Origin of the sequence: Lelliottia sp. CFBP8978 (assembly GCF_034046055.2) — a bacterium.
In the GTDB taxonomy this organism is placed as follows: Bacteria; Pseudomonadota; Gammaproteobacteria; order Enterobacterales; family Enterobacteriaceae; genus Enterobacter.
In genome coordinates this window covers 747,152-977,837 of sequence record NZ_CM188253.1, presented here as the reverse complement: position 1 = coordinate 977,837, position 230,686 = coordinate 747,152, and the positions used below count along the sequence as shown (strand labels likewise).

Genomic DNA, 230,686 nt, shown 5'->3' with positions numbered 1-230,686 from the left:
CCATCATAAGGCGTATTATCCAGATCCTGATAACCCTGCGTCAGAGTAATACCGGCAATATGCGAGTTATTCTGGATAAGAATATCGGATTCAACGTCGAGCGTTATTGCGTTACCCAACGCATAGGTATCGACATAATGGGTATCCGTATTATCGCCATCCGTTACATCATAAGCATAATGCTCATAAGTATCGTTGATCGTTGAATTATCGACAGTGAGACTAAAACGATCGTTTTGCGTGTGCGCAGTACCGTCCGTATTCGTACCATCCGCACAGGCCGATGTCATACATTTAGAGGTGACCATTCCGTTGATAGTACTATTAGAAATGCTCAGCGAATTCGCATGACCACTGATATCATCATCCAGATAGTAAGTCGAAATAACGCCATTAGTCGTGGAGTTATTGATTACCGGATAAATATCACCGTCATGAGTGGCATCCGAGGCATTCCAGCCCACGTAGCCATAATACCAGGGTTCGGAGGCCGTATTATCGTAACCGAAAGTATTGTAAGTCGTGCCGGAAATATCTTTAGCATTAGCCTGAGAAGCAATAGCCAATGTACAGGCTAATGCAATTTGAGATACCGCGAGTTTCTTTTTCCATGTTTGCATTGAGTCATCCCTCCTCAGGGACGTAAGCAAGTTTGTCCGTCAGAACGCAAGTGCAACAAAAAATATTGCGAAGCGAATTATGCATTCTCATTTCGAAAAGGTTCAATGAATGATTCGATTAAGTCCGTATACAGACAAATAGGAAAAAGAGTGGTGAAAAAAGAATAGATTTACAAAGTAAAGATATTATAAATACAGTGAATTACGGGAGGGAAACACTTTCATTTTTCATTATTTTTTTGAAAAACACATACATTCAAAATATATTACCATAGGCAAATAGCATTAACACAAATAAATTATCCCTTTCCATCGCCTTAGCGATAAAGCATCACCCGATCTAATTTTGCCATTGGACAGGATTATTCAATCGCAAAACAACCATTTTCGTAAAACAGCTCCCTGACGTTTCAGGTACACTAGTCCCCATTGTTCTACAGACATCAGGCATATCATGACCGATTTAATTGCTCGTCCCCGTCGCCTGCGCAAGTCCCCCGCGCTGCGCGCTATGTTTGAAGAGACAACACTGACCTTAAACGATCTGGTGTTGCCGATTTTTGTTGAAGAAGAGATTGATGACTACAAAGCCATTGATGCCATGCCGGGCGTTATGCGCATTCCGGAAAAACATCTGGCGCGTGAAATCGAGCGCATTGCGAATGCGGGTATCCGTTCGGTCATGACCTTCGGGATCTCCCATCATACCGATGCCACCGGCAGCGATGCGTTGAAAGAGAACGGTCTGGTTGCGCGCATGTCCCGCATCTGCAAAGAGACCGTGCCGGAAATGATCGTCATGTCCGACACCTGTTTCTGCGAATACACCTCACACGGACACTGCGGCGTACTGTGTGACCACGGCGTGGATAACGACGCCACTCTGCTGAACCTGGGGAAACAGGCGGTGATCGCTGCCGCGGCTGGCGCTGATTTTATCGCCCCTTCTGCGGCAATGGATGGTCAGGTGCAGGCGATTCGCCAGGCGCTGGACGCGGCCGGTTTTACCGATACCGCCATCATGTCCTACTCCACCAAATTCGCTTCGTCCTTCTACGGTCCTTTCCGTGAAGCCGCGGGTACCGCGCTGAAAGGCGATCGCAAAACTTATCAGATGAACCCGCTCAATCGTCGTGAAGCGATCCGCGAATCCCTTCTGGATGAAGCCCAGGGTGCAGATTGCCTGATGGTGAAACCGGCAGGCGCCTATCTGGATATCCTGCGCGACATCCGCGAGCGTACCGAGCTGCCGCTGGGGGCCTATCAGGTCAGCGGAGAATACGCGATGATCAAATTCGCTGCGCAAGCGGGCGCAATTGATGAAGAAAAAGTGATCCTCGAAAGCCTGGGGGCGATCAAACGCGCCGGCGCGGATCTGATCTTCAGCTACTTCGCACTGGATCTGGCCGAGAAAAAAATCCTGCGTTAATGCTCTCAGCCCGGTGGAATCCCCTCCGCCGGGCTGCGATAACCTTCCCGGACTGTCCTGTACACAACATCTCCTGTTTTATCAGGCCGCACGGAAGTAAGGCTTGTCCCCAAGTATCGTCGCACGCTGCATAATCCGTCGCTGAGGCAGATAATCCGCGTTGGCGTAGTGCTGCGTGACACGGTTATCCCAGATCGCCAGATCGTTTTGCTGCCACCGCCAGCGCACCTGGAATTCGGGTTTGGTGATGTGCGCAAACAGAAATCCTAACAGCGCATCGCTCTCTTTCTCGTTCAAATCAACGATTCGGGTGGTAAAACCTTCGTTCACAAACAGCGCCTGTTTGCCCGTGACCGGATGTGTGCGCACCACCGGATGCAGCAGCGGCGGGTGTTTAGCCACGGCTTCCTGCCAGCGCTGATGCTCCTCCTCGGTTTTACGATATTTGTATTCCTGGAACGATTTTTTGAAGTCGTGCTCGGCGCGCAACCCGCTTAACAGCTGCTGCAACGGTGCCGACAGCGCTTCAAAAGCCGCAATCCCACTGGCCCAAAGCGTATCACCGCCGGTTTCCGGCAGCAGTTTTGCAGCCAGAATCGCCCCGGCGGGCGGCGTCTCGATAAATGTCACATCGGTATGCCAGTTATCATTGTCCGGCGGATTATCGTTATGGGTATCCAGCACAATAATTTCTTCCACCCCTTCCGCATGGGGATAGACCGGATGGATGTGCAGATCGCCAAATCGCAGCGCCAGCGCCCGCTGCTGCTGCGGCGTCACCGCCTGCTCACGCAGAAACACCACCTGATGGCGCAAGACCGCGTGGTACAACTGTTCAAACTGGTTATCACTCAGCGGACGCGTCACGTCGAGGCCCGAAATTTGCGCGCCAATGTACGGCCCCAGTGGGGTAATGATCAGACGTTCACTCATTGTATCTCTCCATGCCAGGGCGTCAGGCGGCGCTGTAACGCGCGCAGCCCCAGTTCTAAACTAAAGGCAATCACGGCGATCACCGCGATCCCTGCCAGCACCACATCTGTCGCCAGAAATTCGCCTGCCGACTGCACCATAAATCCAAGGCCACGCGTCGCGGCAATCAGTTCAGCCGCCACCAGCGTTGACCAGCCCACGCCCAGTCCAATGCGCAACCCGGTTAAAATCTCGGGCAATGCGCCCGGTAAAATCACAAACCACAGCACCTGAGCGCGACGGGCTCCCAGCGACTGCGCCGCGCGGATCCGCACCTGCTGCGCGCTCTTTACCCCCGCCAGAGCCGACATCGCTACCGGGGCAAAAATCGCCAGATAGATCAGCAAAATCTTCGACGTCTCGCCAATGCCGAACCAGATCACCATCAGCGGCAGATAGGCCAGCGGCGGAACCGGACGGTAAAGCTCAATCAGCGGGTCGAGGATGCCGCGTACCGTCGGGCTTAATCCCATCGCAATCCCGACCGGAATACCGATAAGCACGGCAGCCAGCAACGCCACCAGAATGCGCCCCAGGCTCGCCGCCAGATGTTGCCATAAGGTCGCATCCATAAACCCCTGCGGACCGGCGATAGTGATTAATTTCGCCAGCACCTGTCCCGGCGGCGGCAGGAACAGTGGGCTGACCCACTGCTGCGCCGCCACGGCCCACCAGATAGCCAGCAGTACCAGCAGCGTGCCCACACTCAGGGTGATTTGTCGCGAAAACGGCCAGCGGAAGCTCAGGCGTTTTCCGCTGCGTTTCTCGCTAAAGACGATGCTCATGAGAATGCCTCCCGCTGCTCGAACACGCGACTCAACACATATTCGCGCTGGGCGATAAATTGCGGATCGGACTTGATGCTGCGCACCGGCTCGCCTGCCACATAGCGACGGGCAAAGTCCAGCGGCAGACGCTCCAGCACGCGGCCCGGTCCCGGTGACAACAGCACCAGTTCGGTCGCCATAAACACCGCTTCTTCGATGTCATGGGTAATCAGCAACACCTGCTTGCCCGTCTCGTGCCACAGGCGCAGCAGCAGGGTTTGCATCTGTTCGCGCGTGAAGGCATCCAGCGCCCCAAACGGCTCATCCAGTAGCAACAGCTGCGGGTTAGCCGCCAGCGCACGGGCAATTCCCACGCGCTGACGCTGACCGCCCGAAAGCTGCCAGATAAAACGCTTTTCTGCGCCTTCCAGCCCGACCTTTTTCAGCATCTGGCGCGCGGTTTCGAGGCGTTGCGCGCGTTCAATCCCCGCCAGCTGCAGGCCAAAGGCCACGTTTTCCTGCACATTGCGCCAGGGCAGTAACCCTTCGCTCTGGAAGACCACGCCACGCTCGGCGCCCGGCCCTTCCACGCGCTGACCTTCCAGTTGAATAGAGCCGTGCTGATACGGAACAAACCCGGCGATCAAATTGAGCAACGTAGTTTTACCGCAGCCGGATGGCCCCAGCACCACCAGCAGCTCACCGCTATCCAGCGTCAGATTGATATCATCCAGCGCGGCTTTTCCGCCGTAACTGGCGGACAGGTTTGTAATTTGTAGCATCACGGCCTCCGGTTATTTCACAAAGCGATCGGTGACGAACTGGCTGTAGTCCGCCGCTACCGCAGGCACTTTGCCCTGCTCTTTCAGGAACCCGGCTGTATCCACAATCGCTTTATTCACCGGCCCGGAAAGCTGCTGTATCTGTTGCGCAGGCGTCAGATAGGTGTTGCCTTTCACCAGTCCTGGGACGTCAGATTCCGGGACGCCGCTCAGGCGCGACAGTTTTTGCAGATTGGCAGGCTGTTTTAACCATTCATCCGGGTTTTCGATATAAGGCTGCTGAGCGTCGATAGCGCTTTTCGCGAACGCTTTCACCACGTCAGGATGCTTGTCGGCGAAATCTTTGCGCACCACCCAGACATCCAGCGTCGGCGCGCCCCACTGCCCCACTTTTTCGGAGTCGGTCAGCACGGTCCCGTCTTTTTCCAGCTCGTTGACCGCCGGCGCCCAGACATAAGCGCCGTCAATATCCCCGCGCTGCCACGCCGCGATAATCGCCGGGGGCTGCAGGTTCAGAATTTGTACCTGACCCGGCTTGATACCCCAGTGTTTCAGCGCTGCCAGCAGGCTGTAGTGGGTGGTCGAGATAAACGGTACTGCAATGCGCTTACCGATCAGATCTTCGGGTTTGGTGATGTTTTTCTTCACCACCAGCGCCTCGGAGTTTCCGAGCTGCGAGGCGAGAAGGAACACTTCAATCGGCACCTGCTGGCTGGCCGCCACGGCTAACGGGCTTGAGCCAAGGTTGCCGATCTGCACATCGCCAGAGGCTAAGGCCCGCACGATGCTCGCGCCGCTGTCGAACTTGCGCCAGTCAACGTTTGCCCCACTTTCTTTTGCAAAGGTGTTATCCGCCTGCGCGACTTTCGCCGGTTCAGCAGAAGTTTGATACGCGACGGTCACGTCTACCGCCTGCGCCTGAAATGCCCACAGCGCCAGAGCGCCGAGTAGTGTGATTCGCGATGAAATTGCCATAGTGCCTGCTCCCCTCTCTTGTTATGGGTGCAGTATTTCCGGCGCGGGAATTTTGATAAAGGAATAAAAAAGAATCTGTAATGCCGAAAGGTTTTTAGAAAAAAAGTGGCAAAGCATAGTGAATTTCGTGCGGAGAGGGTCACGTCTGGCTTGCCCGTTCGACGTCTTTATTGCAATTTTGTTACATTCATTCCATATCCGTACGCACACGATTGCCAGCCCGATGGCGACAGGCATCATAGAGCCAGTATTCAGCAAAGGTGGATGAAATGATCAAAGTGGTGCTGGTAGATGACCATGTGGTGGTACGGTCCGGTTTCGCGCAGCTGTTAAATCTGGAAGACGACCTGGTGGTCGAAGGCCAGTACAGCAGCGCCGCCGAGGCCTGGCCCGCCTTAACGCACCGCGATATTGACGTTGCCGTGCTGGATGTCGCCATGCCTGATGAAAACGGCCTCAGCCTGCTCAAGCGGCTTCGCCAGCAGCGCCCGACGTTTCGCGCCATCATTTTGAGCATCTATGACACGCCCGCTTTCGTGCAAAGCGCGCTCGACGCCGGGGCCAGCGGGTATCTCACCAAGCGCTGCGGCCCGGAAGAGCTGGTGCAGGCGGTGCGCTCCGTCGGTATGGGCGGTCATTATCTGTGCGCCGATGCGGTAAAAGCCCTGCGCGGCGGCCAGCCGGTGTCGAAAGTGCTTGATGTCCTTACCCCGCGCGAACGCGAGGTATTCGACCTGCTGGTTAAAGGCGAAAGCGTCAAAGCCATCGCTTTCACCCTCGAACTGAGCCATAAGACGGTCCACGTTCATCGCGCGAATGTGTTGGGCAAACTGCAGTGCAGCAGCACCATTGAGCTGGTGCATTTCGCTCTCGATAATCAGCTGCTGACGGGCCACTGATGCGGCGCTCCCTGCGGCACATTATTCTGTCGTTGTTTATTATGCTGGCCTGGGGAACCGGCTGGCTGATGCTGTGGACGCTCAGTTTTTATCTCACTCACAACGGCCAGCAGGCGGTGCTGTTTCTGCCGCAGGGTGTTTATCTGGCATTGCTGATCCTGCTGGCGCGTCGCTTCTGGCCCGCCGTGGTAATGCCGACGCTCGCCGCCATTCTCTGGCTGCACAGTGAGCAATTACTGACAAGCTATCTGATGCTGGCCGCGCCGCCCGTTGGGCTGGTGTCCGCTTACACCGTGCAGCGCTACTGGCACCGTTTTCCCTTGTACTGGCAGCGGCTGTCGCTGCTGATTGCGGCGGTGAGCGTCAATGCCGTTCTGCAAACCCTGATCCTCGCGCCATTTTTGCAAAGCCCCGCCACACTGCTCGGTCTGGCCTCCTTTACCGGCGGCGTGCTGCTGACCCCCTTTGTCTATCTGATATTCGAATTCCTGCGCCAGCAGCACCGCTACCATCTTCTCGGGCTGGACACCACCAACCCACCGCTGCGCACCTCTTTAATTATCTGGTGCAGCCTGTTTTTCATTATCGGGATCGGCACGCAAATGGTGCTCTCCCCGGCCCTCGAACGCCTGCTGCTGATTGTGGTGTTTCTGCCAAACGTGGTGATGGCGTGGAAATTCGGCTGGCAGGGCGGCGTGCTCTCCGGGCTGCTGGGCAGCATGATGATCACCATTGCCCGTCAGGTGGGCGTCGGGTTTAGCGATTTACTGGAACTGGAAATTTTCCTCGCCACCCAGTCGCTGCTCGGCATTGGGCTGGGGATTGCCATCAGCCGTCAGCAGCAGTTGGCGCTGAATCTTGACCACTATCGCCGCAGGCTTGAGGCGGAGCTACAGGCGCGGCGAGAGCTCACCGAAAAGCTGATCCACACCGAAGAAGATACCCGCAAGCATCTGGCCCGCGAGCTGCACGACGAAATCGGTCAGAACATCACGGCGATTCAGATCCAGTCTCAGCTGGTGAAACGCGCGGGAGATACGCCGCTGGCGATCGAAGCCGCCGGACAGATTAACGAGCTGGCCAGGCGCATTCATCACTCGACCCGTCAGCTGTTGCGCCAGCTGCGCCCGCCGGTGCTGGATGAGCTGTCGCTCAAGGAAGCGCTGCATCATCTGGTGAACGAATTCGCCTTTGCCGAGCGAGGGATTACCTGTCGTTTTGACTGGCGCTTAGACGCGCCGCCGCAAAACGAAACCCTGATTTTTACCCTCTATCGCCTGGTGCAGGAGCTGCTCAATAACGTCAGCAAACACGCGGATGCCAGTGAAGTGACGATTGTGCTGCGCCAGCACGATAACCGTCTCTTACTGGAGGTGACGGACAACGGCGGCGGTATCCAGCCCGACACGTCCGCCGGTTTTGGCATTCAGGGCATGCGCGAACGGGTTCACGCGCTGGGCGGTGAATTCACCCTGGCATCGCAGGGCGGCACACGCGTAATTGTTAACCTGCCCACAATTTTGCAACAAACACCGCGTTAACCAGGAAAAAGTCTTAGCCACTCCAGACTTTCTCTCATCCCTTTTGCCTTGCACTTTCCTACAGTCAGCTCAACCGGAGAACGCCATGCACGCACTGTCTGCTGAACAGATTACTCAACGTTATCGGGCGCTACGCCCACGCTTACTGTTGTGCATGGCCGTCGGGTACGCCGCTTTTTATCTGACACGTAAAAGCGTCAACTACGTGTTACCCGCGCTGCAAATGGACCTGGGGCTGAGCAAAAGCGATATCGGGCTTATCGGTTCGCTGTTTTATCTGAGCTACGGGTTATCAAAATTTGCCGCCGGATTGTGGCACGACAGTCACGGACAGCGGGCGTTTATGGGTATCGGTCTGCTGGCGACCGGTGTGCTAAACGTCCTGTTCACCTTCAGCGACTCCTTCGGGCTGCTGCTGTTCATCTGGACGCTGAACGGATTCTTTCAGGGATGGGGCTGGCCGCCCTGTGCCCGATTGCTCACCCACTGGTATTCGCGCAACGAGCGTGGCTTCTGGTGGGGATGCTGGAATACCTCCATCAATATCGGTGGGGCGATTATTCCTCTGATTTGTGCCTTTGCCGCCCATCTTTGGGGGTGGCAGGCCGCGATGCTGACACCGGGGATTATCAGCATTGTGCTCGGCTTGTGGCTGACCACACAGCTGCGGGGGACACCGCAGGAAGAGGGTCTGCCCACGGTCGGGGAGTGGCGCAACGATCCGCTGGAGTTGCGCCAGGAGCAGCAAAGCCCGCCGATGGGGCTGTGGCAGATGTTACGCACTACGATGCTGCAAAACCCGATGATTTGGCTGCTGGGGGCGTCGTATGTGCTGGTCTATCTGATCCGCATCGCGCTGAACGACTGGGGCAACATCTGGCTGTCGGAAAGCCACGGCGTCAATCTGCTCAGTGCCAACGCAACGGTGATGCTGTTTGAAGTGGGCGGTCTTCTCGGCGCGTTATTCGCCGGATGGGGATCGGATTTGCTGTTCAGCGGGCAACGCGCGCCAATGATTTTGCTGTTCACTCTGGGGCTGATGGTTGCTGTCGCCGCCCTGTGGCTGGCGCCGGTTCATCATTACGCCCTGCTGGCGATGTGTTTTTTTACGGTCGGTTTTTTTGTCTTTGGGCCGCAAATGCTGATTGGTCTTGCCGCCGTCGAATGCGGACATAAGCAGGCGGCAGGCTCAATTACCGGTTTTCTCGGCGTCTTTGCCTATCTGGGCGCTTCACTTGCCGGATGGCCACTGTCGCTGGTTATCGAACGATACGGTTGGTCGGGGATGTTCAGTTTGCTCTCCATCGCCGCCGTACTGATGGGTTTATTACTGATGCCGCTGCTGATGTCGGGCATCACCGCTTCTCGCAGTCACATAACGTCTTAAAAGGGCTGAATAATGAAAACAACGCTTCTCTCTACCCTCATTGCTTCCGGGATCGCACTCGCTACCTTAACCGGTGCCGCACAGGCCAAAGGCCGTCTGGTGGTCTATTGCAGCGCCACTAACGAAATGTGCGAAGCCGAAACCAAAGCGTTCGGCGATAAGTACGATGTCAAAATCTCGTTTATTCGCAACGGCTCCGGCAGCACGCTGGCAAAAGTCGATGCCGAGAAGAAAAACCCGCAGGCGGATGTCTGGTACGGCGGCACGCTGGATCCGCAATCGCAGGCCGGAGAGATGGGTCTGCTGCAGCCGTATAAATCGAAAAATCTGGAGCAGATCATGGAGAAATTCCGCGATCCGGCCAAAGTGAAAGGCAACCTCTCTTCCGCGGTTTACGTCGGTATTCTCGGTTTTGGCGTCAACACCCAGCGCCTGAAGGAGAAAAACCTGCCCGTGCCGAAATGCTGGAAAGATCTGACCAAACCGGAATACAAAGGCGAGATCCAGATTGCCGATCCACAGAGTTCTGGCACGGCCTATACCGCGCTCGCCACCTTCGTACAGCTGTGGGGCGAAGATCAGGCATTCGACTACCTGAAACAGCTCAACGGCAACGTCTCCCAGTACACCAAATCCGGTATCGCCCCGGCGCGTAACGCCGCGCGCGGTGAAACGGCCATTGGGATCGGTTTCCTGCACGACTATTCGCTGGAAAAAGAACAGGGCGCACCGCTGGAGTTGATTTCACCGTGCGAAGGCACCGGGTATGAGATCGGCGGCGTCAGCATCCTGAAAGGCGCGCGAAACGAAGAGAACGCGAAGCTGTTCGTGGACTGGGTACTCTCCAAAGAGGCGCAGGAGCTGGCGTGGAAGAAAGGCAAATCTTACCAGATCCTGACCAATACAACCGCCGAGACTTCGCCGAACTCGCTGAAGCTCGACGATCTGAAACTCATTAGCTATGACATGGATAAATACGGCTCAACGGATGTGCGTAAGGCGCTGATCAACAAATGGGTCAGCGACGTGAAGATGGGTAAATAAGCCCACGATAAGTGGTTCTCGCCCGGCGGTTTTTCACTGCCGGGCCTCCAACACCCGGAAAATTTATGTCACACACATTAGCTCTTCATCCCACCCAAAAACGGGATGCGGTATTCCTGTGGGTTTTGCTTAGCTGGCTGGCTTTTGCGCTGCTGCCGAGCTGGAGCCTGGATTACGGCCTGCTGGAGTCAACGCGCGACGAAATTATCGACGCCTACAGCTGGTCCCATTTCAATATCAGCTGGCTGTGGTATCTGCTGCCAGGCCTGCTGCTGGTGCGGCCGTTTAACGAAGCGAAGCGCGAGCAGCGCAGCCGCCACTATCTTGATGCTGGCTGGGCGCTGCTGTGCATGGCCTTTGTGGTGATCAGTGCCACCATTGAAGGACGCGGCCTGGGTTATGCCACCATCGTGCTGTTTATCGCCCTTGGCGCCATCATGACTCTGGCGCTAACGCGTCTGGAATGGCTGGGCGGTGACCGCTTTGTGATTGGCTCGCTGATCGCTATCGTCGCGCTGATCGGCATCTTCATTGTCTGGCCGAGCATCGCCATTTTCATTCCGATGTTCACCAACGATGCAGGAGAATTCGCCCCGCTGGCCTTTATGAATGTGCTGTCGCAGGCGCATATCGTCCAGGTCATTATCAACTCGATCCTGCTGTCGATTGCCGTCGGGATTGGCTGTACTTTCTTCGGCCTGGTGCTGGCGATTTACACCACCCGAATCGCCAGACGCAGCGCCATTATTGGCCGCATCTTCTCGATCCTGCCGATCGTCACTCCACCGTTTGTGGTCGGTTTAGGCGTAACGCTGATGATGGGCCGCTCGGGCTATGTCACCGAGCTGATGGTCGACTGGTTCGGCCTGACCAACACCAACTGGCTGTACGGATTTACCGGCATCTGGCTGGCGCAAGTGCTGGCGTTCACCCCGATGGCCTTTATGATCCTCGACGGGGCAATCAAAACGATTCATCCGTCGCTGGAAGAGGCCTCCTATACCCTGCGCGCCAGCCGCTGGCAGACCTTTAACGGCGTTTTCGTGCCACTGCTTAAACCGGCGCTGGCTAACGCCTTCCTGATCGTGATCGTGCAGTCGCTGGCCGACTTCAGTAACCCGCTGGTGTTGGGCGGCAACTTCGACGTGCTGGCGACGCAAATCTACTTCTATATCACCGGTTCGCAGCTCGATTATCAGGCCGCCAGTACGCTCGGTGCCTTCCTGCTGGTCTTCTCGCTGCTGGTGTTCTGCATCCAGTACATGTGGATCGGCAAACGGTCGTACGTCACCGTTTCAGGCAAATCATACCGCGGTGATGTGCAGCCGCTGCCCGTGACGCTGGTGTGGAGCGTGATCGCCCTGCTGGCGGTGTGGATAGCCTTTAATGCCCTGCTCTACGGCAGCATTTTCTACGGCAGCTTTACGGTCAACTGGGGCGTGGATTACACCCTGACGCTGGATAACTTTATCAAGCTGTTCGGCCAGGGGATGAACGACGGCGCATGGCCTTCTCTGCTCGATACTCTGCTGTATGCCGGGATCGCCGCACCGATCACCGCCGGGTTTGGTCTGTTAATCGCCTGGGTGGTGGTCCGCCAGCAATTTAAAGGCAAAAAGACCATCGAATTCACTACCATGCTGTGCTTTGCCGTACCGGGCACGGTGGCGGGCGTGTCGTATATCCTGGCCTTTAACAGCGCCCCGGTTTACCTGACGGGAACCGCGGCGATTGTGATTATTTCGATGGTGATGCGTAACGTGCCGGTCGGCATTCGCGCCGGGATTGCGGGCCTGGGGCAGATCGACAAATCACTGGACGAGGCGTCGCTCAGCCTGCGCGCCGGATCGCTGCGCACCATCACGCACATTCTGCTGCCGCTGCTGCGCCCGGCTATCCTGTCGGCGCTGATTTACAGCTTCGTGCGCGCCATTACCACTGTGAGTGCCATTGTGTTCCTCGTCACGCCGGATACCCGCGTGGCAACGGCCTATATTCTGAACCGCGTGGAAGACGGCGAATACGGCGTGGCGATCGCCTACGGCTCGATCCTGATTGTGGTCATGCTGGCGATCATTTTCCTCTTTGACTGGCTGATCGGTGAGGCGCGTACCTCCCGTTCAAAAGCCAAAAACCAGGCGTAACCCTATGACTCAGAAACATTTCGTTGAACTGCGCAATGTCACCAAGCGCTTCGGGAATAATACCGTTATTGAGAACATCAACCTGGCGATCCCGCAGGGGCAAATGGTCACACTTCTCGGCCCGTCCGGGTGCGGCAAGACCACCGTGCTGCGTCTGGTCGCCGGACTGGAAAAGCCCACCGAAGGGCAAATTCTGATCGACGGCGAGGATGTGACGCATCGTTCCATCCAGCAGCGCGATATTTGTATGGTGTTCCAGTCTTACGCCCTGTTCCCGCACATGTCGCTGGGCGAGAACGTCGGCTACGGCCTGAAAATGCTCGGCGTGTCGCGCGCGGAAACCAAAGCGCGGGTAAAAGAGGCGCTGGCGATGGTCGATCTGGAAGGGTTTGAAGATCGCTATGTCGATCAGATCTCCGGCGGCCAGCAGCAGCGCGTGGCGCTGGCGCGCGCGCTGATCCTCAAGCCAAAAGTGCTGCTGTTTGATGAACCGCTGAGTAACCTCGATGCCAACCTGCGCCGCAGTATGCGCGACAAAATTCGCGAGCTGCAAAAGCAGTTCAACATTACCTCGCTGTACGTCACGCACGATCAGAGCGAGGCGTTTGCGGTGTCCGACACCGTGCTGGTGATGAACAAAGGCAACATTATGCAGATTGGTTCGCCGCAGGATCTCTATCGCCAGCCCGCGTCGCGTTTTATGGCGAGCTTTATGGGCGACGCCAACCTGTTCCCCGCCCGTTTCAGCGACGATTTCGTCGAGATCCACGGCTATCGCCTGCCGCGCCCGATGCACTTTGCGCGTGAAGGTTCAGGCTCCGTGGGCGTCCGTCCGGAAGCCATTACCCTGAGTGAGCGCGGCGACGAAAGCCAGCGCTGTACCATCCGCCATGTCGCCTACATGGGGCCGCAGTATGAGGTCATCGTTGACTGGCACGGGCAGGAGATTTTGTTGCAGGTGAATGCGACGCGCCTGCAGCCGAATGAGGGCGATAACTACTATCTGGAGATCCATCCGTATGGGATGTTTGTGTTAGCGGATGCGGCGTAGGCTGTACTCCCCCTTCCAGTGGGTTGAGGGAACTTCACAAAAAAATAGCGGCACGGTCGGCCCCCTCTCCATTCAGGGGGAGGGCTGCGGTGAGGGGAAGCATGCGACTGAAGTAGTCGTTCCGTTCACCTTCCTTTCCTTGTTTCTCTGTGAACCCCGTCACCCGTGAACGTGTAAGGGGGCTATCGCCGCCCCCTTTACACTCCCGGCTCTCGGCAAAGGCAGGTCTTTTATTGTTCTGTAACAACCCCATTGCTTTAAAAAAACGATAATGACTGTGAATGACTTTTCCCGTGTGAAAGGGCTGCGCTGGATCAGAACAGATGAAGGGATGATTGAATGACTAGCGTAAGCAGAGGTGCGGTGATGGATGCCCGGCGGCGCTACGCTTGCCGGGCCTACGAACGGCACGAACCTTAGGCCGGGTAAGCGCTACGCCACCCGGCAAAACCTCAGCGCTGCGCGTTCAGCTCTGCAATATCCGCAGGCGTCGTTCGACAGCAGCCGCCGATCAGCTTCGCGCCCGCCGCTATCCACTGCGGTAAATATCCCGCCAGCGTTTCGCAGGCTTCGCCGTGGTGATGCCAGGTCTTGGTCACCGCATCGTAGTGTTCACCGGAGTTCGGATAGACCACCAGCGGCAGATCGGTCAGGCTTTGCAGGTGTTTCAGCGCCGCCGTGGTGTTTTCCAGCGCGATACAATTTATGCCCAGCGCCACAATCTGCGGGTTGTTCGCCAGCGCAGCCATTACGTCGCGCAGCGGCGTGCCGTCGCTCAGATGCTCACTGTCGCGCAGGGTAAACGAGAACCAGGCGCGAGCGCGGGGATAGCTTGCCAGCAGCGCTGCCAGAGCTTTGATCTCCGTAAACGACGGCAGCGTTTCGCAGGCCAGCAGATCGGCCCCCGCATCCAGCAGGGCTTCCACCCGTGGACGATGGAAGGCGAAAAACTGCTCCGCCGTGCGCACATAATCGCCACGGTACTCGGAGCCATCCGCCAGAAAAGCGCCGTACGGCCCCACGGATCCGGCCACCAGCAGCGTGCCCGCCTGCGAGTTTTCCGCCAGATACGCTTCGCGCGCTTTGCGGGCCAGTTCCACACTTTTACCAATCAACGCACGGGACTGTGCTTCATCAAATCCCCGCGCGGCAAATCCCTCCGGCGTTGCCTGATAGCTGGCGGTGATCGCCACCTGCGCGCCGGCACGGAAGTAGTCGAGATGAACTTCGCGGATAAGATCCGGGTTTTCTACCAGCACTTTGGCAGACCATAAGCTATCGGCAAGATGACAACCGCGCGCTTCCAGCTCCGTTGCCATCGCCCCGTCCAGCACGATAAATGGCTGATTTTCAAGGAGGGTGGTAAGCGGATTATTCTGCGACATGTTCAGGCTCCTGGGTTTTCAGAGTTTGTGTCAGGTAGTACGCACCATAACACAACGCGACAAACGGCAGACCGCAGTAAAGGGCGATACGCTGGGTCGGATCAAAAGCCAGACCAACACAAGCCACCACGCAGAGCACGAACCCAAGAATCGGGACCAGCGGATACCACGGCGCGCGGTACTGCAATTCCGCCAGCGGTTTGCCAGCCTGCAGATGACGACGACGGAACATAAAGTGCGACGCGCAGATACTGATCCACACCGCCACCACCGCAAAACCAGAAATCGCGGACAGCGCAACAAACACCGTGTCTGGCGCGACAACGCTGGAGAACAGCGCCAGGACCCCGCCCAGCATACTCACGGAGATCGCCGTCAATGGGACGCCGTTTTTATTGACGCGCGCAAAGCAGCGCGGCAGCGTTTTTTCGTTGGACAGCGACCACAGCATACGGCCCGACGCATACAGACCGGAGTTAGCGGCCGAAAGGATCGCCGTTAAAATCACGAAATTAAAAATATCTGCCGCGTACGGAATACCCACTTTCTCGAACACCAGCACGAACGGGCTTTTTTCCACTCCGGCCTGCTGCATCGGGATCAGCGCCGCCAGCACAAACACGGTGCCGATAAAGAAAATAATCAGGCGCGCAATAGTGGTGCGGATCGCGACCGGAATGACCTTGTGTGGATTTTCCGTTTCACCTGCCGCAATGCCGATGAGCTCCGTTCCGGAGAAGGCAAAATTCACCGCCACCATGGTCATCAGGATCGGCAAACCACCGTGCGGGAACCAGCCCTCTGCGGTGATATTCGCCAGCCCCGGCGCGGGTGAACCGTCCTGCATGGGAATAAAGCCAAAGATCGCCGCACCGCCCAGGATGATAAAAGCGATGATGGTGATCACTTTCACCAGCGAGAACCAGAATTCCCCTTCGGCAAAGAAGCGGGTAGAGATGACGTTGAGGGCAAAAATGACCACGCAGAACACCACGCACCAGGCCCAGACGGGCACCTGCGGGAACCAGTACTGCATACAAAATCCGGCGGCGGTAAAGCTCGAACCGAGCGCCACCGTCCAGGTGAGCCAGTAGAGCCACGCCACGGTATACCCTGTCGCCGGGCCGAGGTAGCGCGCGGCATAGACGTGAAATGCCCCGGTTTCCGGCATCGCGACGGACAGCTCGCCCAGACATTGCATCACCAGCCAGACCACCAGCGCGCCGATAAGATACGCCAGCAGCGTGCCCGCCGCGCCGGTGGTGGAAATAATATAGCCCGTATTAAAAAACAGCCCTGTGCCAATCACGCCACCTAGCGAAAGCATAATCAGGTGGCGGGTTTTCATGGTGCGTTTTAGCTGCCCATTTTCGTGTTCTGTTTGCATATTACCTTCTAAACGTATGGACATCTAAACATCCAAAGAAGGTGTGTTATACCGCGATTGTTAACAAAAAGCTAGCCATGAACCAGACGCAGCCGGGCGCGGCGGGCGCTGAGTCGGGGGTGTTGTGTCAGAATAACGTAGAGAAACGGTCGCCAGGCCATAAGCACCTCCATCAAGCAGATACTTACAGCATGGCGCGAGTCGCGGCGCTCTTCGTTCAGGCGAAAGTGCTAACCGCAACAGGCGGGATCACACGGACAGGTGTCCGCCACCACGCGGGCCACATATCGTCGAAGAAGGGGGTTGTCAACACGTTTTGCAGGGCCTACGGATCGGGAAATGGAAATTTATCGGCCGGGAGCCAGCCGGTTTGCTTAACGCGGTACAGCCCTTTTCCCTGCGGGGTGAGGGGATCGATCCTGCTCTGTGATCGGCGCAACAAAATTGGTAAATCCTGCAAAGGGTTCTATAGTCGACTCTGTTTCTTTGCTACCAGGACTCTCTAATGCGCTTTAAAGGACTGACGAAAGGTTTCTTTATCCTGATCCTCGCCATTGTTTCAGTGGCCTTCTTTGACATACTGGCGCCCTACTTTTCCGCCGTGCTGTGGGCCTCGATTCTGGCGGTGATTTTCCACCCGGTGAAAAATAAGCTGCGTAGCCTGATGGGCGAACGTAACGGGCTGGCGTCGCTACTCACGCTGGTGATTATCTGCCTGATTGTATTTACGCCGCTGATTGTGATTATCTCGTCGCTCGCCATCGAGCTGAACGTGGTTTACACCAAACTTCAGCATAGCAACCCGCAGTTCCCGGAAGTGGTGGCGAGCATTTTCGCCCATCTGCCTGACTGGGCAAGAAGTTTCCTCGTTGAGCACAATCTGGATAACGCCGCGCAAATCCAGCAAAAATTATCGGAAGTAGCACTCAAAGGCGGCCAGTATTTTGCGGGGAGCGCATTCTTAATCGGCAAAGGGACGTTCAGCTTTGCGATTAGCTTTGGCGTGATGATCTATTTGCTGTTTTTCCTGCTCAAAGACGGGCCGTATCTGGTGCGTCAAATCCTGGATTCATTGCCGCTGTCAGATTTTGTTAAACAGCACCTGTTCGCAAAATTTGCCGCTGTCTCCCGCGCCACGGTGAAAGGGACCGCCGTCGTTGCGGTGGTTCAGGGGATTCTGGGCGGGATTGCCTTTTACATTGCGGGCATCGACGGCAGTATTTTGTGGGGCGCGCTAATGGCCTTCCTGTCGCTGATCCCGGCCGTAGGTTCAGCCATTATCTGGGTTCCTGCCGCCATCTTCCTGTTTGCCACCCAACAGCTGTGGCAAGGATTCTTCATTGTGGGCTTCTTCGTCATCATCGTCGGCCTGGTGGATAATATCCTGCGTCCACTGTTGGTCGGCAAAGACACCAAAATGCCGGATTATTTAATTCTGATCTCCACCCTGGGTGGGATGGAAATTTACGGCATTAACGGTTTTGTGATTGGTCCGCTGGTGGCCGCGCTGTTTATCGCCTGCTGGAATTTGCTCTCTGGCCGCGATCACGCGGGGAACGCGGACGAAATCGACGAGGCGTTTATCGAAGAAGGGAAAAATCCTCAGGATTTATAATTCCCGGACGATAAATCACTCACAGGCGGCCATTGGCCGCCATTTTTTTGTCACGCAAAATCATACGTTTCCTATAATTTCAAAAAAGCTATCCCACTTATGGCTGAGAAGGATCGAACAGGTGCGAATTGCCACCATAACGAACTGGGCCTACGGTGCCACAGTGTGTCTGACTCTCGCGTCCGGCGTGGTGATGCTGTTGGCCTCAAATGCCGATAATGCTGAGCGTCAGGCGGTCGAACAACGACAGATTTTTGACAGGCTAACCGGGGAAGTCGAAACCGATGCCTGGTCACTTTCCGATTTGATTCGCCTGTATGTCGTTAATAAAGACCCCAACGCGCTGAAGGAATATCAGCAAAAGAGGCAATCCCTGAAGGCGATTGAACACCGACTCTCCAGGCTCAAAGATAACGGCGCGACCGGCGAAGAGCTGGCGCTGTTGCACGAGGGATTGCAGGGGGTTGATGAACTGCAGGACGAGCAACAGGCCGCGCTAACCAGCATGGCTCGCGGCGACACTTCGCAGGCCATCGCCCTGCTGTACGGCAAATCTTACGAGCTGGAGCTGGAGCGAGTACAGGACCAGATCGACAATTTCCGCCAGATGCTGGATAGCCGCGCGCACACCGCCATCGAACACGCCACGCAAACCTCCCGCACGCTGCGCACGCTGTCGGAAGTGATGGTCGGCCTGACCGCCCTGCTGTTTTTGTTCGTCCTCGGCTTTATTTTAAAACGCCGCGTGCTGCGCCCGGTGGTGCGTCTGAGCGATGTGGTGCATCGGCTGGCGTCACAGGATTACGCCGTTGAAACGCCCAACTTCAACCAGATCGATGAGATCGGCGATATGGCGCAGGCGATCCGTGTTTTCCGCGAGAATGGCCTGGTGCGTCAGCGTCTGGAAAAGGAGCGCGACGCCGACTGGGCGATCCGCGAGCTACTGGCGCGCATGACCCAGCGGCTGCAGGGCTGTGAAAATTTCGCCGACGTGATTAACGTCGCACAGCTTTTTGCCCCCAACATCGCACCGGGAATCAGCGGGCAACTCTATATTCTCGATCGCGATCCCGTGCAGATGCGCTGTGTCGCCCGTTGGCTCACCCCCGGGGAGAATCCGGCCTCGTTCCACCCGGATGAATGCTGGGCGGTGCGCCGCGGCCAGAGCCATCCGCCGGTTAACGGTGAGCCGGATATCGCCTGCTATCACCTGCCGGAATCCGCGGCGAATCAGTCGCTATGCGTGCCGCTGATCGCCCAGGGCGAGGCCATTGGCCTGCTCTCTTTCCAGAACATCGCGCCGGAGAGTGCCCCCTCCCGCGCTTATCTGGAGCTGATGGCCGAGGCGCTCGGCCTGGCGCTGGCCAACCAGCGTCTGCGCGACGCGCTGCTGGAAAAGGCCCTGTACGACCCCTTAACCGGCCTGCGTAATCGTCATCACCTTGAAGACAAAATGCAGACTCTGATGAGCCAGGCGCTGCGCAACAACGAGCCGATGAGCTGCCTGATGATCGATATCGATCACTTCAAAAGCATTAACGATCGGTTTGGTCACGAAGCGGGCGATCAGGTGATCAAAAGCGTGGCGGCGATTATTCAGCGCGCGGTTCACGACAACGGCATCGCTTTCCGCTACGGCGGAGAAGAGTTTCTGGCGTTACTGAACGGCATCGGCGAAGAAGGCGCACACGCCTGCGCCACCGAAATTTATGAAGGGGTTCGTGCTTTATCGCTGCGCTATGGGCTGGCTGAAATTGGCCCCGTCGATGTGTCGATTGGGATTGCCAGCTACCCGAAACATGCACAAAGTGACAACCTGCTGCGCGCGGCGGACGTGGCGCTGTATCGCGCCAAAGAGCTGGGCAGATCGAGAATTGTCAGTTTCGGCATGCTGGAGGCGGGGTAATGCTTCAGGCAAACTGGCACAGCCAGACCGTATGTCCGCCACAGTGCGGGTCTTCGAATACCGACTGAAGAACCGTAAAACCATTTTCCGCCAGCAACTGTCGATACTCTTCAGGCGACAGGCTGGCGTGGTACAGCGGCTCCCCTTCAAACTCTCCCATCGCAATGCCGTTACAGGTGCCGCTGGTGAACATCAACGCGCTGCCCGGCTGGCTGTGGCGGGCAAAAATCGGGAACATCAGACGCTGATCTTCGCGCGTCAAATGGAAAAAGCTATCCCAGGCGATCAGGCCATCGAAGGTTTTTTCGAGCGCCATCTGGCGCATATCAAGATTCACCCAGCGCTGTTCTGGAAACGCCTGTTGCGCTCTCGCCAGCATCGCAGATGCACCATCGACGCCGGTGACCTGAAATCCTTGCTGAATACAATATTCAGCAATCGGACGACCATTCCCGCAGCCAATATCCACGACCGAACCGTGCGCCCCAACAAGATGCAGAAACGTGTCCAGCCAGGCTTTTTCCATCAACTGACGTGAGCGTAAGCGCGCGAATGCGTCGGCATGGGTGTCGTAAAGTTTAAGAATGTTTTTCGCCTCTGCATCTGACATGGCTGGCCTCATTTGTCCGGGATAGCTGGCGCTTCGCCAGGGTTTCGCTTTTCGTCAGTGTAACAGCAAAAAAAACCGGCGCATGGCGCGCCGGTTTGGTGAAGTCAGTGTGCATTTTTTGTCAGGCGTGGGTCACCGGCTTTTGCTCGGTTTTAACCTGCGCATTTGCCAGCATACGACGCACCGGCACGATAAGCAGAATCAGGACGCCAGCACAGATCAGCAGCGCCACGGAACAGCGTGCGAAGAGATCCGGCAGCATATCGAGCTGATCGGCTTTCACATGACCGCCAATCAGACCGGCCGCCAGGTTGCCCAGAGCACTGGCGCAGAACCACAGCCCCATCATCTGACCGCGCATTCTTTCCGGTGCCAGCAGGGTCATGGTCGCCAGACCAATTGGGCTAAGGCACAGTTCGCCGAGTGTCAGCATCAGAATACTGCCCACCAGCCAGAATGGCGACACGCCCGCCCCGCCGTTGCTCAGAACGTTCTGCGCCGCCAGCATCATCAGGCCAAAGCCCGCGGCCGCAAACAGAATACCGATAACAAATTTGGTGATACTGCTCGGACGGATGCCTTTTTGCGCCATCATTGGCCACGCCCAGCTGAACACTGGCGCCAACAGAATGATGAACAGCGCATTGATCGACTGGAACCACACGGCCGGGATCTCAAAATCGCCGATCATACGGTGGGTATAGTCGTTCGCAAACAGGTTGAATGAGGTCGGTTTTTGCTCGAACGCGGACCAGAAGAACGCCGCCGAGACCAGCAGGATAAAGCACACCAGCAGTCGCGCGCGCTCCTTACGATTAAGACCGGCAAACACAAACAGATAAATAAAATACAGGGCCACTGAAGCGGCAATCACGTAGACCAACACGCTGGCAACCGCGACCGGGTTGATGACGATGATGCCCTGCGCGATAAGCGTTACGACAATCGCCACGCCCACCGCCAGTGCCACCAGCCAGGCGCCCACGCCGTTTTTCTTCGCCACCGGGCTGTTCCAGGTGGAATCGAGACCGACTTCGCTGTCATAGCGTTTCATCGCAGGCACGGCAAAGACGCGGAAGATCACCAGCGCCACCAGCATCCCGATGCCACCGATGCCAAAGCCCCAGTGCCAGCCGTGCGTTTTAATCAGCCAGCCCGAGATCAGCGGTGCGATGAACGAGCCCATATTGATGCCCATATAAAACAGCGAGAAACCGCCGTCACGACGCGCATCGCCTTTTTTATAGAGGGTCCCTACCATCACGGAGATACAGGTTTTGAACAAACCGGAACCCAGCACGATGAACATCAGGCCGATAAAGAACAGGCTGTCGCCCATAAAGGCGGAGAGCGCGATCGACAGGTGGCCGAGCGCAATCAGAATGGAGCCGTACCAGACCGCCCGCTGTTGACCGAGCCAGTTATCTGCCAGCCAGCCGCCCGGCAGCGCCGCCAGGTACATACTGCCCGCGAAGATCCCCACGATGGCTGACGCATTTTCACGCGCTAACCCCATACCGCCGTCATAAACGGTAGCGGCCATAAACAGAATCAGTAACGGACGGATGCCATAAAACGAGAACCGCTCCCACATTTCAGTAAAGAACAGTGAGCCCAGCGGATAAGGATGACCGAAGAAGGTTCGGCTTTCATTTTTATTAACAGAGGATTGCATAATTCTCCTGAAGAAGTGTGATGTCGTGCTTGTAAACACTGAGATGCACGCCGACCCTTCATGTTTTGGCCGATCTTTTACATTCAGCGAAATATTATTTAACCATTTGATAACTGGATGGTGGTTTTGTCTAGTACCAACCCCCAATCTTTTAGACGAAAAGTCGACCAAGGTCTACTTTTACAGATTTTATGTTGGCTGGTAACAAGTGGCAATTGACATCACAATGGAGTTAACAATCTGATTTAGAGCCATAAATCGTCGCAGTGACCTTCATTTTTTTACTCATTTGACTGACGCGCGACTGATGAATGTCACTCATAGTGTCTATCCCCCTGGCTGCCATTATCTGCGGGCGCAAACCGGCTAACATGCGTCTCTCTCTTCAAATCCAGATGGATAACTATGATTGACTCTCAGGCACGTTCGCTTACCGCCAGCGGAAAATCGACCGGCCTCACATTGGTATTAATTCTTAGCGCGTTAATGGCTATCACCTCCTTATCAACCGACATCTATTTACCGGCAATGCCGGTGATGGCGAACGATTTACAGGGTGACGCGGAACTGACGATCACCGGCTTTTTAATTGGCTTTTGCATTGCGCAGTTAATCTGGGGACCGATTAGCGACCACTTTGGCCGCCGCATCCCTTTATTTATCGGTATGGTCTTATTTGTGATTGGCTCTGTCGGGTGCGCATTATCCGCGGATATTGTGCAGATCGTTTTCTGGCGGATATTCCAGGCCCTGGGAGCCTGTACCGGCCCGATGCTGGCGCGGGCGATGATCCGCGATTTGTTTAGCCGAACCCGTGCCGCGCAAATGCTTTCGACGCTGATGATCATCATGGCGATTGCCCCCATTGCCGGGCCGCTGGTTGGCGGGCAGATGATAAAAATCACCTCATGGCACGCTATCTTCTGGCTGCTGGCGATAATCGGGGCGTTCATGCTCATGGCCCTGTTCTGGCTACCCGAGACGTTAGCGGAAGATAAACGGGTGAAAGCTTCGTTATCCGGCGCATTTAGTCACTATTTCATTCTGCTGAAAAACAGAAGTTTTATGCGCTTTACGCTATGCCTGACCTTCTATTACGTTGCGGCCTATGCCTTTATCACCGGCTCGCCTTTTGTGTACATCACCTATTTTGGCGTAGACCCGCAACATTACGGTTGGCTGTTTGCGGTGAATATCGTCGGACTGATGGCCGTCAGCATGGTCAACAGGCGGCTGGTCCATCGCTATCCGCTTGAGTCTTTGCTTAAATTTGCCGTACTGGTCGCCACTCTCGCCGCCGCGGTTCTGGCTGTTGCCACGGGCCTGGGGTTCGGCGGGATCGGCCTGATTGTCGGAGCGGTGTTTATCTTCTTTTCCATGAACGGAATTATTGCTGCCACCGCAACGGCCTGCGCGCTGGACGCCGTGCCAAACGCCGCGGGTTCGGCCTCGGCGCTGATGGGATCGCTGCAATACGGCAGCGGTATTATCTCTTCACTGTTGCTGGCGCTGCTCAGTGACGGCACGCCGTGGACAATGGGCTGGATCATTGCGGTCTTTACCGTAGCCAGCGCAGTGATGGCGCTGACCACAACATCCGCAAAAACCGCTATCAATGATGAGAATTCCATCACTAACGGCAATCGTGGGGCTAAATAATACGCGTTGTTAATTCAGAGATGATGATATCGACGATAAAACAGAGGACATCGCCAGGAAGAGCCGTTTAAAAACGCTGGCCATCTGCGTGATGGCCGGTGGCGAATGCCGGGCCATTTGATGTCAATGTTATCTCTGATGCCATGTCCGCCGTAAGGGATAAATCCGGCCCGGCGATCCTCTTTACTCACTCTCAGTGATGGCGGACCGGGCTGGTACACGGCGATGAAAACGACAAGGTAAAGCCATTGTCGCTTTCATCGCCGAGCCTCTCCAGATTAAAATTACGCTGGTTAATTCACCAACGCCCCCCCTTCAATATCCAGCACTGAGCCAGTCACAAAGAGATTATCAATGACAAACAAATAGCCTTTTGCCAGGTCTTCTGCACGACCATACCTTTTGGCCGGTAGATTTTCTGCCGCCCGCGCCAGCATCTGTTCACGCGCTTGCGGCGCCATACCGGCATAGGCTTCAGTATCTGTCAGCCCCGGACTGATGGCGTTAACGCGCAGAGGTGACAACTCTTTCGCCAGCATTTTCACTGCAGCTTCCAGTGCGGCATTCATCGTGGTTTTCACAAGAGTGCCGGGAACGGTACGACGGGCAAGAAAACCACTGGTCAGGGTCAGTGTGCCGCCGGGGTTTATTTTCCCGCTCAGATGACGGGCAACCGCCATACTGCCCCAGAATTTGGTATCAAATGCCTGTTTGGCGGTCTTCAAATCCAGGCAGGTTAATGCCCCTCCCGGCGCCTGGGAGCCCGCCGTCACCACGATGTTATCTACCGGTTCAAGCGTCCGGGCCAGGCGCTCAAGTTGTTCTTCATCGGCAATATCCAGCACCACGCTTTCGGCTGTCGCGCCGGTTGTCTGAAGTTGCTGGCAGGCATGTTGAAGTTTATCGTGATGGCGACCGGCAAGAATAATATGCTCCCCACGCGTTGCCAGAAGCTGTGCCACGGCAAAACCAATCCCCGTAGCGCCGCCAATAATGAGTGTGCGTTGTGTCATGATTCAGGCCTCAGTCGTCAGGAACGGATAATCGGTATAACCCACTTCAGTACCGCCAAACAGCGTCGCCGGATTGCCTATATTTGCCAGCGGCAGGTTTTGTTTCAGACGGCGCGGGAAGTCGGGGTTGGCGATAAACGGGCGACCGAAGGCCACCAGGTCCACCACGCCCGCCGCCAGCAGTTTGTCGGCTTTTTCACGAGTGTAATTCCCCGCCACAATAATGGCGCCGCTGAAGGTTGCCCGCAGGGTTTCACGGAACTCATAGGGCACCTGCGGTGCATCATCCCAGTCGGCTTCTGCCAGATGAATAAAGGAAATACCCTTTTTTTCACACCACGCCGCCAGCGCCAGAATCGCTTCAATGGCCTGTGGGTCGTCCATGCCACGCTGGGTGATGAAGGGGGCAAGACGGATACCGGTGCGGTCTGCACCAATAGCATCGCTAATGGCTTCCAGCACTTCCTGAGCGAAACGCACGCGGTTGGCCAGGCTGCCGCCGTATTCATCAGTCCGTTTATTCGAGGAGCGACGCAGGAACTGGTCAATCAGGTACCCGTTGCCACCGTGGACTTCCACACCGTCAAATCCGGCGTCCATGGCATTGATGGCTGCCTGACGGTAATCCGCAATCACCTGCAGAATATCGTCATGGGTCAGCTCACGCGGAATGGGGCAGTCAACCATTTCCCCGACACCTTCGCTGTTCACCACCCACACCCGTGCATCCGGTGACAACGCTGAAGGGGCAACGGGCTTGCCATCCGGGTGAAAACTTTCGTGAGACATACGCCCTACATGCCACAACTGAGAGAAGATTTTACCGTGCACTTTATGGACCGCATCGGTCACCAGACGCCAGCCTGCGATTTGTTCAGCGGAATGAATCCCTGGCGTCCAGGAGTAACCCTGCCCCTGCGGAGAAATCTGCGTCGCTTCGGTGATGATGAGACCTGCACTGGCGCGTTGCTGATAATACTCCGCCATCAACGCAGTGGGGATGTTGCCCGGCTGCGCGGTACGTGCCCGGGTCATCGGAGCCATAACAATACGGTTTTTTAGCTCAAGATGGCCAATATGCGTGGTTTCAAAAAGAGGCTGTTGTTTCATGTTCTGTTCTCCAGGTCGGTCAATTATGGTTTGACTTTACGTCCTGCGAGTCGCTTTGATAATGTCGGCAATAACTGATTCTATTTTCAGGAAAACGGAATAATGGGTAAGTTTGAAGATATGACGTTACTGGTGGAAGTGGTGGAGGCCGGTGGGCTGGCCGCAGCGGGGCGGCGGATGAATCTCTCCCCTGCGACAATGACGGCCCGCTTAAAGGCACTGGAAGAACGGTATCAGACCCGGCTGTTTAATCGTTCCACCCGGGCCATTGCACTGACACGCGCAGGCGAGGATTTTTACCACGCCGCACTTCGCGTGATAGAGGAAGTGGCGCAGGCCGAGTCAAAGCTGACACAGAAAGACGGGACGCTCAGCGGAAACCTGCGTATTTCAGCGCCATCAGATTTTGGCCGGCAGTACCTTTCGGCGGCACTGCTCGATTTTTCCCGCCTGCATCCTGAAGTCAGAAGCTCTGTCTATCTGAGTGAAAGTGTGGTGGATTTGATTGCTAACCGCCTGGATATGAGCGTGCGCTTCGGCAACCTCCCGGACAGCAATCTGGTCACGAAATTTATCCGCCCCAATCACCGTGTACTGGTCGCGTCAAAAAGCTATCTTGAAACACATGGGACACCTGAACATCCGGATGAGCTGGACGGGCATCGCTGTCTGGTAATGGAACAGCGCGGTACGCTGATGAACGAGTGGCGTTTTGAAGAGCATGATGAGCCCTCCGTAGTGCGTGTGACACCCGCCATGGTGTGTGATGACGGTGCCCTGCTGCGCCAGTGGCTGCTGGCCGGTGCGGGTATCGCCAGCAAATCATGGTGGGATGTGAAGCGCGACGTCGAACAGGGGCGACTCACGGTTTTATTTGCCGACACCTTTATCGGTTTCAGTCGTCATGACAAAAAACAGGTTGGCCTCCAGTTTGTCTATCCGCAACGGCGTTTTCAGCCTTTGCAGGTGACGGCGTTCAGCGAGTTTTTCATCAACTGGCTGGATAATGAATGATGCCGCAACAGATTTACTCATAAAAACAAAACAATCCATTCGATATGACTGCAATGATCAAAAGTGATTTTGTCACGCAGAATGACTCTCATCATTCACTCGTCACAGTCACTTATGAAATCGCAACGTATTCCATGTTGCTTGCGCCGGGAGTCGAAGAGAGATTCAGGCAAGCTCAGACCTGGTGAGTTGGGATTTACGTGGCAATGTGCTGAATGGATAGGCCGTCACAGCACGCTTTTACTGCATCAAACAATAATCTGACGCCCGCAGACAGCTGTTTGCGGTGCGGACAGATCATATTCAGCGGCACGCTCTCCCCGTCATATTCTCTCATTAACAGCTGCAGCCGACCGGCGCGAACATCTTCTGCGACATCCAGCCAGGATTTGTACGCCACCCCCACTCCAGAGACCGTCATTCGGCGGATGACTTCCGCATCATCACTCATCATGTTGCCGCTGACGCTCACGCTGTACGCTTCGCCGTCGCGGAAAAAGGTCCAGTGATCGTGAAGGCGCCCGCGCAGGACGAAGGTCAGAGCGTTGACCCGGGTTAAGTCGTCGGGGTGCGTCAGGTCACCGTGACGGGCGACCCAGCCGGGCGAAGCCACCAGCACGCGTCTGTTGTCGGGGGCGATGGGGAGCGAGATGTATGACGCGTCTTCCGGCGTGCCATAACGGAAGGCGATATCGACCGGATCCTTAAATACATCGGCCACCTGGTCGGAGAAAAATATGCGCAGGCGTAACGCCGGATAACGCTCGCCGAGCGCCTGAAACACCGGCAACAGTAAATTGCGGCCCAGATCCGACGGGACGGCAATCTGCAAGGTGCCGGAGATTGTCTCTTCCGGCTTCTGGATTTTTTGCATCCCGGCCTGGAGGGCATCCAGCATCTGACGGGCGTAAGGCAGCCAGGCCTCGCCTTCCGGGGTTAAGCGAAGACTGCGGGTAGAACGGGCAAAAAGCCGGATGGCGAGCGATGATTCCAGCCTTTTGATCGCGGCGCTGACCTGCGCCGGCTGGATGCCCGCTTCACGCGCCGCATTGCTGAAGCTGCTCAGCGCCGCGGCACGCACGAACAGGACCAAATCTTCAAGCCGCAACATTTTCATCCCCCGAGTATAAGTCTTATCTCCGAAAGCCTATTTTTCCTGTCGCAGCTTCGCTTTACCATCAATTTATCACGACATAAATGATAAAAAGCCGGAGAGATTATGAAAGCCATTGCCATTAGCCGTTCTGCACCATGCAACATCGACGCCCTACAAGAGATTGAACTGCCACAGCCGACGGCGGCAGGGCACGATCTGCTGATTGAAGTGAAAGCCATCTCTGTTAACCCTGTTGATACCAAAGTTCGCGCCGGATTTGCAGGCGATACGCCTCGCATTCTGGGCTGGGATGCTGTGGGAGTAGTATCCTCCGTTGGCGAGGCCGTCACCCTCTTTGCTCCCGGGGATGAGGTGTGGTATGCCGGGGCGCTGGGCCGGGCGGGCAGCAACAGTGAGTATCAACTGGTGGACGAGCGTATTGTGGCCCTGAAGCCTAAAACGCTGGATAACGCCGCGGCGGCTGCGATGCCGTTAACGGCGATCACTGCCTGGGAGATGCTGTTCGATCGCCTCGGCATTCAGGAGCAAGGCAACGAAGGCGATACGCTTCTGATTGTCGGCGCCGCCGGCGGGGTTGGGTCGATCCTGGTCCAGCTGGCGCGGAAGCTGACGAAAATGACCGTTGTCGGTACGGCGTCGCGCCCTGAAAGCCAGAAGTGGGTGCGGGAGGCGGGGGCGCATTATGTTATCGATCACAGCAAGCCGCTGTCGGAAGAACTGGCTGCGGTGGGAATCAAGGAAGTGACCCACGTCGCCAGCCTGAACAGCACTGCAGAGCATTACGCGGAGATCATCAAAGCGCTGGCGCCGCAGGGAAAGCTTGCTTTGATTGACGATCCCGAGACGCTGGATGCTCGCCCGCTGAAAGCAAAAAGTATTTCCCTGCACTGGGAATTTATGTTTACCCGCTCCATGTTTGAAACGAGCGATATGATCGCCCAGCATCAGCTTCTGACCCGCGTTGCCACGCTGATTGACGAGCAGATTATTACCACCACTCTGGGCGAACATTACGGCACCATTACTGCGGCCAACCTGCAGAAAGCACATGCCCAGCTTGAGACCGGGCGCGCGGTCGGCAAGATTGTGCTGGAGGGGTTCTGAGATGGCATCTTCTGACATCATCTCCATTATTGCGGTACTGAAAGCAAAACCTGGTAAGCGAGATGCGCTGAAAGCGGCCCTGCAGGCGCTGTTACTGCCCACCCGCCAGGAGCCAGGTAACGTTGAGTACCAGCTGTTTCAACTGCGTGACACCCCGGACATTTTTTATGTTCGAGAAGCCTGGCGAGGCCAGCAGGGACTGGATGCGCACATCGCGCTGCCCCATTTCCAGACCTTTATCTTGCAGATGAATGAATTACTGGCGGAGCCGCTTCGGCTGGACTATCTGACGGCGGTTGAACCCTGAACGGATGACATCAAAGCGTGGCAGGGCCTGCCACGCTTTACTCATCTTCGCGCTCTTTGATTGCAAACAGTCACTTTGAATAAGGGTATCGAAATGCCCCTGCTGGACTTTGGCGTATTTCAGATGACGGATGCGCACCAGATGAACGCTTTGTGACGACCAAACGGTGGCTAAAGGACACCTGTTACGACGGGGCTAAAGCTCTGTTCGGGCGCTCCGTGAATCGCCTGCAGCCGGACTATGTTGATCTCTGTTGGATTGACCAATTTTATAGTGATGTGCATGGCGTGCGATGGGTATTCCAGCGCTCCCATGGATGGCTAAGTGCTAACACCCTAACGTTTTCCTCTCCGAGAGAATAACCTCTTTCTCTCGGGAGTGAATCTCACACATAACATGTGTAACAAATAATTTCAAAAAACCGTTTTTTGTTTCGCTTTCTGACAAAACATTTTTTCCAATAAAAACCTTTAAAATCATAAGATAAAAACATAAAACCCTGTTTCACAATGCAAATTAATGCGTAAGAATTTTCTTATTAATTGAGCAAAAACACTTTTTTTCTCGAGTCATCAGGCGTATTTTTCCCACACATCATCATTCCCATCTAGCGGCCAGACAAAAGATGTGTATGTGTATTATCCGACAGTAAGAGACAGCGAGATTACAACCTTTGAGGAAACACTGGATTTACTGCTGAATCGCAGGCGTGCGCTGGCCAGGGATATGCTTTGTGCCTCCCCGGATTTAAGCGGAGCAGACTTCGAAGCGGTGATCAAAGGGGCATAAGTCAGGGAACATGGTCATGTATGCCGGGAGCGCTCTAAATGAATGGTTCGCTTTGCGGGGATACTTGTAATAGTAAAACTGACTAAAACTTATGCATTCTCAAGAACCGCCAGGATTTCCAGGAAAGGACTGGCGGTTGCACGAAAACAGCAATCAGCATTGCGATAGATAATCCAGTTCCCGTTGATATAACATAATCTCTTTCATTGGAAAAAAGCATCCAAATAAACATTGCGATGCAACCCAAAAACACCCAAAGAAGAATTCTGAAACAATTAGCTAGATCCTGAATCGCTTCTTCCAACGTCCCACCATAACTTTCGACGTTATTTTTTATCTTCTGTAAATCAGATTGAGTAAAACCGGAAAGTAATGAAGCATCGTCTGTCACATTCATACCTCGCTGTCCTTTTCTTACACCCAAGAGGCATTACGCTCCTGATCCATTATTGTGCGGCTTGTGTTTCTTTTGCGTCATCCATGCATCATCATATTTAATATTCCCTTTGACATAATTCCATTCAATCCCACGGAATCTAAGCCCCACCACCTCGTGCATATTCGGAGTTGTACTACCAGGATAATACATATGTGAGAAATCGACAGAAGAAATAACAACACTTTCCAGAGTGATATTATAAACCTCTGTTTCTATACCGGCCTCCATTATTTCATAATATTTGATTACTGCTTTCTGTAAGCGTCGTCCTTCATATACCGCGATAGCCAAATAGGGGCTAACCTTATCTCACTGTTTGTGGATAGTAACAGGCTCATGCATACGCGCCCCCTGTCATGCTTCCTGTACAACTATCTACATGTTGCCTGACACCATAGCTACTGTTCATTATCTCGATTGCACCCACACGGTCTAACGCCATACATTCACCGACAATTTGCATTCCATTTTCATCGTACAGGAATAAATAAGCAGGCAATGACTTTCTGATCCCCTATTTGGTTAACTTTCCATTGCTGTCAATAAAAAACTCGTGAACGTATTTCTTATCATTCAATCCATAATTGATCACATAAGTTTGATTACTCTTCCACTTAACATCCATGCAGTTATCAGGATATGATGAACTTAATTTATTATAACCGGAGCTAACCACAGTTTGTATTTTACCGTTTTCACTTGCATCAACAGTGTAATAATTCAATACATCTTCTTTATCTACACTGAAACAAAGATGATCGCCATTTATAAAAGTAGCTCGTGGATGTGGTGCAGGATTACCGCCAGGGCAACCGGAAAGAAGGAAAATTACAGGTAGAATAGTTAATCTCTTCATGCTGGAAATCCTTTCATCACACTCCTGTATCTTTGAAGTAATGAATAAACAGACTCTTTAGGATCATAATTTCGAAGTGCAGGAAGATACATGTAATTTCTAAAGCCGTAAGTTTTCAATAACCAATAGTCGCTAACCAAAGAGGCTTGTTGTTCTAAACTATAATGACGAATGTAAGCTTTATCTAAACTGTAATCAGCGAAGCGGGAAAATAACCCTCTTGTTCTTACAAACATGCCGTATTGTGCTTGCCAAACGTGCATCATTTCGTGCATGAATCTATGTTTCTTCTGTACGTCAGCCTCCATAGAGAAATCATGCGAATAGGTATCTTCCCTAAACCACATTTCACCGTTTGGACTCATAGCAACATCAATAGGCTGTAGGTTAAACGGTAAGTAGCTTTCCCGATGTAACCAAATTTTATTATATCTGAGGCCATACCCATAAAGGGATGTTGCTAATGCTATCTCACCAAGCGTTAGCAGTCTCACGCCGCCAGGATGAATCATTGTTCCAGATGTTGCTCTGATCCTCTCGTTAACAGGCATTCAAAATCCCTCTGATCTATAATGATTTGATGGTTGATCGTACTCCTACGCATCCAGACAGAGAGAAAGATTTATTCCGAGAAAGTTCTGGTTTTAGGCAATAGAAACCATAAAGCTCCGTCAGTCGTAAAGAAAAAAACGGGGCGTAGCGATTTCATCAGGGTTATGTCAGACAGTGAAGTTTATCAGGATTTCATTTTGAATATCAAAACCCAGCTCAATGGTTGCAGCCTAAATCCAATGGCCGTCATCCGCCTAATTACCTGAAATATTAATATCGCTTCGTACGACACAACCGTTATGTGCAAATTCCTGGCAAAATCAGAATTTGGGAAAGCATTTCTTATTTCACCTGGCTGTAAAGCACGTAAAATTGTCAGACACATTAGGGACTGGAGGCTTTATGGATATCGCACTGCTTAACAGAGGATGGAACAGAACCTGGTCAGATACTATGGTGAATCTGGAAGCCAGGAAACTCATCGAAACGGCAAACAGGCTGTCGGCATTTCATCTGCATGATAGCCTCACACGAATTAAGTTTGTAAATGAAGTAAAACAGGCTGTTGAGGAAGAATTCGCTGCAGCACGACGAGCAAAATCTGATGAAGAATGCATGGCATGCATTAAAAATCTAAGAACGGAAACTGAAAACCTCCAGGAACAAGATCGTCTGCTAAGAACGAAAGCAGCCACGTTATATGCTCAGGTTGAATTCGTACGAGAAAATAATAAGATTGTCGGTTATATGATTTCTGCTGTACATATTGTGGTATCTGGAATAGCTATTGTTGGTGGTGCCTTGATGGTTTCGACAATGACTCCTGTAGGTATGCTGGCTGGCGCAATTTTGGTAACGGACGGAATCAATGAGCTATCTAAAGAAATTATTCATAGCATCTATGGACGACAATCGAAAACGGAAGGATTTGTCGCTGATGGTGCTATGGAAGCGGCTAGCTTTATGGGATTCAAACGTGAAACAGGCCTGGCTCTTAATAATACTCTTACTTTGAGTGCAAGTATTTATAGTATATTCGGAATAGTAAGGAAACCGGGTACCTGGAGGCTTTTTAAATGGATCCCTCGTGATTACTATCGCAAGGTTGATACAATGAACCGCCCCAAGTTAACAATGAAAATTGTTGGTTATGGACTCAAGGCTAAAGTGATATTTGACCTACTTTCCACTGAAAAAGACAACACTTAGTCACTATGTTTTCTCCAGAACCGCCACGATTTGTAGGAAAGGACTGGCGGTTGAATAAATACAACGATGACTATTGCGATTAAAATAGATATTCCACCGCCAACTATAGTTTCTTTAGCAGCAAATAGCAGCAAAATGATCAAAGCCATCAAGCAAGCAGACGTTATCCATAAAACAACTCTGAATCGATTAGCAAGATCCTGAATCGCTTCTTCCAACGTCCCACCATAACTTTCGACGTTGTTTTTTATCTTCTGTAAATCAGATTGAGTAAAACCGGAACGTAATAAAGCATCATCTGTCACATTCATATTTCGCTGTCCTTTTCTTATACCCAAGAGGCTTCCTGGCCCTGACTGTGTATACGATCATACTCATGATTTTACATTCCTTCCAGATAATACAGCTTCTCCGATTCTGAAAGATTACGCTTAATAGACATACTACAACTTAAGCTATAAAATCCAGGCAGTTATAAAAAATATTCGCAACGAAACCATCAAAGTGACGTCAGAAGTGGAGTTTATCAGGACGGGAAATCCGCAGGAGGAAAAGTATAAACCTGCTTATTTCATGTACTGACAGCAATCAACGTGCTAATCCCTTATATGACTCTGTTAATCCTGGCAACGACTGTTGGCTAATGAAAGATCGTAAAAGAGAACAAAATTTCTATTTGAAGGTGTGTTAAATCAGACGTTAGAAATGGTGCCGATAATAGGAGTCGAACCTACGACCTTCGCATTACGAATGCGCTGCTCTACCAACTGAGCTATATCGGCCCTGAGAGGCCGGTTACGAGCGTAACCACGGGGCAAAAGGTTAAAACTAACAGGGCGATGCGTCAATGGCCTTGTGAATCAAACGGCTATTTTTGCATCACCCTGCTTTCATTTACGCACGAATCGTATCATCGCCAAAGCCGATCCACTTGTAGGTGGTCAGCGCTTCCAGTCCCATCGGGCCGCGGGCGTGCAGCTTTTGCGTGCTCACCGCCACTTCCGCGCCCAGGCCAAACTGTCCGCCGTCAGTGAAGCGAGTTGATGCGTTGACATAAACCGCAGACGAATCCACTTCATTGATAAAGCGATCGGCATTGCGCAGTGTGCGGGTCAGGATCGCGTCAGAATGCTGCGTTCCGTGCGCGCGAATATGCGCGATGGCATCGTCCAGATCGGCAACCACTTTCACGTTAAGATCCAGCGACAGATATTCGTCGTCGTACTGTTCCGCTTTGACGGCCTCAACCTTAGCCGGGCCATCTTTCAGGCGGGCGAGTGCGCTTTCGTCCGCATGCAGCGTTACACCACTTTCTGCCATCTGTTTGCTCAACGCAGGTAAGAAGGTGTCCGCAATACCCTGATGGACCAGCAACGTTTCAACAGTATTACAGGTACTTGGCCGCTGGGTTTTGGCGTTGACGATAATCTGCAGCGCAGGGGCGATCTCGGCGCTTTCATCCACGACGATATGGCAAACCCCGATCCCGCCGGTGATCACCGGAATGGTCGATTGCTCGCGGCACAGCTTATGCAAGCCAGCGCCACCGCGCGGGATCAGCATGTCGATATACTTATCCATCCGCAGCATTTCATTGACCAGCGCACGATCCGGGCTTTCGATGGCCTGAACCGCGCCCGCAGGCAGACCGCACTCTTCCAGCGCCTGTTGAATCACTCTGACGGTTGCCGCATTGGTGCGCCATGTCTCTTTGCCGCCACGTAAAATAGCCGCGTTACCGGTCTTCAGACACAGCGAAGCCACATCCACGGTGACGTTCGGACGGGCTTCATAAATGACACCGATAACGCCAAGCGGAACGCGGCGGCGTTCGATACGCAGGCCGCTGTCCAGCAGACCGCCGTCGATCACCTGTCCAACCGGATCGGCCAGTTTGCAGACCTGACGCACGTCGTCGGCAATACCCTTGAGACGCGCAGGATTCAGCGCCAGGCGGTCGAGCATCGCTTCGCTCAGGCCGTTCTGACGCGCATCCGCTAAATCCTGCTCGTTGGCGAGCAAAATTTGATGGGATTGTTCTTCCAGATAGTCAGCGATTTTTTCCAGAACGCGATTTTTCTCGCGGCTGGAAAGGAGCGCCAGTTTGTAAGAGGCGGCTTTCGCAGCGGCGCCCATTTGTTCCAGCATGTTTGGCTCCTTAGCGAATGATCATATCGTCACGATGCACAGCAACCGGGCCATATTCGTAGCCCAGAATGGCGTCGATTTGCTGTGAGTGATGGCCCGCAATGCGGCGTAGCGCGTCGCTGTTATAGCGGCTTACGCCGTGGGCAATATCGCGGCCTTCGAGATTACAGATACGAATCACTTCACCACGAGAGAAGTTACCTGTCACGTTTTTAATTCCTTTTGGAAGTAATGAACTACCTCTTTCCAGAATTGCCGCTGTCGCGCCTTCATCGACGGTGATTTCACCTGCCGGAGGCGCGCCAAAGATCCAGCGCTTGCGGTTTTCCAGTGGGGATGACCCGGCATGGAAGCGCGTGCCTACCGAAATGCCTTCCATGACATCGCCAATCACGCCAGGGCGGCTGCCTGCGGCGATGATGGTGTCGATTCCCGCACGACAGGCGACGTCTGCGGCCTGCAATTTTGTTCCCATACCACCGGTGCCCAGCCCGGAAACGCTGTCTCCGGCAATAGCGCGAAGTGCGTCATCAATGCCGTGCACATCTTTAATCAGCTGCGCCTCTGGGTTATTACGCGGGTCGGCAGTAAACAGCCCCTGCTGATCGGTGAGCAGCAGCAGTTTATCGGCACCGGCAAGAATAGCCGCCAGTGCGGAGAGGTTATCGTTGTCGCCGACTTTGATCTCCGCCGTCGCGACGGCATCGTTCTCGTTGATCACCGGAACGATGTTGTTATCCAGCAGCGCGCGCAGAGTGTCGCGCGCGTTCAGGAAGCGTTCACGATCTTCCATATCCGCGCGCGTCAGCAGCATCTGCCCGACATGAATGCCATAGATAGAGAACAGCTGTTCCCACAGTTGAATCAGTCGGCTTTGCCCGACGGCGGCCAGCAGCTGTTTGGAGGCGATCGTCGCGGGCAGCTCGGGGTAGCCCAGATGTTCACGCCCGGCGGCAATCGCCCCGGAGGTAACAATCACAATACGGTGACCTGCGGCATGAAGCTGTGCGCACTGGCGTACAAGTTCAACAATATGGGCGCGATTTAGGCGGCGCGATCCGCCGGTTAAAACACTGGTACCAAGTTTTACCACCAGCGTCTGGCTGTCACTCATGATTCTCTGCCATTCAACAATAAGGGAAAATGATGTTAATCAGACGTTTTAACAGGACTCAGCGCCGTTGCCAACAGCCAGAGCACAAAGGCGAACACTTTGTTGCGCGGGATCAGGAAGCGTAGCGGCATATTTTGACACTTTCATGACTGAAAAAATAAATCAGACTTTTTTAAACATATTCTTAGATTGTCATAAAACGTTCACCCGAGAACGATAAAACCCTTCCTGTTTTTCACGGGGTAATAAACCGAATCTTATTACTCAGCGAATATTAGCGCGTTTTAAAAACATCAGGATTGAAAATGAAAAAGAGCACTCTGGCATTAGTGGTAATGGGCGTTGTTGCTTCCGCATCTGTACATGCAGCCGAAGTTTATAATAAAAACGGTAATAAGCTCGACGTGTACGGAAAAGTAAAAGCCATGCATTATCTCAGCGATGACGATGCTAAAGACGGCGACCAGACTTATGTGCGTTTCGGCTTTAAAGGCGAAACCCAGATTAACGATCAGCTGACCGGCTACGGTCGTTGGGAAGCAGAATTCTCCGGCAACAAAGCGGAGAGCGACTCCTCCCAGAAAACCCGTCTGGCCTTTGCCGGCCTGAAGCTGAAAGATATCGGCTCCTTCGACTACGGTCGTAACCTGGGTGCGCTGTACGACGTCGAAGCCTGGACCGATATGTTCCCGGAATTCGGCGGCGACTCTTCGGCGCAAACCGATAACTTCATGACCAAACGTGCCACCGGCCTCGCCACCTACCGCAACACCGACTTCTTTGGCGCGATTGATGGCCTGGACATGACTCTGCAATATCAGGGTAAAAATGAAAATCGCGAAGCGAAGAAACAGAATGGCGACGGCTTCGGGACCTCTTTGACCTATGATTTTGGTGGTAGTGATTTTGCCGTCAGCGGTGCCTATACCAACTCTGACCGGACTAACGAACAGAACCTGCTGGCACGCGGTGAAGGTAAAAAAGCCGAAGCCTGGGCAACCGGTCTGAAATATGATGCGAACGATATTTACCTGGCGGCGATGTATTCCGAAACCCGTAATATGACCCCAATCTCGGGTGGCTTTGCGAATAAATCGCAGAACTTTGAAGTGGTGGCGCAATATCAGTTTGATTTCGGCCTGCGTCCGTCCGTGGGTTATGTCCAGTCGAAAGGTAAGGATATTGAAGGCATCGGCGATGAAGATCTGGTGAAATACATCGATGTGGGCGCGACCTATTATTTCAACAAAAATATGTCGGCGTTTGTTGATTATAAAATCAACCAGATTGATGATGATAACAAACTGGGCGTAAGCAGCGATGATATCGTCGCCCTTGGAATGACCTATCAGTTCTGATAATGGCAAATAAAAAAACCCGTTGCGCAAGCAGCGGGTTTTTTATTGTCTGTGGCAGTTACCTGATGAAGATGGCTTCCTGCCCGTTTGACGCGTTAAGCGGTGAGCTTAACGGTCTGATCGGTGAAGTTATCGGCAGGTTCGAGTTTCAGTTCTAACGTTGCCAGTAGATCGCGCGCTCTGTCGTGGAAGCCACGCAGAGTCTGCTCAAGGCGATCAATCACTTCTTGATCTTTAATCGTCGTCGCTTCCCAGTGTCCATCTTTGTTAAACAAACCAAAGTGATAGCTGTAAGTAAAGCGTTTCTCTTCCGCTTCCATTTCCATCCACCAGCCCCAGAATTCACGTTTTTCGGGTGCAGGCTTCACGTTGACGCAAACAGCCAGGCAGTCGAAAAAAAAGCGATTCTCTTCACACTGCTCTTCTCGGATATACGGGCCAAGAGCCATGAACTTCTTAATCAGTCTACTTTTCGGGTGTCCACTCGGTAACGTCATTGCGATCTCCTTTTGTGAAGCCACTGTTTTACCAAACCATCAAAATTTAGCAATCTATTAACACAATCTCTGGTCGATCCAGCGTGTAATCTCTTTCAATGCCTTGTCAAAATTCTGATACACCGGACTAAACGGTATCTCGAGCAGCTTGCCATCCGAAGATGACGATGTGATTAAGCGGGACTCCTCTTCCGGGCTGAAAGGATCGTTTTTCCAGTATCCTGACAGCATCGGCGTGGGACAGCGACGTCCCAGCAGACCCTGCGTTTTTAGGGAATAGCGATTGAGCTCAACGCGTAGCGCTTCATCTGATGCATCATGCATGCCAAGGCGGCTCGCCAGCACGTCTAAATACATCTCTGGAACGCTCCCCTGACGAGTTGGATCGCTGAGCAGCGCATGAACCACCGGCCCCAGACAGGCCACCGCTTTCAGGCGCGACGACTCCAGATACGCCAGTCGTACCGCCACGTTGGCGCCAAAACGGAAACCAAAGGCGGCCACGCGGGTGTGATCAACCCAGGGAATATTCTCCAGCGCCTTCAGTGCGTGCTGGTGCAGTAAGCTGGAATCTTGTGTCAGTTTCCACTTCGAAGAAAAGCCGATGGACGGCATGTCCAGCGTCAGCATCGCGATCCCTTTTGGTGCAAAATAGCGTTCAAACAGGCTGTAGTAGTCAATTTGCAGGGAGTCTAAGCCACCGCACATCAGCACCGTCGGGAACGGGCCATCGCCAGGAGGCATGTGCAAAAAACCGCTGACGGGCGCGCCGCCCGGGATGGTGAATTCAATCTCACGCATGTTGCAGGGCAGACGCTGTGCCGCTTCTTCGTAAGCGCGATTCGCCAGCGCCTGCGCTTGTTCAGCCAGTTCATCCCCCTTCAGATGGGGGTAGGCGGCGATACTATAAAGGTTTGCAGCGTGCAGCCAGTGCTGGCCACTCAGCGTTTGGTCCTGTTCCTGACTGGCCTTTTGCTGCCAGAGCATCGCCTGCGTGGCCCATTCGTAGATCCAGTTGCCACCGCGATAACCTACCACCGTATCGTAAAGATCGCTGTCGGTACGATCGGCCTCGCTCATCACGATACGCGCCTGCACCTCGAGGATTTCACGGGCATCGATGCCACGCCAAATCCACATCAGACGATTAATCATGCGGTACCAGTGAGGAATATTTTTGCCGTCCAGGGCGGACTGGACAGCAGGCTGAGTGCCCGGATTAAAACGACGCACTAGCGTCGACGTTTCCGGATGCTTGAAACGGGGTTTGAACAGCGTTTCGCTAAGATTCGCCTGGGTCATTGCGCGCGGCCTCCATGAATACGTCACATAAAGGCCATTGTAACGCGAGGCAGGCTAAAAAAAACAACGCCCGGCATCACCGGGCGTTAAAAAATAATTTCGTTACGGTATTAACGGCCAGAAATTGGCGGTACAAAGACCACGCCCATATCCCACGGCTGTTCAATCCAGGTATCCTGCGGGATATCAATCACGTAATCATCAACCAGCGGGCGACCAGCTGGTTTAGCGAAGATAGTGACGAAATGCGCTTTTGGATACATGTCGCGGATCGCAACGGCAGTGCCGCCGGTGTCCACCAGATCGTCAATGACGATAAAACCTTCACCGTCGCCTTCGGCGCGCTTCAGCACGGTCAGCTCACGTTGATTGTCGTGGTCATAGCTGGAGATGCAAACGGTATCGACATGACGAATACCCAGCTCACGAGCCAGCAGCGCTCCCGGTACCAGACCGCCACGGCTCACGGCGATGATGCCTTTCCACTGTTCAGAAGGCATCAGACGTGCTGCCAGTTTGCGTGCGTGAATCTGCAACATGTCCCAGGTGACGACGTATTTTTCGCTCATGTGAAGTGTCCCAGCCTGTTTATATACGGCTTAAAAAGTGTTCGAGGGGGAAATAGGTTGCGCGAGATTATAGAGATCTGACGCACTAAAAACCAGTGTTTAGCGCCGCCAGCCGGAGTTTTTACTTGCTTTATGCTAGCAGCAAACGGAGAAAGTGGTATTCTCAACCTTATCTCGCAAGCCTGACTTGTGCTGACTATCAACCTGCTAACCCTGTGACCTGCAAGCTTGTTTGCAGCGCCACGACAAGGAGACTTATCGTGTCTGAACTGTCTCAATTATCTCCACAGCCGCTGTGGGATATTTTTGCCAAAATCTGTTCCATTCCCCACCCGTCCTATCATGAAGAACAACTTGCCGAACATATTATGGACTGGGCGAAGGAAAAAGGCCTGCACGCTGAGCGTGACCAAATTGGCAATATTCTGCTTCGTAAAGCGGCCACCGCAGGAATGGAAAACCGCAAACCGGTTGTGCTGCAGGCACACCTGGACATGGTTCCGCAGAAGAACAACGATACTGAACACGATTTCACTAAAGACCCTATTCAGCCATATATCGACGGTGAATGGGTAAAAGCACGCGGCACCACGCTGGGCGCCGATAACGGCATCGGAATGGCATCTGCGCTGGCGGTGCTGGCTGATGATCGCGTTGAACATGGTCCGCTGGAAGTCCTGCTGACCATGACAGAAGAAGCAGGTATGGACGGCGCATTCGGTCTGCAGGCGAACTGGCTGCAGGCGGATATCCTGATCAACACCGACTCCGAAGAAGAAGGTGAGATCTATATGGGTTGTGCCGGGGGGATTGATTTCATCACTACCCTGCCACTGACCCGTGAAGCGGTTCCTGCTGGATTCCAGACCTTCAAACTGACGCTGAAAGGCCTGAAAGGCGGCCACTCCGGCGGCGATATTCATTTAGGTCTGGGTAACGCCAACAAACTGCTGGCCCGTTTCCTGGCAGGCCATGCGGCTGAACTGGATCTGCGTCTGGTTGATTTCAACGGTGGTACGCTGCGTAACGCGATTCCGCGTGAAGCCTTCGCTACCGTTGCCGTTGCCGCAGATAAAGCCGACGAGCTGAAAAACCTGGCGAACGTTTATCTGGATATCCTGAAAAACGAGCTGTCAGTGAAAGAGAAAAACCTGACCGTGGTTCTGGAAGCCGTCTCCAGCGATAAAGCCGCGCTGACAGCACACTCTCGCGACAGCTTTGTGCAGTTGCTGAATGCCACGCCAAACGGTGTGATTCGCAACTCCGACGTGGCGAAAGGCGTGGTGGAAACGTCCCTGAACGTGGGCGTTGTCACTATGAGCGACGACAGCGCGGAAATCATCTGCCTGATCCGATCTCTGATCGACAGCGGTAAAGAGTACGTCGTGAGCATGCTGGAGTCACTGGGCAAACTGTCTGGCGCGAAAACCTCCGCGAAAGGCAGCTATCCTGGCTGGCAGCCAGATGCCTCTTCTCCGGTGATGGCGCTGGTGCGTGAAACTTATCAGCGTCTGTTCAATAGCACCCCGAACATTCAGGTGATCCACGCAGGTCTGGAGTGCGGTCTTTTCAAAAAACCGTATCCTGACATGGACATGGTTTCCATCGGGCCAACCATTACCGGTCCACACTCTCCGGATGAGCAAGTCCATATCGAAAGCGTGGGCCACTACTGGACGCTGCTGACCGAACTGCTGAAATCCATTCCGGCGAAGTAAGTCGCTACTGGGGTGGGTGCGGTTTGATGCCCTCACCCCAGCCCTCTCCCACGGGGAGAGGGAGAAAACACTAGAAACGGTAACTCAGGTTACCGTTTTGCTTTTATTCTGTGCGGTTTGATGCCCTCACCCCTGCCCTCTCCCACAGGGAGAGGGAGAAAACACTAGAAACGGTAACTCAGGTTACCGTTTTGCTTTTATTCTGTGCGGTTTGATGCCCTCACCCCTGCCCTCTCCCACAGGGAGAGGGAGAAAACACTAGAAACGGTAACTCAGGTTACCGTTTTGCTTTTATTCTGTGCGGTTTGATGCCCTCACCCCTGCCCTCTCCCACAGGGGGAGGGAGCCAAAATGCAGGCCCGGTAAGCGTAGCGCTACCGGGCTTTTTTATAACCCCAGCACCAGCTGTCGCTCAAGCTGCGGATCAAGCAAGGTGACATGTAATCCCACCAGCCGCACTCCCCGGCCCGCGCGCCGTTCCTGCCAGGCTTTCCTTGCGGTCACAATCAGGTCGTCTTTATTCAGCCGCGGCCAGACATGCTCCTGGGTTGTCTGCTGGAAGTCGTTAAACTTCAGCTTAACTCCCTGGCGCGCAATGAGGAGATCTGGCTTCACTTTTGCCAGCCGCCGCTCCAGCTCGGGGTAGAGCTGCTCGACGATAATAGTTTCGCAGTCGTGCCAGTCGTGGATGTCCTCAGCCAGCGTGCGTTCCACTCCCACTGATTTGCGCAAGCGTTCGCTGTTGATACTGCGCTCGTCAATCCCCTGACTACGCTCCCACAGCACGCGCCCAAATTTGCCAAAACGCTTAAGCAGCATTGCCAGATCGCTGTTCTGCACATCTTCGCAGGTGCGTAACCCCAGGCTTTCCAGCTTCGCGGCTGAAACTTTACCCACGCCGGGGATTTTGCCAAGCGGCAGGGTCTTCAAAAATATCGGAACATCGTCTGGCGTAATCACGAACTGACCATTGGGCTTATTTAAGTCAGAGGCGATTTTTGCCAGAAATTTTACCGGTGCGATACCGGCGGAGGCCGTCAGGTTCAGTTCATCGGAAATGGTCTGGCGGATTTCCTGCGCCATCAGCGTGGCGGAGCCATGGCAATGCACACTGTCCGTCACGTCAAGATACGCTTCGTCCAGAGACAGCGGCTCGATGAGCGAGGTATAGCGAGAGAAGATTTCCCGAATATGAACCGAGGCCTCTTTATAAGCATCAAAACGGCCGGGTAACAGGATGAGATGAGGGCAGAGCTTGAGCGCCATCGCCGTGGGCATGGCGCTGCGCACGCCAAATTTGCGCGCCGGGTAGTTAGCGGTGCTGATCACGCCACGTTTTACGCGGCTACCGCCAATCGCAATGGGGACGTCCCGCAAAGTCGGGTTGTCTCGCATCTCTACGGCGGCAAAAAAGCAGTCCATATCGACATGGATTATTTTGCGCATACTGAGCCTCACTCTTTACTGGATAAGTATACAGTGAAAAAAGCAGAATTGAGAAGCCCTTGTTATTATTGTGAGTCTGAATTGCGCACTGTTTCGCAAAGTTCTTACATTCATTCACACAGAGATGCTTTATAACGGAAAACTATTTTGTAAACTCATTCGTTCACTCTTGCGAAAAAATGCAGCGATGCTAATGTGAGCGCTCCTAATACAGAAAATTCTGATTTCGGGTCTCTTTTGCCGTCCTGGCAAGTTGGCTTTAGCTTTATCAAGGAACAAGTAGTATGCGTAAAATCGCATTATTCATTGCGATGCTTCTAATACCGTGTGTGTCATTTGCTGGGCTGCTTGGCAGCAACAGTTCCACTACGCCGGTCAGCAAAGAATATAAACAGCAGTTGATGGGATCACCGGTCTATATTCAGATCTTCAAGGAAGAACGCACGCTCGATCTGTTTGTGAAAATGGGCGAGACATATCAGCTACTTGATAGCTACAAAATTTGTAACTATTCCGGTGGGTTAGGCCCGAAGCAACGTCAGGGTGATTTTAAAAGTCCTGAAGGGTTCTACACCATTCAGCGCAGTCAGCTCAAACCCGACAGCCGTTTTTATAAAGCGATCAACATTGGCTTCCCGAATGCCTTTGATCGTGCTCACGGCTATGACGGTAAATACCTGATGATTCACGGTGCCTGCGTATCTGTCGGTTGCTATGCGATGACCGACAGCGGCATTGATGAGATTTTCCAGTTCGTGACCGGCGCGTTAGTCTTCGGCCAGGCGGGGGTTCAGGTGAGCATCTATCCGTTCCGCATGACCGATGCCAATATGCAGCGTCATAAGTATTCGACCTACGCGGATTTCTGGAAACAGCTCAAACCCGGCTATGACTACTTCCAGCAGACTCACAAACCACCGACCGTTTCGGTAGCGGATGGACGTTACATCGTCAGCAAACCGCTGAGTCATGAAGTCGTCCACCCGCAGCTGGCGTCAAATTACGCGGTTCCCGAGACAAAATAAGACCCACTCACCTGGCATAATCCTTTGCCAGGTTTCATTGCCGGTCAGCGGCTGAGTGGCGATAACCGTGACCACATCATTGGGTGTGGTCTCTTTCTGGAAATCAATCTCCACGTCCTGATCAAGCAACTTTGCCACGCCAAACGGCGCGCGACGGGTGATCCAGAAAAGATTGGTCGAGCAGAACGCCATCACATAGCGCCCATCCGACAGCAGCATATTAAATACGCCCTTATCACGCAGCTCACACGCCAGCGAGCCGATGTACTTAAACACCGCTGCCATATTTCCCGGCGTGCGTGGATAACGTTCGGTCAGCTTATGCAACAGCCAGCAAAAGGCTTTTTCGCTGTCGGTTTCTCCCACCGGACGGAAATTGCCCGTCTCCAGTGTTTTATAGCCGGTCAGTTGCCCGTTATGCGCATAGGTCCAGTTACGGCCCCACAGCTCCCGGGTGAAAGGATGGGTATTCTCCAGCGCCACCTCGCCGCGATTGGCCTGACGAATATGAGCAATCACCGAACACGATTTTATCGGGTAATCCTGCACCAGTCTGGCGATGGGCGAGTTGAAGCTGGGTTGCGGATCTTTGAACGTGCGACAACCTTTGCCTTCGTAGAAGGTAATACCCCAGCCGTCTTTATGCGGACCGGTGCCTCCGCCGCGCTGCACCAGCCCGGTGAAACTAAAGCAGATATCGGTTGGCACATTGGCGCTCATCCCGAGCAATTCGCACATACATCACCTCCACAAAAACGCCTTAAAGCGGGAAGGCGTAATTGTTGCAGCCAGTTTGGCTTCGGACAGCGCACAGAAACCGGCGCGTACGCGTAGTACGTGAGGATTTCGAGCACTGCCCGGATTCAAAATGGCAAATAAAATAGCCTTCTTACTTAACCATCTCTTTTTCAATCAGCTGAATCAGGATATGAATCACTTTAATGTGAATTTCCTGAACGCGGTCAGCGTAACCGAAATGCGGCACACGGATTTCGATATCCGCTGAGCCCGCCATTTTACCGCCATCTTTACCGGTCAGGGTGATGACTTTCATGCCTTTTTCGCGCGCCGCTTCAATCGCTTTGATCACGTTAGCGGAATTGCCAGACGTCGAGATACCGAGCAGGACATCCCCTTCACGACCCACAGCTTCAACATAGCGTGAGAAGATATGATCGTAACCGAAGTCGTTACCCACGCAGGAGATGTGGCTAACGTCAGAAATCGCAATCGCCGGGTAGCCCGGACGGTTTTCACGATAGCGTCCGGTCAGCTCTTCGGCAAAGTGCATGGCGTCACAGTGTGAGCCGCCGTTACCGCAAGAGATCACTTTACCACCGGCTTTGAAGCTGTCCGCCAGCAGAACCGCCGCGCGCTGAATCGCGTGAATATTGGCTTCATCTTTCAGAAAGTTAGCCAGCGTTTCCGCCGCTTCGTTCAGTTCGTTACGAATAAGATCCTGGTACATGAGGATAATCCTTCAGTATTGATGAAATAACACAGGGAGTGTACCGGATCGCGAGAAAAGCGAGAAGCTATACCCGTCATTCTTCACGTCGCATATGCTCTGGCTGCGCCTGCTCGCCCCAGTCACTTATTGAGATAAACGCCCGGAGATTCTCGGGCTTGCAGCCTTGCTGCAAATCGAATGATTTCGGCTATCCGGCCATGGATCTTTCGGCGTTTTGATGATTCGTGCCTGTGAATACCTGAACAATGTGAACCAGGTTGTAATTATTTTGTGAATACATTGCTAAAAGAAATAACATCCACTACAACCATATCATCACAAGTGGTCAGACCTCCTACAAGCAAGGGAGCTTTTCTTTATGATGATTTTGAGCATTATCGCAACCGTTGTTCTGCTCGGTGTGTTGTTTTATCACCGCGTTAATTTATTACTGAGTAGCCTGATACTCCTCGCCTGGACGGCGGCCCTTGGCCTCGCAGGTTTGTGGAATATCTGGGTTGTGCTGCCGCTGGCGATTATCCTGCTGCCGCTCAACGTGCCTGCGATGCGTAAGTCGATGATTTCCGCCCCCGTCTTCCGTGGCTTCCGTAAAGTGATGCCGCCGATGTCACGCACGGAAAAAGAAGCGATTGACGCCGGTACGACCTGGTGGGAAGGCGATCTGTTCCAGGGCAACCCGGACTGGAAAAAACTGCACAACTATCCGCAACCGCGTCTGACCGCCGAAGAGCAAGCCTTTATTGATGGCCCGGTTGAAGAAGCGTGCCGGATGGCGAACGATTTCCAGATCACCCATGAAATGGCCGATCTGCCTCCGGAACTGTGGGCCTTCCTGAAAGAGCATCGTTTCTTTGCGATGATCATCAAAAAAGAGTACGGCGGTCTGGAGTTCTCTGCTTACGCTCAGGCTCGCGTCCTGCAAAAGCTGGCAGGTGTCTCTGGCATTCTGGCGATCACCGTTGGCGTGCCAAACTCTTTAGGCCCGGGCGAACTGCTGCAACACTACGGCACTGAAGAGCAAAAAGATCACTATCTGCCGCGTCTGGCTCGCGGTCAGGAGATTCCGTGCTTCGCATTGACCAGCCCGGAAGCGGGTTCTGATGCCGGTGCTATCCCGGATACCGGCGTGGTATGCATGGGTGAATGGCAGGGCCAGCAGGTGCTCGGCATGCGTCTGACCTGGAACAAGCGCTATATCACTCTGGCCCCTATCGCTACCGTGCTGGGCCTCGCATTTAAACTCTCGGACCCGGAAAAACTGCTGGGCGATGAGGAAGATCTGGGCATCACCTGTGCGCTGATCCCAACGTCTACGCCTGGCGTCGAAATTGGTCGTCGTCACTTCCCGCTGAACGTCCCGTTCCAGAACGGTCCAACCCGCGGTCAGGATATTTTCGTGCCGATTGATTACATCATCGGTGGACCAAAAATGGCCGGTCAGGGCTGGCGTATGCTGGTTGAATGCCTGTCGGTCGGTCGCGGTATTACCTTGCCGTCAAACTCTACCGGCGGCCTGAAGTCCGTCGCCATGGGTATCGGCGCGTATGCCCATATCCGCCGTCAGTTCAAAATCTCCATCGGTAAAATGGAAGGCATCGAAGAACCGCTGGCGCGTATCGCAGGCAACGCCTATGTCATGGACGCCGCAGCCTCGCTGATTACTTACGGCATTATGCTGGGCGAAAAACCGGCGGTCCTGTCAGCGATTGTGAAGTATCACTGTACCCATCGTGCGCAGCAGTCAATCATTGACGCAATGGATATTGCAGGCGGGAAAGGCATCATGCTGGGTGAAGGCAACTTCCTGGCGCGCGGCTATCAGGGCGCACCGATTGCCATCACCGTTGAAGGCGCGAACATCCTGACCCGTAGCATGATGATCTTTGGCCAGGGCGCGATTCGCTGTCATCCTTATGTGCTTGAGGAGATGGCGGCGGCACAAAACAACGACGTGGATGCGTTCGACAAGCTGCTGTTTAAACACATCGGCCACGTCGGCAGCAACAAAATGCGCAGCTTCTGGCTGGGTCTGACCCGCGGTTTGACCAGCTCAACGCCGACCGGTGATGCAACCAAACGCTACTATCAGCATTTGAACCGCCTGAGCGCTAACCTGGCGCTGCTTTCAGACATCTCCATGGCGGTGTTGGGCGGTAGCCTGAAGCGTCGCGAGCGTATTTCAGCGCGTCTTGGCGACGTGTTGAGTCAGATCTTCCTGGCCTCCGCGGTCCTCAAGCGTTACGACGATGAAGGCCGTCATGAAGCGGATCTGCCGCTGGTCCACTGGGGCGTGCAGGATGCCCTGTATCAGGCAGAGCAGGCGATTGACGATTTGCTGGCGAACTTCCCGAACCGCTTTGTCGCAGGCGCCCTGCGCGTGGTGATCTTCCCGACCGGTCGTCATCACCTGGCGCCGTCCGATATCCTGGATCATAAAGTGGCGAAGATCCTGCAGATCCCGAGTGCGACGCGTTCTCGTATCGGGCGTGGTCAGTATCTGAAGCCGACCGAGCATAACCCGGTTGGTTTGCTGGAAGAGGCGCTGTTAGATGTGATGGCCGCCGATCCGGTTCACCAGAAAATCTGCAAGCAGCTCGGTAAAAACCTGCCGTTTACTCGCCTCGATGAACTGGCAAAACAGGCGCTGGCGGGTGGCATCATCGATCAGAACGAAGCCGCTGTGCTGGTGAAGGCCGAAGAGAGCCGTCTGCGCAGTATCAACGTGGATGATTTCGAGCACGACGAGCTGGCGACCAGGCCGGTAAAGCTGCCGGAGAAAGTCCGCAAACCTGAAGCCGCCTGATCCAAAGCGCTTCCATCAACCCCGCCATGTGCGGGGTTTTTTATTGCCACATTTTCTCTTTTTCCCGTGCTACAGTGATGAAAAGCCGTCTTTCGAGGAGCCGTTATTGTGCCTGGTTTGAAGATTACCCTTTTACAACAACCCCTGGTGTGGATGGACGGTCCCGCCAATCTGCGCCACTTTGATCGTCAGCTCGAAGAGATTGTCGGTCGCGATGTGATTGTTTTGCCAGAAATGTTCACCACCGGATTCGCCATGGAGGCGGCAAAGCAATCCCTGCCGCAGAATGAGGTGGTTGCCTGGATGCACAAGAAAGCTCAACAGACGAACGCATTGATTGCCGGGAGCGCCGCGCTACAGACCGATCGCGGGCCGGTGAACCGTTTCCTGCTGGTTGAGCCGGACGGCACGCTGCATTTTTATGATAAACGTCATCTGTTCCGCATGGCGGATGAGCATCATCACTACGAGGCGGGCAACGAACGCGTGGTCTTTGAGTGGCGCGGCTGGCGGATTTTGCCACTGGTCTGTTACGACCTGCGCTTCCCGGTCTGGTCCCGTAACCGCAACGATTACGATCTGGCGCTGTACGTCGCTAACTGGCCTGCTCCGCGCTCCCTGCACTGGCAGGCACTGCTGGTGGCCCGCGCCATTGAAAACCAGGCGTATGTTGTCGGGTGTAATCGCGTCGGAACCGATAGCAATGGTCACCATTATCGCGGTGACAGCCGGGTGGTGAATCCGCAGGGTGAAATTATTGCCACCGCGGAGCCGCATCAGGCCACGCGTATTGACGCCGAGCTTTCGCTGACGGCACTGAAAGAGTATCGGGAGAAGTTTCCTGCCTGGCAGGATGCGGATCCGTTTAGCATCGGATAAATGAATAGCCCGGTGGCGTGACGCCAGCCGGGCTTAATTTTTAACTGACCAGCGCCTGCCCGTCTTTACGGCTTTCGGTTGCGGCAACGTAGTGCCCTTCCGGCATACGGTAAATCACCTGCGCACCGCCGAAGTTGTAGTCCTGCAACGGATCTTCCACCGTAATCTGGTGCCCGCGCTCGCGCAGCGCCGCAATGGTATTGCGATCGAAGGTCGATTCGACGATCACCTCCCTGCCTTGTACCACGCGCCAGCGCGGGGCATCAATCGCTGCCTGTGGGTTTTGCCCGTGGAGCATAATCCGCAGCGCCATTTGCATGTGCCCTTGCGCCTGCATAGGGCCGCCCATGACGCCAAATGACATCAACGGCTTGCCGTCTCCATCCATCGCAAAGCCAGGGATAATGGTGTGGAACGGACGTTTGCTCCCTGCCAGCGCGTTCGGGTGTTTCGGATCGAGCACAAAACCGCAGCCGCGGTTTTGCAGACTGATACCGGTATCCGGAACCACCACGCCTGAGCCAAAGCCCATAAAGTTGGACTGGATAAAGGAGATCATCATCCCGCTGGAGTCCGCCGCAGAGAGGTAAACCGTGCCGCTTTGCGTCGGTGCGCCGTAGGTGAAATCAGACGCGTTATCCTGATCGATCAGCGCCGCGCGCGATTTCAGATAGTGGTCACTCAACAACTCTTTCGCGGCAAACTCCATGTGCTCTTCGTCGGCCACGTAGCGATCGAGATCCGCCAGCGCCAGCTTCATCGCCTCAATGGACAGATGCAGGGATTGCACAGAGTCCGGATGATGTTTTTCAATTCCGCACTGCTCCAGAATCCCCAGCGCGATAAGCGTGGCGATCCCCTGCCCGTTGGGCGGCAGTTCCTGCACCGAACCACCCGCGAAATCACGCGACAGCAGCTCCACCCAGTCCACGCGATGATTCGCCAGATCGTCCGCAGTTAAATGCGCGCCGTGCTCTTTGGCGAAGGCAGCGATTTTCTGCGCCAGCTCACCGCGATAGAAGGCTTCGCCGTTGGTTTTGGCAATCAGCTCAAGGGAGTTGGCCTGGGCCGGGTTACGGAAGATTTCGCCAATGCGCGGTGCGCGGCCTTCTGGCGCAAAGCAGGCGCTAAAGCCCGGCTGGTCTTTCAGTTTGTTATAACCGCGCTGCCAAAGGTGACCAATCAGCGGCGATACCGGAAAACCGTTACGCGCATATTCAATCGCCGGCTGTGCCAGCGTGGTCAGCGGCAGCGTACCGAAACGCTCTGCCAGCGCCACCCAGCCAGAGACCGCTCCCGGAACGGTAACCGCATCCCAGCCCAGCTCCGGCACGGCGGTTTTTCCGGTAAACAGATCCGCATGCCAGCTGGCAGGTGAACGGCCAGAAGCGTTTAAACCATGCAGCTTTTCACCGTCCCAGACGATGGCAAAAGCGTCACTGCCGATACCGCAGCCCGTCGGCTCAACCACGGTGAGCGCCATCGCAGTGGCAATGGCGGCATCAACGGCGTTACCGCCGAGCTGTAACATCCGCATCCCGGCCTGCGCCGCCAGCGGCTGTGAAGTGGCGACCGCGTTATGCCCCATCATCGGCGGGCGTCGTGAATCGTAACCGGTAGTAAAATCAAGCGCTTTGGTCATCATGACTCCTTAGTCGTGGCGCGGATCGAGCGCATCGCGCAGCCCGTCACCGAGTAAATTAAAGCCCTGTACCGCAAGGAAAATGGCGATACCAGGGAAAACAGACATCCACGGCGCCTGTTCCAGAAAACCTTTTGCCGTATTGAGCATCGAGCCCCAGGACGGATTCGGTGGCTGCTGCCCCAGACCGAGAAACGACAGGCTCGCTTCGGCAATAATCGCAGAGGCAATCGCCAGCGTGGCTTGCACCAGAATCGGCGACATCACGTTTGGCAGCACATATTTCACGATGATCCAGCGGTCCGGCAGGCCAATCGCCTTTGCGCCGTCGATGTACTCTTCGTTGCGTATGGCGATCACCTGACCGCGCGTCAGACGGGCAAAGATCGGCATCGCCGACAGACCAATGGCGATCATCGCGTTGGTCAGACTCGGGCCTAAAAATGCCCCCAGCGCGATGGCCATGATCAGGAACGGGCAGGCCAGCAGTGCTTCAATAAAGCGCGAGATCACGCCGTCCCAGATCCCCTGGAAGTAACCCGCCACCAGCCCCAGCGGCACACCAATCACCACCGCGATCACCACAGACATACAGCCCGCCATCAGAGAGGTACGCGCCCCCCAGACGATGCGCGAAAGAATGTCGCGGCCCAGCTCGTCGGTGCCAAACCAGTAGAGCTCCGACGGCGGTTTACGCACCGCCAGAAAGTTGGCTTTGACCGGATCAAACGGCGCAAGCCAGGGCGCAATCAGAGCGATAAGCACAAAGATGCCGACAATTACCGCGCCAATCACGGCGCTTTTGTTGGCGAGAAATTTCTTCAGCACCCGGTTTTGCGCGCGCGGCAGCGCAGGTACTACGGTTTGAGTCGTCAGTTCAGCCACGATTAACCTCGCATTTTCGGGTTGATGAGGACGTAGAGCACGTCAGCCAGCAGGTTCAGCATCAGGAAGCCAATCGCCACGATCAGCACCACGCCCTGCACGACCGCGTAATCACGGTTAAACACCGAATCGACGATCATTTTGCCAAAGCCCGGAATGGTGAAGACCTGCTCGGTCAGCACCGCGCCGCCCAGCAGTTCGCCAAACAGCAGCGTGGTGAGCGTGATCACCGGCACCAGCGCGTTGCGAAACGCGTGCTTGAGGATCACCGCTTTCGGCAGCAGCCCCTTGGCCCGCGCGGTGCGGATGTAATCGGCTTTCAGCACCGCAATCATCGACGCCCGCGTGTGGCGCATCAGCGTCGCCGCCAGCCCGGTGCCGAGCACCGACGCAGGCAGCAGCAGCGTACGCAGGTTTTGCAGCGGATCTTCGCTGAACGGCACATAGCCTGACGCGGGCAGCCACTGCAAATTCACCGAGAACACCAGGATCAGCAAGATCCCTAACCAAAAGTGCGGTATCGAGATCCCGGAGATCGCCACAAAGTTAGCCCCGTGATCCACCCAGCTGTTTTTATTCACCGCCGCGAGGATCCCCATGCTGATACCGAATACCAGCGCGATAATCATCGCCAGTAGTGAAAGCTCCATCGTCACCGGAAGTTTGCTGGCAATCAGCGATGTGACCGGCTCATGAGTGCGTAAAGAGACCCCAAGATCGCCCTGCAATGCGCGCGTCAGCCAGTCAAAATATTGCACCGGCAGCGGCGCATCGAGATTCAGTTCCGCGCGCAGTTGGGCAATCACCGCCGGATCGCGCTCTTCGCCCGCCATCGCAATCAGCGGATCGCCGGGCAGCAATTTCTGTAGCCCAAAGACCATCATACTGACCAGCAGCAGAGTCGGGATCGCCAGCAACAGGCGTTTGCAAATCAGTTCCAGCATGGTTTCTCCTCACGCCCTCAGTTACTTAGCCAGCGATAAACCCGCCAGACGCACGATGCCATCCGGATACGGTTTGAAACCCTTCACGCTCTTGTTCAGGCCAAAAATGCGCGGCTCGAAATAGAGATAGGCAATCGGCATATCGGTCTGAAGCTGTTTCACCACGTTGTTGTACAGCGGCTGGCGCGCGGCGGGATCGGTGCTCAAACGCGCCTGAGTCAACCATTCGTCAACCTGCGCATTGCTGTAGCGACCATCGTTGAGCGTGCCTTTGCTGTTGATGAAACCGTAGATGCTACCGTCTGGATCCGGACGTCCTGACCAGCCGGAGAAGCTCAGCTGATAATCGCCGCTCTGCTGGCGATCGAGCAGCGTGGCGAATTCGGTCATCTGCAGGTTCAGGTTAAATCCGGCCTCGGCGACCATCGCCTGCAGCACCTGACCCACCTGCTGTGACGTTGGGTTATTCGGTACCAGCAGATTGACGGTTAGCGGCGCGTTAATGCCCGCCGCTTTTAGCAGGGCTTTCGATTTTTCCACATCGCGGGGCGGAACCGGCACCTTGACGTGGTAAGGGCTGACCGGCGAAAACGCCTGGTTCGCCGGGGTATACAAACCTTCGAACACCACCTGATTCAGCGCGTCGCGGTCGATAGCCAGCGAGAAGGCTTCCCGCACGCGCGCATCTTTGAACGGATCGTTGGCCGGAACTTTACCGTTATTGATGTTGAAGGTGATCCCCTGATAACCGAGGCCGGTCACTTTCGCCAGCGCCAGTTTGCTGTCGGCTTCTACGGTTTTGACGTCGCTGGCGGCGATGCCTTCAGTCAGATCCAAATCACCCGCACGCAGGTTTGCCAGACGCACCGAGGCATCCGGGATCGGCAGATAGATGATTTTGTCGAAGTGATAGGCGTCTTTGTTCCAGTAGTTGTCGAAACGGCTCAGAACGATGCGGTCCTGAGAGACCCGGCTGTCAAATTTATAAGGACCTGAACAGACGGGGTGTGCCGCGAAATCTGGTTTTTTGGCCGCTTCCGGCGCCATCATCGCCCCGGCACGGTCGGTCAACTGCATCAGCAGTGCGGCATCCGGGGTTTTCAGGTGAATGGCAATTTGAGTAGGGCTTTTCACTTCTATTGATTCGACGGATGAGATCTCGCTTTTACGCAGCGAACCTTTTAGCGTCAGGGCGCGGTCAAGGTTGTACTTTGCGGCCTCGGCATCAAACTTTTCACCGTCGTGGAAGGTCACTCCCTCACGCAGATTCATGGTCAGGGTTTTATTGTCTTCGCTCCAGGACCAGTCTTTGGCCAGGCCTGGCACGACCTTCAGATTTTCATCCACGTCCACCAGCCGATCGCACAGTGAGGCAAAGACGAAGCGGCCATAGTAGGTGCGCGCCAGATGGGGATCGAGCATATCGGGATCGGCGCCCAGACCAATTCGCAGAACGCTTTCCGAGTGCGCGGGTAACGTCGCGCCAAGCAAAATAACACTTCCCAGTACGGTCAAAAGAGAATTACGCATTGTCATTATCATGAGTTCCTTGCTGGAAGAGACGAGAGTGATGCCGCATGTTCAAACAGCGCGCGGCGGCGCAAAAAGGCGGCGGATGGCGGTGCTATCTGAATAACACTGCGATCGCGGTTAATTTCCTGCCAGCGATGGCAGGCGACCTGGCGTCCGCCCTCCAGAACCTGATCGATCGGTTCTACCTGGCGACATTCATCCGTGACGTACGGACAACGGGTGTGGAAACGGCACCCGGACGGTGGGTTGGCCGGATTCGGTAAATCTCCCTGAAGCAAAGGCGCGTCGCGCGCCATGCCGGGCTGCATTTGCGGAGCGGAGGCAATCAGCGCCTGAGTGTAAGGGTGCAGCGGCGCGTCAAAGATTTCATCGACCGTAGCCAGCTCAACAATCTGGCCGAGATACATCACCGCCACACGGTCGCTCATGTGGCGAATGACCGCCAGACCGTGCGCGACAATCACCATTGTCAGCCCCAGCTGGTGCTTCAGGCTTTCGAGCAGGTTGACCACCTGCGCCTGCACGGAGACATCCAGCGCCGAAACGGGTTCATCGCCCAGCAGCAGTTTTGGCCCGGAGGCTAACGCGCGCGCAATGCCGATGCGCTGACGCTGACCACCGGAAAACTCATGCGGATAGCGTCCGGCCCAGGCCGCAGGCAGGCCGACGGTTTTCAGCAGTTCTGCGACGCGATACTGGCGGTCGGCCTTTTTCATGTTCTGGTGTAACCACAGCGGTTCACCGACGATCTGCTCCACCGTCATGCGTGGGTTGAGCGACGCAAACGGGTCCTGAAAGATGATTTGCAGTTCGCGGCGGAGCTGGTTCAGACGCGCACCTGACGCATGAGTGATCTCTTCACCCTGATAAAACACACGTCCTTCACTGGCGGCCAGCAGACGCAGCAGCAAGCGCCCAAGGGTGGATTTACCCGATCCCGACTCCCCCACAATGGCCAGCGTTTCGCCAGGCATGACCGCGAGTGACACTCTGTCGACTGCCGTAACAAAACGCGCCGGAGTAAAGAGCTTTTTAGGGCCAGGGAAGAGTTTGCTCAGGTCACGAGCTTCAAGAATGGGGGTAGTCATGCGATTTCTCCCAGCGCAATGTGTTGCTCAAGCGGTACGCGGAAACAGGCAACCTGATGCCCCACGCCCAACGTGTGAAGCTGAGGTTTTTCATCGTGGCAACGGGTTTGTGCGAACGGGCAGCGCGTGGCAAAACGACAGCCCTTTGGCATCGACTCGGGTAGCGGCACGCTGCCTGGAATGGTCGATAGCTGACCTTTGCGTGCACCGAGGGACGGAATCGATCCCATCAGACCGATGGTGTAGGGGTGCTGCGGATCGGCAAAAATACTCTCGACGCTGCCCTGCTCTACGACCTGTCCGGCATACATCACCGCCACCTGCTGCGCGACTTCCGCCACCACGCCCAGATCGTGGGTGATCATCAGCACCGCTGTGCCGGTTTCGGCTTTTAAGGTATTCAGCAACGTCAGAATTTGCGCCTGGATGGTCACATCCAGTGCGGTAGTCGGTTCATCGGCGATCAGTAACCGCGGATGGTTAATCAATGCCATCGCAATCATGACGCGCTGACGCATCCCGCCGGAGAGCTGGTGCGGATAGGCTTTCAGGCGCATTTCGGGAGCGGGGATTTGTACTTTTTCCAGTATTTGCAGCGCCACATTCATGGCTTGTGCTTTCGACATTTTCTGGTGACGAATAACCGCTTCGCTGAGCTGATCGCCAAGCGTGAAAGCCGGGTTGAGTGAGGTCATCGGCTCCTGAAAAATCATCGCCAGTTCACTGCCGCGCAGATCGGCGTATTCGCGCGGGGACAGTTTGCGCAGATCGTGGCGGCGGAACTGCATTTCACCACTCACGATTTGCGCGCTGCTGGGCAGTAGTCCCATCAACGCGAGGGAGGTGATACTTTTTCCGCAGCCGGATTCGCCCACCAGCGCCAGCGTTTCACCGGATTTCACGGTGAGCGAGATCCCGTCCAGTACGCTCACCGGCGATCCGGCAAATTTCACATTGAGATTGTGCAGGCGGAGTACCGGCCCTGCCTCCTTAAAAGGGATTGTCGTCATAACAGGGAATCATCCTCAAGGTTGATGGCCTGAATCAGGGCAGTTTGCAGAGTGAGCAGGTGTTCGCGCATGGCGGCGGCTGCTTCGTTGGGCTGGCGGTGGACGATCGCCGTCATGATTTTATGATGATGATCGTTGTAGCTGTCGACACGCTCAGGCGTGCGCGCCTGCTCACGCAGATGCTGCCAGCCGGGTTCGCGACGCACCGCATCAATAGCATCAAACAGGCCTAACATCAGGCGATTACCGGCCGCTTCTGCGATAGCGCGGTGGAAGGCGCTATCCCAGAGTTCATTGAGGTCGCGGTCATCCGGGCTGACCTTGTCGATGCGTTCCAGCATGCGCTGCATCAGCGCGAGGTTTTCCCTGGTGGCACGCAGTGCCGCAAGACGGGCTAAGCCCGGTTCAAGCTGCAGACGAGCTTCCATGACTTCCAGCAAATTGGTTTGCTGTACCAGCCCCTGAAGCGCCAGCGGTTCAACCGGCGCAGCAGGGCCAATAAAGGTGCCTTTACCTTGCTTGCGCCAGATACGCCCCTCTTCCTCCAGCACGTCCAGCGCACGACGAACTTCGCGTCGCCCTACGCCGAGTGTTTCCGACAGCTCACGTTCAGTGGGCAGCGGAATGCCTGGTGTTGACTCATGCTGGTTGATTAGACCGCGCAACTGCTCAAGCGCGGTGCTGGAATTAGCCAGAAACCGTGACGGTTTTTCCATATTGGTTCGCCTGCTGTCATCATTGCTTTATTTTTATTAACAATAAGTTATCAATATAGAAGATGACTTATTGCTCTTATGAATAAGCAATTTACGAACCAATAAATCATTGGTTCAGGAACTTTCTGGAAAATCGTAAGTAAGCTAATGATTAAACGGGGATTATTTTTTACAGGATTGTTACAAACAAAAATGTTTTCTGAGGGAGAAAAGAGGTGATTCGCACAATAAAGGTGCAGAAGACGCACCAAAAACGCGCAATTGTTAATTTAATGCACTACGAATATTAACTTTTTGTTAACCAACGACGGGAATGAGATAAGAAAAAGGAGGCGCTGAAATGACGAAAGCCTGAATCATTGCTGATTCAGGCTTTCTAATGTGGCGGAACGGACGGGACTCGAACCCGCGACCCCCTGCGTGACAGGCAGGTATTCTAACCGACTGAACTACCGCTCCGCATTGTTCCCTTGAGAACGAGGCGAATATTACGGTTTGCCTCCGATCCCGTCAACGCTTTTTCTCAACTTTTGAATCATTTGCTGCAAAATTCACCCACCCGGTGAATTTAAACGCATTATGTCGAGATTTATGCCCGCCAGAGGCAGCTTCCACCTTTCTTCTGCACGATATCCAGGCGTGATTCATGGGCTGCGGCCTCTTCATCACTGGCTAAAATCACCCGTAATCGACTCGCCTGACGCACCACACGCTGAATTCCGGTACTGTCCTGCTGGCGTGAATCACTCTCCGTACTGAAGGCCATCGACGTCTGACCGCCGGTCATGGTCAGATAGACATCAGCCAGAATCTGGGCATCGAGCAATGCGCCGTGTAGCGTTCGCTTGGTATTGTCTATTTCGTAACGGGAGCAGAGCGCATCGAGGCTGTTGCGCTTGCCGGGAAACATTTTCCTCGCCAGCGCCAGACTATCGGTGACTTTACAGAACGTATTTGTTTTCGGAATGCCGCGGTTCAGCTTACTGAATTCATAATCCATAAAGCCGATATCAAACGATGCGTTATGGATGACCAGTTCTGCCCCGCTGATGTATTCGATGAAATCATCGGCCACATCGGCAAACGTGGGTTTATCCAACAGAAACTCGTCGGCAATACCATGAACACCAAATGCTTCCGGGTCCACCAGGCGATCGGGCTTGAGATAGACATGGAAGTTGTTGCCGGTAAGACGGCGGTTCACAACCTCAACGGCACCGATCTCAATAATCTTGTGCCCTTCATAGTGCGCGCCGATTTGGTTCATACCGGTGGTTTCGGTATCGAGGACGATCTGTCGTGTAATTGCAGTGCTCATATCGGTCATTTATGTCAGACTCGTCGTTTTACTGATCGTTTCAAATACAGGAAGTCTACCAGAGATGACTAAGCAGGTAGAAATTTTCACCGACGGGTCTTGCCTTGGAAATCCAGGCCCGGGTGGCTATGGCGCGATTTTACGTTATCGCGAGCATGAAAAAACCTTTAACGAAGGTTATCGTTTGACCACCAACAACCGCATGGAGCTAATGGCTGCGATCGTCGCGCTGGAAGCCCTGAAAGAAGATTGCGATGTGGTCATTAGCACCGACAGCCAGTATGTCCGCCAGGGAATTACCCAGTGGATCCATAACTGGAAAAAGCGTGGCTGGAAGACGGCAGATAAGAAACCCGTTAAGAATGTCGATCTCTGGAAGCGCCTTGACGCTGCCCTGAGTCATCACACGATTAAATGGGAGTGGGTTAAAGGTCATGCCGGACATCCGGAAAACGAGCGCTGCGACGAACTGGCGCGCGCGGCAGCATTGAACCCTGTCCACGACGATGTGGGTTATCAGCCTGAATCCTGATTAGGGTTTGCGGTATTGGCGCGTCGCCCCAACGGTTTGACGGATCCGCGCTTTCGATTTGCTTTGTTTCATGGGGTTAAGCGTAAGGGGTACAGTCCGCTTACGCGCCACGATGATTTGCATACATCCCAGTGCTGGCAGATGCGTCGTCAGCATTTTTCCACCCTTCCCCGACCAGGGTAAAACCTGAAATCCGCTGTAGTACATCACCTCAAAATTCAGTAATGAAAGCCAGTCGAGCTGTCGTGTAAAGGTAAACATGCGGCTGTTATAGGGCGGCATACGGCGTAAAACCGGCACCAGCTTACGTAATCCCATCAGGCTCATAGGGTTGAAACCACTGAGTACCAGCCAGCCGTCATCAATAAGCACACGATCGGCTTCACGCAGCAACCGGTGAGGATCGCTGCACCAGGGCAACGTATGCGCCATCAGACAGGCATCGACAGATTTTTCGGCGAATGGCAAATGAAGCGGATCGGCCTTAACCTGAAGGGGATGCCCGTTAAGAGAGACATTCACCTGATGGGAAATCGCGCAGCTTTCAGAGTTGATTTCGGCACTCAGGTTGCCAATCTTAAGCAGATGAAAACCGTACATTTTCGCGAACCAGGGCTTAAGCTGACGCTCAAGCGCCTCGCGATAGTATTCGCCCCAGCGAAACTGGTTCCACTGCTCTGGTGCTGAGATAATCTGAGGTATCCTTGCCGGTTTCATCAAAACACCCGCTACGTTATGAGAGGTAATTTATGAATCTTATCAGTATTCCCGCGTTTCAGGACAACTACATCTGGGTTTTGGCGGACGATACGGGTCGCTGCATTATTGTTGACCCCGGTGAAGCAGAGCCAGTCCTGAAGGCGATTGAAGAGCATGGCTGGCAGCCAGAGGCCATTTTGCTCACTCACCATCATAACGATCATGTTGGCGGAGTGCCTGCCCTGCACGCGAAATTTCCCCATCTTGTGGTATACGGGCCTCAAGAGACACAAAATAAGGGAACAACGCAGGTAGTCGAAGATGGCGAAAAAATCCTCATACAAGGTTACGAATTTTCTGTATTTGCTACTCCGGGTCACACTTCAGGACACATTTGTTTCTACAGTTTCCCTTATCTTTTTTGCGGTGACACGATGTTCTCTGGCGGCTGCGGAAGATTGTTCGAAGGAACGCCAACGCAGATGTATCAATCCTTCCAGAAAATTAATGCACTTCCGGAAGATACTATCGTTTGTTGCGCGCACGAGTATACATTAGAAAATATGAAGTTTGCGCTGAGCATTCTTCCTGAGGATCCCGCCATTCAGGATTATTACCACAAAGTTAATGAGTTACGGGTAAAAAAACAAAATACATTGCCCGTAATTCTGAAAAATGAGCGGAAAATAAATTTATTTTTGCGCACAGATGACATTGATTTAATTAATAAAATTAACCAAGAAACAAATTTGCAACAATCTGAGGAACGTTTCGCATGGTTACGGGCAAAGAAAGATAACTTCTGACAATTGCGGGTTGCCTTTTCAAAAATTCGCCGTTATTATCGCTCGTCTTTTAAGCAACTATTGACACACACATGAAGGCAAAAGCGATATTACTCGCCTCTGTCCTGCTTGCGGGGTGCCAGTCGTCTCAGAACACTGGTGACATTCAGCAGCACGCACAGAGCCTTTCTGCAGCTGGTCAAGGGGAAGCAGGGAAGTTTATAAGTCAGGCGCGATGGATGGACGATGGGACATCATTCGCGCAGGATCAAGACTTGTGGGCCTCTATTAGCGACGAGCTGAAGATGGGAATTCCGGAGAACACCCGGATTCGCGAACAGAAACAGAAGTATTTAAGTAATAAGAGCTATCTCCACGATGTAACTTTACGGGCAGAGCCGTATATGTACTGGATAGCAGGGCAAGTTAAGAAACGTAACATGCCTATGGAACTGGTACTACTACCCATAGTGGAGAGCGCTTTTGACCCGCACGCAACGTCTGGCGCCAATGCCGCAGGCATTTGGCAGATCATTCCGAGCACAGGGCGCAATTATGGATTGAAACAGACTCGCAGCTACGATGCGCGTCGTGATGTCGTCGCTTCAACGACGGCCGCTCTCGACATGATGCAACGTCTGAATAAGATGTTTGACGGCGACTGGCTGTTAACGGTCGCGGCGTATAATAGCGGCGAAGGCCGTGTACTGAAGGCAATGAAAGCGAATAAAGCACGTGGTAAATCCACTGATTTTTGGTCGCTCTCACTGCCACAGGAAACCAAGCTTTACGTGCCGAAAATGCTGGCTTTGAGCGATATTCTCAAAAATAGCAAACGTTATGGCGTGAAATTGCCTACGACCGATGAAAGTCGTGCGCTGGCGAGAGTTAGCCTCAGCAGCCCTGTTGAAATGAAACAGGTTGCTGATATGACGGGTATTCCGGTTAAAAAGCTGAAAACCTTTAATGCAGGCATTAAGGGTTCTACGCTGGGCGCAAATGGACCGCAGTATGTCCTCGTTCCGCAGAAAAATGCGGCGCGCTTACGGGCGTCCCTGGCTTCAGGTGAGATTGATGCGGTTCAGTCAACGCTGGTTGCTGATGCTTCATCTGTCAGCAGCCGGAGTTACAAGGTTCGTTCAGGCGATACGCTTTCCGGTATTGCATCGCGCCTCGGCGTCAATGCTAAAGATCTGCAGCAGTGGAATAATCTGCGCGGTTCGAATCTGAAAGTGGGCCAGAACCTGACCATTGGCGCAGGTAGCAGTGCGCAGCGTCTCGCTCGCAACAGCGATAGTATTACCTATCGCGTACGCAAAGGTGATTCGCTTTCCAGTATCGCGAAAACTCACGGTGTGAACATCAAAGATGTGATGCGCTGGAATGATGATACGGCCAATCTGCAACCAGGCGATCAGCTAACGCTGTTTGTAAAAAATAGCGATATGCCTGACTCCTGACAGCGCAATCCAACTAAAAAAGGCACCGATTCCCCCGGTGCCTTTTTTATTTTTGAATTAACCCGCTTTCTGCGCTTCCGCCAGGATCGTATCGCTGGTGAACGATCCATCCTCCTGCAATTCAAAGTATGCTTTCACCTCCGCAGAGGCACTCTCCTGATATAAGCGAATCGCCTGAGCTAATGCATCAGGAGTACGCATACGCGCGATCCATGAGGTGAATTCAAGAGACAAGCGATCGGTAACTAATGAACGGGAAATCAAACCGGCCTCGGTTATCAGTGAAAACCACTCGCCGCTGGAGTAATTGCGTACATGAGAGGTGTCACGCAGGGCTTCAACAGTTTGCAGCCAGATATCGCGGACCGGGTTCCCGGGCGACATAATATCCATGATGATAAAAATACCGCCAGGTTTCAGCACGCGTTTGACCTCGCGCAGCGCCTGGGCCACATCGTGCCAGTGATGAGCGGAGTAGCGGCTAATGACGATATCAAAAGATTCATCAGCAAACGGCAGCGATTCAGCATAACCCTGACGAGTGGTCATATTTTTTAACCCTCGGTCTTGTGCCGCCTGAGTGACTACGTCGAGCATCTGACTGGATAAATCATAGGCCGTCACTTGCGCGACGTGCTGCGCAGCAACAAAGCTGGCATGCCCTGCTCCACATCCCATATCGAGAACGTGTGCCTGTGGAAATGCTGCCAGACGTTCACTGAGACGCTCCAGATCGCGACCAGACGCATGTACGGCACTGGTCAGATAAGCTTTTGCCTGTGAGCCAAACTGTTTTTCGACGTTGTCATGATGGGATTGTGTTGTCATCGTACTGTCCTTTGGTTAATTGAAAAATAAAGGGCAGCGCCTGCACAGGTCTGCCCCACGGCAGACCTGACACACCATTATTTATCAGGTTTGCCGGGACTGAATTCGACTAGTAGAGGGTTATGATCGGAGGCACGCGTGACGAGCACTGAAGCTTCATGCACGTTCAAACCCCGATAGAAGACAAAATCGAGCGGACGACCAAACGCTTTGCGCCGCTGGTCATCAGTAAAACGAACTTCGCGCAGGGACATTTCGCGCGCAAAGCGGTAGAGCGCGTTCATACGCGGGCGGCTCCAGGCATTGAAATCACCGGCCATAATAATCGGGCCGCTGTGATGGGCCATCTGATCGCCGATAGGAAGTAATTGCTTACTGTATACGTCAACGCCCAGGCTAAAGTTCACGGCATGAATGTTAACGACCATCAGCAAGCGGGTATCCGGTAAGGGATAGACAGTGACAAGCGCCGATTTTGCCAGACGCAGAATCGGCTCCCGCTCGCGAAGCGGACAACAATAGACCGGGTGCGCCGCTGACAAGGTCATTACGCCGGAGGGATGCTGGGGTAAGACAAAGGCTGGAACCTGATCAGCAGCCAGATAGTGGGTGGTCGCAAACCTGACCAGCTCTGGCGTAGTCTGTGCTTCCTGCAATAAAACCAGATGCGCATCCTTACCAAAATTCTTCAGGACGGATAACCATTCTGCGCGCTGCTGCTTAAAGATGTTCCACACCAGTACACGGATTTTTTCATCGCTGCTTAACGGTACGCCTGCAGGCAATGCCTGACCAATGCTTGCAAACGAACCCGGAGGCAAAATTCTCTCCGCTGGTTGTCCGGCAATATAACGCATAGCATAGGTATTTTTTCGCACTTTTGGATACGGCCTCTATAACTTGAACCAGCCCGGAAAACGGACTGGTTCTAATGTTATAGGGATTTTAAGTCACACTTTCAACGCAATTACTCATAAACTGCGTTCTGTTTTTGTAAGCAAGCGCTTACTGGGAGTTATCCAGCATGACGCGAGCGGTGTTATCCAGACGTCCACTCAGCCCAATCAGCAGGAATGCAGCCAGAACAATGACAGCCCCGATCCAGGGCGTTTGCGCCAGACCATAATGCTCAACTGTCTGACCACCGATTATCGAACCGAGTGCGATACCAATATTAAACGCTGCGATGTTAAGACCCGAAGCAACATCAACGGCGTTTGGCGTATACAACTCCGCTTTCTGCACCACGTAGACTTGTAAGCCCGGGACATTACCAAATGCGAAGATCCCCATCACCAGAATAGTGGCTAAAGAAGCGTACTGAACGGATGCGGTGAACTGGAAGACCATCAGCAATACCACTAAAGCAGCGAAAATGAATTTCAGCGCCGGTACTGCACCATGCTTATCTGCAAGTTTACCGCCCCAAATGTTGCCTATTGCCACCGATACGCCGTATCCCAGCAGGATCCAGCTCACTGCACCTGGCGAAAAACCGGCCAAATCTTGCATCATTGGTGCCAGAAAGGTAAAGGCTGTAAAGACGCCACCGTAGCCCAAAGCCGTTACGGCGTAGATGATCAACAAGCGAGGATGGGTTAACACTTTCATTTGATCGCTCAAGGAAGCGCTCGCCCTGCCCGGAATATTTGAAGGGACAAGCAACATACTGGCAAACAGCGCGATGACCCCAAGTACAGATACTGCCAGAAAAGTTTCACGCCAGCCAAAATGCTGACCGATAAAGGTCCCCATTGGAACGCCGGTCACCAGTGCCACCGTTAAGCCACCGAACATAATAGCGATGGCGGAAGCCGCTTTTTCTTTAGGTACCAGACTCGTCGCGATAGTTGAGCCGATAGAGAAGAAGACGCCATGGGCAAGCCCGGTCAGCAGTCGGGCCACGACCAGCGTGGTGTAGTCGGGGGCTTGCCACGCCAGAATATTTCCGGCAGTGAAAAGCACCATTAAGGCAAGCAGAAGCTGCTTGCGTGGAAAACGTCCTGTCAGCGCGGTCAGGACAGGCGCTCCAATGGCAACCCCCAGTGCGTATATAGAGACCAGCATCCCCGCAGAAGGCAGCGAGATGGCAAGTTGATCGGCGATTGTAGGAACAAGCCCTACAATGACAAACTCGGTTGTGCCAATAGCAAAGGCACTGATCGTCAGGGCTAGTAGCGCCAGCGGCATAATGTACTCCGTATCATCAGGATTAAGATGACACGAAGTATGCGCCAGTGTTTAAATAACAAAAATGGTCAAAGTATCAATAGAATTTTGCGGATGGTGCAATAATGAAAGCAACGTCAGAAGAGCTGGCAATCTTCGTGGCCGTGGTGGAAAGCGGCAGTTTTAGCAGGGCGGCAGAACAGTTGGGCCAGGCGAACTCGGCAATCAGTCGTTCTGTCAAAAAGCTGGAAATGAAACTGGGGGTAAGTTTATTAAACCGTACGACCCGCCAGCTGAGCCTGACGGAGGAAGGTGAACGCTACTTTCGCCGCGTACAGTCCATTCTTCAGGAGATGGCTGCAGCAGAGACGGAAATCATGGAGACGCGGAGCACGCCGCGAGGACTGTTGCGAATTGATGCCGCCACTCCCGTTGTACTGCATTTTCTGATGCCGCTCGTGAAGCCCTTCCGTGAGCGCTATCCGGAGATGACGCTGTCGCTGGTTTCATCTGAGACTTTTATTAATCTGATTGAGCGGAAAGTTGATGTGGCGATCCGTGCCGGGACGCTCACGGATTCCAGCCTGCGCGCCCGTCCGCTGTTTACCAGCTACCGTAAGATCATCGCCTCACCGGAGTATATTGCCCGCTACGGGAAACCCGAGACGGTTGAAGAGCTAAAACAGCATCTTTGCCTGGGATTCACTGAGCCGCTAACACTGAATACCTGGCCTGTCGCTTGTCATGACGGTCAGTTGCATGAAATAACCAGTGGGCTGTCCTCCAATAGCGGAGAGACGCTAAAGCAGCTTTGTCTTAGCGGTAATGGTATCGCCTGTTTATCTGACTATATGATTAATAAGGAATTAGCGCGCGGAGAGCTTGTTGAATTGATGGCAGACAAACGCCTGCCCGTAGAAATGCCATTTAGCGCAGTGTATTACAGCGACCGTGCAGTCAGTACGCGCATTCGCGCTTTTATCGACTTTCTGAGTGAACATGTAAAACAGCTCCCGAAAGAGCTGTCAGGGAAATAGAGAGGGATTAAGTTAATCCCATTCAGGTGCCAGACCTTCCGGACTGACCAGTCGATCGTTGCACTCAAGTGTAGCGATCGCTTTTTTATCCTCATCATCCAGCACAAGATCACAAGCCAGCAGATTGCTCGCCAGATTTTCGCGTTTGGTGGACGACGGAATAACGGCATAACCTTCTCCCATCGCCCATGCCAGAATAACCTGCGCTGGCGTGGCGCTGTGTTTTTCAGCAATGCCCACAATGATGTCATCTTTCAGCGCTTTACCATATGCCAGCGTCATATATGACGTGATGTGAATGCCCTTCTCTTTTGCCCAATCGACAACTTTTCGATTTTGCAGATAAGGAGAAAGCTCGATCTGATTGGTCGCAATATTTTCTGCTCCAATGGCAGCAATGGCCTTTTCCATCAATGGAATAGTGAAGTTTGAGATGCCAATATTACGGGTCAAACCTTGCTTCTTCGCTTCAAGCAGTGCCTGCATAAATTCTTCGACAGGAATGTTATCAGCGGGGGAAGGCCAATGGATCAACGTAAGATCAACGTAGTCGGTTCGCAATTTTTTCAGGCTTTCTTGCAGGCTTGGGATCAGTTTCTCTTTGCTGAGATTTTCGATCCAGATTTTCGTCGTCAGAAATAATTCACTGCGGGGGATACCGCTTTCTTCAATGGCCTGACCAACTTCAACTTCATTCCCATAGATTTGTGCTGTATCAACAGCCCGATAGCCCAGCTCAAGTGCGTTTTTTACAGATGCGATGACGATGTCGTCTTTCAGGCGGAACGTGCCCAAACCGAATGCAGGGATAGTCATTTATTTCCTCTTTAATCATAGTGTTCATGAACTGAGAGGATTATCGCTTGTTACTGGTATGCTGAAAAAGAGGCAGAAATGCAGAGGATTTTTGCGTTTATAGCAATAATTAAATTGTGGACAAGAAAAAGCCCTGAGCGTTAGCTCAGGGCTCTTAATAAGTGGCGGAACGGACGGGACTCGAACCCGCGACCCCCTGCGTGACAGGCAGGTATTCTAACCGACTGAACTACCGCTCCACCGAAGACTTCTGTAACCACCGGATTAATGCACCGGTTTACTACTTAATTTGATGCCTGGCAGTTCCCTACTCTCACATGGGGAGACCCCACACTACCATCGGCGCTACGGCGTTTCACTTCTGAGTTCGGCATGGGGTCAGGTGGGACCACCGCGCTAAAGCCGCCAGGCAAATTCTGTTACCAACACGCTTCTTCGCGCATCAGTTAATCTGTATCAAGCTGAATATCGTCTCTTCCGCCAAAACATCTTCGGCGTTGTAAGGTTAAGCCTCACGGTTCATTAGTATCGGTTAGCTCAATGCATCGCTGCACTTACACACCCGACCTATCAACGTCGTAGTCTTCAACGTTCCTTCAGGACTCTTAAAGAGTCAGGGAGAACTCATCTCGGGGCAAGTTTCGTGCTTAGATGCTTTCAGCACTTATCTTTTCCGCATTTAGCTACCGGGCAATGCCATTGGCATGACAACCCGAACACCAGTGATGCGTCCACTCCGGTCCTCTCGTACTAGGAGCAGCCCCCCTCAATTCTCCAGCGCCCACGGCAGATAGGGACCGAACTGTCTCACGACGTTCTAAACCCAGCTCGCGTACCACTTTAAACGGCGAACAGCCGTACCCTTGGGACCTACTTCAGCCCCAGGATGTGATGAGCCGACATCGAGGTGCCAAACACCGCCGTCGATATGAACTCTTGGGCGGTATCAGCCTGTTATCCCCGGAGTACCTTTTATCCGTTGAGCGATGGCCCTTCCATTCAGAACCACCGGATCACTATGACCTGCTTTCGCACCTGCTCGAGCCGTCACTCTCGCAGTCAAGCTAGCTTATGCCATTGCACTAACCTCCTGATGTCCGACCAGGATTAGCTAACCTTCGTGCTCCTCCGTTACTCTTTAGGAGGAGACCGCCCCAGTCAAACTACCCACCAGACACTGTCCGCAACCCGGATTACGGGTCTACGTTAGAACACCAGCCATTAAAGGGTGGTATTTCAAGGTTGGCTCCACGCAGACTGGCGTCCACGCTTCAAAGCCTCCCACCTATCCTACACATCAAGGACCAGTGTTCAGTGTCAAGCTATAGTAAAGGTTCACGGGGTCTTTCCGTCTTGCCGCGGGTACACTGCATCTTCACAGCGAGTTCAATTTCACTGAGTCTCGGGTGGAGACAGCCTGGCCATCATTACGCCATTCGTGCAGGTCGGAACTTACCCGACAAGGAATTTCGCTACCTTAGGACCGTTATAGTTACGGCCGCCGTTTACCGGGGCTTCGATCAAGAGCTTCGCCTTGCGGCTAACCCCATCAATTAACCTTCCGGCACCGGGCAGGCGTCACACCGTATACGTCCACTTTCGTGTTTGCACAGTGCTGTGTTTTTAATAAACAGTTGCAGCCAGCTGGTATCTTCGACTGGTTTCAGCTCCGTCCGCAGGGACTTCACCTACACACCAGCGTGCCTTCTCCCGAAGTTACGGCACCATTTTGCCTAGTTCCTTCACCCGAGTTCTCTCAAGCGCCTTGGTATTCTCTACCTGACCACCTGTGTCGGTTTGGGGTACGATTTGATGTTACCTGATGCTTAGAGGCTTTTCCTGGAAGCAGGGCATTTGTTACTTCAGCACCGTAGTGCCTCGTCGTCACACCTCAGCGTTAGATAAGAGTCCGGATTTACCTAAACTCTCCGCCTACATGCTTAAACCGGGACAACCGTCGCCCGGCTAACATAGCCTTCTCCGTCCCCCCTTCGCAGTAACACCGAGTACAGGAATATTAACCTGTTTCCCATCGACTACGCCTTTCGGCCTCGCCTTAGGGGTCGACTCACCCTGCCCCGATTAACGTTGGACAGGAACCCTTGGTCTTCCGGCGAGCGGGCTTTTCACCCGCTTTATCGTTACTTATGTCAGCATTCGCACTTCTGATACCTCCAGCAAACCTCACAGTTCACCTTCAACGGCTTACAGAACGCTCCCCTACCCAACAACACCTAAGTGTCGCTGCCGCAGCTTCGGTGCATGGTTTAGCCCCGTTACATCTTCCGCGCAGGCCGACTCGACCAGTGAGCTATTACGCTTTCTTTAAATGATGGCTGCTTCTAAGCCAACATCCTGGCTGTCTGTGCCTTCCCACATCGTTTCCCACTTAACCATGACTTTGGGACCTTAGCTGGCGGTCTGGGTTGTTTCCCTCTTCACGACGGACGTTAGCACCCGCCGTGTGTCTCCCGTGATAACATTCTTCGGTATTCGTAGTTTGCATCGGGTTGGTAAGCCGGGATGGCCCCCTAGCCGAAACAGTGCTCTACCCCCGAAGATGAGTTCACGAGGCGCTACCTAAATAGCTTTCGGGGAGAACCAGCTATCTCCCGGTTTGATTGGCCTTTCACCCCCAGCCACAAGTCATCCGCTAATTTTTCAACATTAGTCGGTTCGGTCCTCCAGTTAGTGTTACCCAACCTTCAACCTGCCCATGGCTAGATCACCGGGTTTCGGGTCTATACCCTGCAACTTAACGCCCAGTTAAGACTCGGTTTCCCTTCGGCTCCCCTATACGGTTAACCTTGCTACAGAATATAAGTCGCTGACCCATTATACAAAAGGTACGCAGTCACCTAACAAGTAGGCTCCCACTGCTTGTACGTACACGGTTTCAGGTTCTTTTTCACTCCCCTCGCCGGGGTTCTTTTCGCCTTTCCCTCACGGTACTGGTTCACTATCGGTCAGTCAGGAGTATTTAGCCTTGGAGGATGGTCCCCCCATATTCAGACAGGATACCACGTGTCCCGCCCTACTCTTCGAGTTCACAACGCGTGCATTTTTATGTACGGGACTATCACCCTGTACCGTCGGACTTTCCAGACCGTTCCACTAACACGCGCGCTGATTCAGACTCTGGGCTCTTCCCCGTTCGCTCGCCGCTACTGGGGGAATCTCGGTTGATTTCTTTTCCTCGGGGTACTTAGATGTTTCAGTTCCCCCGGTTCGCCTCATGCCACTATGTATTCATGACATGATAGTGTGTCGAAACACACTGGGTTTCCCCATTCGGGTATCGCCGGGTCAAAGGTTCATATCACCTCGCCGACGCTTATCGCAGATTAGCACGCCCTTCATCGCCTCTGACTGCCAGGGCATCCACCGTGTACGCTTAGTCGCTTAACCTCACAACCCGAAGATGTTTCGTAAAACATCATCGCATTGCGAAAATTTGAGAGACTCGAACACACCGCCTGTCTGTTCTTATTACGGAGAACAGACACAGTGTGTCGTTTCAATTTTCAGCTTGATCCAGATTTTTAAAGAGCAAAACTTCGCAGTGAACCTTTTCAGGTACACTCTGAAGTTTTCTTGTTTTCAGCAGTAAAGGATGGTGGAGCTATGCGGGATCGAACCGCAGACCTCCTGCGTGCAAGGCAGGCGCTCTCCCAGCTGAGCTATAACCCCATCGCAAAGACTAAATCTCATTACCGGTAATTTAGACTGAGACAAGGCGTGGAATGACGAAGCATACTGAAGTATGCGAGTCTTTTCACAACGCAGTATCAGGATAAATTTGGTAGGCCTGAGTGGACTTGAACCACCGACCTCACCCTTATCAGGGGTGCGCTCTAACCACCTGAGCTACAAGCCTGCAGAGATTTTTTACTGCTTATTTTTCATCAGACAATCTGTGTGAGCACTACAAAGGCAGGTTCTTTCAGGTAAGGAGGTGATCCAACCGCAGGTTCCCCTACGGTTACCTTGTTACGACTTCACCCCAGTCATGAATCACAAAGTGGTAAGCGCCCTCCCGAAGGTTAAGCTACCTACTTCTTTTGCAACCCACTCCCATGGTGTGACGGGCGGTGTGTACAAGGCCCGGGAACGTATTCACCGTAGCATTCTGATCTACGATTACTAGCGATTCCGACTTCATGGAGTCGAGTTGCAGACTCCAATCCGGACTACGACGCACTTTATGAGGTCCGCTTGCTCTCGCGAGGTCGCTTCTCTTTGTATGCGCCATTGTAGCACGTGTGTAGCCCTACTCGTAAGGGCCATGATGACTTGACGTCATCCCCACCTTCCTCCAGTTTATCACTGGCAGTCTCCTTTGAGTTCCCGGCCGAACCGCTGGCAACAAAGGATAAGGGTTGCGCTCGTTGCGGGACTTAACCCAACATTTCACAACACGAGCTGACGACAGCCATGCAGCACCTGTCTCACGGTTCCCGAAGGCACTAAAGCATCTCTGCTAAATTCCGTGGATGTCAAGAGTAGGTAAGGTTCTTCGCGTTGCATCGAATTAAACCACATGCTCCACCGCTTGTGCGGGCCCCCGTCAATTCATTTGAGTTTTAACCTTGCGGCCGTACTCCCCAGGCGGTCGACTTAACGCGTTAGCTCCGGAAGCCACTCCTCAAGGGAACAACCTCCAAGTCGACATCGTTTACGGCGTGGACTACCAGGGTATCTAATCCTGTTTGCTCCCCACGCTTTCGCACCTGAGCGTCAGTCTTTGTCCAGGGGGCCGCCTTCGCCACCGGTATTCCTCCAGATCTCTACGCATTTCACCGCTACACCTGGAATTCTACCCCCCTCTACAAGACTCTAGCCTGCCAGTTTCGAATGCAGTTCCCAGGTTGAGCCCGGGGATTTCACATCCGACTTGACAGACCGCCTGCGTGCGCTTTACGCCCAGTAATTCCGATTAACGCTTGCACCCTCCGTATTACCGCGGCTGCTGGCACGGAGTTAGCCGGTGCTTCTTCTGCGAGTAACGTCAATCACTGCGGTTATTAACCACAATGCCTTCCTCCTCGCTGAAAGTACTTTACAACCCGAAGGCCTTCTTCATACACGCGGCATGGCTGCATCAGGCTTGCGCCCATTGTGCAATATTCCCCACTGCTGCCTCCCGTAGGAGTCTGGACCGTGTCTCAGTTCCAGTGTGGCTGGTCATCCTCTCAGACCAGCTAGGGATCGTCGCCTAGGTGAGCCGTTACCCCACCTACTAGCTAATCCCATCTGGGCACATCTGATGGCAAGAGGCCCGAAGGTCCCCCTCTTTGGTCTTGCGACGTTATGCGGTATTAGCTACCGTTTCCAGTAGTTATCCCCCTCCATCAGGCAGTTTCCCAGACATTACTCACCCGTCCGCCGCTCGTCACCCGAGAGCAAGCTCTCTGTGCTACCGCTCGACTTGCATGTGTTAGGCCTGCCGCCAGCGTTCAATCTGAGCCATGATCAAACTCTTCAATTTAAGTTTGATGCTCGTGAATTAAACTTCGTAATGAATTACGTATGTTCACTCAGAGACTTGGTTATTCATTTAGCGTCTTGCGACGTTTAGAATCCATGTCACTTTGAGTGCCCACACAGATTGTCTGATAAATTGTTAAAGAGCAGTGCAACGCGGCTTTCGCTCACCGTTGCGAGGTGGCGTATATTACGCTTTCCTCTTTCAGAGTCAACCCTGAATTTCAGGATTTTTTCTCTTCAACCGAACCGGCTGTTTGTGTGAAGTGATTCACATCCGCCGTGTCGATGGAGGCGCATTATAGGGAGCTTCTGAGGAATGACAAGCGGAAAAATGCATTTTTATTTCAACCGCTCATATTTTCATCATAACGCCGGTTTTTGCTACTTTTTTAGCGCTTTTGGCAGGTCAGCCAGGCTATTAATTACAAAATCGGCTGCTGCTTCCGCTTCGGGGGTGACCGGCTTACCCGTGCGAACTAACACTTTTGTCCCCACTCCCGCTGCCGCAGCTGCCTGCATATCTTCCAGTTTATCGCCCACCATATAAGAAGAAGCCATATCAATGTGCAAGAACTCCTGGGCAGAGATAAACATCCCCGGGTGCGGCTTACGGCAATCACATGTCTGACGATATTCTTCTACAGTTCCTTGCGGGTGGTGCGGGCAATAATAGATACCATCCAGTTCGACATCGCGATCGGCCAGTGACCAGTCCATCCATTCGGTCAGCGTTTCGAATTGCGCTTCGGTAAATTTACCCCTGGCGATCCCAGACTGGTTGGTCACCACCACCAGCGCATAACCCATTGCTTTAAGTTCACGCATGGCATCAATAACGCCATCAATAAATTCGAACTCATCAATCTCATGTACATAACCGTGATCGACATTAATCGTGCCATCACGATCGAGAAAAATTGCAGGTACTGATTTTGCCACGGGTTTGCTCCTGAAAAAGGCATGTCCTGTTAGTATCTCATGTTTCACCGTGCAAGAAAGTGCTCATCACACACTGCCGCATTGATTTAGACGTCTGGATGCCTTAACATCCATTTTGTTTACGGTAAACACCCGTATCTGGCAGAAGAAAATGCCACGGCCAACTTACATACGATAAAAATAATCTAATGATTAAACTTTCCAATATCACCAAAGTGTTCCAGCAAGGAACCCGAACTATTCAGGCGCTGAATAACGTTAGCCTGCATGTTCCGGCTGGACAGATTTATGGCGTCATTGGCGCATCTGGTGCAGGTAAAAGTACGCTCATCCGCTGCGTTAACCTGCTCGAACGTCCAACCGAAGGTAGCGTCCAGGTTGGCGGCCAGGAACTGACCAAACTTTCCGAAAAAGAATTAACTCAGGCCCGTCGTCAGATAGGGATGATCTTCCAGCACTTTAACCTGCTGGCATCACGCACCGTTTTTGGTAACGTCGCGCTGCCGCTGGAGCTGGACAACACCCCGAAAGAAGAGATTAAACGCCGCGTCACCGAGCTTTTAGATCTGGTGGGTCTGTCTGATAAGCATGACAGCTATCCGGCAAACCTGTCCGGGGGCCAAAAACAGCGCGTAGCGATTGCCCGTGCGTTAGCCAGCAATCCAAAAGTACTGCTGTGTGACGAAGCCACCAGCGCGCTCGATCCTGCCACAACCCGTTCGATTCTTGAATTACTCAAGGACATCAACCGTCGTCTGGGGCTGACGATTCTTCTCATCACCCATGAGATGGATGTCGTTAAGCGCATTTGTGACTGTGTCGCGGTGATTAGCAATGGCGAATTGATTGAACAGGACACGGTAAGCGAAGTGTTCTCACACCCAAAAACACCGCTGGCCCAGCAGTTTATTCAATCGACGTTGCATCTGGATATTCCTGAAGATTATCTGGCGCGACTGAAAACTGAATCCAGCGCAGACAGCGTTCCCATGCTGCGAATGGAATTTACCGGCCAGTCCGTTGATGCCCCCCTGCTTTCCGAAACCGCACGCCGCTTTAATGTGAACAACAACATTATTAGCGCGCAGATGGATTATGCCGGAGGCGTCAAGTTCGGCATCATGCTGACCGAAATGCACGGAACAGAAGAAGAAACGAAAGCGGCCATTGCCTGGCTGCAAGAACACCACGTAAAAATAGAGGTACTGGGTTATGTCTGAGCCGATGATGTGGCTGCTGGTTCGCGGCGTATGGGAGACGCTGGCGATGACCTTCGTATCTGGTTTTTTTGGTTTTGTCATTGGCCTGCCGGTTGGCGTACTGCTGTATGTCACGCGTCCAGGGCAAATCATTGAAAACGCGAAGCTGTACCGCACGCTCTCTGCGCTGGTTAACATCTTCCGTTCTATTCCTTTTATTATCCTGCTGGTCTGGATGATTCCCTTTACCCGCGTCATCGTCGGTACCTCTATCGGCCTGCAGGCGGCAATTGTTCCTCTCACCGTCGGTGCAGCACCGTTTATTGCCCGTATGGTAGAAAACGCCCTGCTTGAGATCCCGACAGGTTTAATAGAAGCCTCGCGCGCGATGGGGGCAACCCCCATGCAAATTGTGCGTAAGGTCTTATTACCAGAAGCACTGCCCGGTCTGGTGAACGCGGCCACCATTACGCTTATCACGCTGGTGGGTTATTCCGCGATGGGCGGAGCCGTAGGCGCTGGCGGTTTGGGCCAGATCGGCTATCAATATGGCTATATTGGTTATAACGCTACCGTAATGAATACGGTTCTGGTATTGCTGGTTGTACTGGTTTACCTCATTCAATTCTCAGGCGATCGCATCGTCCGGGCTGTTACTCATAAATAACGTTACACAACGCAAACTCGACGAATTAAGGATAAAACATGACCTTTAAATTTAAGACCTTTGCAGCGGTAGGCGCGCTGATTGGCTCTCTGGCACTGGTGGGTTGCGGTCAGGATGAAAAAGATCCAAACCACATCAAAGTTGGCGTAATCGTTGGTGCAGAGCAGCAGGTTGCTGAAGTTGCGCAGAAAGTGGCAAAAGAGAAATACGGTCTGGACGTTGAGCTGGTGACCTTCAATGACTACGTACTGCCAAACGAAGCGCTGAGTAAAGGCGACATTGACGCTAACGCCTTCCAGCACAAACCGTATCTGGATCAGCAGATTAAAGACCGTGGCTACAAGCTCGTTCCAGTGGGTAATACTTTCGTGTACCCGATTGCGGGCTACTCCAAAAAAATCAAATCACTGGAAGAACTGCAGCCGGGTTCTCAGGTCGCCATTCCTAACGACCCGACCAACCTGGGCCGCTCCCTGCTGTTGCTGCAGAAAGTCGGTCTGATCAAACTGAAAGATGGCGTGGGCTTGTTGCCAACGGTGCTTGATGTGGTTGAAAACCCAAAAAACCTGAAACTGGTTGAACTGGAAGCGCCACAGCTGCCACGGTCACTGGACGATGCGCAGATTGCTCTGGCGGTCATCAACACCACTTATGCCAGCCAGATTGGTCTGACACCAGCGAAAGACGGTATCTTTGTTGAAGATAAAGACTCTCCATACGTCAACCTGATCGTGAGCCGCGAAGATAACAAAGATGCGGAAAACGTGAAAAAATTCGTAGAGGCCTATCAGTCTGACGAAGTTTACCAGGAAGCCAACAAAGTCTTTAACGGAGGCGCTGTTAAAGGCTGGTAATCTTCCCTTTGTGTAATATCATTCAGGACGGGCGAAAGCCCGTCTTGTCATTTTTGCAGGCAACTGATTCAATAGCTGACGATTTGATTATTCATTGAGGAAATATTATGCGTGCTTTACCGATCTGTCTTTTAGCACTCATGCTGAGCGGCTGTTCAATGCTAAGCAGATCTCCTGTTGAACCTGTTAAAAGCACTGCAACCCCACCCAAAGTGGAGCCAGTAAAACCGAAAGCGCCGCGTCCGGCACCGGTAAAAATCTATACCAATGCAGAAGATCTGGTGGGTAAACCCTTCCGCGACCTGGGTGAAGTGACCGGTGAATCATGCCAGGCCTCTAATCAGGACTCTCCGCCAAACATTCCTACGGCGCGTAAACGTCTGCAGATCAACGCTGCAAAAATGAAGGCTAACGCCGTATTGCTGCATAGCTGCGAAGTGACCAGCGGCACGCCGGGCTGCTACCGTCAGGCTGTTTGCATGGGTAATGCCCTTAACGTATCGGCTAAATGAGTGCATTCCAGTTCGAGCAGATTGGTATCATTCGCTCGCCTTATAAAGAGAAGTTTGCCGTACCGCGCCAGCCTGGTCTGGTTAAGAGCTGTGGCGGCGAACTTCACTTAATTGCACCTTATAACCAGGCCGAAGCGGTACGTGGACTGGAGGCGTTTAGCCATCTGTGGGTACTTTTTATCTTTCATCAAACGATGGAAGGCGGATGGCGCCCTACGGTTCGCCCTCCGCGACTGGGTGGGAATGCCAGAATGGGGGTGTTCGCCACGCGTTCGACCTTTCGCCCCAACCCTGTCGGTATGTCCCTGGTAGAACTTAAGAATATCCGCTGCCAAAAGGATCAGGTGATTCTTGAACTGGGGAGTTTGGATCTTGTCGACGGCACGCCGGTAGTGGACATAAAACCGTACCTGCCCTTTGCGGAAGCACTTCCCGATGCGCGGGCGAGCTATGCCCAGCAGGCACCAACGGCAACGATGCCGGTCGGCTTCACCGCTGAGGTTTCTGTTCAGCTTCTACACCTGGAACAACGGTATCCCCGACTGAAAGACTTTATTGTCGAAGTGCTGGCGCAAGATCCGCGCCCGGCCTATCGCAAAGAGGAAGAAGCAGGGAAAACTTACGCCGTCTGGCTACTTGATTTTAACGTTCGCTGGCGTGTCACCGATGCGGGTTTTGAAGTGTTTGCGCTGGAAGTGCGCTAATTTTATTTTCCTCTCTTTTGGCATCTTTGCCACACTGGTAAACTAAACCACTTTTTTGTGTCAGGCTGACGTTTCAGTCTGGTCCAATCGTCGAAATGGAACCGTAACAACATGCGTACTAGCCAATATCTGCTCTCCACACTGAAGGAGACACCTGCCGACGCTGAGGTCATCAGCCACCAGCTGATGCTGCGCGCCGGGATGATCCGCAAGCTGGCCTCCGGGTTGTACACCTGGCTGCCGACCGGCCTGCGCGTCCTGAAAAAAGTCGAAAACATCGTGCGTGAAGAGATGAACAACGCCGGTGCAATCGAGGTGTCCATGCCTGTGGTTCAGCCGGCTGACCTGTGGATGGAAAGTGGCCGCTGGGAGCAGTACGGTCCGGAGCTGCTGCGCTTTGTGGATCGTGGCGAGCGCCCGTTCGTTCTCGGCCCAACGCACGAAGAGGTGATCACCGACCTGATTCGTAACGAGCTGAACTCGTACAAACAGCTGCCGCTGAACTTCTTCCAGATCCAAACCAAGTTCCGCGACGAAGTTCGTCCACGTTTCGGCGTTATGCGCTCCCGTGAATTCCTGATGAAAGATGCTTACTCTTTCCATACTTCACAGGAATCTCTGCAGGAAACCTACGACGTGATGTACGGCGCATACAGCAAAATCTTCTCCCGCATGGGTCTTGATTTCCGCGCTGTTCAGGCTGATACCGGTTCTATCGGTGGTAGCGCCTCCCACGAATTCCAGGTTCTGGCACAAAGCGGTGAAGATGATGTGATCTTCTCCGATAGCTCAGACTATGCTGCAAACATCGAGTTTGCCGAAGCTCTGGCGCCAACAGCCCCTCGCGCTGCCGCGACCGAAGAGATGAAGCTGGTTGATACGCCAAACGCAAAAACCATCACCGAACTGGTTGAGCAGTTTGGCCTGCCGGTTGAGAAAACCGTTAAAACGCTGCTGGTGAAATCCGTTGAGGGGAGCGCGTATCCGCTGGTTGCCCTGCTGGTCCGTGGCGATCATGAACTGAACGAAGTGAAAGCCGAGAAGCTGCCTCAGGTTGCGAGCCCGCTGACATTTGCTACCGAAGCGGAAATCCGCGCAGTGGTCAATGCAGGGCCGGGTTCTCTGGGTCCGGTTAATCTGCCAATTCCAGTGGTCATCGACCGCACCGTAGCTGCAATGAGCGATTTCTCTGCCGGCGCGAACATTGATGGCAAACACTACTTTGGCATTAACTGGGATCGCGACGTCGCGACGCCAGAAGTCGCGGATATCCGTAACGTTGTCGCTGGCGATCCAAGCCCGGACGGTCAGGGTACGCTGATGATCAAACGCGGTATCGAAGTCGGCCATATTTTCCAGCTGGGTACGAAATACTCGCAGGCGCTGAATGCTGCTGTACAGGGTGAAGATGGTCGTAACCAGACCCTGACAATGGGCTGCTACGGTATTGGCGTCACCCGCGTGGTGGCAGCGGCTATTGAGCAGAACCACGATGAGCGCGGCATCGTATGGCCGGACAATATCGCACCATTCCAGGTGGCGATCCTGCCAATGAATATGCACAAATCGTATCGCGTCCAGGAACTGGCAGAGAAGCTGTACAGCGAACTGCGCGCTCAGGGTATCGAAGTGCTCATGGACGACCGTAAAGAGCGTCCAGGTGTGATGTTCGCGGATATGGAACTGATCGGTATCCCGCACACCGTCGTTATCGGTGACCGCAACCTCGACAGCGACGAAATTGAGTACAAATACCGTCGTAGCGGCGAGAAACAGATGATCAAGACTGGCGATATCCTTGATTACCTGGTGAAAGCCATCAAAGGTTAAGCGACAAAAAACCCCGCGAATGCGGGGTTTTTACTATCGGCTTCACAGAAAGCTTATTGACTGCTGCAGTCTTTCCCCGGCACAAATTTCGCCGTTTTATCCGCCACCAGCGTTTTGACCCTCTCTCCACTATCCGGATTAGGTTCCAGGGTAAAGTGGCCATTGACCGTCAGCAGTACCGGTTTGCTGTCATTCCCACGCGCTACGGCGTAATCACGCTCCAGCTGTGCATTATTCGCTACGCTAATTTTCTTTCCGGTTGCGCAATCGGTAAAGATTGCCGCATCTGCCATATAGAAATACATGCCGCGCATTGCCATCGGCGTGGACGGCAAAGCCGCTTTTACCGGTGCCAGCGTATAGTTAAACTGGGATTCGATGGGATTCCCTTCTCGATCCAGCATCTCCATTCCGTCGCCTTTCGCGCGGAAATACGTTTTTTCGCCTTCAGCATCCGTCAGCACCAGCTTCTCGGCCGTTCGTGCCCATTTGCCGTAAGACGCAAAGGACGATGGCTCTTTCGCGCCCTGATAGCGCTGGTTCATAACCCAGGTACCATCCTTTTCGAGATACAGTGTGGTTTCGATACCTTCACAATCGGCGCAGGGCAAAACGCCACGCCAGCTTTGTTGCATCGGTTTTAACTCTTCCGAATGAGTCGGCTGCAGAGTCTGCATCTCCGCTCGATTATTACAACCGATTAAAGCGAACAATGTGGAGGCCGCTAACACTGACAATATCGTTGTTTTCACGATGAATTCCTTATAACAATTAAATCCTGGCTCGTTATTCCTGTGGCCGCCGGACTTTTCCACGCAGTGACTTTACGGTGGATTTTTGCGCTTTCGATGACAGCCGACGTTCTTTCGATGCGCGTGTCGGTCGCGTGGCCCGACGGCTTTTTTGCACTGCGGTTAATTCTTGTATCACCGCGACCAGCCGCGCAACTGCAGCCTCACGATTCAAATCCTGGCTGCGGTACTCTTGCGCCTTGATAATGATCACGCCATCACTGGTAATGAGATGGTGACTGGCCGCAAGCAGCGCTTCTTTATACGACTCTGGCAGACCAGAGGCCCGAATATCAAAGCGCAAATGGATAGCCGTTGAAGACTTATTCACATGCTGCCCGCCCGCTCCCTGAGCGCGGATCGCTGTGATCTCAAGCTCATTATCTGGAATGGTAACGGTTCGGGATATCACAATCATGAAGGTGACTGCCACGCGGTAAGATGAATTTCCAGATTATTCTGGGCGTCAGATAACCAGATTGCGCCATCCTGGATCGTCGCCTGCAGTGCCATGGTTCGGGTGGCAAAGGCGCTCAGTTGCGCCAGTTGTTCATCATCCAGATACCAAACAGAAAGATGCGGGAACTGCGCGCATTTCTTCTGGTTCTGCTGCCACCAGATTTCTGCAGCACGTTGATTATAGGCAAATATCGCGACTTCTGCGGATTGCGTGCACGCCTTTTTAATGCGGCGCTCGTCAGGCAGACCAAGCTCAATCCACAAATCAATGCCCAGATGATCATTCAACAACCAGGCTTCCGGCTCGTCTTCAGCACTCAAACCCCGGGTAAACTGCAGCCGTTCATTGGCATATTTTACCCACGCCAGCAGGCGCAGCATCATGCGCTCCTGCGTCTCGGAAGGGTGACGTGCCAGCGTTAATGACGCATCGAGGAACCGGTTGCGGTCAAGATCGGCCACATTGACCACCGCTTTATAAATTGTCGCTTTCAGCGCCATGAGAGAACTCCATTCGAATCAGAGGCTCATTGTAACGAAATTCCGCTAAAAAGGCTGTTTTGGCAGGTCGCGCCTTCGCAATATCAAGGCGCTGATATTGCATGAATGAGTATGGTATAGTCACCTTGCTAAACCGTGTTTATCTTCGTAGGCTTAAGGGTATCTCACAGTAACGTCAGTACGTTGGCAGGAGGGGATGTGGAAAATTATTGTGAGTTAATTCGCAAAAGGTATGCGGAAATTGCCAGCGGAGATCTGGGTTATATCCCGGATGCGTTGGGCTGTGTACTGAAAGTGCTGAATGAAGTAGCGTTAGATGACAGCCTTTCAGAATCGGTCAGGGAAAAAGCGGCGTATGCTGCTGCGAATTTACTGGTGAGCGATTATGTCAATGAATGATACCTATCAACCCATCAACTGTGATGACTATGACAACCTCGAGCTCGCCTGCCAGCATCATCTGATTCTGGCGCTGGCGTTAAAAGATGGCGAGGTGCTGAAGGCAAAAGCCAGCGATCTGGTGTCACGCAAAAATGTTGAATATCTCGTCGTCGAAGACGCAGGTACAACACGTGAACTTCGTCTCGATAAAATTGCCAGCTTTAGCCACCCGGAAATCGGTACTGTGGTGGTAAGCGAGTCATGATTATCTGTAACGGGCGGCCTGACTGCCCGTTACGCCTTCCATTCAAGCAGTAAGCCATCATCGCTCCATCCTTCTCGCGTCACAAAGACCCCAGCAGCAGCAATGAGCGTCTCTCCGTAAAATAGCAGGGGCGTAGTATCGCGTAACCAGGGCGGGACATTACACTCTTGCCAGATTTTCTTGAGCTTTCGTCCACCATTGCGCCCTACGATATGAAGCTGACCGCTGGCTTTAAAACGGATTGTGACGGATTCATGAACGTCAGGACGACGTACATTGCCGACTGAACCCAGGGAAACTCGCCCCGCGCCCTGCGGCAAAACCAGAGGCTCACGGGTATCGCCCCAGACAAAAATCTCATCCGCAAGCCGTGGCTGACGCTTGATCCACCACAGTTGCCCCCTGAAGCGTCTTACCTCAAAACCATTGAGATGTAAGCACGGATTCGCATCCTCACGCGCCTGAGCCACCTCATTCCAGATGCGGGTCAGCATGTCACGCGATGGCATTTGAGCATGATGTTCAGCCAGCCAGCGCCGCAGCAATGCAGCACGACGTACCGCGCTCATGGCTTCAAGTGGCGCAATACTGAGCGCGCCGTCCGCCGATATCATACCGGCCAGTTGCTCACTCAGCAGTTCATCCAGCAGCGTTTCCTGCTCAGCACACACTCTTGCGCTTCTTGCCGTAGCCTCAGAAAAGTGCGGCCAACGCTGCGAAAGCATCGGTAAGATGCGCAATCTTAAAAAGTTGCGATCGTAGCTGTCGTCCTGATTGCTTTCGTCTTCTATCCAGCGCAGTTGATATTCCTGCGCCCATCGTTCAAGCGATGCACGCGTTTCGCCTAACAGCGGACGCAGTAATTGCGTACCGGCAAACGGGGCGCGTTCGGGCATAGCGGATAACCCCGCCGGACCACTCCCACGCTTCAGTGCCAGTAAAAAGGTTTCGCACTGGTCGTCAAGATGCTGCGCTGTGACAAGCGCTTCGTCAGGCTGAAGTGATTGCGCAAACGCGGCATATCGCGCTTTACGCGCCTGCGCTTCTACACCCAGCCCTTCATCTACAAGCCGCACACGTTCCACGAGAAGTGGAATACGCCACGCTTTACAGATTGCCTCACAATGGGCCACCCACTCATCCGCATAAGCGCTTAATCCATGGTGGATATGAATCGCCCGAATCAGGACGTCAGGCTCCCGCTCGCGCCAGAGCATCAGTCGGTGCAGCAGCACCGTTGAATCCAGACCACCGCTAAACCCCACCAGCAGCTGGCGGTATGGGGAAACGGACTGGGCGATAAAAGGTTGTGTCATAAGGCGTTTCACAGAAGTGACAATGCCCGAAAATTACCGGGCATTGTTATGGTTAGCAAGCATTACTGCTGGTAGAGCTCAAGCGGTAAGCCATCCGGATCGTTGAAAAAGGTAAAGCGTTTATCGGTAAAGGGATCAATACGAATAGCCTCGCACGTTACACCGTGCTCTTCGAGATGCTTCACTGCCTCATCAATATCATCCACGCTGAAGGCGAGATGGCGCAGCCCGCACGCTTCTGGCCGCGAGGGACGAGTCGGCGGAAAGGGAAACGAGAACAGCTCAATCACATATTGGCCGTTCAGCGCCAGGTCACCTTTCCAGGAGTCACGCTCAGCACGATAGGCTTCGCCCATCAGCGTGAAGCCAAGAACATCGCAATAAAAAGCCTTACTCCTGGCATAATCGGTAGCAATAATAGCAATATGGTGAACCTGTTTTAACCCCAGCATAGCGTCTCCTTTTTTTAAGGACTGAACGTTACAACCGAAAACCATGAGCAGGCAAGCGGTCAGCTATTTTTTAAGACTCGTACCCGGTAGACGCCGCTCTCATCGCGCTTAGCTCCATGAATATCGGTCTCAAAGCCAGGATAATGACGACCTATAGAGCAGAGCATCAACAGGAAATCCAGCACCGCCCTGCTCCGTTCAGTAATCATCTCGCCCGGCATTAATAGCGGGACGCCAGGCGGATAGGGCAAGATCATGTTCGCCGACACGCGCCCCACCAGATTTTCCAGCTCGATAGTTTCCACTTCCCCCTTCACCTGACGTTGCCAGGCTTTGTGCGGCGTCAGCTTCATTTCGGGTAGCACATCAAATGCCTGCAGCATCAGCCGGGGAAGATCGTGCTGGCGGATCAGCCGGTGGATCCCCTGAGCCAGATCCTGGATCCGCATGTTGCGATAAAAATCAGGATCCTCGGCATACAGATCCGGGAGCATATTTTTCACCCGCAGATTGAGATCGTAGGCGCGTTTGAACTCCATTAATCCCCGCAGCAATCCCATCGCGCGGGTTTTATCGATGCCGATACTGAACAAAAACAGCAGGTTGTACGGCCCGGTTTTCTCCACTACCACGCCACGCTCATCGAGGAATTTCGCTACCAGCGCTGCGGGAATACCCTCATCGCTCATCTTTCCCTGCTCGTCCATCCCCGGCGTCAAAATGGTGACCTTCACCGGATCGAGGAACATATGATCCGCATCAGCATCGCGGAATCCATGCCAGCTCTCACCTGGCGCGACGGACCAGCACTCCGCTTCATCAATCTCCTCCGGCTGCCAGATATCAAAGAACCAGCCGTCGGCTTCGTCTTTGAGTCGCTGCACCTCTTTACGAAAATGCAGCGCCCGCTCAACCGAACGGTTGATTAGCCGTTTACCTGGGTTTCCGCGAAGCATCGCTGCCGCCGTTTCGATCGAGGCGACCAGCGGATAGCTGGGCGAGGTAGTGGTGTGCATCATAAACGCTTCGTTAAACGTGTCTTCGTCGTATTCACCTTTAATATGAATCAGCGAAGCCTGCGAGAACGCCGCTAACATTTTGTGCGTCGACTGGGTTTCAAAGAAAACTTTACCCGGAACCCGCTCGCCGCTCATTCCACTTTTGCCCGCATAGATCGGGTGGAAATTAGTGTAAGGAACCCAGGCGGAATCAAAGTGGATCGAGGGAACATCCAGCGTCTGTTTAATCCAGTTGGTGTTGTAAAGCAGCCCATCGTAGGTCGAGTTGGTGATCACCGCGTGAATGGGCCAGCCCGCCCCCTCAACAGATGCGACTTTTTGTTCAATGGCGACGTGGGAAAACTCACGGCGTGGGATTCCCCCCAGAATGCCTAACGCATTTCGCGTCGGCGACAGCCAGAGCGGGACCACATCACTCATCATCAGCAGATGCGCCAATGACTTGTGGCAATTACGATCGATGAGCAATGTACTTCCGGCAGGCGCGGCGTACATACCGACAATCTTATTTGAGGTCGACGTGCCGTTCGTCACCATGTAACTCTGCTCTGCCCCAAAAGTACGGGCAATATACTCCTCGGCCTCCAGATGCGGGCCGGTGTGATCGAGCAATGAACCCAGCTCCGTCACCGAGATCGAGACGTCTGCTTTCAGCGTATTTCCGCCAAAAAAATCGTAAAACAGACAGCCCACCGGGCTTTTCTGATAGGCGGTTCCCGCCATATGGCCCGGCGTACAGAACGTGTACTTCCCTTCCTTCACATAGGTGAACAGGGCGCGGGTGAACGGTGGGGTAATATTGTCGAGATATTCGCGGGTATATTGCTCAACGCGGGTGGCAATATCGTCGGCAGCCCCCAGAGCATATTCAAAAAACCACAGCGCCATGCGCATATCGTGTGCGCTGACATCCATCGTCGAGTGGGTATTGATAAAGGCGTATAGCGGCAGATATTCATTGAGCTGATTAATGTCGCTGCAGAGTTCCAGGTCGTACTCATCCCAGTCAAAGATGACGCCACAGATGCGCGGGTTATGTTCGATAAACTTCAGCAGGTCGGCGCTGTTATGCGGCCAGATAAGTTGATATCCACGGGACTGTAATGCTTGTTCCAGCTCCTTGATGGGCTCGTCTTTATAAAAGACGCCGTGCGGCCCCATAATAGCAATGATGTTCACGGTCTACCTCCTTGAAAAACATTAGATAAGCATAGTTGAGGTAAACGGCAGGTATAAAAAAAGCCGCAACATTGTGCGGCTTTTAAGACTTATGTGACGCTTACGCGTAACCGTAGTTCATCAGGCGCTGGTAGCGACGGTTGAGCAGGTCTTCGGTGCTCAGCACGTCAAGGTCGGCCAAATCGGCCAACAGCTGCGCCTTAAGGGAAGCTGCAATCACTTCCGGCTTACGGTGCGCGCCACCCAGCGGCTCTGGGATCACGGTATCGATCAGTTTCAGCTCTTTCAGGCGTGGCGCGATGATACCCATCGCTTCCGCTGCCAGCGGTGCTTTGTCTGCGCTCTTCCACAAAATGGAAGCACAGCCTTCAGGAGAGATAACGGAATAGGTGCTGTACTGCAACATATTCACTTTATCGCCCACACCGATAGCCAGCGCGCCACCGGAGCCACCTTCACCGATAACGGTACAGATAACTGGCACCTTCAGACGAGACATTTCACGCAGGTTGCGGGCAATGGCTTCAGACTGGCCACGCTCTTCTGCGCCAACGCCCGGGTATGCCCCAGGGGTGTCGATGAAGGTGATGATTGGCATATTGAAACGCTCAGCCATCTCCATCAGACGCAGTGCTTTACGGTAGCCTTCTGGTGCAGGCATACCAAAGTTACGACGAATTTTCTCTTTGGTTTCACGGCCTTTCTGATGACCGATGATCATCACCGGGCGCCCTTCCAGACGTGCGATACCGCCGACAATGGCTTTGTCGTCAGCATAAGCGCGATCGCCTGCCAGTTCGTCAAATTCATCAAACGCCAGGCGGACATAATCCAGGGTGTACGGGCGCTGTGGATGACGAGCCAGCTGGGCTATCTGCCATGCGCCGAGATCGGCAAAGATTTTGCGCGTCAGTTCTACGCTTTTTTCACGCAGACGATGCACTTCTTCGTCGATGTTAATATCCAGTTTTTCATCCTGACGGCTAACGGCTGTCAGAGAATCGATTTTCGCTTCCAGCTCTGCAATCGGCTGTTCGAAATCAAGGAAATTCAGACTCATAGTATTCCTGTATTAGTCAAACTCCAGTTCCACCTGCTCCGAACCAATGAGGCCACGGAGATCGTTAAGTAAACGATCGCTCGGAGAGACACGCCACGTTGCACCAAAGCGCAATCGCGCACGTGCATCCGCCCTCTGATAGTAGAGATGTACTGGAATGGTCCCCGATCGATGGGGTTCCAGAGACTGACGGAGTCGGTTTAAAAGCTGGTCATCAATTTGCCTGTCCGTCAGCGAGATAGCAAGCCCGCGAGCATATTTTTCCCGGGCTTCGTCAATATCCATCACTTCACGGGCCATCATTTTAAGCCCGCCGCTGAAGTCATCAAAGCTGACCTGTCCGCTGACGATAAGTATGCGGTCGTTTTCCAGCAAATGCTGGTATTTTTCCAGCGCTTCGGTGAATAACATCACCTCCAGCCGCCCGGAGCGGTCATCCAGAGTACAGATGCCGATGCGATTACCGCGCTTGGTGACCATAACCCGCGCAGCAATAACGAGCCCCGCCGCCGTGGTCATTTTACCACGTTCTGTCGGATGCATGTCTTTTAGCCTGTAGCCTCCGACATAACGCTCAATTTCTTTCAGGTACTGGTTGATCGGATGTCCCGTCAGGTACAGACCTAACGTTTCACGCTCCCCTTCCAGAACCGTGTGTTCTGGCCACGGCTGACAGCTGGCATAGGATTGCTCGATCTGTTCTGGCTCTTCCGCCAGAACGCCAAACATATCCGCCTGGCCGATGGCTTCGGCTTTAGCATGCTGATCGGCCGCTTTCAGCGCATCGCCGAGAGAATTCATCAGCGCAGCGCGATGCGGGCCGAGGCGGTCAAATGCCCCGGACATGATCAGTTTTTCCAGCACGCGTCGGTTGAGCTTTTTGGTATCGGTACGTGCGCAAAGATCGAAGAGCTCGCGGAAATAACCGCCATTGTTACGCGCTTCGATGATCGCCTCGATCGGACCTTCACCCACGCCCTTGATGGCGCCGATACCGTAAACAATTTCGCCGTCGTCGTTAACGTGGAAATGATACATCCCGGCGTTAATATCCGGCGGCAGGATTTTCAGCCCCATGCGCCAGCATTCGTCGACCAGGCCAACGACTTTCTCGGTATTATCCATATCAGCGGTCATTACGGCCGCCATGAATTCTGCCGGATAGTGCGCTTTCAGCCACAGGGTTTGATAGGACACCAGCGCATAAGCAGCAGAGTGCGATTTGTTAAATCCGTAACCGGCGAATTTCTCCACCAGGTCGAAGATTTTCATCGCCAGTTCGCCATCAACGCCGTTTTTCCTCGCGCCCTCTTCAAATACCGAACGCTGTTTGGCCATCTCTTCTGGCTTTTTCTTACCCATTGCACGACGCAGCATATCCGCGCCGCCAAGTGTATAGCCAGAAAGCTCCTGAGCAATCTGCATGACCTGTTCCTGATACAGGATAATGCCGTAGGTTGGCTCCAGTACGGGTTTCAGGCACTCATGCTGCCATTGCACATCGGGATAAGAAATCTCTTCACGCCCGTGTTTACGGTCGATAAAGTTATCTACCATCCCTGATTGCAACGGCCCCGGACGGAACAGGGCCACCAGTGCGATCATATCTTCAAAGCAGTCAGGCTGAAGACGTTTAATCAAATCTTTCATGCCGCGCGATTCAAGCTGGAATACCGCTGTGGTTTCCGAGCGCTGCAGCATGTCGAAGCTTTTCTTGTCATCAAGCGGAATGGCGGCGATATCAATCGGCTCCAGGCCCTGTTTGGCCCGGCGCGGGTTGATCATCTTGAGCGCCCAGTCGATGATAGTGAGCGTTCGCAAACCAAGGAAGTCGAACTTCACCAGGCCCGCGTACTCCACGTCATTCTTATCAAACTGAGTGACCGGATGTTGGCCAGATTCATCGCAATACAGCGGCGCAAAATCGGTGATTTTCGTCGGTGCGATAACCACCCCGCCGGCGTGTTTACCGGCGTTACGCGTCACGCCTTCCAGCTTACGCGCCATGTCGATCAGCGCTTTAACTTCTTCGTCAGCTTCGTAGATTTCCGGCAGCTGCGGTTCAGCTTCAAAGGCTTTTGCCAGCGTCATACCCGGGTCAGGCGGCACCAGCTTTGAGATGCGATCTACAAAGCCATACGGATGCCCCAGCACACGGCCAACGTCACGAATAACGGCTTTCGCCGCCATGGTGCCGAAAGTAATAATCTGCGATACCGCGTCACGGCCGTACATATCCGCAACGTGTTCAATCACCTGATCGCGCTTCTCCATACAGAAGTCAACGTCGAAGTCGGGCATTGAAACACGTTCCGGGTTAAGGAAACGTTCGAACAGCAGGTCGAATTCCAGCGGGTCGAGGTCGGTAATTTTCAGGGCATAAGCCACCAGCGAGCCAGCACCGGAACCACGGCCCGGGCCTACCGGCACGCCGTTGTCCTTCGACCACTGGATGAACTCCATCACGATGAGGAAGTAGCCCGGGAAGCCCATCTGGTTAATAACCTGAAGTTCGATATCCAGACGCTCGTCGTATTCCGGGCGCTTTTCGGCGCGTTCGGCCGGATCCGGGAACAGAAACTCCAGGCGATCTTCCAGACCCTCTTTCGATTTCGCCACCAGAAAATCTTCAGTGGTCATATCACCAGTCGGGAACTGCGGCAGGAAGTATTCACCTAAACGAACGGTGACATTACAACGTCTGGCAATCTCAACGCTATTTTCCAGCGCCTCCGGAAGATCGGCAAACAGCTCGGCCATCTCATCTTCGGTACGCAGATACTGCTGCGAAGAGTAATGACGCGGTCGCTTGGGATCGTCGAGGGTAAAACCATCGTGGATAGCAACGCGGATCTCATGCGCGTCAAAATCCCCTGTTTCAAGGAAACGCACGTCGTTGGTCGCCACCACCGGCAAGCCGCGCTCCTCTGCAAGGGCAACGGCTGCATGCAGATAGTTTTCTTCATCAGGGCGACCGGTACGAATCAGCTCAAGATAGAAACGATCCGGGAAATGGGTCTCGTAAAACGCCACGCACTGTTCGACCAATGCCTTGTTGCCGCGCAGCAAGCTTTTACCAACATCCCCCATGCGGCCGCCAGAAATGAGCAGCAAACCTTCGTTGAGCTCGGCTAACCACTCGCGGTCGATCCATGGACCCGCCGCGCCGTAACCGCGCTGATACGCACGGGAAATCAGCAGCGTCAGATTTTGATAGCCCGTATTGTTCATGGCCAGCACGGAGATTTGCGTCAGTTCATCGCCCAGCAGATCGCTTTGAACGTGAAAATCTGCGCCAACAATCGGTTTCAGGCCGGAGCCATGCGCCGTTCCGTAGAACTTCACCAGACCGCAAAGGTTAGTGAAATCGGTGATCGCCAGCGCAGGCATGCCAAGGGAGGCCGCCTTTTTTACCAGCGGCCCGGTCTTCGCCAGCCCATCAATCATGGAGTAGTCGCTATGCACCCGCAGGTGTACGAAACGTGGTTCAGCCATCTTCAGATTCCGCGTTACTTAATTGCTTGCGTATTGATTCAGGACACCAGTCCCAGTGCGCGTTTCACCGGACCAAAACTGCGCCGATGATGTTCAGTTGCGCCGTGTTCAGCCAGTCTTTCCAGATGGAAAGCGGTCGGATACCCCTTGTGCTGGGCAAAGCCATACTGGGGAAAAGTGACGTCCAGCGCGGCCATTTCGGCATCACGCGTGACTTTGGCAATAATTGACGCTGCGCTGATTTCGGCTACGCGGCTATCGCCCTTCACCACTGCCAGCGACGGCATGGGTAGCGCAGGACAACGGTTTCCGTCAATCAGCACATATTCAGGGACGATGTGCAATCCAGCAACGGCGCGCTGCATCGCCAGCATGGTGGCATGCAAAATGTTCAGCTCGTCGATTTCATCCGGCTCTGCGCGCCCTAAACTCCACGCCAGCGCTTTTTCTATGATCTCATCGTACAACGCCAGACGGCGTTTTTCGGAAAGCTTCTTTGAGTCATTGAGTCCGACAATGGGACGCGCCGGATCGAGGATAACGGCGGCCGTCACTACGGCGCCGACCAACGGGCCGCGTCCGACTTCGTCCACACCCGCAACCAGATGCGTGTGTGGATAGATGAATTCTATCATTGTGCTAACTCCAGCACCGCGTCCGCCGCTTGCTCATCGGCATTACAGCGGATCTGCTGATGTAATTCCCGGAAAGTGTCATGCATCTGATGGCTGGTTTTACCGTTCGCCAGCAAAGGCAGCAGCGCATCAGCCAGAGCCTGCGGCTGACACTCATCCTGCAATAACTCTTTAACCAGTTCGCGCCCGGCCAGCAGATTGGGTAAAGAAACATAATCCGTCTTCACCAGACGCTTAGCCAGCCAGAAAGTGAACGGTTTCATGCGATAACCCACGACCATCGGGCATTTTGCCAGCATACATTCCAGCGCGGCTGTACCCGAGGCCAGTAACGCAGCATCGCTGGCAACCATTGCCTCACGGCCTTTGCCATCCAGCAAATGAATACGCAAATCGGGCGCAACCTCTGCTTTGATGCGTTCAAACTGCTCACGGCGTTTCGCATTGACCAGCGGGACAACGACTTCCAGATCGGGATAGATTTGACGGAGAATTTGCGCCGTTTTCAGGAAATCGGCGCTGAGCATTTCCACTTCCGCTCCACGACTTCCTGGCAATAACGCCAGGCAGTGAGCCTCATGAGGAATGCCAAGAATATCTCGCGCCGCATTTTTGTCCGGATCAAGTGGCATGGCATCTGCCATGGTGTGACCGATAAAACGGCACGGAACATTGAATCTATCGTAAAACGCTTTTTCGAAAGGCAGAAAAGCAAGCACCAGATGGGTCGATCTGCCTATTTTGAAAACACGTTTCTGTCGCCACGCCCAGACGGACGGACTGACATAGTGAATCGTTTTGATACCCTGTTTTTTCAAATTCCCTTCGAGGGTGATATTGAAATCAGGTGCATCAATACCGACAAATACGTCGGGTTTAAGATCGGTAAAACGACGGGTCAGATCGGCACGAATATGCAGAAGACGACGCAGACGACCCAGCACTTCAACAATGCCCATCACGGCGAGTTCTTCCATCTCGTACCACGCTTCACAGCCTTCTGCCTGCATAAGCGGACCCGCAACACCCACAAAACGGGCATTCGGGATACGAGCCTTGAGCGCACGAATAAGACCAGCGCCAAGAATATCGCCGGAGGTTTCTCCGGCGACCAGGGCTATCGTTAATGGACGGTTATCGACCATTAACGAATCAGACCGCGAGTTGAGCGTTCAAAGAACTCAGTGAACGCTTTCACTTCAGGGTGCTGTTCTGCCAGCTCTGCGACCTCAGGCTTGGCCTCTTCCAGCGTTTTGCCGCTGCGGTACAAAATTTTGTACGCGTTACGGATCGCTGTAATGGCTTCGCGGCTAAAGCCACGGCGCTTGAGACCTTCAATGTTGACACCAAATGGCGTCGCATGATTGCCCTGCGCAATAACATACGGAGGAACATCCTGCGCTACACCGGAGCAGCCGCCGACCATCACGTGCGCCCCAATGATGCAGAACTGATGGACCGCCGTCATTCCGCCAATAATGGCGAAATCATCAACCGATACGTGTCCCGCCAGCGTTGCGTTGTTGGCGAGAATACAGCGGCTTCCTACGGTACAGTCATGCGCAATATGCGCATTGACCATAAACAGGTTGTCGCTGCCCACCTTCGTCAATCCACCGCCCTGTACTGTGCCACGATGAATGGTGACGCTTTCGCGAATGCGATTACGATCGCCGATTTCCACACGGGTCGGCTCGCCAGCATATTTCAAATCCTGGTTCGCTTCGCCAATGGAGGCAAACTGATAGATCTCGTTTTCGCGGCCAATGGTCGTATGACCATTCACGACGACATGAGACTTCAGTACGGTCCCCTCACCAATGACGACATGGGGTCCAACAATACAAAAAGGACCAATATGGGCGTTAGCACCAATAACGGCACCCTCTTCCACAATGGCGGTTGGATGAATAAAGGCGGATTTATCAATCACGTATCAGGCCTCCCGGCTACGCGCACACATCATCGTAGCTTCGCAAACAACTTTGCCGTCAACCAGAGCAACGCCTTTGAAGCGCGTCAGGCCACGGCGCGTTTTCTCAAAAGTGACTTCCATGATCATCTGATCACCAGGTACGACTGGACGCTTGAAGCGCGCTTCATCAATACCCGCGAAGTAATAAAGTTCACCAGGCTCCAGTTTTCCAACGCTTTTAAACGCCAGAATACCGGTGGCCTGCGCCATTGCTTCCAGGATCAAAACACCCGGGAAGATAGGTTTACCAGGGAAGTGTCCCTGGAAGAATGGCTCATTCACTGAGACATTTTTCACTGCGCGCAGAAAACGACCTTCTTCAAAATCCAACACACGATCCACCAGCAAGAACGGGTAGCGGTGCGGCAGAAGCTCTAAAATCTCTTCAATATGCAGAGTATGAGTGTCGGTAGTCAAAATACTCTTCCTGTCAAAATGTACTGAATAGCAATAATAACACGGCCTGCCGGTTTAGAAGAAAGCCGACAGGCCGGGAAATTTAGCGTTATGCGGATGAACGCTTAGTCTTGTTGATCGATTTTGCGCTCAATAGCTTTGAGACGCTTGCTCATATCATCAATATTCATCACCAGGGCTGCGGTTTTACGCCACACTTTGTTTGGTTGCAGCGGAATGCCGGAGGAGTAGACACCTGGCTCAGTGATAGGACGCATCACCATGCCCATGCCTGTCACCGTGACTTTATCGCATATTTCCATATGCCCATTGATCACGCTGGCACCACCGATCATGCAGTAACGGCCTATTTTCAGGCTGCCTGCCATGATTACGCCGCCCGCAACTGCCGTATTGTCGCCAATAACCACGTTGTGCGCAATCTGACACTGATTATCAATGATCACACCATGGCCAATGACGGTATCGTCGAGCGCACCGCGGTCAATGGTCGTACACGCACCGATCTCAACGCGATCGCCGATAATGACGCGGCCAAGCTGGGGGATCTTGATCCAGTTGCCACGATCGTTGGCGTAGCCGAAACCGTCCGAACCGATAACGGTGCTGGACTGAATCAAACAGTTCTCGCCAATCTCGATCTCATGATAAATGGTCACGTTGGCCCATAAACGCGAGCCTGCACCAATTTTCGTGTTTTTACCCACGAAGCAACCCGCGCCAATCACAACGTTATCACCCAATACGACGCTGGATTCGATAACGGCATTCGGACCAATGGCTACGTTGCTACCCAGCTGCGCCGAAGGATCGATGACTGCACTGGCAGCAATGTTCTGCGCCGGCTGCGGCGTGGTATCTAAAATCTGAGCCATGCGCGCGTAAGTAAGGTAGGGATTTTTCACTACCAACGCAGCGCTTGTGGCAAACGGAAGGTCGTCCTGCGTCAGAACGACAGCAGACGCCTGGCATTGAGCCAGGTGTTCACGGTACTTAGGGCTTACCATGAACGTAATAGTGCCTGCTTTAGCAGATTGCATGGACGCAACAGCGGTGATGACGATATCGCCATCACCGTGTAATTCTGCATCCAACTGCTGAGCGAGTTCAGCCAGTCGAATTGAAGGCATTACTTATTTAACCTGTTTCAGCACATCTGCAGTGATGTCTTTAACATCGCTGCTATTGAAAGCAACAGCATTCGCGTCAACAACCAGATCGATGTTCTGATCGGCAGCAACAGATTTCACAGCAGTCTGGATACGGGTAACCAGTTTACCGCGTTCTTCGTTAGAACGACGCTGACGATCCTGCTCGAAAGCCTGCGCTTTCTGGGAGAAAGTCTGGCGCTGTGCCATGACGTCTTTTTCCAGCTTGCTGCGGTCGCTAGCCTTCATGGTAGAACCATCACGCTGCAGACGCTGCATTTTGGACTGAAGGTCGTTTTCCATACCTTGCAGTTCGCCAGCACGGCCTTTGAATTCATTTTCCAGAGTGGCAGAAACGCCCGTTTTCTGTGCAACTTGCTGGAAAAGATTACCCATGTTGACGATTGCAATTTTGTCCGCTGCCTGAGCAGAAGTCACCATTGCCAAACCCAGACCTGCAGCTAATAACCACTTTTTCACAATAAACTCCTTACCATCCCATTGGCACCCGAAGGTACCGTTCTTTGCGTGGCAAGGCGATCGTCTGTGCGATCGCCGGTTGTCAGCGCTACACTGCCAACGCATTCCATTGCAACGGAAAGTTACCAGGTTTTACCAATGTTAAACTGGAACTGCTCCGCTTTGTCTCCATCGTATTTTTTAAACGGCTGGGCGTAGGAGAAGACCAACGGCCCCAACGGCGACATCCATTGTAATGCGATACCTGCAGACATGCGAATATTGCTCGGATCGCTGTAATCCGGCACACCTTCTGCTTTCATCTGAGCAGTGTTCTCCCAGTTGGTATCCCACACGGTACCCGCATCCCAGAAGAAAGAGGTACGCACAGAGTTCGCATACTTATCGCTGATGAATGGCGTAGGCGTGATGAACTCCAGGCTGGCGACGCCCATGGCGTTACCGCCTACGGCATCATCAGAACTACAGACGTCTTTAGAAGACGCTTTATCACAGTTATCATCATCGTTACCGCCGTAGTACACCGCTTTCGGACCAATGTTATTGGACTGGAAGCCACGTACCGTGCTGGAACCACCGGCATAGAAGTTCTCATAGAATGGCAACTCTTTGCCACCTAAGCCGTCACCGTAACCCCAACGCGTACGACCCAGTACCACCCACTTGTGATCCCCATCAATCGGGAAGTAAGAAGCGGTATCCAGCGTCAACTTGTAGAACTCGTTATCAGAGCCCGGAACAGTCACTTTACCATTCAGGTTGACGCGAGAACCTTCTGTCGGGAAGAAACCACGGTCAAGACGGTTGTATGTCCAACCATAGTTGAAGGTGAAGTCATCTGCAGCAAAACCGTTGTTGTCGCTTGACGTGCTGGCTGACTGACCGATGGAATCCAGATAACGCCACATTGCCACCTGAGGTTGCATATTGGACAGGTCGTTATGCACATAACCTAAACCAGCACGCAGGGTGTTGTATTCGTTAATCGGGAAGCCGAGCGTACCATCCAGACCATAACTTTTGTTGGTGTAGGAGGAGAGATCAGCATCGTCTGCTTTAAAGTCGTTATAGAAGATACGACCGCCCAGACTCACACCATCAACGGTGAAGTACGGGTTAGTAACAGAGAATTCAGAGTAGGTTTGGTAGTCATTCTTGGTACCGTTGATACCCACAGAATAACCCGTACCCAGCCAGTTATCCTGCTGAACACCGACCTGGAAGCTCACGCCACTTTCTGTGCCGTAACCCACACCGAAGTTAAAGCTACCGGTATTACGCTCTTTAACCTTGTAGACAACGTCTACCTGATCCGGGCGGCCTGCCACACGTTGAGTATCGGTATCAACGGTTTCGAAATAGCCCAGACGATTCAAACGTTCTTTGCCCTGATCGACCAGATCGCTACCTAACCATGCGCCTTCCATCTGGCGCATTTCGCGACGCAGTACGGAGTCTTTGGAGGTATCGTTACCTTCAAAGCGAATCTTACGCACGTAGAAACGATTGCCAGCATCCACATTGACGTGAAGCTTGACCGTTTTGTCGGTATCGTTAATTTCTGGCTGTGTCTGTACACGCGGGTAGGCATAACCATAGCGGCCGAGCAGCTTTTTAATGCCGTCTTCCATTTTGGTCACTTTAGCACCGCTATACAGTTCACCCGGCTGGAGTTTCGTCAGGCTCTCGATCTCAGCAGAATGCCCCGCCAGGTTTCCACTCACTTCAACACCAGAAAGCTTGTACTGATCGCCTTCAGTAATGTTAACCGTAATGTAGATCCCTTTCTTGTCCGGAGTCAGACTGACTTGCGTCGAGTCAATGTTGAAACGGGCATAACCGCGGTCCAGATAGTAGCTACGCAAGGTTTCGAGATCGCCCGCCAGCTTCTGCTTCTGGTATTTACGATCCCCAACCACGTTCCACCACGGTACTTCGTCGCGGAGCTGGAATGTCGAGATCAACTCGTCCGTACTGAACGCATGGTTACCCACGATGTTGATCTGCTGGATTTTCGCAGAAACCCCTTCCTGGAAGACAAGCTTCAGGTCAACGCGGTTACGTGGCAGCGGAGTAACAACCGCTTTTACGCTCGCGCTATATTTACCGACGCTATAGTAGAAATCTTCGAGTCCTTTTTCGATATCGGACAGGGTGGTGCGGTCCAGAGATTCACCGACACGAACGCCAGATGCTTCAAGGTTTTGCTTGAGCATGTCATCTTTCACCGACTTGTTGCCGGAGAAAGTAATACTGGCAATCGTCGGGCGTTCTTTCACCTGAACCAGCAGCGTATCACCATCACGAAGGACGCGAACATCCTCAAAGTTGCCAGTGGCAAACAATGCGCGAATGGTATTACTGATATCTTCATCATTAACCGTGTCGCCCTGGCGAACTGGCATACTGAGGAGGGCCGCACCGACGGCGACACGCTGAAGACCTTCGAAATGAATATCCTTCACCACGAAACCTTCAGCACCGTATACGGTTGCGCTGCTAAACAGCAGCGACGCTATGAGCAACTTTTTCATCGCCATCGTTATTATGCATTCTTCCTAACTATCTCTCTTACAACCGAGAGAAATCATTGAAAAGCGCAAGCCCCATTAACAGCACCAGCAGTATCGAGCCAATGCGATAACTAAAGTCTTGAACTCGCTCGGATACCGGTCCGCCTTTTAGCTTTTCGATCGCTAAAAACAGCAGATGCCCCCCGTCTAAAACGGGAAGCGGGAACAGGTTGATTATCCCCAGGTTCACGCTAATGAGCGCGAGAAACATGAGATAGTAAATCACCCCGAATTCCGCTGACATCCCAGCCCCCTGAGCGATAGAAATCGGCCCACTGAGGTTGTTCAGTTTCACATCACCGGTTATCAATTTCCCCAACATGTTGACCGTAAGCTTCATCAATTGCCATGTTTTATCCGTGGCTTCAACGATAGCGCTAAACGGCCCATACTGGCGTATTGTTTTGTACTCATCTGGCAGCGGGATGACTTTTGGCACCACGCCAGCAAATCCTTCTGCCTTACCACCACCCGGTTTGGTATCCGGGATTAGCGTCAGAGAGAGCGGACTCCCCTGTCTTTCAACTTCAAGCGCCAACGGCGTGCCTGGATTATCGCGCACCAGAATAACAAAGGTCATCCACTGCGTTAAAGGCTGACCATCGACTTTAACGATCCTGTCGCCCGCTTGCAAACCTGCTTTACGTGCGGCCGAATCGGCCTGTACTTCTGCTAACACCGGTTCGATCTGCGCACCACGTGGGCGAATGCCCAGTGCTGCAACAGGATCTTCTTTGTCAGGCTCGAAAGTCCAGTGACGTAAATCGAGGACTTTTTCTTCTCGCTGACTGGCACCAAACGGTGAAACGCTGACCGTTGCCTGCTCATCACCGATTTTAGAAACCAATTGCAGCCTGACGGCATCCCAATCAGGGGTTTCGATGCCATCTATCGCTTTAAGTTCCATGCCTGGTGTAATTTGCGCCGTTGCAGCGATTGAATTGGCTGTAATTTCACCAACAACCGGACGAACACCAGGGACACCGATGATAAACACCAGCCAATAAGCGAAAACAGCAAAGATGAAATTGGCTACCGGGCCGGCAGCAATGATGGCGGCGCGCTGGCCGACCGTTTTATTATTGAATGCGTAGTGTCGCATTTCGGGTGCAACAGGTTCGACGCGTTCATCAAGCATTTTGACGTAGCCGCCGAGCGGGATCAGCGCAATGACAAACTCAGTGCCGTGACGATCGGTTCGACGCCACAGCGACTTACCAAAGCCAACAGAAAAACGCTCGACTCGAACCCCGCAACGCCGGGCAACCCAGAAATGGCCAAACTCATGCACGGTGATCAGTACACCCAGTGCAATGATGAACGCCGCCAGATTCCAGAGAATGCTCAGCATAAAACCTTCCGTTAAATCGTCCCGAATACCAGCAACAACAGGCATGCAAACACAGGTACCGCAGCCGTCAGACTATCTATGCGATCCAATATTCCACCATGTCCCGGAATAAGATGACCGCTGTCTTTAATCCCTGCTTCACGCTTAAACATACTCTCGGTCAAGTCACCTAATACGGATGCCAGCGCAGCAAAGATAGAACAAATCAGCAGGGTAGTCGGTGCGACGTCAAGATTCGCCCACACGCCATATCCCCACGAGATGATTGCTGCCGTAAACAGACCACCGAAGAAACCCTGCCATGTTTTGCCAGGAGAAACCTTTGGAGCCAGTTTATGTTTGCCAAAGAGTTTACCAAACATATAGGCGCCAGAGTCAGCCCCCCACACCAGAATCATCACATAAAGCAGCCACAATGCGCCGCTGTAGTGGTTCTGATCGTAGTGCCAGGCACGTAACACCAGCATACCCCAGAAAAAAGGAATGATTGTGAGCAGGCCAAAAATCAGACGCAGCGTTTTAGAGTTGCGCCAAATCGTCGCAGAACCGGGATAAAAAAGAACCAGTAAAAGCGCGGCAATCCACCAGCCCAACGATGCCCATAGCGAACCAGCCACCAATGGCTGATGAATATCATGATGATACTCAGGCAGCATAAACAGCATCAGCGCCAGCAACAGGCCACAGAGTACCGCCAGCCATACCCGCTGAGTGCGCGACGTAAAGCCGCTAAGCTGCCCCCATTCCCACGCTGCGAGCATACACACCACCAGCGTGACAATAGCAAATCCCACCGGCGGCAGTAAAAACAACGCTGCGATAACGATGGGTATTAATACAAAAGCGGAAATCAGGCGATACTTCAGCAAAAGCTACCCCCATCAGACTTTTTCGGCGCCTGGCTCAGTGCCGCCGAAGCGACGCTCACGATTGGCAAAGGCATACAGCGCACCTTCAAAGTCTTGTTCATCAAAATCGGGCCAAAGAACATCCGTAAAGTAAAGTTCGGCATAGGCAATTTGCCAAAGCAAAAAATTACTGATGCGATGTTCTCCCCCTGTCCTAATTACCAAATCCACGGGTGCCAGTTCATTCATGCAGATTTGCTTTCCGAGCGCGTCTTCATCAATTTGGTCGGGTCTCAACAGCCCTTCCTGAACTTGTTCAGCCAAATGCCGAACCCCCTGGATAATGTCCCAACGTCCGCCATAGTTCGCCGCGATATTGAGCGTCAGACCGGTATTATTTTCGGTTAACGCTTCCGCTTTACGAATACGTTCCTGCAAACGTGAGTTAAAACGACTGGTATCGCCAATGATGCGCAAACGCACGTTGTGACGGTGCAGGCTTTTTACTTCGCTGTCTAACGCCCACACAAACAACTCCATCAACGCAGTGACTTCCTGCGCAGGTCGATTCCAGTTCTCACTGCTAAAAGCATAGAGCGTTAACGCATCAATGCCGTTATTAGCAGCAAAAGAGACGGCGCGGCGAACAGATTTCGCCCCAGCTTTATGCCCAAAGGCTCGTATCTTCCCTTGTCTTTTCGCCCAGCGCCCATTGCCATCCATAATGATTGCTACATGACGACAGCCATGAGCTGGCAAGTTTTCGCTTATTGGTTGATTCGCAGACAACATAACGCGTTATTAGTCCCTGAAAGGATTAAGCGGTACTCAGGAATACTGAAGCCTTTACACAAAAAAGCCGTGTCAAACCACGGCTTACCTGACCACTCAAAGTCAAATACCTGCGAGCAGATGGCGCAGACTATATCACTGAAGCCCAACGCTAACAAATAGCACAACCACGAGTGGATGGATTATCACCAGCTTGCGAGTCGTGTCACTTGTTTACGCGCTTCAGCGCGAGCCTGTGCATCTACTGCCAACACTTCTTCTACACTCTGTGGTTCACGTAAATCCATTATTTCGAGAACCGACAGATTGAGCGCCGCAATATCGGTGAAGCGGATTTGCTCTTTCAGAAATGCCTCAACGGTAATTTCATTGGCTGCATTGAGTGCCGTCGTTGCCGCCTGCCCATGGTCAAAAGCGTTCATCGCCAGCTTCAGACACGGGTATCGGTCATAGTCAGGTTCACTAAATGTCAGTGAGCTGAGCTTGCAAAAATCGAGCGGTTTTGCCCCAGAGATCACCCGGTTTGGCCACGCCATCGAGTGTGCGATTGGTGTGCGCATATCCGGTTCACCCAATTGCGCCAGAACGCTTCCGTCCTGATAACGCACCATGGAATGAATCACCGACTGCGGGTGGATCAGCACTTCCATCTGTTTCGCTGAGGCATTAAACAGCCAGCGAGCTTCAATGTATTCCAGACCTTTATTCATCATGGTGGCAGAATCGACGGAGATTTTTCGTCCCATCGACCAGTTCGGATGGCGACAAGCCTGATCGGGCGTCATACAAGCCAGCTCAGACAATGGCGTTTCACGGAATGGGCCACCAGACCCGGTAAGCAGAATAGACACAACCCCATTCTGCTCAAGGGAAGCGTACCCCAGGTTTTGCTGAAAAGGTTGCGGCAAACTCTGAAAAATCGCGTTATGTTCGCTATCAACCGGTAAAAGACGCGCGCCACGCTGCTTCACCGCCTCCATAAAGAGACGACCGCAGGTCACCAGCGACTCTTTGTTCGCCAGCAATACCGTTTTACCTGCATCAATCGCGGCAAGCGTTGGCAACAGCCCGGCAGCACCGACAATCGCCGCCATGACCAGGTCGACTTCATCGAGCGCCACCATCTCACAGGCTGCCTGATGCCCGCACAGAACGTCCGTCCGACTCTGTTTCTCGGCCAATAACGCTTTGACCTGGCGAGCACTTTCCTCGTCATCCATCACCGCATAGCGGGGAGAGAACTCCAGGCACTGCTCAACCATACGCTGCACGTTCTTGCCGGCTACAAGGGCCGTCACCGTATAATGTTCAGGATTATGGCGAACAACGTCGAGAGTGCTGCAACCTATCGAACCGGTCGAGCCGAGGAGAGTTAAATGCTTCATGAGATGCCCGGAGAAAGTTAAACCATATAAAAGCAAAACGCCGCCAGCAAAGTCACCAGGACTTTCTGAACGGCGTTTATCAGATTATGTCAGAAATCAGAACTGCATCAGTTCCGCTTCTTTATCTGCCAGCGCCGCATCAACTTTCTTGATAGCAGCATCAGTCATTTTCTGAACGTCGTCCTGAGAACGGCGATCGTCATCTTCACTGATCTCTTTTTCTTTCAGCAGAGCTTTCACTTTATCGTTCGCATCACGGCGGACGTTACGTACGGCAACGCGCGCGCCTTCGGCTTCACCACGAACCACTTTGATCAGCTCTTTACGACGCTCTTCGGTCAGTGGAGGCAATGGAACGCGGATATCGGTTCCCGCAGAGCTTGGGTTCAGACCCAAATCGGACGCCATGATAGCTTTCTCTACAGCCGGGCCCAATGAACGATCGAAAACGTTGATTTTCAGGGTACGGGTGTCTTCTACCGTCACGCTTGCCAGCTGACGCAGCGGAGTTGGGGTACCGTAGTATTCCACTACAATGCCATCCAGCAGGCTTGGGGAAGCACGACCAGTACGCACTTTGCTGATTTGGTTTTTGAACGCTTCTACGCATTTTTCCATGCGTGTTTCAGCATCTTTTCTGATGTCGTTAATCACGTTACGAGTCCTTGAAAACTTGTCTCAGGCAGACTATCCGCCAGCACAGCCGTATGGGTGTGTGCTAAGTATAGTCGCGTTTAATTCATGACAGCGCCAAAGGCGCGCCCAGGTAAGAATGCCACTACAAAGTAATGCGGAATCTTACCTGTATTTGTCGTCAACGGAAATTATTCCGTGATCAAAGTGCCTTCTTTTTCGCCCATCACTACGCGACGCAGTGCACCAGGCTTATTCATGTTGAAGACACGAATCGGTAATTTGTGGTCGCGAGCCAGCGTGAAGGCGGCAAGATCCATCACTTTCAGCTCTTTATCCAGCACTTCAGTGTAGCTCAGCTGTTCGTACATGGTGGCGGTAGGATCTTGTGCCGGGTCGGCGGTAAACACGCCATCCACTTTAGTCGCTTTCAGAACCACATCGGCTTCGATTTCAATACCGCGCAGACATGCAGCGGAATCGGTAGTAAAGAATGGATTACCCGTACCGGCGGAGAGAATCACTACACGGTTATTACGCAGCAGGCTAATCGCCTCAGCCCAGCTGTAATTATCGCACACGCCATTCAGCGGAATAGCGGACATCAGTCGAGCATTAACATACGCACGATGGAGTGCATCGCGCATCGCCAGGCCATTCATTACGGTTGCGAGCATACCCATGTGGTCACCCACAACGCGGTTCATACCCGCTTTCGCCAGACCAGCGCCACGGAAAAGGTTGCCACCGCCAATGACCACGCCAACCTGGATACCCAGTTCAACCAGTTCTTTGATTTCCTGTGCCATGCGGTCAAGAATGCTTGCGTCAATACCGAAGCCTTCTGTTCCCTGCAGTGCTTCGCCACTCAGCTTAAGCAGAATGCGTTTGTACACGGGTTTTGCATTGGTAGCCATGTTTCTTTCCTGAGACTGTCAACGATTGAGATGGGGGTTAATTCTGGCGACATAGTATGTCGCATATCAGTACAGAAACCACGGGGGTCTGTCTGATTTTCACATGACGGGCAAAAAGAAGCCGCCCTCAGGCGGCTCCTTCGCAATCATTAAGACTGCTTGGACATTGCAGCAACTTCTGCTGCGAAGTCAGTTTCAACTTTCTCGATGCCTTCGCCCACTTCGAAGCGGATGAAGCCAGTCACGTCAGCGTTGTGCTCTTTCAGCAGCTGAGCAACAGATTTGCTTGGATCCATAACGAATGGCTGGCCAGTCAGAGAAACTTCGCCGGTGAATTTCTTCATGCGGCCTTCAACCATTTTCTCTGCGATTTCTTTTGGCTTGCCAGACTGCATGGCGATGTCCAGCTGAACCTGGTACTCTTTTTCAACAACTTCAGCAGACACATCTTCAGGCTTAACGAATTCTGGTTTGCTTGCAGCGATGTGCATAGCCAGCTGTTTAACCAGCTCTTCGTCTGCGCCTTTAGCTGCAACCAGAACACCGATACGCGCGCCGTGCTGGTAAGAACCCAGTACTTCGCCTTCCAGGGAAGCTACGCGACGGATGTTGATGTTCTCACCGATTTTAGCAACCAGCGCAACACGTTCTTCTTCGAACTGTGCTTTCAGAACTTCAACGTCAGTGATTTTGCCAGCAACTGCTGCGTCCAGAACTTTGTTAGCAAATGCCTGGAAACCACCATCTTTAGCAACGAAGTCAGTCTGGCAGTTAACTTCCAGAATGATGCCGTAGTTGCCGTCGATCTTAGTGATGATCACGCCGTCTGCTGCAACGTTACCTGCTTTTTTCGCCGCTTTGATCGCGCCGGATTTACGCATGTTTTCAATTGCCAGCTCAATGTCGCCGTTCGCTTCAGTCAGCGCTTTTTTGCAATCCATCATGCCTGCGCCAGTACGTTCGCGCAGCTCTTTTACCAGGGATGCGGTAATTTCAGCCATTCTTTAATCCTCGGGAGAGATGACCCGCCCGGTTCCAGGAACCAGACAGGCTTAAAAGTGAAAAAGGGGCCAGATAGAGGCCCCTATTTATACACGGTACTAAATAAGGGTTAGAACCTTATTATTCAGCTTCTACGAAGCTTTCTTCCGCCTGGGAAGCCAGATCCTGGGAACGGCCTTCACGAACGGTAGCAGCTACAGCGCTCAGGTACAGGCTAACAGCACGGATTGCATCGTCGTTACCCGGGATAACGAAGTCAACACCGTCCGGATCGGAGTTGGTATCAACGATAGAGAATACAGGGATACCCAGGTTGTTAGCTTCTTTGATTGCGATGTGCTCGTGGTCTGCATCGATAACGAACAGAGCGTCTGGCAGACCACCCATGTCTTTGATACCGCCCAGGCTGTTTTCCAGCTTGTCCAGCTCACGAGTGCGCATCAGCGCTTCTTTTTTGGTCAGCTTATCGAAAGTACCGTCCTGAGACTGGATTTCCAGATCTTTCAGGCGCTTGATGGACTGACGAACAGTTTTCCAGTTGGTCAGCATGCCGCCCAACCAGCGATGGTTCACGAAGAACTGATCGCAGCTGTTAGCAGCTTCTTTCACAGCTTCGCTTGCAGCGCGTTTAGTACCAACAAACAGAATCTTACCTTTACGGGAAGAGATCTTGTTCAGCTCAGCCAGGGCTTCGTTGAACATTGGTACAGTCTTCTCAAGGTTGATGATGTGAACTTTGTTACGCGCGCCGAAGATGAAAGGCTTCATTTTCGGGTTCCAGTAACGGGTCTGGTGACCAAAGTGAACACCAGCCTTGAGCATGTCGCGCATGGAAACAGTTGCCATGTTTAAAACCTCTATTTAAAAGTTGGGGTTATGCCTCCACGTATCCCATATTACCGACCCCAAAGGGCACCCCGGAATATGTGCCGATACGTGTGTGTTATTACACAAAGTGAGATTTGTCGCTTCTGGTCCATCTTGTGTATACGAAATGGATCGGAAGTCCGGCGCGCTTTATACCACAAAACGCCGACAGACACCAACAGTTGTTGGCCTGATGTGCTGTTAATGATTCTCAATTTGGCAGCAAGTGCGAGGGACTGATACCATTGACATCACTTAGACTAATATTGTCGAAATAATCGACACTGATGGACAGATTACATGGCTATCTCTATTAAAACACCTGAAGAAATTGAAAAGATGCGCGTCGCTGGCCGTTTGGCCGCTGAAGTGCTGGAAATGATCGAGCCGTTCATCAAACCGGGCGTCAGCACCGGCGAACTGGATCGTATCTGCAACGACTATATCGTCAACGAACAGCACGCGGTCTCCGCCTGCCTCGGCTATCACGGTTTCCCGAAATCCGTCTGCATCTCTATTAATGAAGTGGTGTGCCACGGCATTCCTGACGACGAGAAACTGCTGAAAGATGGCGATATCGTCAACATCGACGTCACCGTCATCAAAGACGAGTATCACGGCGATACGTCAAAAATGTTTATCGTGGGCAAGCCAACCATCCTTGGCGAGCGCCTGTGTCGCGTCACCCAGGAAAGCCTCTACCTGGCGTTGAAAATGGTTAAACCAGGTATTCGCCTGCGTACCATCGGTGCGGCCATTCAGAAATTCGTCGAAGCTGAAGGCTTCTCTGTGGTGCGTGAATATTGCGGTCACGGTATTGGCCGCGTCTTCCACGAAGAGCCACAGGTCCTGCATTACGATGCTGACGACGGCGGAGTGGTGCTGCAAAAAGGCATGACCTTCACGATCGAACCGATGGTCAACTCCGGTGACTACCGTATCCGCACCATGAAGGATGGCTGGACGGTAAAAACCAAAGACAGAAGCTTGTCTGCGCAGTACGAGCATACTATTGTGGTGACAGACAACGGCTGCGAAATTATGACGTTGCGAAAGGATGACACCATCCCGGCGATACTCTCGCACAACGAATGATAAGAAGCCGGCAAATGCCGGCTTTTTTAATGGCTATAGCTTTTACTTATGGGTGGCGAACGATGAGTAACCTTTTACCCGAACAGTATGCCAACACGGCACTTCCCACCCTGCCCGATCAGCCGGACAACCCAGGCGTGTGGCCTCAGCGCGAACTGACGGTGGCGGATATCAAAGCGCATATCGACGTTTTTCAGCGCTGGCTGGGTAAAGCTTTTGACGAAGGTATCTCTGCGGAAGAGCTCATCGAAGCGCGCACCGAGTTTATTGATCAACTTCTGCAACGTCTGTGGATTGATTACGGATTTGGCCAAATCAGCGATATCGCGCTGGTCGCTGTCGGAGGCTACGGCCGCGGCGAACTGCATCCGCTTTCCGATATCGATCTCCTCGTGTTAAGCCGTAAAAAACTGCCCGACGAACAGGCACAGAAAGTGGGCGAACTTCTAACCCTTCTCTGGGATGTGAAGCTCGAAGTCGGCCACAGCGTTCGCACGCTCGAAGAGTGTCTGCTGGAAGGCTTATCCGATCTCACTGTCGCCACTAACCTGATTGAAACACGGCTGTTGATTGGCGACGTGGCGCTGTTTCTTGAATTACAGAAGCACATTTTCAGCGACGGTTTCTGGCCTTCGGAACGCTTCTTTGCCGCGAAAGTCGAAGAGCAAAACGTCCGCCACCAGCGCTACCACGGCACCAGCTATAATCTCGAGCCGGATATCAAAAGCAGCCCCGGTGGCCTGCGGGACATTCACACCCTGCAATGGGTCGCCCGTCGCCATTTTGGCGCGACGTCACTGGATGAAATGGTCGGCTTTGGTTTTTTAACCGAAGCCGAACGCAACGAGCTCAATGAGTGCCTGCATCTGCTGTGGCGCATCCGCTTTGCGCTGCACCTTGAAGTGAGTCGCTATGACAACCGTCTGCTGTTCGATCGTCAGCTGAGTGTCGCCCAGCGCCTGAACTACAGCGGCGAAGGCAACGAGCCGGTTGAACAGATGATGAAGGATTTCTTCCGCGTCACCCGCCGCGTCGGCGAGCTCAACCAGATGCTATTGCAGCTGTTCGACGAAGCCATTCTGGCGCTCACCACCGATGAGAAGCCACGCCCGATCGATGACGAGTTCCAGCTGCGCGGGACGTTGATCGATCTGCGGGACGAAACGCTGTTTATCCGCGAGCCGGAAGCGATCCTGCGCATGTTCTACACCATGGTTCGCAACAGCACGATTACCGGAATTTACTCCACCACATTGCGCCATCTGCGCCATGCGCGTCGGCATCTGACGCAGCCGCTTTGCTACATTCCGGAGGCGCGATCTCTGTTCCTCAGCATGTTACGCCATCCCGGAGCCGTCAGCCGCGGTTTGCTGCCGATGCATCGTCACAGCGTGCTGTGGGCGTATATGCCGCAGTGGTCGCATATTGTCGGCCAAATGCAGTTTGACCTGTTTCATGCTTACACGGTGGATGAACACACGATCCGCGTGATGCTAAAACTGGAAAGTTTCGCCAAAGAAGAGACGCGCGCAAAACATCCGCTCTGCGTTGAACTCTGGCCGCGCCTCAGCCACCCGGAACTGATTCTGATTGCCGCCCTGTTCCACGATATCGCCAAAGGGCGCGGCGGAGACCACTCCGTGCTCGGAGCCCAGGATGTGCTGAAGTTTGCCGAGCTTCACGGCCTGAATTCGCGCGAAACGCAGCTGGTCGCGTGGCTGGTCCGTCATCACCTGCTGATGTCCGTTACCGCACAGCGGCGCGATATTCAGGATCCGGAAGTCATTAAGCAGTTTGCAGAGATCGTACAGACCGAAAACCGTCTGCGTTTTCTGGTCTGTCTGACGGTGGCAGATATTTGCGCCACTAACGAAACCCTGTGGAACAGCTGGAAACAAAGTCTGTTGCGCGAGCTGTACTTCGCGACCGAAAAGCAGCTGCGCCGCGGGATGCAAAATACGCCGGATATGCGCGAACGCGTGCGCCACCACCAGCTTCAGGCACTGGCCCTGCTGCGAATGGACAATATTGATGAGGAAGCGTTGCATCAGATCTGGGCACGCTGTCGCGCTAACTATTTTGTCCGCCATAGCCCAAATCAACTGGCCTGGCATGCACGACACCTGCTGCAGCATGATCTATCAAAACCGATGATCCTGCTCAGCCCACAGGCCACGCGCGGTGGAACCGAGATTTTTATCTGGAGCCCGGACAGAGCCTATCTGTTTGCCGCGGTCTGCGCCGAGCTGGACAGACGCAATCTGAGCGTTCACGACGCGCAGATTTTCACGACCCGCGACGGTATGGCAATGGATACCTTTATCGTACTCGAGCCGGACGGCAGCCCTCTTTCATCGGATCGCCATGAAGGAATTCGCTTTGGCCTGGAGCAGGCGATTACCCAGCACAGCTGGCAGCCGCCGCAGCCGCGTCGTCAGCCTGCAAAATTGCGTCACTTTACGGTCGATACTGAGGTGAATTTCCTGCCGACTCATACGGACCGTAAATCGTTCCTCGAACTGATCGCTCTCGACCAGCCAGGACTGCTGGCTCGCGTGGGGCAGGTTTTTGCGGATCTGGGAATTTCGCTTCACGGAGCCAGAATTACAACCATTGGTGAGCGAGTAGAAGATTTATTCATAATCGCCACTGCAGACAGGCGTGCGCTTAATAATGAGCTGCAACTTGAGGTGCAACAACGGTTGACAGCAGCCCTCAATCCAAACGATAAAGGGTGACGTGTTTTTTAGTAAAATGGAAAGAGTAAAACAATGCAGCAGTTACAGAACGTTATTGAGTCCGCCTTTGAGCGTCGCGCCGAGATCACTCCGGCAAATGTGGATACCGTAACCCGCGAAGCGGTTAATCAGGTGATTTCTCTTCTTGATTCCGGCGCGCTGCGTGTGGCGGAAAAAATTGACGGCCAGTGGGTAACTCATCAGTGGCTGAAGAAAGCCGTGCTGCTCTCTTTCCGTATTAACGATAACAAGGTTATCGATGGTGCGGAAAGCCGCTACTTCGATAAAGTGCCGATGAAATTCGCTGATTACGACGAAGCGCGTTTTCAGAAAGAAGGTTTCCGTGTGGTTCCACCCGCGGCCGTTCGTCAGGGCGCATTTATTGCACGCAACACCGTACTGATGCCGTCTTACGTGAACATCGGGGCCTACGTTGACGAAGGCACCATGGTCGATACCTGGGCAACCGTCGGTTCTTGCGCGCAGATTGGTAAAAACGTTCACCTTTCCGGTGGCGTCGGCATCGGTGGCGTACTCGAGCCACTGCAGGCCAACCCAACCATCATCGAAGACAACTGCTTCATCGGTGCGCGCTCCGAAGTCGTTGAAGGCGTGATCGTCGAAGAAGGCTCTGTGATTTCCATGGGCGTTTACATCGGCCAGAGCACCCGCATTTACGATCGCGAAACCGGTGAAGTGCATTACGGTCGCGTTCCAGCGGGCTCCGTTGTCGTTTCCGGCAACCTGCCTTCAAAAGATGGCAAATACAGCCTCTACTGTGCGGTGATCGTGAAGAAAGTCGATGCGAAAACCCGCGGTAAAGTCGGCATCAACGAACTGCTGCGCACCATCGATTAATCCGTACGCTGCAGAATTGAAAGCACCGAACGATCATATCGTCGGTGCTTTTTTTTACCTTTGCGAAAGCCCGGGCATATATTGGCCTTAACGGGCCGCGATAAGCCGGTTCAGCGCCCCTCAACCATCTGATACACAGGGATCCGCCTTTGCATGCCGGTATAACCCTCCAGGTCGTGCGTCTACGCTTTGGCGATGACGACTGGCACGCTTTTATAGGCTGGGGTCAGACTTTCACCGTCGACCGCATCCAGCGACAGCAGAACATTCGCCTCCGGCAAATACGCACCAATCGACCCGGCAGCCATGCTGTAAATCACCACCGTCAGCCCCAACATCGTCCGCCCTTCCGCTGGCTGACCGTCATCATCCAACGCCTGCACGTTGACCAGATCACCCTGAACCAGTCCACGCTGCGTGGCCTCTTTTTCGCTCAGGAAAACAACGTCCCGACGGCCGGTGATCCCGCGATAGCGATCGTTCATGCCGTAAATGGTGGTGTTGTACTGGTCGTGACTGCGCAGCGTCGCCAGAACCAGCGCATCGTCCGGCTGCTGCTGACGATCCACGGCACGTCGCTGCCCCACCACGAAATTCGCTTTGCCATTCGACGTATGCCATTCGCGGCGCGAGGCCGGGGTATCCATCCGAAAACCGCCGGGTTGCGCAATGCGGGCGTTATAATCGGCAAATGCCGGGATCACGGCTTCAATAGCCTCGCGGATCAACGCATAGTTACCGCTCATTTCCTCCCAGCTTACCGGGGAGTGAGGCAGTGTGGCTCGCGCCATTTCAGCCACAATGGCCGGTTCTGATTTCAGCCAACGTGATGCGGGTTTCAGTGCGCCGCAGGAAGCATGCACCATCGACATCGAATCCTCGACGGTGACGGACTGGATGCCCGTGGCCTGAAGGTCACGCTCGGTTCTGCCCAGCGCAGGCAGCAAATAGTTATGCTTCGCCAGCAGCAGATGTGAACGATTCAGTTTGGTCGCCACGTGCACCTGCAGATCCAGTTTTTTCATCGCCGCAAACGTACGCTGCGGCTCCGGCATCGCCACCGCCAGGTTACCGCCCATACAGATAAGCGCTCTGGCCTCGCCGCGCTCTATGGCACGAATACTCTCCACACTGGAGCGCCCGTGCTTGCGCGAAACCTTGATGGAGAAATGTTCCTCAAGACGCTTTAGAAAGGCTTCCGGCGCCGCTTCGTTGATCCCAACGGAGCGATCGCCCTGCACGTTGGAGTGACCGCGCAGCGGACAGATCCCGGCCCCGGGTTTACCCATGTTGCCTTTCAGCAACAGGAGATTAACCAGATGCTGGACGTTTTCCGTGCCATTTTTATGCTGGGTGATCCCAAGGCCATAGCAGATAATGGTGGCGCGGGATTTATTGTAGCTGTCGGCCAGATCTTCCATCTGGCTGTGCGTCAGCCCGCTTTCCTGCTCCAGCTCAGCCCATTTGCACTGTCGCAAATCCTCATACAGCGCCTGATAACCGTCGGTATGTTCAGCAATAAACGTATGATCAAGACAAGGCGGCTGATTTAGCAAAGCCCGGGCCTCATCCATCTCGATCAGGGCTTTCATCATCCCTTTGAGCAGCGCCGAATCCCCGCCCATTTTCACCTGGTAGTAGCGGCTGCTAAGTTTGGTTGACTGTCCGGTCAGCATCTCTCCCGGGCTTTGTGGAAAGCTAAAACGCTCAAGACCCCGCTCCGCCAGCGGATTAACAGAGATAATTTTCGCGCCACGCTTTGCCACTTCACGCAGGGTAGTCAGCATACGCGGATGGTTGGTGCCGGGGTTATGGCCGATACAAATCACCAGATCGCAATGATCAAAGTCCTCCAGCTCCACTGTCCCTTTGCCGAGACCAATCGAACGCGTCAGGCCAGCACTGGTCGGGCCGTGGCACATGTTGGAACAATCAGGAAAGTTGCTGCTGCCATATTCGCGCGCGAAAAGCTGGTACAGGAAGGCCGCCTCATTAGAGGTACGCCCGGATGTATAAAACTCTACCTGTTCGGGGGAATCATAGCTGCGCAGGCGTTCGCCAATTTCCTGAAACGCGACATCCCACTCTACCGCCTGCCAGCGGTCCGTCGTGGCGTCATATTTCATGGGGTGGGTCAGACGGCCAACATTTTCCAGCTCATAGTCGCTGTAATGCCACAGAGCCGAAACGGGATGGCGGCTAAAAAACTCAGGAGAGGCTTTCTTACGGGTGGTTTCCCAGGAAACCGCCTTCACGCCGTTTTCACACAGCTCCATCGGCGCACGATGACCGGGATCGGGCCAGGCACAGCCCGGACAGTCAAAGCCGGAGACCTGGTTCATTTTAAACATGGCGATAATATCGCGGGCAACAGCCCTTTGCGAAAATACCGATGCCGAGACGGCTTTTACTGCGCCCCAGCCTCCTGCCGGGCCCTGATAGCCACTTACACCTGGAACACCCTTTTTCATTGCGACGGCTTATTCACTGACAATTATTGATGGCGGCTACGGTAGCAATTTCATCCTTATATTGATTTCCCCTTGACGGGGTAGCCAAAAACTACAATAAACGAGTTAGATTAATGTTCCCTGCCAGCGCGCAGGCAGGCGAAAATGGAGTACAGGTTTCCAGGGAGGTTTCCGTTTTTTGTCTGTTCGTTAATGGCAGTCGAAGAGCAATCAGGATCAACCCCGCTTTTTTTGTATCTTAGGGTGGCAAAAAGAGATTTTTTCGTTAATTATTCAAAGGTTATGTTGAGATAAGGGTACCGCTATGTACGATAATCTGAAAAGTCTGGGCATTACCAATCCTGATGAAATCGATCGCTACAGCCTTCGCCAGGAAGCTAACAACGATATTCTGAAAATCTATTTTCATAAGGACAAAGGAGAGTTTTTCGCGAAGAGCGTGAAGTTCAAATACCCGCGTCAACGTAAAACCGTCGTCGCTGATGGCGTCGGCCAGGGGTATAAAGAGGTTCAGGAAATCAGCCCTAACCTGCGCTATGTGATCGACGAACTCGATCAGATCTGCCAGCGCGATCGCACCGAAGTCGATCTCAAACGTAAGATCCTCGATGACCTGCGTCATCTGGAAAGCGTCGTGACTAATAAGATCAGCGAAATTGAAGCCGATCTTGAGAAACTGACCCGCAATAAATAAGCGCTCTGAAACTCCCCCAATCCTCTCCCACGGAGACACTAAAAACGGCAACCTGGTTGCCGTTTTGCTTTTACTCTGTGCGGTATGATGCCCTCACCCCGGCCCTCTCCCGCAGGGAGAGGGAGAAAACACTAAAAACGGCAACGAGGTTGCCGTTTTGCTTTTATTACCGCTGCTCGTCAAGCTGAAGCGCTACATACAACAGCAATCTGTCGTCAAAGTTTCCCAAATCCAGCCCCGTCAGTTCTGATATCCGGTTCAGACGGTATTCCAGCGTATTGCGGTGAATAAACAGCGCTTTCGATGTCGCCAGCGGCTGCACGTTATGGCGGAACCAGGCCTGCAGTGTGCGGCGCAGCAAGCCGTTGTTATCCATCGCCTTAAGCCGAACCAGTGGCCGTGCCAGCTCATTGGCTTGCCAGCCGCCTCGCAGGCTGTCGAGCAACACGGGCAGCATAAGATCCTGGTAAAAATATCCCCGACTTTCCGGCATCCGCTGCTTGCCCACCATCATCGTGGTACGAGCCGTACGCCATGAGCGGGCAATGCTGCCCGGTCCGGTGAAATAGTTTCCCAGCGCAACGCGAAACCGCAGCTGACCATTCTCTTTCATTCGCGAGATTAACTGCTCAACCCGACGACGATGATCTTCAGCATCCCAGCGACCAAACGGGTTCAGCGCGGGTTTCAGCACCACCATTTCGGTCAGCGAGACAATCGCCACCAGGTTGTTCCGCTCAGGCGTCGCCAGCGCATTTTGCAGTTGCTGTAACTCCGCCATCGCGCTATCCACACCCAGTTGACCGCTGTCCACTTCAATAACCGCAACCACACGCGGCTGATTGAGATCGATCCCCAGACGCTGCGCCCATTCAGTTAATGCTGGCGTATGCTCCTCGGCCTGGATCAGGTTCATCACCAGCTCTTCGCGCAGACGACTGTCCTGGGCTAAAAGATGCATCAAACGCGACTGTTCCAGCATCATCTCAGCGGTCATACAGACCAGCTCGCCGTATTTGCGCAAAGACTCCGGTTCGCCGGTCAGGCCGATCACCCCGACGATTTCGCCCTCCAGACGCAGCGGCAGGTTAATTCCCTGGCGCACACCATGCAGATGTCGAGCAACGGCGTCGTCGATGTCTACCACGCGGCCCTGAGAGAGCACCAGAAGTGCGCCTTCGTGCAATTCCCCAATGCGCTCACGATCGCCACTGCCAATGATTCGCCCACGGGCATCCATTACGTTGATATTGGTATCAATGATGCGCATGGTTCGCGCCACGATTTCCTGCGCCATTTTGGTATCAAGATGCCAGCCAGCCATGTAACCCTCCTCTGAGCAGAGCTCAAGCATAGGGGAGTTCAACAGGCGTCGCATTGTGCGAATGCACAAAGTCAGGGGAAGAAGTATGGACTTGTGGAAAAGCTCACAGAAAAGGGAGTGACCCCTGCCTCAGGTGAGACAGGGGCTGGAGAGATTACTGCATCAACAGATAAAGCGTTGTGTCGCCACGCTGGATATTCAACGCCAGCACACTCGGTTTGCTGTCGAGAATTTTGCGCAACTCAGCAATGTTTTTCACCGGCTGTTGGTTTGCACCGATGATGACATCGCCTTTTTTCAGGCCAATGCGAGCAGCCGGGGTATTGGCTTTCACATTGCTGACGACCACGCCTTTGTCAGCACCCTTGTTGCTCATCTCCGCACCTTCGATACCGCTGAAGATGGAGCTGGAATCAACCTGATTCTGGCTGCTCTGCTGCAGTTCAAGGTTAACGCTCACCGGTTTACCATCGCGCAGCAGACCAAGCGCCACTTTGCTTCCCACCGGCATAGAGCCTACTTCGGCACGCAACGCTGCGAAACTGCTGATTGGCTTACCGTTCAGGGTCGTGATCACGTCACCCGCTTTGATGCCTGCTTTCTCTGCGGATGAATTTGGCATCACCTGGCTGACAAAGGCACCGCGCTGCGCGTCGACTTTCATCGCTTTTGCCAGCTCAGAGTTCAGCTCAGTTCCCAGAATGCCCAGCTCACCGCGTTTCACCTGGCCAAATTCAACCATTTGACCCGTCAGGTTTTTAACCATGTTGCTTGGGATAGCAAAACCGATACCGATGTTGCCACCGTCAGGCGCCAGGATCGCGGTGTTGATACCGATCAGCTCGCCATTCAGGTTCACCAGCGCACCGCCGGAGTTACCGCGGTTAATTGCCGCATCGGTCTGGATAAAGTTTTCATAATTTTCAGCGTTCAGGCCGCTACGACCCAGTGCCGAAACAATACCCGAGGTAACGGTTTCACCCAGACCAAACGGGTTACCGATGGCCACAGTGTAATCACCTACGCGCAGGGCATCTGAATCAGCAAGCTTAATTGCCGTCAGGTTTTTCGGATCCTGAATCTGAATCAGGGCGATATCAGAGCGCGGATCTTTACCCACCACTTTGGCATCGAACTTACGACCATCGCTCAGCTGTACTTTAATGGTGCTGGCATTGTCGACAACGTGGTTGTTGGTCACGACATAGCCTTTCGCTGCGTCAATAATCACGCCCGAACCCAGTGCCATGAACTTTTGCTGTTGACCACCGTCATTGCCGGGACCGCTGTCATCACCTGCCCCACCACCCTGACAGAATGGTGAGTTCTGGAATGGAGAACCTTCCTGACAGAACGGGGAGTTATCGCCAAAGAACTGCTGGAAGTTGCGCGGCATGCGCGGTGTATTAACCGTTGTACTTCCTTCAACGTTAATACTCACCACCGATGGCATCACTTTTTCGAGCATCGGTGCCAGGCTTGGCATTTGCTGCGCGGTCGTGGCCGAAGAGGCGGTCTCTGCTGCGCTGGCAGACAAAGGGGACAACGCTAAACCTAAACTCAGAGCCAGTGCACTCATTGCTAATGTGGTTTTTTTCATGTTCTCAATCTCGATTTACAGATAACGCAAAATTGCTGTGTACATCAGATTCATTTTATAGCGCGAAGTTCCGGAATTAAGGTTCTGCAAAAAGTAAAAATTTATTGGCGGTCTTTACAAAACTTATCCGTTATTCCACAGCCATCAGCCGACGGTATTCATCCCATGCATACAAATCGGTCATTCCACTGATATAGTCCTGAATCAATCGACAACGATAATAATATTCCAGAATCGGCCATTGTGCTGAATGGCGATCCATTTTACTGACTGCCTCGACATAGGCAAGACGATGACGCGTCGAGAGTTTATGCAACAACCGCGACTCAATGGGTAAACGTTTCACGCGATCTTTTTCCACCAGCTCGGTGAAATCCTCTACCGATAATTGCAGTAATGGTCGATAGATTTCCAGCAAGCCGCTGATCACCCGATACCCCTGTAATTCCAGCTGTTCAACGTCCGGATGGCTGAAGACATGGCGCATGGCAACATGCTTATACAACTCAAGAAGTTGGCTAAAATCACTGTCATCTTCCAGTAGTGCGTGATTAAACTCACCGTTAAAAATGGCGGGTAGATTGTCTATAAAACGAGCAGCCGCGTAGGGCACCAGTTTATTCAGCGTGTTGACCCGCAAATACATAAAGAACTGATCTTCAGTGCTACGACTGAGCGAATTTGAGCGCGACTTTTCCCAGGCATTTTCGACAACTTGTGAGAACAATGAACCTTTTTCATGTTCTCCCCAGGCGTCATAAAGATGCTGATAAAGTTCCTCGACGCTAAATATTCTTTTTTCAACGGCGTCTTCCAGATCCGCCACGCAATAAGAAATATCATCAGCGGCTTCCATAATCCACGTCAATGGAAAGCGGCCATGGGGCGTGAGAGAAAGTTCTTTACGCAGGCGCTCAATATAGACTTCTTCAGACAAATAATAGCCGGGCTTTTTCATTAAATAGCTGTGCGAGGCGGGCGGATCGCCGATCCACCAGGCCGGACGAGTATATTTAAGAATGCAGCCCACCTGTGCCCATGTCAGATTCATTCGCATCAGGGAGTGCACCAGCCTGATTCCCTGTGCATTGCCTTCGAACTGGCAAAGATCCTGGCGCACTTTACGCCGCAAATCGTTTAGGGGCTCCTCGCCTTCTCGCAGACATAACGATCTGACGATACAGCGGTCATCACTGTGCGGTTGGCTTACCGCATCGCCAGGGAAAAGGCGCTGTTTAAACCAGTCGTTAATCGCGGCTTCCCCAAAATGGCCAAACGGCGGATTGCCGATGTCATGCATCAGACAGGCCATCTCAACGATGCTTTCAAACGGGCCGGTCAGCTCATCCAGGCCATACGTCTCCAGCAAGCGCTGCTCTTTGAGACGGCTCAGAATTTCTTTGGCAATGTAGCGCCCTACCTGCTGCACTTCCATTGAGTGGGTCAGGCGCGTGCGGACGGCGGCATTACGTTCGAGCGGGAACACCTGGGTTTTTTGCTGCAAACGACGGATCGCAGGAGAGTTAATGATACGCCCGCGATCGCTTTCAAAGATGCGCAGGATCTCGTGTTCACTCTTCTCCCCTTGAGGAGAACGGAAACGACGATGCCAGTTTATTTTATGCCGAAAATCAATTGGTGCCATGTGCTCCCCCGCGTGAGAATGCGTTTCCCCTTAACCGCATGATAGACTATGCATCTTAACAAGGCACATCGCGAGTAAATCTATGAAAATCGGCATTATTGGTGCAATGGAAGAAGAAGTTACGCTGCTGCGTGACAAAATTGAGAACTGTCAGACTCTCTCTCTCGGCGGCTGTGAAATCTACACTGGCCTGCTGAATGGAACTGAGGTTGCTCTGCTGAAATCAGGCATCGGTAAAGTGGCTGCTGCGCTGGGCGCGACGCTGTTGCTGGAGCGCTGCAAGCCAGACGTTATCATCAATACCGGTTCTGCTGGCGGTCTGGCCCCGACGCTGAAAGTGGGCGATATCGTGGTCTCTGATGAAGCACGCTATCACGATGCCGATGTCACCGCTTTCGGTTATGAGTACGGCCAGCTTCCGGGCTGTCCGGCAGGCTTTAAAGCCGACGATAAACTGGTAGCGGCGGCGGAAAGCTGCATTGCCGAACTGAACCTGAACGCCGTGCGCGGCCTGATTGTCAGCGGCGACGCCTTCATCAACGGTTCAGTCGGTCTGGCAAAAATCCGTCACAACTTCCCGCAGGCAGTTGCCGTTGAGATGGAAGCGACAGCCATTGCGCACGTTTGCCATAACTTCAGCGTGCCGTTTGTGGTGGTTCGCGCCATCTCCGACGTGGCCGACCAGCAATCTCACCTGAGCTTTGACGAATTCCTCGCCGTTGCCGCGAAACAGTCCACCATCATGGTGGAGACGCTGGTTCAGAAACTGGCGCGTGGCTAAGTTGTTAAGGGCGCTGGTCGCCCTGTCTCTGCTTGCTCCGGCGTGGCTTCTTGCTGCGCCGCGTGTCATTACTCTCTCTCCCGCCAACACTGAGCTGGCCTTTGCCGCCGGGATCACGCCCGTTGGCGTCAGCAGCTTTTCCGACTATCCGCCCGAGGCGCAAAAGATCGAGCAGGTTTCAACCTGGCAAGGGATGAATCTTGAGCGCATCGTGGCGCTAAAACCGGACCTGGTGCTGGCCTGGCGCGGAGGCAATGCTGAACGGCAGGTCAATCAACTCTCTTCGCTGGGTATAAAAGTGCTGTGGGTCGATGCCATCAGCATTGAGCAAGTGGCACAGGCGTTACGCGATCTGGCCGCCTGGAGTCCTGCGCCGATAAAGGCCCAGCAGGCCGCACAGCAACTGCTTAACGACTATGCTGCGCTGAAAGCAGAATATGACACGCCGACGAAAAAGCGGGTATTCCTGCAGTTTGGCACTCAGCCACTTTTTACCACCGGCAAAGGCTCTATTCAGAATCAGGTTCTGGAAGTGTGCGGCGGTGAAAATATCTTTGCCGCAAGCCGTGTGCCCTGGCCGCAGGTCAGCCGCGAACAGGTGCTCGCACGTCAGCCCCAGGCGATCGTCGTCGTCGGGAATGCGAGCGACATTCCTAAAATCGAAAAATTTTGGCAAAGCCAGCTAAAAATCCCGGTTATTCCGCTACACAACGACTGGTTTGAACGCGCAAGCCCGCGTATTATCCTCGCCGCAAAACAACTCTGCGCCGCGCTCGCTCAGAGTCATTAATTTGGCCCCTCACTATTCGAGGATGTGAAGATGCTCGTTTACTGGCTGGATATCCTTGGCACAGCCGTTTTTGCCATTTCCGGCGTATTGCTCGCAGGGAAACTGCGCATGGATCCGTTCGGTGTGTTAGTACTCGGCGTGGTGACGGCGGTAGGCGGAGGAACGATCCGCGATATGGCGCTCGATCACGGTCCGGTTTTTTGGGTCAAAGATCCCACAGATCTGGTGGTCGCGATGGTGACGTGCCTGCTGACGATCGTGCTGGTTCGTCAACCTCGTCGTTTACCCAAATGGATCCTTCCGGTGCTGGATGCCGTCGGACTGGCGGTGTTTGTCGGAATTGGCGTCAATAAAGCCTTCATGGCGGGTACGGGTCCGCTGGTGGCCATCTGCATGGGCGTATTGACCGGCGTCGGCGGCGGGATCATACGCGATATTCTGGCGCGCGAAGTGCCGATGATCCTGCGAACCGAGATCTACGCCACCGCCTGTATTATCGGCGGCATTGTCCATGCGACGGCGTTTTACACTTTTGGCGTAGAACTGGAAACGGCGGCGATGATCGGGATGGTCGTCACGCTGGTGATTCGTCTGGCGGCGATACGCTGGCATTTAAAATTGCCGACGTTTGCACTGGACGAACAGGGGCGATAAAAAACAAAACGGCAACCTCATCAGGCTGCCGTTTTTGATATTCGCGTCCTCTCACACAGGAAGAGGACCGGGGTGAGGGCATCTGGCCGCACGCCCCTGGAAAATCAGATGCTGAACGAAGAGCCGCATCCGCAGGTGCTTTTCGCATTCGGGTTGGTCACCACAAAGCGAGAACCTTCCAGGCCTTCGGTATAATCTACCGCGCCACCGACCAGATATTGCAGGCTCATCGGGTCAACGACCAGCGCGACGCCCTGCTTCTCGATGGTCATATCACCATCGTTGATTTGATCGTCAAAGGTAAAGCCATACTGGAAGCCGCTGCAACCGCCGCCAGTAATATAAACACGCAGTTTCAGCTCCGGATTGTTCTCATCGGCAATCAGGCTTTTCACTTTTATGGCTGCTGCTTCGGTAAACTGCAACGGCAGCGCTACGTCATCACTCATTTTTTGCTCCCATGAATACTGCTACTGAATCGGATTAAAAAACATCCAATTCTTTTTTTCATTATCTAATACCCTGGTAATTCATTCAAGTATTCTGCTGCCCGGCTCGCTCAGACTCTTGCTTTGCCAGGGTGCGGGCAAGAATGGTGGAGTATAGCGGCTTTCCACCCAGGAATTGGGCTAATAGTGTCGCGCCGAGGCAAGTAATGATCATTGGCAAAATGAGCTGATAATTGTCAGACATTTCCAGAACCAACAGAATGGCGGTTAATGGCGCACGTAAAGAAGCGGCCAATAACGCCCCCATTCCGGCGATGGCAAAGGTTCCCGCCTCAAGATTATAGGCCGGGAAACTCACAGCCGCCGCCATGCCAAACGCCGTGCCAAGCAGCGTACCGAGCGCCAGCATGGGAGCAAATATTCCCCCCGGCGCGCCCGAAGAAAAACACAGCAGCGTCGTGATCACGCGGGTGATAAACAGAAACAACAGCATGCCGATGCTAAAATTTCCCGCAGCGGCAATGGGAATCAGACTAAACCCGCCGCCTGCCGCTTCAGGCTCGATCAGCCCCAGGATCCCACACAGCCCGCCGAGCAGACCGCCCACCAACACCCATTTAGTGATATTTCCACCGTGAATGCGCTGGAACATATCCTGCGTGCGCAGCACCAGGGTATTAAACAGCGGCCCAACGATTCCGAAAATCATCCCCAGAATCAGATACAGCCAGAGCGTATTCACCGGCGCGTTAGTGAGCTTTCCAACCTCAATCACCGCCCCTTCACCGTTAAAAATGCGGAATACGATGCTCGACATAATCACGCCGGTGAAAACCGCTTTGATCGAAATAAGGTTATAGCGGAACTGCGACCGCATCTCTTCGATGATAAACAGGATGCCAGCCAGCGGAGCGTTAAATGCGGCGGAAAGACCGGCAGCGGCCCCGGTCGCCAGCAGCGTATGACGCGCTTCAGCGTCCCGCATCCGAAACAGATCCGCCACCATTCGTCCGATATTGCCACCCAGCTGTACCGTTGGGCCTTCGCGCCCCAGCACCATGCCAGCCCCCAGCGTGCCCAGTCCTCCAATGAATTTAACAGGGATCACGCGCCACCAGCGAACCGGGCGCAACTCCTCCAGCGCCCCTTCAATTTCAGGGATACCGGAGCCGCCCGCTTCTGGCGCAAATTTGCGTACCAGATAATAGCCAATCATCGCCAGAACAGCCGATACCCCAAAGGCTAGCGGCCACAGTAGCCACGGGTTCGCAGCCTGCTCCGCCAGCGTCCCGATACGCAGGTTTTGTATCGCATTCACGGCTTTCTCAAACGCAACGCCCACCAGGCCTGCCAGAGTACCCACCACCGCCGACATCACCAGGATCAACAGCGGTGTTTTATCGCGATTGAGCAAACGCCGGAGGCTGGCCCGGCGTCGTGTACGAGCAAACTGCTGCTCTTCGAAAGAGGAATTTTCTGCTGTCATCACGGGTTCTTTTATTAGTCATACAAATAACGCAGGGATTTTAATGCCCCTGACGCCGTTCGTCGCCTGAAAAATCCTAAACAATTGTTCAGGATCATGAGGGCAAAAATTTTATAACCTTCGGCGAATCCCTTAGAATAGTTGGCTTAACTCTTTTCTACGAACCAGGAACGACGCTATGAGTAAGTCAGAAAACCTCTACAGTGCTGCACGTGAGCTTATCCCGGGCGGGGTGAACTCTCCCGTTCGTGCCTTTACCGGCGTGGGCGGAACTCCGCTGTTTATTGAACGTGCGGACGGCGCGTATCTGTACGATGTCGACGGCAAAGCCTATGTTGATTACGTCGGCTCCTGGGGTCCAATGGTGCTGGGTCATAACCACCCGACCATTCGCAATGCGGTTATTGAAGCGGCACAGCGCGGTTTGAGCTTCGGTGCGCCGACCGAGATGGAAGTTAAAATGGCCGAGCTGGTCACCGAACTGGTGCCGACCATGGATATGGTGCGCATGGTGAACTCCGGGACGGAAGCGACGATGAGCGCCATCCGTCTGGCGCGCGGCTTTACCGGTCGCGATAAAATTATCAAATTCGAAGGCTGTTACCACGGCCACGCCGACTGCCTGCTGGTGAAAGCCGGTTCTGGTGCTCTGACTCTCGGCCAGCCAAACTCACCGGGCGTGCCTGCTGACTTCGCTAAACATACCCTGACCTGTACTTATAACGATCTGTCGACCGTGCGCGCGGCGTTCGAGCAATATCCGCAAGAAATCGCCTGCATCATTGTGGAACCGGTCGCGGGTAACATGAACTGTATTCCGCCGCAGCCGGATTTCCTGCCGGGTCTGCGCGCGCTGTGCGACGAGTTTGGCGCGCTGCTGATTATCGACGAAGTGATGACCGGTTTCCGCGTCGCACTGGCGGGCGCACAGTCTTACTACGACGTGGTGCCTGATCTGACCTGTCTGGGCAAAATCATCGGCGGCGGTATGCCGGTGGGCGCATTTGGCGGACGCAGAGACGTCATGGAAGCTCTGGCTCCAACCGGCCCGGTCTATCAGGCGGGTACGCTTTCCGGTAACCCGATTGCGATGGCCGCGGGCTTTGCCTGTCTGACCGAAGTGGCCCAGCCCGGTATTCACGAAACGCTGACCGAACTGACCACCCAGCTGGCGAATGGCCTGCTGCAAGCCGCTGAAGAAGCGGGTATTCCGCTGGTTGTGAATCATGTTGGCGGGATGTTCGGGATCTTCTTCACCGACGCGAAAACCGTGACCCGCTATCAGGACGTGGTGAAATGCGACGTTGAGCGCTTTAAGCGTTTCTTCCATCTGATGCTGGAAGAGGGTGTCTATCTGGCGCCGTCGGCGTTTGAAGCGGGCTTTATGTCGGTTGCGCACAGCGCAGAAGATATCAACAACACCATCGACGCCGCGCGTAAGGTATTTGCGAAGCTCTGATGGGTGCGGCCTGATGCCCTCCCCCACGGGAAGAGGGCGAAAACACTCCAAGCGGCAGCCTCCCGGCTGCCGCTTTTTTATCTGCTCTGCTTCCTCAGCAAATAGATAAAGTACGGCGCACCGATAAAGGTTGATAACAGCCCTGCCGGAATCTGATACGGGAATAGCACCATTCTGCCCAGCCAGTCAGCGATGACCAACATAATCCCCCCGGTGAGCGCCGACATAACGATGTGCGGCATCGTGCGGCGGAAACCCATCATGCGCGCAATGTGCGGAGCCATCAGACCGATAAAGCTCAACGGGCCGATGGTCAGGGTTGCGACCGCGGTCAGGCAGGCGGCCAGCAGCAACAGCCCCACGCGCGATGGCGCCAGTGCGATCCCAACCGCCCGAGCCGTTTCACCGCCCAGCGGCAAAATGGTCATCCAGCGCCGACACAACGGGGTCATCGCCAGCAACAGCACCATTGCGATCCCACTGTGAACCACCTGAGCGGCCGTTGCGTTGTAGGTCGATCCGGATATCCACGTCAGGATCTGCGCCATGCGCGGATCGCCGCTGGCCTGCAGCATCATCAGCAGCATGGTAAATGCCGTGCTCAGCGCCATCCCGGCCAGCAACATTCGATGCGGTGAAAAGCCCCCGCGCCCGGCGGCGATCATGATGATCATCAGCGTCACAGCCGCCCCGATACTGCCCGCCGGCATCAGCCAGCCAAACGCATCACCCGGCACAAAGAACAGCATCAACACCACGCCAAACGCCGCCCCCGAGCTAATGCCCAGCACTTCGGGGCTGGCCATCGGATTACCGGTCAGCCGCTGGATGATACAACCGGCCACCGCCAGCATCACCCCGGCAATCAGCGCCGAGAAAATGCGCGGCCATCGCCACTGCAACAGCTCATCCAGCATTGGGCCGGTAGCCCAGTGCCAGCCGCTGGCATCGCGCCCCAGTGAAAGCGCAACACAGGCGACAACCAGCAGCGCGATAAGACCTGCAAAAACAAACCACTGAATATGCTGACGTTCGGCATAGACTTTGTCCCCGGCATCCATCGCCGGCGCGCTCATACTCCGCAGACGTGGCAGTAGCCACAGCAGAAGCGGCGCACCAATCAGCGCGGTGACGGAACCGGTGGAGACCTCCATCCAGACGCGTGCCAGCCAGAGAATAATTTGATCGGAAAGCCACAGGATCAGCGCTCCAATCAGCGGCGCTAAAATCAGACGCGACAGCAGGCGGCGCGCGCCCAGCATCTTCGCCAGCAGCGGCGCAAACAGCCCGATAAAGCCGATAATCCCGACCGCATTCACCAGCAGCGCGCTGAGGACAATCGCCAGCGTCAGCGCCGCAAGGCGAGCCAGAGAAAGCGCCAGACCCAGATTGCGGGCCACGCCATCGTCAAGGCCCATCAGCGTCAGCGGACGCAACAGCAGCAGGGTGAGTACCACACCGCCAATCAGCTGCGGCCACAGGCGTTGTACGATGCTCCAGTCCGTCTGCGTGAGCGTCCCGGTACTCCACAGAAACATGCTTTGCAGCTCATCGTGATGGAACAGCACCAGCAGCTGATTAATGGCGCCACAGTAAAGGCTCACCACCAGCCCGGCCAGAATCAGCGTCACCGGAGAAAGACGTTTCCCCCAGGCCACGCCAAACACCAGCGCGCCCACCACACAGGCCCCCGCCAGGGCAGCAAACTGGCTGGTCAACGCACCGGGCAGCGCCCACAGCGTGGTAATCGTGATCCCAAGCTGCGCGCCGGTGGCGACGCCGAGCGTCGTCGGTTCCGCCAGCGGATTGCGTAACACCTGCTGGAACAACACCCCGACCAGCCCCAGCCCCGCGCCCACCAGCAATGAAATCGCCAGCCGGGGCAACAGGCTGTAGTGGAACAGCATTTGCTGAATATTATCCATATCCGGTACAGCAAAGGCCTGGCCCCACTGCGCGCGCGGCAGCGCAACCGACAGATTGCTCCAGGTTAAGAGCAGCGCCGCAATGAAGACAACGGTCAAAAGCAGCGTCGGGAAAAGCGCGAACCGTGATTTCATGCCTTGCCTCCCAGCGCGCCATCAAGCAGCCGGGCGAAGTGCATCGCCGAGAGGGTCGCACCGTAGAACCAGGCCGCAGGCGCGCGATAGAAACGCTGCGCACGGACGAACGGCATCGCCTGCCACAGCGGGGTCGCCATCAGCGTTTGCATCTCACGTTCATTTCCATGATCAAAACAGAGCACATCCACATCGCGGAATTGCACGAGGCGATCGATCCCGATCGCCGTACTGCCCCAGAAGGTCATCTCCCCTTCCCAGGCGTTGCGGATACCGAAGCGATCGAGCACTTCCTGGAACAGGCAGTTTTTGCCAAACACCAACACATGGCGGGCATCCAGCAGGGTCACCATCAGCAGAGGACGGTCGCCACGGCCAGCGAAACGCGGTTTAAGGGAGTCGATAAAACTGTCGAAGTGATCGAGATGCTGAGTCGCCGCACTCTCTTTATCCAGCAGTTGTGCCATTTCGGTCAGCGAGTGACGCGCCATGGCTAACGGTTTTTTACCGTCGCTAAAGGCAAATCCCTGCCCCGGCGCAATGCGTGCCAGCGTCTCAGGAGAGGGGCCGTAGCCCGCAGACCAGACCAAAAAGGAGGGCTTCATCTGCGTCAGAAGTTCGAGATTGGGCTCGGTGCGCAGACCGATGTCGATGACCGACGCAGGCAGCTTCGGCTCGTTCACCCACAGGGTGTAATTAGGAATATCGGCCACGCCATAGGGCGTGACGCCCAGCGCCAGCATCAGCTCCACCGGCAACCACTCCAGCGCCACAATACGATGCGGGTCTATCGCTGCCGCCCGGGCGTTACCCATTTTAAACAGCAGTGGCGAAAGCGCTATAGCCGTCAGTAAGCGACGGCGACTGATCAAAGTAGAATCCAGCATCAGTACACAAAGCTCACCGGTGCAGCCCCTGCTGGATGAGGCAGAATACCCATTGGAATGCCGTATATCTGCTCCAGCGTTTCACCACGCATCAGCTCAGAAGGCGTACCTTGCGCAATCATCTCGCCGCCGCGAAGGGCCACCAGATAATCGCAGTAGCGCGCGGCCATGTTGATATCATGCAGAACGGCAATCACCGTCAGGCCACGCTGCTGGCTTAAACGATGAATTAGCGCCAGCACATCCACCTGATGCGCGATATCCAGCGCCGACGTGGGTTCGTCCAGCAGCAGGCAGTTACTGTCCTGCGCCACCAGCATCGCAATCCACGCCCGCTGACGTTCGCCGCCAGACAGACTATCCACCAGACGATGCGCCAGCGGTTTTAACCCCACCAGCGTTATTGCCTCTTCCACTTTTTCTCTGTCGGCCACGCCAAAACGCCCGAGCGCACCGTGCCATGGATAACGCCCAATCGCCACCAGTTCACGCACGGTCATCCCTTCTGCTTGCGGCAGTTGCTGCGGCAGATAAGCCACCTTGCGTGCAAAGGCCTTGCTGTTCCAGCTCTCCAGCGGTTGTCCATCAAGCAAAATCTCGCCTTCGGACGGTGGCTGATGACGCCCCAGCATTTTAAGCAATGTGGATTTACCCGAACCGTTATGACCGATAAGGCCCGTGACTTTGCCGACAGGGAATGTCAAAGAGAGCGGATGCAGCAGCGTGCGTCCAGGAACGCGAAAGGAGGTGTTATCAAGCGCAAACGTAGTATCGGAGTGCGTTTTATTTTCCTGCATAGTGGCCAACTTGTTAAAGGGCACGGCGAACCGTGCCCAAAGAGAGATTAGAAGCGGAAGGTCGCCGTGGCAACAACCTGGCGTTCAGCACCCCAGAAGCAGCCGTAGGTGTTGAAGCAGCTTGCGACGTATTCACGATCCAGCAGGTTGTTGACGTGAACCGCTACGTTGGAGCCGGCCATACCGAAGCGTGCCAGATCGTAGCGTACCAGGGCATCGACAACGGTGTAGCTGCCCACTTTGAAGGAGTTCGCCGGGTCGCCATAGCTGGAGCCGGTGAGGCGTCCGCCGGTACCCAGGGTCAGGCCAGACAGCGCACCATCAAAGAAGGTGTAATCGCCCCACAGAGAAGCCATATGTTTTGGCACCTGCGCTGGCGTGTTGCCTTTGTAGTTGGTGTCCGTGGTGTACTCAGCATCCGTATAGGTATAAGAACCGACCACATTAACACTGGCAGACAATGCCGCTTTCGCTTCGAGTTCAACGCCGCGTGAACGAATTTCACCGCCTTCAACCGAGAAGAATGAGCCTGCCGGGTCGGCCATCAGGTTGTTGGTTTTGGTCAGCTGGTAGACCGCGCCGGTCAGCACGATAGGACGATCGCTCGGCACATATTTCACGCCGGCTTCGTATTGCTTGCCTTTCGACGGGGAGAACAGTTTCCCCTGAGCATCAGTTAGTGAAGCTGGTTCGAAAGATTCGCTATAGCTGAAGTAAGGCGTTACGCCATTATCAAACAGGTAGTTAACACCGCCACGCCAGGTGAACTGAGTATCGTTACGCGTGGACGTTGTGTTATATACACGGTTGTAGGAGTCCTGATTGGCCCAGTCGTAACGGCCGCCCAGAGTCACCAATACTTTATCCCACTGCGCCTGATCCTGAACATACAGGCCCGTTTGTTTCTGGCGGTTTAGAATCTGATATGGACGGGAAGTCACCGGGTCTTTCGAGTTGAAATCGAAATCGGTCCTCACCGGATTGTAGAGATCCAGCAGCGGCACGGAATCGTCGTAACCGAACCAGGAGTTGATGTCATTACGCATACGCATAAAGTCAACGCCCGTCAGCAGAGTGTGGTCCACAGATCCGGTTGCAAATTTGCTCTGCAATTGTGTGTCGACGGTGAAGTTTTGCAATTTTTCATCATCAACAACGTATCTGCGCGCCAGATAATGGCCTTTGTCCGCTGGTGCTAAGGCCGCACACTGTTTGCTGCCCACATTCGCCGGATCGGTACAGACGCCATAACCGTACACGCTATTCTGCGACACGTTAACTTGCGAGTAACGCAGGTTCTGACGCACCGTGAAGGTATCGTTGAATTCGTGATCGAAGCTGTACCCAACCATTTTCTGGTTACGGGAGTAGGTATTGTTCTTCGCACCTTCGTTGAAATCAGTCGGCAGACGATTGCCGTTTGGCAGCGGCTCGACCGTCCCCTCTTTTGGCAACCAGCCGTAATAGCCCGTTTCCGGCTCATTCTGGAAGTAAGAGAGGAAAGTGAAGTTGGTTTTATCATCCGGGCGCCAGGAGAACGATGGCGCGATGGCGTAACGCTGCTCTTCCGCACCCTTCTGTTGGGCATTATTGGATCGCGCCAGACCGATCAGGCGGTAGGAGTACACGCCGTCATCATCAATGGCATCGCTGAAGTCAAAGCCGGTCTGGAACAGGCTATCGGTGCCCATTTTGAACTGGATCTCTTTCAGCGGTTCCGTGGTCGGACGCTTACTTACCATGTTCAGCAAACCGCCAGGGCTGCTTTTTCCGTACAGCACGGAGACCGGACCACGCATGATTTCAGCGCGCTCCAGCATATAAGGGTCAATCACCGCGTCGTTATAGAAGTTGCCCTGCATCTTCATACCGTCGAGGTAGTTGTTCTGGCTCTGACCATCGGCCGCAAATCCGCGAATCACCAGATAGTCATAGGTGTTTGATGCGCCACGCGTGCCAACCGCCACGCCTGGGGTATAGCTCAACGCCTCTTTCACCGAACGTGGCTGATGCAAAGCCATCTCTTCGGCGGTCACCACAGAAATAGACTGCGGAACTTTTTGAATAGGGGTATCGGTTTTGGTGCCGGTTGCGGACTGACGTGCCGCGATAGTTGCCGCCGGTCCCCATGCACTTTCTTGTGCTGCCGGAGCCGCGGTCACCGTAATGGTGTCTTCTTTTTGGGTGGTTTCTGCCGCATGTGCAAAAGTCGACATGCCGCTTACCGCTGTGGCTACAACGACTGCGATTTTACGCAGCGAAGAATTCATTGGCTGAGCAGTTTTGAGCGCCATTGGTATATCTCTGATTAAAGAGTGAATGATAACGTAAACGAGAATTATTATTATGACCGCAGAATAATATGCGAAACGCTGGCGGCATAGCAAGCAATAAGCGGCCCTACAAGAATTGAGGGTTTAAGAAATAACCAGAGGGAAAATGGGGAGTTAAAGCAGGATTAAATAAGGGTTAGGAATATGTTCTGTATGCGTGAATAAATTCCCTCTCCCGCAGGAGAGGGAATTGGCTGACTTAGTTTCCGCCAAACATATCTTTGATCCAGCCGGCTACGCCGTCGCTGTCTTTCTTCTCATTCTGCGGCTGCTGTTGAGGCTGCTGCTGTTGAGGCTGAGAAGATTGCTCAAACGGATTGCCTGTCGGCTGTTCCGGTTGGCTTTGCTGGCAAAGAGAGTCCGGGTTGTCCGTCCAGACCGGCAGTGAACGCATCCCGCCGCCACACACGAAGTTACCGGATTCATCGACGCCCATATCCACCACATCTTCCGGAGCCGTCAGATTGAGCGGGACCGGTGACTGGTTAGTCAGGTAGCGTTGATAAATCGACATCGCGCCGCTGGCACCATACAGTTTGGTCGGCTGGTTGTTGTCGCGCCCTACCCAGGTAATCACCACTTCACGACCGTCGATACCCGCAAACCAGGTATCCACGTTGTTGTTGGTGGTCCCGGTTTTACCCGCCAGATGCAGGCCAGGATATTTCGCGCCCAACTGGCGGCCCGTACCGCGCTGCACAACTTGCTGCATGGTCCAGAGCGTCATGTAAGCCGCCTGAGCCGGAACCGCACGCTCCGCCTGCGGGAAGCTTTGGTACAGCACCGAACCGTCTTCAGAAATCACCGAACGCACGGCAGAAAGCTGAGCGCGATTACCGCCGCTGGCGATGGTCTGGAACGCCTGCGCCACTTCAATCGGCGTCAGGTTCAACGCACCCAGAATCATCGCCGGAACCGGATGCAGCTGATCTTTCGGTACCCCCAGCTTCTGCCAGGTGTCGGTGATCGCCGGCAGACCCAGCGCCATCCCGAGGTTCACCGTCGGGACGTTCATCGAGCGAGTCAGCGCATCCACCAGCATCACCTGACCGCTGAACTGTTTATCGTCGTTCTGCGGGGACCACACCTGGCCGTTTGGCTGACGCAGCGCAATCGGCGCATCGGCAATCCAGGTATTCAGTCGATACTGATTCGGCTGGCTAAGTGCCGTCAGATAGGTCGCCGGTTTTGCCAGAGAGCCAATCGAACGACGCGCCTGCATCGCACGGTTGTAGCCCGCAAACTGCGGCTCCGCACCGCCGACCATTGCGCGCACTTCGCCGCTGTAGCGGTCAACCACGACCATCGCGGTTTCCAGATCGCTCAACTTACGCTGTTTTTTCAGCACCGGAATGCCATCGACAGCGGCTTTTTCCGCCGCATCCTGCGCAACCGAGTCAAAGGTGGTAAAGATCTTCACGCCGGAGAGATCTTTCACTTTATCGCCCAGCTTCGCTTGCAGCTCCTGACGCACCATCTGCATAAACGCAGGCTGCGGGGAGATCACGCCACCGCGCGGCTGTACGCCCAGCGGACGTGCGCTCAGCATGTCATACAATTCCTGATCGATGACCTGCTGCTGCTGCAGCAAACGCAGAACCAGATTACGACGTTCAAGCGCCAGCTTCGGATTACGCCACGGGTTGTAAATCGACGCGCCTTTTACCATGCCCACCAGCAATGCCTGCTGATCGAGGCTCAGCTCTTCTACCGGACGACCAAAGTAATACAGGCTCGCCAGCGGGAAACCACGGATCTCGTTATCGCCGCTCTGACCGAGATACACCTCGTTCATATACAGCTCAAGAATACGATCTTTGCTGTAGCGGGCGTCCATCAGCACAGCCATGTACGCTTCGTTAGCTTTACGCCAGTAAGAGCGTTCGCTGGAGAGGAACAGGTTTTTCACCAGCTGCTGAGTCAGGGTACTTGCCCCCTGCACGGTGCGACCGGCAGTCAGGTTTGCCAGAACCGCACGGCCAATGGAATACAGGCTAACGCCGTCATGCTCATAGAAGTGACGGTCTTCGGTGGCGAGCAGAGTATCCACCAGCAGATCCGGGAAACCGTTACGCGCGACAAACAGACGCTGCTCGCCGTTTGGCGAGGAGAGCATGGTGATCAGGCGCGGATCGAGTCGGAAGAAACCAAACTGACGGTTGCTGTCCAGGTTCTCGATGGTTTCCAGATGATCGCCATCAAAAGTCAGGCGCGCACGCACCTGCCCCTCTTTGCTGTCCGGGAAATCAAACGGACGGCGAATCATTTCGATGCTTTTCGCCTGCACGGTAAACTCGCCAGGACGCGTCATCTTCGTCACCTGGCGGTACTGCGTGGCTTCCAGCAGCTTGACCATTTCATTCTTGCTGATGGACATATCTGGCTCAAGGTTCACCATGCGGCCATACACTGCCGCTGGCAACTGCCAGACTTTTCCGTCGATACGGCTGCGGATCTTTTGATCCAGATACACACCGTAGATCGCCATCAGGGCAATAAATACAATGAACAGCTTCAGCAGCAGCCAGAACCATCCGCGTCTGCCACGAGGCTTGCGCCCTTTGCCTTTCCCTTTACGCGGCATAGGTTCTTGATCCTCATCGTCGTCTTCATAGTCATCGTCATAATCCTCATCTCTAAGGCGACGACGGCTGATTTTCTCTTTCGCCGGACGCGCAGGTTTACCCTTACGTCCTATTGGCTCGCGGTCATTCCCCGCCATGCTTTTTCTCCGCAACATTCAGGCGCAAAGGCCAGATTCTCTTTTCTTCCACCCGGCGGTGAAAGAAGAAATCTCTCAAAACAAAAGCAAAACGGTAACACTAGTTGCCGTTTTTAGTTTTTTCGCCCTATTCCCGTGGGAGAGGGCCGGGGTAAGGGCATCAGGCCGCACTTCCCCTACGAATATTTCTTCGTGCGCCGCGTCGGCGCCGTATTTGCCGGATCGTCCGGCCAGACGTGCTTCGGGTAACGCCCCTTCATTTCTTTCTGCACCTCGCGATAGCTCCCGGCCCAGAACGCTCCCAGATCGCGCGTAATCTGTAACGGCCGATGCGCAGGCGATAAAAGCTCAAGCACCAGAGGCACACGCCCGTCAGCAATGGATGGCGTCGCCGCCTCACCAAACATCTCCTGCATCCGCACCGCCAGCACCGGAGGATTATCCTCATGATAACGAATGGCGATCCGGCTTCCGGTCGGCACAGTGTAATGCGAGGGGAGCGAACTCACCAGCCGTTGACGTAATGACCAGTCGAGTAAATTTTCGAGCGCGCCTCTCACATCCAGCGTTTTCAACGCCCTTAAAGAGTGCACTCCGCTCATTTGCGGCAAAAGCCACTCTTCAAGCGTGGCTAATAGCGATTCATCATCCACCGCAGGCCACGGATATTCCGGCAACCAGCGCGCGGCGCAGTGTAACCGCAGGCGATACTGTTCTGCCTCCGGCGTCCAGTTAAGGACATTCAATCCCTTCTCGCGAATGCCGTTCAGCATCGCCTGATGCAACTCCTCTTCCGAGGGTTTTGCCAGCGGTTTCACGTTCAGCGTGAGCTTGCCGATCTGGCTGCGACGAAAGGCTTTCAACGTGCCCAGCGCGTCGTCCCACTCTACGGTATCGGACTGCTGCAACAGCTGCGGGCAGGCGCGTGTGAGCGCGTCGATATCTATCGCTATCGCCTGTAAAATTCGCGCATCCGGGGACGAACTCCCCTGCAACAGCAGCGGCGCGATAAGCCACTCGTGGCGGGTGAGCGCGTCATCACTCTCCAGCATGGCGCCCATGCCGTTCGCCAGCTGATACCGGCCATCAAGGCCACGCCGACGGGCGATACGATCGGGAAATGCCTGCGCCAGCAGACGCGCGATGCGATCGCTGTCCGGCGACCCGCCGTGGCTGTTGAGACGCTGGCAGAGCCGCTTTGATCGCTGTTGCCAGTTTGGTTGATTGCGGGAGAAAGCCACCGACAAATCACTGCTGCCTCCCCGGGGCGGCTCCTCCAGAATGGCGGTCAGCTTCGCGGCGGTGGCCATTTCATCATCCCCTTTCGCAGCCACCAGCATCGCTGCCAGGCGCGGTTCATTTCCCAGGGCCGCCATTTTCTGGCCATCAGCGGTCAGTCGCTCCCCCGCCAGTGCGCCGAGTTCGGTTAATACTTTGCGAGCGGCGGTAAGATTCACCGCAGGCGGCAGATCGAGCCACACCAGTTGACCGGGATCCGGGCAGCCCCATTGCAGCAGCTCCAGCAGCAGCCCGGAGAGGTCGCTTTGTAAAATCTCAGGCGTGCTCTGCGCGGCAGCACGTTCAGCCTGTTCAGCGCTGGTGAGGTGCAGACAAACGCCCGCCTCCAGTCGCCCGGCGCGGCCCGCGCGCTGGATCATCGACGCCTGGCTAATCCGCTGCGTCAGCAATCGGGTCAGGCCGGTGCGCGGATCGAAGCTCGCCACCCTTTCCTGCGCCGTATCCACCACCAGACGAATGCCTTCGATCGTTAAACTGGTTTCAGCAATATTGGTCGCCAGCACCACTTTGCGCTGTCCGGCAGGCGCAGGCAGAATCGCTTTACGCTGTTCATTTAGCGACAGTGCGCCATACAGCGGACACAGCATCACATCGCTGCCCACGCGCGAAGCCAGCTTTTCCTGTACCCGCTGAATTTCACCTACGCCCGGTAAAAAGAGCAGCATCGAGCCAGACTCCTGGCGTAGCAACTCTGCGGCAGCGATAGCGACCGCTTCATCAAAGCGCTGATGCGTGGCCAGAGCGCTGTAACGCCGCTCAACCGGAAATGCCCGGCCCTGCGAAGTGATAACCGGTGCTGCGGGCAGTATCTGTTGCAGGCGTTCATTATCGAGCGTCGCCGACATAATCAGCAGTTTGAGATCGTCACGCAGGCCTTGCTGGACATCCAGCAGCAGGGCCAGGGCCAAATCCGCTTGCAGGCTGCGTTCGTGGAATTCATCCAGAATCACCAGCCCCACGCCGGTAAGCTCCGGATCGGTTTGCAGCATGCGGGTGAGGATCCCTTCGGTGACCACTTCCAGACGCGTTGCCGCGCCGACACACGTCTCGGCGCGCATGCGATATCCCACCGTTTCGCCCGGCGTCTCGTTCAGCAGTTCAGCCAGCCGTTGCGCCACATTGCGCGCAGCCAGCCGACGCGGCTCCAGCAGAATAATTTTCCCGGGGACAATGCCTGCGCTGAGGATTTGCAGCGGTAGCCACGTCGATTTACCCGCCCCGGTAGGGGCATTCAGCAGAACGGAAGGGGCATGGCGTAATGCAGCGAGCAGCTCAGGCAGTACGGCGGCAACCGGCAATGAGGACACTAACAGCTCCAGAGGGTTAACATTAGACGACGGACATTGTAGCATCGGCGCATATCATTACCGAGTCCCCCAGAATGTCTGAGTCGAAACGACTGTTTTTCGCGATTGAGCCGCCCGCCAACATACAGCGGCAAATCGTTCGCTGGCGCGCGGCGAATTTCCCGGCGGAAGCGGGCCGTCCTGTCACCGCCGCTAATTTACATCTGACGCTGGCCTTTCTGGGCGAGGTGAGCGCCGAAAAGCAGCGGGCGCTTGCCGCCATGGCCGGCAGGATTCGCCAGCCGGGTTTCACCCTGAATCTGGATGATGCCGGGCAGTGGCTGCGCTCTCGCGTGGTCTGGCTCGGGACACGTCAGCCGCCGCGCGGGCTACTGCAACTGGCAAATATGCTTCGCGCCCAGGCCGCACGCAGCGGGTGTTATCAAAGCCCGCAGCCCTTTCATCCGCATATCACCCTGCTGCGAAACACCGGACACGCCGTGGCGATCCCGGCGCCGGGTTTCAACTGGGCCTTCCCGGTCACTGAATTCGTCCTGTATGAATCGTCGTTCAGCCAGGGACGCACCCGATATACACCGCTCACACGCTGGACGTTGAGCGAATAATAAGGATTTCCGATGCAGTTTAGCCCTGCCCTACAGCCCGCCACGCTGATTCAACGCTATAAACGTTTTCTTGCCGATGTCATCACGCCCGAGGGCGAACAGCTGACGCTGCATTGCCCGAATACCGGCGCGATGACCGGTTGCGCCACGCCGGGCGATACCGTCTGGTATTCCACCTCCGCCAACCCCAAACGCAAATACGCCCACACATGGGAAGTCACCGAAACCCAAAACGGGGCCTTTATTTGCGTCAATACGATGCGCGCCAATCCACTGGTGAAAGAAGCCATCGCCGCCGGACGCATTGCGGAACTGGCCGGATACAGTAGCCTAAAAGGCGAAGTGAAATATGGCGAAGAAGGCAGCAGAATTGACTTTATGTTGCAGGCGGATGAGCGCCCTGAGTGCTATATTGAAGTCAAATCAGTGACGTTAGCAGACAGGGATAATGGCTACTTTCCAGATGCGGTAACGCTACGCGGCCAAAAGCATTTGCGAGAGTTAATGAGTGTTGCGGCGGCGGGCAAGCGCGCCGTCATTTTGTTTGCCGTTTTGCATTCAGCCATTGAACGATTCTCTCCCGCCCGCCACATTGACCCAAAATACGCACAACTGTTGAATGAGGCACAAAAGCAGGGGGTGGAAGTTTTAGCTTATAAAGCGGAACTTTCTGCCGATAATATGACTCTGAGTTCGTCTCTCCCCGTTATGTTATAAGGGGTTAGACATTGACGATTTGGTATTCGGGCCGCGTGCGCAAATACGCTTTTCCTCACAGGCTTGTCAAGTGTTACGTATAGATAATTGCCTTACGGAAAAGCATCTGCTATTTATAGCGACCTGATTTTTCCCCCACACACGGGGATCGATAGTGCGTGTTAAGGAGAAGCAACATGCAAGAAGGGCAAAACCGTAAAACATCGTCCCTGAGTATTCTCGCCATCGCTGGGGTGGAGCCATACCAGGAGAAGCCGGGCGAAGAGTATATGAACGAAGCCCAGCTGTCTCACTTCAAGCGTATTCTTGAAGCATGGCGTAATCAACTTAGGGATGAAGTCGATCGCACCGTTACACATATGCAGGACGAAGCAGCCAACTTCCCGGACCCGGTAGACCGTGCCGCTCAGGAAGAAGAATTCAGCCTCGAATTGCGTAACCGTGACCGCGAGCGCAAACTCATCAAAAAGATTGAGAAAACGCTGAAGAAGGTTGAGGACGAAGATTTCGGCTACTGCGAATCCTGCGGAGTGGAAATTGGTATCCGTCGCCTGGAAGCGCGTCCGACTGCCGATCTGTGCATCGACTGTAAAACGCTGGCTGAAATCCGCGAAAAACAGATGGCGGGTTAATTCCAGCCCTGTCATAACGATCACAAAGGCGGGAGTTTCTCCCGCCTTGTTACTTTTGTCTGCCGTGAATATGCCTCAATCAGACTATATCGGGCGCTTTGCGCCATCTCCCTCCGGTGAATTGCACTTTGGTTCGCTGATTGCCGCTCTCGGCAGCTATTTGCAAGCGCGCTCTCAACAGGGCATCTGGCGTGTGCGTATCGAAGATATTGATCCTCCGCGTGAAGTTCCCGGTGCTGCAGATACCATTCTGCGCCAGCTGGAACATTACGGCCTCCACTGGGACGGTGACGTTCTCTGGCAATCGCAGCGGCATGACGCTTACCGCGAACGACTGGCGTGGTTGCACGACCAAGGGCTTTCTTATTATTGCACCTGCACCCGGGCGCGGATTCAGAGCGCAGGCGGCGTGTATGACGGTCATTGCCGCAGCCTGAATAACGGGCCGGAGAATGCAGCGCTGCGTCTGCAGCAGCATCATCCTGTCACCCATTTTGACGATCTGCTGCTTGGCACCATTCAGGCTGATGAACGACTGGCGGGTGAAGATTTTATTATCCATCGCCGGGACGGTTTATTTGCCTATAACCTGGCCGTCGTCGTCGATGACCATTTCCAGGGCGTGACGGAAATTGTACGCGGTGCGGATCTGATTGAGCCCACGGTGAGGCAAATCTCGCTATACCAACAATTTGGCTGGAATGTACCCGATTATATTCATCTGCCGCTGGCGTTGAATGAACAAGGGAATAAACTTTCAAAACAGAACCACGCGCCGAGGTTACCGAATAGCGATCCGCGCCCGGTGTTGATCGAGGCACTGCGATTTTTAAATCAGAATGTCACGCACGAATGGCAGGATTTACGCACCGATGAATTGCTGAAAAAAGCCGTCGATCATTGGGTGCTCGCAGCGGTGCCGAAAATCCAGCATTCTCAAATGCGTCTCGCTGAGCTATGATTAGCCGCTTTTTACACGAAGCATCCGTGCTGGATCAAGGTGGCAACTGAGTGAATCACCGGGAATTTACTGTTGTAAACGACCCGTGTGAACGCTGGCAGTCAACGCACAGGCAGCATGATGGATGACGTGTCATTTTTTGTCCTATAAATGAAACACACTACTGAGGTGTACTATTTTTACTCGAGTCGCTAATTTTTGCCGTAAGGTGCTAAGCCGCGATGAGAGCATGGCGAACGACGCTATTGCTCAATCCCATATGTCGGTTATTCCGCGTGAGCAGCACACTATTTCCCGCAAAGATATCAGTGAAAATGCCCTCAAGGTCCTCTATCGTCTGAATAAAGCAGGCTATGAGGCCTATCTCGTGGGCGGCGGCGTTCGCGATTTACTGCTCGGCAAAAAACCAAAAGATTTTGACGTGACGACCAGTGCCACGCCTGAACAGGTGCGTAAATTATTCCGCAACTGTCGTCTGGTAGGCCGCCGTTTTCGTCTTGCCCACGTCATGTTTGGGCCAGAAATTATTGAAGTGGCGACCTTCCGTGGTCATCACGAAGGCAGCACAACGGATCGCACGACTTCTCAGCGCGGTCAAAATGGCATGCTGCTGCGTGACAATATCTTTGGCTCCATTGAAGAAGATGCCCAGCGCCGTGACTTCACCATCAACAGCCTCTACTACAGCGTGGCTGATTTTACGGTGCGTGATTTCGTGGGTGGCGTACAGGATCTGAAAGAGGGCGTGATTCGCCTGATCGGTAATCCTGAGACCCGCTACCGCGAAGATCCGGTTCGCATGCTGCGCGCAGTGCGTTTTGCAGCCAAGCTGAACATGCAGATCAGCCCTGAAACCGCCGAGCCGATCCCTCGTCTGGCCACGCTTATCAACGATGTGCCTCCGGCGCGTCTGTTCGAAGAGTCGCTGAAACTGCTGCAAGCCGGTTACGGATACGAAACCTACAAGCTGCTGCGTGAAAACAGCCTGTTCCAGCCGCTGTTCCCGACCATCGTCCGTTACTTCACCGAAAACGGTGATAGCCCGATGGAACGCATCATCGCTCAGGTGCTAAAAAACACCGATACCCGCATTCATAACGACATGCGCGTGAATCCGGCGTTCCTGTTTGCAGCGATGTTCTGGTATCCCCTGCTCGAAACCGCGCAGAAGATTGCTCAGGAGAGCGGTCTGGCTTACTACGACGCCTTCGCGCTCGCCGCGAACGACGTGCTGGACGAAGCCTGCCGTACGCTGGCGATCCCTAAGCGCATCACGACGCTGGTGCGTGATATCTGGCAGCTGCAATTACGTATGTCTCGCCGTCAGGGCAAGCGTGCGTGGAAACTGATGGAACATCCTAAATTCCGTGCGGCATACGATCTGCTGGCGCTACGCGCTGAGATCGAAAATAACAAGGAACTGCAAAGCCTGACGCAATGGTGGGGAGAGTTCCAGGTTTCAGCACCGCCAGAACAGAAAGGCATGCTCACTAATCTGGACGATGAGCCAGAACCGCGTCGCCGTCATCGTCGTCCACGCAAGCGCGCCCCGCGCCGCGAAGGCAGCGCATGACCCTCGCTTACATCGCCATCGGCAGCAATCTGGCCTCTCCGCTGGAGCAGGTTAACGCTGCCGTACAAGCGTTAAGCGATATCCCACAGAGCCGCCTGGTGGCGGTTTCTGCGTTTTACCGTACGCCTCCGCTTGGCCCACAGGATCAGCCAGATTATCTGAATGCTGCCGTGGTGCTGGAAACAGCGCTTGAGCCCGAAGCGCTGCTGGATAACACCCAGCGTATTGAGCTTCAGCAAGGTCGCGTGCGCAAAGCGGAGCGCTGGGGCCCTCGTACGCTGGATCTGGATATTATGCTGTTTGGCGACCGCATCATTCAGACTGAACGCCTGACGGTACCGCATTACGACATGAAAAACCGCGGTTTTATGCTGTGGCCGCTGTTGGAAGTCGCCCCGACGCTGACCTTCCCGAATGGCGAATCTTTGCAGGCTGTTCTGCAACAGCTCAACGCCGCAAAACCCGCCCTCTGGTAACCCTGCTTTTTTGCCGATCCACACGAAATATTTGGTGTGAATCGGTTGCCTAAAATCATTGTTCCCCCGAATGTTACTGTTAGAATGCGCAAATATTCGTTTTGGGCTATCAGGAAACATTATGAAACCAACCACCATCTCCTTGCTGCAGAAATGCAAACAGGAAAAGAGACGCTTCGCCACGATCACGGCCTATGATTACAGCTTCGCAAAACTGTTTGCGGAAGAAGGGATTAACGTCATGCTGGTTGGCGACTCGTTAGGGATGACGGTTCAAGGACATGATTCCACTCTGCCAGTAACCGTGGACGATATTGCTTACCATACCCGTGCCGTTCGTCGCGGGGCGCCGCACTGCCTGCTGCTTTCAGACCTTCCCTTCATGGCTTACGCCACGCCAGAACAGGCGTTCGAGAACGCTGCAACCGTGATGCGTGCCGGGGCGAATATGGTCAAAATTGAGGGCGGAGCCTGGCTGGCTGACACCGTAAAAATGCTCACCGAGCGCGCGGTCCCCGTCTGTGGTCATCTGGGATTAACACCGCAGTCCGTCAATATCTTTGGCGGCTATAAGGTGCAGGGTCGCGGCGATGCGGGGCAGACTCTGCTTGACGATGCGCTGGCGCTTGAAGCGTCAGGCGCACAGCTGCTGGTTCTGGAATGCGTTCCCGTTGAACTGGCAAAACGCGTCACTGATGCCCTCTCGATTCCTGTTATCGGCATTGGTGCGGGTAACGTCACCGATGGGCAAATTCTGGTGATGCATGATGCGTTTGGGATTACCGGTGGCCACATTCCTAAATTCGCGAAAAATTTCCTGAGCGATGCCGGCGACATGCGCGCAGCGGTCAGGCAGTATATTGCCGACGTTGAATCCGGTGTCTACCCGGGTGAAGAACACAGTTTCCATTAAGGAGTCTTGTTGTGCTAATCATTGAAACCCTGCCCTTGCTACGTCAGCACATTCGTCGCCTGCGTCAGGAAGGTAAACGTATCGCACTGGTTCCGACCATGGGCAATCTGCATGATGGTCATATGAAACTGGTTGACGAAGCGAGAGCCCGCGCCGATGTGGTGGTGGTCTCCATATTCGTTAATCCAATGCAGTTCGACCGCGCAGACGATCTGGCGCGCTACCCGCGCACGCTGCAGGAAGATTGCGAGAAGCTCAATAAGCGTCACGTTGATTTCGTCTTCTCCCCTGCCCCTGCTGATATTTATCCGCAAGGCACGGAAGGCGCGACCTTTGTCGATGTTCCGGGTATTTCAACGATGCTCGAAGGGGCAAGCCGGCCGGGGCATTTCCGCGGCGTTTCAACGATTGTCAGCAAACTGTTTAACCTGGTACAGCCGGATGTCGCCTGCTTTGGTGAGAAAGATTTCCAGCAGCTGGCGCTGATCCGCAAGATGGTTGCTGATATGGGTTATGACATCGAGATTGTTGGCGTGCCGATTGTGCGTGCCAAAGATGGGCTGGCACTCAGTTCACGCAACGGTTATCTGACTGCCGAGCAGCGTAAAATTGCGCCAGAATTAAGTAAGGTCATGAACACGATGGCGGAAGAGTTACTGGCGCAAGAGCTGAGTGCAGAGGAGATCATTGCCCTTGCAGAGCAAGAGCTGAACGATAAAGGCCTGCGCGCTGACGACATCCAAATTCGCGATGCGGACACCTTGCTGGAACTTTCTGCCACCAGCAAACGCGCCGTCATTCTGGTTGCCGCCTGGCTCGGTCAGGCGCGGCTGATTGACAACAAAGTGGTTGAGCTGGCGTAGTAGACAGCGATTAAAAATCGGGCAATACTGCGCTGATATTTACCAGGGGAATGTTTCCCCTCCCCCTGCCCTCTCCCGACGGTGGGGGACGTATGAAGAGTAAAGGTAACGTTATGATTCGCACAATGCTGCAAGGTAAGCTTCACCGCGTCAAAGTGACGCAGGCAGACCTGCATTACGAAGGCTCCTGCGCGATTGACCAGGATTTCCTTGAGGCGGCGGGTATTCTTGAATACGAAGCCATTGATATTTACAACGTCACCAACGGCAAACGCTTCTCGACCTATGCGATTGCGGGCGAGCGCGGCTCTAAAATCATTTCGGTAAATGGCGCAGCAGCACACTGCGCTGACGTGGGTGATATCCTGATTATCGCCACCTACGTGACGATGCCGGATGAACAGGCGCGCAGCTGGCAGCCAAAAGTGGCCTATTTTGATGGCGACAACGAGATGAAACGCACTGCAAAAGCAGTGCCGGTTCAGGTTGCCTGATTGCTATCCCTGCGGCTGATTACTGATCAGCCGCGACATCGTCTCCAGCGAATCCGTTCTTAAGATGTAAAGACGCTTCAGTAAGAACGGATTATCTCCCGGCTTCACCTTCCCTTTCACGGTTGTCACCGCCAGATGAAAACCGGCATCATTCGCCGCTTTTACCGCTTTATCGTCATAGCCGCCAAACGGGTATGAGAGATAAAGCACATGCGGATTAAATTGCGCCAGCGCCCGACGCGACCGCTGAAAATCAAATAAGATCACATGATGACTGCGGCTTAACAAAATCGGATGCTTGTTCGCATCGACGCGGTGCAGGAAATGAGTGTGAGACTGAATATCAAACACATCCTGAATTTCTTTTATTTCCGACACGCTCATAAACTGGAGTGATTTTGGGTCCCACTTCTGCGGATGCCCCTTAATACGCGAGGAAATAATAAACGCCGTCGCCTTAAACCCATACTCTTTCAGAATCGGCCAGGCATAACGACTGACCGATTTCAGACCATCATCAAAAGTAATCACCACCGCGCGCGCGGGCAGATTCATTTTATTACGCACGTAACCTTCGAGCTGATACATGGTCAGGGTGGTATAGCCCTGATCGCGCAGCCAGGTCATCTGGTTACTGAACGCGCGCACGCTGGTCGTGGTGGAGGTATGGCGGAAACGGGTATTTTCCTCATCACGCAGAATATGGTGGTAAGTGATGACCGGAATGCCGCTATCTTCCTGCGCATCCAGGCTGCTGATCCATGCCAGACGGTTACCCAGGCGGATTTGAAACCAGGTCTGATTCAGACGGTCTTTCAGCTTGCCAAGGATGGGATAGCGCAGGTTACTACTCAGCGTACCAAAAGGGGCGCTGCCGCTGTTGGGTGCGTTATAGACCGGCGTGTCTTTCCAGGTGATGAGATTTTGATTACTCAGCGGCTTGTTGAGATCGCCCAGACTATCTTCAACACGCTGTTTGCCCTTAACTTTTTCCAGATGGTCCTTATCAATAAAGCCGGTACCAAAGCCGAAGCGGAATTCGTAGTAATCAGCAGCGGTCGGCACTACGGCAAGGATCTGACCCGCCCGGACATTGCCAACGTTAACGACACTGTTGCCCACCTGCGCCCAAATCGCCGCATCTTCGGTGGTCTGCATGTATTGTGCGGGTAAGCCTTGCTGGCTTAATAAACTGGCTGAAACGCCGCCGGACATCAGCAGCAAAAGCAGGAAAATAGTACGCGTGAGCATGAGGTCTGTGTCGCTACGAAAAAACAGGTGTCATTGTAACAAATGCCAGATCAATACCAACGTTTAATTCTTATACAGGTCGTGTAGCAGGACAAAAGGCGGGTTTTTCTGTTGCTGATGCCACAGACTACTGACCCCCGGGATCTCCTGCCCGACCAGCGTATCGCGGAATTCAGCGCTGGTCAGCGTCTCGCGTAGCGGGTACATCATTTCGATAAGCGGGTAGTTAATGCCGGAGATCACTTCGCAGTTATCGTGCTTATGACTCAGCAATGCCGCCACGCGATAGGGCGCGGCGCCTGAAATATCGGTAAGAAAAATTACCCCTTCGCCAGTATCAGTTTGATGTAGCGCATCGCACATCATTCGGCTCAGCATATTGGTACTCAGCTCATGCCAGTAATTCACTGCCATGCACTGGGGTAGCGGACCGAATTTCTTTTCCAGGCGCTCAATCATCGCCTGGGCATTGTCTTCATGGCAGGTAATCACCCAACCCAGCATAGTCTTTCTCCTTGAAGGGGAAAGTAGTTTAGCGGAGTGAAGGTTGCCGCAAGGTGATTGGAGTCAATAATCGTACAAGACACCAGGAAAAAACCCCACGTCTGGTTCCTGAATATTATCGGTATCAGGCAAAGATAAAAAGTGGCTGATATTATGGGGATGATTTATTACATGGAGGAAAATATTATCACGAGAAATCAACACTGAATTCTCTTCATAAAAAGAACGGCTATTATCGAGTGTCATAATATATGCGGCGATGAGGTAAAAATCATCGTCACACATCCCCGAAAGAAAGTCTGATGTACTCCATAAAATATTCTGACTCGTTAAAAATGAATAAGCCCGAGTCGTTAAGCGTATTTTTTAAGAAAGCGAAATGCCTTAAACGCCAGCCCCATTGGAGTCATAAACCAGGCAATACAGGCATAAATAGCGAAGGTTAACAGGCAGGGAAGCCACGAATCATCGCCATCGTGAGCTTGCTGGAAAAGACAAAAAAGTAAAACAATGAATGACATCATGAGCATGACAAAAAACCGCTTCCTTAATTCATGCAATAAAACTAAGTGCGTTAATAAGGCGTCCTTTTGCAGGTAATGCCGAAAAATCCGCAGATCCTTGCCTGTAAACCCATGTTCCAGCATCTTTTTTTCTATGTCGTTCACGGGATCCCTTCCCATCGTTCATTTCTGAAAAAATTATTTTACCCGCAACGACAAGTTTGCCCCAGTTTATCAGGATGAAATCAGAAAACAGCCCGATGGTTTGCGACCACCGGGCTATCGATTAGCTGCGCAGTCCACGGCCGCGCTGGATCAAATACCAGCACAGGATGTAGAACGCGATAATAAATACCGCGAGTACGGCAACGGTCGTGAATAGCGGCACATCAGTAATACCGAGGAAACCGAAACGGAAGCCGCTGATCATATACACAATCGGATTGAGGTGAGATAACGCCTGCCAGAACGGCGGCAGTAGTGTGAGCGAATAAAATACCCCACCGAGATAAGTTAACGGCGTCAACACAAAGGTCGGAATCAGACTGATGTCATCAAACGTGGTCGCAAACACCGCATTCAGCAGCCCCGCCAGTGAGAACAGAATAGCCGTCATCAGCAACGTGACGGCCACAAACACCCACGAATGAACCTGGAAAGGCACAAAGAACAGAGAAATAGCCGTCACCAGAATCCCTACTGCCAGCCCCCGCGCTACGCCGCCGCCCACATAACCGGCGATGATGACGTGCGTCGGCACCGGGGCCACCAGCAGCTCTTCAATATTACGCTGGAACTTCGCGCTGAAAAACGACGATGCCACGTTGGCATAGGCGTTGGTGATCACCGCCATCATGATCAGGCCCGGCACGATAAACTGCATATAGGTAAAGCCATGCATTTCGCCAATACGGGAGCCAATCAGATTCCCGAAGATGATGAAATACAGCGTCATGGTGATCACTGGCGGCACCAGGGTTTGGATCCAGATGCGCATAAAGCGGTTGATCTCTTTGGCCCAGATACTTTTTAGCGCCACCCAATAAAGATGCATCATGCCTGCTCTCCTTGTTTTTCATGGACCAGCGAGACAAACAGTTCTTCCAGTCGGTTGGCTTTATTGCGCATACTTAACACCTGTACACCCTGCGCGCTCAGCTGCGAGAACACGCTGTTAATCCCCTGCTCACGCAGCACTTCCACTTCCAGCGTCGAGGTATCGACCAGACGATACTGGTAGCCTTCCAGCTTCGGCAGCGGGCTTTTGGCCGCCAGATCGAGAATGAACGTTTCGGATTTGAGTTTGGAGAGCAGATTTTTCATCGAGGTGTTTTCCACCAGCTCACCGCGCTGAATGATGCCGATATTGCGGCACAACATTTCCGCCTCTTCGAGATAGTGAGTGGTCAGAATGATGGTGGTGCCTTTATCGTTGAGATCCTTTAAAAAACCCCACATCGAACGGCGCAACTCAATATCCACGCCCGCCGTTGGCTCATCGAGGATCAGCAGTTTTGGTTCATGCATCAGGGCTCGGGCGATCATCAGGCGGCGCTTCATCCCACCGGATAGCATGCGCGCACGTTCATCGCGTTTTTCCCACAGATCGAGCTGTTTCAGATACTTTTCGCTGCGCGTGATGGCATCTTTACGCTCAACCCCATAATAACCCGCCTGATTCACCACAATCTGCTGCACGGTCTCGAACGGGTTGAAGTTGAACTCCTGCGGCACAAGTCCCAGCTGGCGTTTGGCGTTGACCACGTCTTTTTCCAGGTCATAGCCAAAGACGGCCACCTTACCTGAGGATTTGTTAACCAGTGAGCTGATAATGCCGATCGTCGTGGATTTTCCGGCACCGTTTGGTCCCAGAAGCGCGTAGAAATCTCCCGCCTCCACTTTCAGATCGATCCCGCGCAGCGCCTGAACGCCACCCGGATAGACTTTTTTAAGCTGCTCGAGCTCCAGTGCGATAGTCATGAATTAAACTTACCTATAGTTCTGACACACGTTGTGTGGTTTCAATAAAAGTCGAGTTACCCTATATTAGCGCAACGCTATTACTCGGTTACAGGTCGTTAACCTCTATGAATGACATAGATACACTCATCAGCAACAATGCACTATGGTCAAAAATGCTGGTTGAAGAGGACCCGGGATTTTTTGAGAAGCTGGCGAAGGCGCAGAATCCACGTTTTTTATGGATTGGATGCTCTGACAGCCGCGTCCCGGCGGAACGCCTGACCGGCCTTGATTCGGGTGAGCTGTTCGTTCACCGTAACGTGGCAAACCTGGTGATTCACACCGATCTCAATTGCCTCTCCGTCGTTCAGTACGCCGTGGACGTTCTGGAAGTGGAACACATTATTATTTGCGGCCACTACGGCTGTGGCGGTGTACAGGCTGCGGTCGAAAACCCGGAGCTGGGGCTGATTGATAACTGGCTGCTGCACATTCGCGATATCTGGTTCAAACATAGCTCACTGCTGGGAGAAATGCCGCAGGAGCGCCGCCTCGATACCTTATGTGAACTCAACGTCATGGAACAGGTGTATAACCTGGGTCACTCCACCATCATGCGTTCCGCGTGGAAGCGGGGACAGAAAGTGTCCGTTCACGGCTGGGCATATGGGATTCACGATGGCTTGCTGCGTGACCTGGAAGTGACAGCCACGAACCGCGAAACGCTTGAACAGCGCTATCGTCAGGGTGTATCGAATCTGACAAAGAAACACGCCAACCACAAATAAGTCTGGCAAGCCGCCGGTCGGCACCTTCGCTTTTTACCCTCTCCAGACAGGAGAGGGTCGGAGTACAGGCATCAACGCGCCATTCCGCACAACATTTTATTCGTCCAGCAGCACCACTTTGCCGACATACGGCAGATGGCGATAGCGCTGCGCATAGTCGATACCATAACCGACCACGAACTCATCCGGGATAGAGAAACCGACAAACTCCACCGGCACGTCCACTTCACGGCGCGTAGGTTTATCCAGCAGGGTACAAATCGCCAGCGATTTTGGCCCACGCAGACTCAGAATTTCGCGCACTTTAGATAAGGTGTTACCGGAGTCGATAATGTCCTCAACGATTAACACATCTTTGCCACGAATATCTTCGTCCAGGTCTTTAAGGATTTTCACATCGCGGGTGGTCGACATGCCGCTGCCGTAGCTGGAGGCGGTCATAAAATCGACTTCATGGGAAACGTGCACTTCACGGCACAGGTCTGCCATGAACATAAATGAACCGCGCAGCAGACCCACCAGCACCATTTCGCTGCCGCTGTCCTGATAACGCTCGGTAATTTGACGACCCAGTTCGGCGATACGCGCTTTGATCTCCGCTTCCGGGATCATCACTTCAACAGTATGTTTCATATTACTAACCGTATGATTTAAAACAAATCTATCAATGCGGATTTACCTGCGTCCAACATTGATTCACAAGTACGGCAGTATACCAGCAAATGGATTCGCCTGGCGCATGAGTTATAAAAAGCTCAATTTGTGATTCCGATCACACTTGTTAATACCTATAATTAATTGCTATCAAATAATTAACAAACTACAGAGTACTTTTCTATGGCTGAAACAAAAAATCAACAGCCGCGTCTACTGGTGACATTAACAGCGCTCTTCGCCGCTTTCTGCGCGCTGTATCTGTTAATCGGTGGCGTGTGGCTGGTCACTATTGGCGGCTCCTGGTACTACCCGATCGCGGGTCTGATCATGCTGGGTGTCACCGTCCTGCTGTGGCGTCGTAAACGTTCCGCGCTGTGGCTTTATGCTGCATTACTCCTTGCCACCATGGTATGGGGTGTCTGGGAAGTCGGCTTCGACTTTTGGGCGCTCACGCCGCGTAGCGACATTCTGGTCTTCTTCGGTATCTGGCTGATTTTGCCGTTCGTCTGGCGTCGTCTGTGGATCCCCGCCAACGGCGCCGTTGCCGCTTTGGTCGTGGCTCTGCTCATTACCGGCGGCATTCTGACCTGGGCTGGTTTTAACGATCCGCAGGAAGTCAAAGGCACGCTGAATGCCGAGTCAACGCCTGCCGCTGCTATCTCGCAGATTGCTGACGGTGACTGGCCTGCTTATGGTCGTAATCAGGAAGGACAACGCTATTCGCCGCTGAAGCAAATCAACGCCGACAACGTTAAAAACCTGAAAGAAGCCTGGGTATTCCGTACCGGCGATCTGAAACAGCCGAACGATCCAGGTGAGCTGACTAACGAAGTCACGCCGATCAAAGTCGGCAACATGCTTTACCTCTGTACCGCTCACCAGCGCCTGTTTGCACTGGATGCGGCAACCGGTAAAGAGAAATGGCACTTTGACCCACAGCTGAATTCTAATCCTTCCTTCCAGCACATTACCTGCCGCGGCGTCTCTTACCATGAAGCCCGTGCGGATAATGCCAGCCCGGACGTCGTGGCAGATTGCCCACGTCGTATTATGCTGCCAGTGAATGATGGCCGTCTGTTTGCGATCAACGCGGAGACCGGCAAGCTGTGCGAAACCTTTGCCAACAAAGGTATCCTCAATCTGCAAACCAACATGCCCGATACCACTCCGGGCCTGTATGAGCCAACGTCACCGCCGATTATTACCGATAAAACTATCGTGATTGCCGGTTCGGTAACGGATAACTTCTCGACTCGTGAAACGTCGGGCGTGATCCGTGGTTTCGACGTGAACACCGGCAAACTGCTGTGGGCTTTCGATCCGGGCGCGAAAGATCCAAACGCTATCCCGTCGGATGAACACACCTTTACCTTTAACTCACCGAACTCCTGGGCACCGGCTGCGTATGACGCGAAACTGGATCTGGTGTATCTGCCGATGGGTGTCACCACGCCAGATATCTGGGGCGGTAACCGCACACCGGAGCAGGAGCGTTACGCGAGTTCTATTGTGGCGCTGAATGCCACTACCGGTAAGCTGGCCTGGAGCTATCAGACCGTACACCACGACCTGTGGGATATGGATATGCCGTCCCAGCCAACGCTGGCCGACATTACCGTCAACGGTAAAACCGTTCCGGTCATCTACGCTCCGGCGAAAACCGGTAACATCTTCGTGCTGGATCGCACTAACGGCAAGCTGGTGGTTCCTGCTCCGGAAAAACCGGTTCCGCAGGGCGCAGCCAAGGGCGACTACGTCACCAAAACGCAGCCGTTCTCGGACCTGAGCTTCCGTCCGAAGAAAGACCTGACCGGCGCTGACATGTGGGGCGCCACCATGTTCGACCAGCTGGTGTGCCGCGTGATGTTCCATCAATTGCGCTATGAAGGCATCTTCACCCCGCCGTCTGAGCAGGGCACGCTGGTCTTCCCGGGCAACCTCGGTATGTTCGAATGGGGTGGAATTTCCGTTGACCCTAACCGTCAGGTGGCGATTGCCAACCCGATGGCGCTCCCGTTCGTCTCGAAGCTGATCCCACGCGGTCCGGGTAACCCGATGGAGCAGCCGAAAGATGCGAAAGGCAGCGGCACGGAAGCGGGTATTCAGCCGCAGTACGGCGTACCGTTTGGCGTGACGCTCAACCCGTTCCTCTCTCCGTTTGGCCTGCCGTGTAAACAACCTGCATGGGGTTATATCGCAGCAACGGATCTGAAAACCAACCAGGTCGTCTGGAAAAAACGTATTGGTACGCCACAAGACAGCATGCCGTTCCCGATGCCTGTGCCAGTGCCGTTCAATATGGGGATGCCAATGCTTGGCGGCCCAATTTCTACCGCGGGTAATGTCTTGTTCATCGCAGCAACCGCAGATAACTACCTGCGCGCGTATAACATGAGCAACGGTGAGAAACTGTGGCAAGGCCGTCTGCCGGCGGGTGGACAGGCGACACCAATGACCTATGAAGTGGATGGCAAGCAGTACGTTGTCATCTCTGCGGGGGGGCATGGTTCGTTTGGTACGAAGATGGGCGACTACATTGTCGCGTATGCGTTGCCAGATGATGTGAAGTAATTCTCCCCCAGCCCTTCTCCCTCAAGGGAGAGGGGACTGCCCGGTTTTCCTCCTCTCCCTGTGGGAGAGGGCCGGGGTGAGGGCATCAGGCCGCACAGAGTAAAAGCAAAATGGCAACCCGGTTGCCATTTTTAATGTTTGCTCCCTCTCCCCGTGGGAGAGGGTCGGGGTGAGGGCATCAAACCGTACGCATTTACACCGTAAACCCTAACATCATCCCTGTATCTTCATGTTCCAGCAGATGACAGTGCGCCATGTAAGCAAACTCTTTCGGCGCGTCGTGATCAAACTTCACCAGCACCTCGCTCACCCCGCCCTCCACTCTTACCGTATCCTTCCAGCCTGCACGATGTACCGCTGGCGGCTTGCCATTCTCTGACAAGATACGGAACTGCGTGCCATGGATATGGAATGGATGCAGCATCATGTCGCCCTCACCGGATATCACCCAGCGTTCGTACTGGCCCTTACTGGCCGCAAACATCGGGGTGTTCATATCAAAGGCCTGGCCGTTGATACGGTTGGCGCTATGGAAATCAAACCCTTTCCCGCCGCCGTGATTCATATGGCCCATATTGCCGTGATCCATATTCATATGGCCCATCGACTGGCCGTGATGCATTCCGCTCATGGCCTGATCGCCATATTTGTTCATCAGCGCCTGCATGCCCATCATATCGAGCATCGGGTCCATCGAAAGTTGCAGCTTACGCTGCGTTAACCCGTCAAGCGACGGCAGCGCGGGGATAGCGGCGAGAGTATCCGGCAGCGTGCCGGAGGCCGTTACCCGCAGCGGCTGAATACGCAAAACGGGATACGGTTTGTCGAACGGCGCAACGGCCATCCCCATCTGGCTGACCGGGAGCGTAACGAGATCAAACGACTTGCCGTCGCTGATATCCACCAGCACTTCAAAACGCTCGCCCATCAGCATCGGAAGTTCATTCACTTTTACCGGTTCCGCCAGCAGCCCGCCGTCACTGGCAACAACATACATCGGGCGCTGATCGCTGGTCGCAAAATTGAGTGAACGCGCGTTACAGCCGTTGAGCAGACGCAAACGCAGCCAGCCTTTTGGCGCGGCATGCTGAGGATAAATCGCGCCGTTGGTGAGCAGCGTATCGCCGAACCAGCCTACCGCGGCGCTCATTACATCGAGCTGATAGTCGATCTGTCCGTCGGCGGTGAATTTCTTGTCCTGCACGATAACCGGTATATCGTCGATACCCCACTGTTTCGGCAGACGCAGCAGGCGGCTTTCATCGTCCTCGATCAAAACCAGGCCCGCCAGACCCATCGCGACCTGATGGCCGGTTTTACCGTGCTGATGCGGATGGAACCAGCAGGTGGCGGCACGCTGATCGGGGGTAAACGTTACGCTGCGCTCACCGCCGGGTTTAATGACACCCTGCGGGCCACCGTCCACTTCACCGGGCACTTCCAGTCCATGCCAGTGCAGCGTCGTTTCTTCAGCCAGAGTGTTGTGAATACTCACCGTCACCGGCTTGCCCCTGGATAAGCGGAGCGCGGGTCCGAGTAAATTGCCGTTATAACCCCATGTCGTGGCGTGATGGGGACCCAATACCGATTTGCCTGACTGCACAATCAGCTGAATACGGCTACGGGCGTCCGCCGTCAGCAAATCAGGTATGGGCAGCGCGGGCCGGTCGGCAGCCCACACGGCGCGACTCCACAGCGGTAATGCGCTGGCAGCACCCAGCGCAACAGAATATTTCAAAAAATCACGACGTTGCATATCTATTCCCTTATGTCCTGCAGACGATAATTTGAGCTTAAACCCTCCCCTAACCGGAAGGTCAAGTAAAGCGGCAATAATAAAGGTCGTCGCCCTGCTATCAAGTATGCTAACGTTAAATTTCCGTGATGCAGTGGTAGAAGCAATGAAGACGTTTTTCAGGACAATTTTGTTCGGCAGCCTGATGGCTGCGAGCGTAAACAGTTATGCGCTGAGTGAAAATGAAGCGGAAGATATGGCCGATTTAACGGCGGTTTTTGTATTCCTGAAGAACGATTGTGGCTACCAGAATTTGCCTAACGGGCAGATTCGTCGCGCACTGGTCTTTTTTGCCCAGCAGAACCAATGGGATCTCAGCAACTACGATAGCTTTGACATGAAGGCGCTCGGTGAAGACAGCTACCGCGATTTAAGCGGCATCGGCATCCCTGTCGCGAAAAAATGCAAAGCGCTGGCCCGCGATTCGCTGAGCCTGCTCGCCTACGTAAAGTAACCTTCCCGACGCCCCTTTGTTGAAATGATGGCCGTGCATGCACGGTCGTTGTTGGCTATGATGTTGCGCCCATTTTGCGTGGGTGTAATGGATGTTAACAAAGGAGGTATCAGCCAATGACCGATAATAAAATGTGGCATGAAACGCTGCATGACCAGTTTGGTCAGTACTTTGCCGTTGATAACGTGCTTTATCACGAGAAAACCGATCATCAGGATTTGATCATTTTCGAGAATGCCGCGTTTGGCCGCGTGATGGCGCTGGATGGCGTGGTACAAACCACCGAACGTGACGAATTCATCTATCACGAAATGATGACCCACGTACCGCTGCTGGCGCACGGACACGCGAAACATGTGCTGATCATCGGCGGCGGCGATGGCGCTATGCTGCGCGAAGTTTCGCGGCATAAATCGATTGAAACCATCACCATGGTAGAGATCGACGCTGGCGTGGTCTCTTTCTGCCGCCAGTACCTGCCAAACCACAATGCGGGCAGCTACGACGATCCGCGCTTTACGCTGGTGATCGACGACGGCGTCAATTTTGTGAACCAGACGCAGCAGACATTTGATGTGATCATTTCCGATTGCACCGATCCGATTGGCCCGGGCGCGACGCTTTTCACCTCCTCCTTCTACGAAGGCTGCAAACGCTGCCTGAAACCCGGCGGAATTTTTGTTGCCCAGAACGGCGTCTGCTTCCTGCAACAGGATGAAGCCATCGACAGCCACCGCAAACTGAGCCACTACTTTGGCGATGTGAGTTTCTATCAGGCAGCAATTCCGACCTATTACGGCGGGATCATGACCTTTGCCTGGGCAACAGACAATGACGTGCTGCGCCATCTCTCGACTGAAATAATCCAGGCCCGCTTCCATCAGGCCAACCTGAAATGCCGTTACTATAATCCCGCAGTACATACGGCAGCGTTTGCCTTGCCACAATATCTGCAAGACGCACTGTCCGCACAATGACTCTAAGGGGGTGAACTAAATTGAAAAAGCTGAAACTGCATGGCTTTAACAACCTGACCAAAAGCCTGAGTTTTTGTATTTACGATATCTGCTACGTCAAAACAGCGGAAGAGCGCGATGGTTATATCGCCTATATCGACGAACTCTACAACGCCAATCGCCTGACTGAAATTCTGTCAGAAACGTGCTCGATTATTGGAGCCAATATCCTGAATATCGCACGTCAGGATTATGAACCACAGGGTGCAAGCGTGACGATCCTCGTCAGTGAGGAGCCTGTTGACCCGCATCTTATCGATCCTACCGAACACCCCGGCCCGCTGCCAGAAGCGGTGGTTGCCCATCTCGATAAAAGCCATATCTGCGTTCACACCTATCCGGAGAGCCATCCGGAGGGCGGATTATGTACCTTCCGCGCCGATATTGAAGTCTCCACCTGTGGCGTGATTTCGCCACTGAATGCGCTGAATTATCTTATTCATCAGCTTGAATCCGATATTGTGACCGTCGATTATCGCGTGCGCGGATTCACCCGGGATATCAACGGGATGAAGCATTTTATCGATCATGAAATCAATTCGATTCAGAACTTTATGTCAGAGGATATGAAGGCGCTGTACGATATGATGGACGTCAATGTCTATCAGGAAAACATCTTCCACACCAAGATGTTACTGAAAGAATTCGACCTGAAGCACTACATGTTCCACACCAGGCCTGAAGATTTAAGCGAAGAAGAGCGAAAAGTCATTACCGATCTGCTCTGGAAAGAGATGCGCGAAATCTACTACGGCCGCAATATTCCGGCCGTGTAACAGGCGCATGGAGCAAGGACGCTCCGAAGAATTACTTCTGTTTCATAAAATCGCGGTACGCCGCGACGACCTGTAAAAAGTCCTCTACGCCGCACAGCGACAGACTCTCTTCATCGTAATAGCTCATGCCCTCTTCCATTTCATCGCCCGATATTTCAAGCTGATTGGCGCGTACCATCACCTCTTCTTCATCCATCCATAGCGTGTATTCATGTCCATTACGCTGCCAGGTGCGCTCGCTACCCTTTACCGTGCGGGCAGCCTGTTCAACTTCATCAAGCAAAGCAAGGTTCTCTTTTACTTCTTCGTTAAACCAGTGCCCAACAACTTCGTGGCCCATCGACATACGCACTTTCACCACACCAGTGATGTCGCGCAGAAATTCGTAATCCATCGTTTTTTCCTCTGCAAAGCCAATGGCGTAATTATCGCAGATAGCGAGGAGATAAAAAGCGGGACGGGTGTCAGGAGTGGAAAATAAAAAGGTGAGAGCAAGACCCTGCGGCCTGATGCCCTCACCTCGTCCCTCTCCCACAGGAGAGGGTGCAAACACTAAAAACCGTCTCGGTGGAGACGGTTTTGCCGTTTATACCGCTGTCTGGAAGATCACGCCGTCCGCTTTCTCGGTATATTGAGAAAGTTTGTCGAAGTTCAGGTAACGGTAGGTATCCACCGCCGTCTTATCCACCTGAGCCACAAAGGTCTGGTACTCTTCCGGCGTCGGCAGTTTGCCAATCAGCGCCGCAACAGCCGCCAGTTCGGCAGAGGCCAGATAGACGTTCGCCCCCGTACCTAAACGGTTCGGGAAGTTACGGGTCGAGGTGGAAACCACCGTCGAACCATCGGCCACGCGCGCCTGGTTACCCATACACAGGGAACAGCCAGGGATTTCGATACGCGCCCCGCTCTTGCCAAACACGCTGTAGTAACCCTCTTCCGTCAGCTGTGCCGCATCCATACGGGTTGGCGGAGCCACCCACAGACGCGTTGGCAGCTGGCCTTTATGGGCATCCAGCAGCTTACCGGCCGCACGGAAGTGGCCGATGTTGGTCATACAAGAACCGATAAATACTTCGTCAATCTTATCGCCCTGCACATCAGAGAGCAGACGCGCATCGTCCGGATCGTTCGGCGCACACAGAATTGGCTCTTTGATATCCGCCAGATCGATGTCGATCACCGCCGCATACTCTGCGTCAGCATCGGCTTCGAGCAGCTGCGGATCCGCCAGCCATTTTTCCATCCCCTGAACGCGACGCTCCAGCGTACGACGATCGCCGTAGCCTTCCGCAATCATCCACTTCAGCAACACGATGTTAGAGGTCAGATACTCAACAATCGGCTCCTGGTTCAGCTTGATTGTACAGCCTGCAGCCGAACGCTCGGCAGAGGCGTCGGTCAGCTCGAATGCCTGCTCCACTTTCAGATCCGGCAGACCTTCGATCTCCAGAATGCGGCCTGAGAAGATGTTTTTCTTCCCTTTCTTCTCAACGGTCAGCAGCCCTTGCTTGATCGCGTACAGCGGGATCGCATGCACCAGATCGCGCAGGGTGATACCCGGCTGCATTTTGCCTTTGAAGCGCACCAGAACCGATTCCGGCATGTCCAGCGGCATCACGCCCGTCGCCGCCGCGAACGCCACCAGACCAGAGCCCGCCGGGAATGAGATCCCAATCGGGAAACGGGTATGGGAGTCACCGCCAGTGCCTACGGTATCCGGCAGCAGCATACGGTTCAGCCACGAGTGAATAACGCCATCGCCCGGACGCAGTGAAACACCGCCGCGGTTCATAATAAAGTCTGGCAGGGTGTGGTGAGTGGTGACGTCAACCGGCTTTGGATAGGCAGCGGTATGACAGAAGGACTGCATCACCAGATCAGAAGAGAAGCCCAGACACGCCAGATCTTTCAGCTCATCACGGGTCATTGGCCCGGTGGTGTCCTGAGAACCGACGGAGGTCATTTTCGGTTCGCAATAGGCGCCAGGACGGATACCCGTCACGCCGCATGCGCGACCGACCATTTTCTGCGCCAGAGAGTAACCGCGGCTGCTTTCGGCCACGTCTTTCGCCTGGCGGAACACGTCGCTGTGCGGCAGACCCAGCGATTCACGCGCTTTGGTGGTCAGGCCGCGACCGATAATCAACGGGATACGGCCACCGGCACGCACTTCGTCAATCAGCACGTCGGTTTTCAGTTCAAAGTTTGCCAACAGCTCGCCGGTCTCGTGGCGACGAACTTCACCTTTAAACGGATAAACGTCGATGACGTCACCCATGTTGAGGTCGTTCACGTCCACTTCAATTGGCAATGCGCCTGCATCTTCCATGGTGTTGAAGAAGATAGGGGCGATTTTGCCGCCCAGCACCAAACCACCGCCACGTTTGTTTGGCACATGAGGGATGTCATCCCCCATAAACCACAGTACGGAGTTGGTTGCAGATTTACGGGAAGAACCGGTGCCGACAACATCGCCGACGTAGGCCAGCGGGAAGCCTTTGTTTGCAAGCGCCTCGATCTGTTTGATCGGGCCGACAACACCTGGCTGATCCGGCTCAATACCTTCACGGGCGTTTTTCAGCATCGCCAGCGCATGCAGTGGGATATCCGGGCGAGACCAGGCATCCGGAGCCGGAGACAAGTCATCAGTATTAGTTTCGCCAGTCACTTTAAACACAGTGACGGTCATTTTTTCAGCCAGTGCCGGACGGTTCAGGAACCATTCCGCGTCAGCCCAGGATTGAATCACCTGTTTAGCATGGCGATTGCCTGCTTTGGCTTTTTCTTCCACATCGTAGAAGTTATCAAACATCAGCAGCGTTTGGGACAGCGCTTTGACGGCAATCGGTGCCAGCGTTTCACTATCCAGAGCGTCGATCAGCGGATGAATGTTGTAACCGCCCTGCATGGTGCCGAGCAGTTCAATCGCTTTTTCAGGAGTGACCAGTGGGGAGGTGGCTTCGCCTTTGGCAATCGCAGCAAGGAATCCGGCTTTAACATACGCGGCTTCATCTACGCCAGGCGGAACACGGTTGATCAACAGATCTAACAGGAATTCTTCTTCGCCCGCAGGCGGATTCTTCAGCAGCTCGACGAGCGCGGCCATTTGGGTTGCATCTAAAGGTTTCGGTACAATTCCCTCGGCGGCACGTTCTGCTACGTGCTTACGGTATTCTTCTAGCACGACGGTTCTCCTCGCTCTCATTATCATAATGCGGCATACACTTTATTCTTCAGGCTGCGTCTGTGTTGGTTGCGCAGCCTGAAGGCTTTGGTGTATCGGCGTTCTCTTCACGCTCCTGTGAGACAGCAGTTTGTAGGGTAAATGCCCGATACCGCGTCGGGCAGCATAGCAGGATTTCTGCACAGTGTTAATCCGTTTACAAAAAAGCAACATTAAATAATTTGCTGAATCGTTACGTATGGTGTAGCGCAGCGTGACATCGCTGTGCCAGCAGCAAAAACAGCGAGCGACAGTGCATTTATTGCCTGACGTCCAACGGTTTTTCCGCCAACAGATATAATTTGTGTAATAAATACACATACTCTTTATCCGTACTTGCGGGGCCGTTTCCCAACAATAGCTAAAACGCTAAAACTCGGGTGAATATACTCGCGGCAATAACAACGCCATTTGGTACCGCTTACGCTGGAGTCGCACTATGAAGTTGCCCTTTAAGCCACATCTGCTTGTCCTTCTGTGTAGTGCCGGGCTGTTAGCTGCATCCGGTGTGATGTTTGTGAAAAGCCGCACCCCCGAGGCTGTCTCCCCGGTGGAACAGGCTCCCGTCGCACCACCATCCGTCGTGACACAACCCGTCGCGCCTTCAGTAGCCCCGGTCCTGACGCCAGCCTATACCGCCGCGCAAATCGATCAATGGGTCGCGCCGGTTGCGCTCTATCCCGACTCGCTTTTATCTCAGATTCTGATGGCATCGACTTACCCGGCCAACGTCATTCAGGCTGCGCAATGGTCGAAAGATAATCCCAAAATGCAGGGAGATGCCGCTATTCAGGCGGTGAATAGTCAGCCGTGGGACCCTAGCGTCAAATCGCTGGTCGCCTTTCCTCAGTTAATGTCGCTGATGGGCGAAAACCCACCGTGGATCCAGAACCTGGGCGATGCGTTTCTCGCGCAACCCAAGGATGTCATGGACTCCGTACAGCGTTTACGCCTGTTGGCCCAGCAGACCGGCGCACTGCAGTCCACGCCGCAACAGACGGTGACCACCGAGAAAAAAACCGCCCCCGCTCAGACGACCAGCGCATCAACGCAGTCCTCTTCAGGCAGCACCGCAACGCCCCCAACGGTGATTAAGATCGAGTCCGCCGATCCTCAGGTGGTTTACGTCCCCACCTACAATCCTGCTAACGTCTACGGCACCTGGCCTAATGCCAGCTATCCGCCCGTCTATTTGCCCCCTTCTCCGGGAGAGCAATTTACCGATAGCCTGGTCAAAGGTCTGGGATTCAGCCTTGGCGTTGCCACGACCTATGCCATTTTCAGCAATATCGACTGGGACGACGATGACGATCATCACCATCATGATGACGATGACTACCACCACCACAACGACGGCTATAACCGTAACGGCGATAACAACATCAATATCAACGTGGATAACTTCAATAAAATCAGCGGGCAGCGTCTGACCGATAACAACCGTACCTGGCAACATAATCCGGCCTACCGTGAGGGTGTTCCGTATCCCACCAATCAGTTGAACAGCCGCTTCCACCAGACGGAGAGTGCAACAGGCTTAAGCGCGACCCAGCAAAAACCGGTGAACCGCGACAGCCAGCGTCAGGCGGCTCTGGCTCAGGTGCAGCAATCCAGCGGAAAATCACTGTCACGCACCGCTTCTCCGGCGACCAAAGACGCGCAGCGTCAGGCTGCAAGCAACCAGCTTAAACAGATCTCCCAACGCAATAACTACCGTGGCTACGACAACACCCGGCCGCAAACGGCAAACCGGGCGAACAATCCTTCGCCGCGTGTTAACCGCCAGCCGGTGACCTCGCGACAAGAAAATCGCGCTTCGCCAGGCGAGCGCCAGCCCATTTCTCATCAGCGGGCCAATGCTTTAAGCGGTAACGATAGCCGTTCTGCAAACTGGCAGGCGCAACAGCAGCGCGGCGCGCAAAGCCGTCAGTTCACCTCGCGCACCCAGAATCAGCCAGCCCGGCAAATGCCCGCAGGCCGCACTGAACATCGTGAATTCCGTCACCGCTAAGGGAATCGAAATGAAAAAGCAATTACTCAGTGGCGTGATGCTGTTTATGGTCTCGACTTTCACTATCGCTCAGCAGCATTTCAGCACGCCTGAAGAGGCGACCAGCGCGCTGGCGAAAGCCATCAGCCAGCAAAACGAAGGCGAGATGAACACTCTTCTCGGTGATGACTGGCGAGAATTTCTGCCGCCTGAAGGTGTGGATCCCGATGCGGTAGATCGTTTTGTGCGTGACTGGAAGGTCAGCCATCGCACGGTGACCGATGGCGATGTGGCTCATCTGGTTGTTGGCGACAGCAACTGGCAGTTGCCCATACCGGTGGTGAAACGCCAGCAGGGGTGGCAGTTCGATATGCAGGAAGCCGCCGAGGAGATCCTGACGCGCGAAATTGGCCGCAACGAACTTGCCGCTATTGAAGCGCTGCACGCCTACGTCGATGCCCAGCAGAGCTATTTTGCCCTGAATCATCGCTATGCGCAGAAAGTCGTGAGCTCAGAAGGGAAAAAGGACGGATTGTACTGGCCCGCAGCACCCGGCGAAGCGCCGAGTCCGCTCGGTCCGGCATTCAGCCCGAACACGCCGGTAACAGGCTATCACGGCTATCGTTTTCGCATTCTGCCTGATAAAGAGAAAGGTTTTGCCATGGTAGCGTGGCCCGTCAGCTACGGCGAAACCGGTGTGATGAGTTTCATCATCAATCAGGATGACCAGGTTTATCAGACCAACCTGGGGAGTGAATCCCGGCAGAAAGCGCAGGCGCTGAAGGAATATGCGCCGGATGCGCAGTGGCATCCGGTCACGCCATAATAAAAAAGCCGCTCAGTTGAGCGGCTTTTTATATGCGTTATCAGCAATTACAGAATGTTTGCGACTGACTTCGCCAGCTGAGCTTCCAGCACCGGCTTCGCCTCTTCAAACTTCAGGTTAACCTTGTTGGCATTGGATACTACGCGGGTCTGATACTTCGCGCGATCGCCCTTCTCGGTACTGGTTTGCAGCTTCACGCCAGAGGTTCCCTGACGCAGCGCGGCGATGTTATCGGTGGTGACTTTGGCTTTGCTGCGCTCGGAGATTTGCAGGTCAGTGACCATGGTGAAGTTCACATCTTCTACCATCGCATCTGCCGCCATGCCGATCAGGCCAGCCGCCAGACCCACGCCCAGCGCGGCACCAGAAGAGGAGCTGTTATAAGCAGTGATCCCTGCGCCCAGTGCGGCACCGACGGCAGCCCCTTCGTAACCGGTTTTCAGATAGCCCTGGGATTCACGCAGATCCATTTTGTCGGCTTTCAGCACGTTAGCCTGCACCCAGTAGTAGGCGCTGTCCGGGGAGCTGGTCACTTTGTAGCCCTTGGCAATCAGGTCATTTGCCAGCAGAGTTTGCAGGTTGCTCATATCTTTATCAGAGGTATTTTTTACCTGGATATAAACCGTTTTCTCACTGGAAGGCTCCAGCCAGACGGTTTCGCTCATCTGCGTTTTCACTTCCAGATTACGTTTCTTCACCGCCGTAGTCATCGCGCCACACCCTGTCAGCGTCATTACCGCTGCAACCAAGCCAACAACCGCCACTTTCTTTAAAGACATGTGTTTTCCTTTTTTCCTGTAATAAAAAGTACCAATCCCAGAGTCCGTGCAGCTAAAAACCACACAAAGGTGAAAAGGTTATCGGCAGTTGGAGAGATTTTTTTAGCGGAGATATCAATGGGATGACTACCAAATTGGGTAGTATTCAGGCAAAAAAAAACGCCTCGGGAGAGGCGTTTCATCACTTAAGAAGAAATTACTTCTTCTTCGCTTTCGCGTTTGGCAGGTCGGTGATGCTACCTTCGAACACTTCTGCCGCCAGGCCCACGGACTCATGCAGAGTCGGGTGCGCATGGATGGTCAGAGCGATGTCTTCAGCGTCACAGCCCATTTCGATGGCCAGACCGATCTCACCCAGCAGCTCGCCGCCGTTGGTACCGACAATCGCACCACCGATAACACGGTGAGTCTCTTTGTCGAAGATCAGTTTGGTTACGCCATCGGCGCAATCGGAAGCGATAGCACGGCCAGAAGCAGCCCACGGGAAGGTGGCGGTTTCGTAGCTGATGCCTTTCTCTTTCGCTTCTTTCTCGGTCAGACCCACCCAGGCAACTTCTGGCTCGGTGTAAGCGATAGATGGGATCACTTTCGGATCGAAGTAGTGCTTCATGCCCGCGATAACTTCAGCGGCAACGTGACCTTCGTGAACACCTTTGTGCGCCAGCATTGGCTGACCGACGATATCGCCGATAGCAAAGATGTGCGGCACGTTAGTGCGCAGCTGTTTATCGACACGGATAAAGCCACGGTCGTCCACTTCCACGCCAGCAGCGCCCGCGTCGAGGTTTTTACCGTTAGGCACACGACCGATAGCCACCAGCACCGCGTCATAACGCTGCGCTTCAGCTGGCGCTTTTTTGCCTTCCATGGAAACGTAAATACCGTCTTCTTTCGCTTCAACGGCAGTCACTTTGGTTTCCAGCATCAGGTTGAATTTCTTGCTGATGCGTTTGGTGAAGACTTTAACGATATCTTTATCGGCAGCCGGGATAACCTGGTCGAACATTTCAACCACGTCAATCTCTGAACCCAGCGCATGATACACGGTACCCATTTCCAGACCGATGATACCGCCACCCATAACCAGCAGGCGTTTTGGAACGGTTTTCAGTTCCAGTGCGTCGGTGGAATCCCACACGCGCGGATCTTCATGCGGAATGAACGGCAGTTCGATCGGACGGGAGCCCGCCGCGATGATCGCATTGTCGAAGTTGATCACGGTTTTGCCGTTCTCACCTTCCACTTCCAGGGTGTTTGCCCCGGTAAATTTACCCAGACCGTTGACCACTTTCACTTTACGGCCTTTAGCCATGCCAGCCAGACCGCCGGTCAGCTGAGTGATCACTTTCTCTTTCCAGGTACGAATCTTGTCGATATCGGTTTTCGGCTCGCCGAAGACGATACCGTGGTCAGCCAGTGCTTTGGCTTCTTCGATAACTTTTGCTACGTGCAGCAGTGCTTTAGAAGGGATACAGCCGACGTTCAGACAAACACCACCGAGGGTGTTGTAACGTTCAACGATTACGGTTTCCAGACCTAAATCAGCGCAACGGAAGGCAGCAGAGTAACCTGCCGGGCCTGCCCCAAGTACCACGACCTGAGTTTTGATTTCAGTACTCATCATGACCTCTTATTGATTTCCGGCGGTCCAGGTACTTGTCGCCCTTCATCCACCGGGACGTTCTATCCGCCCGTATTTTACAAAATTGTTAACAATTTTGAAACAACAAACGGCTCATGAATTGTTGTCTTTACCAATAACCTCACAATTTTCATGAGATTACAAGCAAAAAAGCCGGCCGACTGGCCGGCTTTTCGGTTACATCACCAGGCGACGAATATCGCTCAGGGTGTTGTTGATGATGGTGATAAAGCGAGCACCATCAGCACCGTCGATCACGCGGTGGTCGAAGGAGAGAGAAATCGGCATCATCAGACGCGGAGTAAACTCTTTACCATTCCACACCGGCTCAATCGCGGACTTGGAAACACCGAGGATAGCCACTTCTGGCGCGTTAACAATCGGCGCGAAGTGGGTGGTACCCAGGCCGCCGATGCTGGAGATAGTGAAGCAACCGCCCTGCATTTCGCCAGCAGTCAACTTACCATCACGCGCTTTTTTGGAGATCACGGTCAGTTCACGAGACAGCTCAGTGATGCTCTTCTTGTTCACGTCTTTGAAGACCGGAACAACCAGACCATTTGGCGTATCAACCGCCACACCGATGTTGATGTATTTCTTCAGCGTCAGGCGCTGTGCATCTTCAGACAGGGAGCTGTTGAAACGTGGCATCTGCTCCAGCGCAGCCGCAACCGCTTTCATGATGAAGACCACTGGGGTGAATTTCACGTCCAGTTTGCGCTTCTCAGCTTCAGCGTTCTGCTGTTTACGGAACGCTTCCAGATCGGTGATATCGGTTTTGTCGAAGTGCGTAACGTGCGGGATCATTACCCAGTTACGGCTCAGGTTCGCACCAGAGATTTTCTGGATACGGCCCAGTTCCACTTCTTCGATTTCACCAAACTTGCTGAAGTCCACTTTCGGCCATGGCAGCATGCCCGGAATACCGCCGCCGGTGGCAGCAGCAGGTGCCGCTTCAGCGCGTTTCACCGCGTCTTTCACGTAAGTCTGAACGTCTTCGCGCAAGATACGACCTTTACGGCCCGTCCCTTTCACTTTCGCCAGATTCACACCGAACTCGCGCGCCAGGCGACGGATCAGCGGAGTGGCGTGAACGTACGCGTCGTTCTCAGCAAACTCAGATTTGCCTTCGGCTTTCACCGCCGGTGCAGCGGCTTTAGCAGCTGGCGCCGGAGCGGCGGCAGCAGGTGCCGGAGCAGCAGCCGGGGCCGCAGCAGGCGCAGCGCCTTCCACTTCGAAGACCATAATCAGAGAGCCAGTAGACACTTTGTCGCCGGTGCTGATTTTGATTTCTTTAACGGTACCCGCGAACGGAGCCGGGACTTCCATAGAGGCTTTGTCGCCTTCTACGGTGATCAGTGACTGCTCAGCGGCAACTTTGTCGCCCACTTTCACCATCACTTCAGTCACTTCAACTTCGTCACCGCCGATATCCGGAACGTTAACGTCTTTCGCGCCAGAGGCTGCTGGTGCAGCCGCCGCCGGAGCAGCCGCCTGTGCTGGAGCGGCAGCAGGCGCTGCGCCCGCCACTTCGAAGACCATAATCAGGGAGCCGGTAGACACTTTGTCGCCGGTGTTGATTTTGATCTCTTTCACCACGCCCGCGAACGGTGCCGGGACTTCCATAGAGGCTTTGTCGCCTTCTACGGTGATCAGGGACTGTTCAGCAGCAACGGTGTCGCCCACTTTTACCATGATCTCAGTGACTTCAACTTCGTCACCGCCGATGTCAGGCACGTTAACGTCTTTTGCAGCCGCAGCAGCTGGTGCAGCCGCCGGAGCCGCTGCTTCTTTCTTCTCTTCCTGCGCTGGTGCAGCAGCTGCTGCACCGTCGGCGGAATCGAAAATCATGATCAGTTTGCCAGTCTCGGTTTTATCGCCAACAGAGACTTTGATCTCTTTAACAATGCCAGCCTGAGGAGACGGGACTTCCATAGAGGCTTTATCGCCTTCTACGGTGATCAGCGACTGTTCAGCTTCAACTTTGTCGCCTGGTTTGACCAGGATCTCGGTGATTTCAACTTCATCAGCCCCGATGTCCGGTACATTGATTTCGATAGCCATTATTCTTTTACCTCTTACGCCAGACGCGGGTTAACTTTATCTGCATCGATGTTGAATTTGGTAATTGCTTCCGCAACCACTTTCTTGTCGATTTCGCCACGTTTAGCCAGTTCGCCCAGCGCTGCAACGACCACGTAAGAAGCATCAACTTCGAAGTGGTGACGCAGGTTCTCACGGCTGTCAGAGCGACCGAAGCCGTCGGTACCCAGTACGCGGTAATCATCAGCCGGTACGTAAGTACGAACCTGCTCGGCGAACAGTTTCATATAGTCAGTAGATGCCACTGCCGGAGCGTCGTTCATCACCTGAGCGATGTACGGTACGCGTGGAGTTTCCAGCGGGTGCAGCATGTTCCAGCGCTCACAATCCTGGCCATCACGCGCCAGTTCAGTGAAGGAAGTGACGGAGTACACGTCAGAACCTACGCCGTAGTCTTTCGCCAGGATCTGTGCTGCTTCACGTACGTGACGCAGGATAGAACCGGAGCCCAACAGCTGAACTTTACCTTTGCTACCTTCGAGGGTTTCGAGTTTGTAGATACCTTTACGGATACCTTCCTCGGCACCTGCTGGCATTGCCGGCATGTGGTAGTTTTCGTTCAGCGTGGTGATGTAGTAGTAAACGTTCTCTTGTGCTTCACCGTACATACGCACCAGACCGTCGTGCATGATGACAGCCACTTCGTATGCATAAGATGGATCGTAAGAGATACAGTTCGGGATAGTCAGAGACTGAATGTGGCTGTGACCATCTTCGTGCTGCAGACCTTCACCGTTCAGAGTCGTACGACCGGAAGTACCACCGACCAGGAAGCCGCGAGCCTGTTGGTCGCCAGCCTGCCAGCACAGGTCACCGATACGCTGGAAACCGAACATGGAGTAGTAGATGTAGAACGGAATCATCGGCAGGTTGTTGGTGCTGTAAGAGGTCGCAGCAGCCAGCCAGGATGCGCCTGCGCCCAGCTCGTTGATCCCTTCCTGCAGAATCTGGCCTTTCTCGTCTTCTTTGTAGTATGCAACCTGCTCACGGTCCTGCGGGGTGTACTGCTGGCCGTTCGGGCTGTAGATACCAATCTGACGGAACAGACCTTCCATACCGAAGGTACGCGCTTCATCGGCGATGATTGGAACCAGACGATCTTTGATCGACTTGTTCTTCAGCATCACGTTCAGGGCACGAACGAAAGCGATAGTGGTAGAGATCTCTTTGTTCTGCTCTTCCAGCAGCTGAGAGAAGTCTTCCAGAACCGGCAGTTCCAGTTTCTCAGTGAAGTTCACCTGACGGGACGGCAGGTAGCCGTTCAGTTTCTGACGCTGTGCGTGCAGATAGGTGTGTTCTTCAGAACCTTCCGGGAAGGTGATGTAAGAGAGGTTTTCAACCTGCTCGTCGGTGACAGGAACGTTGAAGCGGTCGCGGATATAACGCACGCCGTCCATGTTCATTTTCTTCACCTGGTGCGCAATGTTTTTACCTTCGGCGGTGTCACCCATGCCATAACCTTTGATGGTATGAGCCAGGATAACTGTTGCTTTGCCTTTGGTTTCTTGTGCGTTTTTCAGTGCTGCGTAGACTTTCTTCGGATCGTGACCGCCACGGTTCAGAGCCCAGATCTGATCGTCAGACCAGTCTGCAACCAGCGCTGCGGTTTCAGGGTATTTACCGAAGAAGTGCTCACGAACGTAGGCACCGTTTTTGGATTTGAAGGTCTGATAGTCGCCGTCAACGGTTTCGTTCATCAGCTGGATCAGTTTACCGCTGGTATCTTTACGCAGCAGCTCATCCCAACGACCGCCCCACATCACTTTAACCACGTTCCAGCCAGCACCGCTAAAGATGCCTTCCAGTTCGTTGATGATCTTGCCGTTGCCGGTTACCGGACCATCCAGGCGCTGCAGGTTACAGTTGATGATGAAGCACAGGTTGTCCAGTTTCTCACGGGTGGCGATGGTGATCGCACCTTTAGATTCTGGCTCATCCATTTCGCCGTCGCCCAGGAAGGCGTAAACGGTCTGCTGAGAGGTATCTTTCAGGCCACGGTGTTCCAGATATTTCAGGAATTTAGCCTGGTAAATCGCACCGATTGGACCCAGACCCATAGAAACGGTCGGGAACTGCCAGAATTCAGGCATCAGTTTCGGGTGCGGATAAGAAGACAGACCTTTACCGTGAACTTCCTGACGGAAGTTGTTCATCTGCTCTTCAGTCAGACGACCTTCCAGGAACGCACGTGCGTAAACGCCCGGAGAGATGTGGCCCTGGAAGTAAACCAGGTCGCCGCCGTCTTTCTCGGTGCGTGCGCGGAAGAAGTGGTTAAAGCACACTTCGTAAACGGTCGCAGAAGACTGGAAGGAAGCCATGTGGCCACCCAGCTCCAGGTCTTTTTTGGAGGCACGCAGAACGGTCATGATCGCGTTCCAGCGGATTGCAGAACGGATACGACGTTCCAGATCCAGATTGCCCGGGTATTCCGGTTCGTCTTCAACGGCAATCGTGTTTACGTAGTTGCTAGCCCCTGCACCTGAAGCCACTTTCACGCCGCCTTTGCGCGCTTCTGAAAGCAGCTGATCAATCAGATACTGAGCACGCTCAACACCTTCTTCACGGATGACCGATTCGATCGCTTGTAGCCAGTCGCGAGTTTCGATCGGATCCACGTCATTTTGGAGACGTTCTGACATGGGGGTATTCCTTATCTATCTAATACGTTGATTTGTCTGGAACCTGTCCCATTGCACTTTCCTTTCTTCATATTTCGGGCTGTCTCTTTGTTGGCTGCGCTTCCTCACGCCAGTCACATAGTGAACTATGCTGCTGGGGGATTCGCACGCTTGCCGCCGCGATACAATCCAAACTATTTCGAAAACTAAAAGCGCAATAAGACAGGTTCTGCGTTTAGTTGCCGCGCTCTAAAAAAACTGGCGCTTAATCCTTTCTTTGCTGTATGCGGCGCAGCGAACGTTCTCGACGACTCTGTTCACGGCTGCGGTCCAGCAAGATTTCCTCAATGAAAGCCAGGTGACGGTGAGACGCTTCACGCGCCTGCTCCGGTTCCCCGGCCATTATCGCCTCGAATACTCGGGTGCGATGGTTGCTGACCAAAGGGAGCATCTCCCGACGGGCATACAACAATTCAAAATTTTGTCGAACATTCTGGGCCAGCATCGGCTCCATGCAGCGTAGCAGATGGAGGAGCACCACATTGTGCGCCGCTTCGGTGACGGCAATTTGATACTGGACGACGGCATCGGACTCGGCGTCAAGGTCGCCTGACTGCTGGGCCCGTTCGATGGCCTGGTGAAGTTCGCGGATACGTTCACGATCCTCATCATTGCTGCGCAGTGCCGCGTAATAAGCCGCGATGCCTTCAAGCGCGTGACGGGTCTCAAGCAGGTCAAACTGGGATTCAGGGTGGTCAGAAAGAAGCTCTACCAGCGGATCGCTGAAGCTCTGCCACAGGCTGTTTTGCACAAAAGTACCGCCGCCCTGGCGACGAAGCAGCAAGCCCTTTGCTTCGAGACGTTGAATCGCCTCACGCAGAGAGGGACGGGAAACGTCGAACTGTTTTGCCAGTTCGCGTTCAGGCGGGAGTTTTTCACCGGGGCGCAGAGTCCCTTCGAGGATCAAAAACTCCAGCTGCTGCTCAATCACATCGGATAATTTTGGTTGGCGAATTTTGCTGTAGGCCATATTCCCTGTCTTACGCCTTTTTGCCCGGAGTCAATTGGTCTTACCAATTTTATGTTCGTATCGCTAAAGTAACAAAGTATTCACCTTCTGTCCATATTGGTTTTGATTGAAATCAGTAAACCCTGCACATTTTAACAACCTTACAGAAATAACGTTTCAGAAATGTAACTTTGCACAAATGTATTGATTACTCACAAAGGGGCAGTTTTAACTTATATGAAACGCAAACGACTCGGTCTGAACCGATTCACCACTGAAAATTGTGAAATTTTAACCCCCTTATGAAGCATTTTTATTCTATACCCTGATAAAAGGGCTTAAGCGCATCAATTAACAACTGCTCTCTTTTTATTCAACTCGTCATCATCCCTTTATAAACCAGGTGCATTCGCTGGCACTTACCACTATTCTTGCGCTTACGGAAGTCGTCTTCTGTTTTTTAGGTCAATTGAACCGTAAAGAAATAAATACATGAAATGGAATTTCATAAGTACACACGCCCGAGCGTGAACATAACAACCACACACGAGGTTTCATATAATGGAAGGTCAACAGCACGGCGATCAGCTAAAGCGCGGCCTTAAAAACCGCCATATCCAGCTTATCGCTTTGGGTGGCGCTATTGGTACTGGCCTGTTTCTGGGCAGCGCATCCGTTATTCAGTCAGCAGGCCCCGGCATTATCCTGGGCTACGCTATTGCAGGCTTTATCGCCTTCCTGATCATGCGCCAACTGGGCGAGATGGTGGTTGAAGAGCCAGTTGCCGGATCGTTCAGCCACTTTGCCTACAAATATTGGGGGAGTTTTGCGGGCTTCGCCTCTGGCTGGAACTACTGGGTTCTGTACGTGCTGGTCGCGATGGCGGAACTGACCGCTGTCGGTAAGTACATTCAGTTCTGGTATCCGGAAATCCCAACCTGGGCATCGGCTGCGGCCTTCTTTGTTATTATTAACGCCATCAACCTGACCAACGTCAAAGTGTTCGGTGAGATGGAATTCTGGTTCGCGATTATTAAAGTTATCGCCGTAGTGGCGATGATCATCTTCGGCGGCTGGCTACTGTTCAGCGGCAACGGCGGCCCACAGGCCACCGTACGCAATCTCTGGGAGCAAGGCGGATTCCTGCCGCACGGTATGACCGGGCTGGTGATGATGATGGCGATCATTATGTTCTCGTTCGGCGGGCTGGAGCTGGTGGGAATTACCGCAGCAGAAGCCGATAACCCTGAGCAGAGCATTCCGAAAGCCACCAACCAGGTTATCTATCGTATTCTGATCTTCTACGTGGGTTCCCTGGCGGTTCTGCTCTCCCTGCTGCCGTGGACGCGCGTCACCGCTGACACCAGTCCGTTTGTACTGATCTTCCATGAACTGGGCGATACCTTTGTGGCAAACGCGCTCAACATCGTGGTGCTGACCGCGGCGCTTTCCGTCTATAACAGCTGCGTCTACTGCAACAGCCGTATGCTGTTCGGTCTGGCACAGCAGGGTAACGCGCCTAAAGCGCTGCTGAACGTCGATAAACGCGGCGTGCCGGTGAACTCCATTATGGTGTCCGCTGTGGTGACCGCCCTGTGCGTGCTGATTAACTATCTGGCGCCGGAATCCGCCTTTGGTCTGCTGATGGCGCTGGTGGTCTCAGCTCTGGTGATCAACTGGGCGATGATTAGCCTGGCGCACATCAAGTTCCGTCGTGCCAAGCAGCAGCAAGGGGTGACGACTCGCTTCCCGGCCCTGCTCTATCCGTTGGGTAACTGGGTCTGCCTGGTGTTTATGGCGGCCGTACTGGTCATCATGCTGATGACGCCGGGTATGGCCATCTCCGTGTATCTGATCCCGGTATGGATTGTGATCCTCGGCGTGGGCTATCTGTTTAAACAGAAAAATGCCAAAGCCGTAAAAGCGCATTAATCCCTTCTCGCTCTGTGTCCGCCACGGGCACAGAGCGTGTTACCTGCCTCACAAATTCTCACCAACAGCAATTTCATCCATATCACCGCCTTGATACTGCAACGCATATATTCATTTGCCAGCGAATAATTCTCTCCATACCGTAACTCGGAGAGCTGTCGATGGATAACAATAAACTTTCAGTAAAAGAAAAGATCGGCTATGGGATGGGCGACGCCGGATGCAATATCATCTTCGGCGCCATCATGTTGTTTGTTAACTATTTTTATACGGACATCTTTGGGCTTGCCCCGGCTCTGGTGGGGGTACTTCTGCTGTCTGTGCGCGTGATTGACGCCATTACCGACCCGATAATGGGAGCCATCGCTGACCGCACCCGCAGTAAATATGGGCGTTTTCGTCCATGGCTGCTGTGGATCGCCTTCCCGTATGCCCTGTTCAGTATTCTGATGTTTACCACGCCGGAATGGACCTATAACAGCAAAGTTATCTATGCCTTTGTGACCTATTTCCTGCTGTCGCTCACCTACACGGCGATCAACATTCCCTATTGCTCACTGGGTGGTGTCATCACTAACGACCCGAAAGAGCGCGTGGCCTGTCAGTCTTACCGTTTTGTGATGGTGGGAATTGCGACCCTGCTGCTGTCGTTAACGCTGCTGCCGATGGTGGAGTATTTTGGCGGTGACAACAAAGCCAAAGGTTATCAGATGGCGATGACCGTGCTGGCGCTGATTGGCACCTGTATGTTCCTGTTTAGTTTCTCCACCGTACGGGAACGTATTCGCCCGGCGGTCCAGACCAATGACGAGCTGAAAAACGATCTTAAGGACGTGTGGAAAAACGATCAGTGGGTGCGCATTCTGCTGCTGACGCTGTGCAATGTCTGCCCTGGCTTTATCCGCATGGCAGCTACCATGTACTACGTCACCTGGGTCATGGGCCAAAGCACCCATTTCGCTACCCTGTTTATCAGCCTGGGCGTGGTGGGCATGATGCTCGGTAGCGTGCTGGCTAAACTGCTGACCGACCGCTGGTGCAAACTGAAGGTGTTCTTCTGGACCAACATCGCGCTGGCGATCTTCTCTTCGGCCTTCTATTTCTTCGATCCCAAAGCGACCGTCACCATTGTCGTGCTCTACTTCCTGCTCAATATTCTGCATCAGATCCCATCCCCGCTGCACTGGTCACTGATGGCGGACGTGGACGATTACGGTGAGTGGAAAACCGGTAAGCGCATCACCGGGATCAGCTTCTCCGGCAACATTTTCTTCCTCAAACTGGGGCTGGCGATTGCCGGTGCGATGGTCGGCTTCCTGCTCTCCTGGTACGGTTATGATGCCGGGGCGAAGGCGCAAAGCGCCGATGCCATCAACGGGATTGTCCTGCTGTTCACCGTCATTCCGGGCGTCGGCTATCTGATTACCGCAGGCGTTGTGCGTTTGTTGAAAGTGGATCGCGAAACGATGAAACAGATTCAGGAAGATCTGGAGAAACGTCGCATCAACTACCGCGAGCTGAATGATTATCAGGAACTCAAAGCCGCTGAAACCAAATAAGGAAAGAACAATGCAACACTGGCCTAACCCTTTTATCGAACAACGCGCCGACCCGTTTATCCTCTGTCACGAAGGGCTGTACTATTTTATTGCCTCCGTACCGGAATACGATCGCCTGGAAATTCGCCGCGCGGACTCGCTGGATGGTTTGCGCAGCGCGCAAGAAGTGGTGGTCTGGCGTAAGCCGGAGAACGGCCCAATGAGCGAGCTGATCTGGGCGCCGGAGCTGCATCATATCGACGGCAAGTGGTACATCTACTTTGCCGCCGCGCACACGAAAGCGCTCGATCAGCTCAATATGTTCCAGCACCGGATGTTCGCCCTGGAATGCGCCGATAGCGATCCGCTGGCCGGGAAATGGATCGAAAAAGGGCAGATCGCCACACCGTTTGATACCTTTGCCCTCGATGCCACGACGTTTGTCCATCAGGGCAAACGCTGGTATCTGTGGGCACAAAAAGCGCCGGATATTTCAGGGAACTCCAATCTCTATCTCTGCGAGATGGAAAATCCGTGGACGCTCAAAGGTGAGCCCGTGATGCTCAGTAAGCCAGAGTACGACTGGGAATGCCGCGGGTTCTGGGTCAACGAAGGCCCGGCGGTTCTGGAGCATGGAGACAGGCTGTTCATCAGCTATTCCGCCAGCGCGACGGATGAGAATTACTGCATGGGGCTGCTGTGGATCGATAAAAATGCCGATCTGCGCAACCCAGCCAACTGGCACAAAGCGCCGCGCCCGGTGTTTACCACCAGCTATGAAAATCGTCAGTACGGACCTGGGCATAATAGCTTTACGCAAACCCCGGACGGTAAGGACGTGCTGGTGTATCACGCGCGCAACTACACCGAAATTGAGGGCGATCCGCTGTACGATCCGAACCGTCATACCCGCCTGAAGCTTGTCCACTGGAACGAAAACGGGATGCCAGATTTTGGCATCCCGCCTGCGGATACGGTGTGAGAAGCGCGGTGCGCTGGCTTACACCAGCGTACCGTAGATCGTCAGCAGAGCGACCAAAACGACAATCACAAACGAAGTTTTCTTCGCCATCGACACCGCCGCTTTTGGGGTTTCGACTTTGTCCGTGTGCGGCTCGCGCGCCAGAGAGAACTGCGCCAGCCGGGTCAATACCTGATACTGAGAAGTATGCCGATCGGCCAGCGATGCAAACCACGCTGGCAGAGCCTTTTCGCCGTGGCCGATTAACGCGTAGACCACCCCGACCAGGCGGACTGGCAGCCAGTCCAGCACATGCAAAATGGCATCAATGCCCGACAGCAAACGTTCGTGCGGCGTAAGATAGCGCGCAAGCCAGGTTTGCCAGGCGCGCAAGAAGGCATACCCCATCAGGAACACTGGCCCCCACACGCCGCCGACCACGAACCAGAACAGCGGCGCCAGATAATAGCGGAAGTTAATCCACAGCAGCGCATTTTGCAGCTCGCGTAAATAATCGCGTTCATTGCAATCCGGCGGCACGCCGTGGATAAGCGTCAGTTCGCTTGCCATTGCGCCGCGCGCGTGGCCGTCGTCACGTGAAGCGGCTTTCAGATAGGCATGATAGTGCAAACGGACCTTTCCGGCACCGATACAGAGCACGCCAAGCAGGATCCACACCACCAACAGCGGGACGTTGAAAAAGAGACCGTAGAGCGCGCGCAGCAGCAGAAAAACCACGCCCATGACGACCGCAGTCATCAGTAAAGTGCGCAACAGGGAGAAATGCTTTATGCGTCGGAACAGCACTTCCATCCGGTGATCCAAATGCCAGTGTTCGCCCAGTTTAAATAACCGTTCAGCGATCATCACCAGCAGCATGGTGAACAACGTCATGTCATCTCCTTATCTGACGAAGCGGTAAGCATGGCGCGAAACCTGGGCCAGTCAAAAGCCGGTCCAGGATCGGTTTTTCTCACCGGCGCGATATCGCTATGGCCAGTCATATTGTCAGCAATGTTGGGGTACAACATGATCAGCTCTCGCGTTACCGCAACCAGCGCCTGATATTGCTCATCAGTGTAAGGCGCGGTATCTGTGCCTTCCAGCTCAATCCCTATCGAAAAATCGTTGCAGCGCTCACGCCCTTGCCAGGACGAAACACCCGCATGCCACGCGCGTTTATCGAAAGGAACATACTGGACGATTTCACCATCACGGCGAATCAGACAATGGGCAGAAACGCGCAGATGCGCAATCTCAGCAAAAAAGGGATGAGCATTAGGATCAATCGTTCCGGTGAATAATGCATCGATCCACGGACCGCCGAATTCGCCAGGCGGCAGACTGATATTATGAACCACCAGCAGTGAAGGGGTCTCATCCTCCGGGCGGCAATCATGGTGCGGCGAGGGGACATGCCGCGCATCCACCAGCCATCCGTCGTGTAACTGCATGCTGGCTCTCCTTATGTATGGTGCTGATACTCGGTTCAGAGTAGCATGTTTCAATCTTATGATTCGTTACCAATTTGGAGTTTTATCATGCCGCCTCGCCGTTATAACCCCGACCACCGACGTGACGCGCTTCTGGAACGTATTAGCCTCGATATCCCGGCAAGCGTCGCCCATGCGCTGCGCGAAGATCTGGGCGGTGAGGTTAACGCCGATAACGATATTACCGCCCAATTGTTGCCAAAAGAGACGCGCTCACACGCGGTGATCATCACCCGTGAAGACGGTGTCTTTTGCGGTAAGCGTTGGGTGGAAGAGGTCTTTACTCAACTGGCAGGCGATGACGTTGAGATCACCTGGCATGTCGAAGATGGCGACACCATCACGGCCAATCAGCCACTGTTCGAGCTGAACGGCCCTTCCCGCGTCTTGCTAACCGGCGAACGTACCGCCCTGAATTTTGTGCAGACGCTGTCCGGCGTGGCCAGTGAAGTCAGCACTTATGTGGCTCTGCTGGCAGGGACTCGCACTCAGCTGCTGGATACGCGCAAAACCCTTCCGGGCCTGCGCACGGCGCTGAAATACGCGGTTCTCTGCGGCGGTGGGGCAAACCATCGTCTGGGATTATCCGATGCGTTTCTGATCAAAGAGAATCACATTATTGCGTCTGGCTCAGTGCGCCAGGCCGTCGAAAAAGCGTTCTGGTTCCACCCTGACGTACCGGTCGAAGTGGAAGTGGAAAACCTTGATGAGCTGGATGACGCCATCAAGGCCGGGGCAGATATTATTATGCTGGATAACTTCGATACCGATCGGATGCGTGAAGCGGTAAAACGCACAAACGGCAAGGCCCAGCTTGAAGTGTCCGGCAACGTGACGCGTGAAACTATCCGTGAGTTTGCCGAAACGGGTGTGGATTTTATCTCCGTGGGTGCGCTCACCAAACATGTACGCGCCCTCGATCTCTCTATGCGTTTTAAATAGTACAACCGTGTCCTCCCTCTCCTGCGGGAGAGGGCTGAATGATCAAGAGAATTCGATCCGCCTCGCACATCTTTTGCGTCTCTGTGTAACCCTTCTGAAATCCCCTGAATCCCCCTTCACAATCGTGGTTTCACCGCTCGTTTTTGTTCTTCTGCCCTGCCACAGTTGCGCCACTCAACCTAAGGAGCAGACATGAACAGACAAAAAGGATTTACCCTCATTGAGTTAATGGTCGTCATCGGCATTATCGCGATCCTCAGCGCCATCGGCGTACCCGCTTATCAAAACTATCTGCGTAAAGCCGCGCTGACCGATATGCTGCAAACTTTCGTGCCTTATCGCACAGCCATCGAACTCTGCGCGCTCGATCACGGCGGGGTCAGTACCTGCGATGGCGGTACCAACGGCATCCCCTCCCCCACAACCACGCGTTACGTTTCAGCCATGAGTGTCGTCAAAGGCGCAGTCGCGCTGACGGGTCAAGAGAGCCTGAATGGTCTTGACGTCGTTATGACTCCTCTCTGGAGTGACGGTGACGGGATCACGGGCTGGACGCGCGACTGTAATATCGACAATGACAGCGCGCTGAAACAAGCCTGTGAAGACGTGTTCCGTTTCGACACGAAGTAAGAGGAGCGGATGATGAATTCAGAGCAACTGGTTATGTTGTGCCAACGCCATCATGCGCTGCTGCTGAGCAGCGACTCTGGCCGGGTCAGTATTGCGGTGGTGGGCACACCACCGTCGGAGCTCATGGAGGCGCTTCGTTTTGCGACGCAAAAGCGAATTGATATTGAATGCTGGACGGCTGAACGTATGGAGAAGCATCAGCAGACTTTATCGCAATCGCATTTGCCGGTAGCGGCTTCTGCGACGAATTCTGCGGTCGATATCCTGAACAGAACGCTATTGCAGGCGCTCAGCCAGCGCGCCTCCGATATCCATATCGAACCCGCAGAAAACAGCTGGCAAATCCGCTTACGGATTGATGGCGTGCTTTACCTGCAGCCGCCTTTAAGCACAGCCATGGCCACTACGCTGATTGCTCGCTTAAAGGTGCTGGGTAATCTGGATATCGCGGAGCGTCGCCTACCCCAGGACGGGCAGTTCGCCGTTGAACTGTCCGGTGCATCCGTCTCTTTTCGCATCGCCACTCTTCCATGTCGAGGAGGTGAAAAAATCGTTCTGCGTTTACTGCACCAGGTGCAGCAGGCCCTGGAACTTGAAACGTTAGGTATGACCGCCGATCAGCTTGGTCTTTTTTCGCAGGCGCTGCAGCAGCCACAAGGGCTGTTGCTGGTGACTGGTCCCACCGGTAGCGGCAAAACCGTTACGCTCTATAGCGCGCTGCAAGCCTGCAATGCAAAAGATGTAAATATCTGTAGCGTTGAAGATCCGGTAGAGATCCCCCTTGCGGGACTAAACCAGACGCAAATTAATCCCCGGGCTGGCCTAACGTTTCAAAGCGTTCTGCGTGCGCTTTTACGTCAGGATCCTGACATCATTATGGTGGGCGAGATCCGCGATGGCGAAACGGCTGAGATCGCCATCAATGCCGCACAGACAGGGCACTTAGTCCTTTCAACGCTACATACTAACTCGACAACCGAAACGCTGATCCGGTTACAGCAGATGGGCGTTGCCCGCTGGATGGTCTCCTCTGCTCTGACCCTGGTGATTGCGCAAAGGCTGGTCCGCCGCCTGTGCCCTCATTGCAGAAAAGAGACGCAGGAAGAGTCATTGCTGCCGAAATCAGTCTGGCCGCGAAAGCTACCACACTGGCAACCGGTAGGCTGCGATCGCTGTTACCACGGATTTTATGGCCGCGTCGCCCTGTTTGAAGTCCTGCGCGTGAACAATGATATTCGCCAGGCCATCGCCAGCGATGCATCCATCGAAGAGATTGAAATGAGTGCCAAACAAAGTGGCATGACGACGCTCTTTGAACACGGTTGCATGGCAGTGGAACAAGGGCTAACCACTCTGGAAGAAATCGTTCGCGTACTGGGAGTGCCCCATGGCGGCTAATCATCTCTGGCGCTGGCGCGCCCTGACCCTTAACGGCGAATTTCAACAGGGTACGATTTGGGCACCCGATCGCACTGCGGCCATGGCTCGCCTGTCAGATAAGCAGCTGTGCCCGCTCGGCCTGTCGCGCAGTCTTATGCAGCAAAAATGGCAGGCTCAACACAGTTATGAAATATTTCGTCAGCTCGCTACGTTGCTTCAGGCCGGTCTTACGCTCGCCATAAGCCTGCAAATGCTTGCTGAACAGCATCCTGTTAAGCAGTGGCAGGCACTATTGTCCAGCCTGGCAGAGGATCTCAGCGAGGGTTGCGCCTTTTCAGAGGCGTTAAAAAAATGGCCGGACGCTTTCCCGCCGCTTTATGTCTCCATGATGAAAACCGGAGAGCTAACAGGAAAACTGGAAGAGTGTTGTCGCCAGCTCGCTCAGCAGCAAAAATTACAGCATCAGCTGAGCGCGAAAGTTAAAAAAGCGCTGCGTTACCCGATGATCATTTTGATTCTGGCGGTGGTCGTGGTACTGGCAATGGTAACGCTGGTGCTGCCTGAGTTTGCTGCGATCTATAAAACGTTCAATACCCCACTGCCAGTGCTCACACAGCTGGTGATGGGGTTTGCAACCTTTGTCCACGAGCAGGCCGTGGCGCTCATCCTCACCGTATTTTTACCGGCAATTATGATGCGCTATTTAAAGCGTCACCCCGGCTGGCAGCGTTTATACCAGCGCTTCGTGTTACGGATCCCCATTATGGGATCGCTGGTAAGGGGGCAAAAACTGGGTCAGATTTTTACGATTTTATCGCTCACACAGCGGGCAGGGATCGCCTTTTTGCAGGGGCTGGAAAGTTCGCAAGAGTCGGTCGAAGGTGTGTACTGGCAAGAGGTGTTAAAAGGCGTCAGAGAACGAGTTGCGCAGGGCGCACCAGTATGGTCATCCCTGAGCGAAGCCGAAGTTTTTACCCCGCTTTGCATCCAACTGGTGCGAACCGGCGAAGTATCAGGGGCGCTGGATACGATGCTGGCTAATCTGGCACATCATCACAATGAGCAGACATTTCAGCATGCAGATAATCTGGCTTCACTTTTAGAGCCGTTACTGCTGATTGTGACAGGGGTGATTATCGGAACGCTGGTGGTGGCAATGTATCTGCCCATTTTTCATTTGGGAGATGCCATGAGTGCAGGATAGTGCTGGCGCACGACTGTACGCCAGCAGAGCACTTACAGGCTGTTGAAAACGCGGTTTTCTTGTTCCTGAACGCGAATAAACGTTGTGCGTTTGGTCAGCTCTTTCAGACGCGAGGCTCCGACGTATGTGCATGCGGAACGCAGCCCACCCATCACATCACGGGCAGTATTCTCGACAGGACCACGCAGCGGCAGCTTCACGGTTTTACCTTCTGCAGCACGATACTGAGCAACGCCGCCGACGTGACGGTTCATCGCAGATTCAGAGCTCATACCGTAGAACAGCATGAATTTCTCGCCGTTTTCTTCAACCACAGTACCGCCGCTCTCTTCGTGTCCCGCCAGCATGCCGCCAAGCATCACGAAATCGGCGCCGCCGCCAAAGGCTTTAGCAACATCGCCCGGCATGGTACAACCGCCGTCACTAATGATCTGACCGCCAAGACCGTGTGCCGCGTCGGCACACTCAATCACAGCGGACAGCTGCGGATAGCCAACACCGGTTTTGACACGAGTGGTACAGACGGAGCCTGGGCCAATCCCCACTTTCACAATATCGGCACCAGCAAGAATTAATTCTTCACACATTTCACCGGTTACGACATTACCGGCAATAATGGTCTTGTCTGGCCAGGCGTCGCGGGCTTTGCTGACAAACTGGACAAAATGCTCGGAATAGCCGTTCGCCACATCAATACAGACGAAATTCAGCGCCGGATTAGCTTTCAGGATTTGTTTCGTTTTCTCGAAATCTGCGTCGGACGTACCGGTGGAAACCATTACATGCTTAAGCACATTTTCTGATTGTGAAGAGGCAAAAGCATTCCACTCTTCAATGCTGTAGTGCTTATGAACTGCGGTCAGGATGTCGAAGGAGGCCAGCGCCGATGCCATGGCAAAAGTGCCCACAGTGTCCATGTTAGCGGCAATAATTGGCACGCCGGACCAGGTCTGACCTGAGTGTTTGAAGGTGAATTGACGTTCGAGTTCAACGTCTGAGCGACTTTTCAGTGTAGAGCGTTTAGGACGGATAAGAACGTCTTTGAAACCTAACTTCAGATCTTCTTCGATACGCATGTGCGGATTCCTGGGGTTAGAGGCAAATATGTTAAAAGCACAACTCCAGTGACGTTATCATACGCACTAATACGTGCTCCGCAAGACTGCGAATTTCTCTTTTTTTACGCTACAATCCTATAAATTTACCTGGTAAAAAGCAGGTAACCAGAATTAACCCATCACTACCGTAAAGTTGAATTTTAAGACCTTGATTTTAATAATGAATAACACCCAGGATTTCATTTAATGGGGTACATTGTTGCGTTAACAGGTGGCATTGGCAGCGGCAAAAGCACTGTTGCTGACGCATTCGCACGTTTAGGTATCACGATAATTGATGCTGATATCATTGCCCGTCAGGTGGTAGAGCCTCACACACCCGGTTTAAATGCTATTCAGGCTCATTTCGGGGACAACATTATTCATGCTGATGGCACATTAAACCGACGCCTGCTTCGCGAGCGTATTTTTTCGCATCCGGCAGAAAAAACCTGGCTCAACACTCTTCTCCACCCCATGATTCATCAGGAAACCCAGCGCCAGATATCTGAGGCCACTTCGCCTTACGTTTTATGGGTTGTGCCGCTACTGGTAGAAAATCAGCTGCAATACAAAGCTAATCGAATCCTGGTGGTTGATGTTTCACGCGAAACACAGCTTCAGCGCACGATGTTGCGCGATAAGGTTTCTCGTCAGCAAGCCGAACAAATTCTTGCTGCGCAGGCTACGCGTGAAGCGCGCCTTGCCGTCGCAGACGATGTTATTGATAATGATGGCGCACCCGATAATCTCGCATCGGATGTGGCCCGCCTGCATGCGCAATATCTGACATATGCCGCGCAGGCCGCAGCACAGGAAAAATCAGAATGAATACTCACATCCTTTTTGAGCACCCACTCAATGAAAAAATGCGTACGTGGCTGCGCATCGAATTTCTGACTCAACAGTTGTCTCGTCATCTGCCTATTGCCGACCACGCAACGGCTTTGCATTTTTTTCGCAATGTAGGCGATCTGCTGGATGTGATTGAACGCGGCGATGTGCGTACTGAGTTGCTTAAAGAGCTTGAGCGTCAGCAGCGTAAGTTGCAGGCCTGGACGGAAGTCCCGGGGGTTGATCAGAACCGCATAGATTCACTGCGTCAGCAGTTGAAGCAGAGCAGCAGCACTCTGATGGCGGCTCCTCGCGTCGGGCAATTTCTGCGTGAGGATCGTCTGATTGGCCTGGTTCGCCAGCGTCTGAGCATCCCCGGCGGTTGCTGTAGCTTTGATTTACCGACACTGCATATGTGGCTACATATGCCGCAGGAACAGCGGGATAGTCAGGTTAAAGGTTGGATGGATAGCCTGGCGCCAATGCATCAGGCATTAACCCTGATCCTCGATCTGGTCCGCCAGTCAGCACCGTTTCGCAAACAGACCAGCCTTAACGGGTTCTACCAGGACAATGGCGACGATGCCGACCTGCTACGACTGCATTTGTCACTCAGCGACCAGCTCTATCCGCAAATCTCCGGTCACAAGAGCCGCTTTGCGATCCGATTTATGCCGCTGGACAGCGAAAACGGCATTGTCCCGGAACGCCTCGATTTCGAACTGGCTTGCTGCTAAGGAGTATTGATGTCTGAAATTATTACCGTCAGTTGCCCGACCTGTGGCAAAGCCGTGATCTGGGGCGAAATTAGCCCGTTTCGCCCGTTCTGCTGCAAACGTTGCCAGTTAATCGATCTGGGCGAGTGGGCTGCGGAAGAGAAACGTATCCCAAGCGCGGGCGATCTGTCCGACAGCGACGACTGGAGCGAAGAACAACAGTAACCCGTTCTCCGCTGCGCCTGCTGGCAATCTGCTTAGCAGGCCTTCCATTCCTGGGTCAGTTTAGTAATGACGGGTTCGTTAGCTGGCGGAAATTTGTCAGCGTCAAGCTCCGCAAGCTCAATCCAGTTTCCGGGCTGTCCCTCTTTCCCCCACGGTTCTCCCTCCCAGCGCTCCACCATCCAGAACCAGAGCGTGATGTGGCGATCCGGAAACTGATACTCAAGCTTGTCGAACAGTGTCGCACCCAGTGGCGTAATACCCACCTCTTCCTGAAGCTCGCGAACCAGCGCCTGTTCCGGCGTTTCACCTGATTCTATTTTACCCCCCGGAAACTCCCACTTATTTGCCATGTGAGCATCAGCGGCGCGTTGGGTAATGAAGATCTGATTTTGCGGGTTGCGAATAATCCCGACGGCGATTTGCAGTATTTTCATATTGTCACATCCATAAAAAAGGCGCAGAGATCTGCGCCTTTTTGATTAAATACGTGTTTAGCTCAGACGGCCATGACACGCTTTATATTTTTTACCGGAACCGCATGGGCATGGATCGTTACGCCCTACTTTGCGATCGCCAGTCTGTGCAGCAAGCTCTGCAGCCGCTTCGTCTTCGTCAGTCTGGTGGCTGAGCTGTTGCATCTGAGCCAGACGCTCAGCCTCTTCACGACGCTGCTGCTCCATGGCTTCAACTTCTTCCGGCATGCGAACCTGAACTTTGCCCAGGGTGCTGATCACTTCATATTTCAGCGATTCCAGCATGGAGGCAAACATTGCAAAAGATTCACGCTTGTATTCCTGCTTCGGATCTTTCTGCGCATAACCACGCAGGTGGATGCCCTGACGCAGGTAATCCATCGCAGCCAGGTGCTCTTTCCACAGAGAATCCAGCGTCTGCAACATGACGCCTTTCTCGAAGTGACGCATCATTTCTGCGCCAACCACCTCTTCCTTCTGCTTATAAACAGCAACAGCGGTTTCAAGGATACGCTCACGAAGCGTTTCTTCATGCAGCTCTGGCTCTTTATCCAGCCATTCTTTGATTGGCAGCTCGAGGTCGAAGTCGTTTTTCAGACGTTCCTGCAGGCCTTCGATATCCCACATTTCTTCCAGGGACTGCGGCGGAATGTGCGCATCAATAGTCGCTTTGAAGACGTCTTCGCGAATGCTGTTGATGGTTTCGCTAACATCGGACACATCCAGCAGTTCGTTACGCTGGGTATAAATAGCGCGACGCTGATCGTTAGCGACATCATCATACTCAAGCAGCTGCTTACGGATATCAAAGTTGCGGCTTTCCACTTTACGCTGCGCGTTAGCAATCGCTTTGGTTACCCACGGGTGTTCAATCGCTTCGCCTGGTTTCATACCCAGTTTACGCATCATGCCGGACACGCGGTCAGAGGCAAAGATACGCATCAGGGCATCTTCCATCGACAGGTAGAAGCGGGAAGAACCGGCGTCCCCCTGACGACCCGCACGACCGCGCAGCTGGTTATCAATACGGCGTGATTCATGACGCTCAGTACCGATAATATGCAAACCACCAGAAGCCAGGACAGCATCGTGGCGCACCTGCCAGTCGGCTTTGATCTGCGCGATTTGCTCTGGCGTTGGGTTTTCCAGCTCGGCCACTTCGGCCTGCCAGCTACCCCCGAGCATAATATCGGTACCACGACCCGCCATGTTTGTAGCGATGGTTACCGCAGCAGGGTAGCCTGCCTGGGCAACAATATCCGCTTCTTTGGCGTGGAATTTGGCATTAAGCACGTTGTGCTTGATACCTGCTTTATCCAGTTCATGAGAAACCACTTCGGATTTCTCGATGGAGATAGTCCCCACCAGCACCGGCTGGCCTGCAGCGGTACGCTCGCGGATATCTTCGATGATCGCCTGAATTTTTTCCGCTTCGGTCATGTAGACCAGATCCGGCATATCTTTACGGATCATTGGACGGTTAGTCGGGACAACGACGGTATCCAGCTTGTAAATAGAGCTGAATTCAAACGCTTCGGTATCCGCAGTCCCGGTCATACCCGCCAGTTTTTCGTAGAGACGGAAATAGTTCTGGAAGGTGATGGAAGCCAGCGTCTGGTTTTCGTTCTGAATATCAACGCCTTCTTTCGCTTCCACAGCCTGGTGCAGACCATCAGACCAGCGACGGCCCTGCATGGTACGGCCGGTATGCTCATCAACGATGATTACTTCACCGTCTTTAACGATGTAATCGACGTCACGGGTAAACAGCACGTGAGCGCGCAATGCCGCAGTAACGTGGTGCATCAGCATAATGTTGGTTGGAGAGTAGAGTGATTCACCCTCTTCCATAATGCCTTGTTCAACCAGCAGCTCTTCAATCTGCACCAGGCCGCGTTCGGTCAGGTTCACCTGACGCGCTTTTTCGTCCACGGAGAAGTGGCCTTCCCCCTGGAACGTATCGGAATCTTCCTTCTCCTGACGAATCAGGTGCGGGATGATTTTATCGACTTTACGGTACATCTCGGAGCTGTCTTCAGCCGGACCGGAGATAATCAGCGGGGTACGCGCTTCATCGATCAGGATGGAGTCAACTTCATCCACCAGCGCATAGTGCAGTTTACGCTGTACGCGCTCTTCCGGGCTAAACGCCATGTTATCGCGCAGGTAGTCAAAACCGTATTCGTTGTTCGTCCCGTAAGTGATATCCGCGCCATAGGCTTCGCGCTTGGCTGGAGCTGGCAGGCCGGACATGTTGATGCCGACAGTCATACCCAGGAATTCGAAGAGTGGACGGTTGTTTTCGGCGTCACGCTGCGCCAGATAGTCGTTGACGGTAACAACGTGAACGCCTTTACCCGACAGTGCATTCAGGTAAGCCGGCAGAGTTGCGGTAAGGGTTTTACCTTCACCGGTACGCATTTCTGCGATGCAACGTTCATTCAGAACCATACCGCCCAGCAGCTGTACATCGAAATGACGCATGCCGAACACACGCTTACTGGCTTCACGTACAACAGCAAAGGCTTCCGGGATCAGGCTTTCGAGCGTTGCGCCTTTCTCCAGACGTTCGCGAAACTCGCCCGTTTTGGCTTTGAGTTCGTCGTCGGAGAGCTTTTCCATCTCCGGTTCCATTGCGTTAATCACGGTGACAGCTTTGCGCATACGGCGCAGGGTACGATCGTTACGGCTACCGAAAACTTTGGTTAATAACTTGATTAGCATAATAAATTCTCACACGCCTTAGACAGGCAGATAAATTAAGGTATTGAATTACAGTTAATTTAGCTGAGGCGTTGAGGCCCGGCGCGGATACCCTGGACCTGGCTAATCCAGGCAGACACCGAAAAGGCAGCGTGTGTGATGGAAGCGCTGTTCGTCGTCTGACGAACAATAACCGGCGGCTTACTCTCCTGCGTCAACAATGCATTGAGCGTATCGAGCAGAGCAAGATGCTGCGCCTGAACCGGCAGTGATTCTTCCGCAACAGGCATGGCCTGAGGGGCCATCGCAAAAGAGAGATGGCGGATAACCGTGCGGATAGCATGCTGATGCCAATAATCAACCGTAAAACTTGGACGGCGATTCGCTTCAAGCAGCGCAAGATGGGTAAAGTTTACCCGCGTAGAGAGATCGTGTTTGGTGGTCGTGGTATTCGCAGGTGCTGACGGCTCCGCGCTGTGGCTGAGTACAGGCAAGCCGAAGCTCGCCGCAACCATCCCTAATAAGAGATGCGGCCAGAAGTAACGTCTGCCAAATTGTCGCCAGCGCGTTAAAATTCCGCTCACCTAATCCACCATCGTATGCAAGCCCGGACAGGCATGCGTTCACTTATTCTTTTTAGCGCACAGATATTATCACTAAAGCGACAATACAGCAGCAGGAATGACGTAATGCAGCGGGTAAATGCGGTTAAGAAAGTAGCAATCGCGTGCACTTTCTGTGCTCTGCAGACCCAGTGTCATGAGGGGGAGAAAACCAGAAGTGTAAAAACAAAAACGACTGGTCTCCCTGGCCGGAGAGAGTACCAGGTTAACCAGTCGATTTTTACAAACGGTGTTAACCGTTACGCCATGACCGTACTTGGAGCTTTGAATGCCAGAGGCAGTTCAGCTTCATCTTCAAAGGTCACAAATTCCCAGGCTTCCTGTTTTGCCAGGACTGCCTGCAACAATTTGTTGTTCAGTGCATGACCGGATTTAAACGCGGTAAATGCACCAATGATATTGTGACCACACATGAACAGGTCGCCAATCGCATCCAGCATTTTGTGACGAACGAATTCATCTTCAAAACGCAGGCCGTCTTCGTTCAGTACGCGATAATCGTCAACAACGATGGCACAATCGAAGCTGCCGCCCAGGCACAGGCCACGGGACTGCAGATATTCGATATCACGCATGAAACCGAAAGTACGAGCGCGACTGATCTGGCGCATAAACGCATCAGCAGAGAAGTTCATCGCGTAGCGCTGGTTGCTGCCATCAATCGCCGGATGGTTAAAGTCGATGGTAAAGTCCAACGAGAAACCATTAAACGGTTTGAATTCAGCCCACTTGTCGCCATCCTGAACGCGAACAGTCTCTTTAATGCGTACAAATTTCTTCGCGCAGTTCAGTTCATCAATGCCGGCATCCAGCAACAGATAAACGAACGGAGCAGCACTACCATCCATAATCGGGATTTCTGGTGCATCAACTTCGATAACGATGTTGTCGATACCCAGACCCGCGAGGGCGGCGTTAAGGTGCTCTACGGTAGAAATCCGCACGTCATGCTCGTTCACCAGACAAGTACAGAGCATAGTATCACGCACAGATTTGGCATCGGCCGGAAAATCTACCGGTGGATTCAAGTCGGTGCGACGATAGATGACCCCGGTATTGGCCGGCGCAGGTCGTAACGTCAGTGTGACTTTTTTGCCGGTATGTAAACCGACGCCAGTCGCCTGAACGATACGTTTAAGTGTCCTTTGTTTGATCATCGTATAATCTCGCCAAATTACTTATCCAACCGAAAGTGTATATCACTAACGGGCGGCCAGTTTAGCACAAAGAGCGAAAATCCCCAAATTCCAGCCAATTCTTAGTCAGCTTGCTTACGCAGGAACGCCGGAATGTCCAGATAATCTGGCTCTTTCGCGGTTTGTGGGGTGTTATCATTCACCACTTTAGCAGCGGGTTTTTGCTCTTGTGTCAGCGGAGCCATACCGTGCTGCTGGTAGCGATCCATCACTGGTTGCTGCGTTTGCTTGTTAGTGACCAGGGTGATCTCTGGACGTTTGTCCATGCCGATACCGGTGGCAACAACGGTCACACGCAGTTCGTCGTTCATTTCCGGATCAAGGGAAGTACCGATAACCACGGTGGCGTTATCAGACGCGAACGCACGAATGGTGTTACCCACGGTTTCGAACTCGTCCAGACGCAGATCGAAGCCAGCGGTAATGTTGACCAGAACGCCGCGCGCGCCGGACAGATCGATATCTTCCAGCAACGGAGAAGAGATGGCCATTTCAGCCGCTTCTTCTGCACGGTCTTCACCGCTCGCCACGCCAGAGCCCATCATCGCATAGCCCATTTCAGACATCACAGTGCGAACGTCCGCAAAGTCGACGTTCATCAGGCCTGGGCGGGTAATCAGCTCGGCAATACCCTGCACCGCGCCTTTCAGCACGTCGTTTGCAGCGCCGAAAGCATCCAGCAAAGAGATACCGCGACCCAAAACTTTCAGCAGTTTGTCGTTCGGGATAGTAATCAGAGAGTCCACATGTTTGGACAGCTCAGTGATACCCTGCTCCGCAAATGCCATGCGCTTCTTGCCTTCAAAGTTGAAAGGCTTAGTCACAACAGCAACGGTCAGAATACCTAAATCTTTGGCCACTTCAGCAACCACGGGGGCTGCACCGGTGCCTGTACCACCGCCCATACCTGCTGCGATGAACACCATATCAGCGCCATCGAGTGCAGCACGCAGTGCTTCACGGTCTTCTTCGGCAGCATTACGGCCCACTTCCGGGTTAGCCCCGGCACCCAGACCTTTGGTGATACCACCACCGATCTGAATAGTCTGGCCTACAGCCGTCTTACGCAGTGCCTGGGCATCGGTGTTGACTGCAAAGAATTCAACACCTTCAATGCGTTCGCGCACCATATGCTCGACAGCGTTACCGCCGCCTCCACCGACGCCGATGACTTTAATCACCGCGTCGTTGGTTAATTCCATTGGTTCAAACATGGTTTCTCTCCGTTTTTACACTTCATCATACAAGCTGCCGCGCAGAATCCTGAATGATTTCGTGTATGTGCCTGTCGCCTGAGACCGCTAATTTTCTCCGGTCTCTTTAAAAAATTAAAACTCTTTTCGCAGCCAGGAATTGAGTCGTTTGACCCAGGAACCGACCGACGTACGTTTTTCCACTTCTGCTTCACCACTTAAATGGGACTCTTTCCCGTAATGAAGCAGGCCCACGGCCGTTGAGTAATACGGCTCCTGAGCGTAATCCGTTAAACCGGTAATATTCAGCGGCGCACCAATACGCACTTGCGTATGGAACACTCGCTGCGCGCAGGCTGCCAGACCTTCAATTTGTGCTGCGCCGCCGGTTAATACAATCCCCGCCGCAAGGTGATGCTTCACCCCTTGCTGACGAAGCTGTTCCTGTAACTGTAAAATCTCTTCGTTGACCAAATTCAGCAGCTCGGTGTAACGCGGCTCAATGACTTCAGCCAGCGTCTGACGCTGCAAGCTGCGCGGCGGTCGACCACCCACGCTCGGCACTTCAACGCTCTCGTCTTTACCGACAATAGAGCCCAGTGCACAACCGTGGCGCACTTTAATCGCCTCTGCATCGCTAGGTGGCGTACCAAAGGCGTAAGCGATATCGCTTGTCACCACATTCCCGGCGTAAGGAATCACTTTGGTGTGGCGCAATGCACCGCCGGTATAAACGGCCATATCCATTGTACCACCGCCGATGTCAACCACACAGACGCCCAATTCACGTTCATCTTCCGTGAGTACGGAGTAGCTTGCCGCCAGTCCTGCAAAAATAAGTTGGTCAACTTTCAGGCCACAACGTTCAACTGCTTTGACGATGTTCTTCGCCATATCGTTATGACATGTGATCAAATGCACTTTTGCCTGCATACGCACACCGGAAAGACCGACTGGGTTTTTGATACCCTCCTGATAGTCGATCGCATATTCCTGCGGAATCACATGCAACACGCGGTGTTCATCACGCACGCGCACGGATTTTGCCGTATGCACCACATTCTCAACGTCTTCCTGCGTGACTTCCTCTTCGGAAATCGGCACCATCCCGATCTCGTTCTGGCAGCTAATATGCTTTCCAGAGAGAGCCAGGTAAACGGAAGAAATCTGGCAATCTGCCATTAATTCTGCCTGATCGATGGCGCGCTGAACGCATTTCACCACCGACTCAAGATCGTTAACCCCACCTTTATCCATACCACGTGACGGGCAACTGCCGACGCCAATGATATTGACCATACCGTCGGGCAGAACTTCCCCTACTAAAGCGGCAACCTTCGCAGTGCCAATCTCCAGTCCAACTACCAGTTTTCTGTCCGTCGCCTTGATCATTGTTGTTCTGCCTGTACCTGTGCCTGATTCTGTTGCTGATTAGGTTCCTCAACCGGAGCCGGCACCCAACCGACTGCTGCGCCTGAGTCATAGCGCAAATCAACGTAGCTTATCCGTTTGCCGTCTGTCTGCGCCTGCTGCTGTAAAACGGGGTAAAGTTCTACAAAACGCGCCAGTCGCTTCATCGTGTCGCCGCGACCAAGATTGAGCTTAATCCCATTCGTTAAGGTCAGTTGCCATGAACGACGAGCCGTCATTGCCGCATCTTTTAACGTAAACCGGTTCTTAGCCAGCACTTGTCCCATATCGCGAAAACCCTGCAATACTTCGTTTTCACTACCTTCCGGGCCGTACAACAGCGGTAAACTTTGCTTGCTGACACGATCTGCCGGGACGCTGAACGAATTTCCGTCTACGTCAACCATGTGCTGATCATTCCAACGCGCAATGGGCACATATTCAACCAGATGAATCTTCAATTCATCAGGCCATTGCTTTCTTACGCTCGCCTGTTTTATCCAGGGCAGACGTTCAATCTGACTCTGAATAATGTTGACGTCCTGAGTCATGAACGTCCCAGGCGATCCCAATGCCAGAATCGACTGGCGAATGTCATCGTTACGCGTGTAATGGCGCTCACCGGTCACCACCAGTTTTGACAGGGGTAATCGTTGCGCATCTTCCATCCAGCCCAACACCATCCAGCCGCTGATAAACACGGTACACAGCACACCAAGCAGGAACAGGATCCCTGCAAGACGCGTTCCATTGCTCCGTCCTGAAGAAGAATATTCTTCTTCCTCATCACGGTTGCGCGTGTTCAGTGCAGCCTGAGACATATCAGCCTGCCTGGTCCAGAATACGGACAACCAGCTGCGAGAAGCTCAAACCCGCCTGACGTGCTGCCATCGGCACCAGACTATGGCTGGTCATACCCGGAGAGGTATTGGCTTCGAGCAGATAAAATTGCCCGTCATTGTCCTGCATCACGTCGATACGTCCCCAACCGCGGCAACCTAAAACAGTCCAGGCTTTAAGCACCAGGTCCTGTAAATCTGCTTCACGTTCTGCTTCCAGACCACTTGGGCAGAAATATTGCGTCTCATCAGAGAGATACTTCGCCTCATAATCATAGAAGGTTCCAGCCGGTTGGATGCGAATTGACGGCAAAATTTCTTCACCCAGCATCGCGACGGTAAATTCCGGGCCGCTGAGCCATTTTTCAATCAGAACTTCTTCATCGTGTTGAAATGCCAGTGCTAACGCTGAAGATAAATCGCCAGCTTTGTCGACTTTAGACATCCCGACGCTTGAGCCTTCGCGGCTGGGTTTCACAATAACCGGCAAACCTAGCTGCACAATACGTGCATTAACGCTCTCTTCAAGGCCAATTTCGAACTCGCGGCGGGTTAATGCAACCCACGGTGCCACAGGCAAACCCGCACCTTGCCACAGTAATTTGCTGCGCAGCTTATCCATAGAAATAGCGGACGCCATCACACCACTTCCGGTGTAAGGCAAACCGATTAAATCCAGCAGGCCCTGTAGCGTACCGTCTTCACCGCCGCGACCGTGCAAAGCGATAAAGACTTTATCGAAGCCCATTTCCTTCAGGCGCGTAATATCCGTCTCTTTCGGATCAACCGGATGAGCGTTTACGCCCCCTTCGCGCAGACCCGCTAACACGGCTGCACCGGAGTTCAGCGAAACGTCACGTTCTGCGGAAGTCCCGCCAAACAGGACTGCGATCTTATCAGCCATGGCGTTCTTCCTCAGAGGTTTGCGGCTTCAGTTTGATTTCAGCTAAATTGCGTGCGATTTTGCCGATATTTCCAGCGCCCTGGATAAGAATCAAATCATTACCCGTGAGGACAGGAGCCAGGATCTCAGCGACCTGCGCCGGATCGGACACCAAAATAGGGTCTACCTTACCGCGTCCGCGAATCGTGCGACAGAGAGAACGACTATCTGCACCAGGAATTGGAGTCTCCCCTGCAGAATACACATCCAGCATCAGCAAGGTGTCCACCTGAGACAGCACGTTAGCGAAATCGTCATACAGATCGCGCGTACGGGTGAAACGGTGAGGCTGGAACACCATCACCAGATTTTTCTCCGGCCAGCCCGCGCGTGCGGCTTTAATCGTTGCATCCACTTCTGTCGGGTGGTGACCGTAGTCATCAACCAGCATCGCTGTTCCCGATTTGCCATTGACTGACTCCAGCGGGTATTCGCCCAGGAAGTCGAAACGACGGCCTGTACCCTGGAAGCTCTCAAGCGCGCGTAAAATAGCATCGTCCTCGATGCCCTCTTCTGTGGCAACAGCCACCGCAGCCGCAGCATTCAGCGCATTGTGACGACCTGGAGCGTTCAACGTCACGCGTAACAGCGTTTTATCCTGACGGGCCAGAGTGAAATGACCTTGCGCGCCAGTTTGCGTGTAATCTTCCACGCGGACGTCAGCGTCCTCGCTGAAACCGTAAGTCGTTATCTGACGGCCTACGCGCGGCAGCAATTCACGAATCACCGGATCATCAACGCACATCACCGCGCGCCCATAAAACGGCAAGTTGTGCAGGAAATTAATGAAGGTCTGTTTTAAATTTTCGAAGTCACCCTGGTAGGTGTCCATATGGTCGGCTTCGATATTGGTGACAATGGCCACCATCGGCTGCAGATGCAGGAACGACGCATCACTCTCATCGGCTTCCGCAATCAGGTAACGGCTATGGCCCAGACGCGCATGCACACCAGCAGCCTTCACAAGGCCACCGTTAACGAACGTCGGATCCAGCCCGGCTTCCGCATAAATGCTGGAGACCATCGCCGTTGTGGTGGTCTTGCCGTGCGTCCCCGCAACAGCAATGCCATGACGAAAACGCATCAACTCAGCCAGCATCTCTGCCCGGCGGATCACCGGAATACGCGCCTCATGCGCAGCAACAATCTCCGGGTTTTCGGCAGAAATGGCGCTGGAGACCACAACAACGCTCGCATCACGCACGTTCTCAGGACGGTGGTTAAAATAGATAGTCGCCCCAAGCGACGCCAACTGTTGCGTAACAGGGTTCGGCGCCAGATCGGAACCGCTGATCTGGTAGCCTTCGTTGGCTAAGACTTCGGCAATACCGCCCATACCTGCGCCGCCGATGCCAACGAAGTGGATGTGCCGGACGCGACGCATCTCGGGCACGATTGAACGCAGTTTCGCCAGTTGTTGTGTATTCATTCTCTAACCGCCATCGATACTTCTAAAAATACGTGCAACGCAAAACGCGCTACAAGGGTTAAGCCTTAGCTGCCAGGCTCACTTCATTTGCCACCCGCTCGGTCGCATCCGGGATGGCGGTCGCGCGTGCGCGTTCTGCCATCTCGAGTAATGTCGCTCTGTTCCAGCCCGCGAGGGTGGCGGCGACCGCATCGGCGGTAAACTGTGGCTGTTCAAAAATTTTTGCGGCACCCGCTTTCTCAAGCGGCAGCGCATTCCAGTACTGCTGTCTGTCTTTGTGCTGGAAAGGCACGAACACGGCAGGCAAACCTGCCGCGGCGATTTCGCTCACCGTCAACGCACCGGAGCGACACACCACGACATCGGCCCAGGCATAGGCCGCCGCCATATCATCAATAAATTCAGTAACTTTATGCTGCGACTGACCGACTTCGGCATAGGCCTGCTCAACCATTTGCTGCGCGCCTTTTCCGCTCTGATGCCAGATCGTCACGCTGTCGCCCAGTTTTGCCGCCACCTGCGGCAGAGTCTGGTTCAGAATCCGCGCACCCTGCGAGCCGCCCACAACCAGCACACGTACCGGGCCTTCACGCCCGGTCAGCCGTTCTTGCGGCAGCGGCAACGCTAACACATCCACGCGCACCGGATTCCCGACAACGTCCGCTTTCGGAAACGCACCCGGGAAGGCCTGCATCACTTTGGTGGCAATTTTTGCCAGCCATTTGTTCGTCAGCCCGGCAATGCCGTTTTGCTCATGCAGCACGACAGGAATACCCAACGACCATGCCGCCAGTCCGCCAGGACCAGAAACGTAGCCGCCCATCCCCAGCACCGCATCAGGTTTAAAGCGTTTCATGATTGCACGCGCCTGACGCCAGGCGTTGAAAATACGCACCGGCGCGAGTAATTGCGCCTTGATACCCTTTCCGCGCAAACCGGAAATCCGAATAAAGTCGATCTCGATACCGTGTTTCGGCACCAGATCGGCCTCCATGCGGTCGGCGGTTCCCAGCCAGCGAACTTGCCAGCCTTGATCCATTAAATGGTGCGCTACCGCGAGCCCCGGGAAAACATGTCCGCCGGTTCCCCCTGCCATCACCATTAACCGCTTCGGTTGATTCATCGTGAACCTCGTGTAAACGCCTGGGCTTTTTCCAGACGCGTCTCATAATCTATACGTAACAAGAACATAATGGCTGTCGACATAATCAACAGACTCGAACCACCATAACTGATCAACGGCAACGTCAGGCCCTTCGTCGGCAGCATACCGGCTGCGGCGCCAACGTTGACTAATGCCTGGAAACTAAACCAGATACCAATTGAGCAGGCCAGAAAACCAGAGAAGCGGTGATCGATTTCCAGCGCTTTTCGGCCAATCGACATAGCACGGAAAGCGACGAAGAATACCATTAAAAGTGCCAGTACCACACCGATATAACCCAGTTCTTCCCCAATAATGGAGAAGATGAAGTCGGTATGCGCCTCGGGCAGATACTCCAGTTTTTGAACCGAGTTTCCTAATCCCTGGCCCCAAACCTCACCGCGGCCAAATGCCATCAATGATTGAGTGAGCTGGTAACCGCTACCAAAGGGATCTTCCCAGGGGTTCCAGAACGAGGTCACACGGCGAATACGATACGGCTCAGCGAGGATCAGCAGAACCACAGCCGAAATCCCCATGCCAATGATGGCGATGAACTGCCACAGCTTTGCCCCCGCCAGGAACAGCATTGCCAGAGTAGTCACAAACAGCACGACCACCGTACCGAGGTCAGGCTGCGCCAGCAGCAGAACCGCCAGCACCAGAATCACGCCCATCGGTTTTAAGAAGCCGCGCAGGTTGTTACGCACTTCGTCCACTTTGCGCACAAGGTAGTTGGCGAGATAACAGAAAAGCGACAGCTTGGTAAACTCAGCGGGCTGAATACGCAGCGGGCCAAAGGCAATCCAGCGTGATGCACCGTTAACGGAGCTGCCGACGACCAGAACGATCAACAGCATAATAATCGAGGCGATTAACATCGCCGTGCTATGGCGCTGCCAGAACTCCATCGGCAGGCGCAAGGTGACCATCGCCAGACAGAACGCCAGAATGATGTACAAACCGTCACGTTTGGCAAACAGGAAAGGATCGTTCGCCAGGCGCTGTCCTACAGGCATAGAGGCCGACGTCACCATAATAAAACCGATCGCAGCCAGGCCCAGCGTGAGCCAAAGCAGCATGCGGTCATACATCACCAGGCTATCGGAATCTTTAGCCCGCGAGCCCATCACCCAGCCTTTCAGCGCCGTAAAGACCCATGCCAGGATACTGGAACCCGGCACGCGCGGCATTTTCAGGCGAGGGAGAGATAAACGCATCAGCCTAACTCCTTCGCCAGTCGGGTAAAGAGATCGCCACGCTGTTCGAAATTCTTAAACTGATCGAGGCTGGCACAGGCCGGTGACAGTAGCACCATATCGCCGGGTTTAACCCGAGGAGCGATAAGGCGGATAGCCTGTTCCATGGTCTCGGTTTGTTCCGCGATCTCCGGGCGCAATTCGGCAAGCTCGGCTCCGTCACGTCCGAAGCAGTACAGGCGAATCTTATCGCCCGTCAGATATGGCCTGAGGGAGGAGAAATCGGCCGATTTTCCGTCACCGCCCAGCAGCAGATGCAGGGTCCCATCGACCTGCAATCCGTTCAGCGCAGCTTCTGTGCTGCCCACGTTGGTCGCTTTGGAGTCGTTAATCCAGCGCACGCCATTATGTTCCAGCGCCAGCTGAAAACGATGGGCCAGCCCTGTAAAAGTCGTGAGCGCTTTCAGGCTCGAGGCGCGCGGTAAACCTGCCGCATCGGCCAGCGCCAGCGCCGCCAGCGCATTGGTGTAGTTATGCTGACCGGAAAGTTTCATCTCTTTCACGTTCAACACCTTTTCACCCTTCACGCGCAGCCAGGTTTCGCCCTGCTGGCGGTTCAGATGATAATCGCCCATGTTCACGCCAAAACTGATGCAGCGTTCATCTGCACCCCGCACAGGCATCGTCAATGCATCATCGGCATTAACCACGCACACTTTTGCGTTTTCGTAGACGCGCAGTTTGGCCGCACGATACTGCTGCAAGCCAAACGGATAGCGATCCATATGATCTTCGGTAACATTGAGGATCGTGGCAGCCACAGCCTGCAGGCTTGAGGTGGTTTCCAGCTGGAAGCTGGAAAGTTCTAGCACGTATAATTCACGAGCCGGATCCAACAGCATCAGCGCGGGCAAGCCGATATTGCCACCCACGCCCACGTTAACTCCGGCCGCCTTAGCCATGTCGCCCACCAGCGTCGTAACGGTGCTTTTGCCGTTTGACCCCGTGATAGCCACAATCGGCGCCTGCGCTTCGCGGCAAAACAGCTCAATATCGCCGACAATCTCAACGCCTTCATCCGCCGCAGCACTCAACGAAGGATGTGCCAGCGCCATTCCCGGGCTGGCGACAATCAGATCGGCGGCAAGAAGCCAGTCTTCATTCAGACCACCAAGGTGGCGTTCAACCTGTTCCGGGAGCTTGTCCAGGCCAGGCGGAGAAACACGCGTATCCATCACGCGCGGCGTCACGCCACGCCCGAGGAAAAAGTCCACGCAGGAGAGCCCCGTAAGGCCTAACCCGATGATAACGACTTTTTTACCCTGGTAATCTGCCATGATTAACGTACCTTCAGCGTTGCCAGGCCAATCAGGACCAGCATCAGCGAAATAATCCAGAATCGCACGATCACGCGCGGCTCTGGCCAGCCTTTCAGTTCATAGTGGTGATGAATCGGCGCCATTCGGAAGATGCGCTGACCGCGCAGCTTGAATGAACCGACCTGTAAAATCACAGAAAGCGTTTCAACGACGAAGACACCGCCCATAATCACCAGCAGGAACTCCTGACGCAGCAGCACGGCGATAATGCCAAGCGCGCCGCCCAGCGCCAGCGAACCAACGTCGCCCATAAAGACCTGCGCCGGATAGGTGTTGAACCACAGGAAGCCCAGTCCGGCACCGACGATCGCTGTACAGACAATGACCAGCTCACCGGCATGACGCAGATAAGGAATGTGCAAATAATTGGCAAAATTCATGTTGCCTGTCGCCCACGCGACCAGCGCAAAGCCCCCTGCGACAAACACGGTTGGCATGATGGCCAGACCATCCAGTCCGTCAGTCAGGTTAACGGCATTACCCGTCCCAACAATCACGAAGTAAGCCAGCAGGATGTAGAACAGGCCCAGCTGCGGCATGACGTCTTTGAAGAACGGCACGACCAGTTCGGTGGCTGGCGTGTCTTTGCCCGCCAGATAGAGCGCAAAGGCCACGCCGAGCGCAATCACCGACATCCAGAAGTATTTCCAGCGGGCAATCAGCCCCTTGGTATCTTTGCGTACCACTTTGCGGTAGTCATCGACAAAACCAATAATGCCGTAACCAATCAGTACCGTCAGGACGCACCAGACGTACGGGTTAGACGGATAGGCCCACAGCAGCACCGACACGACAATGGCCGTCAGGATCATAATCCCGCCCATCGTAGGTGTACCGCGTTTACTAAAGTGCGATTCCGGACCGTCGTTACGTACAACCTGACCAAAAGAGAGTTTTTGCAGACGGGCAATCATACGCGGGCCCATCCACAAAGAGATGAACAGCGCAGTCAGCAGGCTGACGATGGCGCGAAACGTCAGATAGGAAAAGACGTTAAAGCCTGAATAATATTTGACCAAATGTTCGGCCAGCCAAACTAACATGTTCCGTTCTCCTGTAATGCGTGCACAACCTCTTCCATGGCGGCACTACGTGAACCTTTCACTAAAACAGTCACAATTTGATGTTCTGCAATCAACGTCTTAAGACGGGTAATCAGCGCGGCTTTATCGGTGAAATGTTCACCCACACCGCTAGCCTGGCTAATGGCCTGACTCAGAGTCCCTGCGCTCAACACACAATCAATACCGGAGGCTTTCGCCGCCTCGCCCACCTGGATATGGCACTGCTCGCTCTCATCGCCCAGCTCGGCCATATCGCCAACCACCATCACGCGGTAGCCAGGCATCTCTGACAACACCTGTACTGCCGCAGTCATTGAGCCGACGTTAGCGTTGTAGGAGTCATCCAGCAGCAATTTGTTCTCTGCCAGTTGGACAGGGAACAAACGCCCAGGCACAGCTTTAAGATTTGCCAGGCCCGCTTTAATCGCCTCATGCGAGGCCCCCACGGCCATCGAAAGCGCAGCAGCAGCCAGCGCGTTGGCGATATTGTGACGGCCAGGCAGAGGCAATAACACATCGACATTGCCCGTGGGGGTCTGCAGCGTAAATTCGGTTCCGTGCGAGGTCACATGGATATGGGTTGCCGTAAAGTCGCTGTTCGCTGCATTCGGTGAAAAGCGCCAGGTTTTGCGTGAGCCAATAATGCTTTGCCAGTTAAGCCAGTCATTATTATCAGCATTCATAATGGCGACACCGTCGAGCGGCAAGCCGGTATAAATTTCGCCTTTAGCTTTTGCGACCCCTTCCAGCGAACCAAAACCTTCAAGATGCGCCGCAGCCAGATTATTGACTAACGCCGCTTCCGGACGCGTCAGACCGACGGTCCAGGCAATTTCGCCCTGATGATTGGCGCCTAATTCAATGACAGCATATTCATGTTCTTTGGTCAGACGCAGCAGCGTCATCGGCACGCCGATATCATTATTCAGATTGCCTGCGGTGTAGAGCGTGTTGCCGCACTGACTCAGGATCGCGGCAACCATCTCTTTTACAGAAGTTTTACCGGACGAGCCCGTCAGTGCCACCACGCGGGCAGGCATCTGCTGACGTACCCAGGCCGCCAGCTCACCAAACGCCAGTCGGGTGTCTTTCACCACGATCTGCGGCAGGTCGATATCCAGTTTCCGGCTGACCAGCAACGCGCCCGCACCGCCCTCTTTTGCCTGTTCGGCAAAATCATGCGCATCAAATCGCTCGCCCTTCAGGGCCACAAACAGGCAGCCCGGCGTGATTTTACGGGTATCGGTCGTGACGGCATCAATGTTCAGATCCGGACCATTCAGCTCGCCATTTACTACCGTGGCGACCTGGCCGAGCATCATGCTAATCATGCCAATACTCCCAGCAGACGCGCAGCCGTCACGCGGTCTGAATAATCAAGACGGCGAGCACCAACAATCTGATAATCTTCGTGGCCTTTACCGGCCAGCAGCACCACATCGTTCTCGTTGGCCTGCATAATAGTATTGGTTACGGCTTCAGCACGGCCTTCCATCACGCGTGCACGCCCGGCATCCATCATCCCCGCGAGAATATCGTTGATAATCGCGCGCGGCTCTTCGGTACGCGGGTTATCATCGGTGACAACCGGAATATCGGCGAACTGCTCGGCAATCGCGCCCATCAGCGGGCGTTTGCCCTTATCGCGATCGCCGCCACAGCCGAAGACACACCACAGTTTGCCGGTGCAGTGCAGACGTGCTGCTTGCAGCGCTTTCTCCAGCGCGTCCGGCGTGTGGGCATAATCGACCACGACAGTCGGTTTTCCTGGCGCGCTAAATACTTCCATACGGCCGCAAACGGGCTGTAAACGAGCGGCTGTTTTCAGCAGTTCAGCCAGCGGGTAGCCCAGTGCTAACAGCGTCGCAAGTGCCAGCAGCAGATTACTGACGTTAAAAGCCCCCATCAGGCGGCTGTCGATTTCACCTTCACCCCATGAGGAAGCAAAGCGAATCGTTGCGCCGCTATCGTGATAATTGACCGCCGTTGCCTTCAGCCAGCGCCCGTGGCAGTTCGGATTGATATGATCTTCCATCGACACCGCGACCGCATCGGGCAGCTTAGCCAGCCAGCGGCGGCCCACTTCGTCATCGGCATTGATAATCGCCTGACCGCAGTGGTGCGTGGCGTAAAGCAGCCATTTTGCCGCTTCGTAATTTTCCATATCACCGTGATAATCAAGGTGATCGCGACTCAGGTTAGTAAACACTGATGCCGCAAATTTCAGCGCGGCGACACGATGCTGTACCAGTCCGTGGGAAGAGACTTCCATTGCGGCAAAGGTTGCGCCCTGCTCTGCCAGGCCGGACAGCACATGCTGAACATCGACCGCAGAACCGGTGGTATTCTCGGTTGGATTAACTTTTCCCAGCAGACCATTACCCACGGTTCCCATTACCGCACTGGTTTCACCCAGCAGCTGGGCCCATTGCGCCATCAGCTGTGTGGTGGTGGTTTTGCCGTTGGTGCCCGTCACGCCAACCAAACGCAGTTGGTCAGAGGGTTCATGGTAAAAACGCCCCGCCAGTGCGGAGAGGCGCTCATTTAACTGGCTGAGATAGATGACCGGCACGCCGTGCATTTCACGGATTTCACCATCGGTTGCCTCATCTTTGGCCTCAGCAACAATAGCAGCTACACCTTGCGCAATCGCCTGCGGGATATAACGACGCCCGTCCGCCTGATGACCGACCACTGCTACAAAGAGATCGCCCGATGCAGCCACACGGCTGTCGAGTACCATCTCCCGCAGCTCTCGCGCAGGTGTGTTTTGCACCCACGGAGCAAGAAGGTCGCGCAAATTACGATCTGCCACCTGTTTCCTCGCCTTAATTAGTTACAAATTCATTTTTATCGCCCGTAGCCAGCGCATCCGGTTCGATGTTCATGGTGCGTAAAACGCCGCCCATGATGGCACCAAACACCGGCGCGGAGACGGCGCCACCGTAGTATTTACCTGCCTGGGGATCGTTGATAACGACCACCAGCGCAAAACGCGGATTGCTGGCAGGCGCAACGCCTGCGGTATACGCAATATATTTGTTGATGTAACGGCCATCCGGCCCCACTTTTTTGGCTGTACCGGTTTTGATTGCGATACGATAGCCTTTAATCGCCGCTTTCACGCCGCCGCCGCCAGGCAGCGCCACGCTTTCCATCATATGGACGACGGTACGAACGGTTGATTCCGGGAAGATTCGCTCACCCGGAACCGGTGGATCCACTTTGGTAATGGATAGCGGACGGTACACGCCATAACTGCCGATCGTTGCATAGACTCGCGCCAACTGTAACGGTGTTACCATTAGCCCGTAGCCGAAAGAGAAGGTGGCCCTCTCTATGTCAGACCACCGTTGTTTTTGAGGATATAAGCCACTGCGTTCTCCGACCAACCCCAAATTGGTCGCCTTTCCAAGCCCAAAACGAGAGTAAGTTTCTACTAACGCTGAGGACGGCATCGCTAACGCCAGCTTAGAAACACCGACGTTACTCGACTTCTGCAACACCCCGGTCAGGGTTAATTCGCTGTAACGCGCCACGTCTTTAATTTCGTGGCCGTTGATTCGGTAAGGTATGGTATTCAGAACGGTATTTTCGTTGACGATGCCGCGCTGAAGCGCAGTCATCACCACCATCGGTTTGACGGTCGAACCCGGCTCAAACACGTCGGTAATGGTACGGTTACGCATGACATCTTTCTGCGTACCGGTCAGGTTGTTCGGGTTATAGGAGGGGCTGTTGGCCATCGCCAACACTTCGCCGGTGCTGACATCCACCAGCACTGCGCTGCCCGACTCGGCTTTGTTAAAGGCGACCGCATTGTTCAGCTCGCGGTAAACCAGTGCCTGTAGGCGCTCGTCGATACTCAAAGCGAGGTTGTGCGCCGCCTGGCTGTCGGTCGAAGAGATATCCTCAATCACGCGACCATAGCGGTCTTTGCGCACTATACGCTCGCCCGGTTGCCCGGTGAGCCATTTATCAAAGCTTTTCTCGACCCCTTCAATCCCCTGGCTGTCGACGTTGGTAAAGCCAATGAGGTGAGCGGTTACTTCACCCGATGGATAGTAACGGCGCGACTCTTCGCGCAGATGAATCCCGGGCAGTTTCAGTTTCTTAATGTAATCCGCCATGTCAGGGTTAACCTGACGCGCCAGATAGATAAAGCGACCTTTTGGGTTGGCATTGACGCGGGCAGCCATCTGATCGAGCGGCATTTTCAACGCATCAGCAAGCGCCTTCCAGCGATTATCCAGCGTGACCCCCCCCGCATCATGCAGCTCTTTCGGGTCGGCCCAAATCGCTTTCACTGGCACACTCACCGCCAGCGGACGGCCGGAACGGTCGGTAATCATTCCACGCGAAGTAGAGACTTCCTGAACGCGCAGGGAGCGCATGTCACCCTGACGCACCAGCATATCGGGCGCGATAATCTGTAACCACGCCGCGCGTCCCAGCAGGAAAACCAGCGCCAGTAAAATGCAGCCACAAAGCAACGCAAAACGCCAACTCACAAAGTTGGCCTGTTCTTCCTGACGTTTCGGTTTTTGCGTTTTCGCCGCTGATCTCATGCGTCGCGTTTTCCCTTATTTTTGTACTACGATGTTTTCCTGTGAAGGATCAACATGCTGCAACTGCAGCTTTTCCGTTGCGATCCTTTCAACCCGGCTGTGATCGCCGAGCGCGTTTTCTTCGAGAATCAGATTTCGCCATTCGATATCCAGCGCATCGCGTTCCAGCACCATCTGCTCGCGTTGCGCGGTTAATAAACGGGTATGGTGCGCCGTTGTCACCACAGTTATCGCAGTCACAATAATGCAAATGAACAGGCAGAGTGGCAGCTTCCCAAACCGCAAGAGATCGTCGCCGATCACACCAGGCAAAGCATGGCGCTCGTTGCTTCCTAACGATCCTTTAACTTTGCTTAGGGTCTCTGTCACTCTGCCGATCATGCGTTCGTCCTTTCTGCAATACGCAGTACTGAACTACGGGCGCGTGGATTCTCTGCCACCTCTTCTTCGCCCGGCATCAACTTGCCTACTACTCGCAACTGACGGCCACCCAGTTTCCTGAGCTGTTCTTCTGTCATCGGCAGCCCCGCAGGCACTTGAGGACCGCGACTTTGTTCACGCATAAAGCGTTTCACAATACGGTCTTCCAGCGAGTGGAAGCTGATGATGGATAACCGCCCACCTGGGGCCAGCACGCCGAGCGAGCTTTTTAGCGCCTGCTCTATCTCCTCCAGTTCACTGTTTACCCAGATGCGCACCGCCTGGAAGGTACGGGTCGCGGGATGTTTGAATTTATCTTTGACCGGGGTGGCTGCTGTCACGACTTCTGCCAGCTCTTTGGTACGCGTCATCGGCTCGATACGGTTACGCTCAACGATGCCGCGCGCAATACGTTTCCCAAAACGCTCTTCACCGAAGGTTTTAATAACCCAGGCAATATCGGCTTCATCAGCCGTTTGCAGCCATTCAGCAGCAGACTGGCCCCGCGTCGGGTCCATACGCATGTCCAGCGGGCCGTCGCGCATAAAGGAAAAACCGCGTTCCGCGTCATCAAGCTGTGGTGAGGAGACGCCAAGATCGAGAAGAATACCGTCAATCTTGCCCGTCAGGCCGCGCTCGGCGACATAATCAGCCAGCGCGGAGAAAGGTCCATGTACGATGGAAAAGCGTGGATCATCAATGGTCTTCGCTACGGCAATAGCCTGCGGATCGCGATCGATTGCCAGTAAACGCCCCTCTGCTCCCAGTTGGGAGAGAATCAGACGCGAGTGGCCGCCACGACCAAATGTTCCATCGATATAGATGCCGTCAGGACGAATATTCAGGCCGTTCACGGCCTCGTCCAACAGCACCGTTGTATGTTTAAAATTTTCCATCATATTTATAGAGACAAGTCCTGCAATCGATCCGACAACACGGCGGATTCTGACTGCTCAGCGTCGATATCTTCCTTGACCTGTTGATACCAGGTCGTTTCATCCCACAGTTCAAATTTATTGAACTGCCCGACCAGCATCACTTCTTTCGTCAGACCGGCATGCTGCCGCAACACAGGCGCAATCAGTATTCGCCCTGCATTGTCCATCTGACATTCACTGGCATGCCCCAATAACAACCGCTGAACGCGGCGTTCCTGCGGGTTCATGCTCGACAGTCGCGACAGCTTTTGCTCAATAATTTCCCATTCGGGTAAGGTGTAAAGCAGCAGGCAGGCGTGGTTAATGTCAATGGTGCAAACCATTTGACCAGAAGCGCTTTCGATCAGTTGGTCGCGATATCGGGTTGGTACCGATAAACGCCCTTTACTGTCGAGATTGACTAACGCCGCCCCACGGAACATGCCAGCCTCACCCCTTATCGCCACTTTAACCCACAAATTCCCACATAAAGGAGTTTACGGAGCGAAGGAAAAGCTTGTCAAGCCAGGACTATCCTGGCAGAGGCTTGAAAGTCCTCTATTTACAGACAGAACCTGACTTGATTAATAACTGCACAACTGGCGAGGCAAAATTAACGTCCTGAATATTTGTAAGAAAAAAAACAAATATGCACACGAACGTTAAAAATCACTCCATACCACCACGGGCAAATATAAAGTGTCAGTTTGCGACGCGGGCGGCATTTTAAGACATTACGCACGGGGATAACAGCGCCAGATGCACGTTAGAAGCGTGAAGGCACAAGACCTGGCGTCAGGGCTGGAGATAAAGAGGGAAAAACGGCTGATAATTCAGCGAGCGAATGACGATTGTAACAAAACAATACAAAAAATAGCGACTAATGACGTTTAAATAACCTTAAAAAAAGCTCGTTAAGTGCTCAAAGAAATAATATGAATAGCAGGCTATGGTTCTTAAGGAATTATCCTAAACTGATCCGGTTATTATTTCCTGTAATAATCGGAAAATCAGGGCAGTCTCCCACCCTGAATATTCAACTCAACGGCGACTTAACACACCGCGACGGTACAGGTTGCGTTTAATACGCGTCAGCCCCGGTTTAGGCTTACGCGGTTCATCCAGGCTTGCCAGCACGATTTCCAGAACGCGCTCGGCGACGTCACGATGGCGCTGCGCTACCGCCAGTACCGGGCACTGCAGGAAATCGAGTAACTCGTTATCGCCGAAGGTGGCAATGGCAAGTTCTGAAGGGAGCTTGCCGTCGCGACGCAGCGTCACATCCATTACGCCCTGCAACAGCGCAAAAGAGGTGGTGAACAACGCCTGCGGCATCGGGTGGGTCTCAAGCCATTTCTCGAACAGCTGAGCGGCGGCCTCGCGCTCGTAGCTGTTGGCATAGAGATAATGCACCTCACGCGGATCGTCTTTCCAGGCGGTACGAAAACCCTGCTCGCGCAGGAAGCTGACGGATAACTCCGGCAACGCCCCCAGATAAAGCACGGTTTCCGCCGGGAAAGTGCGCAGTTCAGCAGCCAGCATTTCAGCATCGTCCTGATCGGCACCCACTACGCTTGTAAAATGCTCACGGTCCAGCGCACGGTCAAGTGCGACTATTGGGAACGAATCGTTCGCCCAACGCTGGTAGAAAGGATGCTCCGGGGGTAAGGAAGTCGATACGATAATCGCATCAACCTGCCGTTGCAGCAGATGTTCGATGCAACGCATCTCGTTATCAGGCTGATCTTCCGAACAGGCAATCAGTAGTTGATAGCCGCGCTGACGCGCCTGGCGTTCAAGATAATTGGCAATGCGGGTATAGCTGGTATTCTCCAGATCCGGAATAACCAGACCAATAGATCGGGTGCGCCCGGCACGTAATCCGGCCGCGACAGCGTTCGGATGGTAGTTATGCTCACGCACCACCACCATCACTTTTTCAACGGTTTTATCGCTGACACGGTACTGCTTTGCTTTACCGTTAATCACATAGCTTGCCGTAGTTCGTGACACGCCGGCTAGCCGGGCGATTTCATCCAGTTTCACAATTGCCCCTTAAACGAAATAAAGTAGTCCATGGCCTTGTCAGGTTTATGGTTATATCTTTAACATCTAAACGCAGAATAGTCGTTGCGGCAACCGCTTTTCTCTCACTTAAGGTGCGTTTAGGCAAAAAAAAGCCTGGCTTTGCAGACCAGGCTTAAAGAGGCGAACTTTTTTGACTGCTAGCGCATTATTTTATCACCGCGAGACAAGCCCACGACACCGGAGCGCGCCACTTCCACAATTTTTGCGACATCCCGCACTGACGCCAAAAACGCATCAAGCTTGTCACTGGTTCCGGCAAGCTGCACCGTATAAATAGAGGGCGTAACATCAATGATCTGCCCACGGAAGATATCCGTGTTGCGTTTCACCTCTTCGCGTCCGTATCCGCTGGCCTGAATTTTTACCAGCATCACTTCTCGCTCAACGTAGGCCCCCTGCCCTAATTCACTGACACGCAGCACATCCACCAGCTTATGCAGCTGCTTTTCAATCTGTTCCAGCACCTTCGCATCACCGACCGTTTGAATAGTCATCCGCGAGAGGGTCGGATCGTCAGTCGGAGCCACAGTCAGGCTTTCAATGTTATAGCCACGCTGAGCAAAGAGTCCAATAACGCGAGACAAGGCTCCGGACTCGTTTTCCAGTAGTACAGATAATATCCGGCGCATCAGGTTCTCTCCGTTTTGCTTAACCACATTTCATCCATACCGCCACCGCGAATATGCATTGGATAGACGTGCTCCGTGCCATCCACAATGACATCCACGAAGACCAGGCGGTTGTTTCTGACGTGTTCAAGAGCTTCACCGAGCTTCGTTTCCAGTTCCGCCGGATCGCTAACGCGAATACCCACATGGCCGTAAGCTTCCGCCAGGCGAACAAAATCTGGCAACGATTTCATATAGGATTGTGAATGGCGCCCGGAATAGATCATATCCTGCCACTGCTTCACCATCCCCAGATAGCCGTTATTCAGGTTAAGCACCAGTACAGGCAGATCGTATTGCAGGGCTGTGGAGAGTTCCTGAATGTTCATCTGGATACTGCCATCACCGGTGACACACACCACTATTTCATCCGGCAGTGCCAGCTTCACGCCGAGAGCTGCGGGCAGACCAAATCCCATGGTTCCAAGGCCACCAGAGTTAATCCAGCGGCGAGGTTTATCAAACGGATAATACAGAGCGGCAAACATCTGATGCTGACCCACATCAGAGGTGACATAGGCATCCCCCTGCGTTAAACGCCAGATCGTTTCGATAACCGCCTGGGGCTTAATGTGCTCGCTTTGCGTGTCATATTTCAGGCACTGACGGGCACGCCACTGCTCAATCTGCTGCCACCAGTCACGAATATCATCCAGCGGTTGCGCCGGGGTCTCTTGCGCCAGCAGATCCAGCATCTGCTCCAGCACCTGCAGCGCATCGCCAACAATAGGTACATCGGCCGGGACCGTTTTGGAAATGGAGGTCGGATCGATATCAATGTGCAGCACCGTTGCATTCGGACAGTACTTCGCCAGATTGTTGGTGGTGCGATCGTCAAAGCGGACACCCACGGCGAATATCACATCGGAATTGTGCATCGTCATATTGGCCTCAAAGGTGCCATGCATACCCAGCATACCCAGAGCCTGACGATGCGATGCCGGGAAAGCACCCAGCCCCATTAATGACGACGCGACGGGCAGATTTAATGTCTCAATGAGGGTCCGCAGCTGTTCGTGACAATGCGCATTCACAGCACCGCCACCGACGTAGACCACCGGTTTTTTCGCCGCGATCAGCGTTTGCAGCGCGCGTTTGATTTGGCCCTTGTGGCCCTGAGTCGTCGGGTTATAAGAGCGCATGCTCACCGACTCCGGCCAGACGTAAGGCAATTTATTGGCCGGATTGAGAATATCTTTTGGTAAATCGACCACAACCGGCCCCGGGCGTCCACTGGCAGCCAGCCAGAAGGCTTTTTTCAACACGCCGGGAATATCTTCGGTTTGCTTGACCAGGAAACTGTGCTTCACCACCGGGCGGGAGATCCCCACCATGTCGCACTCCTGAAACGCATCATAGCCAATCAGTGAGGTAGCGACCTGCCCTGACAGAATCACCAGCGGAATGGAGTCCATATAGGCGGTAGCGATACCCGTAATGGCGTTGGTTGCCCCTGGCCCCGAGGTCACGAGCACAACGCCCACTTCCCCCGTTGCGCGCGCCAGACCATCTGCCATATGCACAGCCGCCTGCTCATGACGTACCAGCACATGATCAATGCCGCCCACGGTATGTAGCGCGTCATAAATATCGAGGACTGCGCCTCCGGGATAACCGAATACTTGCTTTACGCCCTGATCGATGAGCGATCGGACGACCATCTCGGCGCCAGACAACATCTCCATGGTTTGCCTCCAGGCTTCTTATCGTTATAGACGAACACAGGAATTCATTTCCTCGCTGTCTTGCTGATCAGGGCTTCCCCTGTCTTTCATTTTTGCAGAGTGGTCATCACCATAACCGCTCGCTATGAGGCAGGCAATCAGCAAACCCTGGCATCGAAGCGAGGTCGATAGCAGAATAAAGAGGTATTATTTAAGGATATAGTGAATTCAACTAAATCAGGCGATCGAGTTAATGCTTCATCGCTCAAAAAGGCGCTGAATAAGTCATTCATCTATTTTTGTTAGGGAAACAACGAAAAGAAAAAATCAAGACAGGACAAAACTCTGCAATCAAAAATAATAACAGGATAAACCAGAGCATCAGCCCCGATTCATCCTGATATAGATTAGCGGCGACAAACGCTCACTAATAACTCTTCCATCCACTGATGACCTTTATCCCGACCAGCCGCTTCATGCCAGGAGAGATAACATGTACGGCTATTGAGTTTCAACGGCAGAGGCTGTATTTGCAGCTCAAGCTGAGTAGAGAACTCTTCTGCCAGCCAACGAGGGGCAATGGCAACCAGATGCGTTTGCGACACAATATTCAATACGCTAACCATCGCCATTCCTTGATAAGCGACGCTTGACTGTTTATCTGGCGTGTCATACCACGGCTGGCTAAACGAGGCATATCTGTCGAGTGCGACAACGGCATGTTGCTCGTTATAAACATCACTTTCACGCAGCGGCCCTGTCATCCGTGGATGATTTTTGCTGGCAACCAGCACCATTTCATCATTAAACAGGGGAATACACGAAAATTCCGGCCTGCGAAATTCCTCATAACCCAGAACAAATTCCGTCTCCTGATAACGTAACTGGTGTTCTGTATTTTGATTAAGTGATGATTTAAATACCAGATGAATATTGGGTGCGATTGCTTCGACTTTATTATAAATAATAGACGTCAGATAATTATCCAGTGGGCTGCACACGCAAAGATGAAAAATGCGCTCACTGCTTAAAGGTTCGAAACCGCAGCCCGGCAGCTCATTCTGAACCAGTTGCAGCGCCTGACGCACCGAACCGAATAGCTGATAGGCTCTGGCGGTAGGTTGAATCCCACGGCCATAGCGAACAAACAATTCGTCGTTAAACATCACCTTAAGTCGTGATACAGCGTTACTGACGGCGGGTTGAGACATGCCTAAAGCCTGTGCTGCCCGGGTAATATTCTGTTCCTGCATAACAGCATCAAATACGGTTAATAAGTTGAGATCAACCGTACGCAATTGCGGCCGATTCCCTTCACCAACGTGAGACCGTTCATTTCTTTTTTCTGACATATCTAACTCCACTGTCACGCTAAACTCCCTTTACCTTAGTGCAGTAATTACTTCTTAAAATATTATTTATCATGCATATAAAACCAGAAAAAGAGAAGATTTAAAAATTCAGAATATATAAAACTCACGCTAAATCGCATGCGGACGCATACAGATACTCAATCAGCAAGAGCCGAAGATGGCAAATAAAAAATCAGGATTTGAATGAAACCATAAATCCAATGAATAAACAATAAGCAGCCTGTAAACTAAGATTTAAGTTTTATTAAACTATTCACTAGCAACAACGAACATTAGTTAACATTTCAATATCACTCTTCGACATTCATTTACTGCATCCGAATCATATACTTTCATAACCCAATGAATTAAATGAAATTAAAAAGACAGAATCAAACATATCAAACAATGTTTAATTGAAACGAATTATAAAAATTTCATCATTGAACTTTATTTAGAGTCTAAAAGTAGACTATTTGAACGGTCCGAATGCTAAAAACCAGCACAATTCGCTAAAGTAACGCTGACAAGATGTTTGATGAATGAAGCCGATTTTTAATTCAGGGGTTGACTTGGACTGACATATCCAGTACCACTAAATGCATAACATATTTATCTGGAGCATGATTCATGATTCGTAACGTTCGCTTCCTCAGCCTACTACTACTAAACGCATCCACTGTGCGCGGTAGGCTGGCGGGCGAAATTCAACGTTGAATCGTCTTCAGTAAACAAAAAACCCGCGCCACTGCGCGGGTTTTTTTATGCTCGTAGCAAGGCGCCCCTGGACAGACAAGGACCAAACCCATGAGCCAGCAAGTCGTTATTTTTGATACAACTTTACGTGACGGTGAACAAGCGTTACAGGCAAGCCTGAGTGTGAAAGAGAAACTGCAGATTGCATTAGCCCTGGAACGTATGGGTGTTGACGTGATGGAGGTGGGCTTCCCGGTCTCTTCACCAGGCGACTTCGAATCCGTACAGACCATCGCACGCACGATTAAAAACAGCCGCGTATGTGCTTTGGCACGCTGCGTAGAAAAAGATATCGATGTTGCCGCAGAATCGCTGAAAGTGGCCGAGGCCTTCCGAATCCATACTTTTATCGCCACATCCCCGATGCATATCGCGACCAAACTGCGCAGCACCTTAGATGAAGTCATTGAGCGCGCAGTGTATATGGTGAAACGTGCCCGTAACTATACCGATGACGTTGAATTCTCTTGCGAAGATGCGGGCCGAACCCCCATCGCCGACCTGGCACGCGTCGTTGAAGCCGCTATCAATGCGGGCGCAACCACCATTAACATCCCGGACACCGTTGGCTATACCATGCCGTTTGAGTTCTCGAACATCATCAGCGGCTTGTATGAACACGTCCCAAATATTGATAAAGCGATTATTTCCGTTCATACCCATGACGATTTAGGTCTGGCGGTGGGCAACGCCATTGCCGCTGTCCATGCGGGAGCGCGTCAGGTAGAAGGCGCCATGAATGGTATCGGCGAGCGCGCAGGCAACTGTTCACTGGAAGAAGTGATCATGGCCATCAAAGTGCGCAAAGACATTATGAATGTGCAAACCCGCATCAATCACAATGAAATCTGGCGCACCAGCCAGACCGTGAGCCAGATTTGCAACATGCCAATCCCGGCAAACAAAGCGATTGTCGGTACTGGCGCTTTCGCTCACTCGTCCGGTATCCATCAGGATGGCGTGCTGAAGAACCGCGAAAACTACGAAATCATGACCCCGGAATCCATCGGTCTGAATCAGGTCCAGTTGAACCTGACTTCCCGCTCCGGTCGCGCAGCGGTGAAACACCGCATGGAAGAGATGGGCTACAAAGAAAGCGACTACAACATGGATCATCTGTACGACGCCTTCCTGAAGCTGGCGGATAAAAAAGGTCAGGTATTCGATTACGACCTGGAAGCATTGGCCTTCATCAACAAACAGCAGGAAGAACCTGAACATTTCCGTCTGGACTACTTCAGCGTGCAGTCAGGTTCCAGCGATATCGCCACGGCGTCGGTCAAACTGGCCTGCGGCGACGACGTCAAAGCGGAAGCCGCCAACGGTAACGGCCCGGTAGATGCGATTTATCAGGCGATCAACCGCATCACCGACTACAACATCGAGCTGGTCAAATACGATTTGAGCGCCAAAGGCCACGGCAAAGATGCGCTGGGACAGGTCGATATCGTTGTCACCTATAACGGCCGCCGTTTCCACGGTGTTGGCCTCGCGACAGACATTGTCGAATCCTCCGCCAAAGCCATGGTGCACGTCCTGAACAACATCTGGCGCGCCGCAGAAGTCGAGAAAGAATTGCAACGCAAAGCTCAGAATAAAGAGAACAATAAGGAAACCGTGTAATGTCGAAGAATTACCATATTGCTGTGTTGCCGGGCGACGGTATTGGCCCGGAAGTGATGACACAGGCGCTGAAAGTTCTGGAAGCCGTTCGCGCACGTTTCGCGATGAAAATTACCACCAGCCACTACGATGTGGGCGGCATTGCGATCGATAACCACGGAACGCCGCTGCCAAAAGCCACGGTCGAAGGCTGCGAAAATGCGGATGCCGTATTGTTCGGCTCCGTCGGCGGTCCGAAATGGGAGCATTTGCCGCCAGCAGAACAACCCGAGCGCGGGGCATTACTGCCGCTGCGTAAGCACTTCAAATTGTTCAGCAACCTGCGTCCGGCGAAGCTGTATCAGGGTCTGGAAGAGTTTTGCCCGCTGCGCGCCGACATTGCCGCCAACGGCTTCGATATTTTATGCGTGCGTGAATTAACCGGCGGGATCTACTTCGGTCAGCCAAAGGGCCGCGAAGGCAGCGGTCAGCACGAGAAAGCATTCGATACCGAGGTTTACCACCGTTTTGAAATTGAACGTATTGCCCGCATCGCTTTCGAATCTGCGCGCAAACGTCGTCACAAAGTGACCTCCATTGATAAAGCCAACGTCCTGCAATCCTCGATTCTGTGGCGCGAAATCGTCAACGAAATCGCCAACGAGTACCCGGACGTTGAGCTGGCGCACATGTATATCGACAACGCCACCATGCAGCTGATCAAAGATCCGTCGCAGTTCGACGTGCTGCTGTGTTCCAACCTGTTCGGCGACATTCTGTCTGATGAATGCGCAATGATCACCGGCTCCATGGGGATGCTGCCTTCCGCCAGCCTGAACGAAGAGGGCTTTGGCTTGTACGAGCCTGCGGGCGGTTCTGCTCCCGATATCGCGGGCAAAAACATTGCCAACCCGATTGCACAGATCCTCTCTCTCGCGCTGCTGCTGCGTTACAGCCTTGATGCAAACGATGCGGCAGACGCGATCGAAAGCGCCATTAACCGTGCATTAGAAGAGGGCATCCGTACCGGCGATTTAGCGCGCGGTGCGGCGGCCGTCAGTACCGATGAAATGGGCGACATCATTGCCCGCTATGTCGCTGAAGGGGTGTAATCATGGCGAAGACGTTATACGAAAAACTGTTTGATGCGCATGTCGTTTACGAAGCCCCAAACGAAACGCCACTGCTGTATATCGACCGCCATCTGGTCCACGAAGTCACCTCCCCACAGGCGTTTGACGGTCTGCGCGCGCACAACCGTCCGGTTCGCCAGCCGGGGAAAACCTTCGCCACCATGGATCACAACGTCTCCACCCAGACGAAAGACATCAACGCTTCTGGTGAAATGGCCCGCATCCAGATGCAGGAGCTGATCAAGAACTGCAACGCTTTTGGCGTTGAGTTGTACGATCTGAACCACCCGTATCAGGGCATTGTCCACGTAATGGGTCCTGAGCAGGGCATCACCCTGCCGGGAATGACCATCGTGTGCGGCGACTCGCACACTGCGACTCACGGCGCGTTTGGTGCGCTGGCATTCGGCATCGGCACTTCAGAAGTTGAGCACGTACTGGCAACGCAAACCCTGAAACAGGGCCGTGCGAAAACCATGAAAATTGAAGTGAAGGGCAAAGCCGCACCGGGCATTACCGCAAAAGATATCGTTCTGGCGATTATCGGGAAAACCGGCAGCGCCGGAGGCACCGGCTATGTGGTGGAATTCTGCGGCGATGCCATTCAGGCATTGAGCATGGAAGGCCGCATGACGCTGTGCAACATGGCCATTGAAATGGGTGCTAAAGCCGGTCTGGTCGCGCCGGACGAAACCACCTTCAACTATGTGAATGGCCGTCTGCACGCGCCAAAAGGCAAAGATTTTGACGATGCGGTCGCCTACTGGAAAACGCTGCAAACCGACGAAGGCGCAACTTTCGATACCGTGGTGACGTTGCAGGCAGAAGATATCGCCCCGCAGGTCACCTGGGGCACCAACCCTGGTCAGGTGATCTCCGTTAATGACAATATCCCCGATCCGGCCTCGTTTGCCGATCCGGTGGAACGCGCCAGCGCGGAAAAAGCGTTAGCCTATATGGGCCTGAAACCGGGCATTCCGTTGACCGACGTGGCGATCGACAAGGTGTTTATCGGCTCCTGCACCAACTCGCGCATTGAAGATTTACGTGCAGCGGCAGAAATTGCCAAAGGGCGTAAAGTTGCGCCCGGCGTGCAGGCGCTAGTGGTTCCCGGCTCTGGCCCGGTGAAGGCCCAGGCCGAAGCCGAAGGTCTGGATAAGATCTTTATCGAAGCCGGTTTTGAGTGGCGTTTACCGGGATGCTCCATGTGTCTGGCCATGAACAATGACCGTCTGAACCCAGGCGAGCGCTGTGCCTCCACCAGCAACCGTAACTTTGAAGGCCGCCAGGGCCGCGGTGGTCGCACCCATCTGGTCAGCCCGGCAATGGCCGCTGCGGCCGCAGTGACCGGCCATTTTGCTGATATTCGTGGTTTGAAATAAGGAAACAATCATGGCAGAGAAATTTACCCAACATACGGGCCTGGTTGTCCCGCTGGATGCGGCGAACGTCGATACGGACGCCATCATTCCTAAGCAGTTCTTACAGAAAGTGACCCGCACCGGTTTTGGCGCTCACCTGTTTAACGACTGGCGCTTTCTCGACGATAGCGGCCAGCAGCCGAATCCCGAGTTCGTTCTGAACTTTCCGGAATTTAAAGGCGCATCCATTCTGCTGGCACGTGAAAACTTTGGCTGTGGCTCCTCCCGTGAGCACGCGCCGTGGGCGCTGACGGACTACGGCTTCAAAGTGGTGATCGCCCCAAGCTTCGCCGACATCTTTTACGGCAACAGCTTCAACAACCAGCTGCTGCCGGTGACGCTGAGCGACGAACAGGTCGATGAGCTGTTCGCGCTGGTGAAGACAAATCCGGGCATTTCATTTGAAGTGGATCTGGAAGCGCAGGTGGTGAAAGCGGGTGACAAAACTTACAGCTTTAAAATCGACGACTTCCGCCGCCACTGCATGATTAATGGCCTCGACAGCATTGGTTTAACCCTGCAGCATGAAGAGGCGATTGCGGCCTACGAAAATAAACAACCTTCGTTTATGAATTAACTTAATGGCCCGCGACAGCGGGCCTTTTTTCAAACGTCTTTTACCCGGCACGTCAGAATCAACGTCACCAGCGCAATCCCTGCGATCGCCCAATACACTGCAAAGTGACCATAGCTTTGCGCCAGCGCTCCCTGAATCACCCCTGCCAGAATCACCCCGGTAGAAATGCTATTGGTGAAAAGCGTGGTCGCAGATCCCGCCCGTCCGGGCATGAGATCCTGAAACCAGAGCATTCCAATCCCGGCGACGATCCCGATAAACACCGCATTAAACAGCTGTAGCGCCAGCAGCGCCTCGCGGCTGTGAAACAGAATTAAGCCAAGATAAAAAAGCACGCCTGCGGTCATCGCAATCACCATCATCCGACGCTTGCCAAACCGCTTGACGTAGTAGCCCGCCAGAATCATCGCCGGAATTTCCAGCCCGGCGGCGGTCCCCATCAGGATCCCCGCCAGTTTATCGGGCAGGCCAAGATCGCTACTGATCCACAGGGGCATATCAATGATGTACATCGTGTTGCAGGTCCACATCAGCGTCGAGGCGATAAATAACATGCGAACGTTTTTATTTTGCCAGCCGCTCACATGAGTGACGGGCGTATCCGCCGCCTGCTCCACCCTGGCGACCGATGGCAGCACAAAGGCGACCAACGCCAGGCTGATGGCAAAAATCCCCGCCGCGATGGAGAACATCATGGTAAAGCCGTAATTCAGCGCCAGCATAAACGCCAGCGGAGGACCAATCACCCATGCCAGGGAGAGCTGTGCGCGCATCACCGAGCTGAACATCACCACTTCCCGCGCCGAGCTATCCGCATATTCGCGCGCCAGAGCGAAAAGTTGCGGCATCGCGGTATTCGCCAGCGAAGCCAGTAATACGCCGCAGGTCAAGAGCGTCAAATAATGGCGATTAAAGGCGAACAGCAAGGCATTACCGATGGCCATGGCGCAACAGAAAAGGATTAATTTGCGGCGATCGCCCTGGCTGTCGGACCGTTTTGCCAGCCACAGGCTGACCAGAATCCCGGCGATGGCATTCACGGTGTAAAACAGCCCCACCCAGAACGGCTGTGCACCGACCTCCCGACTCAGGAACAGGCTTAGCGTCGGGGCCTGTAGCGCTCCCGCCACGCCCATCATAAAGGCCACCAGCATAAAAGCGGCATACACGCCGTTCAGGCGGCGGCCCATCGTCATCAACCAGAGCATGCGCAGTTCCTTGTCAAAGAGGATCGAATTTGAGTGGCATAGTAAACGAAAAAAGCCAGCAAAAACATTTTGCTGGCGGGTGATAAGCACCAATACTCAGTCACACATGATCGAGGCGAGTCAGCGGTCAGAGGTCGAATTCGTCACTTCCCACTGCATCAGATCTTCAAGCAATTTCAGCCGCTGCTCTGCGCACTGGCGGGCCAGCCAGGACACTCCTTTTGTCGCTGAAAAGTAGTGCTGATAAAACTGACGTGCGGTAGACCTCTTCATATTCACCTCCTCACTTCAACGAAATGAATTATTGGCTTAATATGAGGATTAATAAATTGCTGATTTTTTGTCAGGAGTTCCCCTTTTATGCCTTCTGGTCGTCTGCAACAACAATTTATCCGCCTCTGGCAGTGCTGCGATGGCCAGACAAAGGAGACGACGCTGAACGAACTGGCGGACCTCCTGAGCTGTTCGCGCCGCCATATGCGCACGTTGCTCAATACCATGCAGCAACAGGGCTGGCTGAGCTGGGAGGCAGAAGCCGGGCGCGGCAAACGTTCGCGGTTGACGTTTCTCTACACCGGCCTGGCCTTGCAGCAACAGCGCGCCGAAGATCTGCTGGAGCAGGACCGAATCGATCAGCTGGTGCAACTGGTCGGCGATAAGGCCGCGGTGCGCCAGATGCTGGTTTCGCACCTGGGCCGTAGTTTCCGCCAGGGACGCCATATCTTGCGCGTACTCTACTACCGTCCGATGAAAAATCTGTTGCCCGGTAGCGCGTTACGCCGCTCTGAAACCCATATGGCGCGGCAAATTTTCAGCGGTCTGACGCGCATAAATGAGGAAAACGGGGAACTGGAAGCCGACATCGCGCACCACTGGCAGCAACTTTCTCCGCTGCACTGGCGCTTTTTTTTGCGTCCCGGCATCCATTTTCATCACGGGCGTGAGCTGGAGATGGAAGATGTCATCGCCTCTCTGGAGCGGGCACGAGAGCTGCCGCTCTATTCGCATATTTCACGGATCCACTCGCCAACCGCCTGGACTCTGGATATTGAGCTTTCCGAACCAGACCAGTGGTTACCCTGGTTAATGGGCTACGTCCCTTCCATGATTTTGCCACTCGAGTGGCATTCCATGCCGAATTTCGCCAGCCAGCCCGTTGGCACCGGCCCTTACGCCGTGACGCGCAACAACAGCAACCAGCTCAAAATCCGCGCATTCGACGACTACTTCGGCTATCGCGCCCTGATTGATGAAGTTAACGTCTGGGTCCTGCCCGATGTCGGCGAGGAGTTTAGCGCAGGCCTGACGCTCGAAGGCCCCACCGCCGGCGAAAAAGCCGTCGAGAGTCGCCTCGAAGAGGGCTGTTATTATCTGCTGTTTGATTCCCGTACCCATCGGGGGGCAAGCCATGATGTACGCCAGTGGATAAGCCACATCCTCGCCCCCGCCAGCCTCATTTATCATGCGGAAGATCAGCACCAGGCCTACTGGTTCCCGGCGTACGGGCTGCTTCCGCGCTGGCATCATGCTCGTCCGGGGTACGCAGAAAAACCTGCCGGACTGGAGTCCATCACCCTGACGTACTACCGCGAGCATGTAGAACATCGCGTGATTGCCAGAATTATGAGCAAACTGCTGGCGGCGGAAGGCGTGACGCTGGAGATTCAGGAGGTGGATTACGATGAGTGGTATCGCGGAGAGGCTGTTAGCGATATCTGGCTGAACAGCGCTAACTTCACTCTGCCGCTAGACTTCTCTTTGTTCTCGCACCTGTATGAAATTCCGCTGATCCAGCACTGCATCTCCCGGGACTGGCAGCAGGACGCCGCGCAGTGGCGCGCCGGAGAGATGAATCTGGCGGTATGGTGCCAGCAACTGCTCTCCCGGCAGGCGATGGTGCCGCTTATTCACCACTGGCTGATGATCCAGGGCCAGCGCAGTATGCGCGGATTACGCATGAACACGCTCGGCTGGTTTGACTTTAAATCCGCCTGGTTTGCGCCGCCGGAACCATAACGCTTTCGTAATATTCACCAAATCATTACAATACCGCCGTTCTCAACGGGGTGCTGCATCAACGATGTGCGCTGAGATAATACCCGTCGAACCTGATCCGGATAACGCCGGCGAAGGGATTTGAGGCTGTCGCTCAAAATCCTTTGCCACTCAACTTTGAGGTGCAAAGTGTTAAAAAAAGTTCTCCCCCTACTGGCGCTCTTCGCGCTGCCTGCTTTTGCCAGGCCTGTTTTAACGGTCTACACCTACGACTCCTTCGCCGCTGACTGGGGCCCTGGCCCGGTGGTCAAAAAAGCCTTTGAAGCCGACTGCAACTGTGAGCTGAAGTTTGTGGCGCTGGAAGATGGCGTTTCGCTGCTCAATCGCCTGCGTATGGAAGGCAAAAACAGCAAGGCGGACGTGGTGCTCGGTCTGGATAACAACCTGCTGGAAGCCGCTTCACAAACAAAACTGTTCGCCAAAAGCGGCATAGCCAGCGATGCAGTGACAGTGCCTGGCGGCTGGAAAAATGACACCTTTGTGCCGTTTGATTACGGCTACTTCGCTTTCGTCTACGACAAAAATAAGCTGAAGAATCCACCGAAAAGTCTGAAAGAGCTGGTCGAGAGCGATCAGAAATGGCGCGTGATTTATCAGGATCCGCGTACCAGTACACCGGGCCTGGGTCTGCTGCTGTGGATGCAAAAAGTCTATGGCGACAAAGCACCGGAAGCCTGGCAGAAACTGGCTGCCAAAACCGTTACCGTCACCAAAGGCTGGAGCGAGGCCTACGGCCTGTTCCTGAAAGGCGAAAGCGATCTGGTGCTCAGCTACACCACCTCCCCGGCCTATCACGTTATCGAAGAGAAAAAGGATAACTACGCCGCTGCCAGCTTTACCGAAGGCCACTATCTGCAGGTGGAAGTTGCCGCGCGTACCGCCGCCAGCAAGCAGCCGGAGCTGGCCGAGAAATTCCTGAAATTTATGGTCTCTCCCGCTTTCCAGAATGCCATTCCGACCGGCAACTGGATGTATCCGGTAACCGATGTGACGCTGCCTGCGGGCTTTGAGCAGCTCGCCAAACCGCAAACTACGCTGGAGTTCACGCCACAGCAGGTCTCCTCTCAGCGCAGCGCATGGATTAGCGAATGGCAACGCGCCGTCAGCCGCTAATCCCCGGCTGGCTGATACCCGGACTGACTGCCGCCATCCTGATGGTGGCGGTGAGTCTGGGGGCTTTTCTGGCGCTATGGTTCAACGCGCCAGAAAGCGACACTGCCGCGCTCTGGCATGACAGCTATCTCTGGCACGTGGTGCGGTTCTCCTTCTGGCAGGCTTTTCTCTCTGCCCTGCTCTCTGTTATTCCGGCGATCTTTTTGGCACGGGCGCTCTATCGCCGCCGCTTCCCCGGAAGACAAGCGCTGCTGCGCCTGTGCGCGATGACACTGATCCTGCCGGTGCTGGTTGCCGTCTTTGGGATCCTGAGCGTTTACGGTCGGCAGGGATGGATCGCTGCGCTGTTAAATAGCGTTGGCATCGAATGGACTTTTTCCCCCTATGGCCTGCAGGGCATTCTGCTGGCTCACGTCTTTTTCAATATGCCGATGGCGACGCGGCTGTTCTTACAGGCGCTGGAAAATATCCCCGGCGAGCAGCGCCAGCTGGCCGCTCAACTCGACATGCGCGGCTGGCCGTTTTTCCGCTTTGTCGAATGGCCCTGGCTGCGCCGACAGATCCCTCCCGTGGCCGCCCTGATTTTCATGCTCTGCTTCGCCAGCTTTGCCACCGTGCTTTCGCTGGGCGGCGGGCCGCAGGCCACCACCATTGAACTGGCGATTTATCAGGCGCTAAGCTATGACTATGATCCGGGCCGCGCGGCGCTGCTGGCGATGATCCAGATGTTCTGCTGTCTGGGGCTGGTGCTGCTCAGTCAGCGCCTGAGCAAAGCCATTGCGGTGGGAAGCCATCAGATCAACGGCTGGCGCGATCCGCAGGATCGCCTGCGCAGTCGGCTGGGGGATTTCACGCTTATCCTGCTCGCTCTTTCGCTGTTGCTGCCGCCGCTGCTGGCAGTCGTCGTAGATGGCCTTAACCTGAATCTGCTCTCCGTCTTGCAACAGCCGGTGCTGTGGCAGGCGCTGTGGACATCGCTGCGTATCGCGCTGGGCGCCGGGTTGCTGTGTGTCTTGTTGACCATGATGTTGCTGTGGAGCAGCCGCGAGCTGTACGCACGGCAGTTAAAACTGAGCGGGCAGGCGCTGGAACTAAGCGGAATGCTGATCCTGGCGATGCCGGGTATTGTACTGGCGACCGGTTTCTTTTTGCTGTTCAACAGCACTATCGGCTTGCCCGAGAACGCCGACGGTATCGTGATTTTCACCAACGCGCTGATGGCAATTCCTTACGCGCTCAAAGTGCTCGAAAATCCGATGCGCGATCTGAGCGCGCGCTACAGCCTGCTCTGCCAGTCGCTGGGAATGAATGGCTGGCAGCGGCTAACCGTGGTGGAACTGCGTGCGCTACGACGTCCGCTGGCACAGGCGCTGGCTTTTGCCAGCGTTTTGTCGATTGGCGATTTCGGCGTGGTGGCGCTGTTTGGGAACGACGATTTCCGCACGTTGCCCTTCTGGCTCTATCAGCAAATTGGATCCTATCGCAGTCAGGATGGCGCCGTGACGGCTCTTTTACTCCTGCTGCTGTGCTTTACCCTATTTACCGTTATCGAGAAAATTCCGGGGCGTGATGCTAAAACTGACTGATATAACCTGGCTTTACCAGCATTTGCCGATGCGCTTTACTCTGTCCGCCCAACAGGGGGAGATGATAGCCATCCTCGGCCCCAGCGGAGCGGGGAAAAGCACCTTGCTCAATCTCATTGCAGGTTTTCTGCCTCCGGCGAAAGGTGAGATGACGATCAACGGTGAGGATCATACCCACACGCCGCCCTCGCAGCGCCCGGTGTCGATGCTGTTTCAGGAAAACAATCTGTTTACCCATCTGACGGTCCGGCAGAATATTGGCCTGGGGCTCGATCCGGGACTCAAACTGACAGCCGCGCAGCGCCAGAAACTCGACGCCATTGCGCAGCAAATGGGATTGACGGATTTTAGCGATCGCCTGCCCGGCGAGCTTTCTGGCGGACAGCGCCAGCGCGTCGCTCTGGCGCGTTGTCTGGTGCGCGAACAGCCGATTTTACTCCTCGACGAGCCATTCTCCGCGCTCGACCCCGCGCTGCGTCAGGAGATGCTGCTGTTGGTGAAGGACGTTTGCGAGCAGAAGCAACTCACCATGCTGATGGTGTCACATAGCGTGGAAGATGCCGCCAGAATCGCGGCGCGATCGGTCGTTATCGCCGACGGGCGCATCGCCTGGGACGGCGACACGCAGGAGCTGGTCAGCGGGAGGGCCAGTGCATCCGGGTTACTGGGGATTACGCGCAATACGAGCGCGGACGGCCCCCTCTCTCTTTAGGGAGAGGGAATCCCCCTACCGGCTCACCACTTTCAGCAAAATCTCGCCATACACCGGCATCAGCGGATGTCGTATCAGCACAACCAAAGCCACCACCGCCATCCCAAGCAGGACGGGGGCCAGCCACATCAGGCGAGCGCGCGGTAAATAATGGGTGATCCGATCCGTTCCCGCTTTCGCACTTCGCCACAAGCGCCAGCACAGCCAGACGGCCACCCACAGCAGCAGCGCCGTCGCCAGCAACAGCCATTTGAAATGGCCGCTTTGCGCATCAGCAGGAATATCAATCGCCGCACCGGCCAGAATGCCGGGCAGGAAGTAGAACGGCGGCCAGAAGACGCAGCCGATGATATTGGGCAGAATAAACTTTGAAACGGGCAGATCCAGCATCCCGGCAACCATCGGCACCAGCGGACGCGTCGGACCGACAAAGCGCCCGACCAGAATGGTGAACATACTGTGCTGATGCAGCGCATGCTCTGTTTTATCGAGCAACGCTTTGTTCTTTTTCATGAACGACCAGCGATGCAGCGGCTTTTTAAAACGCCAACCGAGCCAGAAAGAGATCCAGTCTCCCAGCAAACAGCCGACGATCCCCGCCAGCCACGCCTGCCAGAAGTTAACTTCTCCGCTACCAATCAGCGCGCCGAGGCCCGCCATCATGACCGTACCGGGTAAAATCAGCCCCACCAGCGCCAGCGATTCAAGAAAAGCCACCAGTGCCACAGCAATCAGCGAATACATAACGGACTGAGTAATAAAATGTTCCAGCAATGCCTGCATAACGATTCCGGTCAGATAACGAAGCAGCGATTCTGCGAAGAGCTTCCTGTCACGTCAAGACAACAATTGTCTGAATAGTTTACTGGCTGCGGCTGGACTTCACCTGTTTGTTTCGGATTTTTTACTGTTTATTCACATCCGGCGCGAAATTCGCTGGGACTGGCCCCGGTACATTTTTTAAAGACTCGCGAGAAGTAGAGCTGATCTTCAAACCCCACGTTACGGCCCACGGTGGCGATCGGCATTCGCGTGGTGCTCAACAGCAGTTTAGCCTGACTGATGCGCTGATCCTCGCGCCAGCTCAGCACGCTCACGCCAAGCTGCTGGCGGAAAAGGTGCGAAAGGCGCGATGGCGACAGGCAGACGTGCTGAGCGACTCCCGCAATATCAAACTGACTGTCCGCCAGATGATCGCTGATGTACTGACAGGCATCGCGCACGCGGTTATCCAACGGTGGATTTAGCGACGCGTTGATCGCCTCCATTCGTCGCAACAGCAACTGTTCGAGTAGATTAATGGCCAGCAGTTCGGCGTAACGCCCTCCGGCCTGAGCATCAATGATCTGGGCAAAAAGCTCACGAAACTGCGCCTGATGCGCCTCGTCAGGACGATAAAAACCGGTGTGTGCAAAAATCGCCGGCCAGGCCAGCCACTCCTGCCAGTAAGCGCGCGGACGGAAATAGACCCACTGGTGATACCACTCTTTTGCATCCGGATGCCGCCCGTAGTGATGAATCTCACCGGGCGGGAACAGCAGAATATCGCCCGGACGACAGACAAATTGCCGATCGTTATTTTTGATTATCCCTTCGCCACGCACGGTGATATTCAGAATGTAGCCCTTCATCCCCAGCGGTCTATCAACAAAAAAGTCGAGATACCCATCGGCTTCGATGGGAGTCAATCCCGCCACCAGGTGAGCGTTAAAAGAGTAGCCCGGTAACAAGGGATCGTTTTGTGTTTCGGCCATAAAATGATGACTCCCGACGGTCAGGTAGGAAACAAATTGTCCATATCAGTAAAAGCCGTCTAAAAACGGGTTATCCCAATAACCAAATCGTCTTCCCTGTCTGTTCATTCCGCTTTAATTCGGCCTTCACCCTTTATTTATCCGCCACTTCAGGTGATTCGGCAGTAACAAAAGTGTCTATAACTACGGCAGAAATGTCCACATTGAATATTTGCACAGCGTCACACTTTCCACCTCAACAGCAATTTAATCCATAAGATTAGCGGATCCTGCCTGACGATTTTCGCCCCCAATCTCTAATGTTCATTCATACCTGTTTTTTGACGGAGCAAGATAAATGGCAATTGCGATTGGCCTCGATTTTGGCAGTGACTCGGTACGCGCCCTGGCGGTGGAATGTCGTACGGGTCAGGAGATAGCAACCAGCGTTGAGTGGTATCCGCGCTGGCAAGAGGGGCGTTACTGTGATGCGCCAAACAACCAGTTTCGCCACCACCCGCGCGATTACATCGAATCAATGGAAGCGGCGCTCAAAACCGTTCTGGCGGAACTGAGCAACGAGCAGCGCGCTCAGATCGTCGGGATTGGCGTGGATAGCACCGGATCAACCCCTGCGCCAGTGGATGCTGACGGTCACATTCTGGCGCTGCGTCCTGAATTTGCCGACAACCCGAACGCCATGTTCGTGCTGTGGAAAGACCATACCGCCGTTGAAGAAGCTGAAGCTATCACCCGTTTGTGCCATCAGCCCGGCAAGGCGGACTACTCCCGCTATATTGGCGGCATTTATTCCAGCGAATGGTTCTGGGCGAAGATATTACATGTCACTCGCGCCGATCGCGCCGTGGCACAGGCGGCGGTCTCGTGGATCGAGCTGTGCGATTGGGTCCCCGCTCTGCTTTCAGACACCACTCGCCCACAGGATATTCGCCGTGGGCGCTGCAGTGCCGGACATAAATCACTGTGGCACGAAAGCTGGGGCGGACTCCCGCCGGCAACCTTCTTCGATGAACTCGATCCGATCATCAATCAAAATCTGCACTACCCGCTGTTTACCGATACCTGGACCGCCGATATCCCGGTGGGAACGCTGAGCGAAGAGTGGGCGCAGCGCCTGGGCCTGACGCAGAACGTCACGATTTCTGGCGGCGCGTTTGACTGCCATATGGGGGCCGTCGGCGCGGGGGCACAGCCCAATACGCTGGTGAAAGTAATTGGCACTTCCACTTGCGACATTCTGACCGCGGATAAAGCCACCGTCGGCGATCGCGCCGTGAAGGGGATTTGCGGCCAGGTGGATGGCAGCGTGGTGCCTGATTTTATCGGTCTGGAGGCCGGACAATCGGCCTTTGGCGATATCTACGCCTGGTTTGGACGTGTGCTCGGCTGGCCGCTTGATCGGCTGGCAGAAACGCATCCGGAGCTGAAAGCGCAGATCGATGCCAGCAAAAAACAGCTGCTGCCTCAGCTCACGGAAGCGTGGGCGAAAAACCCGTCACTCGACCATCTTCCGGTGGTACTCGACTGGTTCAACGGACGCCGTACGCCGTTTGCTAACCAGCGCCTGAAAGGCGTGATTACCGATCTCAACCTGGCAACCGATGCGCCTGCGCTGTTTGGCGGCCTGATTGCGGCCACCGCCTTTGGTGCGCGCGCCATCATGGAGTGCTTCACCGAACAGGGTATTGCGGTTAACGAGGTGATGGCGCTGGGCGGTATCGCACGTAAGAACCCGGTCATTATGCAGGCCTGCTGCGATGTACTGAACCGTCCGCTGCAAATTGTCGCCTCCGACCAGTGCTGCGCCCTGGGTGCTGCCATTTTCGCGGCCGTTGCCGCAGGCATCCACGCAGATATTCCAGCCGCACAGCAACATATGGCAAGCGCCGTAGAAAGCACGCTCCAGCCGCGCCCTCAGCAGGCACAACGCTTTGAACAGCTTTATCAGCGCTACCTGCAATGGTCGAAAAGCGCCGAGCAACATTATCTCCCTGTCGCCACCCCGGCTAAAAACACCGCGGAAAAACCGGCAACCCTGACTCATTAAGGACACGATAAATGACCATTTTTAATAATTATGAAGTGTGGTTTGTGATTGGCAGCCAGCATCTGTATGGACCGGAAGCGTTGCAGCAGGTGACTAAACACGCTGAACATGTCGTCAACGCGCTCAATGCGGAAGCCAAACTGCCGTGTAAGCTGGTGCTGAAACCCCTCGGCACGACGCCAGACGAGATCACCCACATCTGCCGTGATGCCAACTACGATGACAAATGCGCGGGAATGGTGGTGTGGCTGCATACCTTCTCCCCGGCAAAAATGTGGATCAACGGCCTGACCATCCTGAATAAACCGCTGCTGCAATTCCACACTCAGTTCAACGCTTCCCTGCCGTGGGACAGCATTGATATGGACTTTATGAACCTGAACCAGACCGCGCACGGCGGCCGCGAATTTGGCTTTATCGGCGCCCGCATGCGCCAGCAGCACGGTGTGGTGACTGGCCACTGGCAGGATCAACATGCGCAGCAGCGCATCGGATCATGGATGCGCCAGGCGGTGTCGAAACAGGATACTCGCCATCTTAAAGTGGTTCGTTTTGGCGATAACATGCGCGAAGTGGCCGTCACTGACGGCGATAAAGTGGCCGCGCAGATTAAATTTGGCTTCTCAGTCAATACCTGGGCCGTGGGTGATTTGGTGCAGGTGGTCAATGAGATTAGCGACGGTGATGTCAGCGCGCTGGTCGACGAGTACGAAAGCAGCTATCGCTTGACCGCAGCGGCGCAGATCAACGGCGATAAGCGGCAAAACGTGCTGGATGCGGCGCGGATCGAACTGGGTATGAAGCGCTTCCTGGAACAGGGCGGATTCCATGCCTTCACCACGACTTTTGAAGACCTGCACGGCCTGAAACAACTGCCAGGCCTGGCGGTGCAACGTCTGATGCAGCAAGGCTACGGCTTTGCGGGCGAAGGCGACTGGAAAACCGCCGCCCTGCTTCGCATCATGAAGGTGATGTCGACCGGTCTACAGGGCGGCACCTCATTTATGGAGGATTACACCTATCACTTCGAGAACGGCAACGATCTGGTGCTCGGCTCGCATATGCTGGAAGTGTGTCCTTCGATCGCCGTCGAAGAGAAACCGATCCTCGATGTGCAATACCTCGGCATTGGTGGCAAAGCCGATCCGGCTCGCCTGATCTTCAACACCCGAACCGGCCCGGCCATTAATGCCAGCCTGATCGATCTGGGCGATCGTTTCCGCCTGCTGGTGAACTGCGTGGATGCCGTTGAAACCCCGCACTCTCTGCCGAAACTGCCGGTCGCAAACGCGCTGTGGAAAGCCCAGCCGGATCTGCCCACCGCCTCTGAAGCGTGGATCGTCGCCGGTGGCGCGCACCATACCGTCTTCAGCCACGCATTAGATCTTAACGACATGCGCCAGTTCGCCGAACTGCACGACATTGAACTGACCGTCATTGATAACGACACCCGCCTGCCCGCGTTCAAAGATGCGCTGCGCTGGAACGAAGTCTATTACGGTTCAAAACGTTAACAGGGGAACTTTGGGCCTGCTGCAGGGCGGGCCGCTTTTTCCTGGAGGAATGCATGTTAGAAGATCTTAAACGACAGGTGCTGGAGGCAAATCTGGCGCTGCCAAAGCACAATCTTGTGACTCTCACCTGGGGCAACGTCAGCGCCGTAGATCGTGAAAAAGGGGTGTTTGTGATCAAGCCTTCTGGCGTTGATTACACGGTAATGACCGCCGACGATATGGTGGTCGTCAATATTGCCACCGGCGAAGTGGTTGAGGGAAACAAAAAGCCCTCTTCCGATACGCCCACTCACCGTTTGCTGTATCAATCGTTCCCGACGATTGGCGGCATTGTGCATACCCACTCGCGCCACGCCACTATCTGGGCGCAAGCGGGACAGTCCATTCCGGCGACGGGTACGACCCACGCAGACTATTTTTACGGCTCCATTCCTTGTACCCGTAAAATGACCGATAGCGAAATTAACGGCGAGTATGAGTGGGAAACCGGCAACGTGATCGTTGAAACCTTTGCCCGACAAAACATTGATGCCGCGCAAATGCCCGGCGTGCTCGTTCATTCTCACGGCCCGTTTGCATGGGGTAAAAACGCCGAAGACGCGGTGCATAACGCCATTGTGCTGGAAGAGATCGCCTATATGGGGATTTTCTGTCGCCAGCTTGCGCCACAGCTTCCGGAGATGCAGCAAACATTGCTGGATAAACATTACCTGCGAAAACACGGTGCGAAGGCCTATTACGGGCAGTAAGGCTGTATATAAACCCAGCATCGAAAGCGAAACCAGGCTATAATCACGCCTGGTTTTGTTTGATGAGATTAACGTGTGGCGCAGGCGCAAGAAGGCTTTTTACTGACCCGACACTGGCGGGATACTCCGCAAGGTACGGAGGTTGAACTCTGGCTGGCGACGGACAATGGCCCGCTGAACGTCACGCTGTCGCCGCAGGAGTCAGTGGCCTTTATTCCTGAGCAACACGTCGAAAAAACCCGACAGCTTCTCAGCGGGGAAAATGGCTGGCGCCTCACCCCGCTGCAACTGAAAGATTTTCACCGCCAGCCAGTGTACGGTCTTTACTGTCGCGCCCATCGCCAGCTGATGCGCTATGAAAAGCTGCTACGCGAAGCGGGCATCACACTTTATGAAGCCGATATTCGCCCCCCGGAACGCTATCTGATGGAGCGGTTTATTACCGCCCCCGTATGGGTCGATGGCACTCAACGCGGAGACAGGCTGATCAACGCCCGCCTCAAGCCCAGTCCTCACTATCGCCCACCGCTGAAGTGGGTTTCGCTGGATATCGAAACCACCCGCCACGGCGAGTTGTACTGCATTGGCCTGGAGGGGTGCGGGCAACGAATCGTTTATATGCTTGGCCCGCCCAACGGCGACGCCACTGCGCTTGATTTCGATCTTGAGTACGTGAACAGCCGCCCTCAGCTGATCGAAAAGCTCAATCAGTGGTTTGCCCTTCACGATCCGGACGTTCTGATTGGCTGGAATGTCGTGCAGTTTGACCTGCGCGTGCTGCAAAAGCATGCCGAACGTTATCGTATTCCGCTGCTGCTTGGGCGCGGTAATAGCGAGCTGGAGTGGCGCGAGCACGGTTTTAAAAATGGGGTGTTCTTTGCTCAGGCGAATGGCCGGCTGATCGTAGACGGCATAGAGGCGCTGAAATCCGCGTTCTGGAACTTCTCTTCTTTTTCACTGGAAACGGTATCGCAAGAGCTGCTCGGAGAGGGAAAATCCATCGACAACCCCTGGGATCGCATGGACGAGATCGACCGGCGATTCAATGAGGATAAGCCCGCACTGGCCACCTATAACCTCAAAGATTGCGAGCTGGTGACGCGGATTTTCCATAAAACGGAGATCATGCCTTTCTTGCTGGAACGCGCTACCGTCAACGGTCTGGCGGTCGATCGCCACGGTGGATCGGTCGCCGCATTCGGTCATCTGTATATTCCGCGAATGCACCGTGCGGGATATGTCGCGCCTAATCTCGGAGAAGTGCCTCCGCAAGCCAGCCCTGGCGGGTATGTGATGGACTCCAGACCCGGGCTGTATGACTCGGTGCTGGTGCTGGATTATAAAAGCCTCTATCCGTCGATCATTCGCACTTTTCTGATCGATCCGGTCGGTCTGGTCGAGGGCATGGCCCATCCGGACGACATTCACAGTACAGAAGGGTTTCTGGGGGCGCGCTTTTCCCGCGAAAAACACTGTCTGCCGGAGATTGTCAGCCAAATCTGGCACGGACGCGATGAGGCTAAACGCCACGGCAATAAGCCGTTATCCCAGGCGCTGAAGATCATCATGAATGCCTTTTATGGCGTGCTCGGCACCAGCGCCTGCCGGTTCTTCGATCCGCGTCTCGCCTCGTCGATCACCATGCGCGGGCATGAAATCATGCGCCAGACCAAAGCGCTGGTGGAGTCGCAGGGTTATGAGGTCATCTACGGTGATACCGATTCAACGTTCGTCTGGCTAAAAGGCGCGCACAGCGAAGAGGACGCCGCGCAAATCGGCAAAAATCTGGTGGCGTTCGTCAACGACTGGTGGCGCAATCATTTGCAAAAAGAGCGCTTAACCAGTGCCTTAGAGCTGGAATTTGAGACCCATTTCAGCCGCTTTTTGATGCCCACCATTCGCGGTGCTGAACAGGGCAGCAAGAAACGCTATGCCGGATTAATTCAGGAAGGTGAGTCGCAGCGAATGGTCTTCAAAGGGCTTGAAACGGTGCGAACAGACTGGACGCCGCTGGCGCAACAGTTCCAGCAAGCTCTGTATCTGCGGGTGTTTCGTCACGAACCCTATCAGGAGTATGTGCGCGAAACGATCGCCAGCCTGCTGGCGGGCGAGCTGGACAGCCAGCTGGTCTATCGCAAGCGTCTGCGCCGACCGCTGGCAGAATATCAGCGCAATGTGCCTCCGCACGTCCGCGCCGCGCGGCTGGCGGATGACGAAAACGTCCGCCGTGGCCGGGCGCCACAGTACCAGAATAAAGGAACAATTAAGTATGTCTGGACCACCAGCGGCCCGGAACCGGTCGATTATCAGCACTCGCCGCTCGATTACGATCACTATCTGACCCGGCAGCTTATGCCGGTCGCCGATGGAATTTTACCGTTCCTCGACGATGATTTTGCTACACTCATGACAGGGCAACTGGGGCTATTTTGACGCGTGACGAAAACGCCGCCATCCAGTACCATAGCGCCCTTTCCATTCCCGGACCCATTTTTCGATGGCCGTCATTTTGCGACGGTGGTCGAACTATTGCCTGCAATTAAAGATTAGAGCCAAACAACTATGCCTTTTACACTTGGTCAACGCTGGATCAGCGATACGGAAAGCGAACTTGGATTAGGGACTGTGGTAGCGCTGGATGCGCGTATGGTTACCATCCTTTTCCCGGCCACCGGTGAAAACCGTCTGTACGCGCGCAATGACTCCCCTGTCACCCGCGTCATGTTTAACCCGGGCGACACCGTTACCAGCCATGAAGGCTGGCAGCTGAAGATTGAAGACGTAAAAGAAGAGAATGGAATACTCGCTTACATTGGCACCCGCGTGGATACCGACGAGACCAATGTCATGCTGCGCGAAGTGCTTCTCGACAGCCGACTGGTGTTCAGCAAGCCGCAGGACCGGCTGTTCGCCGGTCAGATTGACCGTATGGACCGCTTTGCGCTGCGCTATCGCGCTCGTAAATTCCAGAGCGAGCAGTATCGCATGCCGTGGAGCGGCCTGCGCGGTCAGCGCACCAGCCTGATCCCACATCAGCTGAACATCGCCCACGATGTCGGTCGCCGTCATGCGCCGCGCGTTCTGCTGGCCGATGAGGTGGGTTTAGGTAAAACCATCGAAGCGGGCATGATCCTGCACCAGCAGCTGCTCTCCGGTGCCGCCGAACGCGTGCTGATCGTGGTTCCGGAAACTCTGCAACACCAGTGGCTGGTTGAAATGTTGCGCCGCTTTAACCTGCGCTTCTCTCTGTTTGATGATGAGCGTTACGCCGAGGCCCAGCACGATGCGGATAACCCGTTCGAAACCGAACAGCTGGTGATCTGTTCCCTGGATTTTGTGCGCCGCAGCAAACAACGCCTTGAGCATCTGTGCGATGCCGAGTGGGATCTGATGGTCGTCGATGAAGCCCATCACCTGGTCTGGAGCGAAGATGCGCCGAGCCGTGAGTATATGGCAATCGAACAGCTGGCTGAACGCGTGCCAGGTATCCTGCTGCTGACCGCTACGCCGGAGCAGCTGGGTCTGGAAAGTCACTTTGCCCGCCTGCGTCTGCTCGATCCGAGCCGTTTCCACGATTTTGGCGTCTTCGTTGAAGAGCAACAAAATTATCGCCCGGTTGCTGATGCGGTCGCGCTTCTGCTGGCGGGCAAGCATCTGTCCAACGATGAACTCAACACTCTGAGCGAGCTGATTGGCGAGCAGGATATTGAGCCGCTGCTGCATGCCGCCAACAGCGACCGCGACGACGCAGAAACCGCGCGTCAGGAACTGGTCTCCATGCTGATGGACCGCCACGGCACCA

Annotated in this window: 197 protein-coding genes, 5 tRNA genes, 3 rRNA genes, 2 pseudogenes and 1 riboswitch (2 of these 208 cut by a window edge); of the genes and pseudogenes, 81 read left to right on the top strand and 126 right to left on the bottom strand. The window is 53.9% G+C overall.

Annotated elements, in window-relative coordinates; translation table 11 throughout:
- Positions 1-620 carry the beginning of an autotransporter YaiT-related protein gene (locus tag SOM82_RS04520; protein ID WP_320460224.1) on the bottom strand. 2,155 nt of this gene lie to the left of the window's left edge, so 620 of the gene's 2,775 nt are visible here — the first part of the coding sequence; the start codon lies at positions 618-620; its stop codon lies off the left edge, out of view.
- 454 nt (positions 621-1,074) lie between these two features.
- Here SOM82_RS04520 and hemB point away from each other — a divergent pair, with 454 nt between their 5' ends.
- On the top strand, positions 1,075-2,049 hold the full coding sequence (hemB, locus tag SOM82_RS04515) for a porphobilinogen synthase (protein WP_154127576.1): 975 nt from the start codon (positions 1,075-1,077) through the stop codon (positions 2,047-2,049).
- Positions 2,050-2,130: 81 nt separating this feature from the next.
- Here the strand turns inward: hemB and tauD are convergent, their stop codons facing one another.
- The 4 genes from tauD to tauA are packed head-to-tail and all read right to left on the bottom strand — an operon-like array spanning position 2,131 to position 5,545.
- Positions 2,131-2,982 (bottom strand): taurine dioxygenase, encoded by an 852-nt coding sequence (tauD, locus tag SOM82_RS04510; RefSeq protein WP_320460225.1) that lies wholly within the window; start codon positions 2,980-2,982, stop codon positions 2,131-2,133.
- Positions 2,979-3,806: a taurine ABC transporter permease TauC gene (gene tauC, locus SOM82_RS04505; RefSeq protein WP_154127574.1), complete on the bottom strand. Its 828-nt coding sequence runs from the start codon at positions 3,804-3,806 to the stop codon at positions 2,979-2,981. The genes tauD and tauC overlap by 4 nt, the downstream gene beginning before the upstream one ends.
- Positions 3,803-4,570: a taurine ABC transporter ATP-binding subunit gene (tauB, locus tag SOM82_RS04500; protein ID WP_154127573.1), complete on the bottom strand. Its 768-nt coding sequence runs from the start codon at positions 4,568-4,570 to the stop codon at positions 3,803-3,805. Before tauB ends, tauC begins: the two co-directional genes overlap by 4 nt.
- Before the next feature lie 12 nt (positions 4,571-4,582).
- Positions 4,583-5,545: a taurine ABC transporter substrate-binding protein gene (gene tauA / locus SOM82_RS04495; protein WP_154127572.1), complete on the bottom strand. Its 963-nt coding sequence runs from the start codon at positions 5,543-5,545 to the stop codon at positions 4,583-4,585.
- A 269-nt stretch (positions 5,546-5,814) separates the two neighbouring features.
- On the opposite strand from tauA, the gene SOM82_RS04490 reads away from it, so the two are divergent.
- The 6 genes from SOM82_RS04490 to fbpC all read left to right on the top strand — a co-directional run bounded on the left by SOM82_RS04490 (position 5,815) and on the right by fbpC (position 13,611).
- Entirely contained in the window at positions 5,815-6,444 is a 630-nt protein-coding gene (locus SOM82_RS04490) for a response regulator (RefSeq protein WP_154127571.1), read from the top strand.
- A complete protein-coding gene (locus SOM82_RS04485) occupies positions 6,444-7,985 on the top strand; it encodes an MASE1 domain-containing sensor histidine kinase (RefSeq protein WP_320460226.1) in 1,542 nt (513 codons plus the stop codon). Before SOM82_RS04490 ends, SOM82_RS04485 begins: the two co-directional genes overlap by 1 nt.
- 85 nt (positions 7,986-8,070) lie before the next feature.
- Positions 8,071-9,372: an MFS transporter family glucose-6-phosphate receptor UhpC gene (uhpC, locus tag SOM82_RS04480; protein WP_501083553.1), complete on the top strand. Its 1,302-nt coding sequence runs from the start codon at positions 8,071-8,073 to the stop codon at positions 9,370-9,372.
- Positions 9,373-9,384: 12 nt separating this feature from the next.
- Positions 9,385-10,416 (top strand): ABC transporter substrate-binding protein, encoded by a 1,032-nt coding sequence (locus SOM82_RS04475; RefSeq protein ID WP_320460228.1) that lies wholly within the window; start codon positions 9,385-9,387, stop codon positions 10,414-10,416.
- 65 nt (positions 10,417-10,481) lie between these two features.
- The gene (locus SOM82_RS04470) at positions 10,482-12,560 is read left to right on the top strand and encodes an ABC transporter permease (protein WP_320460229.1); all 2,079 of its coding nucleotides are present in this window, start codon (positions 10,482-10,484) and stop codon (positions 12,558-12,560) included.
- Between the two features lie 4 nt (positions 12,561-12,564).
- Positions 12,565-13,611, top strand: coding sequence for a ferric ABC transporter ATP-binding protein (fbpC, locus tag SOM82_RS04465; protein ID WP_154127567.1), 1,047 nt, complete (start codon positions 12,565-12,567; stop codon positions 13,609-13,611).
- 452 nt (positions 13,612-14,063) lie between these two features.
- Here fbpC and mmuM read toward each other — a convergent pair whose 3' ends face one another.
- Together mmuM and mmuP are read right to left on the bottom strand one after the other, a co-directional pair.
- Positions 14,064-14,996, bottom strand: coding sequence for a homocysteine S-methyltransferase (mmuM, locus tag SOM82_RS04460; RefSeq protein WP_320460230.1), 933 nt, complete (start codon positions 14,994-14,996; stop codon positions 14,064-14,066).
- Positions 14,983-16,383, bottom strand: coding sequence for an S-methylmethionine permease (mmuP, locus tag SOM82_RS04455; RefSeq protein WP_320460271.1), 1,401 nt, complete (start codon positions 16,381-16,383; stop codon positions 14,983-14,985). The genes mmuM and mmuP overlap by 14 nt, the downstream gene beginning before the upstream one ends.
- Positions 16,384-16,888: 505 nt before the next feature.
- Here mmuP and SOM82_RS04450 point away from each other — a divergent pair.
- On the top strand, positions 16,889-17,998 hold the full coding sequence (locus SOM82_RS04450; RefSeq protein WP_320460231.1) for an AI-2E family transporter: 1,110 nt from the start codon (positions 16,889-16,891) through the stop codon (positions 17,996-17,998).
- 121 nt (positions 17,999-18,119) lie between these two features.
- Positions 18,120-19,904 (top strand): diguanylate cyclase, encoded by a 1,785-nt coding sequence (locus SOM82_RS04445; protein ID WP_320460232.1) that lies wholly within the window; start codon positions 18,120-18,122, stop codon positions 19,902-19,904.
- A gap of 4 nt (positions 19,905-19,908) precedes the next feature.
- On the opposite strand, the gene SOM82_RS04440 is transcribed toward SOM82_RS04445, so the two are convergent.
- On the bottom strand, positions 19,909-20,514 hold the full coding sequence (locus SOM82_RS04440) for a class I SAM-dependent DNA methyltransferase (RefSeq protein WP_320460233.1): 606 nt from the start codon (positions 20,512-20,514) through the stop codon (positions 19,909-19,911).
- A gap of 121 nt (positions 20,515-20,635) precedes the next feature.
- Positions 20,636-22,189, bottom strand: coding sequence for a peptide MFS transporter (locus SOM82_RS04435; protein ID WP_154127563.1), 1,554 nt, complete (start codon positions 22,187-22,189; stop codon positions 20,636-20,638).
- Positions 22,190-22,594: 405 nt separating this feature from the next.
- On the opposite strand from SOM82_RS04435, the gene SOM82_RS04430 reads away from it, so the two are divergent.
- On the top strand, positions 22,595-23,848 hold the full coding sequence (locus tag SOM82_RS04430) for a multidrug effflux MFS transporter (RefSeq protein WP_320460234.1): 1,254 nt from the start codon (positions 22,595-22,597) through the stop codon (positions 23,846-23,848).
- A 104-nt stretch (positions 23,849-23,952) separates the two neighbouring features.
- A pseudogene (locus SOM82_RS04425) lies at positions 23,953-24,104 on the top strand (alpha/beta hydrolase); the annotation flags it as partial.
- Positions 24,105-24,141: 37 nt separating this feature from the next.
- Here SOM82_RS04425 and SOM82_RS04420 read toward each other — a convergent pair.
- Positions 24,142-24,861, bottom strand: coding sequence for an SDR family oxidoreductase (locus SOM82_RS04420; protein WP_320460235.1), 720 nt, complete (start codon positions 24,859-24,861; stop codon positions 24,142-24,144).
- 3 nt (positions 24,862-24,864) lie between these two features.
- Positions 24,865-25,971, bottom strand: coding sequence for an alkene reductase (locus SOM82_RS04415; protein WP_320460236.1), 1,107 nt, complete (start codon positions 25,969-25,971; stop codon positions 24,865-24,867).
- Positions 25,972-26,073: 102 nt separating this feature from the next.
- Between SOM82_RS04415 and SOM82_RS04410 the strand changes: the two genes are divergently transcribed.
- Positions 26,074-26,985 (top strand): LysR family transcriptional regulator, encoded by a 912-nt coding sequence (locus tag SOM82_RS04410; protein WP_320460237.1) that lies wholly within the window; start codon positions 26,074-26,076, stop codon positions 26,983-26,985.
- A 196-nt stretch (positions 26,986-27,181) separates the two neighbouring features.
- Here the strand turns inward: SOM82_RS04410 and SOM82_RS04405 are convergent, their stop codons facing one another.
- Entirely contained in the window at positions 27,182-28,096 is a 915-nt protein-coding gene (locus SOM82_RS04405) for a LysR family transcriptional regulator (protein ID WP_320460238.1), read from the bottom strand.
- Positions 28,097-28,204: 108 nt separating this feature from the next.
- On the opposite strand from SOM82_RS04405, the gene SOM82_RS04400 reads away from it, so the two are divergent.
- From SOM82_RS04400 to SOM82_RS04390, 3 genes and pseudogenes are all read left to right on the top strand, one after another.
- Positions 28,205-29,206, top strand: coding sequence for a zinc-binding alcohol dehydrogenase family protein (locus SOM82_RS04400; RefSeq protein ID WP_320460239.1), 1,002 nt, complete (start codon positions 28,205-28,207; stop codon positions 29,204-29,206).
- 16 nt (positions 29,207-29,222) lie between these two features.
- Positions 29,223-29,513: a putative quinol monooxygenase gene (locus SOM82_RS04395; RefSeq protein WP_320460272.1), complete on the top strand. Its 291-nt coding sequence runs from the start codon at positions 29,223-29,225 to the stop codon at positions 29,511-29,513.
- Between the two features lie 60 nt (positions 29,514-29,573).
- Positions 29,574-29,800, top strand: a pseudogene (locus SOM82_RS04390) (aldo/keto reductase); the annotation flags it as partial.
- Between the two features lie 584 nt (positions 29,801-30,384).
- Here the strand turns inward: SOM82_RS04390 and SOM82_RS04385 are convergent.
- The 4 genes from SOM82_RS04385 to SOM82_RS04370 form a co-directional block, all read right to left on the bottom strand.
- Positions 30,385-30,699 (bottom strand): hypothetical protein, encoded by a 315-nt coding sequence (locus SOM82_RS04385; protein ID WP_320460240.1) that lies wholly within the window; start codon positions 30,697-30,699, stop codon positions 30,385-30,387.
- Between the two features lie 33 nt (positions 30,700-30,732).
- Positions 30,733-31,032, bottom strand: coding sequence for a type VI secretion system tube protein Hcp (locus SOM82_RS04380; protein WP_320460241.1), 300 nt, complete (start codon positions 31,030-31,032; stop codon positions 30,733-30,735).
- A 223-nt stretch (positions 31,033-31,255) separates the two neighbouring features.
- On the bottom strand, positions 31,256-31,597 hold the full coding sequence (locus SOM82_RS04375; protein WP_320460242.1) for a putative T6SS immunity periplasmic lipoprotein: 342 nt from the start codon (positions 31,595-31,597) through the stop codon (positions 31,256-31,258).
- Positions 31,594-32,148, bottom strand: a complete 555-nt coding sequence (locus SOM82_RS04370; protein ID WP_320460243.1) for a type IV secretion protein Rhs — start codon at positions 32,146-32,148, stop codon at positions 31,594-31,596. The genes SOM82_RS04375 and SOM82_RS04370 overlap by 4 nt, the downstream gene beginning before the upstream one ends.
- Before the next feature lie 403 nt (positions 32,149-32,551).
- Here SOM82_RS04370 and SOM82_RS04365 point away from each other — a divergent pair, with 403 nt between their 5' ends.
- A complete protein-coding gene (locus SOM82_RS04365) occupies positions 32,552-33,358 on the top strand; it encodes a DUF4225 domain-containing protein (RefSeq protein ID WP_320460244.1) in 807 nt (268 codons plus the stop codon).
- On the opposite strand, the gene SOM82_RS04360 is transcribed toward SOM82_RS04365, so the two are convergent.
- From SOM82_RS04360 to proB, 4 genes are all read right to left on the bottom strand, one after another.
- Positions 33,355-33,669, bottom strand: a complete 315-nt coding sequence (locus SOM82_RS04360) for a hypothetical protein (protein ID WP_320460245.1) — start codon at positions 33,667-33,669, stop codon at positions 33,355-33,357. The two genes, SOM82_RS04365 and SOM82_RS04360, sit on opposite strands and share 4 nt — an antisense overlap.
- A 395-nt stretch (positions 33,670-34,064) precedes the next feature.
- A tRNA-Thr gene (locus SOM82_RS04355) sits at positions 34,065-34,140 on the bottom strand.
- Positions 34,141-34,252: 112 nt separating this feature from the next.
- Complete coding sequence (gene proA, locus SOM82_RS04350) at positions 34,253-35,506, bottom strand: glutamate-5-semialdehyde dehydrogenase (protein WP_320460246.1); 1,254 nt, start codon at positions 35,504-35,506, stop codon at positions 34,253-34,255.
- A 10-nt stretch (positions 35,507-35,516) separates the two neighbouring features.
- A complete protein-coding gene (gene proB, locus SOM82_RS04345; protein WP_320460247.1) occupies positions 35,517-36,620 on the bottom strand; it encodes a glutamate 5-kinase in 1,104 nt (367 codons plus the stop codon).
- A gap of 305 nt (positions 36,621-36,925) precedes the next feature.
- On the opposite strand from proB, the gene phoE reads away from it, so the two are divergent.
- Positions 36,926-37,978 (top strand): phosphoporin PhoE, encoded by a 1,053-nt coding sequence (gene phoE / locus SOM82_RS04340; protein ID WP_154127544.1) that lies wholly within the window; start codon positions 36,926-36,928, stop codon positions 37,976-37,978.
- A 95-nt stretch (positions 37,979-38,073) separates the two neighbouring features.
- Here the strand turns inward: phoE and crl are convergent, their stop codons facing one another.
- From crl to gpt, 3 genes are all read right to left on the bottom strand, one after another.
- On the bottom strand, positions 38,074-38,475 hold the full coding sequence (gene crl, locus SOM82_RS04335; RefSeq protein ID WP_154127543.1) for a sigma factor-binding protein Crl: 402 nt from the start codon (positions 38,473-38,475) through the stop codon (positions 38,074-38,076).
- A 57-nt stretch (positions 38,476-38,532) separates the two neighbouring features.
- Positions 38,533-39,777, bottom strand: a complete 1,245-nt coding sequence (gene frsA / locus SOM82_RS04330; protein ID WP_320460248.1) for an esterase FrsA — start codon at positions 39,775-39,777, stop codon at positions 38,533-38,535.
- Between the two features lie 110 nt (positions 39,778-39,887).
- Positions 39,888-40,346, bottom strand: a complete 459-nt coding sequence (gene gpt, locus SOM82_RS04325) for a xanthine phosphoribosyltransferase (RefSeq protein WP_154127541.1) — start codon at positions 40,344-40,346, stop codon at positions 39,888-39,890.
- A gap of 260 nt (positions 40,347-40,606) precedes the next feature.
- Between gpt and pepD the strand changes: the two genes are divergently transcribed.
- Positions 40,607-42,064 carry a cytosol nonspecific dipeptidase gene (gene pepD / locus SOM82_RS04320; protein ID WP_320460249.1) on the top strand — a complete coding sequence of 486 codons (1,458 nt, stop codon included), beginning with the start codon at positions 40,607-40,609 and terminating at the stop codon, positions 42,062-42,064.
- Positions 42,065-42,451: 387 nt separating this feature from the next.
- On the opposite strand, the gene dinB is transcribed toward pepD, so the two are convergent.
- Entirely contained in the window at positions 42,452-43,510 is a 1,059-nt protein-coding gene (gene dinB, locus SOM82_RS04315) for a DNA polymerase IV (RefSeq protein WP_320460250.1), read from the bottom strand.
- A gap of 284 nt (positions 43,511-43,794) precedes the next feature.
- Here dinB and dpaA point away from each other — a divergent pair, with 284 nt between their 5' ends.
- Positions 43,795-44,535, top strand: a complete 741-nt coding sequence (gene dpaA / locus SOM82_RS04310; RefSeq protein WP_154127539.1) for a peptidoglycan meso-diaminopimelic acid protein amidase — start codon at positions 43,795-43,797, stop codon at positions 44,533-44,535.
- Here the strand turns inward: dpaA and SOM82_RS04305 are convergent.
- Positions 44,506-45,273, bottom strand: a complete 768-nt coding sequence (locus SOM82_RS04305; RefSeq protein ID WP_320460251.1) for a class II glutamine amidotransferase — start codon at positions 45,271-45,273, stop codon at positions 44,506-44,508. The two genes, dpaA and SOM82_RS04305, sit on opposite strands and share 30 nt — an antisense overlap.
- 151 nt (positions 45,274-45,424) lie before the next feature.
- Positions 45,425-46,003 carry a D-sedoheptulose 7-phosphate isomerase gene (gene lpcA, locus SOM82_RS04300; protein WP_154127537.1) on the bottom strand — a complete coding sequence of 193 codons (579 nt, stop codon included), beginning with the start codon at positions 46,001-46,003 and terminating at the stop codon, positions 45,425-45,427.
- 361 nt (positions 46,004-46,364) lie between these two features.
- Between lpcA and fadE the strand changes: the two genes are divergently transcribed.
- Positions 46,365-48,809 (top strand): acyl-CoA dehydrogenase FadE, encoded by a 2,445-nt coding sequence (gene fadE, locus SOM82_RS04295; RefSeq protein WP_320460252.1) that lies wholly within the window; start codon positions 46,365-46,367, stop codon positions 48,807-48,809.
- Between the two features lie 108 nt (positions 48,810-48,917).
- On the top strand, positions 48,918-49,688 hold the full coding sequence (locus tag SOM82_RS04290; RefSeq protein ID WP_320460253.1) for an amidohydrolase: 771 nt from the start codon (positions 48,918-48,920) through the stop codon (positions 49,686-49,688).
- Positions 49,689-49,728: 40 nt separating this feature from the next.
- On the opposite strand, the gene SOM82_RS04285 is transcribed toward SOM82_RS04290, so the two are convergent.
- From SOM82_RS04285 to dnaQ, 9 genes are all read right to left on the bottom strand, one after another.
- A complete protein-coding gene (locus SOM82_RS04285; RefSeq protein WP_320460273.1) occupies positions 49,729-51,330 on the bottom strand; it encodes a gamma-glutamyltransferase family protein in 1,602 nt (533 codons plus the stop codon).
- Positions 51,331-51,339: 9 nt separating this feature from the next.
- Positions 51,340-52,215, bottom strand: a complete 876-nt coding sequence (locus SOM82_RS04280; protein ID WP_100777517.1) for an ABC transporter permease — start codon at positions 52,213-52,215, stop codon at positions 51,340-51,342.
- Positions 52,216-52,217: 2 nt separating this feature from the next.
- Complete coding sequence (locus SOM82_RS04275; protein ID WP_100777518.1) at positions 52,218-53,159, bottom strand: ABC transporter permease; 942 nt, start codon at positions 53,157-53,159, stop codon at positions 52,218-52,220.
- A 21-nt stretch (positions 53,160-53,180) separates the two neighbouring features.
- Positions 53,181-54,695, bottom strand: coding sequence for an ABC transporter substrate-binding protein (locus SOM82_RS04270; protein WP_320460254.1), 1,515 nt, complete (start codon positions 54,693-54,695; stop codon positions 53,181-53,183).
- Between the two features lie 2 nt (positions 54,696-54,697).
- Positions 54,698-55,780, bottom strand: coding sequence for an ABC transporter ATP-binding protein (locus SOM82_RS04265; RefSeq protein ID WP_320460255.1), 1,083 nt, complete (start codon positions 55,778-55,780; stop codon positions 54,698-54,700).
- Positions 55,777-56,790 (bottom strand): ABC transporter ATP-binding protein, encoded by a 1,014-nt coding sequence (locus tag SOM82_RS04260; protein WP_320460256.1) that lies wholly within the window; start codon positions 56,788-56,790, stop codon positions 55,777-55,779. The genes SOM82_RS04265 and SOM82_RS04260 overlap by 4 nt, the downstream gene beginning before the upstream one ends.
- Positions 56,787-57,506 (bottom strand): FadR/GntR family transcriptional regulator, encoded by a 720-nt coding sequence (locus tag SOM82_RS04255; RefSeq protein WP_320460257.1) that lies wholly within the window; start codon positions 57,504-57,506, stop codon positions 56,787-56,789. The genes SOM82_RS04260 and SOM82_RS04255 overlap by 4 nt, the downstream gene beginning before the upstream one ends.
- Positions 57,507-57,888: 382 nt before the next feature.
- Positions 57,889-57,965, bottom strand: a tRNA-Asp gene (locus SOM82_RS04250).
- Positions 57,966-58,095: 130 nt separating this feature from the next.
- Positions 58,096-58,824, bottom strand: coding sequence for a DNA polymerase III subunit epsilon (gene dnaQ / locus SOM82_RS04245; RefSeq protein WP_320460258.1), 729 nt, complete (start codon positions 58,822-58,824; stop codon positions 58,096-58,098).
- A gap of 64 nt (positions 58,825-58,888) precedes the next feature.
- Here dnaQ and rnhA point away from each other — a divergent pair, with 64 nt between their 5' ends.
- Entirely contained in the window at positions 58,889-59,356 is a 468-nt protein-coding gene (gene rnhA / locus SOM82_RS04240; RefSeq protein WP_501083552.1) for a ribonuclease HI, read from the top strand.
- On the opposite strand, the gene SOM82_RS04235 is transcribed toward rnhA, so the two are convergent.
- Positions 59,357-60,073 carry a class I SAM-dependent methyltransferase gene (locus SOM82_RS04235; protein WP_320460260.1) on the bottom strand — a complete coding sequence of 239 codons (717 nt, stop codon included), beginning with the start codon at positions 60,071-60,073 and terminating at the stop codon, positions 59,357-59,359. It abuts the gene before it with no gap.
- A 32-nt stretch (positions 60,074-60,105) separates the two neighbouring features.
- Here SOM82_RS04235 and gloB point away from each other — a divergent pair, with 32 nt between their 5' ends.
- Positions 60,106-60,861: a hydroxyacylglutathione hydrolase gene (gene gloB / locus SOM82_RS04230; protein ID WP_320460261.1), complete on the top strand. Its 756-nt coding sequence runs from the start codon at positions 60,106-60,108 to the stop codon at positions 60,859-60,861.
- A 71-nt stretch (positions 60,862-60,932) separates the two neighbouring features.
- Positions 60,933-62,300 (top strand): murein transglycosylase D, encoded by a 1,368-nt coding sequence (gene mltD / locus SOM82_RS04225; RefSeq protein WP_320460262.1) that lies wholly within the window; start codon positions 60,933-60,935, stop codon positions 62,298-62,300.
- Between the two features lie 57 nt (positions 62,301-62,357).
- Here mltD and SOM82_RS04220 read toward each other — a convergent pair whose 3' ends face one another.
- From SOM82_RS04220 to SOM82_RS04210, 3 genes are all read right to left on the bottom strand, one after another.
- Positions 62,358-63,128 carry a class I SAM-dependent methyltransferase gene (locus SOM82_RS04220; protein WP_320460263.1) on the bottom strand — a complete coding sequence of 257 codons (771 nt, stop codon included), beginning with the start codon at positions 63,126-63,128 and terminating at the stop codon, positions 62,358-62,360.
- Between the two features lie 77 nt (positions 63,129-63,205).
- Positions 63,206-64,006, bottom strand: a complete 801-nt coding sequence (locus SOM82_RS04215) for an endonuclease/exonuclease/phosphatase family protein (protein WP_320460264.1) — start codon at positions 64,004-64,006, stop codon at positions 63,206-63,208.
- 127 nt (positions 64,007-64,133) lie between these two features.
- Positions 64,134-65,318, bottom strand: a complete 1,185-nt coding sequence (locus SOM82_RS04210; RefSeq protein WP_320460265.1) for an MFS transporter — start codon at positions 65,316-65,318, stop codon at positions 64,134-64,136.
- Positions 65,319-65,422: 104 nt separating this feature from the next.
- On the opposite strand from SOM82_RS04210, the gene yafC reads away from it, so the two are divergent.
- Complete coding sequence (gene yafC, locus SOM82_RS04205; RefSeq protein ID WP_320460266.1) at positions 65,423-66,334, top strand: DNA-binding transcriptional regulator YafC; 912 nt, start codon at positions 65,423-65,425, stop codon at positions 66,332-66,334.
- A gap of 12 nt (positions 66,335-66,346) precedes the next feature.
- On the opposite strand, the gene dkgB is transcribed toward yafC, so the two are convergent.
- The 8 genes from dkgB to gmhB all read right to left on the bottom strand — a co-directional run bounded on the left by dkgB (position 66,347) and on the right by gmhB (position 73,576).
- Entirely contained in the window at positions 66,347-67,150 is an 804-nt protein-coding gene (gene dkgB, locus SOM82_RS04200; RefSeq protein WP_320460267.1) for a 2,5-didehydrogluconate reductase DkgB, read from the bottom strand.
- Between the two features lie 162 nt (positions 67,151-67,312).
- A tRNA-Asp gene (locus tag SOM82_RS04195) sits at positions 67,313-67,389 on the bottom strand.
- A gap of 55 nt (positions 67,390-67,444) precedes the next feature.
- Positions 67,445-67,560, bottom strand: a 5S ribosomal RNA gene (gene rrf, locus SOM82_RS04190).
- A gap of 91 nt (positions 67,561-67,651) precedes the next feature.
- Positions 67,652-70,558 (bottom strand): 23S ribosomal RNA (locus SOM82_RS04185).
- A 206-nt stretch (positions 70,559-70,764) separates the two neighbouring features.
- A tRNA-Ala gene (locus SOM82_RS04180) sits at positions 70,765-70,840 on the bottom strand.
- Between the two features lie 110 nt (positions 70,841-70,950).
- Positions 70,951-71,027 (bottom strand) — tRNA-Ile (locus SOM82_RS04175).
- A gap of 71 nt (positions 71,028-71,098) precedes the next feature.
- Positions 71,099-72,638 (bottom strand): 16S ribosomal RNA (locus SOM82_RS04170).
- Together the 16S, 23S and 5S rRNA genes with 3 tRNA genes alongside form the textbook arrangement of a ribosomal RNA operon.
- 380 nt (positions 72,639-73,018) lie before the next feature.
- Complete coding sequence (gmhB, locus tag SOM82_RS04165) at positions 73,019-73,576, bottom strand: D-glycero-beta-D-manno-heptose 1,7-bisphosphate 7-phosphatase (RefSeq protein ID WP_320460274.1); 558 nt, start codon at positions 73,574-73,576, stop codon at positions 73,019-73,021.
- A 188-nt stretch (positions 73,577-73,764) separates the two neighbouring features.
- Here gmhB and metN point away from each other — a divergent pair, with 188 nt between their 5' ends.
- The 6 genes from metN (at position 73,765) to proS (ending at position 79,342) form a co-directional block, all read left to right on the top strand.
- Positions 73,765-74,796, top strand: a complete 1,032-nt coding sequence (gene metN / locus SOM82_RS04160) for a methionine ABC transporter ATP-binding protein MetN (protein ID WP_154127275.1) — start codon at positions 73,765-73,767, stop codon at positions 74,794-74,796.
- Positions 74,789-75,442 (top strand): methionine ABC transporter permease MetI, encoded by a 654-nt coding sequence (locus SOM82_RS04155; RefSeq protein ID WP_003856130.1) that lies wholly within the window; start codon positions 74,789-74,791, stop codon positions 75,440-75,442. Before metN ends, SOM82_RS04155 begins: the two co-directional genes overlap by 8 nt.
- A gap of 38 nt (positions 75,443-75,480) precedes the next feature.
- Positions 75,481-76,296, top strand: a complete 816-nt coding sequence (metQ, locus tag SOM82_RS04150; protein ID WP_154127274.1) for a methionine ABC transporter substrate-binding lipoprotein MetQ — start codon at positions 75,481-75,483, stop codon at positions 76,294-76,296.
- Positions 76,297-76,403: 107 nt separating this feature from the next.
- The gene (rcsF, locus tag SOM82_RS04145) at positions 76,404-76,808 is read left to right on the top strand and encodes an envelope stress sensor lipoprotein RcsF (RefSeq protein ID WP_154127273.1); all 405 of its coding nucleotides are present in this window, start codon (positions 76,404-76,406) and stop codon (positions 76,806-76,808) included.
- Positions 76,805-77,512, top strand: coding sequence for a tRNA (N6-threonylcarbamoyladenosine(37)-N6)-methyltransferase TrmO (gene tsaA / locus SOM82_RS04140; protein WP_320460275.1), 708 nt, complete (start codon positions 76,805-76,807; stop codon positions 77,510-77,512). The genes rcsF and tsaA overlap by 4 nt, the downstream gene beginning before the upstream one ends.
- Positions 77,513-77,623: 111 nt before the next feature.
- Complete coding sequence (gene proS, locus SOM82_RS04135; protein ID WP_320460276.1) at positions 77,624-79,342, top strand: proline--tRNA ligase; 1,719 nt, start codon at positions 77,624-77,626, stop codon at positions 79,340-79,342.
- Between the two features lie 53 nt (positions 79,343-79,395).
- On the opposite strand, the gene nlpE is transcribed toward proS, so the two are convergent.
- The 3 genes from nlpE to SOM82_RS04120 are packed head-to-tail and all read right to left on the bottom strand — an operon-like array spanning position 79,396 to position 81,093.
- On the bottom strand, positions 79,396-80,094 hold the full coding sequence (nlpE, locus tag SOM82_RS04130) for an envelope stress response activation lipoprotein NlpE (protein ID WP_320460277.1): 699 nt from the start codon (positions 80,092-80,094) through the stop codon (positions 79,396-79,398).
- 34 nt (positions 80,095-80,128) lie between these two features.
- Complete coding sequence (gene arfB / locus SOM82_RS04125; protein WP_154127270.1) at positions 80,129-80,551, bottom strand: alternative ribosome rescue aminoacyl-tRNA hydrolase ArfB; 423 nt, start codon at positions 80,549-80,551, stop codon at positions 80,129-80,131.
- The gene (locus SOM82_RS04120; protein ID WP_320460278.1) at positions 80,548-81,093 is read right to left on the bottom strand and encodes a YaeQ family protein; all 546 of its coding nucleotides are present in this window, start codon (positions 81,091-81,093) and stop codon (positions 80,548-80,550) included. The genes arfB and SOM82_RS04120 overlap by 4 nt, the downstream gene beginning before the upstream one ends.
- A 198-nt stretch (positions 81,094-81,291) precedes the next feature.
- Here SOM82_RS04120 and SOM82_RS04115 point away from each other — a divergent pair, with 198 nt between their 5' ends.
- Both SOM82_RS04115 and rof read left to right on the top strand, forming a co-directional pair.
- On the top strand, positions 81,292-81,492 hold the full coding sequence (locus SOM82_RS04115; RefSeq protein ID WP_320460279.1) for a YaeP family protein: 201 nt from the start codon (positions 81,292-81,294) through the stop codon (positions 81,490-81,492).
- Positions 81,479-81,739, top strand: a complete 261-nt coding sequence (gene rof / locus SOM82_RS04110) for a Rho-binding antiterminator (protein WP_154127268.1) — start codon at positions 81,479-81,481, stop codon at positions 81,737-81,739. The genes SOM82_RS04115 and rof overlap by 14 nt, the downstream gene beginning before the upstream one ends.
- A gap of 29 nt (positions 81,740-81,768) precedes the next feature.
- Here rof and tilS read toward each other — a convergent pair whose 3' ends face one another.
- The 20 genes from tilS to rpsB form a co-directional block, all read right to left on the bottom strand.
- Positions 81,769-83,055, bottom strand: coding sequence for a tRNA lysidine(34) synthetase TilS (tilS, locus tag SOM82_RS04105; protein WP_320460280.1), 1,287 nt, complete (start codon positions 83,053-83,055; stop codon positions 81,769-81,771).
- 62 nt (positions 83,056-83,117) lie between these two features.
- The gene (locus SOM82_RS04100) at positions 83,118-83,507 is read right to left on the bottom strand and encodes a VOC family protein (RefSeq protein WP_320460281.1); all 390 of its coding nucleotides are present in this window, start codon (positions 83,505-83,507) and stop codon (positions 83,118-83,120) included.
- Positions 83,508-83,566: 59 nt separating this feature from the next.
- On the bottom strand, positions 83,567-85,705 hold the full coding sequence (locus SOM82_RS04095) for a lysine decarboxylase LdcC (protein WP_320460282.1): 2,139 nt from the start codon (positions 85,703-85,705) through the stop codon (positions 83,567-83,569).
- 100 nt (positions 85,706-85,805) lie between these two features.
- Positions 85,806-86,765: an acetyl-CoA carboxylase carboxyl transferase subunit alpha gene (accA, locus tag SOM82_RS04090; protein ID WP_154127265.1), complete on the bottom strand. Its 960-nt coding sequence runs from the start codon at positions 86,763-86,765 to the stop codon at positions 85,806-85,808.
- A gap of 12 nt (positions 86,766-86,777) precedes the next feature.
- Positions 86,778-90,260: a DNA polymerase III subunit alpha gene (dnaE, locus tag SOM82_RS04085; RefSeq protein ID WP_320460283.1), complete on the bottom strand. Its 3,483-nt coding sequence runs from the start codon at positions 90,258-90,260 to the stop codon at positions 86,778-86,780.
- Between the two features lie 38 nt (positions 90,261-90,298).
- A complete protein-coding gene (gene rnhB, locus SOM82_RS04080; protein WP_320460284.1) occupies positions 90,299-90,895 on the bottom strand; it encodes a ribonuclease HII in 597 nt (198 codons plus the stop codon).
- Positions 90,892-92,040: a lipid-A-disaccharide synthase gene (gene lpxB, locus SOM82_RS04075; protein WP_320460285.1), complete on the bottom strand. Its 1,149-nt coding sequence runs from the start codon at positions 92,038-92,040 to the stop codon at positions 90,892-90,894. The genes rnhB and lpxB overlap by 4 nt, the downstream gene beginning before the upstream one ends.
- Complete coding sequence (gene lpxA, locus SOM82_RS04070; protein ID WP_320460286.1) at positions 92,040-92,828, bottom strand: acyl-ACP--UDP-N-acetylglucosamine O-acyltransferase; 789 nt, start codon at positions 92,826-92,828, stop codon at positions 92,040-92,042. The genes lpxB and lpxA overlap by 1 nt, the downstream gene beginning before the upstream one ends.
- A gap of 3 nt (positions 92,829-92,831) precedes the next feature.
- Entirely contained in the window at positions 92,832-93,287 is a 456-nt protein-coding gene (gene fabZ, locus SOM82_RS04065) for a 3-hydroxyacyl-ACP dehydratase FabZ (protein WP_007373234.1), read from the bottom strand.
- A gap of 104 nt (positions 93,288-93,391) precedes the next feature.
- Positions 93,392-94,417 carry a UDP-3-O-(3-hydroxymyristoyl)glucosamine N-acyltransferase gene (lpxD, locus tag SOM82_RS04060; RefSeq protein ID WP_320460287.1) on the bottom strand — a complete coding sequence of 342 codons (1,026 nt, stop codon included), beginning with the start codon at positions 94,415-94,417 and terminating at the stop codon, positions 93,392-93,394.
- A 3-nt stretch (positions 94,418-94,420) separates the two neighbouring features.
- Positions 94,421-94,915, bottom strand: a complete 495-nt coding sequence (gene skp / locus SOM82_RS04055) for a molecular chaperone Skp (protein ID WP_320460288.1) — start codon at positions 94,913-94,915, stop codon at positions 94,421-94,423.
- A 122-nt stretch (positions 94,916-95,037) separates the two neighbouring features.
- On the bottom strand, positions 95,038-97,455 hold the full coding sequence (gene bamA, locus SOM82_RS04050; RefSeq protein ID WP_320460289.1) for an outer membrane protein assembly factor BamA: 2,418 nt from the start codon (positions 97,453-97,455) through the stop codon (positions 95,038-95,040).
- 31 nt (positions 97,456-97,486) lie between these two features.
- Positions 97,487-98,839: a sigma E protease regulator RseP gene (rseP, locus tag SOM82_RS04045; protein ID WP_320460430.1), complete on the bottom strand. Its 1,353-nt coding sequence runs from the start codon at positions 98,837-98,839 to the stop codon at positions 97,487-97,489.
- A gap of 11 nt (positions 98,840-98,850) precedes the next feature.
- The gene (cdsA, locus tag SOM82_RS04040) at positions 98,851-99,708 is read right to left on the bottom strand and encodes a phosphatidate cytidylyltransferase (RefSeq protein ID WP_154127257.1); all 858 of its coding nucleotides are present in this window, start codon (positions 99,706-99,708) and stop codon (positions 98,851-98,853) included.
- A 12-nt stretch (positions 99,709-99,720) separates the two neighbouring features.
- A complete protein-coding gene (gene ispU, locus SOM82_RS04035) occupies positions 99,721-100,479 on the bottom strand; it encodes a (2E,6E)-farnesyl-diphosphate-specific ditrans,polycis-undecaprenyl-diphosphate synthase (protein ID WP_320460290.1) in 759 nt (252 codons plus the stop codon).
- Positions 100,480-100,664: 185 nt separating this feature from the next.
- Complete coding sequence (ispC, locus tag SOM82_RS04030) at positions 100,665-101,864, bottom strand: 1-deoxy-D-xylulose-5-phosphate reductoisomerase (protein WP_320460291.1); 1,200 nt, start codon at positions 101,862-101,864, stop codon at positions 100,665-100,667.
- Positions 101,865-101,960: 96 nt separating this feature from the next.
- Complete coding sequence (gene frr / locus SOM82_RS04025) at positions 101,961-102,518, bottom strand: ribosome recycling factor (protein WP_095280841.1); 558 nt, start codon at positions 102,516-102,518, stop codon at positions 101,961-101,963.
- 170 nt (positions 102,519-102,688) lie between these two features.
- Positions 102,689-103,414, bottom strand: a complete 726-nt coding sequence (gene pyrH / locus SOM82_RS04020) for a UMP kinase (RefSeq protein WP_154127253.1) — start codon at positions 103,412-103,414, stop codon at positions 102,689-102,691.
- 149 nt (positions 103,415-103,563) lie between these two features.
- Positions 103,564-104,415, bottom strand: coding sequence for a translation elongation factor Ts (tsf, locus tag SOM82_RS04015; protein ID WP_154127252.1), 852 nt, complete (start codon positions 104,413-104,415; stop codon positions 103,564-103,566).
- Positions 104,416-104,536: 121 nt separating this feature from the next.
- Positions 104,537-105,262, bottom strand: coding sequence for a 30S ribosomal protein S2 (gene rpsB / locus SOM82_RS04010; RefSeq protein ID WP_154127251.1), 726 nt, complete (start codon positions 105,260-105,262; stop codon positions 104,537-104,539).
- Between the two features lie 321 nt (positions 105,263-105,583).
- On the opposite strand from rpsB, the gene map reads away from it, so the two are divergent.
- The 3 genes from map to dapD all read left to right on the top strand — a co-directional run bounded on the left by map (position 105,584) and on the right by dapD (position 109,974).
- Complete coding sequence (gene map / locus SOM82_RS04005; protein WP_154127250.1) at positions 105,584-106,378, top strand: type I methionyl aminopeptidase; 795 nt, start codon at positions 105,584-105,586, stop codon at positions 106,376-106,378.
- Positions 106,379-106,440: 62 nt separating this feature from the next.
- The gene (glnD, locus tag SOM82_RS04000) at positions 106,441-109,116 is read left to right on the top strand and encodes a bifunctional uridylyltransferase/uridylyl-removing protein GlnD (protein WP_320460292.1); all 2,676 of its coding nucleotides are present in this window, start codon (positions 106,441-106,443) and stop codon (positions 109,114-109,116) included.
- A 33-nt stretch (positions 109,117-109,149) separates the two neighbouring features.
- Positions 109,150-109,974: a 2,3,4,5-tetrahydropyridine-2,6-dicarboxylate N-succinyltransferase gene (gene dapD, locus SOM82_RS03995; protein WP_115876406.1), complete on the top strand. Its 825-nt coding sequence runs from the start codon at positions 109,150-109,152 to the stop codon at positions 109,972-109,974.
- Between the two features lie 182 nt (positions 109,975-110,156).
- Here the strand turns inward: dapD and SOM82_RS03990 are convergent, their stop codons facing one another.
- A complete protein-coding gene (locus SOM82_RS03990) occupies positions 110,157-112,445 on the bottom strand; it encodes an FdhF/YdeP family oxidoreductase (RefSeq protein ID WP_320460293.1) in 2,289 nt (762 codons plus the stop codon).
- Between the two features lie 304 nt (positions 112,446-112,749).
- Between SOM82_RS03990 and SOM82_RS03985 the strand changes: the two genes are divergently transcribed.
- Positions 112,750-113,139, top strand: a complete 390-nt coding sequence (locus tag SOM82_RS03985) for a DUF3461 family protein (RefSeq protein WP_008501916.1) — start codon at positions 112,750-112,752, stop codon at positions 113,137-113,139.
- A gap of 166 nt (positions 113,140-113,305) precedes the next feature.
- On the opposite strand, the gene cdaR is transcribed toward SOM82_RS03985, so the two are convergent.
- The 3 genes from cdaR to dgt form a co-directional block, all read right to left on the bottom strand.
- Positions 113,306-114,463 (bottom strand): DNA-binding transcriptional regulator CdaR, encoded by a 1,158-nt coding sequence (cdaR, locus tag SOM82_RS03980; protein WP_100777564.1) that lies wholly within the window; start codon positions 114,461-114,463, stop codon positions 113,306-113,308.
- Positions 114,464-114,617: 154 nt separating this feature from the next.
- Complete coding sequence (gene degP / locus SOM82_RS03975) at positions 114,618-116,063, bottom strand: serine endoprotease DegP (protein ID WP_320460294.1); 1,446 nt, start codon at positions 116,061-116,063, stop codon at positions 114,618-114,620.
- Between the two features lie 130 nt (positions 116,064-116,193).
- Positions 116,194-117,708, bottom strand: a complete 1,515-nt coding sequence (dgt, locus tag SOM82_RS03970; protein WP_320460295.1) for a dGTPase — start codon at positions 117,706-117,708, stop codon at positions 116,194-116,196.
- 82 nt (positions 117,709-117,790) lie between these two features.
- Between dgt and mtnN the strand changes: the two genes are divergently transcribed.
- From mtnN to SOM82_RS03955, 3 genes are read left to right on the top strand one after another with little or no spacing between them, the layout of a single operon-like run.
- On the top strand, positions 117,791-118,489 hold the full coding sequence (mtnN, locus tag SOM82_RS03965; protein WP_154127245.1) for a 5'-methylthioadenosine/S-adenosylhomocysteine nucleosidase: 699 nt from the start codon (positions 117,791-117,793) through the stop codon (positions 118,487-118,489).
- Positions 118,482-119,279, top strand: a complete 798-nt coding sequence (gene btuF / locus SOM82_RS03960; RefSeq protein WP_320460296.1) for a vitamin B12 ABC transporter substrate-binding protein BtuF — start codon at positions 118,482-118,484, stop codon at positions 119,277-119,279. The genes mtnN and btuF overlap by 8 nt, the downstream gene beginning before the upstream one ends.
- Positions 119,280-119,309: 30 nt before the next feature.
- Positions 119,310-119,933 carry a TRIC cation channel family protein gene (locus SOM82_RS03955; RefSeq protein ID WP_154127244.1) on the top strand — a complete coding sequence of 208 codons (624 nt, stop codon included), beginning with the start codon at positions 119,310-119,312 and terminating at the stop codon, positions 119,931-119,933.
- 104 nt (positions 119,934-120,037) lie between these two features.
- On the opposite strand, the gene erpA is transcribed toward SOM82_RS03955, so the two are convergent.
- Together erpA and clcA are read right to left on the bottom strand one after the other, a co-directional pair.
- Entirely contained in the window at positions 120,038-120,382 is a 345-nt protein-coding gene (gene erpA, locus SOM82_RS03950) for an iron-sulfur cluster insertion protein ErpA (RefSeq protein WP_100777570.1), read from the bottom strand.
- An 85-nt stretch (positions 120,383-120,467) separates the two neighbouring features.
- Positions 120,468-121,868 (bottom strand): H(+)/Cl(-) exchange transporter ClcA, encoded by a 1,401-nt coding sequence (gene clcA / locus SOM82_RS03945; RefSeq protein WP_154127243.1) that lies wholly within the window; start codon positions 121,866-121,868, stop codon positions 120,468-120,470.
- 178 nt (positions 121,869-122,046) lie between these two features.
- On the opposite strand from clcA, the gene hemL reads away from it, so the two are divergent.
- Positions 122,047-123,327, top strand: a complete 1,281-nt coding sequence (hemL, locus tag SOM82_RS03940) for a glutamate-1-semialdehyde 2,1-aminomutase (protein WP_320460297.1) — start codon at positions 122,047-122,049, stop codon at positions 123,325-123,327.
- Between the two features lie 77 nt (positions 123,328-123,404).
- On the opposite strand, the gene fhuB is transcribed toward hemL, so the two are convergent.
- The 6 genes from fhuB to hrpB all read right to left on the bottom strand — a co-directional run bounded on the left by fhuB (position 123,405) and on the right by hrpB (position 134,732).
- Positions 123,405-125,387 (bottom strand): Fe(3+)-hydroxamate ABC transporter permease FhuB, encoded by a 1,983-nt coding sequence (fhuB, locus tag SOM82_RS03935; RefSeq protein ID WP_320460298.1) that lies wholly within the window; start codon positions 125,385-125,387, stop codon positions 123,405-123,407.
- Positions 125,384-126,274 (bottom strand): Fe(3+)-hydroxamate ABC transporter substrate-binding protein FhuD, encoded by an 891-nt coding sequence (fhuD, locus tag SOM82_RS03930; RefSeq protein ID WP_320460299.1) that lies wholly within the window; start codon positions 126,272-126,274, stop codon positions 125,384-125,386. Before fhuD ends, fhuB begins: the two co-directional genes overlap by 4 nt.
- The gene (gene fhuC, locus SOM82_RS03925) at positions 126,274-127,071 is read right to left on the bottom strand and encodes a Fe3+-hydroxamate ABC transporter ATP-binding protein FhuC (protein ID WP_154127239.1); all 798 of its coding nucleotides are present in this window, start codon (positions 127,069-127,071) and stop codon (positions 126,274-126,276) included. Before fhuC ends, fhuD begins: the two co-directional genes overlap by 1 nt.
- 47 nt (positions 127,072-127,118) lie before the next feature.
- On the bottom strand, positions 127,119-129,365 hold the full coding sequence (gene fhuA / locus SOM82_RS03920; protein WP_320460300.1) for a ferrichrome porin FhuA: 2,247 nt from the start codon (positions 129,363-129,365) through the stop codon (positions 127,119-127,121).
- Between the two features lie 238 nt (positions 129,366-129,603).
- Entirely contained in the window at positions 129,604-132,126 is a 2,523-nt protein-coding gene (gene mrcB, locus SOM82_RS03915; protein WP_320460301.1) for a bifunctional glycosyl transferase/transpeptidase, read from the bottom strand.
- A gap of 176 nt (positions 132,127-132,302) precedes the next feature.
- The gene (gene hrpB / locus SOM82_RS03910) at positions 132,303-134,732 is read right to left on the bottom strand and encodes an ATP-dependent helicase HrpB (RefSeq protein WP_320460302.1); all 2,430 of its coding nucleotides are present in this window, start codon (positions 134,730-134,732) and stop codon (positions 132,303-132,305) included.
- Between the two features lie 74 nt (positions 134,733-134,806).
- Here hrpB and thpR point away from each other — a divergent pair, with 74 nt between their 5' ends.
- The 9 genes from thpR to panD all read left to right on the top strand — a co-directional run bounded on the left by thpR (position 134,807) and on the right by panD (position 141,966).
- Complete coding sequence (thpR, locus tag SOM82_RS03905) at positions 134,807-135,337, top strand: RNA 2',3'-cyclic phosphodiesterase (RefSeq protein WP_320460303.1); 531 nt, start codon at positions 134,807-134,809, stop codon at positions 135,335-135,337.
- 12 nt (positions 135,338-135,349) lie between these two features.
- Positions 135,350-136,054, top strand: coding sequence for a DNA/RNA nuclease SfsA (gene sfsA / locus SOM82_RS03900; RefSeq protein ID WP_154127234.1), 705 nt, complete (start codon positions 135,350-135,352; stop codon positions 136,052-136,054).
- Between the two features lie 176 nt (positions 136,055-136,230).
- Entirely contained in the window at positions 136,231-136,686 is a 456-nt protein-coding gene (gene dksA / locus SOM82_RS03895) for an RNA polymerase-binding protein DksA (protein ID WP_001155232.1), read from the top strand.
- 70 nt (positions 136,687-136,756) lie between these two features.
- Positions 136,757-137,647 carry a tRNA glutamyl-Q(34) synthetase GluQRS gene (gluQRS, locus tag SOM82_RS03890; RefSeq protein WP_320460431.1) on the top strand — a complete coding sequence of 297 codons (891 nt, stop codon included), beginning with the start codon at positions 136,757-136,759 and terminating at the stop codon, positions 137,645-137,647.
- Positions 137,648-137,822: 175 nt separating this feature from the next.
- Complete coding sequence (pcnB, locus tag SOM82_RS03885) at positions 137,823-139,220, top strand: polynucleotide adenylyltransferase PcnB (protein ID WP_320460432.1); 1,398 nt, start codon at positions 137,823-137,825, stop codon at positions 139,218-139,220.
- On the top strand, positions 139,217-139,696 hold the full coding sequence (gene folK, locus SOM82_RS03880) for a 2-amino-4-hydroxy-6-hydroxymethyldihydropteridine diphosphokinase (protein WP_154127231.1): 480 nt from the start codon (positions 139,217-139,219) through the stop codon (positions 139,694-139,696). The genes pcnB and folK overlap by 4 nt, the downstream gene beginning before the upstream one ends.
- A 121-nt stretch (positions 139,697-139,817) precedes the next feature.
- Positions 139,818-140,609 carry a 3-methyl-2-oxobutanoate hydroxymethyltransferase gene (gene panB / locus SOM82_RS03875; RefSeq protein ID WP_320460304.1) on the top strand — a complete coding sequence of 264 codons (792 nt, stop codon included), beginning with the start codon at positions 139,818-139,820 and terminating at the stop codon, positions 140,607-140,609.
- Between the two features lie 11 nt (positions 140,610-140,620).
- Positions 140,621-141,472: a pantoate--beta-alanine ligase gene (panC, locus tag SOM82_RS03870; RefSeq protein ID WP_320460305.1), complete on the top strand. Its 852-nt coding sequence runs from the start codon at positions 140,621-140,623 to the stop codon at positions 141,470-141,472.
- Positions 141,473-141,585: 113 nt separating this feature from the next.
- Positions 141,586-141,966: an aspartate 1-decarboxylase gene (gene panD / locus SOM82_RS03865; RefSeq protein WP_095284178.1), complete on the top strand. Its 381-nt coding sequence runs from the start codon at positions 141,586-141,588 to the stop codon at positions 141,964-141,966.
- 3 nt (positions 141,967-141,969) lie between these two features.
- Here panD and SOM82_RS03860 read toward each other — a convergent pair whose 3' ends face one another.
- From SOM82_RS03860 to SOM82_RS03840, 5 genes are all read right to left on the bottom strand, one after another.
- Positions 141,970-143,217: a polysaccharide deacetylase family protein gene (locus SOM82_RS03860; protein ID WP_320460306.1), complete on the bottom strand. Its 1,248-nt coding sequence runs from the start codon at positions 143,215-143,217 to the stop codon at positions 141,970-141,972.
- A 63-nt stretch (positions 143,218-143,280) separates the two neighbouring features.
- Positions 143,281-143,721, bottom strand: coding sequence for a PTS sugar transporter subunit IIA (locus SOM82_RS03855; protein ID WP_154127228.1), 441 nt, complete (start codon positions 143,719-143,721; stop codon positions 143,281-143,283).
- A gap of 353 nt (positions 143,722-144,074) precedes the next feature.
- Positions 144,075-144,389 (bottom strand): hypothetical protein, encoded by a 315-nt coding sequence (locus SOM82_RS03850; RefSeq protein WP_320460307.1) that lies wholly within the window; start codon positions 144,387-144,389, stop codon positions 144,075-144,077.
- A gap of 121 nt (positions 144,390-144,510) precedes the next feature.
- Positions 144,511-145,281, bottom strand: a complete 771-nt coding sequence (locus SOM82_RS03845; RefSeq protein WP_154127226.1) for an ABC transporter permease — start codon at positions 145,279-145,281, stop codon at positions 144,511-144,513.
- Entirely contained in the window at positions 145,278-146,204 is a 927-nt protein-coding gene (locus tag SOM82_RS03840; protein WP_154127225.1) for an ABC transporter ATP-binding protein, read from the bottom strand. The genes SOM82_RS03845 and SOM82_RS03840 overlap by 4 nt, the downstream gene beginning before the upstream one ends.
- Positions 146,205-146,311: 107 nt before the next feature.
- Between SOM82_RS03840 and can the strand changes: the two genes are divergently transcribed.
- A complete protein-coding gene (gene can / locus SOM82_RS03835) occupies positions 146,312-146,974 on the top strand; it encodes a carbonate dehydratase (protein ID WP_154127224.1) in 663 nt (220 codons plus the stop codon).
- Between the two features lie 96 nt (positions 146,975-147,070).
- Here can and hpt read toward each other — a convergent pair whose 3' ends face one another.
- Positions 147,071-147,607 (bottom strand): hypoxanthine phosphoribosyltransferase, encoded by a 537-nt coding sequence (hpt, locus tag SOM82_RS03830; RefSeq protein ID WP_154127223.1) that lies wholly within the window; start codon positions 147,605-147,607, stop codon positions 147,071-147,073.
- A 204-nt stretch (positions 147,608-147,811) separates the two neighbouring features.
- Here hpt and SOM82_RS03825 point away from each other — a divergent pair, with 204 nt between their 5' ends.
- Complete coding sequence (locus SOM82_RS03825) at positions 147,812-150,202, top strand: glucose/quinate/shikimate family membrane-bound PQQ-dependent dehydrogenase (protein WP_320460308.1); 2,391 nt, start codon at positions 147,812-147,814, stop codon at positions 150,200-150,202.
- Between the two features lie 193 nt (positions 150,203-150,395).
- Here SOM82_RS03825 and cueO read toward each other — a convergent pair whose 3' ends face one another.
- Complete coding sequence (gene cueO / locus SOM82_RS03820) at positions 150,396-151,958, bottom strand: multicopper oxidase CueO (protein ID WP_320460309.1); 1,563 nt, start codon at positions 151,956-151,958, stop codon at positions 150,396-150,398.
- Between the two features lie 145 nt (positions 151,959-152,103).
- Here cueO and SOM82_RS03815 point away from each other — a divergent pair, with 145 nt between their 5' ends.
- The 3 genes from SOM82_RS03815 (at position 152,104) to speD (ending at position 154,243) form a co-directional block, all read left to right on the top strand.
- A complete protein-coding gene (locus SOM82_RS03815; RefSeq protein WP_154127220.1) occupies positions 152,104-152,451 on the top strand; it encodes a YacC family pilotin-like protein in 348 nt (115 codons plus the stop codon).
- Positions 152,452-152,567: 116 nt separating this feature from the next.
- Positions 152,568-153,428 carry a polyamine aminopropyltransferase gene (gene speE / locus SOM82_RS03810; RefSeq protein WP_154127219.1) on the top strand — a complete coding sequence of 287 codons (861 nt, stop codon included), beginning with the start codon at positions 152,568-152,570 and terminating at the stop codon, positions 153,426-153,428.
- 20 nt (positions 153,429-153,448) lie between these two features.
- Positions 153,449-154,243, top strand: a complete 795-nt coding sequence (speD, locus tag SOM82_RS03805; protein ID WP_154127218.1) for an adenosylmethionine decarboxylase — start codon at positions 153,449-153,451, stop codon at positions 154,241-154,243.
- A gap of 31 nt (positions 154,244-154,274) precedes the next feature.
- On the opposite strand, the gene yacL is transcribed toward speD, so the two are convergent.
- Both yacL and acnB read right to left on the bottom strand, forming a co-directional pair.
- A complete protein-coding gene (yacL, locus tag SOM82_RS03800; protein ID WP_320460310.1) occupies positions 154,275-154,637 on the bottom strand; it encodes a protein YacL in 363 nt (120 codons plus the stop codon).
- Positions 154,638-154,829: 192 nt separating this feature from the next.
- Positions 154,830-157,427, bottom strand: coding sequence for a bifunctional aconitate hydratase 2/2-methylisocitrate dehydratase (gene acnB, locus SOM82_RS03795; protein WP_320460311.1), 2,598 nt, complete (start codon positions 157,425-157,427; stop codon positions 154,830-154,832).
- 478 nt (positions 157,428-157,905) lie between these two features.
- Between acnB and SOM82_RS03790 the strand changes: the two genes are divergently transcribed.
- Both SOM82_RS03790 and SOM82_RS03785 read left to right on the top strand, forming a co-directional pair.
- Entirely contained in the window at positions 157,906-159,477 is a 1,572-nt protein-coding gene (locus tag SOM82_RS03790; RefSeq protein ID WP_320460312.1) for a DUF3300 domain-containing protein, read from the top strand.
- 10 nt (positions 159,478-159,487) lie between these two features.
- Complete coding sequence (locus SOM82_RS03785; protein ID WP_320460313.1) at positions 159,488-160,282, top strand: DUF2950 family protein; 795 nt, start codon at positions 159,488-159,490, stop codon at positions 160,280-160,282.
- A 47-nt stretch (positions 160,283-160,329) separates the two neighbouring features.
- Here the strand turns inward: SOM82_RS03785 and traT are convergent, their stop codons facing one another.
- The 5 genes from traT to pdhR form a co-directional block, all read right to left on the bottom strand.
- Positions 160,330-161,061, bottom strand: coding sequence for a conjugal transfer complement resistance protein TraT (gene traT / locus SOM82_RS03780; RefSeq protein ID WP_154127213.1), 732 nt, complete (start codon positions 161,059-161,061; stop codon positions 160,330-160,332).
- Between the two features lie 196 nt (positions 161,062-161,257).
- The gene (lpdA, locus tag SOM82_RS03775; RefSeq protein ID WP_100777599.1) at positions 161,258-162,682 is read right to left on the bottom strand and encodes a dihydrolipoyl dehydrogenase; all 1,425 of its coding nucleotides are present in this window, start codon (positions 162,680-162,682) and stop codon (positions 161,258-161,260) included.
- A 198-nt stretch (positions 162,683-162,880) separates the two neighbouring features.
- Positions 162,881-164,767: a pyruvate dehydrogenase complex dihydrolipoyllysine-residue acetyltransferase gene (aceF, locus tag SOM82_RS03770; protein ID WP_320460314.1), complete on the bottom strand. Its 1,887-nt coding sequence runs from the start codon at positions 164,765-164,767 to the stop codon at positions 162,881-162,883.
- 14 nt (positions 164,768-164,781) lie between these two features.
- Positions 164,782-167,445 carry a pyruvate dehydrogenase (acetyl-transferring), homodimeric type gene (gene aceE / locus SOM82_RS03765; protein WP_154127211.1) on the bottom strand — a complete coding sequence of 888 codons (2,664 nt, stop codon included), beginning with the start codon at positions 167,443-167,445 and terminating at the stop codon, positions 164,782-164,784.
- Positions 167,446-167,689: 244 nt separating this feature from the next.
- The gene (gene pdhR, locus SOM82_RS03760; RefSeq protein WP_103947083.1) at positions 167,690-168,454 is read right to left on the bottom strand and encodes a pyruvate dehydrogenase complex transcriptional repressor PdhR; all 765 of its coding nucleotides are present in this window, start codon (positions 168,452-168,454) and stop codon (positions 167,690-167,692) included.
- A gap of 540 nt (positions 168,455-168,994) precedes the next feature.
- On the opposite strand from pdhR, the gene aroP reads away from it, so the two are divergent.
- From aroP to SOM82_RS03745, 3 genes are all read left to right on the top strand, one after another.
- A complete protein-coding gene (gene aroP / locus SOM82_RS03755) occupies positions 168,995-170,365 on the top strand; it encodes an aromatic amino acid transporter AroP (protein ID WP_320460315.1) in 1,371 nt (456 codons plus the stop codon).
- Positions 170,366-170,526: 161 nt separating this feature from the next.
- The gene (locus SOM82_RS03750; RefSeq protein WP_320460316.1) at positions 170,527-171,924 is read left to right on the top strand and encodes a glycoside-pentoside-hexuronide (GPH):cation symporter; all 1,398 of its coding nucleotides are present in this window, start codon (positions 170,527-170,529) and stop codon (positions 171,922-171,924) included.
- Between the two features lie 10 nt (positions 171,925-171,934).
- Positions 171,935-172,885: a glycoside hydrolase family 43 protein gene (locus tag SOM82_RS03745; protein WP_320460317.1), complete on the top strand. Its 951-nt coding sequence runs from the start codon at positions 171,935-171,937 to the stop codon at positions 172,883-172,885.
- Positions 172,886-172,903: 18 nt separating this feature from the next.
- Here the strand turns inward: SOM82_RS03745 and ampE are convergent, their stop codons facing one another.
- Together ampE and ampD are read right to left on the bottom strand one after the other, a co-directional pair.
- Entirely contained in the window at positions 172,904-173,758 is an 855-nt protein-coding gene (ampE, locus tag SOM82_RS03740) for a beta-lactamase regulator AmpE (protein WP_154127207.1), read from the bottom strand.
- The gene (gene ampD, locus SOM82_RS03735; RefSeq protein ID WP_320460318.1) at positions 173,755-174,318 is read right to left on the bottom strand and encodes a 1,6-anhydro-N-acetylmuramyl-L-alanine amidase AmpD; all 564 of its coding nucleotides are present in this window, start codon (positions 174,316-174,318) and stop codon (positions 173,755-173,757) included. The genes ampE and ampD overlap by 4 nt, the downstream gene beginning before the upstream one ends.
- A gap of 87 nt (positions 174,319-174,405) precedes the next feature.
- Between ampD and nadC the strand changes: the two genes are divergently transcribed.
- The 4 genes from nadC (at position 174,406) to hofC (ending at position 178,513) form a co-directional block, all read left to right on the top strand.
- Complete coding sequence (nadC, locus tag SOM82_RS03730) at positions 174,406-175,299, top strand: carboxylating nicotinate-nucleotide diphosphorylase (RefSeq protein ID WP_320460319.1); 894 nt, start codon at positions 174,406-174,408, stop codon at positions 175,297-175,299.
- 192 nt (positions 175,300-175,491) lie between these two features.
- Positions 175,492-175,929: a prepilin peptidase-dependent pilin gene (gene ppdD / locus SOM82_RS03725; RefSeq protein WP_154127204.1), complete on the top strand. Its 438-nt coding sequence runs from the start codon at positions 175,492-175,494 to the stop codon at positions 175,927-175,929.
- A gap of 12 nt (positions 175,930-175,941) precedes the next feature.
- Positions 175,942-177,327, top strand: coding sequence for a type II secretion system protein GspE (gene gspE / locus SOM82_RS03720; RefSeq protein ID WP_320460433.1), 1,386 nt, complete (start codon positions 175,942-175,944; stop codon positions 177,325-177,327).
- Positions 177,317-178,513: a protein transport protein HofC gene (gene hofC / locus SOM82_RS03715; protein WP_320460320.1), complete on the top strand. Its 1,197-nt coding sequence runs from the start codon at positions 177,317-177,319 to the stop codon at positions 178,511-178,513. The genes gspE and hofC overlap by 11 nt, the downstream gene beginning before the upstream one ends.
- A 32-nt stretch (positions 178,514-178,545) precedes the next feature.
- On the opposite strand, the gene SOM82_RS03710 is transcribed toward hofC, so the two are convergent.
- A complete protein-coding gene (locus SOM82_RS03710; protein ID WP_320460321.1) occupies positions 178,546-179,589 on the bottom strand; it encodes a GMP reductase in 1,044 nt (347 codons plus the stop codon).
- Between the two features lie 228 nt (positions 179,590-179,817).
- Between SOM82_RS03710 and coaE the strand changes: the two genes are divergently transcribed.
- The 3 genes from coaE to yacG are packed head-to-tail and all read left to right on the top strand — an operon-like array spanning position 179,818 to position 181,385.
- Complete coding sequence (gene coaE / locus SOM82_RS03705; RefSeq protein WP_320460322.1) at positions 179,818-180,441, top strand: dephospho-CoA kinase; 624 nt, start codon at positions 179,818-179,820, stop codon at positions 180,439-180,441.
- Positions 180,438-181,181 (top strand): cell division protein ZapD, encoded by a 744-nt coding sequence (zapD, locus tag SOM82_RS03700; protein ID WP_320460323.1) that lies wholly within the window; start codon positions 180,438-180,440, stop codon positions 181,179-181,181. Before coaE ends, zapD begins: the two co-directional genes overlap by 4 nt.
- Before the next feature lie 9 nt (positions 181,182-181,190).
- Entirely contained in the window at positions 181,191-181,385 is a 195-nt protein-coding gene (yacG, locus tag SOM82_RS03695) for a DNA gyrase inhibitor YacG (RefSeq protein WP_100777615.1), read from the top strand.
- 32 nt (positions 181,386-181,417) lie between these two features.
- Here the strand turns inward: yacG and mutT are convergent, their stop codons facing one another.
- The 23 genes from mutT to leuO form a co-directional block, all read right to left on the bottom strand.
- Positions 181,418-181,819: an 8-oxo-dGTP diphosphatase MutT gene (mutT, locus tag SOM82_RS03690; RefSeq protein ID WP_320460324.1), complete on the bottom strand. Its 402-nt coding sequence runs from the start codon at positions 181,817-181,819 to the stop codon at positions 181,418-181,420.
- A gap of 57 nt (positions 181,820-181,876) precedes the next feature.
- Positions 181,877-184,582, bottom strand: a complete 2,706-nt coding sequence (gene secA / locus SOM82_RS03685) for a preprotein translocase subunit SecA (RefSeq protein ID WP_320460325.1) — start codon at positions 184,580-184,582, stop codon at positions 181,877-181,879.
- A 59-nt stretch (positions 184,583-184,641) separates the two neighbouring features.
- Positions 184,642-185,145, bottom strand: a complete 504-nt coding sequence (gene secM, locus SOM82_RS03680) for a secA translation cis-regulator SecM (protein ID WP_320460326.1) — start codon at positions 185,143-185,145, stop codon at positions 184,642-184,644.
- Positions 185,146-185,423: 278 nt separating this feature from the next.
- On the bottom strand, positions 185,424-186,341 hold the full coding sequence (lpxC, locus tag SOM82_RS03675) for a UDP-3-O-acyl-N-acetylglucosamine deacetylase (RefSeq protein WP_154127196.1): 918 nt from the start codon (positions 186,339-186,341) through the stop codon (positions 185,424-185,426).
- A gap of 101 nt (positions 186,342-186,442) precedes the next feature.
- Positions 186,443-187,594: a cell division protein FtsZ gene (gene ftsZ / locus SOM82_RS03670; protein ID WP_006173842.1), complete on the bottom strand. Its 1,152-nt coding sequence runs from the start codon at positions 187,592-187,594 to the stop codon at positions 186,443-186,445.
- 114 nt (positions 187,595-187,708) lie between these two features.
- Entirely contained in the window at positions 187,709-188,965 is a 1,257-nt protein-coding gene (gene ftsA, locus SOM82_RS03665; RefSeq protein WP_095280777.1) for a cell division protein FtsA, read from the bottom strand.
- Positions 188,962-189,804: a cell division protein FtsQ gene (ftsQ, locus tag SOM82_RS03660; RefSeq protein ID WP_154127195.1), complete on the bottom strand. Its 843-nt coding sequence runs from the start codon at positions 189,802-189,804 to the stop codon at positions 188,962-188,964. Before ftsQ ends, ftsA begins: the two co-directional genes overlap by 4 nt.
- Position 189,805: 1 nt before the next feature.
- The gene (locus tag SOM82_RS03655; protein WP_320460327.1) at positions 189,806-190,726 is read right to left on the bottom strand and encodes a D-alanine--D-alanine ligase; all 921 of its coding nucleotides are present in this window, start codon (positions 190,724-190,726) and stop codon (positions 189,806-189,808) included.
- Complete coding sequence (gene murC / locus SOM82_RS03650) at positions 190,719-192,194, bottom strand: UDP-N-acetylmuramate--L-alanine ligase (RefSeq protein ID WP_154127193.1); 1,476 nt, start codon at positions 192,192-192,194, stop codon at positions 190,719-190,721. Before murC ends, SOM82_RS03655 begins: the two co-directional genes overlap by 8 nt.
- A 58-nt stretch (positions 192,195-192,252) precedes the next feature.
- Positions 192,253-193,317 (bottom strand): undecaprenyldiphospho-muramoylpentapeptide beta-N-acetylglucosaminyltransferase, encoded by a 1,065-nt coding sequence (gene murG / locus SOM82_RS03645; RefSeq protein ID WP_320460328.1) that lies wholly within the window; start codon positions 193,315-193,317, stop codon positions 192,253-192,255.
- Positions 193,314-194,558: a cell division protein FtsW gene (ftsW, locus tag SOM82_RS03640; protein ID WP_154127191.1), complete on the bottom strand. Its 1,245-nt coding sequence runs from the start codon at positions 194,556-194,558 to the stop codon at positions 193,314-193,316. The genes murG and ftsW overlap by 4 nt, the downstream gene beginning before the upstream one ends.
- The gene (gene murD / locus SOM82_RS03635) at positions 194,558-195,874 is read right to left on the bottom strand and encodes a UDP-N-acetylmuramoyl-L-alanine--D-glutamate ligase (protein ID WP_320460329.1); all 1,317 of its coding nucleotides are present in this window, start codon (positions 195,872-195,874) and stop codon (positions 194,558-194,560) included. Before murD ends, ftsW begins: the two co-directional genes overlap by 1 nt.
- 2 nt (positions 195,875-195,876) lie before the next feature.
- A complete protein-coding gene (gene mraY / locus SOM82_RS03630) occupies positions 195,877-196,959 on the bottom strand; it encodes a phospho-N-acetylmuramoyl-pentapeptide-transferase (protein WP_012016042.1) in 1,083 nt (360 codons plus the stop codon).
- The gene (murF, locus tag SOM82_RS03625; RefSeq protein WP_320460330.1) at positions 196,953-198,311 is read right to left on the bottom strand and encodes a UDP-N-acetylmuramoyl-tripeptide--D-alanyl-D-alanine ligase; all 1,359 of its coding nucleotides are present in this window, start codon (positions 198,309-198,311) and stop codon (positions 196,953-196,955) included. The genes mraY and murF overlap by 7 nt, the downstream gene beginning before the upstream one ends.
- Positions 198,308-199,795 (bottom strand): UDP-N-acetylmuramoyl-L-alanyl-D-glutamate--2,6-diaminopimelate ligase, encoded by a 1,488-nt coding sequence (gene murE / locus SOM82_RS03620; RefSeq protein WP_320460331.1) that lies wholly within the window; start codon positions 199,793-199,795, stop codon positions 198,308-198,310. Before murE ends, murF begins: the two co-directional genes overlap by 4 nt.
- Before the next feature lie 13 nt (positions 199,796-199,808).
- Positions 199,809-201,548: a peptidoglycan DD-transpeptidase PBP3 gene (gene ftsI / locus SOM82_RS03615; RefSeq protein ID WP_154127188.1), complete on the bottom strand. Its 1,740-nt coding sequence runs from the start codon at positions 201,546-201,548 to the stop codon at positions 199,809-199,811.
- Positions 201,549-201,563: 15 nt separating this feature from the next.
- Positions 201,564-201,929, bottom strand: coding sequence for a cell division protein FtsL (ftsL, locus tag SOM82_RS03610; RefSeq protein ID WP_154127187.1), 366 nt, complete (start codon positions 201,927-201,929; stop codon positions 201,564-201,566).
- A complete protein-coding gene (gene rsmH, locus SOM82_RS03605; protein ID WP_154127186.1) occupies positions 201,926-202,867 on the bottom strand; it encodes a 16S rRNA (cytosine(1402)-N(4))-methyltransferase RsmH in 942 nt (313 codons plus the stop codon). Before rsmH ends, ftsL begins: the two co-directional genes overlap by 4 nt.
- A 2-nt stretch (positions 202,868-202,869) precedes the next feature.
- On the bottom strand, positions 202,870-203,328 hold the full coding sequence (gene mraZ / locus SOM82_RS03600; protein WP_154127185.1) for a division/cell wall cluster transcriptional repressor MraZ: 459 nt from the start codon (positions 203,326-203,328) through the stop codon (positions 202,870-202,872).
- A gap of 598 nt (positions 203,329-203,926) precedes the next feature.
- Positions 203,927-204,931 (bottom strand): catabolite repressor/activator, encoded by a 1,005-nt coding sequence (cra, locus tag SOM82_RS03595; RefSeq protein WP_320460332.1) that lies wholly within the window; start codon positions 204,929-204,931, stop codon positions 203,927-203,929.
- Positions 204,932-205,110: 179 nt separating this feature from the next.
- Complete coding sequence (gene ilvN / locus SOM82_RS03590; protein WP_003856371.1) at positions 205,111-205,602, bottom strand: acetolactate synthase small subunit; 492 nt, start codon at positions 205,600-205,602, stop codon at positions 205,111-205,113.
- Positions 205,602-207,326 (bottom strand): acetolactate synthase 3 large subunit, encoded by a 1,725-nt coding sequence (ilvI, locus tag SOM82_RS03585; protein ID WP_320460333.1) that lies wholly within the window; start codon positions 207,324-207,326, stop codon positions 205,602-205,604. Before ilvI ends, ilvN begins: the two co-directional genes overlap by 1 nt.
- Positions 207,327-207,712: 386 nt before the next feature.
- Positions 207,713-208,657, bottom strand: coding sequence for a transcriptional regulator LeuO (gene leuO, locus SOM82_RS03580; protein ID WP_320460334.1), 945 nt, complete (start codon positions 208,655-208,657; stop codon positions 207,713-207,715).
- Between the two features lie 630 nt (positions 208,658-209,287).
- Between leuO and leuL the strand changes: the two genes are divergently transcribed.
- The 5 genes from leuL (at position 209,288) to leuD (ending at position 214,146) form a co-directional block, all read left to right on the top strand.
- A complete protein-coding gene (leuL, locus tag SOM82_RS03575; protein ID WP_154127285.1) occupies positions 209,288-209,374 on the top strand; it encodes a leu operon leader peptide in 87 nt (28 codons plus the stop codon).
- A gap of 90 nt (positions 209,375-209,464) precedes the next feature.
- The gene (gene leuA / locus SOM82_RS03570; protein ID WP_320460335.1) at positions 209,465-211,036 is read left to right on the top strand and encodes a 2-isopropylmalate synthase; all 1,572 of its coding nucleotides are present in this window, start codon (positions 209,465-209,467) and stop codon (positions 211,034-211,036) included.
- On the top strand, positions 211,036-212,127 hold the full coding sequence (leuB, locus tag SOM82_RS03565) for a 3-isopropylmalate dehydrogenase (protein ID WP_320460336.1): 1,092 nt from the start codon (positions 211,036-211,038) through the stop codon (positions 212,125-212,127). Before leuA ends, leuB begins: the two co-directional genes overlap by 1 nt.
- A 2-nt stretch (positions 212,128-212,129) precedes the next feature.
- Positions 212,130-213,530, top strand: coding sequence for a 3-isopropylmalate dehydratase large subunit (leuC, locus tag SOM82_RS03560; protein ID WP_320460337.1), 1,401 nt, complete (start codon positions 212,130-212,132; stop codon positions 213,528-213,530).
- A gap of 10 nt (positions 213,531-213,540) precedes the next feature.
- The gene (leuD, locus tag SOM82_RS03555) at positions 213,541-214,146 is read left to right on the top strand and encodes a 3-isopropylmalate dehydratase small subunit (protein WP_320460338.1); all 606 of its coding nucleotides are present in this window, start codon (positions 213,541-213,543) and stop codon (positions 214,144-214,146) included.
- A 29-nt stretch (positions 214,147-214,175) separates the two neighbouring features.
- On the opposite strand, the gene SOM82_RS03550 is transcribed toward leuD, so the two are convergent.
- Together SOM82_RS03550 and sgrT are read right to left on the bottom strand one after the other, a co-directional pair.
- Positions 214,176-215,354: a sugar efflux transporter gene (locus tag SOM82_RS03550; RefSeq protein ID WP_320460339.1), complete on the bottom strand. Its 1,179-nt coding sequence runs from the start codon at positions 215,352-215,354 to the stop codon at positions 214,176-214,178.
- A 120-nt stretch (positions 215,355-215,474) separates the two neighbouring features.
- The gene (sgrT, locus tag SOM82_RS03545) at positions 215,475-215,627 is read right to left on the bottom strand and encodes a glucose uptake inhibitor SgrT (RefSeq protein ID WP_320460340.1); all 153 of its coding nucleotides are present in this window, start codon (positions 215,625-215,627) and stop codon (positions 215,475-215,477) included.
- Between the two features lie 87 nt (positions 215,628-215,714).
- Between sgrT and sgrR the strand changes: the two genes are divergently transcribed.
- From sgrR to thiQ, 4 genes are all read left to right on the top strand, one after another.
- Positions 215,715-217,370, top strand: a complete 1,656-nt coding sequence (sgrR, locus tag SOM82_RS03540; protein ID WP_320460341.1) for an HTH-type transcriptional regulator SgrR — start codon at positions 215,715-215,717, stop codon at positions 217,368-217,370.
- 36 nt (positions 217,371-217,406) lie between these two features.
- Positions 217,407-217,507, top strand: a riboswitch (TPP riboswitch).
- 31 nt (positions 217,508-217,538) lie between these two features.
- A complete protein-coding gene (gene thiB / locus SOM82_RS03535; RefSeq protein ID WP_320460342.1) occupies positions 217,539-218,522 on the top strand; it encodes a thiamine ABC transporter substrate binding subunit in 984 nt (327 codons plus the stop codon).
- Positions 218,498-220,108, top strand: coding sequence for a thiamine/thiamine pyrophosphate ABC transporter permease ThiP (thiP, locus tag SOM82_RS03530; protein ID WP_320460343.1), 1,611 nt, complete (start codon positions 218,498-218,500; stop codon positions 220,106-220,108). The genes thiB and thiP overlap by 25 nt, the downstream gene beginning before the upstream one ends.
- A complete protein-coding gene (thiQ, locus tag SOM82_RS03525; RefSeq protein ID WP_320460344.1) occupies positions 220,092-220,820 on the top strand; it encodes a thiamine ABC transporter ATP-binding protein ThiQ in 729 nt (242 codons plus the stop codon). Before thiP ends, thiQ begins: the two co-directional genes overlap by 17 nt.
- A gap of 15 nt (positions 220,821-220,835) precedes the next feature.
- On the opposite strand, the gene SOM82_RS03520 is transcribed toward thiQ, so the two are convergent.
- Both SOM82_RS03520 and araC read right to left on the bottom strand, forming a co-directional pair.
- On the bottom strand, positions 220,836-221,603 hold the full coding sequence (locus SOM82_RS03520; RefSeq protein WP_154127173.1) for a DedA family protein: 768 nt from the start codon (positions 221,601-221,603) through the stop codon (positions 220,836-220,838).
- A gap of 128 nt (positions 221,604-221,731) precedes the next feature.
- Positions 221,732-222,574 carry an arabinose operon transcriptional regulator AraC gene (gene araC / locus SOM82_RS03515; RefSeq protein WP_154127172.1) on the bottom strand — a complete coding sequence of 281 codons (843 nt, stop codon included), beginning with the start codon at positions 222,572-222,574 and terminating at the stop codon, positions 221,732-221,734.
- A 337-nt stretch (positions 222,575-222,911) separates the two neighbouring features.
- On the opposite strand from araC, the gene araB reads away from it, so the two are divergent.
- The 5 genes from araB to rapA all read left to right on the top strand — a co-directional run.
- Positions 222,912-224,621 (top strand): ribulokinase, encoded by a 1,710-nt coding sequence (araB, locus tag SOM82_RS03510; RefSeq protein WP_320460345.1) that lies wholly within the window; start codon positions 222,912-222,914, stop codon positions 224,619-224,621.
- 11 nt (positions 224,622-224,632) lie between these two features.
- Positions 224,633-226,135, top strand: coding sequence for an L-arabinose isomerase (gene araA / locus SOM82_RS03505; RefSeq protein ID WP_154127170.1), 1,503 nt, complete (start codon positions 224,633-224,635; stop codon positions 226,133-226,135).
- Between the two features lie 53 nt (positions 226,136-226,188).
- Positions 226,189-226,884 carry an L-ribulose-5-phosphate 4-epimerase gene (gene araD, locus SOM82_RS03500; protein ID WP_320460346.1) on the top strand — a complete coding sequence of 232 codons (696 nt, stop codon included), beginning with the start codon at positions 226,189-226,191 and terminating at the stop codon, positions 226,882-226,884.
- Between the two features lie 75 nt (positions 226,885-226,959).
- Entirely contained in the window at positions 226,960-229,317 is a 2,358-nt protein-coding gene (polB, locus tag SOM82_RS03495) for a DNA polymerase II (protein ID WP_320460347.1), read from the top strand.
- Positions 229,318-229,446: 129 nt separating this feature from the next.
- Positions 229,447-230,686, top strand: the 5' portion of a protein-coding gene (gene rapA, locus SOM82_RS03490) for an RNA polymerase-associated protein RapA (RefSeq protein WP_320460348.1). It continues 1,667 nt past the right edge of the window; the window shows 1,240 of its 2,907 coding nt (coding positions 1-1,240); it begins with the start codon at positions 229,447-229,449; its stop codon lies beyond the right edge, outside the window.

Coding starts and splice junctions, on each gene's coding strand:
- sfsA (WP_154127234.1), top strand. CDS start 135,350: ATGCAGTTTAGCCCTGCCCTACAGCCCGCCACGCTGATTCAACGCTAT.
- SOM82_RS03955 (WP_154127244.1), top strand. CDS start 119,310: ATGCTCGTTTACTGGCTGGATATCCTTGGCACAGCCGTTTTTGCCATT.
- coaE (WP_320460322.1), top strand. CDS start 179,818: ATGGGGTACATTGTTGCGTTAACAGGTGGCATTGGCAGCGGCAAAAGC.
- lpdA (WP_100777599.1), bottom strand. CDS start 162,682: ATGAGTACTGAAATCAAAACTCAGGTCGTGGTACTTGGGGCAGGCCCG.
- hemL (WP_320460297.1), top strand. CDS start 122,047: ATGAGTAAGTCAGAAAACCTCTACAGTGCTGCACGTGAGCTTATCCCG.
- thiQ (WP_320460344.1), top strand. CDS start 220,092: ATGCTAAAACTGACTGATATAACCTGGCTTTACCAGCATTTGCCGATG.
- SOM82_RS03520 (WP_154127173.1), bottom strand. CDS start 221,603: ATGCAGGCATTGCTGGAACATTTTATTACTCAGTCCGTTATGTATTCG.
- SOM82_RS04490 (WP_154127571.1), top strand. CDS start 5,815: ATGATCAAAGTGGTGCTGGTAGATGACCATGTGGTGGTACGGTCCGGT.
- SOM82_RS03860 (WP_320460306.1), bottom strand. CDS start 143,217: ATGCTCACGCGTACTATTTTCCTGCTTTTGCTGCTGATGTCCGGCGGC.
- panD (WP_095284178.1), top strand. CDS start 141,586: ATGATTCGCACAATGCTGCAAGGTAAGCTTCACCGCGTCAAAGTGACG.
- SOM82_RS04155 (WP_003856130.1), top strand. CDS start 74,789: ATGTCTGAGCCGATGATGTGGCTGCTGGTTCGCGGCGTATGGGAGACG.
- ftsL (WP_154127187.1), bottom strand. CDS start 201,929: ATGATCGGCAGAGTGACAGAGACCCTAAGCAAAGTTAAAGGATCGTTA.
- yacG (WP_100777615.1), top strand. CDS start 181,191: ATGTCTGAAATTATTACCGTCAGTTGCCCGACCTGTGGCAAAGCCGTG.
- SOM82_RS04385 (WP_320460240.1), bottom strand. CDS start 30,699: ATGAATGTGACAGACGATGCTTCATTACTTTCCGGTTTTACTCAATCT.
- leuA (WP_320460335.1), top strand. CDS start 209,465: ATGAGCCAGCAAGTCGTTATTTTTGATACAACTTTACGTGACGGTGAA.
- rnhA (WP_501083552.1), top strand. CDS start 58,889: ATGACTAAGCAGGTAGAAATTTTCACCGACGGGTCTTGCCTTGGAAAT.
- SOM82_RS04435 (WP_154127563.1), bottom strand. CDS start 22,189: ATGCAATCCTCTGTTAATAAAAATGAAAGCCGAACCTTCTTCGGTCAT.
- araB (WP_320460345.1), top strand. CDS start 222,912: ATGGCAATTGCGATTGGCCTCGATTTTGGCAGTGACTCGGTACGCGCC.
- gspE (WP_320460433.1), top strand. CDS start 175,942: ATGAATTCAGAGCAACTGGTTATGTTGTGCCAACGCCATCATGCGCTG.
- rnhB (WP_320460284.1), bottom strand. CDS start 90,895: ATGATAGAATTCATCTATCCACACACGCATCTGGTTGCGGGTGTGGAC.
- aceF (WP_320460314.1), bottom strand. CDS start 164,767: ATGGCTATCGAAATCAATGTACCGGACATCGGGGCTGATGAAGTTGAA.
- speE (WP_154127219.1), top strand. CDS start 152,568: ATGACCGATAATAAAATGTGGCATGAAACGCTGCATGACCAGTTTGGT.
- leuO (WP_320460334.1), bottom strand. CDS start 208,657: ATGTCAGAAAAAAGAAATGAACGGTCTCACGTTGGTGAAGGGAATCGG.
- sgrR (WP_320460341.1), top strand. CDS start 215,715: ATGCCTTCTGGTCGTCTGCAACAACAATTTATCCGCCTCTGGCAGTGC.
- SOM82_RS04210 (WP_320460265.1), bottom strand. CDS start 65,318: ATGCCGCTGGCGCTACTAGCCCTGACGATCAGTGCCTTTGCTATTGGC.
- mmuM (WP_320460230.1), bottom strand. CDS start 14,996: ATGTCGCAGAATAATCCGCTTACCACCCTCCTTGAAAATCAGCCATTT.
- thiP (WP_320460343.1), top strand. CDS start 218,498: ATGGCAACGCGCCGTCAGCCGCTAATCCCCGGCTGGCTGATACCCGGA.
- glnD (WP_320460292.1), top strand. CDS start 106,441: ATGAGTAACCTTTTACCCGAACAGTATGCCAACACGGCACTTCCCACC.
- tauC (WP_154127574.1), bottom strand. CDS start 3,806: ATGAGCATCGTCTTTAGCGAGAAACGCAGCGGAAAACGCCTGAGCTTC.
- fhuB (WP_320460298.1), bottom strand. CDS start 125,387: ATGAAATCACGGTTCGCGCTTTTCCCGACGCTGCTTTTGACCGTTGTC.
- bamA (WP_320460289.1), bottom strand. CDS start 97,455: ATGGCGATGAAAAAGTTGCTCATAGCGTCGCTGCTGTTTAGCAGCGCA.
- metN (WP_154127275.1), top strand. CDS start 73,765: ATGATTAAACTTTCCAATATCACCAAAGTGTTCCAGCAAGGAACCCGA.
- tsf (WP_154127252.1), bottom strand. CDS start 104,415: ATGGCTGAAATTACCGCATCCCTGGTAAAAGAGCTGCGCGAACGTACT.
- SOM82_RS04370 (WP_320460243.1), bottom strand. CDS start 32,148: ATGCCTGTTAACGAGAGGATCAGAGCAACATCTGGAACAATGATTCAT.
- SOM82_RS03785 (WP_320460313.1), top strand. CDS start 159,488: ATGAAAAAGCAATTACTCAGTGGCGTGATGCTGTTTATGGTCTCGACT.
- ilvI (WP_320460333.1), bottom strand. CDS start 207,326: ATGGAGATGTTGTCTGGCGCCGAGATGGTCGTCCGATCGCTCATCGAT.
- cueO (WP_320460309.1), bottom strand. CDS start 151,958: ATGCAACGTCGTGATTTTTTGAAATATTCTGTTGCGCTGGGTGCTGCC.
- yacL (WP_320460310.1), bottom strand. CDS start 154,637: ATGGATTACGAATTTCTGCGCGACATCACTGGTGTGGTGAAAGTGCGT.
- tauD (WP_320460225.1), bottom strand. CDS start 2,982: ATGAGTGAACGTCTGATCATTACCCCACTGGGGCCGTACATTGGCGCG.
- gluQRS (WP_320460431.1), top strand. CDS start 136,757: ATGCCTCAATCAGACTATATCGGGCGCTTTGCGCCATCTCCCTCCGGT.
- SOM82_RS04485 (WP_320460226.1), top strand. CDS start 6,444: ATGCGGCGCTCCCTGCGGCACATTATTCTGTCGTTGTTTATTATGCTG.
- araA (WP_154127170.1), top strand. CDS start 224,633: ATGACCATTTTTAATAATTATGAAGTGTGGTTTGTGATTGGCAGCCAG.
- SOM82_RS04100 (WP_320460281.1), bottom strand. CDS start 83,507: ATGCTGGGGTTAAAACAGGTTCACCATATTGCTATTATTGCTACCGAT.
- SOM82_RS04430 (WP_320460234.1), top strand. CDS start 22,595: ATGATTGACTCTCAGGCACGTTCGCTTACCGCCAGCGGAAAATCGACC.
- SOM82_RS03815 (WP_154127220.1), top strand. CDS start 152,104: ATGAAGACGTTTTTCAGGACAATTTTGTTCGGCAGCCTGATGGCTGCG.
- SOM82_RS03855 (WP_154127228.1), bottom strand. CDS start 143,721: ATGCTGGGTTGGGTGATTACCTGCCATGAAGACAATGCCCAGGCGATG.
- SOM82_RS04120 (WP_320460278.1), bottom strand. CDS start 81,093: ATGGCGCTGAAAGCGACAATTTATAAAGCGGTGGTCAATGTGGCCGAT.
- SOM82_RS04255 (WP_320460257.1), bottom strand. CDS start 57,506: ATGGAAAAACCGTCACGGTTTCTGGCTAATTCCAGCACCGCGCTTGAG.
- mutT (WP_320460324.1), bottom strand. CDS start 181,819: ATGAAAATACTGCAAATCGCCGTCGGGATTATTCGCAACCCGCAAAAT.
- proA (WP_320460246.1), bottom strand. CDS start 35,506: ATGCTGGAACAAATGGGCGCCGCTGCGAAAGCCGCCTCTTACAAACTG.
- dapD (WP_115876406.1), top strand. CDS start 109,150: ATGCAGCAGTTACAGAACGTTATTGAGTCCGCCTTTGAGCGTCGCGCC.
- tauB (WP_154127573.1), bottom strand. CDS start 4,570: ATGCTACAAATTACAAACCTGTCCGCCAGTTACGGCGGAAAAGCCGCG.
- lpxD (WP_320460287.1), bottom strand. CDS start 94,417: ATGCCTTCAATTCGACTGGCTGAACTCGCTCAGCAGTTGGATGCAGAA.
- fadE (WP_320460252.1), top strand. CDS start 46,365: ATGATGATTTTGAGCATTATCGCAACCGTTGTTCTGCTCGGTGTGTTG.
- frsA (WP_320460248.1), bottom strand. CDS start 39,777: ATGACCCAGGCGAATCTTAGCGAAACGCTGTTCAAACCCCGTTTCAAG.
- murC (WP_154127193.1), bottom strand. CDS start 192,194: ATGAATACACAACAACTGGCGAAACTGCGTTCAATCGTGCCCGAGATG.
- metQ (WP_154127274.1), top strand. CDS start 75,481: ATGACCTTTAAATTTAAGACCTTTGCAGCGGTAGGCGCGCTGATTGGC.
- murF (WP_320460330.1), bottom strand. CDS start 198,311: ATGATTAGCATGATGCTCGGCCAGGTCGCCACGGTAGTAAATGGCGAG.
- fhuD (WP_320460299.1), bottom strand. CDS start 126,274: ATGCTGGATTCTACTTTGATCAGTCGCCGTCGCTTACTGACGGCTATA.
- thpR (WP_320460303.1), top strand. CDS start 134,807: ATGTCTGAGTCGAAACGACTGTTTTTCGCGATTGAGCCGCCCGCCAAC.
- nadC (WP_320460319.1), top strand. CDS start 174,406: ATGCCGCCTCGCCGTTATAACCCCGACCACCGACGTGACGCGCTTCTG.
- yafC (WP_320460266.1), top strand. CDS start 65,423: ATGAAAGCAACGTCAGAAGAGCTGGCAATCTTCGTGGCCGTGGTGGAA.
- phoE (WP_154127544.1), top strand. CDS start 36,926: ATGAAAAAGAGCACTCTGGCATTAGTGGTAATGGGCGTTGTTGCTTCC.
- mtnN (WP_154127245.1), top strand. CDS start 117,791: ATGAAAATCGGCATTATTGGTGCAATGGAAGAAGAAGTTACGCTGCTG.
- tauA (WP_154127572.1), bottom strand. CDS start 5,545: ATGGCAATTTCATCGCGAATCACACTACTCGGCGCTCTGGCGCTGTGG.
- tsaA (WP_320460275.1), top strand. CDS start 76,805: ATGAGTGCATTCCAGTTCGAGCAGATTGGTATCATTCGCTCGCCTTAT.
- dgt (WP_320460295.1), bottom strand. CDS start 117,708: ATGGCACCAATTGATTTTCGGCATAAAATAAACTGGCATCGTCGTTTC.
- SOM82_RS03990 (WP_320460293.1), bottom strand. CDS start 112,445: ATGAAAAAGGGTGTTCCAGGTGTAAGTGGCTATCAGGGCCCGGCAGGA.
- murG (WP_320460328.1), bottom strand. CDS start 193,317: ATGAATCAACCGAAGCGGTTAATGGTGATGGCAGGGGGAACCGGCGGA.
- SOM82_RS04260 (WP_320460256.1), bottom strand. CDS start 56,790: ATGACGACAATCCCTTTTAAGGAGGCAGGGCCGGTACTCCGCCTGCAC.
- dkgB (WP_320460267.1), bottom strand. CDS start 67,150: ATGACTATCCCTGCATTCGGTTTGGGCACGTTCCGCCTGAAAGACGAC.
- SOM82_RS04265 (WP_320460255.1), bottom strand. CDS start 55,780: ATGACTACCCCCATTCTTGAAGCTCGTGACCTGAGCAAACTCTTCCCT.
- SOM82_RS03845 (WP_154127226.1), bottom strand. CDS start 145,281: ATGATGCATCTTTATTGGGTGGCGCTAAAAAGTATCTGGGCCAAAGAG.
- SOM82_RS04235 (WP_320460260.1), bottom strand. CDS start 60,073: ATGAAACCGGCAAGGATACCTCAGATTATCTCAGCACCAGAGCAGTGG.
- dnaE (WP_320460283.1), bottom strand. CDS start 90,260: ATGGCTGAACCACGTTTCGTACACCTGCGGGTGCATAGCGACTACTCC.
- SOM82_RS04220 (WP_320460263.1), bottom strand. CDS start 63,128: ATGACAACACAATCCCATCATGACAACGTCGAAAAACAGTTTGGCTCA.
- murD (WP_320460329.1), bottom strand. CDS start 195,874: ATGGCAGATTACCAGGGTAAAAAAGTCGTTATCATCGGGTTAGGCCTT.
- ftsI (WP_154127188.1), bottom strand. CDS start 201,548: ATGAGATCAGCGGCGAAAACGCAAAAACCGAAACGTCAGGAAGAACAG.
- proB (WP_320460247.1), bottom strand. CDS start 36,620: ATGAGTGACAGCCAGACGCTGGTGGTAAAACTTGGTACCAGTGTTTTA.
- araC (WP_154127172.1), bottom strand. CDS start 222,574: ATGGCCGAAACACAAAACGATCCCTTGTTACCGGGCTACTCTTTTAAC.
- SOM82_RS04450 (WP_320460231.1), top strand. CDS start 16,889: ATGCGCTTTAAAGGACTGACGAAAGGTTTCTTTATCCTGATCCTCGCC.
- lpcA (WP_154127537.1), bottom strand. CDS start 46,003: ATGTACCAGGATCTTATTCGTAACGAACTGAACGAAGCGGCGGAAACG.
- ilvN (WP_003856371.1), bottom strand. CDS start 205,602: ATGCGCCGGATATTATCTGTACTACTGGAAAACGAGTCCGGAGCCTTG.
- rsmH (WP_154127186.1), bottom strand. CDS start 202,867: ATGATGGAAAATTTTAAACATACAACGGTGCTGTTGGACGAGGCCGTG.
- mraY (WP_012016042.1), bottom strand. CDS start 196,959: ATGTTAGTTTGGCTGGCCGAACATTTGGTCAAATATTATTCAGGCTTT.
- ftsZ (WP_006173842.1), bottom strand. CDS start 187,594: ATGTTTGAACCAATGGAATTAACCAACGACGCGGTGATTAAAGTCATC.
- SOM82_RS04405 (WP_320460238.1), bottom strand. CDS start 28,096: ATGTTGCGGCTTGAAGATTTGGTCCTGTTCGTGCGTGCCGCGGCGCTG.
- ppdD (WP_154127204.1), top strand. CDS start 175,492: ATGAACAGACAAAAAGGATTTACCCTCATTGAGTTAATGGTCGTCATC.
- SOM82_RS04400 (WP_320460239.1), top strand. CDS start 28,205: ATGAAAGCCATTGCCATTAGCCGTTCTGCACCATGCAACATCGACGCC.
- SOM82_RS04440 (WP_320460233.1), bottom strand. CDS start 20,514: ATGTCAGATGCAGAGGCGAAAAACATTCTTAAACTTTACGACACCCAT.
- SOM82_RS03550 (WP_320460339.1), bottom strand. CDS start 215,354: ATGCTCTGGTTGATGACGATGGGCCGCCGCCTGAACGGCGTGTATGCC.
- SOM82_RS04475 (WP_320460228.1), top strand. CDS start 9,385: ATGAAAACAACGCTTCTCTCTACCCTCATTGCTTCCGGGATCGCACTC.
- rpsB (WP_154127251.1), bottom strand. CDS start 105,262: ATGGCAACTGTTTCCATGCGCGACATGCTCAAGGCTGGTGTTCACTTT.
- lpxC (WP_154127196.1), bottom strand. CDS start 186,341: ATGATCAAACAAAGGACACTTAAACGTATCGTTCAGGCGACTGGCGTC.
- ispC (WP_320460291.1), bottom strand. CDS start 101,864: ATGAAGCATTTAACTCTCCTCGGCTCGACCGGTTCGATAGGTTGCAGC.
- uhpC (WP_501083553.1), top strand. CDS start 8,071: ATGCACGCACTGTCTGCTGAACAGATTACTCAACGTTATCGGGCGCTA.
- aceE (WP_154127211.1), bottom strand. CDS start 167,445: ATGTCAGAACGTCTCCAAAATGACGTGGATCCGATCGAAACTCGCGAC.
- dksA (WP_001155232.1), top strand. CDS start 136,231: ATGCAAGAAGGGCAAAACCGTAAAACATCGTCCCTGAGTATTCTCGCC.
- mmuP (WP_320460271.1), bottom strand. CDS start 16,383: ATGCAAACAGAACACGAAAATGGGCAGCTAAAACGCACCATGAAAACC.
- proS (WP_320460276.1), top strand. CDS start 77,624: ATGCGTACTAGCCAATATCTGCTCTCCACACTGAAGGAGACACCTGCC.
- rcsF (WP_154127273.1), top strand. CDS start 76,404: ATGCGTGCTTTACCGATCTGTCTTTTAGCACTCATGCTGAGCGGCTGT.
- panB (WP_320460304.1), top strand. CDS start 139,818: ATGAAACCAACCACCATCTCCTTGCTGCAGAAATGCAAACAGGAAAAG.
- cdaR (WP_100777564.1), bottom strand. CDS start 114,463: ATGGCTGGCTGGCATCTTGATACCAAAATGGCGCAGGAAATCGTGGCG.
- gloB (WP_320460261.1), top strand. CDS start 60,106: ATGAATCTTATCAGTATTCCCGCGTTTCAGGACAACTACATCTGGGTT.
- degP (WP_320460294.1), bottom strand. CDS start 116,063: ATGAAAAAAACCACATTAGCAATGAGTGCACTGGCTCTGAGTTTAGGT.
- SOM82_RS03710 (WP_320460321.1), bottom strand. CDS start 179,589: ATGCGTATCGAAGAAGATCTGAAGTTAGGTTTCAAAGACGTTCTTATC.
- gpt (WP_154127541.1), bottom strand. CDS start 40,346: ATGAGCGAAAAATACGTCGTCACCTGGGACATGTTGCAGATTCACGCA.
- SOM82_RS04285 (WP_320460273.1), bottom strand. CDS start 51,330: ATGACCAAAGCGCTTGATTTTACTACCGGTTACGATTCACGACGCCCG.
- SOM82_RS03985 (WP_008501916.1), top strand. CDS start 112,750: ATGTACGATAATCTGAAAAGTCTGGGCATTACCAATCCTGATGAAATC.
- leuD (WP_320460338.1), top strand. CDS start 213,541: ATGGCAGAGAAATTTACCCAACATACGGGCCTGGTTGTCCCGCTGGAT.
- SOM82_RS04270 (WP_320460254.1), bottom strand. CDS start 54,695: ATGACAATGCGTAATTCTCTTTTGACCGTACTGGGAAGTGTTATTTTG.
- mraZ (WP_154127185.1), bottom strand. CDS start 203,328: ATGTTCCGTGGGGCGGCGTTAGTCAATCTCGACAGTAAAGGGCGTTTA.
- SOM82_RS03750 (WP_320460316.1), top strand. CDS start 170,527: ATGGATAACAATAAACTTTCAGTAAAAGAAAAGATCGGCTATGGGATG.
- clcA (WP_154127243.1), bottom strand. CDS start 121,868: ATGACAGCAGAAAATTCCTCTTTCGAAGAGCAGCAGTTTGCTCGTACA.
- secA (WP_320460325.1), bottom strand. CDS start 184,582: ATGCTAATCAAGTTATTAACCAAAGTTTTCGGTAGCCGTAACGATCGT.
- arfB (WP_154127270.1), bottom strand. CDS start 80,551: ATGATTGTGATATCCCGAACCGTTACCATTCCAGATAATGAGCTTGAG.
- SOM82_RS04360 (WP_320460245.1), bottom strand. CDS start 33,669: ATGAATGTGACAGATGATGCTTTATTACGTTCCGGTTTTACTCAATCT.
- accA (WP_154127265.1), bottom strand. CDS start 86,765: ATGAGTCTGAATTTCCTTGATTTCGAACAGCCGATTGCAGAGCTGGAA.
- tilS (WP_320460280.1), bottom strand. CDS start 83,055: ATGACACAACCTTTTATCGCCCAGTCCGTTTCCCCATACCGCCAGCTG.
- can (WP_154127224.1), top strand. CDS start 146,312: ATGAATGACATAGATACACTCATCAGCAACAATGCACTATGGTCAAAA.
- ampE (WP_154127207.1), bottom strand. CDS start 173,758: ATGACGTTGTTCACCATGCTGCTGGTGATGATCGCTGAACGGTTATTT.
- mltD (WP_320460262.1), top strand. CDS start 60,933: ATGAAGGCAAAAGCGATATTACTCGCCTCTGTCCTGCTTGCGGGGTGC.
- fbpC (WP_154127567.1), top strand. CDS start 12,565: ATGACTCAGAAACATTTCGTTGAACTGCGCAATGTCACCAAGCGCTTC.
- hemB (WP_154127576.1), top strand. CDS start 1,075: ATGACCGATTTAATTGCTCGTCCCCGTCGCCTGCGCAAGTCCCCCGCG.
- SOM82_RS04375 (WP_320460242.1), bottom strand. CDS start 31,597: ATGAAGAGATTAACTATTCTACCTGTAATTTTCCTTCTTTCCGGTTGC.
- aroP (WP_320460315.1), top strand. CDS start 168,995: ATGGAAGGTCAACAGCACGGCGATCAGCTAAAGCGCGGCCTTAAAAAC.
- folK (WP_154127231.1), top strand. CDS start 139,217: ATGACCCTCGCTTACATCGCCATCGGCAGCAATCTGGCCTCTCCGCTG.
- SOM82_RS04365 (WP_320460244.1), top strand. CDS start 32,552: ATGGATATCGCACTGCTTAACAGAGGATGGAACAGAACCTGGTCAGAT.
- traT (WP_154127213.1), bottom strand. CDS start 161,061: ATGTCTTTAAAGAAAGTGGCGGTTGTTGGCTTGGTTGCAGCGGTAATG.
- araD (WP_320460346.1), top strand. CDS start 226,189: ATGTTAGAAGATCTTAAACGACAGGTGCTGGAGGCAAATCTGGCGCTG.
- sgrT (WP_320460340.1), bottom strand. CDS start 215,627: ATGAAGAGGTCTACCGCACGTCAGTTTTATCAGCACTACTTTTCAGCG.
- hofC (WP_320460320.1), top strand. CDS start 177,317: ATGGCGGCTAATCATCTCTGGCGCTGGCGCGCCCTGACCCTTAACGGC.
- erpA (WP_100777570.1), bottom strand. CDS start 120,382: ATGAGTGATGACGTAGCGCTGCCGTTGCAGTTTACCGAAGCAGCAGCC.
- fhuC (WP_154127239.1), bottom strand. CDS start 127,071: ATGCAGGAAAATAAAACGCACTCCGATACTACGTTTGCGCTTGATAAC.
- dnaQ (WP_320460258.1), bottom strand. CDS start 58,824: ATGAGCACTGCAATTACACGACAGATCGTCCTCGATACCGAAACCACC.
- SOM82_RS03790 (WP_320460312.1), top strand. CDS start 157,906: ATGAAGTTGCCCTTTAAGCCACATCTGCTTGTCCTTCTGTGTAGTGCC.
- leuB (WP_320460336.1), top strand. CDS start 211,036: ATGTCGAAGAATTACCATATTGCTGTGTTGCCGGGCGACGGTATTGGC.
- SOM82_RS03825 (WP_320460308.1), top strand. CDS start 147,812: ATGGCTGAAACAAAAAATCAACAGCCGCGTCTACTGGTGACATTAACA.
- hpt (WP_154127223.1), bottom strand. CDS start 147,607: ATGAAACATACTGTTGAAGTGATGATCCCGGAAGCGGAGATCAAAGCG.
- map (WP_154127250.1), top strand. CDS start 105,584: ATGGCTATCTCTATTAAAACACCTGAAGAAATTGAAAAGATGCGCGTC.
- crl (WP_154127543.1), bottom strand. CDS start 38,475: ATGACGTTACCGAGTGGACACCCGAAAAGTAGACTGATTAAGAAGTTC.
- fhuA (WP_320460300.1), bottom strand. CDS start 129,365: ATGGCGCTCAAAACTGCTCAGCCAATGAATTCTTCGCTGCGTAAAATC.
- SOM82_RS03745 (WP_320460317.1), top strand. CDS start 171,935: ATGCAACACTGGCCTAACCCTTTTATCGAACAACGCGCCGACCCGTTT.
- SOM82_RS03655 (WP_320460327.1), bottom strand. CDS start 190,726: ATGGCTGATAAGATCGCAGTCCTGTTTGGCGGGACTTCCGCAGAACGT.
- SOM82_RS04305 (WP_320460251.1), bottom strand. CDS start 45,273: ATGTGCGAATTGCTCGGGATGAGCGCCAATGTGCCAACCGATATCTGC.
- mrcB (WP_320460301.1), bottom strand. CDS start 132,126: ATGGCGGGGAATGACCGCGAGCCAATAGGACGTAAGGGTAAACCTGCG.
- lpxB (WP_320460285.1), bottom strand. CDS start 92,040: ATGGTCGATAACCGTCCATTAACGATAGCCCTGGTCGCCGGAGAAACC.
- ftsQ (WP_154127195.1), bottom strand. CDS start 189,804: ATGTCTCAGGCTGCACTGAACACGCGCAACCGTGATGAGGAAGAAGAA.
- ampD (WP_320460318.1), bottom strand. CDS start 174,318: ATGCAGTTACACGACGGATGGCTGGTGGATGCGCGGCATGTCCCCTCG.
- dpaA (WP_154127539.1), top strand. CDS start 43,795: ATGCGTAAAATCGCATTATTCATTGCGATGCTTCTAATACCGTGTGTG.
- leuC (WP_320460337.1), top strand. CDS start 212,130: ATGGCGAAGACGTTATACGAAAAACTGTTTGATGCGCATGTCGTTTAC.
- ispU (WP_320460290.1), bottom strand. CDS start 100,479: ATGTTGTCTGCGAATCAACCAATAAGCGAAAACTTGCCAGCTCATGGC.
- pdhR (WP_103947083.1), bottom strand. CDS start 168,454: ATGGCCTACAGCAAAATTCGCCAACCAAAATTATCCGATGTGATTGAG.
- SOM82_RS04420 (WP_320460235.1), bottom strand. CDS start 24,861: ATGACACAACGCACACTCATTATTGGCGGCGCTACGGGGATTGGTTTT.
- dinB (WP_320460250.1), bottom strand. CDS start 43,510: ATGCGCAAAATAATCCATGTCGATATGGACTGCTTTTTTGCCGCCGTA.
- zapD (WP_320460323.1), top strand. CDS start 180,438: ATGAATACTCACATCCTTTTTGAGCACCCACTCAATGAAAAAATGCGT.
- SOM82_RS04470 (WP_320460229.1), top strand. CDS start 10,482: ATGTCACACACATTAGCTCTTCATCCCACCCAAAAACGGGATGCGGTA.
- rof (WP_154127268.1), top strand. CDS start 81,479: ATGTCAATGAATGATACCTATCAACCCATCAACTGTGATGACTATGAC.
- ftsA (WP_095280777.1), bottom strand. CDS start 188,965: ATGATCAAGGCGACGGACAGAAAACTGGTAGTTGGACTGGAGATTGGC.
- leuL (WP_154127285.1), top strand. CDS start 209,288: ATGATTCGTAACGTTCGCTTCCTCAGCCTACTACTACTAAACGCATCC.
- SOM82_RS04275 (WP_100777518.1), bottom strand. CDS start 53,159: ATGCTGGAACTGATTTGCAAACGCCTGTTGCTGGCGATCCCGACTCTG.
- SOM82_RS03840 (WP_154127225.1), bottom strand. CDS start 146,204: ATGACTATCGCACTGGAGCTCGAGCAGCTTAAAAAAGTCTATCCGGGT.
- pyrH (WP_154127253.1), bottom strand. CDS start 103,414: ATGGCTACCAATGCAAAACCCGTGTACAAACGCATTCTGCTTAAGCTG.
- SOM82_RS04415 (WP_320460236.1), bottom strand. CDS start 25,971: ATGAAACAACAGCCTCTTTTTGAAACCACGCATATTGGCCATCTTGAG.
- SOM82_RS04410 (WP_320460237.1), top strand. CDS start 26,074: ATGGGTAAGTTTGAAGATATGACGTTACTGGTGGAAGTGGTGGAGGCC.
- ftsW (WP_154127191.1), bottom strand. CDS start 194,558: ATGCGTTTATCTCTCCCTCGCCTGAAAATGCCGCGCGTGCCGGGTTCC.
- rseP (WP_320460430.1), bottom strand. CDS start 98,839: ATGCTGAGCATTCTCTGGAATCTGGCGGCGTTCATCATTGCACTGGGT.